Genomic DNA, 230,686 nt, shown 5'->3' with positions numbered 1-230,686 from the left:
GTGCATAAATATCGGCTGGTACATAAACGCCTGCTAAATGCCCAATATGTATAGGACCGTTAGTGTAAGGTAATGCAGATGTTATGGTGTATCTTTTTGGTTTGTTCATTTTAATTTTATTGTGTCAGGTCGAGCGCAGTCGAGACCTCATTTAATATTTGTACTTTAAAACCTGTCGACTGTAAGCGAGAAGACAAGAATATATAATTTTTATACGCCGCAAAAGTACACAATTTGACTGCGATTTAGAAAAAAAATGTACATTTACATTATGTCTAGAATCACAATAATTACAATCCTACTTTGTGCCATTTTTTTCTGTGGAAAACCAACAATTTCAGCACAAAACATAACCTTTAATAAAACTACTACTTTGATGCGTCCACCTTATTTAAAAGCAGGCGATACCGTTGCCATTGTTGCGCCGTCTGGTGTATTAAGAAACAGAACTGCTGAAGTTGAACAAGCTAAAAACTTACTTAAAAGTTGGGGTTTACAGGTTGTTGTTGGTAAAAATGTATTCAACCAAAATTACCATTTTGCAGGAACAGATGCCGAACGCACAGAAGATTTACAAAAAGTTATGGACGACCCAACAATTAGTGCCATTTGGTGCGCTAGAGGTGGTTATGGAACCGTTCGGATTTTAGATAAATTGAATTTTACAAAATTTAAGAAACACCCTAAATGGATTATTGGCTATTCGGATATTACAGCATTACATAACCAAGTTCACAACGAAGAATTTGAAAGTTTACACGCCATGATGTGCACTAGCATGCAAGACGATGCAAGTACCATAAGCGAAACAATTTCCACCTTTAAAAATGCCCTTTTTGGAACAACTTTAAGCTACACTTTACAGGGTTCTAAATACAATAAAACAGGAACTACTTCTGGGCAATTGGTTGGCGGCAATTTAACCATATTACACACCATGTTAGGCTCTAAAACCAGCATAAACACCTCGGGAAAAATTTTATTTATTGAAGAAATTGGCGAATACGAATACCATATAGACCGTATGTTACAAAGCTTAAAACGTGCTGGTTATTTTGAAAATTGCAAAGGTGTTTTAATTGGCGATATTACAAAAGTTAGAAAAAATACAACCGCCTGGGGCGTATCTGTAGAGCAACTTATTTTAGATGTTTTGGCTGAATACAACTTTCCAATTGCTTTTAATATGCCTGCTGGTCATGAAAAAGATAATAGGGCTTTAATTTTTGGAAGGACAGTTGAAATGACTGTAAGTAAAGAGAAATCGACTGTGGTTTTTCAAAAATAACCAATGATAAAATTTACTTTATTTTTTAGTTGCCTTATTTTAATTGGATGTAGTTCATCAAAAATTTCATTAGAAAAAAAGTATTATGATACTGGAGAGTTGAAATTTGAAATCCATAAACTAAAAAACCAATATCACGGAATTACTAATGAGTATTTAAAAAATGGTGAATTAAGATATCAGTGGAATTATAAATTAGACAAATTAGATGGAGAAACATCTGAATACCATACAGATGGAACAAAATCAATTTGGATTTATAGTTCGGATTCATTAAAACAACGAAACACCTACACAAAAGATAACGTACTAATTCAAACTTTTAATTATTTAAACGATTTAGCACATGGAAATGTATATCAATTTTATGACACTGGTGAAATTGAAGTTATATGGATTTATGACAAAAACGTAGTAATTAGTGGTAAATCGTACTATAAAACTGGCGAGCTAAAAATTGATTTTAATTACACTAACGGTAAATCCGAAGGCATTTCTACAGAATATTATCAAAGTGGAGAAATTAAATTAGAATGGCTTTATGTTAATGGAAATCTTAATGGTATAACCAAGGAATACTACAAAAGTGGCAAAATTAAATACGATTGGAATTATAATAATGGTGTGTTAGACGGTAAATCTGTATCTTATGATTCTGCATCTAATATTTTAAATAATATATTTTATGATAACGGTAAATTTATTATTCAAATAAAACCTTAAATTGTCTAATTCTAACTTTTAATATTTAATGTTTCTTAAAATGGAAATTCTATAATACTTCCAAAAAAAGATGTAATGCTTTTGGATGTTATCAACCTCATCTTTGTATTGTAAAATTTTAAACATACAATTATGAAAAACATAGAAAAAATTTCAGTAACGTTTCTTTTAGTTCTAGGATTTACAGTGACTTTAAATGCACAAGTTACCGAGGCAACAAAGCCTCAAATTGGTATAAAAGGTGGCACTAACTTTTCAAATTTATACACCGAAGATGTAGATGACAACAATGTGCTAACCAGTTTTAATGCCGGTATTTATACCACATTTCCTTTAACCAATTTCATTGCTATTCAGCCTGAATTATTATATTCCAGAAAAGGCTCTGAATTGGTTTATAATAATGCTTTTGCTTCGGGAACGGCAAAATTCAAACTAAATTATATTGAATTACCTGTACTATTGAAGGTTAATTTGGCAAAAAACCTAAATATTCATGCTGGTCCATATTTTGCTTATTTGGTTGATGCCCAAATTACAAATGAATCGGATAGTGGTAGTTTTGATTTTGAAAACAATTATGATAATGATGATTTTAACAAATTTGATACAGGTATAGCTGCTGGTGTTGGGATTGATTTGGATAAGGTTGGAATAGGCTTAAGATATAATTACGGACTATCAACTGTTGGAAAAGAACGTACCGTTGGTGGACAAACGTACACCATTCCTGATGGAAAAAACAGCAATCTTAGTTTATACTTAACCTTGCAATTAAACTAATTTTAGTTGAAATATAGAAATTATATTATTTACGCTCGTTTATAACGAGCGTAAATTTTTATTTCAACCCATCAACCGTTACACTAATGTTGCCAGTTACTTTTAAAAACGCCAAAATAGCATTGTTTGTTAATTTTATTCTTTGAAACTCAATTTCATCCATAGTGCCATTTACAAAAACACCAGACATAGGCGAATAATTATTTAAGTAGCCCAACATGGTTTGCTTGCCTTCATCTAAATTTGGCTGGATGGAATAGCGACAACTTTCTTGAATTCGTTTTAAAATTATGCCTTTTGCCATCCAATTTGCAGTTCGTATCAATCTGCTTTTAGTATCTAAAACGTAATCTAGGTTGTCAAAAAACAGTTCTTTAGTTACGTTATTATACAATGGAACACCTTCTAAATAGATAGTGCCATTTATAGAGCCTTGCAAATCTAAAGCAATAACCATTTTACCGCTTTTATGCCAAATATCTACATTTTTAACAGTTACTTTTTTTGAACCTGAACCAAATTCTTGACCTGAAAAATTCTTAGTCATTATTTTTGAAGCATCTTGATATGTTGATATTGCAACAATATTTGATGTAATATGGTTTGGCATTTTTGTAACAGGCTTCAATACAATATTTTTAGCATCAAATTTCGATTCTGGTTGCTTGCCTATAAGTGTTTCCATATTACATTTCATACCCATTTGAAGCAATACTTTATCTTTTTTTAATTCGGCGTCGGTTGCGTAAATTTCAACAGGTACAATCCTTAGCCAACTTTCATAATAATCACTCATTTTAAAAGGTACAGTTAGCTTTTCAATAGCTACTAAAACATTTGGTTTAAAATCCATAGATGTTTCAATAGCATCATCAATGCTTTTTTCAATGTCGGCTCTAAAAATTTTTATAGCAGGATTAACAAGATAGGTTACAGGCAAATTTTTTCCGTATACTACCAAAGATGGACTTTCGGTCCATTCTAAATTGGTTATATGTGTATTCGATTTTAATTTCCAATTAGAAAGACCAATATTACTGCTTAAAGTTACAACACCATTTAAGTTAAATTCGCTTGTTTTATAAAGTTTAACTCCCATAGTTTCAGTACCAATTCTATACTTTACTATGGCTTTTAAAGGAAGCATGGTTTTAATTTTATTTCCTGAAGATCCTTCATTTTGAATGGTGATAGGTGCTTGTTTCCAAACTTTTATTTCAATATTATCATCTTCAATAATTTTGTCTTCATAAATTAATCCTTTTAAAATAGTATTGATTTGATTTTCAATATCTTTTAATTTGATACTAACTGGTACGTTTATAAACGACGGTATATTATCATACACTATAGGTGAAGCTTCCTCGGGTTCGGGCTTTATGGTTGTAAACTGTTGTTTTGAAGCGCACGACGTGTTAACTAGCAACACCATTATTAAACAAAAAAATAAAATATACTTAATCATAAAAATTTAATTACTGTTAAAACCCGCGTTCTTTTTGTAATTGCTCATACGCATCTTGCACTTGCTTAAACTTCTCTTCTGCACCTTTTTGGTGCTCTTTTCCCAAATGAATTACCTTATCTGGGTGGTATTTTTTAGCCATAGTACGGTAAGCTTTTTTAATTTCGTCGTTGGTTGCCGTTTTATCAATTTCCAATATTTTATAAGCACTATCTGTACTTTTATAAAACATGGCTTTAATACTTTCATAATCGTTATGGCTAATGCCTAAATATCCTGCAATGGTATGTATTTGTGCTACTTCATCTTCTGTTACCACACCATCTGCATTTGCAATTCCAAATAAAAAGTGAATAAGTTGCAAGCGCGATGCATGCTGCATCATTTGTCTAATTTGCAAACATACTTGTCTAGTAGAAATATCTTGCTGTTTGTTTATCTCTTTAAAAAGCTTAAAGGCATGATTAGCACGTTCTTTTCCATACATGCTTACAAATTGCATACGCACAAAATCTAACTCGCGTTGGTCTTGTTTGCCATCGGCCTTTATAACTATAGAAGCTAAAATAAGTAAACTCACTTCAAAATCGCCCGATTGTGTTTGTGGGCGTTGCTGTGGGTTATTAGTATAAACTGTTCCACCGTTACTATTGGACATGCCATCTACAACACTTCCTAATGCTAATCCTAAAATAGCGCCAATTGGTCCACCAAACGACCACCCCAAGGCTGCTCCAATCCACTTTGAAAAACTCATGTACTCGTATTTAATTTTTAATAGGTTTCAAATATACCAATGTTAGTCGGGTTTTTTAATGATTTGTTACTTTGATATTGCAACTAAAACGTTAGTATGCATTTAAAAGTTTGTATGATAAATTTCGAGAATCATTTGTAAACTGTAAGTATAATATGCGACTGCTTAGTAAATACTTTTCAGTATCTTTGCAATCTAAAATTGTTAATTAATAAAATTTAAAAATATGTATCCAGCAGAATTAGTAAAGCCAATGCGCGAAGATTTAACCAAAGTTGGTTTTGAAGAATTACACACTGCCGAAGCTGTTGATGCTGCATTAGCAAAAGAAGGTACAACACTTGTGGTTGTAAATTCGGTTTGTGGTTGTGCGGCAGCCAATGCGCGTCCAGGTGCTAGAATGAGTTTACAAAACGCAAAACGTCCAGACCATATTGTAACGGTTTTTGCAGGTGTTGATAAAGAAGCTGTTGATGCAGCTCGTGGTTATATGGTACCGTTTCCACCAAGTTCTCCAAGTATGGCATTGTTTAAAGATGGCGAATTGGTACACATGCTTGAGCGTCACCACATTGAAGGCAGACCTGCAGAATTAATTGCTGAAAATCTTACAGATGCTTACAACGAGTATTGTTAAAAAAGCATAACTAATTTAAAAAAGACCACGAAATTATATCGCGGTCTTTTTTTTTAGGTTACAGCGCAACCTTTTAAACAAAATTGTATCTTAAGATAAATATTAATTTATGAAAAAGTTTCTTCCTGTTTTTTTTATTTCGTGCTTGTTTTTAATGGCATTTCAATGTGAAGATGATACTATTGCTACACAAGAAAGTGAACAAGAAGCTTTAAATATTTCAAAAAAAGCCATTGAAGATTTAGCTGCAACTTCCATTTGCAATGAAAACACAACTTGTAAATATATTGCCTTAGGTAGTAAACCTTGTGGCGGTCCTTGGAGCTATTTAGTATATTCTACTTCTATAAACGTTGAAAAACTTGAAAACATGGTTGAAACTTACAACAAAAAAGAGTCCGATTTTAACAAAAAATGGGGCGCCATTTCCGATTGCATGTTTGTAACACCACCAACTAGTATAAAATGTGAAAATAACACCTGTATAGTTATTTATTAAAAGCCTGTTTTTGCTTATTTTTGGGGCATGCAAAAACTAGTGTCATTCCCTTTAAGTGTTATTTATTATTTGTGTTTTTTTTTAACACTTGTTATTTTTCATCCTATACAATGGCTATGCTTCAACGTATTTGGTTACCAAGCACATAAAAAAAGTGTTGATATTTTACAGTTTTTTTTAATGCGCTGTGCTAATATTTTGGGTACACGTTTTACGTTTACAAATCCGCATCAAATAGACAGCAATCAACCATTAATTATTGTTGCTAACCATCAAAGTTTGCATGATATATACCCAATAACATGGTATATGCGTAAGCATCACCCAAAATTTATCAGTAAAATTGAATTAGGTAAAGGTATTCCAAGTGTATCTTACAATTTACGCCATGGTGGTGCAGCACTAATTGATAGAAAAAACCCAAGACAATCGCTACCAGAACTTATGCGATTTGGTGAATACATTGAAACTAACAAACGTGCCGCCGTTATTTTTCCCGAAGGTACACGTAGCAAAAATGGCGAGCCAAAACCCTTTCAAACCAAAGGTTTAGAGGTATTGTTTAAAAAAATTCCATCGGCTTTAGTAGTACCAATTACCATAAATAATTCATGGAAAATGCTAAAATATGGTAAATTTCCAATGGGTTTAGGTACTCATATCACTTTTACTGTGCATAAGCCTTTAAAAGTTAGTACCTTTGTAGACAAACAAGACCTAATTAATAATATTGAATCTGCTATTAAAAGCAAAATAAATTCATAAAACATAAAAGATGTCGTTAAAAAATGTGAGATTAGAAGTGATGCAGTTTTTGGAAAAAGACGTTGAATCTTTAATACAGAAATACTTAATTCCAATTGATAAAATATGGCAACCAACCGACTTTTTACCTAATTCTGAAAAAGATACTTTTTTTGAAGAAGTGCGCGAAATACGTGAGCTTTCAAAAGAATTACCTTATGATTTTTGGGTAGTTTTAGTTGGCGATATGATTACTGAAGAAGCATTACCAACCTACGAATCGTGGTTAATGGATGTTGAAGGTGTTGACCAGGTTGATAGAGAAAAAGAAAATGGTTGGGCAAAATGGGTACGCCACTGGACAGGTGAAGAAAACCGCCATGGTGATGTACTTAACAAATACCTTTACCTTTCTGGACGTGTAAACATGCGCGAAATTGAAATTACAACCCAACATTTAATTGCCGATGGCTTTGATATTGGCACCGATAGAGATCCATACAAAAACTTTGTTTACACCAGTTTTCAAGAGTTGGCAACCTACATTTCTCATAACCGTGTTGCTAAAATTGCAAGTCAAAATGGTAATAAACAACTTGGTAAAATGTGTAAAATTATTTCAGGTGATGAAATGAGACATCATCATGCCTATTCTGAGTTTGTAGAGCGCATTTTTAAAGTAGATCCAAGCCAAATGATGATGGCGTTTCATGATATGATGAAGCAAAAAATTACTATGCCAGCACATTTTTTAAGAGAATCGGGCAATAAAATAAGTACTGCTTTTGAAGAATTTTCTAATACAGCGCAACGTATAGGTGTTTACACATCAACCGATTATGTTGATATTTTAGATAAATTAATAAACCGTTGGGAAATAGATAAAATTACTGGACTTACTGATGAAGCTGAAAAAGCGCGAGATTATCTAATGAAACTCCCTGCTAGAATGTATCGTTTATCAGAACGCATGAAGATACCACAAAACTCTTTTCAGTTTAAATGGGTTGAACCTGCAATTATTAAATAGGTTTTTTAAATTCAAAATACCAAAAAATTCCTTTCAAAACCGAAAGGAATTTTTATTTTTATATACTTTATGACTTCAACAGAACTAATAAATAAAACCATCACTTTTGTAAAAGAACAATTAGCTAACGCTGAAGGCGGACACGATTGGTTTCATATAGAACGTGTTTATAAAAATGCCTTATTAATAGCTAAAAATGAAAAAGTTGATGTGTTAGTTGTTCAATTAGCTGCGTTGCTACATGATATTGCCGATAGTAAATTCCATAATGGTGACGAAACTATTGGTCCTAAAATAGCCCTTGAATTCTTATTTAAACACAACGTAGATTCTAAAACTATTGAGCACGTTGTACAAATTATTGAAAACATTTCTTTTAAAGGTGGCAATGAAGTACAAAAATTTAAATCGGTAGAACTAGATGTGGTTCAAGATGCTGATAGGTTAGATGCTATTGGTGCTATGGGTATTGCACGTTGTTTTAATTATGGTGGTTTTAAAAACCGAGAAATTTACAACCCAAACATTAAACCAAATTTAAATATGAGTAAAGAGGAATATAAAGCATCAAAAGCACCTACAATTAATCATTTTTATGAAAAACTATTACTTTTAAAAGACAAAATGAATACAAAAACAGGAAAAGACATAGCCACACAAAGGCATAACTTTATGGAACTATATCTTAACCAGTTTTATAATGAATGGAACGGTAAAGCTTAATTATTGAATAATTAACTTTATTTCCTTTCTATAGTTTGATGCACTTTTACCCGTAATTTCGTTAAACTGCTTATTGAAATGTGAAAAGTTGTTAAAACCACATTCAAAACAAATATCGGCTATACTTTTTTGGCTTTCATTAAGCAATTTAGTAGCATGTACAACACGATACTCATTTACTAATTGTGTAAATGTTTTTCCTGTTGCTTTTTTAAAGTATCTACAAAATGCTGGAACCGTCATACTTACTTCATCTGCAATTTCATCTAAAGTAATATGATTGTGGAAATTTTTATTAACGTATTTAAAAATAATATCAATTTTACCACTGTCTTGAGGTTCGGTTTCAAATGCAAAACCATCAGCATTTAATAAGCTATAATCATCGGTTGTAGCTAAATAATCTAATATTTCTAAAAACTTCAACACGCGTTTAAGCCCTTGATGTTCTAATAGTTTTTCAATTTTCGGGCCTATTTTCTGCTTAGTTTCAACTTTAAAACGTATTCCTTTTTTGGCTCTTTCAAACAAAGAGATGATGTTTGACATTTCTGGCACATTTAAAAAATCGTCGCCTAAAAAATTAGATTTAAACTGTATGGTTGTTTCTGTACCGTTTGCAGTTAACCTATCGGTAAACCCGTTATGCGGTAAATTAGACCCAATAAGTAATAGTTGACTATTATTAAAATAGGATAAATGGTTTCCTATGTGTGTTTTTCCTTGCCCTTTGTTTATATATATAAGCTCCAATTCTGGATGAAAATGCCAATATGCACCGTTCTTATCTATCGTTTCTACATGTTGTTTAACTAATATAGAACTTCCGAAACTCGGGGTAAGTTTCCTAAAAGTTGGTTTTTTATTAATCATAACAAATTTTTTATTAAAACAAAATTACAACATATTATTTTCATAATATGTATTCTATTGCCTTAAATGTGTGTTATTTTAACATAACATTCATTTAACATTTAATTAACAGTTAATATAGCATATAAATTGGTCAAATTTGATGCTTTATAAGTTTTAAAACCAGCATATATTTGTAATGTTGAAAGTTTAGAGATTATAACAATCAAAAATACTTCAACCAAAAATTAGAAAAGTTAAATACTATATAATATAATTCTTTAAAACAGAGTAACAAAATTCATTAATAATTAGTTTAATGTCTTATTTAGTTTAGTTGGTAAAGTGAGCTGTGGTGGCTCACTTTTTTTTTGCTCTATTTTTAAATTATTCTTTTTTATTTATTCTTACACAAAACAAGCTTCTTTTAGTTGAGTGTGATAAATTAACAGCAATATATGCTATTTTAACTTAACATTTATTTGATGTTTTAATAACTGATAAAATAGCATATAAATTAGTCAATATAAATGTTTTCTTACGCGTAATCTCATCATATCTTTGCCTTGTGAAACGTTAAAAACACCAAATCATGAAAAACGTATTAAACAACTCAAAAAAAGGATTCTTAATGGTAACTATGTTTGCTACCTTGTTAAGTTTCGCAAATGAAGCATCTTTTTACACATTTAAAAGTGATGCAAAAAGAACATCTCTTACTTTAAATAATGTAAAGCAAGGTGATAAATTTTCTATTAAAGATGAAAATGGTATTGTACTATATACTGAAGAAATTCAAAAATCTGGAATTTACTCTAAAGGGTTTAATTTTACATCACTGCCAAATGGCGATTATGTTTTTGAATTAGACAAAGATTTAGAAACAAACACAATTCCTTTTACTGTAAAGTCAAATGCCGTTTTTGTAAACAAAGATTTAGAAACTACAACTTTTAAACCTTATGTTAAACAAAAAAACAATATGCTATTTATTAGCAAACTAGCTCCAAATTTAGAAACTATGAAAATTAGCATATATGCTGATAATAATAGCGAATTTGAATTATTATACTCTGAAAAAGTTGAAGGTATAAAAGCTATTGAAAAAGTTTACAAATTAGAAAAAGGAAATTATAAAGTAACAATAAGCTCTAATAACAAGGAGTATACAACATTCATTAATAATTAGTTTAATGTCTTATTTAGTTTAGTTGGTAAAGTGAGCTGTGGTGGCTCACTTTTTTTTGCCTTACTGTTAGCTATTTGAAATTTTGCCATTTTAAACAAATTCACTCAATTAACCACATTATATACTATATTAATTTAACAAAAAATTGATGTAATAATAACAGGTAAAATACCACATAAATTGGTCAATATCAATGTTTTAAAACCTTTAAAGCTACATTATCTTTGTCTTGTAAAACGTTAAAAACACCAAATCATGAAAAACGTATTAAACAACTCAAAAAAAGGATTCTTAATGGTAGCTATGTTTGTTACCTTGTTAAGTTTCGCAAATGAAGCACCATTTTACACTATTAAAAATGATGCTGAAAGAACCTCTCTTACTTTAAACAATGTAAAGCAAGGAAACCTATTGTCTATCAAAGATAATAATGGTATTGTAATATATAAAGAGCTTATTTTACAAACTGGAACATACACAAAAGGATTCGATTTAACGTCGCTTCCTAACGGTAATTACATGTTTGAGCTTAATAAAGATGTTGAGATACAATCAATCCCTTTTAATGTACTAGCAAAAACGGTTACTTTTATTAAAGATTCTGAAAAAACCATTTTTAAACCAGTTACTAGAGTGAAAGGTGATGTAGTTTTTATGTCTAGATTATCGCTAAGCAAAGCGCCTTTAGAAATTGCTATTTATTTTACTGATGGAACTTATAATAGTTCAGAACTTATATATTCTGAAACTATTAAAAACACTGAAAATGCTAATAGAATTTTCAAGTTAACCGGTAAAAACAAAGGCGATTACAAAATTGTATATACCACTGAAGGTCATACATTTATAGAGGAAATTAAATAACTAACCAAATATCTTTTAATTTGAAGGAGAGTGAACAATTGTTCACTCTTTTTTTGTTTAAAATAGTTTTAATTGTCCATCTTTATACTGCTCATGAAGTTGCATGTTTAACTTTGGCATTCCTTTATTTTTAAAATATTTTTTCCTTGCTAAACTAACAAGATTATTAATTTGTTCTGCAATTTTTCCTTCACCACGCATGCGAGTGCCAAATCTGGAATCATTTAATGTTCCGCCGTGGCAACTTTCAATTTGATGCAATACTTTTTCAGCTTTATCTGGCATGGTTTTATAAATCCAATCGGTAAAAATTTCTCCAATAGCACCATTTAACCTAACAATTGTATGCGCAATTGATAATGCACCATATTCTGAAACTATTTTTGCCAAAGGCAAAATTTCATGACTGTTTATTGATGGAATAATAGGTGCAAGCATCACATTTACAGGAATGCCGTTTTCACTTAGTATTTTTACAGTTTCTAGACGTTTTGCAATGGTTGTTGTTCTTGGTTCTAAAACACGTCTTGTATCTTCTGATAATGACGTTATTGAAATATTTACACCAATTAAATTGTCTTTTGAAAGTTCTTTTAAAATATCTAAATCTCTAATAATCAACGCATTTTTTGTAATAATAGCAACCGGATGTTTGTATTTTAAAAATACCTCCAAGCATTTTCGGGTTATTTCAAATTGTTTTTCGGCTGGTTGGTAGCAATCGGTATTACCAGACATAACAATTGGATGCGCTTTCCAACTTTTCTTTTGCAACAAAGCTTCCAAAAGTTTAGGCGCATCTTTTTTTACCAAAATACGGCGCTCAAAATCTAAACCTGCACTATAACCCCAATATTCATGACTGTTGCGTGCATAACAATAAATACACCCATGTTCGCAACCTTGGTAAACATTCATGGAATATGCCATACCAACATCTACACTTTCAACCTTGTTTACTATTGTTTTAGGAAACACCTCCAAGTAAAGTGTTTTATTTTTATCGCTTTCTTCGCCTTCTTTGTGGCAAAATTCTAAAAAATCATCACGCATTTCGTGGCTAAGTTCAAAAAACTTATTGGGCACATTTACCTGCGCACCACGACCTTTTATGACTGATTTTGTGTTCATTACAATACGTTTTAGATTGATGGCTACTAACCTAACACTTTAAAATTAGGAATTATTAAACTTGAAAACTGTTAAAACAAAAACGGGTTATTAACAAAATAGCTATAAGTAAGAAAATTTGACTTTTAAAAAATAAAAAGCTAAATTCGTTTAACGCTTGATATAATTCATTAAAACGGACCCATATCATTAAAGTTGTGTGTAATTAGATAAAGAACATTACCAATAGAATATTACCTTTGAAATATGTATCAAGAAAAACTAAAATTTATTGACCTCTTTTGTGGTATTGGAGGTTTCAGAGTTGCCTTTGAGGAGGCGTGTGAGGAAAATAACATTCAACCTGATTGTGTGTTTTCTTCCGATATTGACAAATATGCTCAAGAAAGCTACAAAGTAAATTTCGGGGAAAAACCTTTTGGAGACATTACCAAAATCAATGAAAACGATATTCCAGACCACGACATACTTTTTGGTGGATTTCCCTGTCAACCTTTTAGTATCATTGGACAAATGAAAGGTTTGAGCGACACAAGAGGAACACTATTTTTCGATATTGCCAGAATAATTGAGAAAAAAAGACCAAAAGCATTTATACTCGAAAATGTAAAACAACTTGTGGGACACGACAAAGGAAAAACATTAAAAGTCATTGTTCAATCTTTGAAAGATTTAGGCTATCACGTTCAATACAGCGTTCTGAACGCATTAGACTATGGTTTGCCTCAAAAAAGAGAAAGAGTTGTAATTGTTGGACATCGTGAACCAATTATGTTTACATTTCCAAATCCTGAAAAACCTTACAAATCTTTGAATGAAATTTTGGAAACAAAAGTTGATAAAAAGTATTTTGCATCTGAATTTATAAGAGAAAAAAGAAAAGAGAAACACCAATCATCATATTATCCTTCAATTTGGCACGAAAACAAATCAGGTAATATTTGTTCTTATCCTTATTCTTGTGCACTTCGTTCTGGAGCTTCTCATAACTATTTGCTAGTAAATGGAGAAAGACGTTTGACACCGAGAGAAATGTTCAGACTTCAAGGCTTCCCAGATTGGTATAAAATTGTTGTAAGTGATGCACAAGCAAAAAAACAAGCTGGAAATGCAGTTCCAGTAAATATGATTAAGGCAGTTGTTCAAAAATTACTTCCTTATGTTGCAACAACACTAGAACAAGCAAGCGTACTAAAAGAATATGATTTAAATTACAATCCAAGTTAATGGCAAAACGCAACTCACCGAAATTAAGAACAGTCAATAAATCTGTAGCTGCTTATCCACTAAACCAATTCAATTCGGATTTTCCTTACTTACTCGGGCAAGAAATCGTTTATCTTTTAGCAAGTAAAGGTCGTGGAGACCTTGAAGGTTCGGAATGGGAACAGATTTTTGCAATTTGCATTGGAGCAGATTGGAAACCATCAAATGTTGGGCTTGATGATGTTGTAATTGGCAACACAGCTTGGGGAGCGAAAACCGTAAAATCAAATATAAAGGACTTCAAAGAATTAAAACAAGTCCGTTTAATTTCTGGTAGAAATTCACCTGTTTATTCCTACGGAGGAACTATAGACACAACCGCTGATCCAAATGGAGTTGGCGAACAAGTTTTGGAAATTTGGAACGAACGAGTTTCAGCGGTTCGTGAAAAATTTAAGAATTTAAGGACTGTTGTACTTGTTAAATCAAACGACCTTTCCCAAGTAGCTGTTTTTGAATTTGACACAATCAGATATGACCCTGAACTTTTCGATTTTGTTTGGAATCCACGAGGTAATTTAGAAGGTTTTGTTAAAGGAACTAAAACAAAACGTTTTACTTGGCAACCTCACGGTTCACAATTTACAATTCACGAACCTGTTCCCGAACATACATTGATTTTAAAAATTAAACAACCCGAAAGGTTAGATAAGGAAAAAATACTTGAAGCTATAGGATTTGAAAAATCTTGGGTTACAGTAGAACGGAAATAAAAACCATTCGTAATAAAATTAGTTTTAGCAGAAATATAAAATTTGGAATGATAGACTTATTTAACCCAACAATTGATAGCAATAAAAATTGGCTTCCTTATGACGGAACGGTTAATTACTACGGAACTATTTTAAACAAAACCCAAGCAGATTCCTATTTTGAAAAACTAATGAAAACTATTGAATGGCGTAATGATGAAGCCATTATTTTCGGAAAAAAAATAATAACCAAACGTAAAGTAGCTTGGTATGGCGAAAAACCGTTTGAATACACCTACTCTAATACCACAAAACATGCTTTACCTTGGACAAAAGAACTTTTTAAACTGAAAGAAATTGTTGAGCAAAAAACAGGCGAAACTTTTAATTCTTGTTTGCTTAATTTGTACCATAATGGAAGCGAAGGCATGGCATGGCATAGCGATGGTGAAGCAGATTTAAAAAAAGATGGCGCAATAGGTTCTTTAAGTTTTGGTGCTGAAAGAAAGTTTGCTTTTAAACATAAACGAAGTAATGAAAAAATTGATATGTACTTACAACATGGTAGTTTGCTAATAATGAAAGGTAAAACTCAAACGAATTGGCTTCACAGATTGCCTCCTACAAAAAAAGTAAACACCTCGCGGATAAACTTAACATTCCGAACAATTGAAGAATAAAATAAGCAGCTAACAAGCATGCTATTAAAAAAATTAGTGAATGAAATCCTTTTTTTAATACATCTAACCATTAAATGAATAAGCCAAATTTTTACTTTTCAAACCTTATTTACCAGGAAAATTGGCTTTTCGTTTTTGTAAAAAAGCAGTTGTGCCTTCAGTAAAATCATCCGTTCCAAAACACGTTCCAAAGCCTTTAATTTCTGTATGAAATCCATTAACACCATCTTTATAATTAGCATTAATGGCTTTTATAGCTGTACTTATGGCAACCAATGAATTATTAGCTATTTTGGTTGCTAATTTTTCGCAAAGCGGAAGCAATTCTTCTTGAGTTGTAACATGGTTTACCAATCCGTAATTTAATGCTTGTGTAGCGTCAATCATGCTTGCCGTCATAATCAATTCCATAGCGCGACCTTTACCTATTAATTGTGGTAAGCGTTGTGTGCCGCCATACCCAGGAATAACCCCAAGTGATACTTCTGGCAAGCCCATTTTAGCATTATCGCTTGCTACCCTAAAATGGCATGCCATAGCCAATTCTAAACCACCACCAAGTGCAAAACCATTTACAGCTGCAATAACGGGTTTTGCTAAATTTTCAACAAAATCGAACAAAATGGTTTGTCCTTTTAAAGCTAGTTGTTTACCTTCTTCTACCGAAAAATTAGCAAATTCACTAATATCTGCGCCAGCAACAAATGCTTTTTCACCACTACCGGTAACTATAATTACTTTGGTTTCTTTATCCTTTTCGGCTTTTTTAAAGGCGTTGTGCAACTCTTCAATAGTTTCAATATTTAAGGCATTTAATTTATTTGGTCGATTAATGGTTATGGTTGTTATGCCATTTTCGGTTTCAAATAGTATGTTATTGAAATTCATAATTTTATTCTTTAAATAATTCTAATCCTTTTATGTGAAAGATATCCGATTCATAAAATCGTAAAGACGTTTTTACAACTTTATTTGAAGTATCTCTTGGCAATTTTGTTGTATATCTCGCTTTTGAGTTGGTAAAATCCATAGTATACTTTTCGTCTAAATCTGTTTCTTTATTTGTAGTTAAAAAGATTAGATTTTTATCCACTGTCCAGATTCCTTTTCCGTAAAAATTTTCTTCGGTATTTGCTTTTGAAACAGCCGAAAGATCTCTTAAAAAGTGATATAGGAATGTACCATCTTGATTTAATGAAAGTGTCCATTTAATTTTTGTACCATCGGCATTTTGAGTATAATCTAAAACATACACACCCGATTGTGCTGATACTTTGATGCAAATAAAAAAACATACACTAAAAAAAAGAGTTTTCATGACTGGTTAATTTTCTTTAGGGAAGGCTACTTTAAACGTAGTTCCAACATCTTTTTTTGATTCAAATGTTATGCTTCCTTTATAGGTTTCTACTATGTTTTTTACCATGGCTAAACCAAGTCCCATACCACTAGTTTTGGTGGTAAATTTAGGCTCAAATACTTTATCTATGTTTTCTTCTGATACGCCCGAACCATTATCGGCAACCGTAATAACCACATTGTTTTCAACGGTTGAAACCTTAATATCTATTCTAGGAATTTCGTTTTCTGGCATGGCTTGAATAGCATTTTTAACCAAGTTTGTAACTACGCGTATTAATTGTGTTCTATCTAATTTTGCTATAATTTCTTCTTTTTCTGCTGAAAAAACTATGTAATCTTCATTAAAAATTTCGAGTGCTAACCTAACAATATTAACCACATTTAGAGTTTCATTTTGTTGCGCTGGCATTTTTGCAAAATTTGAAAACGCCGATGCAATAGAACTCATAGTGTCTATTTGTTGTATTAAGGTTTTACTGTATTCATCTAATTTTAAATGAATATTTTCATCTTGTGGGTCAAATTTGCGCTGAAAGTTTTGTACTGTTAAACGCATAGGTGTTAATGGGTTTTTTATTTCGTGTGCTACTTGTTTAGCCATTTCGCGCCATGCCTGTTCTCGCTCGCTTCTGGCTAATTGTATGGCACTTTCTTCAAGTTCATCAATCATACTATTGTACGAACTTACTAAGGTTGAAATTTCTTCGCTGGTATCATCAACCACAATTTTTTGATTGCGTTTTTCTAATCGGGTTGTATTAATTTTATCGCTTATTGCCTTTAAAGATTTTGTAATGTATTTTGATAACAAAAACGCTATTACAATTGCCATAAGCAATACAAACATAAAGGCAAAGGCGATACGTTTTAAAAACTCTTGAAGCTCTTTTGTTAGAAAATCATCTTTCTCTAAATAAGGTAAATTTAATATGGCTATTGATTTCGATTTTTGGTCGATAAGATAAGTGTATGATGATTGAAATGTTTCACCATTTTCAACGCGTTTATCTACATAGCGATGCACTGCTGTATTGGAAATGGCGTTTAAAATTTCGGCGTCTAAACATTGATCTGCTGCATTATTTTGCAAACCTGCTCTTGAAGATACGAGTAACGACCCTTCTAAATCGTATAAATTAATTTGAAGTTTGTGTATATCTGCAATATTATAAACTTCTTCTTTGAATATAATGGGAATGTTTTCGGTTTTAACTTCCCAAGTATTTTGTCTGCCATTCAACACCCGTTTTAAATGAGTTTGAATGTTTTCTTCTTTACGTTCTAAGCGATCGGTATGGTAATCTTCACTTTGCTCTTTATATTGGTAAACGGCTACTAATGAAATAAGTATGGATGCCAATAATACCAAAAGTATCATGGCTAAAAATATACGGGTTCGTAAAGAGAGTTTTTTAAGCTTCATTCTATTTTCAATTCAATAAATATAGCAATAATTGAACCAAAGACAGCAAGGGAAAATTTCAAAAAAAATAAATTCCAAATTCCAAACAGTATCTATTGGATTTTAGTGCTTAAAAATTGAATTTTTAATTAGGCTTCTGGATTTTTACTTCGGATGTTTTTATAAATTTTGAACCCTAACATAATTAAAACGCCCAAAACGAGTATGCCTACTACACCCCAAACCCAATTGATGGCGCTTTTTAGTATTACTAAAAACACAACAGCAAATAAAATAAATGTTGCACCTTCGTTCCAGATACGCATGAAACTAGATGTTTTTTTAACAACATCGTTTTGTAATTGTTTGTAGTATTGGTGCGTTTTTAAGTGATAAATGAAGAGTAAAAAAACGAATGCTAATTTTACGTGCATCCACGGTTGTTGTAACCAAAAGGGTTGTAAAATGAGCAACCAAATGGCGAAAATAGTTGCTAATATGGCTGATGGCCATGTGATGATGAACCACAGGCGTTTTGCCATTAGTTTTAGTTGTTTTCCTAAAATTTCTTTATCGGGTGATGGTTTATGGAATGCTTCAATTTGATAAACAAACAACCTTGGAATATAAAACAACCCTGCAAACCAAGTGATTACAAAAATAAGATGGAATGATTTTATATAGTTGTAGTATTCCATAACTAAACAGGTTGATTTATTAATGTCGTTTTTACTTCTCTATTCAAAAAATAAGCGGTTACGATAGTTGAAAGTACATCGGAAATTGGAAATGAGATCCAAACACCTAATTCGCCATAAAATTGTGGCAATATTAAAATTAATGGTATAAAGAAAAACCCTTGGCGTGTTAAGGTTAATAGTAACGCTGGAATTGCTTTACCAATAGATTGAAAATAGGCTGCACCAATAAGCTGTATTGCTATTATTGGTGTTGCGGCAAATACCCAACGCATATCGTTTGGCGTTTGTTGAATAACGTCCAAATCGGTAGTGAACATGCGGGTTATGGCTTCGGGAAAAACCATTAAAACTAAAAATATACACGTTGATAATATGGTTGCATATATAATAGCTTTATTGATGCTTTCTCTAACCCTATCATAATTTTGTGCACCATAATTAAAGCCTGCAATAGGCAAAAAACCTTGTGTAATGCCCAACACAGGAAACATAGCAAACATGAGCATTCTACCTACAATAGCATACGCTGTTACCGATATTTCGCCACCTAAATTGAATAAAATATTATTCATAAACAAATAGGTAACACTCACTACAGCTTGTCTAGCTAAGGTAACAAAACCTAAAGAACTAATTTCTGATACAATTGCAGGATTTAACCCAAAATGTGATGGCTTTATTTTTAATTCGGAATGTTTTGAAACAAAAAACCAAATAATAAAAATGAAACATAATATGTACGAAATAGATGTTGCCCATGCAGCACCTTCCATACCATAACCTAAAACATTTATAAAAATATAATCTAAAAGCAAGTTGCTTACCGATGGAATCATCATCGCATACATAGCAAATTTAGGTTTGCCTTCTGCCCTAATAACGGTATTTCCCATCATGCTTAATGCTAAAAATGGTACGCCATATAATACAATGGTATAGTAAATTTTAGCAGGTTCAAAAATTGCTCCTTTGCCGCCAAACGATAAAATAATTGCGTCTGCAAAATACAAGCCTACCGCTACTAAAGTAATTGTTAGTAATAATGTTAAGGTTATTTGATTACCAAACGTTTTAAGTGCTTTATCTTTACTATTAGCGCCTAATGCTCTTGATATAATAGATGAACCACCAATACCAATTGCCATACCTAAGGCAGCAATAAAAAAAGATACGGGCAATACTACATTTATAGCGGCTATAGCTGTGGAACCTATCCAATGACCTACAAAAATAGTATCTACCAAAATATTAAGCGACATAACCAAAATACCAATAGATGCTGGAACCGCTTGTTTTATTAAAATTTTACCAATAGGTTGCGAACCTAAATCTTGAGCAGATACTTTAGCCATTATACCGTTTCTGTTTTAGAAGATTCCCATGCTTTTATCCATTTTGAAAGCAATGTTACCCAAGCATCATCATCATTTAAACACGGTACGGTTGTAAAATGGTTTCCGCCCATTTCATGAAAAATTTCTTGACCTTCCATAGCTATTTCTTCTAGCGTTTCCAAACAGTCGCTTACAAATGCAGGTGTTACAATTGCCATACTTTTTAGCCCTTGTTTTCCTAAACGCTCAATAGTTCTATCGGTATAAGGTTGTAACCATGGATCGAAACCTAAACGAGATTGAAACGATGTTGAATAAGAACCTTCTTTTAATTGAAGTTTTTCAGCAACCAATTTGGTAACTTCTAAACATTGATGGCGGTAACAAAATTCATGCGCTTTACTTGGTGTGGCGCAACAACTACCATCTATTTTGCAGTGTGATTTTGTTACATCACTTTTTCGAATATGTCGTTCTGGAACACCATGATATGAAAACAATAAATGTTCGAAATTTTTACCTTCTAAATGCTTTTTTATTGAATTTGAAAGCACTTCAATATAATCGGGTTTGTTGTAAAACGCAGGAACCGATTCAATTTTTAAATTAGGAAAATATTGCTGACGAAGTTCTTCGGCTAAAACCGTAATGGTTTCGGTAGTTGCCATAGCAAATTGCGGGTATAGTGGAAACAACAATACATCATCAACACCTTTATCTACCAATTCTTGAAGTCCTTTTTTTATAGTCATACTACCATAACGCATAGCTAAAGCTACAGGAATATCAACTTGTTTTTGGATTTTCTTTTGAAGCCTTTCAGAAAGAACAATTAAAGGTGAACCTTCTTCCCACCATATTTTTTTATACGCCGCCGCCGATTGTTTTGGGCGTGTTTTTAAAATAATGCCTTTTACAAGTGCTGTTCTTGCTATAAACGGAATATCGATAACACGCTCGTCCATTAAAAACTCGCCTAAATATTTTTTTACATCACTTGGCGTTGGGCTATCTGGAGAACCCAGATTTACTAGTAAGATTCCTTTTTTCATACTACAAAAATACGATAGAAATTGCAATCATCATATTTACAACAAGTAATACTTAATATTATTTTTCTGGTTTTTGCTCATGGTACAATTTTGGGCGTTCTTCATTATAGTCGCAATCTTGAAAAATACCGCAAGATGTATTGGTACGCGCTAACGATTTTGTGTTTGCATTTTTTGATAATGCTTCTATTTCTGGGGTTAAGAACTTCATCTTTAATGGTTTTAATAATATAAATCTACTAAAAATTACCGTTTTAAGCAATACAAAATACCTCCAAGCAAATGTTGTTGAAATTCTGGTTCATCATACGATTGGTTTGTATGACCTAAACCTGTGTAAAACGACCTGCCACCATCAAACTCATGATACCACGCAATGGGGTGATTTTCGCCATTTTGTCCACCTTCATAGGTAGATTCTTCTAAATTCAACAATACATTTATATCTTGATTGATAGACTTGAAATTATACCATTCATCATAACGAACCCAATGCTCTGGTAAATGTTTTGTAGATAGATGCTTGCCATCAACACGGGTTATAGTTGCTGTCGCTTGCTGTGGATGGTTTAAAAAATAGGCACCAACCAGTTTTCCATACCATGCCCATTCATACTCTGTATCAGTAGCTGAATGAATACCCATAAAACTGCCGCCGTTTTTAATATATACTTCAAAAGCCTGTTCTTCATCAGTATTCAAAATATCGCCTGTTGTGTTTAGAAAAATAACCAATTTATAGTGTTTTAAATTTTGGGTAGTAAACAATAAAGCGTCTTCAGTATGTGTTATTTCAAAATTGTTTTGCATACCCAATGCTTCAATGGTTTTAACAGCAGTTTCAATTGATTTGTGCCTAAATCCAGCCGTTTTTGTAAAAACAAGAATTTTATCTGGCGTTTTTGCAGCATCGGAAGTTCTACATGAAACCATTGCCAAAGCAACAAAAGCGATTAGTATATGCTTCATAAAAAATTTAATTTAAAGACATTAAATATTTTTTGGGTGTTGTGCCATATTTTTTCTTAAAAGCTGCAATAAAATGACTTGCGGTACTATAACCTACTTTTAAACCTACTTCGTTTACATTATTTTCGCCCGATTCTAGCAATTTTCTGGCAACTTCCATTTTATAATCGAATAAAAAACTAAAAACCGAATCGCCATAAATTTGTTTAAACCCTTCTTTTAGTTTTTTAAGCGTCAATCCAATTTCATCTGCTAATTCTTGTAAACTTGGTGGTTCGGCCATGCGAGATACTATAATATCTTTTGCTTTTCGTATTTTAATTACATTAGTTTCATCAACTAAAAACGGGCATTGTTCAATATTAGCATCTTCACTTCTATTAAAATATAGGCTTAAAAGTTCATAAGCTTTTCCTTTAAAGTACAAATCTTTAATAGAATGATTGAGATTGAAATTGATTAATTGGTTTAAAACAATGGCCATTGATGGTGTAATTGTACCATCTTTATAATACTTTTTGTCTTTATTATCTTCATTCAAAAACGAAATATAATCGGCTTCTTGGGAAAATAATCCGTGAAACTTTTTTATTGAAATTAACACTGAAACTATCCAAGAATGTGGATTTACTTGAAGGTTAATAGGTAAATCGCGTTGTGGGTTATACAACAACAGCGAGTTTTCTTCAAGAATGTTTAATAGATAGCGACCTTCATTAAAAACAAATTTACTCGATCCTTTTAGGCAAAAGTGAAATTGAATATAATCGCTATGTATTTCTTTAAGAACACTTTGCATTTCAGATGCTTCATTTTTATAAACTAAAACTAAAAAACCATCTTCTACTAATGTTTCTTCAAAAGAACTTTTAGCGTTGTTTTTTATAGACTTTTCTTCGTTATTTATAATCATCTTATTTAGATTTGTTCTAAATTAATTGCTTTAAAATCGTTGCTATTACTACAAAAGTATGACAAATATCATATTTTCATGAAAAAACACACTAAAAAACCACAAACGACACTAAAAGTTCTTTCAGCGTTATTTTTTTACTTTTCATAAATATACATTTGCTTTCTGAATTATTGGAAAAAATAATGCATCAATATAACATTTCTAAAAGCAAATACTTTTACGCCATTGGCTTGAGCTATAAAAAAGCTGACGCCGATGTAAGAGGTCATTTTAGCTTAGATGAAGCCGCCAAATTAGCGTTACTTAATCAAGCTAAAGAGAATGCTATTGAAAGTTTAGTGGTAACCTCAACATGTAACCGTACAGAAATTTACGGTTTTGCAGAACATCCTTTTCAATTGATTCAATTACTTTGTGAAAACACGCGAGGTACTGTTGAAGAATTTCAAAAAGTAGCATACGTTTATAAAAATAACGATGCCATTGCCCATATGTTTCGTGTTGGTTCTGGTTTGGATAGCCAAATTCTGGGCGATTTTGAAATTATTAGTCAGTTAAAAATAAGTGCGCGTCAATCAAAAAAATTTGGTTTACTAAACCATTTTACCGAGCGTTTGGTAAATGCTGTTATTCAAGCTAGTAAGCGTATTAAAAATGAAACCGAAATTTCATCGGGTGCAACATCGGTGTCTTTTGCTTCTGTTCAATATATTTTCAATACCGTTCAAGATATTTCAAACAAAAACATCTTACTTTTTGGAACCGGTAAAATTGGAAGAAACACCTGCGAAAACCTAGTAAAACACACCAAAAACGAGCACATTACTTTAATAAACAGAACGAAAGATAAAGCTGAAAAAATTGCTGGAAAATTCAATTTAGTAGTTAAAGATTATGCTAATTTACAAGAAGAAATTCATACATCTGACATTTTAATTGTAGCAACAGGTGCACAACGCCCTACTATTGACAAGCACATTATTCAAACCCATAAACCGCTTTTAATTTTAGATTTATCTATCCCAAAAAATGTAGATGCAAATGTGGAAGAATTGGATAACGTTTCGTTAGTTCATTTAGACCATTTATCGCAAATTACAGATAAAACTTTAGAGGCTAGAAAAGCACATATTCCATTTGCTGAAGCTATTATTGAAGAAGTAAAGGCTGAATTTAACGATTGGTTAGAAACTAGAAAATTTGCACCAACCATTAAAGCTTTAAAAGATAAATTGCACGATTTTGCTGCTGCGGAATTAGATACACAACGCAAAAAAAATACCGATTTTAATGAAGCTCAGGCAGAATTAATTAGCAATAGTATTATACAAAAAATAACAAATCACTTTGCACATCATTTAAAAGATGATGGCATTCCTACCGATGAGAGTCTGGAACTCATAAAAAAAGTGTTTCAGTTAGAACCCACAACACATGTCTAAAATTATAAGAATTGGTACGCGTGATAGCGAATTAGCGTTATGGCAAGCCAAAATAGTACAAAGTCAACTTGAAAATTTAGGTTATAAAACACAATTAGTGCCTGTAAAATCTACAGGCGATTTAGTTTTAGACAAACCTCTTTACGAATTAGGTATTACAGGCATATTTACACGTACCTTAGATATTGCCATGCTAAACCATGATATAGATATTGCAGTACATTCGTTAAAAGATGTACCAACCGTATTGCCAAAAGGTATAGTACAAGTAGCTGTTTTAAAACGTGGTAATGTGCACGATACACTCGTTTTTAAAAACAATGAAGAGTTTTTAGGTTCTAAAGATGCAGTTATAGCAACTGGAAGTTTACGCAGACGTGCACAATGGCTAAACCGATTCCCTACACATACCGTAGTAGATTTACGCGGAAATGTAAATTTGCGTCTACAAAAACTACAAGATAATGAATGGAACGGTGCTATTTTTGCCGCTGCAGGCATAGGTAGAATAGGTTTAAGACCAGAAGAAGCTATAAACCTAGACTGGATGATTCCAGCACCAGCACAAGGTGCTATTATGATAACTGCTTTAGCAGAAGATGATTTTGTAAAAACCGCTTGTGCTGAATTAAACCACGAAGAAACCAGCCTTTGCACATCTATTGAACGCGAATTTTTAAACAAATTGGAAGGTGGTTGTACTGCACCCATTGGTGCATTAGCCATTATAAAAAATGAAGAAGTACACTTTAAAGGCGTATTACTAAGCGTAGATGGCACCAAACGAATTGATGTTACACGTGTTAAAAAAGTAGGCGAACACCATGATATTGCCAACTTTTGCGCCAATTTTATTATTGAACGTGGTGGCAATCGCTTAATGGATGCTATTAAAAATGCCAACAAAAAAACCAACGTATATTCAACAAAATCATTTACCGAAGCGCAGCGTTTATTGTTTCATGAAAAGGTAACGGTTGAAAGTTCAGATTTTATAAAGATAAGCCTCAACAGAATTCATCCACGATTTTTAAAAAATGAAATTGAAAACGTGGTAATTACCAGTAAAAATGCTGTTGAATCGTTAATTACCAATTATTCTGCAATTGAACTTCAGTTTAAAAACATTTACTGTGTTGGCAGACGTACTAAAAAGCTTGTAGAAACTAAAATAGGCAAGGTTACTCATTTTGAAAATAGCGCAAAAAAACTAGCCAACTACCTTGTAGATTATATGGAAGGTAATAGTGTTACTTATTTTTGTAGCGATTTACGTTTAGATGATTTACCAACTATTTTAGAAAAAAATAATATAAAAGTAACCGAAGTTGAAGCATATCAAACTAAATTTGATGGCATAAAAATACCCGAAACTATTGAAGGTGTTATGTTTTATAGCCCATCAACTGTTGAAAGTTATATTGCAAAAAATAATACTGAAGCCATTGCATTTTGTATTGGGGAAACAACAGCTACTGAAGCTAAAAAGCATTTTAAAGATGTTAGAATTGCCAAAGTACCAACCGTTGAAAGTGTTATTGAATTAGTGAACGAAAACTATCTATAAACCATTGCTTTAAACATGGAAAGAGAATCGTTATTAAATTATTTATATCGTTTTTTTGATATTATAGTTCTCTTGTTTATTGTATTTGATTTTGGTTATGATTTTGCCGAAAATTTCACAACACCGCATGTAGTTGGACTTATAATACTTCTGTTTTTTTTACTTTTTTTTAATGTTTTTAAGTTTATAAAATATAAATACAAACGCTTTAAAAATGTAGCATTTGTAAACATTATTATCATTTCTGTTTTACTTGTTACTTCATTAATTGTTTCAATAGCCAACATAGGTGAAACATATGATGATATTCTACAAAAAATAAAACCCGTACTAGAAGGTGGTTTAATTTTATACTTCCTTTTACGCTTATTAGTTTTGGTAAGGCATATTTACGATGTCTATTTTAATCCTGCAATTGTATTTGTAGGTAGCTTTATAATACTTGCTTTAGCTGGTGCATTTCTACTCATGCTGCCTAGTGCTACAACTAATGGCATTAGCTTTACTAACGCCTTATTTACAGCCACAAGTAGCGTTTGTGTTACCGGTTTAGCAGTTGTAGATACTAGTTTAGATTTTACAATTATTGGACAATCAATCATTTTGGTATTAATTCAATTAGGAGGCTTAGGTATTTTAACTTTTACATCGTTTTTCGCATTTTTCTTCCGAGGAAGTTCTTCTTTTAAAGAAGGTTTAAACACTAAAGATTTTTTAGCGCAAGATGGCTTAAAAGATGTTTTTAGAGTTGCATTAAATGTAGTTATGCTTACCGTTGCTGTTGAAATAATTGGCGCTATTTTCATTTACTTTTCAGTATCAACCAATACTTCTATAACCAACAAACTTTTCTTTTCTATTTTTCATTCAATTTCCGCATTTTGTAATGCTGGTTTTTCTATATTCTCATCTGGATTATTCGATCAAAGTATTCGTTTTAACTATTTTTTCCAATGGATTATTATGATACTTATCGTTTTTGGAGGACTTGGGTATCACATTATTTTCAATTTCTATAAATATGTAAAAACATACGTTTTAGAGTTATGCAATAAAAAAATAATTCATAAACGTGTTCCTATTATCACGCTTAATTCTAAAATAGTAATTTACACAACCTTTATTTTACTTATTGTTGGGTGGATTTTCTTGTTTATATCAGAATACAATAACACGCTATTAGACCATAAAACCATTTTTGGTAAAATTACTAATGCCGCTTTTAGTTCGGTAACACCCAGAACCGCAGGATTTAATGTTGTTGACTATACACAAATGACAGTGCCTTCACTTTTATTTGTTATATTTTTAATGTGGATTGGAGCTTCACCAGCATCAACTGGTGGTGGTATAAAAACCAGTACCTTTGCATTGGCTACTTTAAACATTCTTGCCATAGCTAAAGGAAAAAGTAGAATAGAAATTTTTGGAAGACGTTTTTCAGCAGAATCAACATCAAGAGCTTTTGCTATTTTGTGTATTTCATTAATAGTTATTGGTATTTCTATTATGGCATTGCTAATTTTTGAACCTAAAGACACGCCATTATTAACTGTTGTGTTTGAATGTTTTTCGGCATATAGTACCGTTGGTTTAAGTTTAAACTATACACCTTCGCTTACCGAAGCTAGTAAATACATTATAATAGCCGTAATGTTTATAGGTAGAATAGGAATGCTCAATTTAATGATTGGTTTGCTGCGTCAAGTAAATCATCAATTTTATGAGCTACCAAAAGAAAATATTTTGATTAACTAATAAGTTTTTAAAAATGAAAATAATTGTTTTCGGACTTGGAAATTTCGGTATGGCTTTATCAATAAGTTTAACCGAAACAGGCAACGAAGTAATTGCAATAGATAAACAAATGGACAAAATTAACCTTGTGAAAGATAAAATTTCGCATGCCATTTGTATGGACTCTACAAACGAACTTGCTTATGAAGCTTTACCATTAAAAGATGCCGACAAGGTTATTGTTGCCATAGGCGAAAACGAAGGTGCAGCCATAATTACAACCGCTATTATTAAAAAATTAAGTGATGTAAAAATTATTAGTCGAGCCTTATCACCTATTCACGATACCGTTTTAGAAGCTATGGGAATACACAGTATTGTACACCCAGAACAAGATTCAGCCGACCGACTTACTAAGCAAATAAACTTTAAATCGACTTTAGAAAATTATCAACTAGACGACAATTATACCATTTCTGAAGTAAAAGCAAAACCAGAATTTTTTGGCAAAACATTACAAGAACTAGATTCTATTGATAAATATCGTTTAACACTTATTACCATTATTCGCGAGAAAGAAAAGAAAAACTTAATAGGTAAAAAAACAATTATTAAAGAAACTATTGGTAGAACATCGCCCGACACTTTAGTTCTAGAAAAAGATATTTTAGTAGTTTATGGCAATAATAAAGATATCGAAAATTATTGCATGGGTGAAGAAGAGTACGATTTAAGAAATAAAAACATATAAAAACCATCTTGTAAAACAAGAAACCAATAATATGAGTATAAAAAACGATTTATTTTTAAGAGCATTAAAAGGAGAAACAGTAAACCGTCCACCCGTATGGATGATGCGTCAAGCAGGTCGTTATTTGCCAGAATTTATAGCACTTAGAGAAAAATACGATTTCTTTACACGTTGCCAAACACCAGAAATAGCAAGTGAAATAACAGTACAACCTATTCGCAGATATGGTATGGATGCCGCTATTTTATTTAGCGATATTTTGGTTATTCCGCAGGCTATGAATATTGAGGTACAAATGAAACCAAATTTTGGTCCGTATTTACCAAACCCAATTCGCACGACTAAAGATGTAGAAAATGTTATTGTTCCAGATGTTAAAGAAGCTTTAAACTATGTTTACCAAGCTATAAAAGCAACAAAGGAATTATTGAATGACGACATTCCTTTAATTGGTTTTGCAGGTTCACCATGGACTATTTTGTGCTACTGCGTGCAAGGTCAAGGTAGTAAAACCTTCGATAAAGCCAAAGAATTTTGCTTTACAAATCCTGTAGCTGCACATACCTTACTTCAAAAAATAACCGATACTACTATTGCTTATCTTAAAGAAAAAGTAAAAGCAGGTTGTAATGCCGTACAGGTTTTCGATTCTTGGGGTGGTATGCTGTCGCCAGTTGATTATCAAGAATTTTCATGGCAATACATACAACAAATTATTGATGCTTTAAAAGATGATGCGCCTGTAATTGCATTTGGCAAAGGTTGCTGGTTTGCATTACACGATATGGCAAAATCTGGTGCTTCTGCTTTAGGAGTAGACTGGACGTGTTCTGCAAGAAACGCACGTTATTTAACTGGAGGAAATATAACACTTCAAGGTAATTTTGACCCTTCACGTTTATTATCACCACCTGCTGAAATCAAGAAAATGGTAACTAAAATGATTAATGAATTTGGTAAAGATAAATACATTGTAAACTTAGGTCATGGTATTTTGCCTAACATTCCTTTAGACAACGCCAAGGCGTTTGTAGATGCTGTAAAAGAGTATAATGCTTAAAAATGTTTTCATAGGAATTAAAGCCTATTTTGGAGCATTTAGTTTAATTTCAAAACTAAAACTCTGGAAATATTTTGCAATTCCTATGCTTATAAGTTTTCTAACAGCAATATTTATTTTCGTATTTGCTTATAGTTTTTCAGATAATATTGCAGATTACTTATCAAGCTTGTTCCCAAGCTGGACAGGTTCTTCATGGTTAAAAATCATATTGCAAATTATAATTGGGCTTTCAATAATTGTAATTGGATTAATTCTTTACAAACACATCATAATGGCTTTATCTGCTCCATTTATGAGTCCAGTTTCCGAAAAAATAGAAAATCATTTAGTTGGTGAAACCAATATACACCGTAAAACATCATTCACAGAACAACTTTGGCGAGGTATTCGTATAAATATTAGAAATTTAAGCCTAGAATTACTGTTAACCATTCCAATTTTGCTTTTAGGTTTTATACCGTTTATTGGTATTTTATCTACTGTTTTACTTTTTTTAGTGCAAGCCTATTATGCTGGTTTTGGTAATATGGATTACACTTTAGAACGTCATTTTAAATACAATGAAAGTATTCGATTTGTTAAAAAACATCGTGGTTTAGCCATTGGAAACGGCATCGTTTTTATGTTGTTTTTGTTAATTCCTGTTATTGGTGTTATTTTGGTATTACCTCTTTCAGTAACGGCGGCTTCAGTAAAAACGGTTGAAGCATTACAATTAAAAAAATAATGAAAGATAAATTTTACGCATACATTCAAAAACTTCAAGATACAATCACTTCAAAATTAGAAGCTATTGATGGTAAAGCAACCTTTAAAGAAGATATTTGGAAACGACCAGAAGGCGGTGGCGGACGAACCCGCGTAATTGAAAACGGCAACGTTTTTGAAAAAGGCGGTGTTAATATTTCTGGTGTTCATGGAAAATTGCCAAAATCAATGCAAGCCTATTTTAATGTGGGTGAAGTCGATTTTTTTGCTTGTGGTTTAAGTTTAGTGCTTCACCCAAAAAACCCTATGGCACCAACCGTACATGCCAATTGGCGTTATTTTGAAATGTATGATGAAAACGGAAACATTGTAGATAGCTGGTTTGGTGGCGGACAAGATTTAACGCCTTACTATCTTTTTGAAGACGATGCTATTCATTTTCATAAAATCTGTAAAAATTCATGTGACAAACATAATACTGAATTTTACTCAACTTATAAAAAACGTTGTGATGAATATTTTTACAACGCCCATCGTGAAGAAGGCAGAGGTATTGGCGGTTTGTTTTTCGATTATTGTAAAGCTACAAATGATATGACTATGCAAGATTGGTACAATTTCGTTACCGAAGTTGGCAATAGTTTTTTAGAAGCTTATGTGCCTATTGTTGAAAAACGCAAAGATTTTACGTATACAGAAGCACAAAAAAATTGGCAGGAAATACGAAGAGGACGTTATGTAGAATTTAATTTGGTGCACGATAAAGGCACACTTTTCGGATTGAAAACCAACGGGCGTATAGAAAGTATTTTAATGAGTTTACCACCACATGTACAGTGGGTTTACGACCATCATCCAGAAGCTGGAAGTGCCGAAGAAAAACTTATAGAGGTATTGAAAAACCCTAAAGATTGGGTGTAAAGTCTCAACGTTAATTCCAAATTACTGCTTTTTTTGTGGTTTCTTTAAATGAATTTGACAAATGGAACATTCTTGCTTTTAATAATATTTTTCGTCCTTCCAAATGGCGCGTATAGAAAACTTCAGATGCACCTACATGAATTTTCCAATACTTTAAAAACAACTCACAACGTTGTTTTTTATCTCCAAACAATTCAGGAACAGAATAATAGTTTTGAATTTCAAAATTCTTTCGAAACCAATTCTTTTTTACAATTAAATAGCGTGGGTTTTTAATCGGTTCAATAATTTCTTGAAGTGAATTTATAAATAAAGCACTTTCTATTTCAGTTGCACCTTTTATAGCACAAACTACTTCTCCTTTTGGTAAAATATCTGTGGTAAGAACAATATTCTCTCTTTTAGTTGTAATCATATTTAAATCGTACATACTATTTAAAAGTGCATCTGCTATTCTTTTTAAATCTTTATGTAACAACCCAAATTGGATGTAATTTTTTATCGATTTATAGGTTTTCAAACCAAAAGATAACCCCAAAGCTGTTAACAAAGAATACATAAAAGCCATAGCTCCCTTGGTTATTAAAATATTTAAGTTTTTTATCAAAAATTGAGGTAAGAAAAACGAAAGTGCAACCGATAATTCTAAAAAACTATAGCGAACTACATCATTAAATGATTGACTCTTTTCAGTTTCATAAGCCTCATCTCCTGTGTAATATTTTTTTATTTCTCTTGAAATTCCTGTACCATAACTAATAGCATTATTCCATCTTTCTTTTAAAACACCACGTTTTTTAGATTCATTTAATGTGTAATCATTCAAAGATTGAATATCTATATCATTGAAACTATCAGGAATACTCAATCTATCTATTCCACTTTCAATATAGTTTTTTTCAGAATTTGAAATACCCACAAAAGCATCAAACCGTCGTTTCAAGGTTTCAATATCTTTTCCTCCATTAATATCTGTAGGATCTAAACATACCAAATGCCAAATATTGCCTGTTTTGTTTAAATTTCCTTTTTGTGTTCTAATAGCGCGTCCTCGCATTTGGTTAGATGAAACAAACGACCCAACAAACGAAGCTAATACCAAAGTATTTATTGATGGCGCATCCCAACCTTCACCTAAAAGCGATTTTGTTCCAATTAATACTTTTATATTTCCTATTTCAAAAAGTTTTGTAATGGTATTTACTAAGTGATTTGCGCCTGCTTTTGGAACTATTTCAACATATTCAATATCTGTTTCAAAAGGAATAAAATTATAATTATCCAAAGACTCTATACTTCCAAAAGCCGTTATATTATTTTTGTGTATAATAACCAATGTTCCTGTTAATACCGCTATTTCCACTTTAGAAACTGAACTAATTCTAAGGTGTTGAAAAATGGGAATAACACCAAGTCTATCAATTGAATGAACCTCTTTATCTTCTGTAATTTTAAATTCTTTTTTTATATAATCAGTTAAAACTACAGCACGCAAATCTGCTTTTAAATTTAAATATTCGTTTGAAATTATATCAACAATACTAAGCAGTTTACTAGGGCTGTTTGACAAGGAACGATATAACTGATTATCGCCAATTAAATCAACTTTTTTATTTTCAAAAATATTTAAGCGTCTAAGTTTTGTTTCTAATTCATTTAAAAACGATTCCTTTTCAATTAAATTAAGCCTATCCAATACAATTAAGTTTTGAAACAAAACTTCTGCCCAATTATTTGTGAAAGCAGGAAATTCAACTTTTTCATTTTTTTCAAAACCTAAAATGTATAATTTCTCTTCTGGAATTTCTTGATTAATGGAATTTAAAAAAATTAAAATTGCCGAAAAATACTCTGGATTTCCATAAATCTCATTCAAATATTTTTGAGTAGATTTTAAAAATCTATGGTTGTTTATAAAGGCAATAAACTCGGTATTCAGCTTTAATTCATCAATAAAATTTGAGATTCTCATCCTATATTCAAAAATAAAATGAATCTCTTTTTCTTCAGGTTTAGAAAAATATATATAATCTTGATGCGGGCACAAATCACCTTCTTTTACAAGGTCTGGTACTGTAATTTCTTCATCAATATCGCCACATAACCTAAAATATTTTGATACTTCAAGCGCATCACTATCATACGGTGGTGTTGCTGTTAATGCTACAATAGTTAAGTTATTATCTCTTTTCAACTCAAATAAACATTTCCACCATTCATTTTTTAAATGATGTGCTTCATCTAAAACAATAGCTTCTATTTTTTCATTTTCAAAAAAGGCATGATACTCTGCTTTTTGTTCGAATTTTTTATAAAATGAATGTAACGATTGATAAGTAGAAAAGGTTATGGCTTTCGGGTTATTTATGTCAAATGAAAAATCATTAAACAATTCATTTCCAACAAAAAAAGTTTGCAGTCTATTTTCCCATTGATTTCTAACAGTAAGTGTAGGAGCAAGCACTAATGTTTTTTTTCCTATTCGCCTTACTATTTCAATACCTAAAATAGTTTTTCCAGAGCCTGGTGGTGCTACAACATGTAGATGATTGTCAACAATATGCCTGCTTATATTGTTTATAAATTTTTCTTGATAACTTCGCCAAGGAAAAATAAACTCTAGATTTTTAAAGGGCATATTAAGAATTAGTATTTTTATCTTTTCAAATATAGAAAATCTATGACCTGTTACTGCGGAAATTTAAAAACTTACCATAATTGTTGTGAGGTTTTCCATAAAAATGGGGGCAAAACCAAAACCGCCGAACAATTAATGCGTTCAAGATATTCTGCATTTGTATTGGCAAATGGCGATTATTTAATGCAAAGTCACCACAGTTCAACAAAACCAATAAAAGAAAAAAAGTCAATTGTTGCATGGGCAAAATCGGTGCAATGGATAAAACTAGAAGTTTTGGAAACTTCCAAAGGAAATGAAAACGATACCGATGGCACAGTCACATTTAATGCGTATTTTTACGAGCACGGAAAAGTGAACGTTATTCACGAAAAATCCGCTTTTATAAAAGAAAATAATGCTTGGAAATATTTAGGACTGAGTGAATAAAGCATTTGAATTTTTCTGTATTTAACATGTAATGAATTATAAACTTTTAACTTTACACTTTTAATTTTTCATATGTATCCTTTAAGAAGAAATAGACGTTTAAGAACCAACGAAGCCATTCGAAGTTTAGTTAGAGAAACCATCATTTCACCAAACGACTTTTTAGTGCCACTTTTTGTGGTAGAAGGCAAAGGCGTGAAAGATGAAATTCCATCTATGCCAAATTACTTTCGTTACAGTTTGGATTTATTGGAAAACGAAGTAAAAGAACTTTGGAAGCTGGGTTTAAAATCGGTGTTACTATTTGTAAAAGTACCAGATAATTTAAAAGACAACAAAGGTAAAGAAGCCCTAAATCCTAACGGATTGATGCAACGCGCCATAAAAACAGTTAAAAATGCTTGCCCAGAAATGTTGGTTATGACCGATGTAGCTTTAGACCCATATTCAATTTATGGTCATGATGGCATTATTGAAAACAGTATGATAGTAAATGATGCTACTGCCAATTTTCTTGCAGAAATGAGCATTTCGCATGCCAAAGCTGGTGCCGATTTTGTAGCACCAAGTGATATGATGGATGGTCGCATATTAACCATTCGTGAAGCTTTGGAAGATGAAGGCTTTATAAATACAGGTATTATGAGTTATTCTGCAAAATACGCTTCGGCATTTTATGGTCCGTTTCGCGATGCTTTAGATTCTGCACCTGTAGATATGGTTAACATTCCTAAAGACAAAAAAACCTATCAGATGGACTATGCAAATCGTTTAGAAGCCATCAAGGAAACTAATATGGATATTGATGAGGGTGCAGATATTGTGATGGTAAAACCAGGACTTTCATATCTTGATATTTTAAGAGATATTAAAAACGAGGTTGATGTGCCCGTTGCGGTATATCAAGTATCTGGTGAATATGCCATGATAAAAGCTGCTGCCGAAAAAGGCTGGCTAAATCACGACCAAGTAATGATGGAAACCACCATGGCCTTTAAACGTGCTGGCGCAGATATTATCGCGTCTTATTTCGCTAAAGATGTTGTGAAATTAATTTCGTAAATTAGACTATTAAAAATTAAATGGAAGAATGCATCATCAAATCGCCTTTAGGGTTTGCCAAAATTGTTGGTGATGAAGAAGGTATTGCTTCCGTTTCAATATTAAATTCCGAAGAAAAAATAACCGACATCATTCCTGAAGTTTTAGAAGACTGCGTTATTCAACTTAATGAATATTTTGAAGGAACTAGAAAACAATTTAGCCTAACATTAAACCCAGAAGGTACCAATTTTCAAAAACAAGTTTGGAAACTCCTTGAGCAAATTCCTTATGGTAAAACCATATCATATCTAGATTTATCCAAACAACTAGGCGATGTAAAAGCCATTCGTGCTGTGGCAAATGCAAATGGTAAAAACCCGCTTTGGATACTAATTCCATGCCATCGAGTTATTGGTAGCGATGGTAGTTTAACAGGTTATGCTGGTGGTTTACACAGAAAACAATGGTTGTTAGAGCACGAAAACCCATTTAAACAAGTGTCTTTAATTTTAGTTTAAATTCATTAAGTAGAAATACATAAAATATTTCCTATATTTAATTCAACTAAACACGTTAAAATGAAATTCTTAAAAAAACTTCTTAAATGGATTGTAATTGTTATTGCAACACTTGTACTTCTGCTGTATATTTTTGATTATAGTTACATATTAAAAGGAGTTCGCGTGGTATATTTTACAGGTCATAATACCGCCTTTATTGATGATTATCCTTATTTTGAAAATGATACTATAAAAAAAGGAACTAATACAAGCGAGTGGCCAATTCACAAAAATTATAACACAGTTGAACCAACCAATACGCTTTCAAAAGTTAATAAAGATTGGGGAACAATAGCCTATTTAATTATTAAAAACGACAGTATTTGGTTTGAAACTTATTATGAAGATTTTAATAAAAACTCCAAAACCAATTCCTTTTCAATGGCAAAAAGCATCACTACTTCAATGCTTGGAAAAGCCATTATGGATGGATTTATTAAAAGTTTAGACCAACCTATAAGCGATTTTTATCCTGAATACAAAGGCACTAAAACTACAGTTGGCGATTTAGCTTCTATGGCATCTGGTTTAGATTGGGTTGAAGATTATACAGGTCCGTTTTCTATTACCGCTCGAGCAAATTATGATGATGATTTAGCCGAAACCATATTAAACCAAAAAATAGTTGAAACTCCAGCAAAAGAATTTAAGTATTTAAGTGGCGACACACAACTTTTGGGCATGATTATTCAAAAAGCAACAGGCAAAAGTTTGTCAAATTATTTATCGGAAAGTTTTTGGCAACCAATGGGAGCTACAGATGATGCGCTTTGGCAATTAGATGATGGCAAAAACAGGCTTGCTAAAGCATTTTGTTGCATTTCTAGTAATGCTAGAGATTTTGCTCGCTTTGGAAAATTATATAAAGACCATGGTAAATGGAATGGTAAGCAATTATTAGACTCCAGTTTTGTAGCTAAATGCATAACGCCTCGCTTTAAGGAAAGTCCGCAATACGGTTACGGTTGGTGGATGAAAGCTATTGGCAAAAAACACTTTTTTATGATGCGTGGTCATTTAGGGCAATACGTTATTGTAGAGCCTGATGATAACGTTATTATTGTGCGTTTAGGACACAGAAAATCGCCCGATGAAGGTGTTGGTCAGTTTACTGAAGATATTTCCGTTTATATAGAAGAAGCCTACAAAATGCTTGGAAAATGATTTCAAAAATCCATTTAGAAAACATACTTTTTTTAGATATTGAAACCGTACCTGAAGTTCAATATTTCTCCGATTTAGACGAAACCAAACAAGCCTTATGGGAACATAAATCGCAATACCAACGTAAAGAAAACGAAACCGCTGAAGATTTTTACCAACGTGCAGGCATTTGGGCAGAATTTGGTAAAATAGTTTGTATATCGGTTGGGTATTTTACATTTCGTGGTGATATAAGAAACTTTAGAGTAACGTCGTTTTTTGGAACAGAAACAAAAATTTTAAAAGATTTTAAAAACTTGCTCATTTCACATTTTAGCGAAACAAAACATTTACTTTGTGCACATAATGGTAAGGAATTCGATTTTCCATACATTGCACGTCGTATGATTATAAATAATATTGAATTGCCATACAAACTTAATCTTTTTGGCAAAAAACCTTGGGAAGTACCACATTTAGATACGCTAGAATTGTGGAAATTTGGCGATTATAAAACCTATACATCATTAAAGCTATTAACCAATGTATTAGGCATTCCATCACCAAAAGATGATATTGATGGTAGCGAGGTTTATGCCACATTTTATAAAGAAAAAAACATAGACCGTATTATTATTTATTGCGAAAAAGACACTATTGCCGTAGCTCAAATATTTTTACGCTTGCGTGGTGATGACCTATTAACCGAAGACGAAATTATTCATATATAAATGCCTCAAAAAACTGTTTTATCAATTAAAAATCTTTCCATTTCATTTGGGGAAAACGAAGTAATTCATAACATTTCCTATCATCTAAATCAAAATGAAATATTGGGTATTGTAGGCGAATCAGGTTCGGGAAAATCGGTATCATCGTTAGCTATTTTGGGTTTACTTCCTAAGAAAATTTCAAAAATAACTTCGGGTGAAATTCTTTATAATGATTTTGATTTAACAACACTATCATCAAAAGCATTTCAGCAAATACGAGGCAAAAAAATAGCGATGATTTTTCAAGAACCTATGAGTTCTTTAAACCCATCTATGACCTGCGGAAAACAAGTTCAAGAAATATTATTACAACACACCAAGCTATCTAAACAAGCCGCAAAAGAGGAAACTATAAATCTTTTTGAAAAAGTAAAATTACCTGATGCAAATCGTGTTTACAATGCCTATCCTCATGAAATTTCGGGCGGACAAAAACAGCGCGTTATGATTGCCATGGCAATAAGTTGCAAACCAGATATTTTAATTGCCGATGAACCTACAACAGCTTTGGATGTTACGGTTCAAAAAAACATTATTCAACTGTTAAAAGAATTGCAAGTTGAAACCCAAATGAGCATTATTTTTATTACACACGATTTATCTTTAATCTCCGAAATAGCACATCGGGTTTTAGTAATGTATAAAGGCGATATTGTAGAACAAGGCGATGTTTTAACCATTTTTAAAACACCGCAACACACTTATACAAAAGCACTTATAAATTCGCGTCCATCTTTAAAAACACGCTTAAAAGTATTGCCAACAATTCAAGATTATTTGAACAATACCACTAAAACCAATATTATAACTGCAGAAGAACGTCAACAAAACCACAAAAAATTATATAGCAAACCACCTTTATTAGAAGTTATTAATGTTGAAAAAGCATATATATCTAAATCTGGTTGGTTTACAAAACCAAGTGTTTTTAAAGCAGTTAACAATGTAAGTTTTAAGCTTTATGAAGGTGAAACATTGGGTTTGGTAGGCGAATCGGGTTGTGGAAAATCTACTTTAGGTAATGCCATTCTTCAACTGGACAAAGCTTCTGCTGGACAAATTTTATATAATGCCGTTGATATTACGAAGCTTTCAAATGCTGAAATAAAGAAGCTTCGGAAAGACATTCAAATTATTTTTCAAGATCCTTATTCATCATTAAACCCAAGAATTCCTGTGGGTGAAGCTATTATGGAACCCATGAAAGTACATAAGCTTTATAATAATGATGCCGAACGAAAAGAAAAAACAATTGATATTTTAAATAAAGTAGGCCTATCAGAAGCGTATTTTAACCGCTATCCACATGAATTTTCGGGCGGACAACGCCAACGTATTGGTATTGCTCGCACTATTGGGTTACAGCCTAAATTAATTGTGTGCGATGAATCGGTTTCAGCCTTAGATATTTCGGTGCAAGCGCAAGTTTTAAACCTTTTAAACGAACTTAAAGAAAGCTTTGGTTTTACTTATATTTTTATATCGCACGATTTGGCAGTAGTAAAATATATGAGCGACCAACTACTAGTTATGAATAAAGGTAAAATTGAAGAATTGGACGATGCTGATGCTATTTATGCATCGCCCAAAACAGACTATACAAAAAAGTTAATAGACGCTATTCCGAAAGGATTATAGCATAAAAACCTTCTTAGTTAAATACAGTAAACTTTTTAAAAATTGTAAATTAGAACGCAGTGTTTCTTTGAATTTACTTTCTGTAAATGTAGGTTGTTCAGGTAGATTTGTTGCAAAATTCATAGGCTTCAAGTTTATGGTAGATTTGGGGAAATCTATTTATTTTGTTTGGTTTCTTTGGGATTACTAAGATGAAACAATTTTTTCATATTTTAGTTGAAAAACATAAAAAATCGATGTAATGCATTTATATTTAACATTTATGTCTATTTTGTGAGATTTATAGTAAAATTTAACTGTGTTCAAATATCCATTTCTGGAATATCACCTTCAACGATTAACGTACCTTCGGTAGCTTTTATTATGTATTCTACAGAAATTCCTGGTGCGCGTTCTAAAAGTTTAAATCCGTTTTGAGTTACTTCAATAACAGCTAAATTGGTAACAATCTTTTTTACACAACCAACACCCGTTAATGGTAACGCGCATTTTTTTAATAATTTAGATTCGCCTTCTTTGTTGGTGTGCATCATAGCAACAATAATATTTTCGGCACTTGCTACCAAATCCATAGCACCACCCATACCTTTTACCATGCGGCCTGGTATTTTCCAGTTGGCTATATCGCCATTTTCAGATACTTCCATAGCACCTAAAATAGTTAAGTCTACATGTTTACCTCTAATCATGGAAAAACTCATTGCAGAGTCAAAAAAACTAGCTCCTGGAAGTGTGGTAATGGTTTGTTTTCCTGCGTTAATAACATCGGCATCTTCTTCTCCTTCAAAAGGAAATGGACCCATACCTAAAACGCCATTTTCACTTTGAAATTCTACTTCAATATCATTACGAACATAGTTGGCAACCAATGTTGGAATGCCTATTCCTAAATTAACATAATAGCCATTTTTTACTTCTTTGGCGATACGTTTTGCGATTCCTATTTTGTCTAACATTTTATAAGTTTTAAGTGCCTAAAGTTTTAAGTGCCTAAAGTTCTTAAACTAACGCTTTAATAATTTAACTTAAGCGCACTTTAAGTACTTATAACTTTTAACTTAATTAATTTCTTTGTCTAACTGTGCGTTGTTCAATACGTTTTTCATAGTTTTTACCTTGAAAAATACGCTGAACAAATATACCTGGTATATGAATTTGGTTTGGATCTAAACTACCAAGTGGTACTAATTCTTCAACCTCAGCAACCGTTATTTTTGCTGCACCACACATAACTGGGTTAAAGTTTCTAGCAGTTCCTTTAAAAATTAAATTACCAGCAACATCACCTTTCCATGCTTTTACAAAGGCAAAATCGGCTTTAAAAGCATGTTCTAGCACATACATTTTACCATCAAACGCACGGGTTTCTTTACCTTTGGCAACTTCAGTACCATAACCTGCAGGTGTATAAATGGCTGGAAAACCTGCTTGTGCTGCTCTACAACGTTCTGCCAACGTACCTTGCGGAATGAGTTCTACATCCAATTCGCCAGATAGCATTTGGCGTTCAAATTCATCGTTTTCACCAACGTAGGATGATATCATTTTTTTTATTTGATGTTTTTGTAGTAGCAAACCCAAACCAAAATCATCAACACCTGCATTATTTGAAATACAGGTTAAACCCTTTACACCTAGTTTTACCAATTGAGCAATAGCCTTTTCTGGAATACCACTAAGCCCAAAACCACCAACCATACACGTTATATTATCTGTAACGCCTTGAAGTGCTTCTTCAACATTGGCTACTTTTTTATTAATCATGCTTATTTAATTTTCTTCTTAAAAATACAAAATAAAAAAGCCATTCTAAAAAGAATGGCTTATGATTTTATTTTACTAAATATCCTATTTAACCAAAATCTAAATCATCGGGTGTGTCTCCAGAATCGCCTGCATTATTACCATCACCTGTTGCTTTAGAACAATCTACGTTTATGGAAAGGTTTTTAGGTACTTCAAAATTTCCTGTTGAAACATCAAGGGTTTTATCAGTATAACAACTTTTCATGAACAAGCCCCAAATTGGTAATGCCATTGAAGCACCTTGCCCATACGTAATGCTTCTAAAATGTGCTGATCTATCTTCTGCACCTACCCAAACGCCTGTTACTAAATTTGGCACCATACCCATAAACCAACCATCACTTTGGTTTTGTGTGGTTCCTGTTTTTCCTGCAATTGGGTTGGTAAACGCATACGGAAATCCGGTTATAATTTCTTTGTAAACGCCATAAGGTTCACCAGCTCTTCTTAATCTTGCGCCCGAACCAGATTCCACAACACCTTGTAATAATTTTACGGTTACATAGGCTTCTTCTTCACCTAAAACATCGCGTGTTTCTGGTTTAAATTGGTATAAAACTGTACCATTTTTATCTTCTATGGTGGTTACCATTACGGGTTTTGTGTAAACACCTTTATTGGCAAAAGCAGCATATGCCGCTACCATTTCGTAAACACTTAAATCGGCTGTCCCTAAAGCTATTGAAGGTACAGCAGGAATTTCAGATTCTACGCCTAATTTTTTAACTAAATCGATTACTGGTCGTGGTCCTACTTTATCCATTAACCTCGCGGTAATTGTATTTACAGAATTTGCAAGCGCGTCTTTTAATGTTCTGGAACCTCCATATTTACCATCTGAATTTTTAGGACACCAATCTTGTAGGTTTCCATATTTATTTGCTTCTATACAAAATGGTGTGTCTGGAAATACATCACATGGTGAATAATGTAACTGATCTATAGCTGTAGCATACACAAAGGGTTTAAAGGTTGACCCTACTTGACGTTTACCTTGCTTAACCATATCATATTGAAAATGCCTGTAATTAACACCTCCTACCCATGCTTTTACATGGCCTGTTTGCGGATCCATAGACATCATACCTGTGCGTAAAAATGTTTTGTAATAACGTATAGAGTCTATTGGTTTCATAAGTGTATCAATCTCGGTTGCCTTACCTTTTTTCCATGCAAAAACAGTCATTTCTGTTGGTTTGTAAAAAGAAGCTTCAATTTCTTTATCCGATTTGCCTAAATCGTATTTCATTTTTCGCCAACGCTCTGATTGTTTCATGGCGTTTCTTAATAACGATTTGATTTCTTCAGGTGATAAATCTATAAATGGTGCTGTTTTGTTACGCTCTGGTGTGTTTTGTTTAAAAAAGGCTGCTTGTAACCGTTCCATGTGTTGTTGTACCGCATTTTCAGCATATAATTGCATGCGCGAATCGATAGTTGTGTAAACCTTTAAACCATCATTATACAAACTATATTTAGAACCATCTGGCTTTGGGTTGTTCTTTATCCAATCTTTCATAAAACCATCTAAATAGGTTCTAAAATAAGTAGCAATACCTTCTCGATGCGATTCTGGGTTGTAGTTTAAATCTAAAGGTGTTTTTTGAAGTGAATCTTTAACTTTTTCATCTAAATAATCATACTTTACCATTTGCGCTAAAACCACATTTCTGCGTTCGCGTGTTAATTCTGGGCGCTTTCTTGGATTGAATAACGATGAATTTTTAAACATTCCTACAAGCATTGCAGATTCTTTTAAATCTAACTCTTTAGGTTCTTTACCAAAATAAATCCTTGCAGCACTTCGAATACCATCGGCGTTATTTAAAAAGTCGTAAATATTAAAGTATTGTGCTATAATTTCTTCTTTTGTGTATTGGCGCTCTAAACGGGTTGCGATAATCCATTCCTTTATTTTTTGGGTCATTCTACCTAACTTATTTTTAGAACCTTCACCATGAAATAACTGTTTTGCTAATTGCTGCGAAATGGTGCTAGCACCACCACCGCTACCTAATTTTACAATAGCTCGCAGTGTTCCTACTGCATCAATACCAGAATGGTCGTGAAAACGAGCATCTTCGGTTGCTAATAAGGCTTCTACCAAATGCTTTGGTAACTCATCATATTCTATTGGTGTTCTATTATCATTTAAATAGAATTTTCCTAATGTTTTTCCGTCTGAAGAAATAATTTCGGTAGCTAAATTTGTTTTAGGGTTCTCTAAAACAGTATGGTCTGGCATCTCGCCAAAAAGCCCCCAAGAAGCTAACAGGAAAATTAAAATTACAAATAAAATGCCTCCTATAAACGTCATCCAAAACCAACGAATGTATTTTGAAAAATCTTGAGTTGCTGATGTTTGTTTTTTTGTTGCCATGTACGTTGTTTTGTAAATATGACTCGTTAAAAAAGTTGAGACACTAGAAGTGCCATTAAATTATTATTGTTTGTTAGGTTTTTCTATTCTAAAGCCTACATCGGTAATACCTTCCAATTCTACAACGCCATTTACTTTACCGTTTTCGCGCATAGCGTGTTGAATTTTTACTTTATATTCACCTTTTTCTCTAAAAATTACTCCTTCTTTGTACCAAAGTTTATTTTCTTTAATATCGGTTAAACCTGTACCTAAAAGTTTACCTGTGGGATCTGCCATTTTATACTCTAGCGTGTCTGTTACTGTTTTTCCGTGTGGAAATTCCATTTTAACAATTAGGTATAAGTTATTGTATTTATAGGCATTGGTGTTTCTTAAATTAACAAACAAATTGTAAGCGTTGGTTGAGTCGGGCGCTTTTATATTGAAACTAACTACTTTATCTTTATGCCATTTGTTTGGTATTGGTTCATACACATCAAAAACTCGATTTGGATCGCATGATGTAACTACAAAAAACAGTACTAATAAAACTAATGACACACTATTTTTGAGCATTTTTAGTATTTTGAGGTTTGTTCCTATTTTTCTTGTTTCTGTTACCACCTTTTTTTGAACCTTGGTTTTGGTTTGTATTAGTATTTTCTGCCGCTGTATTTTTAGTTCCTTGGTTATTATTGCGTCTATTATTTTTACGTTTTTTGTTTGGTTTTGGACTATCAAAACGTGTTAAACTATCTTGACCTACAACGTTTTCAAATTCGGTTTTAGTATCTTCAGTAACTTCTAAAGCATATTCTTCAAGACTAATAACTTTTTGATTTTTCTTATTTAAAGCAATAATTTCGGTTGCTTGTTCCGTAGTAATTTTGTGCCAATTTGCCCATTCACCTTCATAAGCATACCACATGTGGCCTTTAAAAATATCGGTTTTTTGGCAAACGGCTGTTCCTTTTTCGGTTTGTAGTTTAATTTCAGTTTTAGGGAAACTTTTTAAAGCATCAAGGTAACTATCTAACTCGTAATTTAAACAACATTTTAGTTTGCCACATTGTCCTGCTAATTTTAATGGATTTAATGATAATTGCTGATAACGTGCTGCCGATGTACTTACCGAACGGAAATCTGTTAACCAAGTTGAGCAACACAATTCGCGACCACAAGACCCAATACCACCAAGTCTAGAAGCCTCTTGGCGAAAGCCAACTTGCTTCATCTCAATTCTAATTCTAAACTCGCGGGCAAATACTTTAATAAGTTCTCTAAAATCTACGCGTTCTTCGGCAGTATAATAAAAAGTTGCTTTACTGGCATCACCTTGAAATTCAATATCAGAAATTTTCATTTCTAGCTTCAAATCTATAGCGTATTGGCGTGCGCGCACTTTCATTGGTTCTTCCTTATCGCGCGCTTCTTGCCATATATCAATGTCTTTTTGGCTAGCTTTTCTATAAATTTTTAAAATTTCTTCTGGTGTTTCAGATATGCTTTTGCGTTTCATTTGAACGCGTACTAATTCGCCAACTAGCGTAACCATACCAATATCGTGTCCAGCTTGTGCTTGAGTAGCTACCACATCGCCAATACTTAATGTTAAATTATCGGTGTTATGATAGTATTCTTTTCTACCATTTTTAAAACGAACTTCAACCCACGAAAATGGTTTTTCGCCATTAGGAAGTGACATGTTGGCTAACCAATCGAACACCGTTAGTTTATTACAACTATCGGTTCCGCATGTGCCATTATTTTTACATCCTTTAGGTTGACCGTCTTTTCCAGTTGAACAACTGTTACAAGCCATATGCTTTTTTATATATTGATTCCGTTTAAAACCAGTGTTTTAACGGAAGAAGGTTCATAATTAATTTAAAAGGTAAAGATAAGATTATTATGCTTACTTTAAAATAGTTGCTAAATTATCCTGAAATTTTAAAACCTAATATCTGTTTTCAATCTTGTTTTACACTAATTTAACTGAAATTATTTTTACAGGGCATGCTTTTGAAGCGTTTTCTGAAGCTTCTAAAATCTCGTTTTCATTTGATTTTAAAGTGAAAAATCCTTTTTTGTCTGTAGAATGAAGTAGAACAGATTTCCCATCTTTTTTTGACATTTGAAATTGATTGGGTGCTAATTCTACGCAGTAATTACAGCCAATACATTTACTGCGTTGCAAGGTGATAACTACCATTATGCTTCTACTTTGTTTTCAACAATTTTATACAACTTATCTGATGGCCTAATTCTGAAACCAAGTGGAATTGTTACCAAATCGCCTTTGGTGCCTTTGCTTAATTTTTGGTCGTTTACCATCATATCATTCACTTCAATTTCTTTGGCTCCTGTAGTTGGTCCTGTAATTAAAATGGTGTCGCCTATGGTAATATCAAACGCTTCAATTTTAAATTCACCTATTTGTGGTTTTGGAAAAAAATGTGTGCCTTTGCCAATATATACTTTCTTTTGTGTAGCATGCGAACCCGAACCTATACTCCATTCACCTAATTTCTGACCTAAGTAGTAGCCATTCCAAAAACCGCGATTGTACACTTTTTCAAGGTCTTGCATCCAAGAAATTACTTTTTCTTTATCGTAGGTATTGTTTTCTAAACTATTAATAGCTGCGCGGTAACACGAAATTACTTTAGCAACATATTCTGGTGCACGACCACGACCTTCAATTTTTAAAACTTTTATGCCTGCATCAGCTACTTGATCTAAAATATCGATGGTACATAAATCTTTGGGAGACATGATGTATTCGTTATCCAACTCCATTTCAAAACCAGTTTCTTGCTCAATAACCGTATATTTTTTTCGGCAATTTTGTTTACAAGCACCGCGATTTGCCGATGAATTATAGGCATGTAAACTCATATAACATTTACCAGAAACGGCCATACACAAAGCACCATGACCAAAAATTTCTATTTCAATCAATTTGCCTGAAGGTCCTTTTATTTGGTCTTTTTCTATTTGTTCGGTTATCTTTTTTACTTGTCTTAAACTTAACTCTCTGCTTAATACCATTGTATCTGCAAACAGTGCGTAAAATTTAACTGTTTCAATATTGGTAATATTTATTTGTGTTGAAATGTGCACTTCCATACCAACCTCGCGCGCTGCCATAATAACTGCTTGATCCATTGCAATAACCGCTGTAATATTAGCTTCTTTGGCTTTGTTGATTAAGGTTTTTACGATTGATAAATCGTGGTCGTAAATAATGGTGTTAAGTGTTAAATAGGTTCTAACATTTTTGGCTTTACAACGTTTTGATATTTCTTCTAAATCATCTAAGGTAAAATTGATAGAAGCTCGAGCACGCATATTAAGTTGTTCAACACCAAAATAAATAGAATCGGCACCATTATCTAAAGCTGCCTGTAACGATTCGAAATTTCCTGCAGGCGCCATTAATTCAATTTTCTGCATAACTTTTGGTATTATTTCTTTTGAAAATAATCAAAAATATTTCTTAAATCTTTTTTATATGGCAAATGGTCTGCACGTCCTTTTTTAAAAATATCGTTGCTGTTGCCTTGGCCTTTTCTAAGTTCTTTCTGTTCTTCAAAAGGTAGTCTATTTACTTCCATACAGGTTGTTGAACAACAGTTTTCCATTTCTTCCTTGCATTTTGGGCATTGAATAAAAAGCAAATGACAGGCTTGGTTTGCGCAATTGGTGTGCACATCAAAAGGTTCACCACATTGGTGGCAACTTGCAATTACATCATCACTTATACGTTCGGCACGCCTATCATCAAATACAAAATTTTGTCCTAAAAATTTATTTTCAAGATTTTGTTCTTTTATTTGACGAGTGTATTCAATAATACCGCCTTCCAACTGAAACACATTTTTAAACCCTTTGTGTTTAAAATAGGCACTGGCTTTTTCACAACGAATACCGCCTGTGCAATACATCACTAGGTTTTTATCTTCTTTGTGGTCTTTTAAATCGGCTTCAATAATATCTAAAGATTCTCTAAATGTATCAACATCTGGCGTAATCGCATTTTTAAAATGCCCTATTTCACTTTCGTAATGGTTTCGCATATCAACCAAAACAGTGTTTTCATCATCTATAAATTTATTGAAATCTTCCGCTTTTAAGTGAATGCCTTTATTGGTAACATCAAACGTATCGTCGTTTAAACCATCGGCTACAATTTTATCGCGCACTTTTACTTTCAGTTTTAAAAACGATTTATTGTCTTGTTCAACAGCAATATTTAAACGAATATCTTTTAAAAAATCGATACTATCTAAATGGTTCTTGAATTCATTAAAACGATCTGCTGGCAACGAAAGTTGGGCATTAATACCTTCATGTGCTACATAAATTCTGCCTAAAACTTCCAAACTATCCCAAGTTAGAAATAAGTGATCGCGTAAAATTTGTGGATTTCCAATATTAGCGTATTGGTAAAAAGAAAGTGTTAATCGACTTTTTCCTGCTTGGTCAATTAATTCGGCTCTTTCTTTTGCGCTTAATTTATTGTACAGTTGCATGCTATACTAATTTTTAAGGTTAAAGAATTATTTTAAAGTGCAAAAGTACAATTTTTAGAAAAATACCAACGTAAAACACAAAAAAAGCACCTATTTTTTATGTAGGTGCTTTACAGAATAATTTCGAGTTAGTCTACTTTAAAGTATTCCTTAGATAAGTTTTCATAGCAATATCCTTCCCGATTTTATAATAGATGCAAAATGTTGATAAAGGTTGCGTTAGAAAATTGTAAGATGACGAAACTTATAGTATTTTAGCATCCATTACTTCAGAAAATAAAAATAAAAATGAGCAGCGAAAAAGAAGCAAAATTAAAAGCATTAAAACTTACATTAGATAAATTAGATAAAGCCTACGGAAAAGGTACTGTAATGAAAATGAGCGACCAAGCAGTTGTTGATGTGGACGCCATTTCATCAGGTTCATTAGGTTTAGATATTGCTTTAGGTGTTGGTGGTTATCCTCGCGGACGTGTAATTGAAATTTACGGACCAGAATCATCAGGTAAAACAACCTTAACATTACATGCCATTGCCGAAGCGCAAAAAGCGGGCGGTATTGCAGCTTTTATTGATGCAGAACATGCATTTGATAGGTTTTATGCCGAAAAATTAGGCGTTGACTTAGAAAACTTAATTATTTCACAACCTGATAACGGTGAGCAAGCCTTGGAAATTGCCGATAATTTAATTCGTTCTGGTGCTATTGATATTGTAGTGGTCGATTCGGTTGCTGCATTAACACCAAAAAGTGAAATTGAAGGTGAAATGGGCGACTCTAAAATGGGTTTACATGCACGTTTAATGTCGCAAGCATTAAGAAAGCTAACAGCTTCTATTAGTAAAACGAATTGTACAGTAATATTCATTAACCAATTACGTGAAAAAATTGGTGTTATGTTTGGTAATCCTGAAACTACAACAGGTGGTAATGCTTTAAAGTTTTACGCATCGGTACGTTTAGATATTCGTCGTTCTACACAAATAAAAGAAACCGATGGTAGCGTTTCTGGTAATAAAACCCGTGTAAAAGTGGTTAAAAATAAAGTAGCACCACCATTTAGAACTGCCGAATTTGATATTATGTACGGTGAAGGCATTAGTAAAGTTGGTGAAGTTTTAGATATTGCTGTAGAAAATGAAATTGTTAAAAAAAGTGGTTCGTGGTTTAGTTACGACGAAACAAAATTAGGACAAGGTCGTGATGCAGTAAAAGCACTTATAAAAGACAATCCAGAGCTTATGGACGAGCTTGAAGCCAAGGTTAGGCAAGTAGCCAAAGCAGCTTCAGCAGCAGAATAATTTAAAAATCCCGATAACTCGGGATTTTTTTTTTGCTTTAGTACGCAACCATTTAAACATCAATGCATCTATCTATAAAAAAAGAAAAAGTAATGAAAAAGTTAATTGCCCTAAGTTTAGCCTTAATTTTTGCCATGTCTTGTAGTATAGACGATGATAACACAAATTATAGCTTTGAAGTTTTACCCGTTGAAAGTGTAGATATCCCTACTGAATTTACGTTAGGCGAAACATACCCAATAACGGTTACGTATTTAAAACCCAGTTCGTGTCATGTATTTAAAGAATTTTATTATTCTAAAAATTTAAATGAACGTACTGTAGCACCTATTACAATAGTTTATGATGACAAAAATTGCCAAACTTTGGATAATGTTACAGAAGATGCTACCTTTAACTTTATGGTTACAAGTAATGGCTCATACATTTTTAAATTCTGGCAAGGTGAAGATGCCAATGGCGAAGACCAATATTTAACCATTGAAGTACCAGTAGTAAACTAAATTAGGGTGTTAATTAATACGTGTTTAATTTGAGTTTAGAACAACTCATAGAAAATTGTAAAATTAATGATACTAAAGCACAAAGTGAACTGTACAAACTCTTTTCGAGTAAGCTGTTCTCGGTATGCTTAAAGTATTCGCGTAACTATGCCGAAGCAGAAGATAATTTGCAAGACGCATTTTTAACAATTTTTAAAAAAATTGAACAGTATAAAAACAAAGGTTCGTTTGAAGGCTGGCTAAAACGAGTTACCGTAAACACCGTTTTACAACAATATAGAAACGAAAAAGTTTTTGAAATTGTAAATGAAAATATTATTGATGATGTTGAATTAGATGTTGACGATGAGTCACTTTCCATCGACTACCTTTTAAAAATCATTCAAGAATTGCCAGATAGGTACCGATTGGTTTTTAACTTGTACGTTCTTGATGGCTATTCGCATAAAGATATTGCAGACATGCTAGATATAAACATAGGCACTTCAAAATCTAACTTAGCACGCGCTAGACAAATTTTGAAACAAACTATTGAAACAGATAAAACAAACCAACGCGTACAATCATTATAAATGAGCGATAAAAAACATATAGATAGGTTATTTCAAGAACGTTTTAAAGATTTTGAAGCAACCCCAAGTGATGCTGTTTGGAAAAACATTGAAGCAGAACTCACTAAAGACAAGAAAAAACGTCGCATCATTCCTATTTGGTGGCAATATGCTGGCGTTGCAGCATTACTGGCACTTTTGCTAACGGTTGGTGGTACTTATTTTTTTAATACAAATAAAAATACACCTATAAAAATTGTAGATACTGAAGATAATCAAACACGAAGTTCAAACACTAAAAGCGATATTAAAATTGCAGTTGAAAACACCTCGTCAAACAAAAACAATTTAGAAAATGATGCTCAAAATGATGCTCGAGTAGTTTCAAACAATACAAATTCATCAAAAACCTCAACAATTACTACGTCATCAAATTCAGTTTCAAATACTAAAAAAGAAAATCTTCAAACAAATAGCGCGTCTTTAAATGAAAAATCGAATGTAAAAAACTTAAATACTAGTGCTGTTGCTTCAAATTCCGAAGAAATAAATAACCCTTTAAATAATTCTACAATTGCAAAAACTGAAGAAAACAACACTAAAATTGCAGTTGAAAATAATGAAACATTAATCAATTCAGAAAAGGCAAAAACAATACTTAATAACGTTTCTAAAGATGCATCTAACATTGCAAAAACTGAAGAAAAAAACAAAAATACGCTTACTATTGAAGAAGCTTTAGATGAAACTAAAGACAAAATTGAAAAAGAAAAACACACAAACAAATGGCGTATTACGCCAAATGCGGCACCTGTTTATTTTAGTAGTTTAGGTGAAGGCTCTTCTATTGGTGAACAGTTTAATAACAATTCTAAAACTGGCGAAGTTAATATGAGTTATGGTATTAATGCCAGCTATGTAGTTAATGATAAAATAAAAATACGCTCGGGTATTAACAAAGTAAACTTAGGTTATAATACTAATGATGTGGTTATTTACCAATCGTTTGGTTCTAGCTCTAGCTCTAGCATTAGTGCGCTTGAAAATGTTAATATTAGCGCAAGTAATACGCCTAGTGATATTTCGATAATTAGCGGTGAAACTATAAGTGCAAGACCAGAAGCTTTTGCAACTACAAATTCTTCCATTAGTCAAGCTTTTGCCTATATAGAAATACCACTAGAAGTTCAATATGTACTTGTAAACACAAAATTAGGTGTTAACCTTATTGGTGGCTTTAGCTCCTTCTTTTTAAGTGATAATAAAGTATATTCTGAAACTGAAAATGGTAGTAGAACTTTATTGGGTGAAGCTAATAATATAAACAATGTAAGTTACAGTGCTAATTTTGGTGTTGGTGTAAACTACCAAATATCTAAAAAAATAGACTTGAATTTAGAGCCTATGTTTAAATATCAAATTAATACGTTTAATAATACTTCTGGTAATTTTACACCATTTTTTATAGGTGTTTATACCGGATTCGCCATTAAATTCTAGGTTTTTGGTTAGATCTAGATATTGATTTTCTTTAAGCTCGGAAATCAATATCAATGAAAAACGACTCTTTTCAGAGTCGTTTTTCTTATGTATTAAAATCTTGTAATTGCTTTAAAATAACGGTTCTGGCTTTATCGTTTAGCGTTTTTGTATCGTGTACAGTTAACCCTTCTGTAGTTAAAAATTTATGGATTTTAACACGCATCAATCCTGGTCCACCACTAAAAAATGTATAAGAAAATCGTTTTTTATTATCGGCAAACGTAATAGGCACAATAGGTATATGATGATTTATGGCTAATCTAAATGCACCATCTTTAAAATCGTCAAGCATTATATGTTCTTCAGGAACGCCACCTTCAGGAAAGATACATATACTTAATCCTGATTTTAATCGTTTTTGTGCTCTTAAAAAAACCGCTTTTCTGCTTTTTTCCGAGCTTCTATCAACCAAAATACAGGTACGTTTATAAAAAAAACCAAATAGTGGAATTTTGGTTAATTCTTTCTTCCCTACAAAAACAAATGGATTTTTTACACTTACTAGCATAAGCATAATATCGGTCATAGAAGTATGGTTGGCAATAAGCATGTAACTTTTAGTCTTTTCTGGTGTTTGGTCTCGTTCAATTTTCCAATTAAAGCCCATGCCTATTAAAATAATTTTAGCCCAAACACGTGCTATTTTAAAAAAGAATGGATACCACGATTCTTTCAAAATTGAAATTAAAAGAACAGGAAACATAATAAGAATTGGTAAACCTACAAGTATGTAGAACCAAATACGGTATAAGATCCAGAATAAATATTTAAAAAGCTTCATCAAGTCCAAAAATACATAATTGTATTGAGCAATTCTATTAAAAAAATTACCTTTGCCTTTTCGTTTAATTAAAAAATATTCCTGCCTTCGCAGGAAGCATTATGGCAAGAATACTTACAGGCATACAAAGTACAGGAACACCGCATTTAGGCAATATTTTAGGCGCTATTATTCCAGCAATTGAAATGGCCAACAACCCTAAAAACGATTCGTTTTTGTTTATAGCCAATTTACATACCTTAACCCAAATTAAAGATGCCGAAACGCTAAAACAAAACACCTACTCAGTAGCTGCAACATGGTTAGCTTTTGGTTTAGATATTGAAAAAACAGTGTTTTACAGGCAAAGTGATATTCCGCAAGTAACCGAACTATCATGGTATTTAAGTTGCTTCTTTCCATACCAACGCCTTACGTTAGCACATAGTTTTAAAGACAAAGCCGACAGATTGGAAGATGTAAACGCAGGTTTATTTTCGTACCCTATGCTTATGGCTGCCGATATTTTATTGTATGATGCTGAAATAATTCCGGTAGGTAAAGACCAATTACAGCACATTGAAATGACTCGCGATGTTGCTGCTCGTTTTCATGCAAAAATGGGTGAGGTTTTTGTATTACCTGAAGGAAAAGTAGAAGAGAACATCATGCTTATTCCTGGAACTGATGGTGAAAAAATGAGTAAAAGTAGAGACAACACTATCAATCTTTTTTTAGATGATAAAAAACTACGCAAACAAATAATGACCATTCAAACCGATAGCACACCACTTGAAGAACCTAAAGATTGGAGTACTTGCAACTGTTTTGCTATTTATAGTTTGTTGGCAAATGAAAACCAAATAAAAACCATGAAAGCCAATTATGAAAATGGTAATTATGGTTACGGACACGCAAAACAAGCCTTATTTGAATTAATTGTTGAAACATTTGCAGTACAACGCGAACGCTACAATTATTACATGAACAACCTAAAAGAAGTTGATAAGGCGTTGGCTTTAGGTGCTGAAAAAGCGAAATTGGTAGCCGATGATGTTTTAAAGCGCGTAAGAGAGAAGGTTGGATATTAATTATTTTGTATCTTTATTCTAACGCTTCTAAATAATGTCCTTAGATAAAGTATATATATACAGAATGACCCATATTGATAACATTCTTCATATCTTTGAAAATGGAATCACTCATAAGAATTCCCAGAATTCTAATAAAAAATTTAAATCAATTGGAGATAATTCTTTGATTAATACTAGAGAAGATTTTCTTTTATCAAATAAAAAATATTTAGGTAGTTACATCCCTTTTTATTTTGGTAAGAGAACTCCAATGTTGTATGTAATACAGAAAGGATTTAACGGTGTTACTGCAACTAACAAAGAATATATTGTATATTGTGTTAGTAGTGTTCAAAAAATTATTGATTTAAAGATTCCTTTTGTATACACTAACGGTCATGCTACTAATGGGTTAAGTGATTTTTATTATAAAGACTCTGTAAATTCAATTGAAGAAAATGTTGATTTTGTTGCTGTCAAAAAAAAATATTGGACAGATGAGAATGATTTAGATTTAAAAAGGCGGAAAGAAGCTGAATTCCTTGTTGAATCGGATATTCCAGTTACTGCAATTATAGCTTTCGTTGTTTACAACGATAATGCGAAAGACAAATTAACTAGTTTAGGTATTGATTCAAATTTAATACATATTATTCCAAAATATTATTTTTAGTTATGATAAAATATATAACGGGAAACTTATTAGAAAGTACAGCTGAAGCTTTGGTAAATACCGTTAATACCGTTGGTGTTATGGGTAAAGGAATTGCTTTGCAGTTTAAAAACACATTTCCCAATAACTATAAAATTTATAAAGACAAATGCGATAAAAATCAATTCAATATAGGTGACTTATTAGTGGTCCAAGATGAAAACTTAATTACTGGTAAAAAAACAATCATCAACTTTCCTACAAAAACTCAATGGAGAAAACCTTCAGAATATAGCTATATTGAAACTGGATTAACAAAACTTAAAGAAGTTATAAATGAATATAATATAAAATCTATTGCAATTCCACCATTAGGAAGTGGCAATGGTGGTCTTCAATGGTCTACAGTCAAATCAATGATTGAAAACAAATTAATTGATTTAGATTGTGATATTTTTATATATGAACCTAATTCAACCGTACAAGAAGTTCTTAAAAAAGAACGAGTAAAGCTAACACCAGCAAGAGCTATGCTACTTTACATGCTTTTTAATCTTGTTAAAAATGGTGAATTTGTATCTGAATTTGCAAGTGAAAAATTATGCTATTTTTTACAAAAATTTGGTGGAGAAAAATATTTCAATTTAAAATATCAACCGAATTTTTACGGTCCTTACTCGGGAAAAGTCAAACACGTTCTCAACTACTTAAATGGAAGCTATATAATGGGTTATGCTGGAAAGGATAAAAAACCATTTGAAGAATTAAATTTAATGGTTGATTCTGAAAAGGAAATTTTTGCCTATATAAATAACAATAATGATTTAAAGGAAATTGTTAACAAAACATCTGATTTCCTTAACGGTTTTTATTCTGATTTTGGATTAGAATTATTATCAACTGTAGATTATATTGCGAATGATAAAAAAACGCAAAATAAAGATTTGATTATGGAGAATCTTAACAATTGGAGTGAAAGAAAACGCACCATGTTTTCTAATGATAATTTTGTAGAAATTGCTTTAAAAAAACTGGCAAATTCAAACCTAATCTAAATAACCTCAAACATTTTCCCCGGTAATGGGCGAACAACACCTTTTAACTCCATAGTTAGCAATACACTTGCTACTTTAAAGATTGGTATTTGACATTCAATAGCTATTACGTCTAATAACTGTTTGTCGTTTTCTTTTAAATATTCATAAATTACTTTTTCAGTAACATCCAATTCAACAAATAACTGTTTTTGTATAGCAGGTTTTTTGTCTTCTTCCAGTTTCCAACCTAAAATATAAGGCACATCTAAAGGCGTGGTAAGCATGTGTGCTTTTTGTTGCTTAATTAAATTGTTACAACCAACACTTTGCAAATCGGTAGTTCTTCCTGGTACCGCAAACACATCGCGGTTGTATGAATGGGCAATATCTGCAGTTACTAAGCTTCCGCCTTTTTCAGCAGATTCAACAACTATGGTTGCTTCACTTAAACCAGCTATAATGCGATTTCGTTTTAAAAAATTGTTTCTATCAAAAGTATCACTACTCCAAAAATCGGTAAAAAACCCACCATTTTTTTCAACATCAACCATATACTTTTTATGTACAGCTGGGTAAATTTGGTTTAAACCATGTGCCAAACAACCAATGGTTTGAAGCTTATGTTTTATAGCTGCTTTATGAGCCGTAATATCGGTGCCATAGGCAAACCCAGAAACAATAACTGGGTTGTAAATGGCTAGTTTTTCAACCAATTCCTCACAAAAAGCAATCCCACTAGTTGTAATTTTTCGTGCGCCAACAATACTAATAATGCGCTGTTTTTTTAAATTAATTGTTCCCGATTGAAATAAAACCATTGGTCCATCAATACAATGTTTTAGCTTTTCGGGGTAATTTTCATCTTCAAAATATAAAACCTCAATGTTATTTTCTTTAATGAATAAAACTTCTTTTTCAGCTTCTTTTAAATGATGTGGTTTAAACAAATCGCCTAAAATAACACTGCCAATACCATCAATTTTAAGTAAATTTTGTTGCTTTTCTTTTAAAACAGCTTCTGCAGAACCACAATGATTGATAAGTCGTTTAGCGGTAATATCGCCAATATTGGGCACGTGCTGCAACGCTAAAGTGTAAAGCAAACTGGTTTCGGTCATTATACTGTATTGATTTTGAAGTTAAAGAAAAGAATTTTTTACGATGTTAATAAAAAGTTTGAAGTTAATTTTAAACAAAAGCAAAAAATTATAACTTTGTTTCTATGCAATTAGAAACATACATAAGCGATTTACTTTATAGATATGAGTGTGTTACCATTCCAGAATTTGGAGCATTTTTAACACAACGTGCATCTGCAACTATTGATGACGCTACAAACACCTTTTATCCACCAAAAAAAACGGTGTCGTTTAACGAGCAAATTCAAAAAAACGATGGTTTATTAGCGCATTACGTAGCTGATGTAGAAAAAATTCCTTTTGAGGTTGCTAATGAAAAAATTGCAAAACGTGTAAACACTATAAAAGCCTTTTTAACACAAGGCGAAACGGTTACTTTTAAAAATATTGGAGATATTGTTTTTAATGCTGAAGGAAAAATAGTTTTTGAACCTTCATATCATTTAAACTATTTAACTAATTCATTTGGATTATCGCAGTTTGTATCGCCAGCTGTTTCTCGTGAAGTTTATAAAACAGACGTTGAAGCTATTGAAAAAGTAATTCCACTTACAATTACGCCCGAAAAACGCAAAGCCAGACCTTATTTTAAATATGCAGCTGTGGCTTTAATTGCCTTAACTATTGGCGGTTTGGTATCTTCTAAATATTATATTGACCAAATTGAGCAACATAACCAAATAGCTCAAGAAAAAGCTACACAACAATTGGAAGCTAAAATTGAGCAAGCTACGTTTAATTTAAATCCGCTACCTGCTATTACTTTAAATGTTGTAAAACAATCTGGTAATTACCATGTAGTAGCTGGTGCATTTAGAGTTGAAGACAATTGTGCTCAAATAATTGAAGACCTAAAAACAAAAGGTTTTAATGCAAGAAGTATTGGTGTAAACAAATATGGCTTAAACGAAGTAGTTTACGGAAGTTATGAAACTGCTGAAGAAGCATTAGTTGTACTTCGTGATGTTAGAAAAAATCAAAACGAAGATGCTTGGTTGCTGGTTAAAGAGCTAGATGTTGTAACTGAGTAATTATATCTTAAAATCCCTTACTAAATTCTAAAATCGTTTTACCTTTGCACAACTCAAAAAACGTTGTAATGCAAGCAAAAACTCCCGAGCAATCTAAAACGATTCTTACCGATATGGTTTTACCTGGTGAAACCAACCCGTTAAACAACCTTTTTGGAGGCGAATTGTTAGCCCGTATGGATAGAGCAGCTAGTATTTCTGCAAGACGCCATAGCAGACGCATAGTTGTTACCGCTTCGGTAAATCATGTGGCCTTCAGTCGTGCTGTACCTTTAGGAAGTGTTGTGACTGTGGAAGCTAAAGTTACGCGTGCTTTTAAAACATCGATGGAGGTATTTATTGATGTTTGGATTGAAGATAGAGAATCTGGTGAACGCACAAAAGCCAATGAAGGCATTTACACCTTTGTAGCTGTTGATGATACTGGGAAACCTGTATTAGTACCAGAAGTATTGCCAGAAACCGATATTGAAAAACAACGTTTTGAAGCAGCTTTACGACGAAAACAATTAAGTTTACTACTTTCTGGAAAAATAAAGCCTAGTGATGCAACCGAGTTAAAAGCCTTGTTTGAGTAAGTTTTAAAATAAAAATAGCATTCTAAAAAATATTAAAATTCCTGTTTTAGCAGGAATTTTACATTTTAAAAACCCAAGATGCAGGATTTTCTGTTACTGTTCCTTTAGATATTGAAAAACTTAAAATGGTTTCACCGTTTGAAGCATTTGTAAATACCTCACCTATAACTTGTTTTGTTGTTACTTTATCACCTTCTTTTACATAAACTTCTGATAAGTTTTTATAAACCGTTAAGTAATCACCATGGCGTACCATTACTATAGGGTTTACATTTTTCATTCTAAGTACCGCACTTACTTCTCCATTAAAAACTGCTAAAACTTTAGCGCCTTTTTCAGTTGCAATTCGCACACCATTACTTTTAATAGTTAATGAGTTGTCTATAGGATGCGGCTGTGTGCCATAACCAAGCGTTACATAGCCTTTTTCTACCGGCCAAGGTAGTTTACCTTTATTTGCGACAAAATTAGCTGCTAAAACCTTTTCTTCAGGTGTTAATGAAAACCCTGATGAACTTTTTGTAGCTGTTGCTCCCGTATTTTTTTTGTTCGATTTTGCAATGGCTTCTTTAATAATACGGTCAATTTCAGCATCAATTCTATCGGCTTCTTGTTGTTTTTGTTTTATTTGAGCAGCATACATAGAGCTATTTTTCTTAATAGCTTTCATTAATTCTTCTTGTTGCTTGCGTTCGCCTTCTAGCGTTTTTTGAACTTCTCTATTTTCTACAATAAGTTGCTTTTTTGCTTCTTGCTGTTTTAGTAGCTCTAAGTTTGTAGCCTGTAAATCGGCCGTTTTTAATTTAATGGTTTCACCTTGTTCTTTTTGGTGTTCTGTATATTGCTTCATATACTGCAAACGCTTGTAGGCTTGCTTAAAGTTTTCGGCAGATAGCAAAAACATGATTCTGCTTTGTTGGTTTTTACTTTTATAAGACTTAACCATCATTGCAGCATAATCGGCTTTTAAAACCTTTAATTCGTCTCTTAAATCTGAGATTTTTCGTTGGTTATAATTTATATCACGCGATAATAAATTGGCTTGCTGGTTTGTAAGTTTAATAAATTTATCTAGCACATTTATTTTATGCTTAGAACTTTGAATTAGATTTAATTGTGATTTTTCTTTGGATTTGTTTTCAGACTGAAGTCTATTAATTCTTTGAATTTCTAAACGAAGTTCTTGCCTACGATCTTCCAATTCTTTTTGTTTTTCACTTTGTGAAAACACAAACACGCTACAAAGCAAAAAGCTAAGTAGTACTATTTTTTTTAATGGTTGGTTATACTGTAACATTAAAGTTTTATTTCTTTAAAACCTGATGGTATTTTATATGGAAAACTTAAATCTTCTTTTAAAGTTATGCCTTTAAACTCTAATTCTATGATGGTTTCTTTGCTAGCTTCAACAGCAATTACTTTTACAAGTTCTGGTAAAAGTTGCTTTTCTACTTCTTGATATTTTAAGTAATCTACTTGTAAATGCCTAAATTCTTTAGGTTGTGTTACTTGTTGCGATTTTACTTTGAAATGTGCTGGATCTAACAAAAAGAAAATTTCAAATAATGCGCGTTGTTGTTTTGGTTGTACAACATAGGCTCCTTCATTAACCGATGCTTCATAATTAGCTGCATCTAAATTGAAAATAGGTTCGCCAAATAATAAATTTTGTACTTTTTCAAAATCTAATTCAGTTCCTAAAATATTGCTCAAATATTTGTAATCGCCTTCAAAATATGTGTTATCTAACTTATTGTAAAAACTAACTTTTTCGGGTGTTACTAATGCTTTTACTACCGAAAACGCTGCACTTATCCATAACACTTCGTCTTTTTTAGCTCTAAAATTTACAGTATAAGATTGCTCGTTACCGTCTTGATTATAGGTTATTTTAAGTTTAGATTGTAATGTTTTAAAATTAGCTACCTGTTTTGTATGCTCTTTTAGAAGTTGTTTTGTAGTTAAATTTAAATTGGCTTCACCTCCAGCAACGGTTTTAGATGATTTGCAATTAAACACCAAAAATGTTAACACAGTAAAAACGATGTATTTTAGTTTAATCATTAATTTGAGGTTTCTAATTGTTTTGCTTTATCACTAAACGTTTTTGCTTTAACTGTATTGTTTAAGCCGCTGTAAGCGATACTTAATTGTTTGTAAAAATCAATTTCCATTTTTGGATCATCAATTACATAATCTATGCCAGTTTCCAAAATATCAATTGCTTTTTTAGGTTGATTTAATTGGTTTCGTGCAACACCATTAATTAAATAAAACAAGGGTTGCGCAGGGTATTTTTGCAGTACATCACTGCTCTTTTTTTCTGCTACATCAAACTTTTGCAAATCTATGTAAAGTAACAATACGTTTTTAAGTACATTGAAGTTTTCTGAATCTATTTTTAAAGCAGCTTCAAAATACTCTAAAGCTTTGTTTTTGTTGTTTTTAGATAGGTAATATTGCCCTAATTCAATAAGGGTTTTACTATTGTTACTATCACCAACCAAAGCAGTGGCTTCAACTAAATCGGTTTCATACTGCGGATTATTGCCAACAAACTGCACAAAATCTGTAAGTACTTTAAGTTTGGCTTCAGGTTTTATTTCAGGACTTTTAACTACAATTTTCATAGATTCAATTGCTTTCTCTGCATTATTATCATCTAAATAAAACTTGTAAAGTGCTAAATGAACCACTTGTGAATTAGGGTTTACTTTCAATAATTCTTGAGCGGTTTCAAACGCTTTTTCTTTTTCGTTGTTTTCGCTGTATCTGTAAATAAGTTGTAAATAATTAGATTCTTTATCGGGATTATCTTCTACCCGTGCTTCCAAATTTTTAATTTGATCTTTTTTTCTTCCAGTGGCTTCATAAATTTGGTTGCGCATAATATCTCTAGCTACCGATATGCCAAACTCAACATCTAAAGCATCTAAAATTTTTAAGGCTTCATTATATTCTTTCGTTTTTAAGTATAAAGCAGCCAAATCTTCATTGTAATCAGGATGGTATTTTACAAGTTGTTTAACCGTTTTAATGGCTTTATCAAAATCGTTTTGTTCAATATAAAAACCGTAAAGTGCATCCAAAAACCACTCGTTTTCGGGTTCTAAATTGGTTGCTTTTTTAAACGCTTCTTCAGCAGCTCCAAAGTTTTTAAGCTGATTGTAATTTTTACCCAACTCAAAATACAAAACAGGCACCGTTTTATCCAATTCTATGCACTTTAAAAGCGCCGTAACCGAGCGATCGTAATTCTCAATGCCTTTTTGCTTTAAAGCCTCGTAAAATTGCTCTTGAAAGGTATCTTCAACATCACCTAAATCGTCGTCAGGCTTTTTATTAAAATCTACTTGCGCATAATGCATCTGCGGAAGCAAAAATGTTCCGATGATAAAAATGAGTATGTAAATTTTTTGTTTCATATTTACCTGCGAATGCAGGTATCTTTTTAATTAATTCGGTAACTTATTATAGTTTAGATTCCAATTTAAACTTAAATCCGCCCAATTAGGATTCATTTCTTCAATAAGCTTAATTTTCCAACCTATTTTCCATTTTTTGAACTGCCTTTCTCTTTTCTCAGCTTTACTTCCATCTTCAAATTCTTCAAAATAAATTAATTTGTCACAATTAAATTTGGCAGTAAAAGATTTAGGATAAACTTTTAGCTTGTGCTCTTTTACTCTTTCATCAATGTTATCTGTCACCCCTATGTACAAAACACCATCTGGTTTGTTTGTTATAATATAAACCTACCAATGTTCCATACTATTTTTATGAGATTCCTGCCTGCGCAGGAATTCTATTCTAACACCGAGTAATCGCCAATGCTTACACTTGTAAAGCTTCCATCAAACTTTACATGATTACCAATCATGGCATCATCTAAATTAGCGTTTTGAATAGTAGTATGCGTTTGTATTAAACTATTTTTAACAGTTGAGTTTTCGATAATACTATTATTACCAATTGATACATTAGGACCAACGGTACTGTTTTTAATCACCACATTTTCTCCAATAAAACAAGGTTCAATAATATTAGAATCTTGCAACATAGCAGATGTTGCCACCAATTGCTCCTCGCCATCTGCTTTTAAAAAACCTAACATTCTGGTATTTGTTTCAACGGTTATGGCTTTGTTTCCACAATCCATCCATTCATCAACAGTTCCAGTTTTAAAAACTTTTCCATCTGCCATCATGCGTTTTATACCATCATTAATTTGGTATTCGCCTCCATTGGTAACGTTTTCATCTAAAATTTGTTGCAACTTTTCTTTTAAAACTGCTACATCTTTAAAATAATAAATACCTATTACGGCTTGGTCGCTAACAAATTCTTTTGGTTTTTCAACTAGCTCAACAATCTCTTGGTTGGCGTTTAGTTTAACAACACCGTATGCTTCTGGGTTTTCAACTTGTTTCGTCCAAATAACGCTATCAGCAGTTGGGTCTAAATCGAACTCGGCACGTATTAGTGTATCAGCATAAGCAATAACTGCAGAACCCGATAAAGACGGTTTAGCACACATAATGGCATGACCTGTACCTAAAGGCAAATCTTGACGGTAAATAGATGCTTTTGCGCCTAAACTAGTTGCTAGTTTTTCTAAACTTTCAACAACATCATCGCCAAAAAAAGCTGGGTCACCTAAAACAAAAGCAATTTCGTCTATTGGTTGTTTTAAAACTTTAGCAATATCTTTTACCAAGCGATGAACAATAGGTTGTCCAGCAACAGGAATTAAAGGTTTTGGTACTGTTAAACTATGTGGCCGTAAACGAGAACCTCGTCCTGCCATTGGTACTATTATTTTCATTTTATTGAGTTGATTCGTTTATTTGTGTATTTGTTTTATGTTCTAAAATCATAAATCGTTAATCGTAGTTCTTCTTTTACTTCGTTCCAGTACTTCCAAAACCACCTTCGCCTCTAGTGGTTTCTGAAAGTTCTTCAACAGCAATCCATTCAGCACGTTCATGTTTTGCAATTACTAATTGTGCAATACGCTCGCCATTTTCAATTGTAAAATCGTCGTTTGAAAGGTTTACAAGTATCACTCCTATTTCACCTCTATAATCTGCATCAACAGTTCCAGGTGCATTTAATACGGTAATTCCTTTTTTTGCTGCTAAACCACTACGTGGACGTACTTGCGCTTCGTAACCAATTGGCAATTCTATAAACAAGCCCGTACCAACAATGCTACGTTCTAATGGTTTTAGTGTTCTTGATTCCGATAAATTTGCTCGCAAATCCATTCCTGCCGATGCTATGGTTTCATAATTTGGCAAAGCATGATTTGATTTGTTTATTATTTTAATAGTCATTACTTGTTAAATATTTTTTTTAATTCGTTTTTTTCTGAACTAACTACAATGCCCAAAAATACAATTAACATAGAAATACCAACCACATAATTGGCTCTAAATTGATAAAATGATACCATTGAAAGTCCTACAGAAAGCAATAAATACATGCCTATTTTTTTTAGATTGTAAGGTATTGGATAATACTTTTTACCATAATAATATGATAAAATCATCATGATAGCATAAGCTGCTAAAGTAGCAACCGCAGAAGCTTTATAACTATACGCTTTTATAAACATGAAGTTAATAACCAAAGTAACTATTGCACCAATAATAGAAATGTAAGCTCCAAATTTGGTTTTATCTGTAATTTTATACCAAACCGATAAGTTGTGATAAATACCTAAACAAAAATTGGCAATTAAAATAATAGGCACCACCCACATGGCTTCCCAATAAGCTTCACTTCTTACAATAATAGGTTTTAAAATATCGGCAAATACCACTACAAAAAGTAAAATTACTGAACCTAAAGCAACAAAAAATTCCAATATTTTGGCGTAGTTTTTTTGAGGGTTTTCGCTTTTAGCATGACTAAAAAAGAATGGTTCTATTCCTAATCGGTAAGCGGTTGCAAACAGCGTCATAAACAAAGAAATTTTGTAACATGCTGAATACATTCCTATGTGAGTATCTGCTACATTTGCAGGTAATAATTCTTTTAATAAAATTCTATCGAAAGTTTCATTTATTGAAAAAGCAACACCAGCCACCAAAACTGGAAGCGCATATTGCATCATGGTTTTCCATAAATTGGCATTAAACACATACTTTATTTTCGTATAAAATGGTGTCATTAAAAGCAACGTAACGGCACTTGCTATTAAGTTGGCAATAAATATGTAGCTAATTTCAAAATTGGGTTTGTAAATGCTTTCAAAAAGTGTACTGTTTACCGCCAGTTTTTTTAATGATAAAAGGAAAAACAAATTCAATCCTATATTAATAACAACATTAATTATTTTAATGAATGCATAACGCATAGGGCGTTGTGTAGCTCGTAACCATGCAAATGGTATGATAACCAAGGCATCAAAAAGCAAAATCCAGATAACTAAATTGATGTATTTTACATGAATATTAATGTAGTTTGCTATTTGATGTTGAAAACATAGCGCTAAAATGAAAAATCCAAATGAAGATACTATAAGTGAGATAGCCGATGTTCCTATAACTGCATCTTTATCGTCATCTTTATTAAAAAACCTAAAAAAAGCAGTTTCTAAACCATACGCTAATACCACGTTGAATAATACAAAATAGGAGAAAATAACAGATACTTCACCATACTCGGCAACTGAAGACAAAACACCTTTTGTAGTGTAAAGAGGTACTAATATAAAGCTAAGCATTCTTGGAAGTACGGTTGCTAGACCATAAATAAATGTTTGCTTAAATAAAGTTTTAAGTCCGCTCAAAGTAATAGATAATAAGTTGTGTTAAAAGTAGATAATTCAGTGAAGCTATAAAAATAATCACTAAATAAAAAAAGCTTCACAAATTTGTGAAGCTTTTGTATGAAAATTTAAGCTTTAATTAAATATATCTTTTTAGAGCAACCATTTTACCATCATTTAATGTTACTCTTAAAATATAAACTCCAGATGCTAAGTTTTGGTTTTCTAATTTTTGCCCTAACACACTATATACTTCTATTTTCACATCTTTAGTATTCGATATAAATTTATTATTCTGAACTACTATTTTAGAACCTATAACTGTATTCGACGCATTACTTAAAACAGCATTTGCTATTTGGACATTATTTATTGTTGGGTATGTAGTACCAGAAGTAGTTAAAATTCTAACTTCATCTACGTTATCAAAACTAGAATTCAAATTCACCGAAACTCTGTTTCCATTGTTATTTCCAACAAAAGTAGTTATTGCTACTTGAGAACCATTTTTAAAACCTGTAACGGTCATTGGTTGGTTGTTATAATTTCCCCAATCAAACCAATCAAACCCATTTATTTGAAACTCCAAACCTGAAGCTTCTTTAATAATATGTCCTTTCCAACCAGTAGTAGAACCATATGGAACTGCAAAAGTGGTTAAACCTGTAAAGTTATCAGTCCCGGATAATTCGCCTGCAGATTTCCATTCTATTTCAGCAATATTATTTAATGCATCATTTACATTATAAATTTCTATTGCTAAGCCTAAAATATCAGTAGAACCACCTTCTCCATCAGTTGCAATACCATCATTCCAAAGCGTTCCTGCGTCCGATGTGAATGTTAATGTTTGTGCCTCTGCTTTATTAAAAATAATTAATAAAAACAGAACAATAAATAAAACGTAATTTTTTTTCATAGTAAATTTAGGTTAAGTAAAAATCTACTCAAATATATCAAAACAAACATAGAAATTAAGAATTTACTTTAATCTTAATTATTTAATCTTGTATAAAGTGAATTTTGTCGATGTTTTAAAAAACAAAAAAGCCTCAATGATATGAGGCTTTATAATATAAAGGATTTCTGTTTGAGCAGAAATGATAAAACTAATGATTTTAGTTGTTTAATGCTTCCGCACCACCAACAATTTCTAAAATTTCGTTAGTAATGGCAGCTTGACGTGCTTTGTTGTATGTTAATTTAAGCTGATCTCTTAGTTCTTTGGCATTATCGGTTGCTTTATGCATTGCAGTCATACGCGCACCGTGTTCGCTAGCAAAAGAGTCTCTAATACCTTTGTACAATTGTGTTTTTAACGACTTAGGTATTAATTGCTCTACGATTTCAATTTTTGATGGTTCAAAAATATAATCTAAATTAACATTAGTATCAGATTCAACAGGAACAATTGGCAAAAATTGTTCAACCATCACTTCTTGAGTAGCAGCATTTTTGAATTTGTTATAAACAATTTCAATTTTATCGAACTCGCCAGCAACAAACTTACCCATTAACATTTGAGCAATTTCAGCTACGTTATCAAAAGTTAAATCGTCGTAAATAGTATTATAATTGGCAATAACTTTACCCGATTTTTTAAAGGCATCATTACCTTTTTTACCAATTGCTAAATACGAAACTTCTTGATTAGCATACGCATTAGATGTTAATTTGCTTACTTCTTTTATGATGTTTGAATTGAAAGCTCCAGCCAAACCTCTATTTGAAGTAATTACTACAATTAAAACCTTTTTTACGTCGCGTTGTGTAGAGAATTTGCTACCTGAATCTACATCTAAAGTAGCACTTAAACTTTGTAAAAGTTCGGTTAACTTATCTGCATACGGACGCATTGCTGTAATAGCATCTTGTGCTTTTTTTAACTTAGCAGCCGATACCATTTTCATGGCACTGGTAATCTGCATCGTTGAAGATACCGATGATATTCTGTTACGTATTTCTTTTAGATTCGCCATAATCTCTTTTTGTCATTCCGCACTTATTGCGGAATCTATTTAATTCAATTTCAAAACATGAGATTCCTGCTTTTTACAGGAATGACAATTAAGCTTTGTATTTTCCTGATAAATCTTTCGCTACAGCTGTTAATGTATCTGTAACTTCATCAGTTAATTTACCTGCTTTTAAGTCTGCTAACACATTGGCATGTTTCGCTTTTAAGAATTCCAGATAATCTCTTTCAAATTCTTTAACTTTTTCAACTGGTACGTCTCTTAATAAGTTTTTAGAACCTGCATAAATAATAGCGATTTGGTCTTCAACTTTAAAAGGATCGTTTTGAGCTTGTTTTAAAATCTCAACGTTACGTTTACCTTTATTAATTACGTTTAAGGTAACGGCATCTAAATCAGATCCAAACTTAGCAAACGCTTCTAATTCACGAAATTGTGCTTGGTCTAATTTTAAAGTACCTGCTACTTTTTTCATTGATTTAATCTGTGCATTACCACCAACACGAGATACCGAAATACCTACGTTAATTGCTGGACGTACACCAGAGTTGAATAAATCTCCATCTAAGAAGATTTGCCCATCTGTAATAGAAATTACGTTTGTTGGGATATATGCAGAAACGTCTCCCGCCTGCGTTTCAATAATTGGTAATGCTGTTAACGAACCACCACCTTTTACGATTGGTTTTAACGATTCTGGAAGGTCGTTCATGTTTTTAGCAATATCATCATTGTTGATTACTTTCGCTGCACGCTCTAATAAACGCGAGTGTAAGTAGAAAACGTCACCTGGATACGCCTCACGTCCTGGTGGACGACGTAATAATAAAGAAACCTCACGGTAAGCTACCGCTTGTTTAGATAAATCATCATAAATGATTAATGCTGGACGACCAGAATCTCTAAAATACTCACCAATAGCAGCTCCTGCCATAGGCGCATATACTTGCATAGGTGCAGGATCGGATGCATTTGCAGCAACAATAGTAGTATAAGCTAAAGCACCTCTATCTTCTAATGTTTTTGCAATATTTGCTACTGTAGAAGCTTTTTGACCTACAGCAACATATATACAATATACAGGATTACCTGCATCGTAAAATTCTTTTTGATTTAAGATGGTATCGATACAAACAGTTGTTTTACCTGTTTGACGGTCTCCAATAACCAACTCACGTTGACCACGACCCACAGGAATCATTGCATCGATAGATTTAATACCAGTTTGTAAAGGCTCTGTTACAGGCTCACGGAAAATAACTCCAGGTGCTTTACGCTCTAAAGGCATTTCGTAAGTTTTACCAGAAATAGGACCTTTACCATCTATTGGGTTTCCTAAAGTATCTACAACACGTCCAACAATTCCTTCTCCAACATTGATAGAAGCAATACGGCCTGTACGTTTTACTGTAGAACCTTCTTTAACTCCTTTAGAAACTCCTAGTAATACAATACCTACGTTATCTTCTTCAAGGTTAAGTACGATACCTTCTAAACCGCCATCGAATTCTACTAACTCGCCATATTGAGCGTTAGCTAATCCGTAAGCACGTACAATACCATCACCTACAGTTAATACAGTTCCAACTTCGTCTAAAGAAGCACTTGCTTCGAAACCTGCTAGTTGTTGCTTTAAGATTGCTGATATTTCAGCTGGTTTTACTTCTGCCATCTTATTATTTATTTAGATATAAATATCTTAGTTTAATGTGAATTCTCTTTTTAATTTACTTAATTGATTTGAAATACTTGCGTTGTATTGGATATCTCCAACTCTTAAGATGAAACCTCCTAAAATACTTTCATCTACAATGCTTTGTACTTCAATATCATTTCCTGTAAGCTCTTTTGCTTTAGCCAATACTTTTTGTTTTAAAGCATCGGTTAAAGGAATTGCTGTAATAACCGTTGCTACTTGAATACCTTTAGATTCATCAAATAACTGCGTGTATTTTGAAGCAACATCACACAAAATAGCAATTCTATTGTTAGTTACTAAAGTATCTATTAAGCTTAAGGTTGTTTTATCTGCGTTTTTAAAAACCTCCAACAACACTGCTTTTTTTACCGAAGCATTTACTACAGGACTCTGTAGTGCATCGTTTAAATCTTTGCTTTCTGCAATAGTGTTTGCAATTAGCTTCATATCAGTGTTAACAGCATCGGCCGTATTTCTGTCGGATGCTAAACTTAAAACTGCTTTTGCGTAACGTATTGCTGCTCTTGCTCCTGCCATGGTTTTAGTTTAATTTTGCTTCGCTTAACATAGACTCCACTAATTTCTCTTGTTTGTCTTTGTTAGATAATTCACCACGTACTACTTTTTCAGCAATTTCTATAGATAAACCAGCTACTTGACTTTTAAGTTCTGCCATAGCTGCTTTCTTTTCACTTTCAATAGCTGCTGTAGCTTGCTCGATCATTTTGTTAGCTTGAGATTGCGCTTCACCTTTAGCATCTTCTATCATTTTGTTTTTGATATCTCTTGCTTCTTTTAACATTTCCTCACGCTCTGCTCTAGCTTCTTTTAATAACTTTTGGTTATCTGCTTGAAGGTTTTGCATTTCTAACTTTGCTTTTTCAGCAGATTCTAATGCTCCTTTAATTCCTTCTTCTCTTTTCTCTACAGCGTCAAGAATTGGTTTCCAAGCAAACTTTTTTAATAAAAGCACTAAACCAATAAACAATACAGATTGCCATACGAATAAACCTAATGAAAATTGTTCAATTAATTTTTCCATTTATGTGTCTTTTTATACTAGTTAATTTTTAATTTAAAAACAGCTATAACCAACCGTTATAGCTGTTTTTTGTTTTTAAACTGCAAATAAAGCAGCAAATCCAATACCTTCAATAAGTGCAGCTGCAATAAGCATAGCTGTTTGGATTTTTCCTGAGGCTTCTGGTTGGCGAGCTATAGCTTCCATAGCTGAACCACCAATTTTACCGATACCTAAACCAGCACCAATAACGATTAAACCAGCTCCTACAATGTTTGGAATTGTCATAATATATATATTAAAAATTAAACACTCAATTTATATTTTCATTTTTGCCAAAATGAAAAACTTATTTTTTACTCATTAATGATGATCGTCGTGGTGATGCTCTTCTACAGCCGAACCAAAGTACAATGCCGATAACATTGTAAAGATGTACGCTTGTAAAGCAGCCACTAAAAGTTCTAACAAGGCTAACACGAATGCTAAACCAAATGATAATGAACTTCCTAACCAGTTTTTAAAGATAAACATTAAACCTATAATACTCATTAATACGATATGCCCTGCAGTGATATTTGCATACAAACGAATTAATAATGAAAATGGCTTAATGAATGTTCCTAATAATTCTATTGGAGCTAAAATAATTTTCATTGGCCATGGCACACCAGGCATCCAGAAAATATGTCCCCAATAGTTTTTGTTAGCTGTAAATGTGGTTATTAAATAGGTTAATAACGCTAATGCTAATGTTACAGCAATATTGTTTGTTACGTTAACTCCAAGTGGCGTTAACCCTAATAAATTGATAATCCAAATAAAGAAAAACACGGTTAATAAATACGGCATATAACGCTTATATTTTTTAATACCAATGTTTGGAATCGCAATATCATCTCTAATGTATAAAACTACAGGCTCTAGTAAACGTCCCATACCTTTTGGTAATGCACCTTTTGTATAAGACTTAGCCATGCTTCTAAACATGAAGAATATCAACAAGCCTACTAAAAAAATAGTGAATACGTTTTTAGTAATTGAAAAATCTAAAGGTTTAAAGTTTGTAGCATGATGATGCGCATCATGGTGAATAGTGCCTTCAGCGTTTGTTTTGTATATTTTTCCGTGATATAATTTGTAGTGGTTTCCATTAACCTCTGCAACAGATTCGCCGTGATGAAGTTTTGAAGATGAAAACACTTGTAACCCATTATCCCATAAAATTACAGGAAGCGGAAAACCAACGTATTTATGCTCACCAGCATCAGTTTCATAAGAATATAAACCAAAGTCATGAGAATCAAGTAAGTGATGATTGATGTATTCTTTAATTTCTTCCTTTATACCTTGTTTACCTTCCACTTCTGGAGCAATTTCTTCTAAGTGCATTTTTTCTTCCTCATGCTGAGCGAAAGAAAACGTTGAAACGAAGAAAAATAATAAACAAATTGTTTTTAATGAAAATATATTTTGCATATCACTTAATTAATAGTGGGCTAAAAATCGGTGCAAAGGTATGGTTTTATCTTAAAATCAAAAAACAAAATCTCACATTATTTACGTAGTCCTTTTTTTTACTTATTCATTTGCATCTAATCTTCCCAGAAGCCTTATAGAAGCTACTGTTTCAGTGATTAAGCAAATGACATATGGAATAAAAAAAGACAAAAATTCGTTGCGAGTTATAACACCATCTGAATGATATGTTGGATAAAAGAAGACAAAAAAGAATCCGAACTTAATAAAACTACCAATCATAAAAATAAATCCTAGTTGGTCTTTAAACTTATTTCTGAAAACAAACAGTGTACTTAAAATTGCAATAGCTAATATGGTATTGATTATAAAAGCTAAAATTATTTGACTACTTAATGCTTCGGTTTTAGTGATTTGTAAAATCCAAGTGTATATAAAATAAGTAACTAAAGAAACGCTAAGTATGGCAAAAACGCTTCTAATAAATAATTTTTTCATCAATCGTTAAACTTCTTTAGTTGCTGTAATACAACATATAAGGAAATGGCAACACCAAGCAGCGTGCCTATAATTAAAAATAATTTACCGCCTTCAAAATATTTAGAATCTAACCACTTACCTAACAAAACAAAAAGGTAAATAGTAATACCCATTTGAATTGCTACACCAGTAAGTACAACAGCATTTTTAAGCTGTTTTTTCGGTTTTTGTTCCTTGTTCACCTTTGTTCATTTCTTTTACGGTACCTTTCATAATACACGATACATTAAATGTAGCTCCAGGTTCCACGGCTAGTTTACCTGCAACAACTTCACCATCAATATGTGCCGAAGCTTTTAAGGTAAGCGTGCCTGATAATCCTAATTTTCCTGAAAATTTACCTTCAAAGTAAGCGTCTGTTCCTTGCAAGGTTCCTTTTATGTAGCCTGATTTTCCAACAACAATTTTACCTGTGGTTTTTATATTGCCTTCTATTGTGCCATCTATTCTAAAATCGCCTTCGCTATTAAAATCGCCAACTATTTTTGTGCCTTGTGAAATGATATTTTGACTAGATAAGCCTTCTAATGATGGTTTGTCTTTTTTGTTATCTGAAAACATAATGCTATTTATTTAGAGTTATTAACTGTATTTAAATAAGCATCCAAATTTTTGTAGATTTGAATGATTTGGTAATTTGTTGATGTTATTGCAAAGTAGGATGCTGTTATTTTTTTCTTGTCTTCTTTGGTTAGTAATTGGTTGAAGGTTTTTGCTACTTGCGCATTTTTTAAACCATGTACAATTACAAATGTTGTTGTTGGATTATACACATCTACCGATGATTTTAATGTATAATACTTTATGTTTTTTAAAGCGACATCTAAGTCTTTTTGAAAACTAGCAATTTGCTCTTTTTTAGCATTTTCAAACTTAAAAACAACCTTATAGTTATTTGCTATACTATCATTTTCTTTAACAAACTCGTTACTTGTTAATTTAGGTAATACATTTGTTTCAATATCTTGCGCTTGCTTGCCTTCGGGCGTATTTGCATAAGTAACTGCTACATAATTTATTGCTTCTTTATAAGCTTCAATACCGTATAAACGCCCTGTTGCAGTTGCTTTTAAAAGTTCTAGTTTTGAAACTATTTGCTCGCCATCAAAGGTTTGAATATACGTTTCACTTTTTGAAACAACATCAACATATTCTTGTTTTTCAAACTGACTGTACAATGCTTCATATAAACTTTCAGGGCTATTTTCATCTTTATCTGAAGCAGATTCTGGATTGGTTAAAATTGTAGCATATCTAGATTCTGGATAGTTTGAAACAATATCGGTTTTTGCTATTGTTGCTTCGGCGTTTTCACCTAAAGCTTCATAAATTTTGTATAAATTGTATTTTGAAGGTAGAATTAATCGTTCTTCTGGGTTGCTTTTTAATAAATTTTGAAACTTACTTTTGGCTAATTCGTATTCTTTAAATTTCTCTTTATAAATTAATCCTAATTGATAATAGGCGTAGTTTCTTTCTTTTGAAATGCTATCAATTACTTTTGATTCGGAAGGTATTTTAGAAATGTAAAACTGCGGATCGTACTTTTCTTCTTCTGAAGCTGTTGCTATAAGATTATCTGTTGATAGATTGTCGTTTGAAGCAGAATTTCCTTTGCTACTCCATCGCCAATTGTCTTCCAAAGCACGATTACCCCAAATTTTTACAAACTCGTTTTTTCCATACGATACGGTAGTAGGGTTGTAAAAATAAAACATGGCAGCTTGTGTTGGCGTGCCATTTCGTTGTGTTTGTGCACCACCTAATTGGTTATTAACCGTTGCTAAACCTGAATTATTACGTTCGGCAGCTTCTGCTTTTGCCTTTTCTTTTTCGGCTTTTATTTTTAGTTTTTCAATAAACGTTTCAAAATATGCAACACGTTCATCTTTAGAAAAATTAACCAATTTTAAAACACTATCGTTTACTTTGGCAATGTCTTCATAATAAATAACATCTTCTAAATTATCGCGTTTGCGTTTTATAATGCGGTATGGTTTTGTGTTCAAATCCAAACTTGTCATGGTACTATCGTAATAATTTCCTGCTTCACGATATACCGATTTATCAAAATTCATATCTCCAAGAATTTCATAATTTTTGGCTCTTAAAATTTTGTCTGTTGAATTGGTTCGTAACGATTTATTAAAATACGTTATTGCTAAAGAATCTGATTGGTTTTGCAAATAATAGGCTGCTTTTTGATGATAAATTTTATCTAAAAACGGACGATTTTCGCGATTTTCTTCAAGTTTCGTAATGTGTTCTAGTAATTCATACTTGTTGCCTTTTTCGTAATCGAAATTTTTAATTTTTTCGATTTCGGCACATATCATGTAAATTCTAGGTGTTTTGCGGTTTAGCTCTATAACTTTATCAAAAGCATAATTTGCACTGTCTTTTTTACCTAACTCGTTGTATAGTTGTCCTTGTATAAATCTGTAACGCCCAAGTTCATCATTCTTTTTTGTTGCGTTTGAAGCTATTTCTAGTTGTGTTATGGCGCTATCAACGGATTTTGTGTTTAAATAAGCTTGTGCTAGCATTGAGGTTGCATCTGCCAAATCTTGGTCGTCTAGCTTTTCTTGTTCTAATAAACGCTTAAGGTTTTTAATAGCAAGCTCGTCATTATCTAAACGGATATTGGTTTTTTCGCGCCAAATTTTCGCTTGGTTTATCTTATCACTTGCAGGATATTTGTACAGAATGTAGTTAAAGGCTTCTAAAGCTGGTATAAAACGTTGGTCGAAATATCTAGACTTGCCTAAAAGTAAATAGGCTTCATCTATTTGCGGGTTTTTCTCTTTTCCAGCAATTGTAATACTGTGTTTTTGAATGGCTTTTACAGCTTTTTCTTCAGCTCTTGTAAAATTCTCGTTTTTTGATTGCCCAGGAAGCATCACCTCATCCGAGATTTGTAAACGTTCAATAGGTAAAACTTCCCAATAGTTATCTGCATAACCATCGGTTAAGCTTTTTCTGCCTTCTTCTAAAGCAATATAACCATTGTAAAGCGCATTAAATTCTGCTGTAACAGCATGAAAATTTCGGTTAATAAATTTGTCTTTTTTACGAGAACAACTAACTAACAGTAATGTAGAACATGCAATAACTAAGGTTGCTTTAAACGGTATTTTCAATGCTGGTATTTTTAGTCTAACTAAATAACTATAAACTCGTGCTTATATTATGTAAGCAGGTAAAAATAAGCATCTTTTTCGATTAACCCATAAAATGACACGACTTTTGGTTGAAGTGATGTTGTTTGTTTGGTAACTAAAGACGAAAGACGAAAGTTTTAAGCGTAAACTGAAAATTGAAAACCGCAACCGTAAACTACACAACTTCTGTTCCTGAAAAATGAGCTTCAAGTTCTTTTAATGTAGTGGCATTTGTTGCTAAATCTTTCACTACTTCACCTTTTTCAAGTACAACAATGCGCTCGCAAACATCGGTAACGTGCATTAAATCGTGACTAGAAACTAACACTGTAACACCTTTTTTTTCAGCCAAATCTTTAATAATACTTTTTAAACGAATTTGCGTAGTTGGGTCTAAATTTGCAAACGGTTCATCTAAAATAATAACTTCTGGGTTTCCTATTAATGCAGCTACAATACCTACTTTCTTTTGGTTTCCTTTACTTAAATCGCGTAAATATTTTTTTTGATTTAGTATTTCACCATGAAAAAAATCTGCAAATTGTGCCACTAAAGCATCTACATCGGCTTTGTTTTGATTGCGTAATTCGCCAATAAAATAGAAGTATTCTTCAGCCGTTAAATAACCTATTAAAAAGCTTTCATCTATAAAAGCAGCTGTGAACGGTTTCCAATCTTCACTTTCGTGAACAAGAATATCATTGCTTTTTATATAACCTGTTGTTGGTTGAATTAAATCTAGTAGCAAGCTAAAAAACGTGGTTTTACCTGCGCCATTATTACCTACTAAACCAAAACTTTGTCCTTTAGGAATTTCTAAAGAAGCGATGTTTAATACTAAATTGCTGTTATATTTTTTTGATAAGTTTGATGTTGCTATCATGATAAATTTTGTTAGTTATTTTGATTGAAAGCATCAATCATTTTATATTTTGATTGTAAATATTTTGCTGTAATACCTTTCATGAATTTTTGATGAAATACAATACCTACCACACCCAATAAGGCTAATATTAAACACGAAATTTCAAAACCAATTAAGAAGTAAAAGAGTGCAAAAATACCCATAGGTATTAGTAATAATGGAATACCAATAAGCCACTGTACTGCGCCAGTACCTTGGTAGTTAAAGGCTGCTTTCTGGCTTAAATCTATCTTCTTTCTGTTAAACGAACCACCATACAAAATAACATGAGTATTAACGCCAATATTATAAATAGCGGCTGCAAAATGTGCTAAAAGAATTTTCCATCCAAAAAACACATATGGAATACCTAAAACAAACAAGATTGCAACACTTAGCGCCATTAACGTAAATTTTGATTGCAGATATTGTTCGTATTTAATGTTTTGGCTCATTAGCAGTTTATAATAACCACTATCCCAAGCTGGAATAAATTGTCCAAAATTGATTAGAAAAATACCTGTTGAAAAAATACCGATAAATGCAAAAAACCATGGCATACCTTGATACACAGGTTGCGGATAGAAAAACAACCCATACAACAAGCCCATAACCAGCATCCAAACTGATGATTTTGTGCGTTTATTGCGCCAAATAAGTTTTAAATCGAGTTGCATAAATGGTGCAATGGCTCCAAAGTTTTTTGTCCAATCTAGGTTGGATGTTTTTATTTCGGCTACTTTTTCTTTTAAACCACTATCTAAAAACAGTTTTTTTCTTAATAATTTGAAATTAAAAAGATAAAGCCCTATTAAAATTAAAACAGGAACTACTATTAAAACTGGCATATTATAAATAGCTTCAAAACCAGAAGAAACAATGTTTGAAAACGAAATAATTTCAAAATGGTTAAGTGCAAACAACCCACCTGTGACACTTAAAATTGGTAAAAAAGACAACTCTATTTCGCTTGAAAAACTTTCAATAATAAAGTTTAAAAAATGAATGATTAACACAACTAATACAAGTGCTAGCATCCAAATTAAAACAGACGCTATTGGGTAACCTTTTACCATAAGCGTTATTCCAAAAGGAACAAAAGCAAAAAGTGGTAAAAAGTTAAAAAATGACGTGGTAGATTTGCCTAAAACAAAGTTTACAATGCGTCGTCGTTTAATTGGTAGTGTTAACAATGGTTTTACAACCATAACGGGTAGTTTTTGGAAGAAAAACCTAAAAACCAAATCGGCAATTACCCAATAAAATAAAAAACTGTTTACTATTTTTAAAGGATCTTGCTCTGGATACATTTTTTTAAGTGCGGGATACAAAATAAGTCCCATTCCTAAAAACATAGCTATAAAATATAATGCTAAAAACCCCATTAATATTTTTATAGCAATGCCTTTACCAAAACTAGCCGACCTAAAAAACGATTTCCATTCTAAACTTAAAAACTGTTTAATCATTTTTTAAATTAATTATATTTTTGAGCAATTTCGCTTACTTCCATACCCCAAGCTTGACCAAATCCCATTGCTTTTTGGGTTAAACTTAATTGTTTTTTTGCTAATTTTTTACCTAAATCTGTATGGTAAAAAGCGGTTAACTCTTTTATTTCATTTTGAGTAAACTCTGCCATGTAAAGTACAGCCATTTTATCGTATAAAGCATCTAATGTTGCTAGAGCTTCTTTTGTATAGTCTGCTTTTTTTTCTTCAGAAACTTTAAAACCTATTTGCGCAATGGCATCGTCAAAAGCAGCTCCTGCTCCAGTTAACTTTATGAATTCGATAGTTTCTGTTTTAAATACTGTGTTTTCTTCTTGGGCTTTTACAGTTAAAACTGTTAAAAATATACCTATTAGTAAGATTTTTTTCATTCTATGTTTAAATTGATTAGTTATTATATTTTAGTTGTTTGTAACCTTTTTTATAAAAATGTTACAGTTTATATGTGTTTATAATCTGGATTTTTATTATTCAAAACGAAACTTAGGGTTTACTAAAGCTCTCATGTTTTTAATATAACTTTCTAATTCTGCCAATTTATTCACTGTTTCTTTTGTTCCTTGTTCAGTAAGCTTGTAATATTTACGTAGCCTATTGCCAATTTTTATAACCTCAACTTCTAAAAACCCATCGGCTTCCAATTTATGCAACGAAGGATACAAAGCACCTTCGGTTATTTTAAGATCTCCTTTTGTAAGTTCTTTTACTTTTTGAGTAATTTCATAGCCATACATTTTATCATTTTCATTTAAAAGCTTTAAAATGATGGTTGTTATACTACCTTTATATAAATTGGAATTGCTCATATAAGTTCAAATATATACATAATATTCTTATGCATAAATATTTTATGTAATTATTTTTTAAGTAATTGTATTAAAAAATCTAATGGCTTCATTATTTTTGTTAAAAATTTTCACATGTCATCATTCCACAAACTTTCAATTAAAAATATAAAAAAAGAAGCCAATAAAGCTATAAGCATTGCTTTTAATGTGCCTTCAAACTTAAAAGATGTTTTTACTTTTAAATCTGGGCAGTACATAACCTTAAAAGCAACGGTAAACGGCAACGAGGTACGACGCGATTATTCTATATGCGCATCGCCAAAAAGTGGTGAACTTCAAGTTGCTGTAAAAGAAGTTAAAGATGGTACGTTTTCAGCATATGCAAACAACGAATTAAAAGTTGGCGATTCTATAGATGTTGCACCTCCAAAAGGGCGTTTTATTTTTGAACCAAACGATTCTAAAACAAAAAATATAGCAGCTTTTGCAGCAGGAAGTGGTATTACACCAATTTTAAGTATTATAAAATGTGCTTTAGAAGAAGAAGTTTACAGCAAAGTTATTTTGGTTTACGGAAACAAATCGACTGACGATACCATGTTTTTAAATGAACTTTTAGAGCTTCAACATGCCTATAAAGATCGTTTTTCTATTCAATTTGTTTTTAGCCAACAAGATAAAGACGATTCTATTTTTGGAAGGATTGAAAAAAGCACCGTTAATTATGTGATGCTAAATAAGCATAAACATATTGACGTAGATGCTTTTTATTTATGCGGACCAGAAGCCATGATTCATACCGTAAAAGACGTGTTAACCGGTAATGGTATAGATGCAAACCGTATTCACTTTGAGCTTTTTAAAGCTGCAAAACCCACAGATATTGAAGAACCTAAAGCTGCATCGGGTAAAACTACCGCAACAATAACGGTTGATGATGAAACAACTACTATTGAAATGTCGCAAAAGCAAACCATTTTAGAAGCGGCTTTAGATGAAGATATTGATGCACCATATTCATGTCAAGGTGGTATTTGTAGTAGCTGTTTAGCGCGTTTAAAAGAAGGTGAAGTTACCATGCGCCAAAACAATATTTTAACCGAAAAAGAAGTAGCTTCGGGTTTAATACTTACTTGCCAAGCGCATCCTACTACAGATACTATTGTGGTAGATTTTGATGATGTTTAGAACGCTTTACTTTTAGATTATTGCTCGAACTTTCGCTATAACCGTTTCAGGTGAAATACTACTGGAAGCTTCTTTATAGTTTTCTGGGTATTTATTACCGTAAACAGACGTTGGTATTTTTGGAAATTTGTTTCTATCTGAAAGTAGTGCGTAATCTTTTGGTTGATTAAACGGCGCAAACCCAGAAAATGGATGTGTTACGCCCCAAATTGTAACAACTTTTACACCTAACATGGCGGCTAAATGAGCATTACCAGAATCCATAGAAAGCATTACATCTAAATTTGAAATTACATCTAATTCTTCTTCAAGTTGCAATTTACCTGCAACATTTATAATGTTTTCTGAAGTTGCAGCAAATGTATTTAATGTTTCTATTTCTTTTTTACCACCTCCAAACAAAACGACTTTATAATCTGTTGAAAGGGTTTCAATAACGGTTTTCATCAAATCTAAAGGATACATTTTACCTTCATGAGCAGCAAAAGGTGCAATTCCTATAAGTTTTTTTGAATTATTTCCTAAAAGTGCTTTTATGTTTTCATTTAAAATAGCTTTTTCAGGAAATGTAGGATTTGATAAGTTTAATTTAAATCCTAAAGCCTCAAAAACATCAGCATACCGTTGGTGTGTTGTTTTTAATTGCTGAAAAATTTCACCCAAAATTAATGCTTTCTTTTCGGCACGACCTTTATCAATTTGAATTGTTTTAATCCCGAATAAAAACGTTTTTAAAATATTAGTTCGTAGCACATTATGTAAATCTGCAACGGCATCAATTCCTAATTTTTTTAATCCTTTTGAAAGTTTATATAGCCCAAAAATGCCTTTATGTTTTCCATTAACCTCGGCAGGAAACACTGTAACATTTGGTAAATTTCTAAAAAAAGGTGAAAAAAATGCTCTTGTTAAAACGGTAATTTTAACATCGGGAAACTGTTGTGTAAAGGCTCTTAAAATAGGCACTGTCATAGCCACATCACCCATAGCTGACAGACGAATAACTAAGATGTGTTTTGGTGGCTTAGACATATAATGAAGCAATTTCTGTTTGCACAGAAATTTTATTTTTGCCCTCTTAAAACAGGGTTTAGCTCATCATCATTATACATTTTCATTTGCTTGTACACTTTCATGTATTTATCGCCATTTTCAATATCGCTAAGAAGTGTATCAATAGCGGTACTTAAATCTACTCGCTGTTCTAATAAAATATCTAACTTTTTTTGGCAAGCAGCACGGTGCGCATCAGTAGCATCAACACGTGTTGCTTCCTCATTCATATGATAGATTTTCAATGCTAAAATAGACAATCTATCTACACCCCAAGCAGGACTTTCAGTATTGATTGTTGCGTTTGGTTTGGCAGTTACATGCTTGTATTTTTCTAAAAAATAGCTGTCAATATATTCCACCATATCCGTTCTATCTTGGTTTGAAGCATCAATTTGACGTTTTAAAGTTAAAGCTGCAACCGGATCAATTTGCGGATCGCGAATAATATCTTCATAATGCCATTGCACCGTATCAATCCAACATTTTCTGTATAATAAATGCTCTAATAAATCACTTTCAGAATATGGATTTTCAAATGCTTGATCTACAGTATTTATAACGTGGTATTTTGCTATAACGTCTTGGAATATTTTGTTGGCTTTACTTGTAAACATGGTGTATAAATTTAAAGAGGTACAAAACTACAAAAATTAAACATAATTAATAAGCTTTCTATTTTAGTAACTATACACTTTCTAATTTTAAATTTGAATAGGATAACTTTAAAAATAGTAACTTTATATTTCTAAATGAAAGACCAAAACGTATGCATATTCATAACTTATCAGAAAAAAACTCAATTTTAAACACCTTTATTTCTGAAATTAGAAGTGTCTCAATTCAAAAGGATCGTATGCGTTTTAGAAGAAATATAGAACGTATTGGTGAGGTTTTAGGTTATGAATTGAGTAAAGCTTTAAATTACAAATTGGTTTCGGTTGAAACACCTTTAGGAACTTCCTCAATAAATTTAACCGATAATACTATTGTTTTATGCTCTATTTTAAGAGCAGGCGTGCCTTTACACAACGGATTACTGAATTATTTTGATACTGCTGATAACGCTTTTATTTCAGCATATAGGCATCACAAAAAAAATCCTGAAAGTTTTGAAATTATTGTTGAATATTTAGCATGCCCAAACTTAGAAGGTAAAACGCTTATTTTGGCAGATCCAATGCTGGCAACAGGTCAATCTATGGTTGCAACTTTTGAAGCTTTAAAACCTTTTGGAACACCTAAAGAAATCCATTTAGTAAGTGTAATTGGCGCTAAAGAAGGCGTAAGTTTTGTTGAAAATCATTTTGACAAAACAACCCATTTATGGATTGCTACTATTGATGAAAAACTAAACGAAAAAGGTTATATTATTCCAGGATTAGGTGATGCTGGCGATTTGGCTTTTGGTGAAAAACTACAGCATTAACAACACAAATGGCATAATAAACAAAATAGCAACAAACACTTCTCTAAACCATTTATCTTCTATAGTTTGAATGTAATTGGTAATAATAATTGCTAGTGGCGCAAATAAAAATAAAAACTCACTACCATTTTTATCGGGCGCAAATAATACCACAACAAAAGCAATTATGGCAGTAATTATCACAATTTTAAAAGATGCTCTTAAATCCTTTTTTTGCTTTTTTATGTTTTGTAAATAAAATATAGACGACCAAATACCAAAAGAAATTAGCATGGTAATAGCAACTATATAATTTGTAGAATTATACACACTAAAATCATAACTAATACCTCTGGATGAATTGAATATTTCAAAATAATCATTATACATAATTATTGAAACACCTACTGCTATACTAAATACTGTAGCTACACCTATGGATGGAATAATCCAATGTCTTAAACTATTATCGGCATAAAAAAACAAGCTAAAAATAATAACTATAAAAAATAATATCGCCCAAAAATAAAATAACGATGCAAAAGCTATCCATAAAGCAGCATCAAAAAGTTTACTTTTTATGTTTTTTTGTGAACGTAAACTTATTATCCTTCTAATGCCTAACAAAACAAAAAAATTAGAAATAAGGATATTTGTATGGTTTGTAGTTTGTACTAAGGTTAAAAAAAACAAGCTAAAAAGCAGAATTTCGTAGCTGTTACTTTTGGTTAAATTATTTTTAGTAACAATAAAATTGAATACCAAAATAGTAATAGCGCAAATAAAAAAAGCAGATAATTGGTTAAAAACAAAAACAGGCGTAATAGTTTCATTTATTATGTTTGTCCTAGCTGTTACAAAAGCTAATAGGGTAATAAAAAAAACAATAATTAAATTTATTATTTTAGATTTATTAAAAATGCTTGTTATCATTAACTGTTTTTGTATTTTTGCTTCGTAAATATACTAACTAAAACTGGTTAGAAACCAATAATTATATTGCTATGAAAGATTTCTTTTACGCTATACAAGATTTATTTGTTAACTTTTTGTTCAAACCTATGGATGCTTTAAAAGCATTAGAGCTTGAAAACTGGTTTGCTGCAAATACTATTTCTTGGATTTTTGTTATCATCGGGTTTGCTGCTATGGTTTATTGGATGAAACAACTTAAAATATTTAATGATAACAACGAAGAAGATAAAAGCATTTCTTCGCATTCGTTTTTATAAATCGAATCCAATATCTTTACGATAATACATCTTATCAAAATGTAGTTTTTCTATGCTTTGGTAAGATTTTTTTATGGCTTCTTGGTACGTATTTCCATAAGACGTTATTGCCATAACACGACCACCAGAAGTTACTATTTTTCCTTCTTTCAATTGTGCGCCTGCATGAAACGGAATAGAATCTGAAATAGCGTTAACTCCTGTAATTTCTTTTCCTTTTTCGTAATCTTCAGGGTAACCACCAGATACTAGCATAATGGTTGTCGCAGCACGCTCGTCAATTTCAATATTTATTTTATCTAAAGTGCCATTACCCATCGCTTGAAGAATTTCAACAAAATCATTCTTAAGTCTTGGTAAAACAACTTCCGTTTCTGGATCGCCCATGCGTACATTGTATTCAATAACTTTTGGGTCGTTTCCAACTTTTATTAAACCAATAAATACAAAACCCACATAAGGTAAGTTGTCTTTTTTAAAGCCGTTTATGGTAGGTTTTACAATACGTTCTTCAATTTTATTTAGAAATTCATCGGTTGCAAATGGTACTGGAGAAACTGCTCCCATACCACCTGTATTTAAACCAGTATCGCCTTCGCCAATACGTTTGTAATCTTTCGCTGTTGGTAAAATTTTGTAATTTTTCCCGTCGGTTAGTACAAAACAACTTAATTCAATACCATCCAAAAATTCTTCAATAACTACTTTTGAGCTTGCATTGCCGAATTTTGAATCGACTAACATACTTTTTAATTCAGCTTTAGCTTCATTTAAATCATTTAAAATAACAACACCTTTGCCTGCTGCTAGTCCATCTGCCTTTAAAACGTACGGCGGATTTAATGTTTCTAAAAAAGCAAATCCTTTTTCAACAGTATCTTTTGTAAAACTTTCATAAGCTGCCGTTGGAATGTTGTGTCTGTATAAAAACTCTTTTGCAAACTCTTTACTACCTTCTAAGGTTGCAGCTTCCTTTTGTGGACCAATTACTTTTACATGCTTTATAGCTTCATCATTTAAAAAATAATCGTGAACACCTTCAACTAATGGATCTTCAGGACCAACTACAACCATTTCAATGTTTTCGTTTAAAACTAAGCTTTTAATAGCCTCAAAATCGGTTACACCAATATTAACATTAGTAGCTATAGTTGCAGTTCCTGAGTTTCCTGGTGCTACAAACAACTTTTTACACAACGGACTTTGAGCAATTTTCCAAGCAAAAGTATGTTCTCTTCCGCCAGAACCTAGAATTAAAATATTCATTGAATTGTTTTTAAATGAAGTACAAAAATAAAATTAATGCTGCTAAATTCACGACTATTTTTTATTTACTTTACCAAAAAATTATACTTTATCTTGAATTTGTTCAATCTTTCTTTAAAACTTAATGGCTTTCCTATTGAAAAAGCTAAAACTCTTTTGGGTTCTATTCAAAAGAAAAATGAAAACGAACTTATAAGTTATATTGAAACTAAAAAACAAGACATTGTTGCATTTCATTTAAAACACAATCCGTTTTATAAAACCTTTGCAAAAGATGCGAATCTAAAAGATTGGAACACCTTTCCGGTGATGACCAAACGCCACTTGCAACAACCTTTAAGTGAGCGACTTTCAGAGGGTTTTACAGAAAAAAAAGTGTATGTTAATAAAACCTCTGGTTCATCTGGCGAACCATTTATTTTTGCGAAAGATAAATTTTGTCATGCAATTACTTGGGCAAGTTTTATTGATAGATATAGTTGGTTTAATTTGGATTTTAACACCTCGAAACAAGCGCGTTTTTACGGTATTCCTTTAAACAAAACAGGCTATTACAAAGAACGTTTTAAAGATTTTTTAAGTAACCGTTATCGGTTTTCAGTGTTCGATTTAAGTGATGCGCAACTTGAAAAAAACCTTAGCACGTTTAAAAACAACCATTTTGATTATATTAATGGTTATACAAGTTCTATTGTTCAATTTGCAAAATTTTTGAAGCGGAAAAACACCATTTTAAAAACTATTTGTCCCAGATTAAAAGCTTGTATTGTGACATCGGAAATGCTTTTTAAAGAAGATAGAACGCTTTTAGAAACACAATTTGGTATTCCAGTAATTAATGAATATGGTGCTGCAGAATTGGGCTTGATTGCCTTTCAAAACACCAAAAATGACTGGATTTTAAACACCGAAGATTTGTATGTTGAAATTTTAGATGAAAACAACATGGTTTTACCCTACGGTGAAGAAGGTAGAGTTGTAATTACATCACTTTACAACAAAGCACATCCGTTTATCCGATACGATTTGGGCGATATTGGAAAACTTTCAAAAGAAAGTACACCACAAAAACCAATTCTTGAAAGCTTAATTGGCAGAACAAACGATGTTGTTAGTTTACCAAGCGGCAAAAAAGCAGCAGGTTTAACCTTTTACTATGTAACCAAAACCGTTATTGAAAAAGATGGAAACGTAAAAGAATTTATTATTGAACAGCAAAAACTAGATACCTTTAAAATAAGCTACACAAGTGCTTCTGAGCTATCTGAAGAAAAACTAATCAATATTAAAAATGCTATTGCTAAATATTTTGAACCAAACTTAACGGTTCATTTTGAAAGAAAAACTTCATTAGACCGTTCTAATAGAGGGAAATTAAAACAATTTAAATCGTATTTGTAGAAATAACTTGTTTTGATTTTACAAAAAAGTGTTCGTATAAAAACACCAACATGTAGCATACAGCTTTTAAAGTTGAAAACCCCAACCCCTTTCTATAAACCAAGTAATTATACTTTAAAAGATTAATTTTGTTTGAAGACATCGAATCTTTTCGAACCCGATAATACGCCAACGATTCTTGAATGCCTTTAGCTGGTTTTCCGGACTTTTTTATTGCAGCCAACCAAAGCAACCAGTCTTGTCGTTTCTGTAAATTAGGTGCTTTTATTTTGCCTAAAACTTCAACATTATACATTCCTGTTAAGTTACCAATGTAATTGCTTTTTAAATGTTTTTGATAGCTTAGTTTTGGCAACGCTTTTATTAATTTGTTAAGCGGTTTACCAGTTTCATCAATTTGCTCATAACTACTGAAACATACATGGCAATTTTCAGCTTGCATAAATGCTATTTGGGTTTCAAGTTTTTTTGGTTTCCAAATATCATCGGCATCTAAAAAAGCAATGTATTTTCCATTCGACGCTTCAATACCTTTGTTTCTAGAAATGGCTGCGCCTAAATTGATGCTGTTTTTAAGAAGTTTTATATTTGGAAATTTTAAAAGAATTTGATTTGCTATTTCAATAGTATTATCGGTTGAACCATCGTCAATTAAAAGTAATTCCCAATTTTTATACGTTTGATTTATAATACTGTTTACGGTTTCTGAAATATATGCTTCAGAATTAAACATGGGAGTTATAATTGAAACTAACGGTTTCATTGAATATTAGTATGCTTTTTCTTCGCCTTTTAAAGCATTTATGAATGTTTGGATGATGATTTTTATATCTAACAATAACGACCAGTTTTCAATATAAAAAATGTCGTATTTTACTCGGTTGATGATGTCTTTGTCGGTTTCAACTTCACCTCTAAAACCACTGGTTTGTGCTAAACCTGTTATGCCTGGTTTTACAAAATGACGAACCATAAATTTATCTATTCTTTGAGCATACATATTTGTATGACTAACCATGTGTGGTCTTGGACCAACAACCGACATATCGCCAAATAAAACGTTGAAAAATTGAGGTAACTCATCAATACTTGTTTTTCTTATAAATGAACCAATTTTAGTAATCCGTTGGTCTCCTTTTGTTGCTTGGTGCAAGTGAGCATTTTTATTTGGAGTCATTGACCTATATTTATAACAATCAAACTCTTGATAGTTAAACCCGTTTCTAGATTGTTTGAAAAATACAGGACCTTTTGATTCAAGTTTAATTAAAACTGCTAGAATAGGTGTTAACCACGATAGAATAAAAATAATTATAAATGATGCAAATACAATATCAAACAGTCGTTTAATGAGCTTATTTGCCGATTCTTGCATTGGTATCGTTCTAATTGATAAAACAGGAATATAGTCGTAATATTCGTATTTTAATTTTTTAGAGAAAATATCTTTATTGTCAGGGATAAACTTAAGTACTCTTAAATTATTATCTGCAAAATCTATAATTCTGTTTATTTGTTTATTTGATAACTCTGCTACAGAAAAATATATTTCATCAATATCATTGTCAATTACATAACTAAAGAACTTTTCTAAAGAAAAGTCTTTGTCATTTATACTAAAATGAGCTTTAAACTTATATCCAAAATCTAATCTTTTATTAAATGTGTTTATTAATTGACGTGTTTTTTCATTATTACCAATTACTACAACATTTCTAGTATTACCACTTAAAACAGCTCTATATTTTTTTAATAAAAAGGTTGTTAAAAATTTAAAAGCACTTATAACTAAAAAAATAAATATTAAATAATTACCTAATGCCAACCTACTAATATTTGGTTGCTTAAAAAACCCGATATATGCATATAGAACGATAGCAAAAAAAACAATTTGCCTAAATAATAGTGGAATGATTTGAATTATTCGAGTATTTCTATGAACTTCATAAAAATAATTTTTTACGGTAATCACAATCCATGTGAAGGATATGTATAAACAAAAAGCTATCCTGTTATTTAAATTAATTTCAAACAAAAAAATAGCCATATTAATAATGACCAAATCAATAAATCTAAATAATGGTTTAATAAAACCCGAATATCTTCCTTGTTTATAGTTCAATTAACTAAATTTTATATTTCTTAATGTTCAATGCACCAAATTGCGAGTGTTTAAAAAACACTCTCTAAGAATGGTTAAGTTTTTTTAATATTTACCAATATGTAATTGGATTAAAAAGTTCATCACTAATTTATGTTTCAAAACCAAAAGTATTAAATATATATAAACATATATTATTCAAACCTCGAAATCTATTATACGTTATGTTATTGAAAACATCTTGCTTAACACTCTATCCTCTAATATTAAATATATTCCTATAAAGAGGTTTTAAGTTTATAATTTGATACTATTAAGATGAGTGATTGTTTGCTTTTACTTTATAAAATTTAACAATTCTATAATTCTACTCATAATTTCTAAATTTGAAAATACAAAATGTATGTAAGTTTATCTGTTATTAAAATTTAATTCTATTTCTTTTTTTGAAAAATCAATATTAAAAAGCAAAAAATACATAAATAAGAAAAAATAAACACCTCTTTGTCTATTAAATACAGATTCAGTAAAAAATAAAATTGAAAAAATCATAAAAACAGCAATTATAAATGGGCTTTTGTTTTTTATGGCAAATTTAAAACCAATATATAAGCTATAAACTAATATTATAAAACCAAAAACACCAACCTCGGCTAATGTTTGATTGTATTGACTATGAAAATTAAATTCAGTACCATAGCCTTCTGGCACGTTATATTTTATACATTTTTCATTAATTTTTTCCTGTGTAGCACCTAAACCAAATCCGGAGAATAAAATAGGTTCTTCGTTTTCAAACTCGTATAAAAATCTAGTATAAAGCAATCTTAACTCTGAACCATTAAAATAATAATTCTTTTTATAATTTTGTCCTGTTACTATTTCAGAAAATCTAGGAAATAACTCAGTATAAAATTTAGGATTAAACTTTAAAAAAACTAATAGTATGCTAACAATTAATGTAAAAAATAGGGTTATTTTTAAAACTGAAATAGATTTCCATTTTAATAAAAAATAAAAAAACACAATTACCAAAGTAGTAATCAATATTGATTTTGAACTTAGTAATAATAGAAAAACAACTAATAATGCTATTAAAAATTTATTCAATAAATTCTTTTTTTCATTAAATAACATATAAAAAAAAGCTGCAACAGAAAACAAAGACACGTAAATTCTATTTAAATCCAATGGACTTACAAGTTCATGCTGAGTTAAATTTACTAAGCTTCCTGTTTTTATAAAATGCAGTAAGCCTATCGTTATGAAAATAATAGCAAAACCTCCCATTACAAAAGAGAAATAACGAAAAATACGTTTTATTTCATCTAAGCTGAATTTTGGTATAAATAGAAATAAAATTGGTATTATCAAAAAAGCGGATTTTCTTATAATTCCAACCAATGTTAAATCTTTATTAATAGACCAGAAATATGAAACGACCATTAAAAAATAAAAGCAAATAAACGCAATAGATGCCTTATTGTAATTTGGTTTTATTTTATTATTAAAACAATAATAGATGGTGTATAGAATTAACAATAAATACGCCAAATTAGACACAAAAAGAGGTAATGGTAGTGCGCAAATTATAATAATTATTAATAAAGAAAAATAGTATTTATCTAGTAATGGTCTTATAATTAGTTTCACTAAAAAATGAATTTAAAATCAATTTCAAATATAATTATATTTATAATCTATATTTGTTACTTATTTAAACTTTATTTGGTAAACATTAAAACCCTGAATGGGACTGATAAAAAAAACAAAAATGTATAATCTTTGCATAGTTATTCCTTGTTACAATGAAGCTGGTTACTTTTTACACTCCAACTACATTTCTTTTCTCAAAAAAAACAACGACACTTTAATTTGTTTTGTAAACGATGGATCTTCGGACAGCACTAGTGATTGTATTTCATCCTTAAAAGATCGTTTCCCAGATAATGTAGAAATAGTATCGCATAGCGCTAATCAAGGTAAAGCCGCTGCTGTTAAAACAGGTATGGATTACTGCAATACAAATTTTAATTTTAAGAATATTGCTTATTTAGATGCAGATTTATCAGTTTCTTTAGAAGAATGTTATAATTTAATGTCTTATTTAGATAAGGATATTGATTTTGTGTTCGGGTCTAGAGTTTTAAGGATTGGTGCAAATATTGAACGTAAAAAATCGCGTCATTACATTGGGAGAATCATTTCTACACTCATTTCAATTATACTATCATTAAAGGTATATGATACACAATGCGGATGTAAAATATTTAAAGAAAATCTGTCTAAGGAAATTTTTAAAAAACCTTTTATCTCAAAATGGCTATTTGATGTTGAGATATTTTTTAGAATATTGAAAATATATGGGAAAGAATTGGCTCTAACAAAAATGTTGGAAATACCTTTAAAACAATGGATTGATAGAGGCGATTCAAAGGTAAAGATCACCTATTTTTTTAAGCTATGGATAGATTTATTAAGAATAAAAAAAGAATATTCAGATAGTACATCCACTAATTTAAAAAACAAAAAAACGTTTTTAAACTTAAAACCCAATTGGCTGTGTATTTCTGCAATATTATTATGTCTCTTAATTTTTCAAATTTGTTATGGTCTTGAAATTATAATACCTACCAATATTAACTGGTTGCTATCTGCTTACCATGATTGGGGGCAGCATTATTTAGGCTGGACCTATTTTAGAAGTGCACCTTGGGGTTTTCCTTTAGGTGATATGTATAATTACTATTACCCATTAGGAACTAATGTTGGTTTTACAGATTCTATACCTCTTTTAGCTTTAATATTAAAACCATTCTCTGAACTTTTTCCTGAAGATTTTCAATATTTAGGTGCGTTTATGTTTTCTGCATTTATTTTAAGTGCTATATATACTTTGAAAATTTTACGCCTTTATAAAGTAAACCCAATCATATCATTAGGAGCCACAGTATTTGTAATTGCAAGTCCGCTACTTTTATATAGAGGTATGCACCCTGCTTTAACAGCACATTGGTTAATACTAGCTTCATTTTATTATTATCTATCTCCTAATAGCAAACTAAACCCTATTAAAGCTAATTGGCGACAAGTACTTATTTTTGTATTAAGTGCTGGCATTCACCCTTATTTAGCCGCCATGGTTTTTGGTTTTTCAATAACATTACCCCTTAAAAATTATTTTTTTGATAAATCGCTTTCGCTTAAAAAGGCGTGTTTTTTTCCAGTAATATCACTAGTATTTGGACTTATTTTATGGTATGTATTGGGAATGATTAGTTTTGGAAATGATACAGGAATTTCGAATGTAGGTAATTATGGTGAAAGCTCCTTTAACTTAAATAGCTTTTTTAACCCCCATGAATATACTTCGCAATTTCTATCTGGCTTACCTATTATGTCAGATAATCAAATGGAAGGCTTTAGCTATTTAGGCCTAGGCCTAATAATTATTGCAATTATTGCATTGCTATATTTGTTGTTTTTGGTTGTTCGAAAGAAAATTTTAAAAACGCACCTTTATACTTTACCATTAATTATTCTAACTGTGTTGTTATTACTGTTCGCAATAAGTCATGTTGTAACTTTAGGACAAGCGGTTTTATTTGAAGTACCAATTCCTGATTTTGTTAAAAATTTAGGTAGTATATTTAGGGCTCATGCTCGTTTTTGTTGGCCTTTTTATTACCTATTTGTAATTTTTTCAATAATACTTTTTTCTAAGTTGCCTATTAATAACATTTTAAAAACATCAATTTTTGTAGGTTTATTGGCTTTCCAAATTTATGATATTAAAAATTCCTTAACTTCAAGAGATTTGGCATATGGTAGTTTTGATACTAAACTTGAAGACGATAAAAAATGGATACAAATTTTTAGTAAGTTTGATGAAATAATAACTTATCCACCTTTTGAAAATTCAATGGCATACACCTCTGATTATCAAGATTTAATGTATTTAGCTAATAAAGCTAAAAAACCTATTTCTGTAGGTTATGTTGCTAGAATGAAACCTACACATATTTACACTGATTCTTTGGAAAGAGCTATAGTAAAAGGAGGTGCTAAGCCAAACAAAAAAACACTTTTTATTACGACACCTAAATATATAGATATTTTTAAAGTACCCATTTCTCAAAATAAATTTTCTATAAAAAAATTAGATGATTTTCTTTTTATTTATCCTAAGGAATATAATATTGAATCATACTTTAAAGATTCTGAAATCAATAAAAAATTTGTAGATTCTATCTATTCAACTTTAATGAGTGACATTCAAAAGGGTTCTGGTAATTATTTAAAAATTGATAATGTAGCTTTAGAAAACAAAAATCCTGTTAGAATAGGTTTGGACGAGTTAACTGTTGTTGATAATTTACTAAAAATTAGGGGTTGGGCATTTGACGAAACAGTTGATTTGAATGTAAATGATTCCGTTTTTATAACTTTAACCAATAAAACAACTTCTTATTTATTTAATACCAAGTTAATTTCTAGACCAGATGTTACGGTTTATTTTAAAAAGAAAAATATTGATTCTTGCGGATTTAATGCATCTATTTTTGGTGATAAACTAGCCAATGATATCTATGATATAGGAATTACAATTAAGAATAAAAAGATAAAAGCATACGGAAAAACAGAAAGCCATATACAAATAAAGTCAAATTAGATGCTATAAATGTCTCAAAACGTTATTTTAAAGATATTAAATCTTCAAATAATTGTAAATATTGACTGTTTATTTTTTGTTTGTTAAACTCTTTGTCAATTTTTTCAAAATTAGCCTCTAATTTTTGTATGTTTTCTTTTTTAGTAATGCTATTTAATAGGTTTGAAACATCATTTTTATTAGAAAAATAAAACCCGTTGTTTTCTAAAATTGCTTCGTTAAATATATTTTTATTTGCTATAATTAAAGCTTTGGATGCCATAGCTTCTAATAATGATGGGTTTGTACCACCAACGGAATGTCCATGAAAATATAGATTTGAAAAAAAACGTAAATTGTTTAAATGATTTTGATTATATACACCTCCTAAAAAAACAATATTAGTATAGTTTTTATACTTTGTAATAAGTCTTTTTCCGAAGCTATTAGCGTCATTTTTTCCTATTACCAAAAATTTCTGTTTATTATTACTTTCAACCACGCCATCTAATATTACCTCAATATTATTTTCTGGTTCCATTCTGGCTATAAGTAAATTGTAATTGTATTTTTCAAGATTATAAGCATCCAGAACATTAAAATCGTCTTGATCAAAAAGTGATGCTCCATATGCTATATAGGTAGATTTTTTTTTGTATTTTTCTTTTAAATAATTTTGAATTCCAATAGAATCTGCTACTAAATAGTCGCTATTCATTGCCGCTAATCTTTCGGCTATTTTTAAAAATTCTTGTACCTTTTTAGAGTATTTGCTGCGTTTCCATTCCAAGCCATCCATATTTGTAACTAAAATGGCTGTTTTGGGCATTAATTTATACCAAATGGAGCTACTAGTATAACCTAACTGAAGAATGATGTCAAATTTTCGTTTCCTAGCATCTAGAATACAATTTAAATCATATACAAACTGTCCTGCTGTACCTATTCGATATTCTGGATCATATTTGTGTACTATATGCACACCTTTCCATAGTGCTTCTTGATATGGATGGTTATGTGAATTATAAACATATACTTCATGTTCTTTTTGTGCCAAATATTCCGATAAAAATTCAGCAAATTGTTCAAAACCTCCATGGTAATTGGGAACGCCTCTTACTCCTATAATTCCTATTTTCATTAACTTTTTTTACTACTTAATTTTGCATTCGTCCCTAAATATAAAAAGACTCCTAAAACAATTGCTGTTACTTCTTCTACATTATATAAGCCTGAAATTATTAATGATGAAAACAAAAGATACAAAGCAGTAGATGCTATTAAATTAGAAAATACTTGACTCTGTATATTATTTTGTTTTGAGTAAGACTTAAAATATAAGGCAAACAAAAATACTAAATATAATAGCAATCCTACTATACCTGTTTTATATAGTATAAAAACATATCCATTATGTAAAATAGGTATAAATTGCACACCACCTTCACTACTAAGTGGCGCATTAAATTTCAAATCTACTAAAGAACCAAAACCATATCCATTAATATATTTTGTTGGTTGTTTATTTAAGCCTTCAAATGCACAATAAGCTTCATAAGCTCTCCAATGATCCCATAATGCTGCATGGTTTTTTAAATCTAATTTTGGTGAAAATATTTCAGAAGGTGCTATCTTCATTTTATATAAAAAAGATTCTAAACCATTTCCTTTTCTATCAAATTCTTTACTAAATAAATAAGTATAAAAACCCCCAAAAAGAATTAAAATAATTACGCCATATTTTAATCCTTTCTTATTAATTTTTAAATAGTTGAGTGCTCCTAAAATTAAAAAGAATATAGCAACAAACATGGTTCTTGAAAAGTAGAATAAAAATGAAACTAGCAATAAAGCTAAATAGAAATTTTTAGCTTTATTGCTTTTAATTATATTAAATAATGGGTATTTGTAAGACAGGAACAACAAGGCTATTGCAAAAATTTCTAAAATATTTGAAAGTCCACATGTAGCTCTTATACCTGCAGCAGAAGCCGTTTTAAAATTTACATTAACAATAACATTAACGATGTGATAAATGGCATAAGCTACCCCTAAATAAATAACTATTTTAAAAATGGTTTTCCAATTATTTATTTTTCTGGCAGCAAAATAGCCAACTAATATTAAAATAAGTGGTTTGCTAAAGTAGAGCAAATCTCTTATAAAATTGTAAGTGGTAGGATTGCTAAAAAAAGCAGACACAATACCCAATAAAATAATTAGAATTAATATAGAAAGTAACTCAAAATCTTTTTTTAAAATCCTGCATTTATTTATGAGCATTAATAAAAAAGCTGTCCCTATTAAAAGTAATGAGTTTGTCTCAATTGATGGTATTTCCCTTTGTATTAAAAGTGATAATATTAATAATAATGGTGTTATTTTAATGCTTAAAAGATTCAAATTGAGTGGTAAAAAGTTTTAAAACTATTGGTATATTTTAAAAGTGAAAACTCCAATTTAGATCGGGTATATCCTTGATTGCCATATAAGGTAATTAATTCTGGATTTAAAATTAATTTCTCAATTGCATTCTTCAAAGCTATTTTATTGCTCGGTTCAAACAACAAACCAGTGTTATTATGTAAAACAATTTCCTTCAATCCACCATGATTTGCCGCTATAACAGGCTTTTTAGATAACATCGCTTCAACAGCAACTAGCCCAAAAGGTTCTGGATCTGTAGTTGGTACAATAACAATATCGATACAGTCATAATATTTCCATAAATCTTTCTGAAAATCAATTACAGTTACATGCTCTTTAATACCTTTTTCTAAAATTGCCTTTTCTAACTCTATCAATAGATGTTCTTGTTTTTTTATAGTAGAACCAATAAAGAGTAATTTGATATTTTTAATGTTATTACCTAGTAGTAATTCTTCAAAAGCATTTAAAAGCAAATGCTGCCCTTTATGTTTATTAATACGTCCAATAAGACCTATTATTAATGTTGATGGCTCTAATTCGTTAAAAAACGACTTCCTTAATGCATTCTGCTCTGCTTCTGTGATGAAAGATAAATTTCTATCAAGACCGTTATAAATTATTTGTGATTTTTTTTTAAGTTTTGGATGGTATTCACATAAATGATTAAAAGAAGCTTGCGAATTAAAAACAACAAAACTTGAAAAATAATTAACCAAATACGGATATGCTTTAGAAACTATTTTAGGGTGCTTAATAATTTCATGTACATGCCATACGTGTTTAATTTTATATTTATGGCTGTAAAGAGCACCTAAAAATACTGCTAAAGTATTGGAATGTACAATATCAATTTTTCTATTACCAAGTGTTTTTTTTAATGCCGTAACTGCTGAATACATTAAAAAAGGGAGTTTTATAATTTGTAAACTAGTAAAAAGTTGCCTAGAAACTTTTATAACGGGGCTAATTATAACCTCAATGTTTATTTTATTTAACTCCTCTGTTAAAGGACCTTCCTCGGGTAAAACGACTATAGGGTTAAAATCGTTTTTTATAGCATCTACAAGATATAATAAGGTTTTATCTGAACCATATAAATCTGCGGATTGATGTATAAAAAGAATGTTTTTCATTTATTATAGCTGTTTAAGTATTTTGGCAGGAACACCGCCAATTACTACATTATCTGGAAAGATTCCTTTTACTACTGCTCCGGCGGCTACTACCGAGTTATTACCAATTTTACAACCATCTAAAAATGTAACTTTAGCACCTACCCAAATATTATCTCCTAATACGATACCATCAGACGTAACACCTTGTTCTCTTATTGGTTTGGTAACATCACTATAATTATGATTTTCTGAATGAAAACTAATATAAGAACCCATAATTACATCGTTCCCAATTTCTATTCCTCCTGATGCTCCAAATTCTGTAAACCTGCCTATTCCACTATTATTACCTATTTTTAAACCAATGCCATATTTAGACATGTGACTTGTTGAAGACACACTAGAATATGCTCCTATTTTCACATTATTTCCAAAACAGATTTTTTGTGAAGCAAAAGCATCAATAAAACAATGTTCTTCAATGGTAACATTATTTCCAAAATGTATGTTTTTTTTATTCAAAAAAATGGTGTTTTTCCCAACAAAAACCCTTTTTCCTAATTTTAAAAAACCACGAACCAACATAATTAGCCTATATCTTAAAGAGTATATTAAAAGCTTGTTGGGAATTCTTTCGTCCAAAGAATAATTCTTCCCGTTTTTTTTAAGCATTTTTTGATATTTCTTTTTGAACATTACCATATTAAATTTACTAACACCTAAGATATTCTATTTTAAAAAAGAGGAAATATAATATTTAATTAACGAGAAATAAAAATCAAAATACGCTATAGGTGTAAATGTTTTTGCTGTGTTTATTTTAGCTTTCCTTACTTCCCTAAAAACCAAAAATACGTTGTTATTACTTACGCCACCATCTTCCATTTCAGCCGTAAAACAATCTATAAAAATTGTTTTTAATTTTGATTTTGCTCTTAATAGCATTTCATAGTCTCCTGCTATTTTATAAATTTCATTGTACATTCCATATTTTTCAAAATAATTTGAATTGTGAAAAGATCCTACATGTGCAATTTTCATATACCTTTTAAAGTTTTTCCAAATCCATTTATCAGAAACAATATATTTTATTTTGCCTTTATTCACTAACCTTACTTTTGAGTGTACAAAATCTGCTTCTGGATTATTTAAAAGTTCAGTAGCATACATTGAAAAAGCGTTATCAAGATAAATATCATCTGACCCTAAAAATGCTATCCAATTTCCTGTTGCTAATTTTAATCCTTTATTCCATGCATTATAAATTCCTGTATCTTTTTCACTTATCCATTTGAATGAAATGTTTCGTTCCTTAAAAATTACTTCATATTTTTTAATGATATTTATGGTATTATCGTTTGATTTTCCATCAACAATAATATATTCATAATTAGAATAATTTTGACTCAGAACAGATTTTATTGTCTTTTCTAAAGTCTTTTCGCTATTGTAGGTTGCTGTAATTATGCTAAGTAATGGATTCATTTAATTTTTTGTTAAACTTATCATGTGATTAATAATTTCTCTTCCTGTATTTTCCCAGTTAGATTCTAAAACCGCTTTATGATAAGCATTCAAAGCCATTTTATTATAGGATTCCTTGTTATTTACTATACTTAAAATTTTTTCTTCATACATTTTAGGTGTTGCATTAATATCTAATGCAATACCTGTTTTCCCATTTTCTATAACATTTGATATGCCTCCTACATTGGTGCTTATGGAGGGTATGCCTAATGAACTAGCTTCTGCAAAAACAATTCCTAAACATTCTTGCTTTGAAGGAACAAACAAGAAGTCTGCTTTTAAATATAATTTAATAAGTTTGTTTTTACCTGCCTCATCATTTTTGTTAATAAATCCATGATTAGTACAAAAATCAGGAATTTTATTTATTGGTAATTCCTTTATTCCTACAATGTCTAAACTAACATTATACCCCAATTTAATTAAGCTTTTTGCAGTTTGATACACTATTTCGCCTCCTTTTCGTTCCCAATCAACCCCAACAAATAATAAGTTAATGCTTTTTTCCAACAATTTGTTTTTTAAATTGTCAATTATAAACTTTTCTGTAACAGCATAATCTAAGTTAGCACCAAAAGGCACTACTTTTATTTTCTTTTTTAAAACTTTATAATGCTCAATTGCATTATTAGCCGCCCAATTTGATGCGTAAATAATTCCAGTTGCTTTATTGTGGGCTAATTGTTCATGATACTCACCTTCTACAAGGGTTTTTTTACTTAAATTTTTTATTGGAAAATAGAAATCTAACATACTATGAAATGTAGCGTCTAAGTAAAAAAATATTGGCACATTCGTTTCTAAATAAACTATTGGTAATGAGCTAGTTGTTATAATAAAATCTACATCATTAGGCATTCTTTCTTGAATTTGTAATGCCAATGATTTCAATATAATCTTGCTCCTATTTTGATGATAATCTTGTTTAAAAATTTTGCCAATTACTTTTCTGAAAAAAATTAAAATTGATTTTTTTATCTTCAATTTATCAATAACAATAACTTCAATATCTTGTTGCGAAATTGATTTTTTTATGTAATAGTTTAGGCCAGACCATTTTGTTAAATCATCAGAATCTTCAATACAGATATACGCTATTTTAATTTTTTTTTTCATTTTTTGTGCGCTTTTAATAAAAGGAATAGGCTTTTAATTTATTTTCTTTATCGTTTTAAGAGCTTGAATAGGCATAAAAATAGCCAACCCTAACAAACTTAAACATGTAGCTAAAATTACACCGCTACTTCCTAGTCCGTAATATTTTACAAATAATATAGATAATGGAATATTTATTATTGCTCCAAAAAGATATAACCACATTTGAAGTTTAATTTTACCGATGCCATTTAAAAATGTCATGTATATGTCACCATACACTCTAATTAAAATAAATGCAATCATAAATATTATTAGTGCCTGTGGTAATATGTAGTCTTTACCAATCCAAATTTTTATTATCCAATGAATATTGATACCTACCAAGATTAATGCAACAAATAATACTATAAACAATATATTCAAATTGAATAATGTTTTTTTTATCCAAATTATTTCTCGTGTTTTGTAAGCATCTGTAAATAAAGTCCATAATGGTGTAAAAATCAATGAACTTAAAATTAAAAAGGGTTGAAATATTTTATATACTATACTGTAAACAGTAGTAGATTCAGGATTTACAAAATATGTTATAATAATATTGTCTGTAGATAAAATTATAATTAAAGATAATTGAATTACAAAAAAATTAATTCCTAAACCCATTATTTCACCCATTCTTTCTCTTCTAAAAAACTTAAGTTTAGGTTTTAGGTGTTTGTTTTTATAAAAAAAAAGTGCGGTAAATATAAGTCCTATTGCAATATTAGTTATGCCATAAATCAAGCTGACTAAAACTAATGACTTTTTTATTAAATAAGGTAATAAAATAATTCCTAAAAAAATAAGTGCTTGATATATGGCTAAAGCTGTTTCGTTTTTATATGATTTTTGAATAGCCATATATAAACTCTTGTAGATATTGATACTAACACTTAAAACTACTAAAAAAAGATTAATGAGTATTATTAATTTCATTTTACTTTCTTCAATTTCAATATTAAATAATTGATTCATTTTAAAAAAGAAAATAAAACATGCTCCAACGGCAAGTATAAACAAACTCATAAAAAAAATAGCTAAATATGCTGTTGATATATAGATGTTTGCTAAGTTATAATCTTTTATAGTAAGTGCTTCTGTTAACTTGTTTTTTAACCCTAAAGAAATGCCTATATCCATAAAATATATGGTTACAAACAACCCATAAATGGTTACCCAAACGCCATAATATTCGTCTCCTAAATAAAGTAGTAAAAAGGGAACGGTTAAATACATTAATATCATATTCAATGCTCTCCATACCAAACTATGAAGTACATTTGACTTAAGTATTTTGTCTTTGGTCATTAACTAAGAAAAATTCAAGTTATACCATTGGTAAACTTTTTTTATACCTTGATCCAATTCAACACTATGTTTCCACCCTAAAGTATTTAACTTAGAAACATCGGTTAATTTTCTCATTGTTCCGTCTGGTTTGGTGGTATTAAATACTAAATTACCTTTAAAACCAACTATTTCTTTTATAATATTAGCCAACTCTTTAATAGAAATATCTTGTCCAGTGCCAATATTAATATGGGTGTTTCTTATTTCTTTTTCCGTAAGGTTATAAGTGTCTTTAAAATCTCTATTTTCCATAATGAAAACACAGGCATTTGCCATGTCTTCACTCCATAAAAATTCGCGCTTTGGATTTCCTGTTCCCCAAATTTCCACACTGGTTTCTGAAACGCCAAAGGATGCTAAATAAGTTTTAGCTTCTTCAATAGTATTTACATTTAAATCTTTTATTACTGCTTCAAAATTTGATTCAGAAAGTAATTTGGCTAAATGAATTTTTCTAATTAATGCTGGTAATACATGCGATTTTTCTAAATCGAAATTATCGTTAGGTCCGTACAAATTGGTTGGCATAACAGAAACAAAGTTAGTGCCATATTGTATGTTGTAACTTTCACACATTTTTATACCAGCTATTTTAGCAATTGCATAGGGTTCATTGGTATATTCTAAGGTATCTGTTAACAGATATTCTTCTTTCATTGGTTGAGGTGCGTTTTTAGGATATATGCAAGTGCTTCCTAAAAACATCAATTTTTTTACTTTATGAATATAGCTTTGATGAATAACGTTGTTTTGAATCATCATGTTTTCATAAATAAAATCGGCTCTATATACATTGTTAGCTACAATGCCTCCTACTTTTGCAGCTGCTAAAAACACATATTCTGGCTTTTCAGTTTCAAAAAAATTTGAAACTTGTGTTTGATTTGCTAAATCTAATTCGCTATGTGTTCTGGTTATTATATTTTTATAACCTCTATTTTGAAGATTTTTTAAAATAGCACTTCCTACTAAACCTCTATGACCTGCTATGTATATTTTAGATGATTTATCCATTAAATATTATTCGAAATAATTTTTTATTTGATAGCCTCCATCTTTTAAATACTGGTCTTTTTCCATTAGAATAATATCGCTACTCATCATGTCTTCAACCAATGCTGCAAGGTCGTATTTAGGTATCCATCCTAATTTTTCTTTGGCTTTAGTGGCATCTCCAATTAATAAATCAACTTCTGTAGGTCTAAAATATTTCGAGTCCACAGCTACAACTTCTTTGCCTATTTCTACTTGATATTTGGGGTTGTTACATGTTTTTATATAACCTTTTTCATCTACTCCAACACCTTTAAATTCTAATTCTATACCTACATGATTGAAACACATTTTAACAAAATCGCGTACAGTTGTTGTTTTTCCTGTGGCTATTACCCAATCTTCGGCTTCATCTGCTTGTAAAATCATCCACATCATACGTATATAATCTTTAGCATGACCCCAATCGCGTTGGGCGTCTAGGTTTCCTAAAAATATTTTTTCTTGAAGTCCTAGAGCTATTTTTGAGGTGGCTCTGGTTATTTTTCTGGTAACAAAAGTTTCTCCTCGTATTGGCGATTCATGGTTAAATAAAATACCATTACATGCATAAATACCATACGCTTCACGATAGTTTACTGTTATCCAATAGGCGTACATTTTTGCTACAGCATAAGGGCTTCTTGGATAAAATGGTGTCTTTTCGGTTTGTGGTACTTCTTGCACTTTTCCATAAAGCTCTGAAGTGGATGCTTGGTAGATTCGTGTTTTATTCTCTAAGCCTAAAAATCGAATGGCTTCTAAAAGTCTTAATGTTCCAATTCCATCTGCATTTGCTGTATATTCGGGCATTTCAAAAGATACATGCACATGGCTCATGGCTGCCAAATTGTATATTTCGTCTGGTTGAACTTCTTTAATAATTCTGGTAAGGTTGGTACTATCGGTTAAATCGCCATAGTGAAGAAAAAAACTAGGATTATCTACGTGAGGATCTTGATATAAATGATCTATTCTATCTGTATTAAACATAGACGATCTTCTTTTAACACCATGAACTTCATATCCTTTTTTTAATAAAAACTCACTTAAATAAGCACCATCTTGTCCTGTTACACCTGTAATTAAGGCTACTTTCTTTTTCATTTCACTAATATTTTAAAGCAATTTTTGTGTTTGTTAGTACCGAATTTACTGGTCGTTTTGCAAAAGTAAGGTATTTTTCACTTTTAACAAGTTTAATCTTTTTTAATAAATTGTTTTCAATTAAAATTTGTTCTGCAAAGTCGTACCAAGTCATGGCCTTTTCATCGCAAAAGTGGTAAACACCATAATTTATATTACTTGTTTGTATTATTTTGTATATAAACGCAGCTAAATTAACGGTGTTTGTTGGGCAACCCGTTTGTTCTGTTGTAATTGTTAATTCCTTTTCGGTTTGTGCTTTTGCAACAATGGCTTTATAAAAATTTTTACCATAGGTTTTGCTATATAACCACGATGTTCTTATTATAAAATACGTTTCTAAACAGTTTTGAATATGTTGTTCTCCTAGTAATTTAGATTTTCCATATTCATTTATTGGGTTGGTTAAATCGGTTACAGTATATGGTTCTTTTTTTTGACCATCAAAAACATAATCAGTTGATATATGAATTAAAACTGTATTGGTTTTTTTACAAACTTCAGCTAAATTTTTAACCCCTTCTGCATTCACTTTATATGCAATTTCTGGTGTTTTTTCTGCTTGTTCTACATTAGTATATGCTGCACTATTTATGCAATAATCGAATTGATTTACTTGAAAAAACAAATTAAGCTCCGTATTATTTGTTATATCTAACTCGGCTTTTGAAACAAATGTAAAATCTAAATTAGATTTATTTTTTGCATACAATTCTTCTATTGTTTTTCCTAATTGACCGTTGGCACCTGTTACCAAAATTTTCATTTAAATAAGTTTTGAAAGGTTGGTAATAGTTTGTCTTTTTCAGAAATTATAAGCTTATCTTCAGAAAAATTCCAATCAATTTTTAATGTTTTATCATTATAAATAATTCCTGATTCTGAGGCTTTATTATAAAAATTATCACATTTGTACGAAAAAATTGTATTGTCTTCTAATACTACAAAGCCATGTGCAAAACCTCTTGGGATAAATAGTTGTGTTTTATTTTCTTCGGATAGTTCAATCGAAATATGCTCTCCAAAAGTTGGAGAATGTTTTCTAATATCTACGGCAACATCTAATATTTTTCCTTTAATAACTCGCACTAGCTTAGCTTGAGCATAATCTCCTGTTTGAAAATGCAACCCTCTTAAAACCCCTTTAGATGAAAACGATTCATTATCTTGAATAAAATCAGTTTTTTTATTAATTAACTTATTGAATATTTCTTGATTAAAACTTTCAAAAAAATAACCTCTACTATCGTTAAAAATTTTTGGCTGCAATATAAAACAGCCTTTTAATTTAGTTTCTTTTCCAATCATTATTCTTTATTCAATAGCCCTAATAAATTTTTCCCATACCCGCTTTTAAGTAGTGGTTCTGCAATAGCTTTAAACTGTTCTCCATTAATAAATTCCATTTCAAATGCTGCTGCTTCAATGGATCCTATTTTTAGTCCTTGGCGCTCTTCAATCACCTCAACAAACTGTGATGCTTGCATTAAAGATTGAAATGTTCCTGTGTCTAACCAAGCTGTACCTCTATCTAAAATACTTACATTAAGTTTTCCTTTTTTAAGGTATTCTTTATTTACATCTGTTATTTCAAGTTCGCCTCTGTGGCTTGGTTTTATGTTTTTTGCAATTTCAACTACCGAGTTATCGTAAAAATAAATACCTGGCACTGCATAATTAGATTTTGGTGATTTTGGTTTTTCTTCTATTGAAATAGCCTGCCCTTCTTTATTAAACTCTACTACACCATATCTTTCTGGATCATTAACCCTGTAGGCATAAATAACACCTCCATCTGGGTTATTATTTGCTTGTAATAATTTAGCTAATCCAGTTCCATAAAAAATATTGTCTCCTAATATTAAAGCTACTTTATCGTTTCCAATAAAATCTGAACCAATTACAAAGGCTTCTGCTAAACCGTTTGGATGTTCTTGAACTGCGTATTCAAATATGCAACCATATTTTTTTCCATCTCCTAATAAATCTTGAAATAAAGGTAAATCTTTAGGTGTAGATATTATTAAAATTTCTTTTATTCCTGCATACATTAACGTAGACAGCGGATAATAAATCATAGGTTTATCATAAATAGGCATTAACTGCTTACTTACTGATAATGTTAAAGGATGTAATCTTGTGCCAGATCCTCCTGCTAATATAATTCCTTTCATTAGTTTGTGTATTGTTTTTGGTAATACAATTGGTAATCGCCACTAGTAACATTTTGCAACCAATCTTCATTCTCTAAATACCAATCTATTGTTTTATTTAAGCCTTCTTCAAAGGTTACTGATGGTTTCCAACCTAATTCTTTATTTATTTTAGTAGCATCAATAGCGTATCTTAAATCGTGCCCTGGACGATCTTTAACATACGTTATTAGCGTTTCTGAACTGCCTTTTTCTCTGTTGAGTTTTTCATCCATTTGTTGGCATAGTAATTTAACTAAATCGATATTTTTCCATTCGTTAAACCCTCCAATATTGTAAGTTTCATGGTTTTTTCCTTTATGAAATACTAAGTCTATGGCTACTGCGTGGTCTTTAACATACAACCAATCGCGGGTGTAATTACCATCACCATAAACTGGCAACGATTTATTATTGATGATATTGTTTATAAAAAGCGGGATTAACTTTTCTGGAAACTGGTTTTGACCATAATTATTAGAGCAATTTGTTATAATATAGGGCATGCCATAGGTTTCTCCATAAGCTCTTACAAAATGATCAGAACTTGCTTTTGAAGCAGAATACGGTGAGTTCGGATTGTAAGCCGTTGTTTCAGTAAATAACCCTGTTTGCCCTAAAGTACCATAAACCTCATCGGTACTAATATGGTAAAACTGTTTGTTTTCAAAATTGTTTTTCCAAGTGTTTTTAAAAGCATTTAAAAGTGTTATAGTACCTATAACGTTTGTTTTTACAAATGCCAATGGGTCTTTTATGGATCTATCTACATGCGATTCGGCAGCTAAGTGTATAACAGCATCAAATTTATAGGTTTCAAATAATTGGTTTATAAAAATTTCATTATTTATATCGCCTTTTATGAACGTATAATTTGGCTTGCTTTCTATATCTTTTAAATTTTCTAAATTACCTGCGTAGGTAAGTAAGTCTAAATTAAAAATATGGTAATTGGGATATTTCTCAACAAATAGTCTTACTACGTGAGAACCTATAAACCCTGCTCCGCCTGTAATTAATACTTTCATTTTTTACTTTTTATAATTTTTAAGATAAGTATTGAATGATTGTAGGCCGAAAAAAACTAGCAATATACCTATAAGTATACACGGTACTAAAAACTTATAACTTTTTAAAAACCCTTTAACCTCAACGCCTTTTTTTGGAAATTCTGAAATTACGTTTAAAATACTGGACTTATTTGCACGTTCTTCATTTAGCAATACTATACTAGTTTTAAGTTCTTCAACTTTATTAATTAACGAAAGCTCTTTGTTTTCTTTACTTCCATCTTCTCCAAGGCTAATATTTGTTCCTTGCGATACTTTTTCAGCTTCTTTTAACATTACTTTTTTATATAATAATTGAAGCGAGTCAATTTCTCTAATTTGCTTATTATATATACTATCTTGCAAGCTTATATTAATGTCGCTAATATCTTTTTGAAGATTAAAATATTCATTTCTTGAAATAGAGTTAATAATAGACGGTTGTATTTTTTTTGCCACACTATTATTTGTTGCCACAACTGTAACTGTATGAAAACGAGCATCTAAAGAGTTGAAATTCTTTAAATAGGCATCCATATCAATTGTTTTTTGAGTTGTAGTATCTAAACTACGTACAAACCTGTCAAATAATTGTACTTTTTGGTTTTCGTCTGAATATGATTCTACATTAAACTTTTTAATATAAACAGCTTCTTTTTTTGAAATATCTAAAGCTTCAGATAATCCATTAAAATCTTTAGCTACGGCAAGTGCATTATAAAATTCAATATTATTATAAAGTTGTTGTACACTATTAAAGTTTGGTTCTAAAACCATTGTTGAAACATATTTAGGCTCTTTTTTCATATCTAAATAAAACCCTAAACCCAACCCTATAAAACCTGCAATAGCAAATTTTATAAAATGTTTTTGAATGAATATTAAAAATAGAATTACTAATTCAAAAACAGCTTTAAATATGCTTCCAATGAAGTTAAATAATTTGCTAAAAACATTTCCTATTGCTTTAAAAACCGTTCCTAAATCTATTTCTTCAGATGATTGTGGTTGCAAGTCTTTACTCATAACTATGTATGTTAATTAAATATTTGTTCTATTATTTTTCTTGTAATTAAATAGGTTGGTTTTACACCAGTTGTTCCTAAACCACCAGATGCTAATGTAGCACCTGTTTCTAATGGGTTATCACTAGCGTAATAAGCATATCTTACTTTTACATTTTGACCAATACTGCCTCGTACTTTTGATGCTGCTTGAATAGCTTTTTGGTAATGAGCACCTTCCATTTCTAATCCAATAACACTCCATGTGGAGTTGAAAAAGAACTTTAAAATGTCTTTATTTTGTAATGATGTTCCTAAAACAGTAATCATAGTGCCTTCATAAACATCAATACCATTCCCTTCAAGGTCTTTTTTTGATAGTTCATTATGAAAAGGATAATTATCAGCAGTGCCTTCAAAAATATGAGCTGTAGGTATCATAATATCGCCTTTACCTCCTTCTAAAATACCAGCTTTTCCCATAATGGAAATAGATTCTACATTCATATGAATTTTATTTCCTTTTACTTTGTAAGGTTTTAATAATTCGTCTATAGTTTCATAAGCTTGTTCTCCAAAAGCATAGTCCATTACCAAAATAACTGGTTTTTCAGATTTTATAATTTCTTCATCAACTTTAATATCTAATTTTGATATATCTATTTTGCACGTATCAAAAATTTGAACATCTATTTTTGTTCCTGAAGTATCTTCAATATAAATCATGCCATTTTGCAAGGCTTCTTTAGTGATTTTACTTCGTAAATCGTTATTCTCTTTTTTACTTAAAGATTCATAAACGGTGTAAATATCTTTTGTTGTTGCCGTTTTTAAAGCTAAAGGCGCATACAAGGTATTCATAACGCTATGCATGTTTGCGCTAATAATATGCAATGGTCTTTCTAGCAGCTTGTTTTTATAAAGCGTTTCTTTTATTATATCTGCCCAAATTTCACCATGTATATGATGCCCTAATCGTTCTCTTAAAACAGGACTAAATGTAACGGTTCGTTTGTTGTTATTAATTTGCTCCTCAATGGCTAATTTACCTAACCAATATACAATGTGTAATAAACGCTCTGGTTGTTCTGGTGTTGCAAAATCATGGTAAACGGTTCGTAGTTCATTAAACGTACGTCCTAAAATATTGGCTGTATGGGTTATGGCTATTTCGCGTTCTTCTTGCGTGAGTTTCTTTTTTGATGAAACAGCATTTTCAAGCTTTTTCCAATCTCTTGTTGTAGCACCACTTTCATCAATTAATACCCGGTTACTAATTTTGTGCGATTCAATAAAAATAAAGGTAATGTGCGTTAAAATATCATAGATTTCCGAACGACCGCGTGTTATCTCAATATTCATTTGTTCGGCATCAATTCGGTAACAATTACGTCGTCTTTTTTCTGGAATTATGGCTTTAAAATGTGAATTGGCATAGCCTTCATCACTTGTTAAATTGATAAAGGTACATTCTTCAATACCTATAGGAAGCCTATCAATTACATAAAGCAAGCCTTCTAATTCTGCTTTTTCTTCTCCAATAGAGCCATAAATTTCTGGACGTAAAAGCAATAAAGATTGCCTTAATGTTTCACCAGAAATACCCATTGGCTTGTAAAAACCACGGTTAAACAAATGACGCATAGTAATATACATCCTTTCAATGGCGTTCGAGCTTTCTTGTGCTCTTGTTCTTTCGTGATGCTTTTTGTTACTCATACTTGTTTTTAACTTGCCAAATATACTACTATTTGGTTTATTTTATGTGTGGAAAACCCTCAACTATCTTTCTATCATTTGATAACCTTGGTAGTTTATTTTGCCCACCTAACTTACCAATAGATTTCATATAATCTTGAAAACCACCTTTTTTAACCTTTGTTATTTTAAGTGGTTGAAGTACTTTGCCTTTAATTAGATCAAAATAATAAATGTTTTGTTTTTGAAGTGATTCATCAATTTTTGAAGCAAAATCTGAAAGATTTTCAGGTTCATTTTCAAACTCTATAAACCATTCGTGGTATGGTAATCCGTTTTCAGTAGGGTTTATTTGTGGCGCTACTGTAAATTCTGTAATTTGAATATTGGTGCCTAAAATAGCTTCTTGCATGGCTTGCTCAACTTCTTTACCAATAACATGTTCTCCAAAAGCTGAAATAAAATGTTTTATTCTGCCTGAAACGATAACGCGATATGGTTTTGTAGATGTAAACTCTATAGTATCGCCAATATTGTATGCCCAAAGCCCTGCGTTGGTTGAAATAATCATTACATAATTTACGCCAACCTCAACATCCTTTAAAGGAATTCGTTTTGGGTTTTCGTTAAAAAATTCATCGGCTTTAATAAACTCATAAAAAATACCTGAGTTTAACTGAAGTAACATGCCTTTTTCGCTCTGTTTATCTTGAAACGCAAAAAAACCTTCACTTGCAGGATACAATTCTATACTATCAACCTTTCTACCAATTAAGTTTTCAAATTTGGCGCGATACGGTTCATAATTAACACCTCCAAAAATAAAAAGATTGAAGTTTTTAAAAATATCGCCTACTTTTTTACCTGTTTTTTGCTGAAGTTTTTCAAAATACATTTGAACCCATGATGGAATACCTGAAATAATAGTCATGTTTTCCGGCAGAGTTTCTTCTACAATAGCATCAACTTTTGTTTCCCAATCTTCAATACAATTTGTTTCCCATGATGGTAAACGGTTTTTTTGAAGGTACTTAGGCACATAATGAGCAACAATGCCTGAAAGCCTTCCTAATTGAACACCATTTTGTTCTTTAAGAATTGGGCTTCCTTGTAGAAAAATCATTTTACCATCAACAAATTTGCTATTACCTGTTTCATTAATGTACATTAAAATAGCGTTTCTAGCAGCTTCAACATGAAACGGCATGCTTTCTTTAGTAATAGGAATGTATTTTGCGCCCGATGTTGTACCCGATGTTTTAGCGAAATAAATAGGTTTTCCTTTCCAAAGAATGTTTTCTTCACCTGCAACAACGCGTTCTACATAAGGTTTTAATTGTTCGTAATCTCTAATTGGTACACGTTTAACAAAATCGGCATGATTATTTATACTTATAAAATCGTGGTCTTTACCAAATTGGGTACTTGTTGCTTCGGAAATTAGATTTTGAAAGACCTTTTCTTGCGTTTCAAAAGGTTTTTTAGCCCACTTTTGAATGTTGTAATATACACGTTTTGCAAAAGGTTTTGCTAAAGCCGATTTTATTGAAATCATTTATTTAAAATCTATAAAGTTGGTTGGATTTATTGGGTAACCATCATTCCATAATTCAAAATGCAAATGTGGTCCTGTTGATAATTCGCCTTTATCGCCCGCAGCAGCAATAACTTCGCCTGCTTTAACCAAATCTCCTTGTGTTTTTGTTAAAGCCGAATTATGCTTATATACTGATATTAGCCCGTAACTATGTTCTAAAATAACTACATAGCCTGTAGTAGCGGTCCATTCTGCAAAAACCACTATACCATCGGCAGTTGCTTTTATTGGCGTTCCTTTTGCAACTACTATATCAACTGCGTAATGTTTCTTTTTTATATTGTAACCATCACTTATTGTTCCGTTTACTGGTGGAAATAACACAAAGTTAGATGCTGGTGTAGCTGTTTCAAATAGGTTGTACTTATCTTCTTTATCTACTTTTTGTCTTAAAATAGAATCTTCTTTTGAAGCTCTTAAATTTACTTCACTTGCTTCTAACCTTACGGCTTCAATAATAGAATCTCTTGTAACGTTTACAGTGCTTACTTCACCTTGCAAAACCTTTTTTATTGACGCATAAAAACGGTCGTTCATAGCTATTACTTGTTGTAACGAATCGGTTTTATAGTTAAGTTCGGTTGCTTTTTTTTTCAAAGCAGCCGAAGAATATCCTGGTATATATTCCCGTAGAGGTGTAAATGCAATAAGCATGGTAGTACCTGCAATTAAAAAAATGGCAGATAAAGACCCTAAAACAAACACGTTTAAGCGGTTTAACTTAATTGATAAACGTTCTTCAAACGTATGTTCGTTAAGTATTATAAGCCTATACTTATCGAGCAACTTGCGTTTTATCTTTCTTTTTTCGGGTTTCTTGGTATCCATATTTTAACAAAATTAAATAAAATAATTGCAAGACTAATGCTTTATGCTAAAGTTCTCTATAAAACGGTTTTATTAAACTTTAATTATTAACTTTGCAACATAAAATTAATAGTTATGATTTCTATAGATATATTTTTAGGAGCTATTGGCCCAATGCAAGTAGTACTGATAATCGTAGTTGTTTTGTTATTGTTTGGAGGTAAAAAAATTCCTGAATTAATGAGAGGACTTGGTAGCGGTATTAAAGAGTTTAAGGATGCTAGTAGAGAAGACGACAAAAAAGAAGATAAAAAGTAATTTATCAGGCTTTTTAATATAAAAAAAGACCAACGTGATGCGTTGGTCTTTTTTCGTTTTATGCGAAAGCTAGTCTATTTTAACTGTTCTTATAATGGCTTCAAGTTCTAGCATATAATCACGTTTTTCAACCGATGGCGCAAAAGCAAAACCTTCTACAATAACCCATCGTTTGTTTATTTTGTCTTCAATGGCGTAGTTTATAAATGGTCCACCCATAAAATCTTGTTTTAAATCCCACAAACCTTTGGTTTCTATGGTTGGCTTGTTGTTTATTATTGTTTCTTTTACAAAAGGCGCATAGGCTTTTTCAGTAGTCATGTAAGACTCAATTTTTTCACCATTAGCATTCATTTCGCCATCTTGCCTTCCTCTTATATGTTGTTTTGCAACAGAATCTCTTATTTTAATTATTTGATTTGCTAAACTATCATTTCGTTTAATATCGTTAAAAGGCACTGTAAAAAGCATTAAATTGGTAGTTCCTGTGGTAATATCTTTTCTAATCCAAAAGAAATTATCACTTGATTTTGCAATTCTATATGCTGAAGGAAATTGAATGGTTAATCCTAATTTTTCTTGTATAGACTTGTACGTGTGAGGCGATTTGTTCATTTGGCGTAGCCTTTCAGCAAGCTCTTCCTTTCTAAATGTTTCAACTATTTTAGGTGCATTACTGTTAATTATATCTATAATTTCTTGTCTAGTTTTCCCAGAAACAACAATAACTTTTTGAGGTTGCGCATATACATTATTTAAAATATCTATACCTGCTTCTTTTTTAATCTCAATTTTTAAAATCGTTCTGTTTTTTGTAACAAAGTCTGAAAATACCGATGGTGGAATTTGGCTAATAGTAAACATGGGTTCGTCTTGTGGTAACCCGTAAATAGGTGCTGCCAATACATTTCTTATGGTTTCGCCTATGCTACCATCCCACAATTCGTTGTCTAAAACAACCGATACATTGTTAATATTACCTGATGAATCTAGAATAATTTTGTCATCAGACGATTTTTTTTCTTTACAGGATACTAAAACAGTTAGTAAAATTGCTGAAAAAAGTATATTTCGCATCATTTAAATTTAGGTTTAAGGAACATTAACTTTTAGAAACCTTAAGTTTCATTCCTGGTTTTAATTTACTACCACTAATACCGTTCCAATCTTTAATATTTTGAACAGAAACTCCAGGGAATTTTTGAGATATGCTCCATAATGAGTCTCCATTTCTAACTGTATAAGTTTTTGCGTTTTTGGAGACAGATTTTGTTTTACTTGATTTTGAAGTTGTAATTGAACGTGCGTTTTTTGGATATAAAACTAATCGTTGACCAATTTTCAAATTATTACTGCGTAAACCATTCCATTTTTTTATATCACTTACTCGAACGGCGTACTTTCTAGCAACTCGACCTAAGAAATCGCCCGACCGAACTTTATAGGTAATTTTAGAATCGGCTTCAAACAACTGAGGCATTGGTTTTTCACGCTTATTGAATTCTTCTGTTGCAAAACCATATATGGAATCTTCATTACTAACAAAATCGCCCACTACCCTTCTTGGTAATCTAAGAATATAATTTTCACCTTTTACATAAGGAATAATATCAAGTTTGTATGATGGGTTTAAAAACTGTAATTCTTCCATTTCAACGCCTGTAAATTCCGAAACTTGATCTAAAGTAATCATCTGCTTCACTCGTATCGTATCGGTTTCAAAAAAAGCTACTTCTGGTTTTGGTTTTTTAAAACCATGTTCCTCAGCATATTCAAAAATATACATGGTTGCTAAAAATGCTGGTAAATAACCGGCTGTTTCGCGTGGTAAATTGTGTCTTATATTCCAATAATTTTGGTAACCACCTGAGCGACGAATGGCTTTTGTAACATTTCCAGGACCTGAATTGTAGGCTGCAAGTGCCAAATCCCAATCGCCAAAAATTTCGTAAAGTTTTGATAAATATTTTGCTGCGGCTTCGGTAGATTTTATTGGGTCGCTACGTTCATCTACATAACTACTTACATCCAATCCGTACATTTTTCCTGTTGTGTACATAAACTGCCATAAACCAGCAGCACCTACTCTAGATTTTGCTCTTGGTTTTAATGCCGATTCTACAATGGCTAAATATTTTATTTCAAGTGGAAGATCATGAATATCTAATTCACGCTCAAACATTGGGAAGTAAAAAGCACTTAAATCGATAAGTTTTTGAAAGGAGCTTCTTCTGTTTTTTAAATACGATTTTATAACGCTTTCTAATGCTGGATTATATTCTACATTGAAAGGTGTTCTTGAACTTAAATCTGCTAATCTAGATTTTAATAATTCGGTTGAAAGTTCAGGGTAATCAACCTCTTCAAACGAAATATCTGTAATTGAGCTATATATGGTGTCGTATAATGAATTGCTATACAGTTCTTCAAGCCATTTATCATCTAAATCAGAAGCATACAAATCAACCTCTACTTTTCTAATTAAAAGACTATCTTTTTGAGTACGAAGCTGTTTTAAATCTGTTTTTTTGTTTGTAACGGAAATCGTGTCTTTCATTTGCGAAAAACACAATGTAATATTTAAAAATAATATTGCTATAAAAAATCGAAAAGCCATAAATCTATTCATTTGGTTATATTGAACGATATTATGGCTAAATTCGTATTTTTTAAGTTAAAATAAAAACTTAATTAACTTTATTCTAATATTGCAGCTATTCCTGGTAAGACAATACCTTCTAAACTTTCAAGCATTGCGCCACCACCAGTACTTACGTAGCTTACTTTGTCTTCAAAACCAAATTGTTTAACAGCAGCAACTGAGTCTCCACCACCAACAAGTGAAAACGCACCATTTTTAGTAGCTTCAGCAATAGAGTTTCCTAATTCAATAGTTCCGCCAGCAAAACTTTCCATTTCAAAAACGCCTAATGGACCATTCCAAAGGATGGTTTTACATTGCATAACAACATCGTGAAATTGTTTTCTGGATTTTGGTCCAGCATCAACACCTTCCCAACCATCTGGAATTACATCAATATCAACAACTTGCGTGTTAGCATCATTACTAAAAGCATCGGCAGCAATCACATCAACAGGAATATGAACTTGCACGTTTTTAGCTTTTGCTTTTTTCAAAATATCTAAAGCTAATTCTTGTTTATCATCTTCACAAATTGAGTTTCCTATTTTTCCACCTTGCGCTTTTATAAATGTAAATGCCATACCACCACCAATAATTAAATGATCTACAGCATCTAAAATATTTTCAATAATGGTAATTTTTGAAGATACTTTTGCGCCACCAAGTACTGCCAATACTGGTTTTTCACCATCTTTCAATACTTTGTTTATGCTTTCAATTTCTTGTGCTAATAAATAACCAAAACATTTGTTTTTTGGAAAAAATGCCGCTACAATAGTAGTTGATGCATGCGCTCTGTGCGCTGTACCAAACGCATCATTTACATAAATATCGCCTAATTTTGATAATTGTTCTGCAAATGCTTTATCACCAGCTTCTTCTTCTTTATGGAAACGTAAGTTTTCTAGTAATAAAATTTCTCCTGGTTGTAAAGCTGCAGCTGCTGCCGCTGCTTTTTCACCTACACACGCATCTACAAACTTTACTTTTACGCCTAAAATTTCTTCAACTTTTTTTGCAATATGGCGCAATGAAAACTCCTCTTGAACGCCTTTTGGACGTCCTAAATGCGACATTAAAATACAGCTTCCGCCATCTTCTAAAATTTTAATAATTGTTGGTTTTGCTGATACTATTCGGGTATCATCAGTTACTTCAAAGTTTTCATTTAAAGGCACATTAAAATCTACACGAATTAATGCTTTTTTGTTTTCGAAATTAAAATCGTTAAGCGTTTTCATAAAAGGTATTTATTTGTTTTTTTTTGGTTTTATGGAATCGCTTTTACAATAATTTTAATTTGCTTTTTGTTTTTGATAAACGCGATTTCATTATATATAAATATTATTTTTTAAGTATTTGATTTACAAATGTAACTAATTAAATAGTGCTACAAAACCTGTTTTTAAACGAAAACGATGTAGCTTGAAATTATTTTTAAATCAATTTCTTAAGTGATTTAATTTTAATTTAAAAAATCACATATCGGTTTGTATTTTTATCTAGGTTATAGATTTATACCTGCTCAAGAACGACAAAAATTGCGTTTTAAGATGTAATAAAAATTGTGTAGGTTTGTTCGATGCTTTTCACAGATATTTTAGGACAAGAACACCTTAAAAACCATTTAACACAAAGTGTTGATAATGGTAGAATTCCGCATGCACAATTATTTGTTGGACCTGAAGGTTGTGGTACCTTGCCCATGGCTATTGCTTATGCGCAGTATATTTTGTGCGGTAATACTAATGGTGATAATAGTACTGGAAATGAGTCTTGTAACATAAAATTTAAGAGTTTTTCACATCCAGATTTACATTTTGCATTTCCTGTTACTACTAGTGATAAGGCTAAAAGTCATCCTGTTTCAAGTCATTATTTAGAAGAATGGCGTCAACTTTTAAAAGAACAACCTTACGGAAATTTATTTGATTGGTATAAATTGCTAGGTGTTGATAATAAACAAGGGCAAATTGGTGTTGATGAAGCGCAAGATATTGTAAAAGCATTGGCTCTAAAATCATACGAAGGTGGTTATAAAGTGATGCTTATTTGGATGGCTGAAAAAATGAATACTGCCTGTGCAAACAAGCTTTTAAAACTTATTGAAGAACCACCAAATAAAACCGTTTTTATTTTAATTGCTGAAGATGAAGAGCAGATTATCAACACAATACGCTCGCGTTGCCAAGTGTTACATTTTCCGCCATTAGCTGAAGAAGTGATAAAAAACGGCTTGATAAAACAGTATGGTTTAGAAAGTTCGGTTGCCACAAAAATTGCACATCAAGCTAATGGAAATTATAATAAAGCATGCGATTTGGTGTATCAAGATTCTGAAGATATTCAGTTTGAAACGTGGTTTATTTTCTGGATTCGTAGTGCATTTAAAGCCAAAGGCAATAAAGCCGCTATTCACGATTTAATTTCTTGGAGCGACGATATCTCTAAAACCGGTAGAGAAACCCAAAAGCAATTTTTAAATTTTTGCTTAGACTTTTTTAGGCAAGCACTATTAATGAATTATAATGCAAACGAACTGGTTTTTTTAGAACCTAAAACCGAAAAATTTAAGCTTGAAAACTTTGCGCCTTTTGTACACGGAAACAATATTTTAGAGATTAGCGACGAACTACAAAATGCTATTTACCACATTGAGCGCAATGGAAACTCTAAAATTATATTAACCGATTTGTCTATTAAACTAACTAGACTGCTTCACAAAAAGGCTGAGTAAACACCATAAAAAAACCTCTTTAAAACATGTGTTAAAAGAGGTTAATTTATTGATTATTAAGTTTTTACAAAAAATTATTTTTTGTATTCTTTATTTAATTCTTCTAAAATAATTTTAGTTAAATCATTCTTTTCAGTTCCATACATTACTGTTGCAGCACCTTCACTTGTTCCTAAAATGTATGTATAACCATTCTTTTTACCGTAAGCTTTAACATGCTTTTTTACTTTACTAATTACCGAGTCAATTTCGGTTTGAAACTCCTGTTGTAACTGTTGTTGCTCCATTTGCATTTTTTGTTGAAGCAATTGTTGTTTTTGTTGTAAACCACCCATTAACTCCTGTGCTTTTGCTTGTCCTGCTTTTTGAGCTGTTAATTGCGTTTCTTGAACTTCTAATTGAAATTCTTTTCCAACACTATCAGCTTTTTTTCTAAAAGCTTCTTCTTTTGCTTGAAATTTTGTTTCAACGTCTTTTTTTTCTTGGTAGTCGTTTATTACTATGCCATTATCAACAAATCCAATTTTCGATTCATTTTGGCAAGCAGTTAATGCAAACGCTACTGCTGCAACATAAAATATATTTTTCATTTATTTAGTTTTTAACGAAAGCAAAAGTAATAAAGTAAACTAGAAATAAAGTAGAAATTTAACCGATTTTAAAAAATAGTTAAAATCTATACTAAATAATTATAATTATAGTTGATAGCTATCGAAAATGAATTCGCTACACGCTTTTAAATCAACTTTCAAAAAAAAGGCTAGTATTTATATGTTTAACCCATTGAAAAGGCTTAAAAAGGCTTAAAATTAATTTTTACTTGTTTTTTATAACATAAATTAACGAAGAAGCCTCTTTTGTTTGGATTGCTTTTATATTTGAAATTAAACCAAGCCAAAAACCTTTAAAAAAATTCATTTTGCCATTTTTATACTTTTCGGAAAGCATGCTTACATAAAACGCATCAAAATACATGGGTTTAATTTTTGTTACCTGCATAGAAGCCTTTAAAAATAATTTTGAAATTGATGCTTTATTAAAATGCCAAAGATGCCTTGGCACATCATAAGCTGCCCAAAACTCTTTATAATAATTAGCATCATAACTTTTGTAATTTGGCACGGCAATTATTAAAATACCTTGAGGTTTTAATAATTTTTTAAAAATAGCTATCTGTTCTTCTAAATTTGGTAAATGCTCTAAAACATGCCAAAGTGTAATAACATCAAAAGATTTACTCTCAAATTCAGAAAGCTTTTGGGTATTAAAAACGGCATTATCTGTTTTTATATTAGCAATGGTTCTCGCCTCTTGGTTTGGTTCAATACCAAAAATTTCCCAATGATTATTTTTTGCAGCTTGTAAAAAATCGCCTGTGCCACAACCTACATCTAAAAGTGTTTTTTCAGAAGAAGAAGAAAAACTGTTAATTAATTTCAATTTTTGAATTACAGAAATGTGTCTTACTATATGATATACTTTTTCAAATAAATTTCTTTTTGAATTTGTATGTGATATATAATCGTCGCTTTTGTAATAATCAGATAATTTATCAGAAGCTGGTTGTGGTGTTGTTTCAAGAAAACCGAATTCTTGGTTTTCTTCTAAATCAAAAACTTCTCCTGAAACGGAAAAGTCTTTTACTTTTATATATATGTTTTCTTTGTTTTTGTTCACCACGAATTCAATAATGATTTAATAATTTTATTCTAGTTTAATTTTATGAGATTGCTTCGTTTCTCACAATGACGTTTTTGTTTTAAAAAACACATGTTCCACGTGGAACAACCTTATTAATATATTATTTAACAACAAGTATTAATTAAAAATATATTAATTTTCACTGGAGTTTATCGCCCCATATAGACCAACAAAACAGAAATGTCGTTTGGTGATACTCCGCTTATTCTTGATGCTTGAGAAACTGTTGTTGGTTGTATTTTTCTAAGCTTTTCACGCGCTTCAAAACTCATAGATTTGATTTGCGAGTAATCAAAATCAGAAGGTATTTTTACATATTCTAACCTACTTAATTTATCCGCGTTATTCTTTTCTTTTGAAATATAGCCAGCGTATTTTATTTGAATTTCAGCTTGCTCTATGATTTCATTATCCAAATCATTATCTTTAATATAATCTTCAACCAAACTAAAATTGCGCATATCATCAATGGTTATGTTTGGTCTTGAAAATATTTTAAACATCTTATCAGACTGTTTAATTAACGACGATTCTTTAGCTTCTAAAACAGGATTTGCGTCTTCTGGCTTCACACTTGTTTGAGCAAAAAACTCAACAAATTTTTCTGCAGCATCATGTTTTTCTTCCATTCTTCGCAAACGCTTTTCACTAGCTAAACCAAGCTCAAAACCTTTAGGCGTTAAACGTAAATCGGCATTATCTTGTCGCAACAAAGTTCTATATTCCGCACGAGATGTAAACATGCGATATGGTTCTTCTGTACCTTTAGTAATTAAATCGTCTATTAAAACACCAATATAAGCTTCATCTCTTTTTAATGTAAAAGCGTCTTTTTCATGCGCTTTTAAACTCGCATTTATACCAGCCATCAAACCTTGAGAAGCCGCTTCTTCATAACCTGTAGTACCATTTATTTGTCCTGCAAAATACAAACCTTCAATTAGCTTTGTTTCTAAAGTATGTTTTAATTGTGTTGGTGGAAAGTAATCATATTCAATAGCATAACCTGGCCTAAAAAATTTCACGTTTTCAAAACCTACAACTGAACGTAATGCTTTAAATTGAACATCTTCTGGAAGTGATGTTGAAAAACCATTTACATACACTTCGCATGTATTCCAACCTTCTGGTTCTACAAATAATTGATGCCTATCTTTATCTGCAAAACGATTAATTTTATCTTCAATAGATGGGCAATATCTAGGTCCTAAACTTTTAATTCGACCATTAAACATTGGCGATCTATCAAAGCCTTCGCGAAGTAAATCGTGCACCAATTCACTAGTATAAGTCATGTGACAAGAACGCTGATTTTGTAATGGTTTTGTAACATCCAAATACGAAAATTTTTCAGGGTTTTCATCACCAGGTTGTTCAATCATTTTTGAATAATCTAGTGAACGTCCATCAACCCTTGGTGGCGTTCCTGTTTTCATTCTTCCAGAATCAAAACCTAAAGAAACTAATTGTTCAGTAATACCCGTAGCTGCTTTTTCACCTGCTCTACCACCTCCAAAATTCTTATCACCTATATGAATTAAACCGTTTAAAAAAGTGCCGTTTGTAAGCACCACAGATTTTGCTTTTATCTCAACACCAAGCGACGTTTTAACACCAACTACCTTGTGGTTTTCAATTAACAATCCCGAAACCATTTCTTGATAAAAATCTAAGTTTGGAGTAGCTTCTAACATTAAGCGCCAATCTTCAGCAAAACGCATTCTATCGCTTTGAACCCTTGGACTCCACATTGCTGGCCCTTTAGATTTGTTTAGCATTTTAAATTGAATAGCAGACGTATCAGACACGATACCACTATAACCACCAAGCGCATCTATCTCGCGAACAATTTGTCCTTTTGCAATACCACCCATGGCAGGGTTACAAGACATTTGTGCAATGTTTTGAAGGTTCATTGTAACAAGTAATGTTTTACTTCCCATGTTGGCAGCAGCAGCAGCAGCTTCGCTTCCTGCATGACCAGCACCAACTACTATAACATCGTAAACTTCATTAAACATAACTTCGTTTTATTGTAATGTTCCACGTGGAACAATTAGTGTTTTAAAATTTTGAGTTTGCAAATATACACCGATTTACTTAATACTAAACAAGCTTAGATAGATAGTGATTTTCTTTATCTCGCATTTGTTTAGCATCTGCATCTGTTTTGTCTTTATAACCGCAGTAATGCAAAACCCCATGAACTAACACGCGATGCAATTCTTCAGTAAAAGAAACATTAAAATCGTTAGCATTATCTGCTACACGTTCTACGGAAATGAAGATATCGCCTTGTATATTTTTTCCGACTGAATAATCAAAACTGATAATATCCGTTAAATCATCATGTTGCAAAAATTCAACATTAATTTTATGAAGATAATCATCATCACAAAAAATATAATTTATTTCTTCTAATGTGCAACCTTCATCTTTAACAACATTACCAATCCAGTCGCTAATTTTTGCTTCATCATCAAGTAAAAAATCGGTTTCGTAATTAAAATCAATCATTTGTTTGGTTAAAATATTCTTTTACTTTCTTTTTATAAACTTGTTGCAAAGGTAATGTTTGTTTATTCAATATTTCGGTTATGTTGAAATATTGCTTTGCTGTTGGAATTTGATTTGTAGAAGTATTATTAAAATTATCTTGATTGGTTTTAGATTCTCGTTTATCTTCTTCACCTTGTTGAAACGATGCGTTTTCAAGCTTTAATAGTTGGTGTTTCAAATCTAACATTTTTTGATATGTTTGCTTCGTAAAACCTTTATTTAGCAAATCCATTTCAATTTCTTCCATCTTTCTGGTTAAAGCACTTCCAGTTCCTTTAATACCTTCTTTTGCTAACTTATCTTCTAAAGCGTTTCTAAGTTCTTGTTGCTGTTGGTAAATTTGATATAATAAACCATTCATAGAATCATTTGTTCCTTCACCATCACCAGATTTATTCCCTTCTTTACCTTCGCCTTGTTTATCGCCGTCTTTACCACGATTACCTTCTTTACCTTTTTCACCTTGCTTATCGCCCTCTTTTTTACCGTCACCGTTTTCTTTTGGCTTACCTTCATTGCCTTTTTTCATGCCTTCTTCCATCATCTTATTAAGTTGTTCTTGACTCATAATCATATCTGGTAATTGCATTTCTCCTTTTCCACCCTTTCCTTGAGACATACTTAAATTTTCCTGCATATTATCTAAAACATCACTTAAATAATTTGATAAATTATTGGCTGCGGTAATTGTGAATTGTTGGTTAGAAACGCCTTGATAAACTTGACTTTCAGCAAAGAAACCAAGAGCTTTATCTATGTTGTAAAACACGTCTGTAATTTCTTTATTAACCTGTTCTGAAAGTTTTGGTTGCCGAAGTGATAGCGCAAAAAGACTGTCGTCAACATGTTCAAAATGTTCTCTTAAACTGTTTTGTTTTTTAAGAAAAGTTGCGAATTTACTATGCGTACCATCAACCGTTTGAAACTGTTTCATTAACTTTTCTTGCTCAAATGAAAATAACAACAAATTATCCAGTACTTGACGAAGCATTTCTACATCTTCTTGCATTTGTTCGCCTCCTGCCGCCTGCATAGCACTTTGCATTTGCTCACTTAACTTTTTTATTTTTTGAGCAGCATTTTTTTGACTGTTTTGAGCGTTTTTAAGGCTACTGCTTTTATTTTCTGGAGATTGTGCTTTGTCTTTTTGTTCAAGTGCGTCAGATGCCTTTTGTTGCTCTTTTTGGATGGCGTTTTCTTCTAGCTTATCTTGTGGTATTTCTATGGGTTTCTTTAATGCACTACCTTCTTTTTTAAGTTCTTCTAATTGCTTTTTAAAATCATCAAACGCCTTATTAAGGTTTTCTTGTTTTTCTTTTGTGTTTTTATCTTCCGATTCTTTCGATAATTTTTCTTGTTCAGTTGCCAATGTTTTTAAATCATCTTTAAGCTTATCTAATTTCTTTTCAACATAAAAACGTTTAGTAAGTTCTAGTAATTGCTCTAAACTACGTTTCTTATTTTTGTTTTGTTTAGCTAGATCGTCAAGCTTTTGGGTTAGCTCTTCTTTATTAATTTTATCTTGTAATTTTTTTAAATTTTCTAAAAGTTTTTCATCTTTTTTAAGTTGTTCTTCATTCTCTTTTAGACGCTCTTTTAGATCTTCTTTAAAAACATCCTTTTCTTTTTTGTCTTTCTGAAATTCTTCTAAATTATCCTTAAGTTTTTTGTTGAAATTTTTCATCATATCGTCTTGTTGTTTTTGACGCTTTAAAAATGATTCCAACTTTGCTTTATCATTAAAATTTAATTGTGTTTTTTCCTTTTGAGTTTTAGATAGTTCTTCTAATTGTTTATCCTGCTCATCAAACTTTTTTAATGATTTATTAAAATCTTTAATCGACTCGCTTTGTTCATTAAGTTGTTTATTAATTTCTTCCTCTTTAGTACGTTTTCTAAACTGAAACACATTACTTTTTGTGCTTTTAAACTTTTTAACAACATCATTATCAAATACTTGAAAGTATAATTCATACGAAACTCCAGCCTCAATATTCAAATTGTTAGGAAATGCGTTTATAAATTCTGAAACGTTTGAATTGGAAAAAGCAATATTTTGAACTTGCTTTTTAGATTCATCGTTATTAGGATAATACACCAGTTGAAGTTTGCTAAAACCATAATCATCGCTAATTTGCCCATGGAAATACAACGATTGTAAATCTAAACTATCGGTTTTCACTTTTACGTTTATTACAGGATATTCATCTTTAACGACATCTATATTGAAGGCTAAATTTTCATAATTCTTTAAAGTTTTGTTGCTTGTACTAATGGCATAATTCAAATTATTATGAACACGTTTAGATGTTTTAAAAACACCCGTTTCTTCATATGCAAATGCTGTTGTATCATTAGCAAACAAGCGCACCTTATCGGTAGCTTTTGTATTTAATTTCCAAGTGATTAATGTGCCTTCAGGAACAATGGCATTTCCTGTGCTTTTTAAAGTCTCATCTTTCTTTTTTGTGTACTCTGGGTAATCTAAAACCATTTCAAAACTTAACAAGGTTGGCACTTCTACAACCGTAATGGTATATGGTTTAGAGGTAACGTTATTGGATGTTAATTGAAATTCTACAGACGATTTTAATTGTGAAAACACATATTCAAATTCACCAATGCCGGTTTGTTTTAAAAAATAAGTTTCATCGTTATAAACTATTTCGGCGTTTTCTGGAATAACATCACCAGCCGTTTTTACAATTAATTTAAAATCTTTATTCTCAACAGCATTTAGATTATCATTCACCACAAAAAACTGAAATGGTGCCGGCGGCTCATAAGCTGTTTTGTAATGTGTTACACGTTCTAAACTATTACTAAACCAATTTGTTTTTCCAAATAAAAACGTAATTAATAAAATTAAAACCGGAATTGCAGCATACTTTAAATACGGAATGTTCTTTTTGAAATTAACCGCTAGTTTAAAAGGTATTGGACTTAATTCTAACGATTTTTGTTCAATGCTTGCAACCAGTAGTTCTGATTGTTCTGTGCTTTGGCGCAATTGTAAAACATTTAATAACTTGTCATTCACTTCAGGAAAATGCTTGCCTATAATTTTTGAAGCCGTTTCATAATTAATACCTTGTTGTAGCTTAAAAAGTTTCGCTAAAGGCATAAAAATAAATTTGATAAGTAAACCAAATTCAACAGCAATAAACAGCCAAAACAAAATGGCACGCGCTGTGGTATTTAACCATAAAATATGTTCCACAAACAACGTAAATAAAAAATACAACAAACCAATGGCGAAAAACAAAATGGCACCTTTAAGCAACTCGTTTGTATAATAGCGCCTAATAAACGCTTCAAGTTTGGTTTGTATGTTTTTAAAATTACTCTGCATCTTTTGTATTTAACCAACTAAACTACAATTTTATTTTTTACAGTGATTATAATAATGTGTTAATTGTATCTTTGCAGCAAAATTTTAAAACATGACCAAAACTGTTCGTGTGCGTTTTGCACCTAGCCCAACTGGCCCATTACATATAGGCGGTGTTCGTACGGCTTTATTCAATTATTTATTTGCTAAAAAACATAATGGTACATTTATACTTCGTATTGAAGATACAGACCAAAACCGCTATGTTGAAGGTGCAGAACAATATATAATTGATGCGCTAAACTGGTGCGGAATTCCTTTTGATGAAGGTATTAACAAAAACGAAAAATTTGGTCCTTACCGCCAAAGTCAACGCAAACATCTATACAAAGCTTACGCTGAAGAATTAATTGCTTCTGGAAAAGCTTACTATGCTTTTGATACTGCGGAAACTTTAGATTTCCACAGAACAGAGCATGAAGCCAAAGGAAAAACCTTTATTTACAACTGGCACAACCGCTTAAAATTAAGTAATTCGTTATCGCTTAGCGCGGAAGAAGTAAAAGCAAAACTTGAAGCTGGTGATGATTATGTTATTAGGTTTAAAAGTCCGCAAGACGAAACATTGCATCTAAAAGATATTATTCGTGGCGATATAAAAATAGACACCAACATTTTAGACGATAAAGTTTTGTTTAAAAGCGATGGCATGCCAACCTACCACTTAGCAAATATTGTTGATGACCATTTAATGGAAATTACACACGTTATTCGTGGTGAAGAATGGTTACCATCATTAGCATTACACTACCAATTGTATGAAGCTTTTGGTTGGGAAAAACCAGAATTTGCACATTTACCATTAATTTTAAAACCAACAGGAAAAGGAAAATTAAGCAAACGTGATGGCGATAAATTAGGGTTTCCTGTATTTCCTTTACAATGGACAGATCCTGTAACCGAAGAAGTATCCAGAGGTTATAAAGAAGATGGCTATTTCCCAGAGGCGATGATTAACTTTTTAGCATTTTTAGGTTGGAACCCTGGAACGGAACAAGAAATTTTTGATTTAGATGACTTAATAAAAGCATTTGAATTAGAACGCGTAAACAAATCTGGTGCACGTTTTGATCCAGATAAAATTAAATGGTTTAACCACCATTACATGCAAGAACAAAACGATGATGAACTGGCCAAAACATTTAAAAAACAACATGCAGAATTAGCCGATATTGACGTAAACTATATAGCACTTGTTGTTAGCAAAATTAAAGAACGAGCAACTTTTGTGTCCGATTTTTGGGAGTTGAGTGCTTACTTTTTTGAAGCACCATCATCATACGATGAAAAAGCAACAAAAAAAGCATTTAAAGACAATACAGCAGAATTAATGACTTCTGTAAGCGCCATTATAAACACAATTGATAATTTTTCAGTAGAAACCCTACAAACCGAAATAAAAGGCTGGATAACCGCTAATAATATAGGTTTTGGGCAAGTAATGATGCCATTACGAATTGCATTAGTTGGCGCATTACAAGGACCAGATGTTTTTGATATTATGTATTTAATTGGAAAAGCTGAAACCATTAAACGTATTGAAACCTTGGTAAAAACATTATAAAAACTTAAACCCATTTTTAAATTTAAAAATCCTCTTTATGTAAAATAAAAGAGGATTTTTTATGCTTGATTTTGTCAGAAAAAAAATCTAACTTCGTTTAAGGTGTGATATAAATCATTAAAAACGGATTCATATCATTAAAGTTTCTGTAAGCTGAAAAACAACAATAGATTAAAATTATGGCAAAATTGACATCATTCACATTCATTTCTTTAAATGGATTTTATAAAGGAATTAACGAGGATATAAATTGGCACCAACACGGAGGAGAAGAGGCGGAATATTCCGTTGAGAGCTTAAAATCTAAAGACGCACTTCTATTCGGCAGAGTAACTTACGAAATGATGAAAAGTTTTTGGCCAACTCAAATGGCTTATGACTCTTTTCCCGAAGTTGCAGATGGAATGAATAATTCTGAAAAAATTGTCGTTTCTAAAACCTTACTATCAACTGATTGGAAAAACACTCAAATCATAAATGAAAACCTTATAGAAAGAATAACGGAATTAAAAAAAACGAGTAAAAAGAACATCACACTTTTAGGGAGCGGAAAGATTTTAAAACAACTTTCGAATGCGAATTTAGTAGATGAATATCAAATAATGGTTGACCCAATATTCATTGAAAAAGGAGAACCGATTTTGAACAATCTGAGTAATAATATAAACCTCGAACTGACAAAAAGCAAAGTTTTTAAAAGTGGAACAATCTTGCTTTATTATAAACCCAAAGTGAATTAAAGAATAAAGCCAGCGCATAACAGTGTATAAAAAAATTGCAAGTTTTAGCTATAGCAACGTTAGTTGTTCGTTTACTAGCTTCTGATTTTCCTTCGGAAAATCCTCGCAGACAAACACGTTTAAACGAACCTACTCCAAAATCACTAAACAAAAACCATAGCTTTGCTCATTATAAATACATCATGCAAATTATGAGATTCCTGCCTACGCAGGAATTTTAAAAAGAAACCATAGCGCCCAAAACCAGCATATTTTGGTTACCTTTAAAACGAGCATTTCCGCCAGTAGTATCTAAACTTTCGCCTTCTAGTTTATTTAAAATGTTGGTGAAACCGTAAATATATTGTGCTTTCAATTTAAAAAACTTAAATCCTACCGATGCACCAATTGCACCATTAAAATTAAATTGAGAAATTGTAGTAATATCTTCAGCAGTTAAGTTTAAATAATTATCAACAAAGTAATTTTCTTTACCCTTATCCTTCAATTCCATATCGCCATTGTATTGTAGCATAGGACCAAAATCAATCGTAAAATAATTTGGTATAACCTTAACATGCAGCAACATAGCTACTTGAGCAGCAAACACTTTATAATCAATAAACTCACTATTAGCTACAATTGGTAATGGTCGTGCAGATACACCCAAAGTACTTTCTGATAGTTGCATGCCAAAACTTACATTATACCATTTATGAGGAATATCAACCGTGGCGGTAAAACCACCTAAAAAACCATCACCTTGTTTGGTGGCAAAATTATCGGTTGCAATATCAAACTTTGTAATAGCTCCAGTAATGCTTATACCATTGGTTATTCGGTAATTTCCTTTTTGTGCAAAACTTTCTGTAACAAAACATAGTAATATAACTACTAATAAGATAAGTTGTAATTTTTTCATTGTACCTTTAGGGTTGTGTGAACAAATATAACTTTTTTTAGTAACTACCATTTTTTTAACCATTTTAAATAACATATTATGAACTTTTATCTTTATCCATTTATTTTTCTTGGAGTGATTATTTTAATCTCGTCCTTTTTTACCGTTAAGCAACAATCTGCCGCTATTATTGAACGTTTCGGAAAATTTTTAAGTATTCGTCAATCTGGTCTTCAATTTAAAATTCCATTAATTGATAAGGTTGCAGGCCGATTAAGTTTAAAAATTCAACAATTAGATGTTATTGTTGAAACCAAAACTAAAGACGATGTGTTTGTTAAACTAAAAGTATCTGTTCAATTTAAAGTGATAAAAGATAAAGTTGAAGATGCTTTTTACAAACTAGATTATCCGCACGATCAAATAACAAGTTATGTGTTTGATGTGGTGCGTGCTGAAGTACCAAAAATGAAATTAGACGATGTTTTCTTGAAAAAAGATGATATTGCCATTGCAGTTAAAGCCGAATTAAACGATGCTATGATGGAATATGGTTACGATATTATTAAAACTCTTGTAACCGATATTGACCCAGATGCTCAAGTAAAAGCGGCCATGAACCGTATTAATGCTGCTGATAGAGAAAAAACTGCGGCTCAATACGAAGGTGATGCAGCACGTATTTTAATAGTTGAAAAAGCAAAAGCCGAAGCAGAAAGTAAGCGTTTACAAGGACAAGGTATTGCAGACCAACGTCGTGAAATTGCACGTGGTTTAGAAGAATCTGTTGATGTTTTAAATCGTGTTGGTATAAACTCGCAAGAAGCTTCTGCGCTTATTGTTGTAACACAACATTACGATACTTTACAAGCTATTGGTAGCGAAACAAATAGTAATTTAATATTATTACCAAATTCGCCACAGGCTGGAAGCCAAATGCTAAACGATATGGTTGCAAGTTTTACAGCAAGTAACCAAATTGGTGAAGCCATGAAAAACACAAGAAAGAAAAAAGAATAGTTTTAATTGAACTAAACAAACACCTCAAAACGTAACTGTTTTGAGGTTTTTTTATGCTTTAAATGGATGGCGTTCTTCCCAGTTTTGTTTTGGGTTCATTAAACTAAAAATCTGTTTTAAAAGCGCATTTATAAAACTATTGGTATGTTTTATATAAACCTGCATGGTTTTTGCCTTCGCGCCTACCGAACTTTTTATTTCCATAGCGGTTCTGGCATACACAACATTTTTAAAGTTATTTTCAATAGCAAATTTTGCCATATCATACAACATGTTTAAATACAGTTGGTTGTTATATTGATGTTTAGAATCATAACCCAAAAAGTAGGTTTCTAAGGTAGTAGCATTCAATATTAAGGTGTAAAACCCAACCAATTCATCATTTAAATAATAGCCAAAAACTTTAAAATTGTTTGTTAGGTGTTTCTTTAAGCTATAAAAATGATTTTCAGGTAATAAAAAGGTGTTAAACTTCGCGTTATTAGACACATTTAAGTACAATTGATGAAGTTTTTTTGAGTTTTGCTGAATGCTTTCTAAACTTAATTCTTCACATGTAATTGAACCTAACTTTGTTTTAGCACGTTTGTATCTTGATTTATATTTTTTGTTTAAAGCCGAAATATAATTGTTCATTGTTACCCATTTTTCATCTATAGGCATTATCATATTAGGTTGTACAGTAACCTTATGTAGTTTATTTATTTTGAAAAAGTTATGTTCTAAATGAATGGTGTCTTCTTCAAAATAATCTTTAAACATTATAGCACGAATGGTTTTGTTTTGTTTTGCTTTTATATCGCTTTTAATCGTTTCTAAAGCTTCAAAAATCAACTTTAGATACTCATGCTGTGCTATGTTTTCTTCTTGAAAAAACAAGCTGTGTTGCCCTGTATGCGTTAAGTTTCCCGCTACTAAAATGTTGCCTTTTAATATTTTTGAAACCACATCGCGAAAAAACTCTTTTGTACAAGATACTTTTATGGTTCTGAACATATCTTTTAGATATAATTGAACTCTTTGAATAATAGCAATACCAACTAAAACATCATTTTTAAAAACACCAACATAAAAAAATTGAATGTTTTTTGGTGATGCTTCTTCAAGTGCTTTTAAATAACTTGTTTGAAGAAAAACATCGTGTGCAACTATGCTATTCCATGCTTTTGGAAGGCTTTCAACGGTATAATAAATTTGAAATGATTTCACTATAAAAATAAAAAGACCGAAGTTAAAACACTTCAGTCTTTATGTATGTTAAAAGTTTACAAATTATTATTTCCAAGCACAAATAATGCCGCCCATAATACCAAGTGTAACTATCCAATAGCCTGCATTTATAAAGATGTATTTGGCGCTTTTACGTTCAAACAATGCATTGGTGCCTAAAATTGGTAATGCTATAAATATACCAGCTATTACACCGTGTAAAACACCGTGTTTAAAGGTTCTAAAATTATTTCCGTAATCGGTCATAAAATCTGAATAAGATTGTAATGCTTTGCTAGAATCGCCACCAGTTAAACTTAATGCACCCATTTGATGCACCACTATTGCTGGTAATGCGCTTGCAAGTAAAAAAGCAAACAATAAGGCTAAACCAAATATTTTAGCCATGTTTCCGCCTTTTAATTGATCTTCTGTTAAACCTGCCGCTTGCATCCAAGCGTTTCCAAAAACTTTTGGATTATACCAAATAAAGCCCACAACTAGAGCAGAAACTGCTGCTACTAGAATTGCATAAATGTTTAAAAAATCCATAATACTAATAGTTAAAGTTAGATGTTAAATATATCAAAATTTATGACACATAATTTATTTTAAGTCACTTAAAGCTAATTAATTGCTTTTGCTTCTTCTACTAAATTTGTGTTAGAATCTTCTAAAGCATTTGTAATAAAATCATCAATCTCATTATTACGTTGTAAGCCATTTTTAATCAAAACACCCAAAGTTAGCACAACTGCTATGCGCGTTCCAACTTTTTTTGCTGCGGTATTAAATAATGGTTGTAACTCGTCATAGCTAACATCTTTCGCTAATTGCTGAATTTCAGCTTTTACTTTCAACTGTTTTTCTTCAGGAAGATTGGTGTATTTTTTTCCTAATTGCTGAATAACATCAATGGCTTTTCGTTGTGGTTGCGAATTAGTGGTTTGTTGTTGAATGGGCTTGTTTTCAACGGTATTTGTTGCCTCTTGTTTTGCCCAAGTATCACGCAATCCAACCGTTTTATTAAATACTAATTTTGATGAAGTTGAGTCGTTATCAACATTAAAATACCCTAAACGTTGAAACTGAAACCTATCGCCTACTTTAGCTTCAAGTAAACTTGGTTCTACATAAGCTTCTACCATTTTTAACGATTCAGGATTTAAAAACTCCATAAAATCTTTGTCTTGGTAGCTATCTGGCGCTTCATCCATAAACAAACGGTCGTATTCTCTAACTTCTGCTTTTATAGCATGTTTTATAGAAACCCAATGCAAGGTGCCTTTTACTTTTTTAGAGGTATCTTCAGAATAGGTACAGTGTATTTCAGTAATATTTCCTTCGGCATCTTTTTTAACACCCTCACCTTTAATGATGTAGGCGTTTTTTAATCGAACTTCTTTACCTAAGCTTAATCGGAAATATTTGCTATTTGCTTCTTCTTTAAAGTCGTCTTTCTCAATGTATAATTCTCGTGAAAATGGCACTTTTCTAAAACCTGCACTATCATCTTCTTGATTGTTTTCAGCTTCCAACCATTCTTCCTTATCTTCTGGATAGTTTGTAATAACCAGTTTTGTAGGGTCTAAAACAGCCATAACACGTGGTGCTGTTTTATTTAAATCTTCACGAATGCAAAATTCTAAAAGTGATACATCAATAATATTATCACGTTTTGCAACACCTACGGTTTCTACAAATTTTCTAAGTGAATTTGGTGTATAACCCCTGCGTCGTAATCCAGAAATAGTTGGCATTCGTGGGTCGTCCCAACCACGTACAATACCATCTTCAACCAATTTAAGCAACTTACGTTTACTCATAATGGTATAACTTAGGTTTAAGCGCGCAAACTCGCGTTGTTTAGGTCTTACTAACGTTTTGTCTACTACTTGATCTAAAAACCAGTCGTAAAGCTCTCTGTGAGGTTTAAATTCTAATGAACATAATGAATGTGAAATTTGTTCGATATAATCACTTTCACCATGTGTCCAATCGTACATTGGGTAAATACACCAATCATCTCCAGTTCTATGATGATGCTTTTTTAAAATACGATACATAATTGGGTCGCGCATCAACATATTTGGGTGTTGCATGTCTATTTTTGCACGTAAAATGTGTGTGCCTTCTTCAAACTCGCCCGCTTTCATACGTTCGAATAACTCTAAATTTTCGGCAACACTTCTATTTCTGTATGGACCATCAACACCTGGTTGTGTTGGTGTACCCTTTTGTTCTGCCATAGCTTCACTAGTTTGCGAATCTACATAGGCTTTTCCTTCTTTAATAAATTGTACTGCCCAATCGTATAATTGCTGAAAATAATCGGATGAAAACAATTCCTTATCCCATTTATAACCCAACCAAGCAACATCTTCCTTTATAGCATCAACATATTCCTGTTCTTCTTTGGCAGGATTGGTATCATCAAAACGAAGGTTTACTGGCGCATTATATTTTTCTCCCAAACCAAAACTTATACCTATAGCTTTTGTATGCCCAATGTGTAAATAACCATTAGGCTCTGGCGGAAAACGAAAACGAAGTTTGTTTTGTGGCATGCCACTAGCTAAATCTTTCTCTATAATTTGCTCTAAAAAGTTGAGTGATTTTTTTTCTTCAGACATAAAAATGTTTGGCAATAGGTAATTAAACAAAAAATATTGTGCAAAATTAGGTAATTTTACCGACTTAAAACCACCTAACATGGGAATTATAAAAGTTGAAAATATTCGTGTATTTGCATACCACGGATGCTTAAAAGAAGAAACAAAAATTGGTAGTGATTACCTTGTAGATTTAGAAGTTGAAGCCAGCTTACAAAAATCTGCTAAAACAGATAAACTTACTGATACTGTTGATTATGTGTTTCTAAACCGCATTATAAAAGATGAAATGGCAATACCTTCACAATTATTAGAAACGGTTGGAAAACGCATTTTAAATCGCATTTTTAAAGAAGATAAGTTGGTAAAAAAAGCAACGGTTTGGGTAAGTAAACTAAACCCACCTATTGGAGGCGATGTAGAAAAAGTGACTATAAAAATGTCTGATAAACGTAAAAAGTAATTTTAACTGTTGTAAAGTCTTAATTTTTTTTAAATTTGCATCGCAATTAAGGTGTCGTGGCCGAGTGGCTAGGCTCAGCTCTGCAAAAGCTGCTACAGCGGTTCGAATCCGCTCGACACCTCAAAAAACCCTTAGCAATTTGTTGAGGGTTTTTTTTATGCCTTATTTTTTAATAGGACTTATTTTTTCCAATTTCTCTTTAATAAGTTCTTTTTCCTTAGGAAAAAACCCTTGAACTAAAAGCAATACGCCAAAACCTAAAATAACTAAAGCTATTATTTTTTTGGTTTTGAATATAATGCGTGGTGTTAATCTGCTTTTAAGTTTTTTGGCTATAACTATTTTAACTAAATCGACTAAAAAATAGACTATTAAAATAGTGCTTAAAAACACTACTACACCATCGTTAGAACTTGTAATTGAATTGGCAATAACTATAAATGCCACCCAACCTAATAGCACACCTATATTAATAAAATTGAGTAAAAAGCCTTTTAAAAATAGTTTTCCATAGCCGCGTTTTATTTCAATTTTATGGTATTCTCTAACAATTTCTCGAAAGGATTTTGATGTTTTAATGAATGAAATAAATCCATAAGTTACTAACAAAACACCGCCAAAAATTAAAAAACTAGGATCGTCTTTTATGGTTTCAAGCAGTTTACTAGTACTAAAAAAAGCTACTAAAATGAATATAATATCTGCCAACATAACGCCACAATCAAAAATTAAGGCGCTTTTAAAACCTTTTGTTGCACTCGTTTCAAGCAGCACAAAAAAAACAGGACCAATAGTGAACGCTAAAATTATTCCAAAAGGAATGGCCGCTAAAATATCATCAAACATAGAATATTATGAGGGTTTACTACAAAGTAAAGAAAAAAAGGTGTGTTAAACTAAAACACACCTTTTAAACAACAAACAAATTAAACTAATTTAATGAAATTCTTTATGTATTAAATTTTAAAATCAGCTTCTAAAACGGTTTCCGAACTACCACCAACAAAAACTTTAAAATCGCCTGGTTCTAAAACAAAGTCTCCTTCATTATTAAAAAATCCTAATTCATTTTTAGTGAGGTTAAAGCTTACTTTAACGTCTTTATTTGGCTCTAAAGAAATTATTTCAAAGCCTTTTAATTCTTTTACTGGTCTGGTTATACTTCCTAATAAATCTCGTATGTAAAGTTGAACTACTTCTTTACCTGCAACATTTCCAGTGTTTTTTACCTTCACTGAAACTTTCACTTCATCACTAGAAATCTTTTCAACTAAAAGATTATTATATGAAAATGTAGTATAGCTTAACCCATGCCCGAACGGATATAGAGGCGTATTACTTTCATCGGTATAATGCGACCAAAACACTTCGTTTGGTGCAGGAATAACTGGTCTTCCTGTATTTTTATAATTGTAATAAATTGGAATTTGCCCAACGCTTCTAGGAAACGTCATTGGTAATTTTCCACTCGGGTTATAATCGCCATACAAAACTTGTGCTATGGCATTACCACTTTGTGTACCTAATTGCCACGCTTCAACAATAGCGGGAATGTGTGCATCTGCCCAAGGAATTGTTAGTGGACGCCCATTATTTAATACCAAAACAATGTTTTTATTAACCTTGTAAATAGCTTCTAAAAGTTCCTGTTGTACACCTGGTAAGCCTAAATCTGTTCTACTACGCGCTTCACCGCTATGGAAACCATGTTCGCCTAAAACCATAACAACAACATCGGCATTTTTTGCTGTTTGAATAGCTTGTGGAAATTCGCTTTTATCAGTAGTATTTATTGTTAATTCCAAAGGAAATGTTGTTTTACCTAGTGTTAAATTGGCGCCTTTTGCATAGGTTAATGTGTTGCTTGTATAGTTTTGCATGCCTTCGAGTACTGAAACTGCTGTACTATCTTTTGCGGCTAATCGCCAACTGCCTAACGGACTTGTTTTATCGGCCGCCAAAGCACCAATTAAAGCTATTTTTTGTCCTTCTTTTTTAAGAGGTAATAAGGCATTTTCGTTTTTAAGTAATACGATTGATTTTTTAGCCATATCTAAAACTGCGTCCTGTATTTCTTGACTTCCAATAACCTTCTTTTCAGTTTCTTTATTGCAATATTTATATGGGTCATCAAACAAACCAAGTTCAAATTTAACTCTCAAAATACGTCTAGCTGCATCATCTATTAATGTTTCTTTTACAAGACCTTCTCTAACTAAACTTGCCAACTCGTCAACATACGCATACGATTCCATATCCATATCTGAACCTGCGTTGGCAGCTAATTCAGCAGCATGTTTTTTATTTTTGGCATGCCCATGAGCAATCATTTCATTAATTGAACCCCAATCTGAAACTACAAAACCTGTAAATCCCCATTTTCCTTTTAAAATATCACGTTGCAAAAAAGCATTTCCTGTTGCAGGAATACCATTTAACTCGTTAAAAGAATTCATAAAGGTTCGTACACCAGCATCGGTAGCTGCTTTAAATGGTGGAAAAATGATGTTATTTAATGTTGAAGTACCAACATCGACAGTATTATAATCTCTACCCGATTCAGCAAACCCGTAACCAGCCCAATGTTTAGCACAAGCGGCAATGGTTTCTGGTGATGCTAAATCATCACCTTGAAAGCCTTGTACTCTAGCTGTTGCTATTTTACTACCCAAATATGTGTCTTCTCCAGCACCTTCCATAACACGTCCCCAGCGGGCATCACGAGAAATATCAACCATAGGTGCAAACGTCCAGTTTATTCCTGCTGCTGAAGCTTCTTTTGCTGCTACTTGCGCTGATTTTTTTATAGCTTCTAAATCCCAACTTGCAGCTTCAGCTAACGGAATAGGGCTTAATGTTTCATAACCATGAATTACATCAAAACCAATGATTAACGGAATACCCAATCTAGTTTCTTCAACAGCTATTTTTTGAACTGCTCTTACTTCATCAACACCTGTTACGTTAAGCATGGAGCCAACGTAACCTTTCTTTAAATGTTCGTATTTTTTTGAAGCATCTCCTGATGATGGTGTTGGTCCTGTTACATCCCAAAAACCATTGTATTGGTTCATTTGACCAATTTTTTCTTCTAAGGTCATTTTTGAAAGTAATTCGGAAACTTTCTTTTCTATTGCATCGTTTAAATTACTTGTTTCGCCCAAAGCATCCGTTTTCTCTTTACACGATACAATTGTGATTACTAGAAAGACGATAAGTAAATTATATAGGTTATTTATCTTCATATTATTGATATACTTTAACGTAGTCTACTTCCATTACAGATTCGGTAAAATTTGGGTCAATTGAAAACCAACTACCGCCCATAGCTACATTTAAAATTAAAAACTGTGGTGCTGTATAAGGCCATGTACTGCTGTTTCTAACGGCTGGTTTATAGCTATATTTAACAACATTATCTATTAAAAATTTAAGTTCGGTTTCTGTCCATTCTAGACTATATACATGGAATTGCGTAGCGTAATCCGTTATTGTAGTTTCTCCCACTTTAGTATTAGCACAACCACCAGAACATGATGGTGTATGTGTAGCACTTGAAATAAATGTTGGATTGTAACCCCAATGTTCCATAATGTCTATTTCACCACATGCTGGCCAACCTACAGCATCTATATTAGCGCCCAACATCCAAATAGCTGGCCAAGTACCAGCGCCAGATGGTAATTTGGCTCTTACATCTACTCTACCATAGGTAAAATCGAATTTTCCTTTGGTTAATAATCTAGCAGATGTATATTCTGAACCTTGATAATTTTCTTTTTTAGCAATGATTTTTAAAACGCCATTTTCAACTTTAACGTTATCGGTTCTGTTTGTGTAAAATTCTTTTTCGCCATTACCCCAACCACAATTAGTTGGACAACCGTTACCTAAATCGTAACCCCATTTTGTAACATCTGGTGCGCCATTGGTATTAAACTCGTCAGACCAAATTAATTGAGGGCCTTTTTCGGTAACAAAAACTGCTACTTTTTTAAAATCGCTAATACTATTATTTGAACTTGAATATGCAAAAACAGTTATGATATAATCATTTAAACCTTCTTTAGTACATGTATAATTAAAAATGCCTGTTGTATTTTTTACTTCAGCTTCGCTACCTATTTTAAAACCATAAGAAACAGCATTTGTTGCACTAGCGTTACAAGTAATACTACCTGAGCCATCACCGTTAGGGTTGCTACTGTTTGTACCAGATACAACAATTTGTAGTGCTAAGTTTGTTGGTATTATGGCTTTAGGTTGTTCGGGTGTAGTATCATCACTACCGCCTGAACATGATAAAAGCATTACAAAAGCAATTTGAATGATGTATAGCATCTTTTTAAACATTTTTTCTATTTTATATTTCTTCATTTTAAAAAGAGGGAGACATAAAATCTCCCTTCTTTACGCTATTAATTACCCTCTTATTCAGGTATTAATCTAAACCACCAATCAAATTGACCGTTTCCATCTGTGGTGCTAATAATCATTTCATCAGCCGAACGACTAACTATTTTATAACTATGGTTTCCGCCTACATAATATCCAATAAAACCAATACCTGTTAAACTTAATGTTTCAACTTCGTTTGGAGCAGTTAAAGTCCATTGTGCCGAATATGTGCTAAACGTGTAGTTTTCTATGTCTGCGCCATTTGCAGTACCACCAGAACCACCTAATTCATTAATTAAATTTTCGCGTCCGAACACAAAACCATCTGGTCCTACATTATGTGTAAATGTTCCATCTACATTAAACGTATATCTATCATCGTACATTCCTGAATTGGCTTTATCACCAGGAGCTGCACCATAATATTCAAATTCTGGTCCTCCTATTGAACCCAAACCGAAATGTTTATTAACAGTTGATGCTATTTTCCAAGTTCTTGAACTATTAGATGTTAGCATAGTTAATAAATCGGCTGGTGGCTCATATAAAGCTAGTACTTCAACCTCTATAGTTTTACTTGAAGACATACCTCCTGTTCCAAAAGCAACTACAGTAACAGCATAGGTGTTTGTACCAAGTGTTGTAAATGTGTGCGATGCACTACCCGATTTTTGAAGCTTTGTTTGACCTTGAATTACAAATTGATATGCTGTTGCATTATCGGCTTTTGCAGATACTTTAATTTCTCCGCTTCCTAATCCTGGAGCAGGTGATTCAGCGTTATCATCAATATACGTAACTGAAATTTCAATATTTGACGGTGCTACTAGTTCTCCAAATGATAAATCGTCTTCTTGACAACTTGTAAATGCCAAAACAGTTATTAAAAAGAAACCTATTATATTTTTTAATTTTTTCATCATTCTAAATTTTAATTATGAAAGTAAATGTTATCGATATATACTTTGGCTCCAGAAGATTCAAAAACAAATTGTGTAATTGCTGAAACATCCGTTGTATAATTAGCAACTGGAATATCTACACTTATCCACGTTCCACGTGTAATGCTTGATACATATTCAATATCTTCTTTAAGCGGATTGCCATCGCCATACGTTGTGTTTACCAATTTTAATCCAAGCGTTGTAGCATCTGGTGTAAAATAATCGAAATGTAAGTATTTGAAACCTGATAAATTGGTTGGATTATCATAACTGGTTACAATACCCGTATAATTTAGTGATTGATAAAACCACATATTATTACCACCTATATTGGTAGTTGTTAAGGTTGTTGTTTGCCCCCAATTTGGGTTAACCTCACTTAAAGCAACATTGGTATAAGCATCACTAAAAATAGATACTACACTGCTAGCACCATATGTAGGTGTTGTTGCTGCTACTGTAGGAGCACTACCATCGCCATTAGTATAAAAATACAGGTTATCGATATATACTTTTGCAGAAGAAGATTCAAAAATAATTTGAGTTATTCCTGAAATATCTGTTGAAAACTTTGATAACGGAATATCTACACTTACCCATGTACCCAAGGATACGCTTGAAACAAACTCGATATCTTCTTTTGAAGCATTACCATCAGGAAACGATGTGTTAACTAATTTTAACCCAAGTGTTGTAGCATCTGGTGTGAAATAATCAAAATGCACAAAGGTTTTCCCGGTTAAATTGGTTGGACTTCCATAATTGGTTACTAAACCTGAATAGTTTAAGTTTTCAAACAACCAAGTAGCATCACCTTGTATATTAACACTAGATAAGGTGGTAGATTGCCCCCAATTTGGGTTTACTTCACTTAACGCCACATTAGTGTAAGCATTACTAAATATAGACACAACATTAGCTTGTGGTGCTGTAGGTATTGGTGCTTTTGTAATAGGTACTGTTGGTATACTTGATGGTTTATAGAAATAGATATTATCTAAAAAGACAGTACCTGAACCACTAGGAGATACAAACTTAAACTGAAATAAATCGGCCATTGATAAACCTTGAGAAGTAAAATCGCTTAATGGAATATCTAAACTTACCCATTCGTCTGCCGTTAAATTTTTAACTACCGATTTTTCACCAGTACTTGCGCTTATTGGGAAAATTTCTAAAGCAGCTAAATCGGCAGTCCAAACATCTATGTGTAAATATTGCATTGCAGAAGCGTTTATTGTTGCATTGAAATCTATCCCTTCATAATTTAAATTTCCATATTGAATGATGTTGTTCCCTGCTACAGCAATTTGCGTATAGGTAGTTGCTTGCCCCCAATTAGGGTAAAAATTAACGCCAGATAAACTAGTGTAAGCATCACTATAAATTGAAATAACATCGGCAGCATCTCGTCGTGGTGGTGTAGCTGCGTTTGTAATAGGCTGTAAAATAGCTGTTACTAAAAATTCTTGAGTGTATTCTGTAGTTGCAATTGCGCCTCCTTTTGCTACAATTCTAATAGTGTACGTTCCTGCTTCTTGGTAAGTGTAACTAACGGTTTCACCTATGTTACCAAGTACAGGTTCTGTATTGCCCGCTTCTCCAAAATATACTTCGTAAAACATTGCAAAATCGGCAGTTGCTACAACATTTACTTGCTTGGTTATGGCTGCATCATTTTCAATAGTAACTACTAAATTTTGTGGTGCTTTGAATGATACAACAATATCTTTAGAAACCTCGGTTTTAAGACCTGTAATACCTACTGCTTCTATTTTAACTGTATAGCTTCCTTCTGCATAAACATGGTTGCCACTAGAACCTTGTTTAATTTTAATTGGTTCAGAACCATCGCCAAGAGTTACATTGTAAGATACAGCGCTTTCTGCATTTGGTGTAATAGTTACTAACCCTGTATTATCTTGAGTTATTTGAAATAATGCTGAAACATTTGCAGGTGCTGTAACATTATCTATAAAACTCAAATCATTAGTATCTTCTGTACAGTTAATAAAGAAGAATAAAACTAGGCTTAGCCTAAATATATATTTTAATGTTTTCATATTGTAGTTTTTTAATTTTAATATCCTGGGTTTTGTGCCCAAGTATTCCCTGATAATTCAATTTCTTGAATAGGAATTGGGAAAAGCTCATGCTTACCTGCTTGAAAACCTGGAATTGTTCCTGCTGCTCTACCCGTTCTAACTAAATCGAAAAAACGGTGACCTTCGCCAACTAACTCTACACGACGCTCTTTATAAATATCGTTTGTAAGGTTTGTACCTGTAGTTGAAACACTACCTAGGGTAGCTCTATTACGAACTCTATTTAAATAAATTTTTGCTCTATCATCGCTAATATTACCACGATTTAAAGCCTCCGCAGCCATTAATAATACATCGGCAAAACGAATGGCGCGATAGTTATTTGGATTGGTTAATGCTGCATCCGGACGGTTAGCATCGCCTAAACGCGCTATATATTTTCTGTTGAAATACCCTGTTTGTTCATAACCAGCATCTTCATTATAACTTGCTGTAGGATTATCAATTATCCATTGTTTAATATCTAAAATTGAATATGCTAAACGAATATCGCCAGGTTCAAAAGCGTCAACAGCATCTTGTGTTGGTACATTAAAACTGTAACCAAAATCGAAAACGGGTCCAACATAACCTCTTACACCATTAAAACCAACAGCATAATTTCCTTCTAAACATTGAAAACAATCATAAGAACCACCATCAACATCAGAATATTGAATTTCAAAAACAGATTCAATACTATTCTCATATTCGTTTTCCCACATTAACGGCGCTGTTGCTGTTGGCAACAAATCATGTGGACCTTTAGTAATTAAGTTTTCTAGTACTGAAGCCGCTTCTGGAAACTTATTTTGATACAAATATGCTTTACCTAATAAGGCTTCGGCAGCACCTTTTGTAATGCGTCCAGTTTGTGCTTGTGTATATGGTAAATTGGCAGCTGCAAAAATTAAATCTTCTTCAATTTGAGCGTAAACTTGAGCTTTTGGTGTTCTTTCTAAACCAAATTGTTCGCCGTATTGAATACGTTTGTCAACAACCAAAGGCACATCGCCAAACCATTTTACCAATTCAAAATAATAGAAAGCTCTTAAAAATCTGGTTTGTGCAATTACACTTGTTTTATTAGGAAAATCTGTTTTATCTTGAAATTCCATAATGTAATTTGTTCTGTTAACACCTGTGTACATCCATGTCCAAATGTTGCGTAATTGAGCATTTGTTGGTGTGTGTATCATATCATCAATTTCTTGAATACCCGGTGTATCGGTAGCACTTTCTCCACCTGCAAGTGTGTTATCGGATGCTATTTCGGCAACTTGAAATTGTTGTGCGGTTGCTTGTAAATAATCGTAAGCTGCTATTAATGCTTTTTGATAATCTTCTTCTGTATTGAAAAAATCCTCTGAGTTTTCATCTTGTGAATCGACATCAATAAAGCTATCGGCACAAGAAAATATTGCTAAAAAAGCAAATGAAACAAGGATATTTATAGTTTTAAAATTTTTCATAATGCTTAATTAAAGTTTTAAGTTAATTCCTAATAAATATGTTTTAGCACTAGGATAAAACCCTTGGTCTATACCACCACCTAGCGGCGCGCCACTTGATGCAGTAGGATCATAACCTTTGTATTTTGTTAATGTTAATAGGTTATTAGCAGAAACATAAATACGAAGTTTATTTATTCTTGAATTTTTAAATGCTTTTTCTGAAAAGGTATAACCTAATTGAACATTTTGTAAACGAACAAATGAACCATCTTCAACATAAAAATCTGAAAACAAACCGTTTGGTGTAGCACCATTTGAAACTCTTGGGAAGGTATTACTTGTTCCTTCACCCGTCCAACGTGCTAAGTATGAGTTAGTTCTATTGGTAAGTTGTTGTCCACGTTCATAATTACGAACTATTTCATTGCCTATTGATGAAAATGCATAAGCACTAAAATCGAAGTTTTTGTAGTCTATAGATATATTAAGACCCATGGTAGCATCTGGTAATGGATTGCCAATATTAACACGATCATCTTCAGTAATTACGCCATCCTTATTTTGGTCAACATATTTAATATCGCCAGGTTCTGGAGCAATATCACCTACTGCAGAATCATTAATTTCATCTTGGTTTTGAAAAATACCTGCTGTTTGGTAACCATAAAAATAACCCATAGGGAAACCAGCTTCCATTCTTGATGGTGCTGGTTGGCTAATACCAAAACCACCGCCTGTTAAAACACCTGTATTAGTATCTACAAAAAGTACTTCGTTTTTTAAGTAGGTAACATTGTATTTGATGCTAAATTTGAAATTATCGCTAAAATTTTCTGTGTAACCTATGGCAAATTCAACACCTGTATTTTCTACAGTACCACCATTTACTACTGGTGCGCCACCAGTACCTAATAAGCCTGATACTTCTGGAATTACTAATAAATCTTCGGTTCTTCTTTTAAAATAATCGGTAGTGATATCAATTTTATTATCTAATAAACGAAGGTCTAAACCAATATCAAATGTTTTTTGTTTTTCCCATCTAATTTCTGGGTTTGCAATACCACCGCTTGCTGTTCCTATGTATTCAATATCATCAAAAATATAAGTTCCTTCACCATTTAAAAGTGATACATATCTATAATCTGGTATTCTATCGTTACCTAAAACACCATAAGAAGCTCTTACTTTTAATAAATTTATAAATGAATTATCTTTTAGAAAATCTTCATCAGACATCACCCATCCAATAGAACCAGAAGGGAAAATACCAAACCTGTTTTTTGGTCCGAATTTGGTTGAACCATCACGACGTACAACAGCTGAGAGTAGATATTTTCCTTTGTAGTCATACTGCAATCTTGTAAAATAGGATAATAACCTAGAGTCGAATGTAGGGTTTCTACCAGTAAATCGGTTAATGTTTTCAATATCTGAAGCTTGCTCTAAATTAGCATTTGCATAATCATTACCAATAATATCAAAACCTGTAGCACCTGTAAATTCGCCTGTTGTTTTAAATACCGAAGTACCTAATAATAGATTGATATTATGTACGTCGTTAATTTTATTTTCATACTTAACAAAGGCATCAAACGTGTAATCTCTGTAGTAATTTAAACCTTCAAAAACACTGCTTCTATCAACGTTACTATTTTTTCCACTACCAAAATAAGCAATAGGATTAAACACTTTAGCTGTAACTTCAGAATAGTTAAATTGTATGTTTGATTGTGCAGTAAAATGATCGAAGAAATTATATGATAAACCTGCGTTTCCGCTTAATTTCATTACTTTACCTCTATCAAACGTATCATCAATTTGTGCTAATGGATTTATAACTTCACCACCTAAACCTTCAGCTAATGTATAAGCTCCATTTTCATCATATACTGAAAAGGTTGGCGCCATGTTTACGGCATTAAATAATACGGATGAGTTTGAATTTTCAGGAAGGTTTCTTTTGCTTGTTCGCATTAAAGTAAGACCTGAAGTAAGTTTTAAATTTTCAAGAATATCTAATTGATAACTACCGTTATTTGTAAAACGTGTAAAGTTAGATTTACTACCACCAACTATACCATCTTGCGTTAAAAACGAACTACTATATGAATAAGATGATTTTTTACCACCACCACTAAATAATATGCTGTGGTTTGTAATTGGTGCATTCTCAAAAACCAAATCTTGCCAATCTGTACCAACACCTAATGATGCTAAATTTGTAAACGGTGGTGTATTACCTCCTGCCGCATAAGCTTCGTTTACAATGGCACCATATTCGGTAGCGTTTAAAACAGGTATTTTTCTTGTGGTTTGTTGAAACCCGCCGTATGCATTATACTCTACTTTTAAAGGCATTTCTTTACGCCCTGTTTTTGTTTTTATAAGTATAACGCCATTAGCTGCTCTTACACCATAAATACCAGCAGTTGCATCTTTAAGTATATTGATGCTTTCAATATCACTTGGGTTTACTACACTTAAATCTTCAATAACATTGCCATCAACCAAAATTAATGGTCTGCTATCGCCATTGGTAGAAACACCTCTAATACTAATTGTAGAACCGCCACCAGGTGTACCAGATTGCGAGGTAATATTAACACCAGCAACTTGTCCTTGTAATGCTTGTTCTATACGTGTTGGTTTTAAAGCCTCAATACTTTCGCTAGAAACAACGCTTACAGCACCTGTAATTTCTTTTTTAGTTTGCGTACCATACCCAATAACTACAACTTCATCAAGTTTTGCTAAGTCTTCTTGTAGTTTTATAATTAGTTTTGAATTGTTAGAAATAACAACATCTTTAGTTACATAACCAATGTAGCTAAACGTTAGTGTTGTTCCTACTTTAACATCTGTAATGGTAAAATTACCATCAAAATCTGTAACTGCTCCTTTAGTGGTATTTTTTACAATTACATTAACTCCTGGTATTGGAAACCCAGAGTTATCTTGAACATTTCCGCTAACATTAATATTCTGTGCACCAGAATATGTTATAAAAAACAATGTTAGAAGTTTAAAGAGATAATGCCTCATATGAATTTAGTTTATTTTAGTTTATGTAAATTTAATTTTAAAGATTGATGAATTATAATTTTTAACCGCAACAAAAAACATACATCATAAAAAAATCAACTAAAATTTAATAAAACCTCAATTTTTAAGATAAATAATAAGAAAATGATATTGAATACTATTGTAAACCAAAAGAGTAAAAAATACAAATGTTGTGGTGTTGTATAGGTAAAATATAAAGCTGTTGTGGTGTTATATTTCTAAAATATAATCTGTTAAGCTAGATTCATGTGGTAAATCCATTTTTTTACGCAATCTATAACGCTTTACTTCTACGCTTCTTGAAGAAATGTTAAGTAGTGGTGCAATTTCTTTAGATGTTAAGTTTAAACGTAAATAAGCGCAAAGTTTTAAATCGTTTGAAGTTAATGCTGGATGTAGTGATTTTATTTTTTTAAGAAAGTCTTTGTCGGCATTATTAAATGCTTCTTCAAAGGCATGCCAATCATCGGTATTGTTTAAATTTTTATCAATTATTTTAATTACTCTTTTTAGACTTTTTGGGTCTTGTGCTTTTAGTAATTCGCCTTTAATACTATTTAAAAATTCATTTTTCTTAATTAAACTCATTGTAGAGATTCCTAATTCTCTGTTTTTATTTTCAATATCTTGCTTTAAGTTTTCATTATTGTAACGCATTAGTTGCTCTTTATTTTCTAACTCTTTTAACTCTAATTCGCGTTGTGTTTTATAAAGTAATTTTTCGCGTTGCTTTTTATAATAACGTTTGTAAACTGTGTGCATAAAAAATGAAAATAATGCTATAGAAATAACATAAATACCAAACATGGTTTTGGTTAAATACCATGGTGCAGCTATTGTAAATTTATAGGTTTCTATGTTTTCTGAAACTTCATTTCCTATTCTAGATTGCACATAAAATGTATAATCGCCATAGGGTAAATTTTCAAATAATGCATTTGCTTGAGTTGACCAATTACTCCATGTATTATAAATTCCTTGTAATTTGTATTGGTATTCTGCTTCTAGATATTTGTCGTATTCTGGTACGCTAAAATTAAACTCTAGGTTATTTTCATTAGTTTTAAAATCGCCTTTTACTGAAGTATTTATAAATTCACTTTTAAAACCATTTTTATAATTTCCGTTTGAAATGGAGTTTAAATTTACCTTATGCGATTTGTATTTTAACTTATCTAAATCTATTATTATATAACCTAACGTATTACCATACAAGTACTTATTATTATTTATGTATGTTATATTTTCATAACCAGAAACATCATTTCTAAGCGAACTTGGTAACGGAATTTTATTTATTTTATAACTATTACTTAGCTTAAATGGTGTTAAATATGAAATACCTTGTAAGGAAAAAGACCAAAGTTTATTAGTGTGCTTATCAAATACCAATTTGCCAGATGTGTATTGTTGTTTTAAAAACAATCCGCTTAAAATAGAATCTCTTACAAATCTATTTTCTGTTGTGTTATACTTAAAAATACCTTCTTTTTGTGAGTATAATAAATTGTTATGATACTTTATTAAGCTAGTTTTTGAACCTTTAACAACCGAAGTATCTTTTGTAACCGAAACCGCTTTTGTATAATTTTCATCTAAAGTTATTTTAAAAACACCTTTATACTCATGACTTACAAACACCTGGTTATTATCAAGTATTTCAAAATAGCGACTAGATATATTAAAACCTTCAATTGTGTTTCTAAAAACCCATTTTCCTTGTTTATTTTCAAGAATGTTTAAACCTGTATAATTTCCTTGTAGTATTAAATTATCGTTTTTTGAAATTGGTTTTATATCCCAAGTACCTAAAATATCTGAAATTAACTGTGCTTGTGTGCCATTAATTATAAACGTGCCAGAATTATGACCACAAAATAACGTGTTATTTATAGTGGTTAAACACCAAACTGCACCTTGCGTTTTTGGTATTAATGTAAATTGATTATTGGTAGTTACATCTTTATAAAATAACCCTTGATTGGTGCCTATGTATAAATTATTATTAAATACTATGGACGTATTTACAGAGCCTATTTTACCTTTTTCATCATTATAAATACTAAAAGGCGATTTTATATTTATACAATTTATACCGTTTTCTAAACCTAGCCAAACGTTATTATCAACATCTTCAAAAACTGAAAGTACCGTATTATTGCTTAAACCATTGTTTTGATTAATATGATATTTAATAGTTCCTTCTGGTGATAAATGTAAAATACCGTTTGAAATTGTACCTAGTATAAAACTATTGTCCTTTAATTTTATACTACTGTAAATTCTATCTTGAAGCAGAACAGTATTTGCTAATATATCCCATTTTGTAAGTTCATTGTTTTTAAAAATATAAAAACCATTATCTTCCGTTTGAAATAACAAATTTCCTTGATGGTTATAAATGTTTACCAATAAATTTTCTTTGGTAATAGGATGTTTTGTAACAAGTTTAGCTTCACCATTTACAATTTCAAAAATACCTTCTTTTGCTTTTTGAAAATAAACACCTTCATTTATTTTAAATAGTTTATAAATAACAGTGTTTGAATTTATTACTGAATATGAATTATCGGTTTTATTGTATATATAAATTCGTTTGAGAGATTGAAATAAAATAAAGTTATCTACATTTAAAATATTCCAAATTTCTTCATCTTCTAAAAATGAAATTTTAAGTTTTGAAGCTAACGATGTATAGTTTAATAAGCCTAAGTTATTTTTTTGCCAGTATCCAAATTCTCTATAACAACCAGTATAGATTAAACCATCAATTACTTTAACCGATCGAATGATTGTTTGGTTTGGTGAGTTGTAAAGTTGCCATTTAGCACCATTAAATTCTAATAAACCTTTGTTATTTGCAACATAAATATTTTTTGAATGAGATTGAGAAATAGCCCAATTTTGATTTTCTGCTCTATACTCGTTTGGTGTGTAAACCTGTATAGGCGGGTGTTCTTGTGCTTTTAAAATAAAGCAGAAACATAAAAATAATAATATTGGTAACTGTTTAGTTGACATTAAATCGTTGAAAAGATTGTAATGATACTAATGTAGTAAAAATAAAATATTAAAGTGTTTTTGTATAGGTAATTGTATGGCTATTACCTTAAAATGAAGCAAAAAAAAAGCAATACCAATAGTATTGCTTTTTTAAATTATTAAAATTTTTAGTTATTCCATTTTTTTAATTCTACCACCTAAAGCTGTATTTTCATTTAAAGTTTCAGGATTTCCATAAACATACACATCTCCGCCTGCTCTAATTTTAGCATCTACTAATTTTGATGCTTTTACATGAGCTTCACCAGCTGCATTAATAGACACGTCTGTTTTATTAGTTTCAAGTTCTTCGCCTCTATAAAGTCCACCAGTTAATAATGATACATTTTGCGATTTAGATGTACCTTTTGTTTTAATACTACCGCCAGTAACTGCTTTTATAATAGCATATGAAACATCTAATGGTACTTGAATACTTCCACCTTCTTGAGCTTTCAATGTTACTTCAAATTGTTTAATAACATCTGTACTATACACTTTTGCGCCTTCATTAACATCAATTACATCTAAAGTTGTGTAGTGTAAAGTTACTTTAGTTTTATTACCATCATAACTTTTTCCTATGGTCATTCTTATTTTTAAGGTTCCATTTTTATTTACTATAATTACATCTTGGGTGTTATTGCCTGTAATTACAGCTTTATTTTCGTTGGATTTTACCAATTCAACTTCTATTAAATCGTAAACTTTAAGTTCGGTAAATTCACCAAGAATTTTGTCTATTGGTTTTTGAGCAAAAGTTGCTCCAGATATTAAAATTGTTACTATTAAGATTATACGTTTCATGTTATATTTTTTTGATTAAACGTTATTAATCAATAATTATTCCGTTGTTATTGTATTTTGTGAAAAATTTTGGTTTTAAACAAATTGTTTATTCGTGTTTACCAATTAAATTAAAATCAAGGTGTTTTTTAACTAAATCGGTATTTTTAACTTTTACAACTACTTCATCACCAAGTTGATACATTATTTTTGTATTTCTTCCAACCATAGCATATAATTCTTGATCGAATGCGTAATGATCGTCTTTCATATCGCGAACGCTTACCATTCCTTCACATTTATTGGAAATGATTTCTACATAAATACCCCAATCTGTCACACCAGAAATAACACCTACAAAATCTTCATCTTTATGATCTTGCATAAATTTAATTTGCATATATTTTATAGAATCTCGTTCTGCTTTGGTTGCCAGATTTTCCATGTTACTGGAATGGTTACACTTTTCTTCGTAAATAGCTTCGTTAGCCGATTTTCCGCCATCTAAGTAATGCTGTAGCAAACGATGCGCCATCACATCTGGATAACGACGAATGGGCGATGTAAAATGGCTGTAATAGCTAAACGCTAACCCATAATGACCTATGTTATACGTAGAATATTCAGCTTTACTCATGCTTCTAATAGCTAAGGTATCAACTAAATTTTGCTCTTTTTTACCATTTACTTCTTTAAGTAAGTAGTTAAGCGACGCTGAGGTTGTTTTTCTATCTTTAAAATTTAATTTATAACCAAATTTAGATACAATACCTTGTAAATTAGCAAGTTTACTTTCATCTGGTTCATCATGAATACGATACACAAAGGTTCGTTGTGGTTCTTTTTTTCCAACAAATTCCGATACCTTTCGGTTTGCTAATAACATAAACTCTTCAATTAATTTATTAGCATCTTTACTGGTTTTAAAAAACACACCTACAGGGTTTGCATGTTCATCTAAATCAAACTTTACTTCTACTTTATCAAATGAAATAGCACCAGCACTCATACGTTTTGCACGCATTTTTTTTGCCAATTCATTCATTTTTAAAATAGCTGCAGCAATATCTTCCGAAGTGTTATATGTTTCACCAGTTAATGAAACCTCTTTTGGAATGGTATTCGATTTACTTTCTATAACAGCTTGTGCTTCTTCATAAGCAAAACGTGCATCACTATACGTTACGGTTCTTCCAAACCATTCGTTTTTAATTTCACATTTATCATTCATTTGAAACACCGCAGAAAAAGTTAATTTCTCTTCATGTGGTCTTAACGAACAAGCGTTATTTGATAATACTTCTGGAAGCATTGGTACAACTCTATCAACTAAATAAATAGAGGTTGCACGCTCATAAGCTTCATCATCCAACACAGTACCTTCTTGAAGATAATGTGATACATCGGCAATATGAATGCCTATTTCATACAAACCATTTTTTAATATTTTAAAAGAAAGCGCATCATCAAAATCTTTAGCATCTTTTGGGTCGATGGTAAAGGTTAAATCTTCACGCATATCACGACGTTTTGCAATTTCTTCCTTCGTTATAGATGTATCTATTTTATTAGCAAACTCTTCTACTTCATGCGGAAATTCGTAAGGCAAGCCATATTCAGCTAAAATAGAATGGATTTCGGTATTATGATCTCCTGGTTTTCCAAGCACTTGAATCACTTTTCCATAAGGAGAATCGGCGTTTTCTGGCCAATCTTCAAGTTTTACCAATACTTTATCACCATCTTCAGCTTTATTTATTTTATTGATAGGTACAAAAATATCTTTGTACATTTTATTGCTATCGGCTACTACAAAGGCAAAATTCTTTTTCTCATGAATTTGAATGGTACCAACATATTCACTTTTTTCACGTTTTAAAACCTGTGTAATTTCACCTTCTAGTTTTCCTCTGTGGCGACGTTTATAAACGTAAAATTCTACTTCATCGCCATTTAAAGCTTTATTTATATTGTTTGATGCTATAAATACATCATCGTCAAAATCTTCACTAATAATATAACCAGTTCCTTTTCCTGATAAATCTAATTTTCCAGTATGATATTCTGTAGTAATTACTGCTTTAAATTTGCCACGCTCTACTTCTTCAATTTCCTTTTTTACAGCAAGTTCAGCTAATTTTTTTATAATTTGATTTCTGCTACTAGCATCATTTACATCTAATTTAGCAGCAATTTGTTTGTAGTTAAAACTTTGGTTTCTATCTTTTTTTAAAATACTTAAAATAGTATTTGTAAGGTTGGAAATACCTTTTTTGGACTTTCCTTTTTTCTTTCTTGTCATTTAATTTTTTGTAATCATTTTCATTTCCTAAGATACTGGAAATTCTGTTATTAAATAGCGTTATTTTTAGGAGAAGGTTTGCTATTTATTTTATACAAAGCTACGATTTAAATATTAAACTATATTTTCTTAAAGTTAAATTTGTTAAAATGAACTTATCCACATTTTAAATAATATTAAATACTTTTTTCTAAAATTTAAAAAAATTATTGATGATGATGATTGGTTGTTAATAGCGGTATAACTTTTTTAAATTTTATTTTGATTACATTAAATTTACATTCTATTAATACGTAATTAACAATTGTTTTTGTTTTAAATAGTTCATTTTTAACCTTTTTTAAAATTATATAAACAGTTGTTAACAACTTAAAAACACAGTTAATTATTAATAACTATTTTAAAAATGGGTGTTTATATTTACTTGTATATAGCTGATAATTTTTCAAAAAAAAGTGAGTTAAATTTTTGGTGAATTCATGGCTGTTTTTGATTGAAAAAATAAATGGATTTACAATATTTTAATTTTAAAAAATTATAAACACTTATTAACAAGTAATGAATAGTATAATACACATGATTTATAATTATTACCTTTGTATAAGTTGTAACGAATAAATATAAAATGAAAATCTCAATAGGAAACGACCACGCTGGTACCGATTATAAATTTTCTATTTTAAAACACTTAGAATCAAAAGGTTATATTGTAAATAACTATGGAACAGATGCTAATGATAGTGTTGATTATGCCGATTTTGTACACCCTGTAGCTGAAGATATTGTTAATAACAAAGCCGATTTTGGTATTTTAATTTGCGGTAGTGCTAACGGTGTTGCTATGACGGCTAATAAACACCAAAAAATACGCGCTGGTTTATGTTGGAACAAAGAAATTGTTCATTTAATACGTAGCCATAACAATGCAAATATTTTATGTATTCCAGCACGATTTACAGCTATACAACAAGCTATAGAAATGGTTGATGTGTTTTTAAATACAGAATTTGAAGGTGGTCGTCACCAAACACGTATTGATAAAATGCCTGTTTCTTGTTAAATGGCACATTCACACGCGCATAATCATTCACATAATCACAACGATTTAAAAGGACGCAATCTTTTAATTTCTATTTTATTAAACATTCTTATAACAACTTCACAAGTTATAGGTGGTTTGGTTTCTGGAAGTTTGGCTTTGTTAAGTGATGCACTTCATAATTTTAGCGATGTGCTTTCTTTGGTAGTAAGTTATATTGCTAATAAATTAACAAAAAAAGAAGCTTCAGTTCAAAGAACCTTTGGTTATAAACGCGCCGAAATTTTAGCAGCTTTCATTAATGCTTCTACGTTAATTATTGTTGCTATTTTATTAATAATTGAAGCTGTTAAGCGGTTTCAAAACCCTGAAAATATTAAATCTGGTTTAGTAATTTGGTTATCACTTTTAGGTATTATTGCTAACGGATTAAGCGTATTATTGCTTAAAAAAGACGCTAAAAACAATATAAATATGCGTAGTGCGTATTTACATTTGTTAACCGATATGCTAGCAAGTGTTGCGGTACTTTTTGGCGGTTTATTAATGAAGTTTTACCAAGTGTTTTGGGTAGATAGTTTACTAACATTTTTAATTGCATTGTACTTAATTTTTGTGGGTTATGATTTATTAAAAACATCAACAAAAATGATTATGTTGTTTACTCCAAGTCATATAAATATTGAAGATGTTGTAAAAGCCGTAAATAAACTTCCTAAAGTGAAGCTTTTACACCATGTTCATATTTGGAATTTAAGTGATAATGAATTGCATTTGGAAGCACATTTAGATTTGAATGAAGATGTATCAATAACGGAGTTTGATGTCATTTTACAAGATATTGAATCTATTTTGCATGAACTATACGATATTAACCACGTAACCATTCAACCTGAATTTAACAAAAACGACCCAAAAGAAGTTATTGTTCAAGATTAACACTTCCTGCGAAGGCAGCAATTTTTATAAACTTAAAAGTTGCCACAAATACACGAATGTTTTTCTATTAATTATTCGTGTATTCGTGGCAAAATAGTATTAAAAACAATCATGCTAAAAACACAAGTAAAAACCTTTTCACAATTAACGCTTCAAGAACTTTACAGTATTTTACAATTACGAAGTGACGTTTTTGTAGTAGAACAAGATTGTGTGTATCAAGACATTGATGGAAAAGATGAAAAAGCACTACATGTTTTAGGGTTTAAAAATGATAAACTAATAGCTTACACCCGACTTTTTAAATCTGGTGATTATTTTGAAAATGCTAGTATTGGTCGTGTGGTAGTAGCAAAAAACGAACGTGCCTTTAAGTACGGTTATGATTTAATGAAAGCATCCATTGAAGCTATTGAAACTCATTTTAATGAAAAGAAAATAAAAATTTCTGCGCAAGCGTATTTAAAAACGTTTTATAATAATTGTGGTTTTATTGAATTTGGCGAGGAATATTTAGAAGATAACATTCCTCATATTGCAATGATTAAGGAGTAATATTAAAAATTTTGCGCGACTCGCTTCGCGAGATATTCTATAAAACTAGCCGCCTTTTTTATCTCTTTAAAGCAAAATGCCCTTTTATAGTTTCGCCTGTTTTTAAAGTTATGGCATACCAATAATCATCAGTTTCTAAAAGTTTTCCATTAAAAGTACCATTCCAACCATTTGAATTTGCGGGTAAGTATTTTAAAAGCTTTCCGTAACGGTTAAAAATAGCTATGGTTTTAATGGTATTGTTAAAATCTTCAACCTTCCAAAAATCGTGTTTTCCATCATTATTTGGTGTAAAATATTTAGGAATGTAATAATCTTCAGAAACAATTAAAACTCTAAAATTACTTTCGTTTGTGGCGCATACAGATGTGTTGTATATATAAATAGTTTGCGAAGTTGTTATCACATCACCTGCAAATAAAGGTGTTCCTAATCCACCAGATTCTGAAAAATAAGCACCATAAGTTAGTATTGGTAAGGTATAAGCTGTATTGGTTACAACGTTGTTTAAAGCATCAACATTTACAAAATTACTGCATTGACTTTGCGATGTTACATAGTTTGAAAACCCTGTTGGCATCCAGGTTGTTGGCGTGTTTGAGGAGTTATCAACCACAACACAATTTAAATTTATATTGTTACCAAAATTCACATTTGTGTTATTATTATTTCCATTTTTAACATTCAATTTACACAATTGGTTATTGCTACAATCTAAAGTTGTTAAGTTGGAATTTTGCGAAAAATCTAATTCAGAAATTCTATTTCCAAAGCAATAAACAGTTTGTAAACTTTTGTTATTTGTAACATCTAAATTGGTTAAAAAATTTTGCTCGCACGATAAGTAATTCAGGTTGGTGTTACTACTTATATTTAAGCTGGTTAGTTGGTTTTTTCCGCATTGAAATCGGCTTAAAGTTTTATTATTAGTAACATTTAAACTAGCAATTTGGTTTAGTTCGCAAACCAATACATTTAAGTTTGGGTTATTTGATGTATTTAAGTTTGATAAATTATTATCCCAACAAACTAATGAAATTAAACCAGTGTTTTGTGTAACATTTAGGTTAAATAGTTTATTACTGTAGCACCAAAAAATTTTTAAACTGGTAAGTTTTGTAACGTCTAATGTGTTTATTTGATTATTGTGAACATACAATTCATTAAGCTTAGTGTTTTTTGAAACATCAAGCGTTGTTAAAAAGTTTAGTGCACAATTAAGAATGGTTAAATTAGTAAACGCCTCAATACCTGTTAAGTTTGAAATATTTTTAGATGAAACGTCTAAATTGGTTACACCGCTAATGTTTGCGGTGGGAACAAAGCCGTTTATTGGAGCAACATCTAAGCCCAAATTTATTAGTTCTTGTTCAAAATTTGGGTCGGGTATTGCTGTGTTTTGTGCGAAAATCACAAAACCAAAAAGCATAAAAAAACAGCTAAAAATGTATGTTTTATTTACCAACATAGGTAATAACAATTTCTACACGTCGGTCATATTTTGGATCGCCACCAAGCGGAAATTTTCGGCGCAAACCAATATGTCGCATACGTTTTTTATCAACACCTTTTTTAGCAAAATAGTCGTAAATATATTCTGCTCGTGCTTCCGAAAGGTTGCGAAGGTTGGTTTTTCTATCAACTGCATCTCTAGTATATTGCGTACAGCAAACATGCCCTTGTATAGTGAAATAAATATCTTTTCGTTCAACTAAAATATTCGCGATAGCTTCCAATGTTTTTTTCGATTCTGGCATTACTTGGCTATAGCCAGTTTTAAACAAAATAGTATCAAAAACTATTTTATCGCCTACTTTTAAATCGCCTTTTAAAACATCTTGTACTTCTTTCTTTTTAGGTTCTTCAACTTTTATGGCTTCTTTTTCAACCTTAACTTCAATAACTTTTGGTGGTTTTGGCTTAACTATAATTTCTACTTTTCGGTTTAAACCTCTAATTTTTACAACGTTTTTTTCTTCAACAATTTTTAATAGAATTTTGCCTTTTCCATCAACATTGGTTATTAAATCTTCGCTAATTTCATTGTTAGAAAAAACAGTTTTTATAGCATTGGCACGTTGTTGCGATAGTTTTAAATTATATGAAACCGCACCAATATCATCACAAAAACCAAAAATGGAAATGGATTCGATATCAATATCAGCTAAGTTCGAAATGAAAAGTAATAAGCGATTTTCTTCGGTTGAAGGAATATCGAATTTGTCGGTGTCAAAATAAACTTCGTGTGTTAATTCTTTTTGAGAAAAAACAAACGACGTTTGAAGCGTTATTAGAAAAAAAACCAACAGTTTATACATAGTAGGATTATAGAACTGAATATAAATATACTATTTTAAATGAATTATGGTTAAAACCGTTGTGTATTTAAGATTAACGACTTGTACAACAGGTTGAAAAACAACAAGTTTTATTTTAAATAGCTATTATAGGTAGTTGGATTAGCAAGTACTTCGGTAGCTTTTTTTATTTCGGCGTCGTGTATTTTGTAATAATCATACAAACCTTCTGCATACACATAGCGTTTTACAATGTCTTCGGTTAACAATTGAAGGATGTAGGTTTTATTTTCGTCTATAACGCTTGATTTTGATTTGTTTAAATTAGCAATTAGCGTATTGTAATCTGTTTGAATATTATCATCTAAATCGTCGTTTTTAGCAGCTTCCAAAGCTTTATTTAAGGCTTTTTCAGTATCGGTTACAAATGAAAAGTTATTTGTTTTTAAAAAGCTTTTGAAGTTTGTAAAATCGGTATCTGTAAGCTGTAAAGCATTCACATCTTTTACATCATGGCTGTAATAATAGTTGGTAGCATAGTTAAAAATTAAATCGTTATTAACAATAGCGTTTATAATTGATGAATTTTTTGAAGCAGTAATACTAACATCTGGGAAAACGCCGCCACCATCAAACACTTTTCTGCCATTTTTAGTTTTAAATTCGTTGTAGTTTTCTTGTTTTACTCTTACAGCTTCACCCTTATCATTTCTATGCCAATAATCTAGCGCTTGAATACATCTGCCAGAAGGCGTGTAGTAACGCGAAATGGTTATTTTAACTTGCGTACCATATACCAGTTCTTTTGGGCGTTGTACTAAGCCTTTTCCAAAACTTCTTGAGCCAACAATAACCGCGCGATCTAAATCTTGTAATGCGCCTGAAACAATTTCACTTGCCGATGCGCTTCCTTCATCAATTAAAATAACCAATGGAATTTCGGTATCAATCGGTTCATTTTGAGTATAATAGGTTTTGTTGTATTTTTTAACTTTCGATTTTGTAGTAACCACCAATTGCCCTTTTGGCACAAATAAATTAACAATATTGATAGCTTCGTTAAGTAAACCTCCTGGGTTTCCACGCACATCTAAAATAATGCGTTCTGCACCTTGGGCTTTTAAATCGCGAAGTGCATAGTTGGTTTCTGAAGATGCTTTATTGTTAAAACGACTTAGTACAATATACCCCGTTTTTGCATTTACCATAGAAAAATGTGGTACTGCTTTTATCTCTACTTCAGCACGTTTTATGGTGGCTGTTTGCGTTTTACCTTGGCGTTTGTATGTCACTTCTACCGACGTGTCTGTTGCACCTTTTAGCAATTCACCAGCATCTTCTTTATAAGTTTCAATTAGTGTGTTTCCTACTTTTATAATTTCGTCACCTGCTTTTAAACCTGCTTTATCTGCCGGATAATTTTTGTAAGGTTCTACAATTACCAACTTGTCTTTTAGGGTTTTTACTTTTGCACCAATACCTGTATAATCGCCTGTGTTGTTAATTCTTGCTGCTTCAACATCTTGTTCGTTCATGAAGTTGGTGTACGGGTCTAGATCGGCCAACATACTTTTTATGGCGGCATCCATTAAATCACCAGGGTTGGTTTCATCAACATAATTCATGTTGAGTTCTTTAAAAAGTGTGGTAAAAATTTCAATTTGCTTCGCAATTTCAAAAAAATCGTTTCTAAATGCCGTTGTTGTTAAGAACAAAGCACATGCTATAACGGGTATTATTAGTCTCTTTTTTAGTAAATTCTTCATGGCTAATTAATTTTTTTCTTCGGAAACGTTCTTTGAAAATTTTTCAAAAAGCTGCTTCATTTTGGTTTCTATTTCAGCTAAAGTTGGTTTTTCTTTACCAATGTACAAAATCATAAACGCATACGATGTTGTTAAATTGTTAAAATGAACCGCTTTATTTAATCTGTAAGCTTCTCGCATCAAGCGTTTTACTCGATTTCTATCAACAGCTGTTTTAAAATGTCGTTTACTTACTGAAACGCCTGTTTTTACTAAAACACCATCTTCAAAAACTGTTGGTAAATACACCAAACGTAACGGGAATACAGAAACCGATTTACCTTCGGTAAACAATTTTTCAATAAGCTTTTTGCTTTTTAGTTTTTCTTTTTGGTTGAAGGTAAATTTCAAGGCAACTTGTTTTAAAACCTCAAAGGTAATGAATAAAAAAATCACTTAGTAATTAAGTGATTTTTGCAAAGTTTTGATGTTTATTTTTATAGTTAATTCGTTTTATTAGCTTTTTCTGCTTTTATGCGTTTACCATAATCTTTATATAATTGCCTCCAATTTCTACCGTTTAAGTTTAGGTATTGTTCGTTTTTTGTTTTGTAAATTTCAAAAATTGCCGAAATTTGAGTCATTTGTTTAAAGTCTATTGCCATTTCACGCGCTTCTTTCAAGTTTTTTAATATTACAGCTTCTTCTTCTGCTGTAAGATCTGTTACAATAGCATGATAGCCTTTTAAAGTAAATGCTACTTTTCCAATAGTATATTTATCAAGAATGAATTCTATTTGTGTTTCATTAAGGTCTGCTTTAAGCCCATCGATAAGTGCGTTATGTACCGATTTAGGCATAGCGGAATCTACTATAATTGACCGATCTAAATCTGATAATTGCTCACCTGTTTTAGGATTTATTCCTTTAGGAACAACCTCAAACGAATGGCTGTTGTGCCAATCTTGAACCGCCATACGATGGGTAGTAATTACATTAATTAACCTTGCCTCTTTTTCTTTGTCGCCTAAGTTTAGCTCGTTAACCCAGTTTTCAGATTTTTCCAATAAATCATTGGTTTCTTTTTTTTGAGACGAACAAATAGTTGTTGCCAAAAAAAGAGAAAGTAGTAATGTTACCAGACTTTTGTTTTTATAATTTATATTCATTTAAATTGAAAATTTAATTAAAAATAAAGGTAATGAATAAAATTTACTTTGTATTTAAGTGATTTTGAAACTGATTTTTTTATTAAGTTTTAAGCTATTGAACACTAACTTTTCCGTAGTATTTTTTTCGAAGCCAAAATGATACTCTTACCAATAAAATTAACGCCGGAACTTCTACTAATGGGCCAATAACACCTGTAAAAGCTTGCCCAGAATTAAGCCCAAAAACCGCGATAGCAACAGCTATTGCAAGTTCAAAATTGTTTCCAGCAGCTGTAAAAGCAACCGCTGTGGTTTTATCGTATTCAGCACCAGCGGCTTTGGTAAATAAAAACCCAAGAATAAACATGATGGTAAAATAGATAAGTAGCGGTACAGCAATAATTAAAACGTCCATTGGGATTTGTACAATTAATTCACCTTTTAATGAAAACATGACTATAATTGTAAATAACAGCGCTATTAGAGTTATGGGTGAAATAGTTGGAATAAATTTGTTAGTGTACCAATTTTCACCTTTTAACTTCACTAAAAATATACGACTTAAAAACCCCATTAAAAACGGAATGCCCAAATAAATAGCAACACTTTCTGCAATAGTAGCTATTGAAATATCAACAATAGCACCTTCAAACCCGAAATAGGGCGGAAGCACCGTTATAAATATCCATGCATAAAAACTATACGCAAACACTTGAAAAATGCTGTTAAGCGCCACTAAACCAGCACCGTATTCGCTACTGCCTTCGGCTAAATCGTTCCAAACCAACACCATGGCTATACAACGCGCTAAGCCTATTAAAATTAAACCAACCATATATTCTGGGTAATCTTGCAGAAATATAATGGCTAAAAAGAACATTAAAACCGGACCAATAATCCAGTTTAGAATTAGCGAAATGGTTACAATTTTGGTGTTTTTAAACACTTTAGGCAACAATTTATAATTCACTTTTGCCAAAGGTGGATACATCATTAAAATAAGGCCAATAGCAATGGGAATGTTTGTAGTACCAGAGTTAAATGAATTGATGATATTTGGAATAGTAGGGATTAAATACCCCAAACTAACACCTAATGCCATGGCAATAAAAATCCAAAGGGTTAGGTTTTTATCTAAAAAGCTTAATTTTTTTACTGCCATGTTATGCTTTTATTTGTGAGAAAACATAAAAAAGTTCGGTTGCAATTTGTAAACTTCTTTCATTATATTTTTCAGTTTGAAGTGGTGTACCATCAAACGCTTTTGGATCATCAAAAGTGATAGCAATTCTTTTTTCCGCACCAGCTATAAACGGGCAACCACCATCGGCTTGTGAACATGTCATGACGGCAGCAAACCCGGAAACAGGATTAAATGCATCGTCATATTTTTTAGAAAACCCAACAATAGGATGCTCATTTTCAGCATATTTTATAGCATAAATAGGATTTTTACCTTCTGAAATGGCTACAACTTTAAAGCCTGTATTTTCCAATGTTTTTGCTACTACAGGAAATAACGCTGTAGCTTCTGTTCCACCAGAAAAACAAAACACGTTTTTTATATTAAAATAAGCTGCCATTGTTTGAGCCCAAACTTGAGATAAATGACTTCTGCGTGAGTTGTGCGTGCAAATAAAATTGATGCGAATGGCTTCGTTATTTGTGTTTTTTAACTGAATAAAATCTACTAAGGGTTGTAAAATGCTTTGACGCTCTTCTGTAATTGTTTCAGGTTTTAAACTTTTTATAATTTTTTCAATTTCTGAAAATAAGGATGATTGGGTTGTAGTCATTTTTTTTGAAGTTTATGTTTTATGATATAACTATTTTGTTAACAACAGTTTCCGTCTGGCGAGCAGCAAGGTTCAGCAGTTAAATCTGCCATGTTAACTTTTTGTTTTTCAACAGGAATACCACAATTATCTTTAGCCAAACAATCGGTTTTTTTGCTTGTTAATAAGAAATTTTCACCATTGAAATCCAATCCAAATTTTTCAATAGTTTGACCTTGGTATTCTACTTCAATTTCTAAATCTTCAATGTTTAATACTTTTTCTGAAAGTTCGATAATGTTTAAAAGCTTTTCAGGGTGTAAACGGTGGTTGTAATCGTTAGCGTTCCAAAGTTGAAAATTTACAACGGTTTCATTACGAAGTGTGCCACCACAATCAATAAAATTTTTAGTTATTTTCCCAATTTCAGTTACATGAAAATGACTAGGCACCAAAGTTCCGTTAGGCAATTGAAATGCAATTTGATTCAATAGTTTTAATTCTGTTTTAATTTCTGAAAGTTTCATAATTAATATTTGTTTATTGCGATTATACGATTAATGTTTTCAAATTTTTTTAGCAACAACTTGTTTTTTGTAGGTCTTGGTCTAGAAATTTAAGCATAACTTCTTTCATGTAAGTCCAATTTTCTGTGTTTATACAATAACAAACACTTGTGCCTTCTACGTTGCCCTTAATAAGACCTAAATGTTTTAACTCCTTTAAATGCTGTGAAATAGTAGGTTGTGCTAAACCAATTTCGTTTACTAAATCGCCACAAACACAGGTATTAATTTTAAATAAGTGTTCTAAAATGGCTACTCTAGCAGGATGCCCAAAAACTTTAGCAAAAAGTGCAATTTCGTTTTGTAAATCGGTAAACATTTCAGTTTTAGCTAATCCCATAGTTATTTATTATTATATTGCAATATTACGATTAATAGTTGAATTTGCAAAAAAGTGTTGCGTTTTTAAATGAATTTTTAAGAAATTACCGTGTAATTATTTAATAAATTGTTGAATTATGGTTGCAATTCCTATAAGAAGAATTAAGTATAAAGATAATTTCCTGAATTTTGATTGTGGTATATAAACTAAAATTTTCTTTCCAATATACGAACCTACGAAGCCTATAATTAGCAAAAAAGGAACATATTTTAAGTCGTGTTTATGTATGTAGCCATTGTTGTAATACACAAAGGTTCTTGAAAAATCTATCATAAAATCTATAAATGCTGATGTAGCAATAAACACACTTTTTTCTAAATTAAAAGCAGCCATTGTTAAGCCTCTTATGGCGCCACCAGTACCTAATAAACCCGCCGAAAAGCCTGACAATGCACCTCCAACAATACCGTTTTTATTGGTAGCAGCAATAACGAGTTTGCTTTTTATTAAAAAGAACATGCTTAAACCAGCTAAAAATAAGCCTAAAAATAATTCTAAAAAACGGGTGTTTAGAAGCTTTGAAAGAAAGCCACCAACAATTACACATACAACTGAAGGAATGCCAATAGTTAATAAAAGTCTTTTATTAATACCTTTTTTAAACAAAAAAATTTTACTCAAATTACTAGATAAATGAAATATGGCTGTTAAACCTAAAATGGAATAAAAATCGAAATAAAAATTACCTATTGGAACAAAAAAAACAGATGAACCAAAGCCACCAATAGTGCCAATTATTTCTGCAACTAGCGCTAGAAGTAAAAAAACATAGTTAATATCTTTCATCAAAGTTAGCCAATGGCTATAAAGAATTGATAATTAACTAAGTTAAGGTTTTTTAGTGATTTTTGTAGTACAAAAAACCCGCTTTAAATTAATAAAGCGGGTTTAAAATTTTAAGTAACAAAAATTACTTTTTGTTATTGTCTTTATTAATGTCTGCTATTTCGTTTTTTGGGTCTATTTCTACACTTTTTACTGCTTTTTTGGTTTCAAAAGTATAAGTAGGATATGCCCAAGCCCAATCTTTTATTATGGTAGCTGTTGTTGGTTTTTCACCACGCATCATTTGTAAAGGAATGTAAAAATCTTCGGTGGTATTATCAGTATAGGTTACTGTTACATCAATAGGCATTGGCATTAAAGCAATACGTTCTAAAGTAATGCTGTTTCCTTCTATGGTTTTTACGCCATAATCAATAGTATTGGTGGTTTGTGCAAAATCGGTTAAATACCAATTTAGTTCTAAGCCAGATACTTTTTCGGCAGTGCGAATAATATCGTTTGGTGTTGGGTGTTTAAATGCAAAATCATTAAAATACTTTTTAATGGTTTGCTTCAAATTTTCTTCACCTATAACATAACCTAATTGGGCTAAAAACACTTCACCTTTATTATACGCAGAAGTACTATAAGTACTGTTAAAGTTGTATCTGTCAGCATGCGTGGTAAGTGGTTGTTCTTTTCCAGATTTTGCTAGTGCGATATATGATTTATAAGCACTTTCGGTTGGATTTTTTTTACCTTCATACATTATCTCGTTCATAGCATAATCGCTTATGTAACTTGTAAAACCTTCATCCATCCATTCGTGTTTCGATTCGTTGGTGGCTAATAAAAACTGAAACCAGGTATGTGCCAATTCGTGAGCAGTAACACCAACTAGACTTCCGTATTTACGTTCGCCCGTTATTAAGGTACACATGGCATATTCCATACCACCATCGCCACCTTGTATTACAGAATACTGGTTGTACGGATACTTTCCAATATGTTTACTGTAATATTGCATTAATTCAACTGTTTTAGGTTGCATTTTTTTCCAGTTGTTTTTTTGTTCTTCGGAAAGCGTGTTTTTGTAGAAAAAATGAAGTAATGGACCATCAGGCACTTGCATGGTATCGTGAACATAATTTGGATCGGCAGCCCAAGTAAAATCGTGTACTTTTGGTGCTACAAAATGCCATGTAAATTTTTTGCCTTTTGTCTTTTTTACCTCGCCAGTTTCATAGCCATTTCCTATATCGTTAGGGTTTTGTAAATAACCTGTACCGCCTAAAATATAATTTTTATCGATGGATATTTTCACATCAAAATCGCCCCAAACACCATGAAATTCGCGACCAATATATGGGTCGGCGTGCCAACCTTCAAAATCGTATTCTGCTAGTTTTGGATACCATTGCGTCATTGATAATGCTACGCCTTCTTTGTTGTTTCTACCAGAACGACGTATTTGTACTGGTACTTGACCATCAAAATCCATTTCGAAAGTAACGCTTTCGCTTGGTTGAATAGGTTTATTTAAAACAACTTCTAAAATTGTGCCTACAGTTTCATATTTTAAAGAAACGCCGTTTTGTTTTAATGTATTTACTTTTAGGTATCCAATTTCATTAGGTTGTAATTTGCTTATACGGTTGCCAACTCTAGCATCTGGATCTGCTATGGTACGCGAACGTACATCCATTTCACTACCAGGTTGAAAGGCGTTAAAGTATAAATGGTAATATACTCGGTTTAAAACATCGGGAGAATTGTTAGTATAAACCAATGTTTGTTTCCCGTTGTATTGATAGGTTTTTACATCCATATCAATATCCATTTTATAATCGACATGTTGTTGCCAATAACCTGAAGTTGCTTGGTTTTGCGCTGTACTACAAAAAGTAACTATTGAAATACAAAGTATTGAAAGAACGATTTGTTTCATTTGTTTATAATAAGCTTAGAGATAATAAAAATAGATTTTGAATTTGGCTCAAAATCTATTTTTATGTGATAATTAATTGAAAAATTTAAAATAAAAACGAAAATTACATAGACGCTTTTGCTGCCATAATTAAGGCATTATAAGCATTAACTATTTTTCCAGATTTAGATAAATCAGTAAAAGGTTTTACGTTGTTTGTATCACCACCAACCACTACTTTAGTTTTTATAGGTAAACCAGAGTCCATAATAATTTGTTTTACTTGGGCAGCTGTTAATTTTGGATAATACGAACGAATTAACGCTGCAACACCAGCAACTGCAGGAGCAGCCATAGATGTACCTCCTTTAGTGTCGTACTCGTTTTCTGGTGTTGTAGAATATACTTTAGCACCAGGCGCAAATACATCAACATTTTGTTTTCCGTAGTTAGAAAAACCAGCAACTAAATTAGAACCATATTTAGGCTCTAAAGCACCAACTCTAATGTATGTGTTTGAAATTTCTTGAAAGTTTACGTTATCATCAGGAAAATTTGCTTCAACATCAACATTGTTGCTATCATTTCCAGCAGCATGTACAAAAACGACATCTTTATCGCTTGCATATTTAATAGCTTCTCTTACCCAATCACTATGCGGTGAAAAACTTTTTCCAAAGCTTCCGTTTATTACTTTTGCACCATTATCAACAGCGTAACGTATAGCTAAAGCAACGTCTTTATCATACTCATCACCGTTAGGTACTGTTCTAATAGACATTATTTTTACATTATTTGCAACACCGTTAGCGCCTTTACCGTTATTGCGTTCTGCAGCAATAATACCTGCTACGTGTGTGCCATGACTTTCGCTTTTTTTAACAGGTTTTACATTGCCATTACCATAAAATTTATTGTTCATGTTATCGGCATCATCACCAGTTACACGCCCGTTAAAGGTTTTGTTTAGGTTGTAGTTTAAGCGGTCGTTAAAACTTTCTAACCCTTCATTAAGTTCTTTTTTAGCATCAGCTAAAGATTCCATACCGTTGTTGTACATGTATTTTGCTATTTGTACCGCCTTATTTAAATCGGCATCTTCAGTTTTAATGGCATTAACCTCGGCTTTTGTATAGTCTTTTTTACCTAAATGTTTAATTAAGGTTTCATCTGCTGTATTTATTTGTTGTAAAACTTGCTCGTAGTTTGTTTTAAGACCTAAATATTTTTGGTATTCTTTGTTGTATAATGCTTCGGCTTTTGCGTAATCAGGGTTAGACGCATCACCTTTTGCTAAAATTCGAATATATTCTAGTTGTTCGTTATAACCATCACCTAAAAAATTCCAACCATGTACATCGTCAATATAACCATTGTTATCATCATCTTTTCCGTTGTTTGGAATTTCGCCTTTGTTTGTCCAAATCACATCATTTAAGTCTTCATGGTCAATATCAATACCAGAATCTATAACCGCAACAATTACAGTGTTTCCTTTTTTGTTTTTAATAAGTTCATTATAGGCTTTATCAACACTCATACCCGGAATGGTATCTTTTGCTAAATCTAAATGTCCCCAGTTATGTTTTTCATTTTCAGTTAATTCTGAAACTTTTAAAGGCGAACTATCTATATTTTCAATAGGGGTTGAAAGAATATTGGCGGTTCCACCACAGCCAGAAAATAATACGGCAACTACAGCCGTAGTTATCATCATTTTAATTGTTTTCATTTGTTTGTATTTGAATTAGTCACTTTTTATAGGAAAATATCTTGAGAAGTAAAGGTATCTTTTAATCTGACCCCTTTTTCAGTTTTAGTCACAGTTATAATTTCATTGTGGGCATCGTGTTCTAAAAATAAATAATAGTTTTCTGATGCGGCTATATTTAGAAATTTTTCTTTTTCGTCTAAAGTTAATAATGGTCTGGTATCATAACCCATAACATAGGGCAGAGGTAAATGCCCAACAGTAGGCAATAAGTCGGCCATATAAGCTATGGTTTTGTCTTTGTATTTAATAAGCGGAATCATTTGCTTATCGGTATGTCCATTTGCAAAAAAAATATCAAAACCAAGTTCTGAGTTAATAAGCATATCTTCTGTTGGAGCAGAGGTAAATTTAAGTTGCCCACAATCTTGCATAGGTAAAATATTCTCTTTTAAAAATGATGCTTTTTCACGGTTATTGGGTTGTGTTGCCCATTGCCAATGTGCTTCATTACTCCAAAAATGAGCATTTTTAAAAGCGGGTTCATAGCCAGTTTTATCTTTATTCCATTGGATGCTTCCACCACAATGGTCAAAATGTAAATGCGTCATGAATACATCGGTAATATCATCACGATGAAACCCCTGTTTTTTTAGCGAACCATCTAAAGTGTGATTTCCCCATGGGTGATAGTAACCATAAAATTTATCTGATTGTTTTGTACCCATGCCTGTATCTATTAAAATAAGGCGATTTCCATCTTCAATAAGTAAGCAACGTGCCGCTAAATCAATCATATTATTAGCATCGGCAGGGTTGGTGTTTTGCCAAATAGATTTTGGCACTACGCCAAACATAGCACCACCATCTAACTTAAAGTTTCCAGACTCTATTGGATATAAATTCATAGGGATTTCAAAATTAATAAAAGCTTAATGATTTAAGTGCAAAATTAATATTTTGTTAAGAAATAATTAATGAAAATTGGTTTTTAGTAAAAAAACAACACTCCGATAAGTTTCTGTTTTTTGTTTGTACTTTCGTTTCAAAGTTTTTAATTTGAGACGTGTTTTAATAAAAACTTAAACACCTTCAACTATAAGAATATGTTGATGTTTGAATATGGTTTCTCGTTTTTATTAGTATTTTAACAAAAAATTTAGCATATGATAGAACTAGCGGGCATTATTATTTTAGGTATTTTGGCACAGTGGGTTGCTTGGAAGTTTAAAATTCCAGCCATTTTACCTCTAATTTTAATTGGGTTACTAGTAGGTCCTATTGCTGCTACTTATATAAATGAAGATGGTAGTAAATGGATTGAACCCGTTTGGAATGGTACAAAAGGACTTTTTCCTGGTGATGGCTTGTTTTATTTTGTATCGCTAGCCATTAGTATCATTCTTTTTGAAGGCGGTTTAACCTTAAAGCGTTCTGAAATAAAAAATGTAGGACCGGTTATTACTAAACTAATTACGTTAGGTTCTGCTATTACTTTTTTTTCAGCAGGAATTACAGCCCATTTACTTTTTAATTTAAGTTTAGATATTTCCTTTTTGTTTGCAGGTTTAATAATTGTAACAGGACCAACTGTTATAACGCCCATTTTAAGAAACATTCCGTTAAAAAAAGACGTATCTACCGTTTTAAAATGGGAAAGTATATTAATAGACCCAATAGGTGCTTTAGTTGCAGTATTAGTATTCGAGTTTATAAGTGTTGAAGGCGATAGTGGTTTTACAAGAACAGCTTTAGTAGAATTTGGAAAAATTGTTCTTTTTGGAACAACCTTTGGGTTTACGTTTGCTCATGCTTTAGCGTTTGCTATAAATAGAAATTTTATACCACACTACCTTTTAAATGTAGTATCGCTTTCAACGGTGTTATTGGTTTTTGTTGAATCGGAAATTTTTGCTCACGAATCGGGTTTGTTAGCGGTTGTGGTAATGGGTATGGTTTTAGGAAATGGTAAATTAGATAACATAAAAGAACTACTTTACTTTAAAGAATCTATAAGCGTTTTACTTATTTCCATATTATTTATTTTGCTTGCGGCAAATATAAATATGGACGATTTGCTACTGCTTTATACCTGGAAAACGGCTGTGCTTTTTGTAATAGTAGTTTTTGTAATTAGGCCATTAAGTGTTTTTCTGTGTACGCTGGGTTCTACATTAAAGTTCAACGAAAAACTTTTTATAAGCTGGGTAGGACCAAGAGGAATAGTAGCAGCAGGTATCGCGTCTCTTTTTGGTAGTAAATTACTAAAACAAGGTGTTGCAGGTGCCGAATACATTACACCTTTGGTGTTTATGATTGTTTTAGGAACTGTACTTTTAAACGCTACCACAGCACGACCTTTTGCAAGAATAATAGGTGTGTTTTTAAAACGTTCTGAAGGTATATTAATGGTAGGTGCATCTCAATTTTCAAGATTAATTGGGCGCTATTTAGAAGATAATGGTAGGCATGTTGTTTTAATTGATAGCAACCAAAATAATATACAACTAGCTCAAGAAGCCGGTTTGGAAGCTATTAACACCGATATATATTCTGATGAGTTAGAAGATAATATTGAACTTAATGATGTAGGGTTTTTAATGGCTTTAACAGGAAGTGCCGACATTAATGAATATGCTATAAATAAATTTTCTGTTCAATTTGGTGAAACAGGATCGTATAGACTTATAACTTCAGATGAGATGTATAATCCAGATCATAGCCCTAAAGAAGGCTTATTTTCGCATACAGACAATTATATTTCTTTAACAGAAGTAGCTAGAAAATACCCTGAAATTCATGAAATTGAATTGAAAAGCAGAGAACATTATGATGAGCTTATTGAAATTACAAATAATGAAGTAGACTCCATTCCTTTATTAGTTAAAGACAAACGAGGCGTTTTGGAAATAATTTCATCATATAATAAAGCTATAGATAAAATAGAAAAAGGCTATAAGTTGGTATATCTTGGTAAGCCTTTTTCTAATAAATCTAAGCGAAGCGGTATGTAACCGCTTAAGCTATAATATGAAGCTCTGTAAACTCTTTATTAACTATTATGGTATTATCACCATTAAGTTTTACATCTTCAAATAATGCTTCTTCGTTATCTATTTGAATTTTTGAAATTTTAAACGGTAAGCCATGAAGCTTAATTTTTAAAGTTTCATAAGGTGTTATGTATTTACCAGATTTAAATTGCTGAATAATTACATTGTTTTCTTTACCAACAAGTTTAAAATTTCTTAGGCTATATCTGCCTTTTATGTAATCGTATCCATCTTGGGCATCTTCAAAAACTTGCGAGGTTTCCTCACCCAATTTATAGTAAACATCTAAAATAAGTTCATCTATTGTTTTTTCACCAACATATTGTTGAATTGGGTACTTAGGTATAATAGAACCCGCTTTTACAAATATAGGCATGCTATCTAAATCGGCATCAACCCAAAGTTCTTGGCCACCTTCTAGTACTTCGTTATTCCAGAAATTATACCAATCTCCAACAGGGAAATACATGCGTCTTCCTTTAGCATTTGGCTCTGTAATAGGGCAAGCTAATATTTTTTCACCAAAAATAAACTCGTCGTTTCTATAATGCGTGTGCGTATCTGCTTGATCAAATAACACAAGTGATTTTAAAATTGGCACACCTTCATTAGCATATCTCCAAAAAGCGGTATATAAGTAGGGTAGTAATTGATATCTTATTTCAATAAACTTTCTTACTACATCGGTAATGTTTTTTCCAAATGCCCAAGGTTCTTGATCGCCATGGTCGCCTGAAGAGTGTGTTCTGCAAAATGGATGGAAAATACCTAACTGTATCCATCTAGCATATAATTCGCCATTTGGTTGTTCGCAAAATCCACCTATATCCGATCCTATAAATGAAAATCCAGACATACACATACGTTGTGCTTGAATGTTTGCAATGGTTAAATGTTCCCAAGACGCTACATTATCACCCGTCCAGCTAGATGTATAGCGTTGTGTGCCTGAATAGGCTGCTCTTGTAATAACAAAAGGTCTTTTAGGATATGCGAATTTTTTAAGCCCTTGGTAGGTTGCTCTTGCCATTTGCATGCCATACACATTGTGTGCTTTACGGTGGCTACATTGGTTGCCATCATAATCATGTCTTACATCGTTTGGAAATGATTTTCCAGGAACATCCATAACCGCAGGTTCGTTCATATCGTTCCAAACACCTTTCACGCCTATATCTTCAACGAGTTCTTTAAACAAATCAGACCACCATTCGCGTACTTCAGGGTTGGTAAAATCTGGGAAATAACATTCCCCAGGCCATACTTTTCCTTTCATATATGGACCATCTGCACGTTTACAGAAATAATCTTTCTCTAAGCCTTCTTTAAAAACGGAATATTCTTTATCTATTTTGATTCCTGGATCGATGATTACTATGGTTTTAAAACCATCATCCGCCAGTTCTTTTACCATGCGTTTTGGGTCTGGAAAGTATTCTTTACTCCAAGTGAAGCATCTAAAACCTTCCATATAATCAATATCTAAATAAATAGCATCACACGGGATTTGTAATTCTCTAAATTTACCTGTAATTTCTTTTACTTTCGATTCTGGATAATAACTCCATTTACATTGATGGTAACCAAGAGTCCATAATGCTGGTAATTCGTGTGGTTTTCCAGTTAAATCGGTGTAAATTGATACAACATCTGCCATTTCTGGGCCATAAATGAAATAATAATTCATTTCGCCACCTTGAGCCCAAAAACTTGTTATGTTTCTGCGTTCGCTACAAAAGTCGAAAAACGAACGAAAACTGTTGTCAAAAAAGATACCATACGATTTTTTATGATGTAAGCCTGTATAAAATGGAATGGCTTTATAAATTGGGTCGGTATTCTTACCATAGGCATAAGAATCGGTTACCCAGTTTTCAAAACGTTTTCCTTTTAGGTTATTATCAACTGGCTTATCGCCTAAACCGTAATAACTTTCGCCTTCTTGTGCTATTTTAGACATTTTAACAATATCGCCTCCAAATTCATAACTTTCTTCCCAATGAAAGCCTAATTCGTCTTCACATATTAATGTTTTGTCTTTAGCATCATAAAGTGCAGTTCGCATGTCTATTTTTGCTACGTGACATATAATTTTTGAAGTGGTAATAATGTATTTATCGTCGTCTTCAGTAATTTCAAGAAAATTATAGCCTCTACTAGCGTATTTTGTAATGGCATAAGAGAAATCTTTTTCAAAAATACCAGTTGTTGTATATCTAAATCTTAAAATACTATCGCGCTGTACTGTAATTTGAAGGACTACATTGTTTTCTGAAGTGAATGATAATGTGTCTAAGTTTTTTTTATAAGAAATTATTTTTGATGGGAATAAGTTCCCTTTGTATTCTAGTTCTGTATTTAATATCATAAAAAAATGCTAATGATTAATTAGAGCGAAAATACTAAAATAAAAGCAGGTAAAAGGCTTGTTTTTAGCAAAAAGCAACCTGTAATTTTTCATTTTATGTAAAATTACAGGTTGCTAATTTGATAAATCTCAATGATTTTGCTAATTAATTTGAAAAACAGTTATAGCCAATGGTGGTAGTGTAATTTCTGCTGAATATTCTTTACCATTCCATGATTGTTTTTTAATAGTTATTGCTTTTTTGTTTGAAACATCGCTACCTCCAAAATCTTTAGAATCGCTGTTAAACACCTCAACAAGTTTACCGCTGTTAGGAATACCTATTTTATATTTTTTTCTAACAGTAGGTGTTAAGTTACAAACCACAATTACATTATTTTCGGGCGTTTTGCCTTTTCTTATGTATGATATCACACAATTTTCATGGTCATCATAACTAATCCATTCAAAACCTTCACCAGAAAAAGCTTTTTCAAATAAGGCAGGTGTTGATTTATAAAACCCATTCAAGGCTTTGTAGTAATTTTGAAAGTTTTTATGAGGTTCAAATTCTAATAAATTCCAATCTAAACTTTCTTGAAAATTCCATTCATTATATTGTCCAAATTCTGCTCCCATAAAAGCTAATTTGGTACCTGGATGTGTAAACATGTAGCCAAATAGTAGGCGTAAATTTGCAAAACGTTGCCATTCATCACCTGGCATTCTACCTAAAATTGAATTTTTGCCATAAACCACTTCATCATGTGATAGTGGCAACATAAAATTTTCTGAAAAGGCATAGGCTAAACTAAATGTAATATCGTTTTGGTGGTATTTTCTGTAAATTGGGTCTTTTCCAAAGTACTCAAGTGTATCGTGCATCCAGCCCATCATCCACTTCATACCAAAGCCTAAACCACCTAAAAATACTGGTTTTGAAACGCCTGGAAATGCGGTAGATTCTTCAGCAATGGTTTGCACATCTGGAAATGATGCATAAATTTCTTGATTTAGCTCTTTTAGAAACGCTATGGCTGCTAAATTTTCACGACCACCATATATGTTTGGTTCCCATTCACCATCTTCTCTTGAATAATCTAAAAACAACATGGAAGCTACCGCATCAACACGCAATGCATCAGCATGGTATTGTTCCATCCAAAAAACAGCATTACTTATTAAAAACGATTTTACTTCGTTGCGTTCATAATTAAAAATTAAACTTTTCCAGTCTTGGTGATAGCCTTTGCGTTTATCAGGATGTTCATATAAACATGAACCATCAAAAAACCCTAATCCATGTGCGTCTTCAGGAAAATGAGAAGGAACCCAATCTAGAATAATACCTATATCGTTTTGATGGAGTTTATCAACTAAATATTTAAATTCTTCAGGATAGCCAAAGCGCGATGTTGGTGCAAAATAACCTGTAAGTTGGTAACCCCAAGATGGATCGTATGGGTATTCCATAATAGGCATGAGTTCTACATGGGTAAAGTTCATGTTTTTTACGTAGTTCACTAAATCGTCTGCAAGTTCGTAATACGATAAAAAACGGTCTTCTTCTAAGTGGCGTTTCCATGAACCTAAATGTACTTCGTAAACGGAATATGGCGCATCCAAAGCATTGTGTTTTTTACGCTTTTTCATCCATTCGGTATCTTTCCATTTATAGGAATCGTCCCAAACTATAGAAGCTGTTTTTGGTGGATGCTCGCAACGACGTGCGTATGGATCGGCCTTTTCAGTTTTTATACCATTATTATGACTTTCAATTTTATATTTATAGACATTGCCTTTGCCAACAAAAGGAATAAAACCTTCCCAAATACCGCTACTATCCCAACGTACATTTAGTTGGTGTTCACCTTCGATCCAATAGTTAAAATCGCCAATTACAGAAACTTGTTTTGCACTTGGCGCCCAAACTGCAAAATAAGTGCCTTCTATACCATCAACAGTTGTAATATGAGATCCAAATTTTTGATAAAGCCTATAGTGTTTACCTGCTTTAAAAAGGTTAATATCGAAGTCTGTAAATAGACTATAAACTTTTACTTGTGCCATATTTTAAATTACAAATCCGCTAGGGATGGTTGCTCCTTTTTTAATTACTACAATGCCGTCTTTAATAGCGTATGTATCTGTTTCTGTGTCTTCTAAATGATTTCCACCATTAATTCTTACGTCATCTCCTATACGACAATTTTTATCGAGAATAGCGTTTTTAATAAAGCATCGCTCACCAATACCCATTAATATTTTTATTTTCTTTTTATCAATTTCAAGAAGTGTTTCGTAGTAATCGCTACCCATCATATAGGTTTTAATTACGGTTGATTCTTTACCAATTCTTGATCGAACACCTATAACAGATTGTTCTATTTTAGCTGCCGCAATTAAACAACCTTCAGCAATAACGGTTTTTTCTAAAGTTGTACCAGCTAGTTTTGTAGTTGGCAACATGCGGGCGTGTGTGTATATACGTTTGGTTTTATCGTATAAATCGAATTTAGGAATATCTTCTGTTAAGCCAATATTCGCTTCGAAAAATGAATCGATATTACCTATATCAGTCCAATACCCTTCATATTGAAAACTTAATGTTTTATGATCTCCTATAGATTGAGGGATAATTTCTTTTCCAAAATCGTTGGTAGATGGGTTGCTCATTAAATCTACTAACAGGTCTTTATTAAAAATATAAATACCCATAGATGCTAAATAGTCGCGACCTTCATGTTTCATTTCAGGGCTAACTTCCGAAGTCCAATCTGGTAGTAAACTTGCGTCTGGTTTTTCAATGAATGATGTTACTATATTTTCATCGTTGGCTTTTAATATGCCAAAAGATGTAGCATCTTTTGCATTTACAGGAATGGTTGCAATTGAAATTTCAGCATTACTTTTTTCATGTGCTTCAATCATTTTATCATAGTCCATTTGATACAATTGATCGCCCGAAAGGATTAACGCGTATTCAAAATCGTGTCTTAAAAAGTGATGCATGCTTTGGCGAACAGCATCGGCAGTTCCTTGAAACCAGCCTTTGTTTCCTGGTGTTTGTTCTGCAGCAAGCACATCTACAAATGCACTACTAAAAAAACTAAAATGATAAGTGTCTTTTATATGACGGTTTAAGGAAGCAGAATTAAACTGGGTTAATACAAACATACGTTTGATATCTGCATTAATGCAGTTTGAAATTGGGATATCTACTAACCTGTATTTTCCGGCTATTGGTACAGCTGGTTTAGAACGTTCTTCTGTTAATGGGTGTAGTCTAGAACCTTGACCGCCACCTAAAATGATGGCTAGAACCTTATTGTTAATCATAATTAGTTAGTTTATGGAGTTATATAAATTAATGTATTCTTTTGCTGAAACATGCCATGAATGGTCAATATTCATGATGCTAGTTCTTATTTTTTTGTATTCTGGTTGGTTTTCATAAAGTATAATGCCTCGGTTAATGGCATTAACAATTTCTAAAACGGTAACATTTTCATGGCAAATGCCAAATCCGTTAGTTTCTGAAATATCAATAACGGTATCTTTTAAGCCACCTATACTTCTTACAATAGGAATGGTGCCATATCTTAAAGCATACATTTGGTTTAAACCACAAGGTTCAACGCGCGAAGGCATAAGTAAAAAATCGGCACCAGAGTAAATAATGTGCGATAGTTTTTCATCATAACCTATAAAAGCATCGTATGTACCAATATAGTCATTTTTTAGGTTTTTTAGCTCTTCTTCAACAAAAGGATTTCCAGAACCTAGCAATAATATATTAAGATTGTTGTTTTGTAGCGCCAGTTTAAAAACCTCTGGAAATAAATCAGAACCTTTTTCATCAACTAATCTGCCAATAAATGCAAAAAGGGGTTTGTTAAAATCTAAATTAAAAGTATCGCAAAGATGTTTTTTATTTGCTTCAGCGCCAGCGTTAACGGTTTTAATGCTGTAATTTTTTATTATGTAATGGTCTGTTTCAGGATTCCATACATCGGTATCTATACCGTTTAAAATACCAGAGCATTTACCACTTTCTGCACTTAGTAAACTTTCCAAACCATTGGCAGCAGCTTTTAATTCTTCCATATAGCTTGGTGAAACTGTTGTAACTCGCCATGCACATTTTATTGCTGCGGCTAACGGGTTTATTGTACCACCCCAATCTAGCAACCCAACATGATCAAAATTAAATGGTGGTATTAAGCCCACTTTTGAGTGCGAAAACCAGCCTTGGTATTGCGCATTATGTATGGTTAGAATATTGGGTATTTTTCTAAAAGTTTCATATTTATAACTTTCTTGAAGCATGAACGGAATTAAGCCCGTATGGTGGTCATGACAATGTATAATATCTGGGTGTTTTTCCCAAGAAAGCATCCAATCTAAAACAGCTATTTGAAATGCTAAAAAACGTTCGGTATCATCAAAAGAATATACGTATTCTTTAAATAATAATTCAGGAATATCAATAAAAAAGATATCAAAGTCTAATGGTTTTTCTTTTAAAACCAAAACATTAAATTCTATAGGTGTGTTGCCTAATAAAATTTCACTTGAAAAAATAGAAGAAAACACATTTTCTTTAGTAAACTTATTATCATAAAAAGGCATGATAACTTGTGAAGATATACTAGCACTGTTTTGGTACTTAGGTAAAGCACCAACAACATCTGCAAGTCCGCCAACTTTAGCTACTGGGTAACATTCTGCACTAATATGGGTAATTGTCATGAAATAATTTTGCTTAGTTCATAAACTTACAAAAATATTATGCAACAATTTTAACGAAAATAATTTTTGAAGAAATTATTGAGGATTGCTTATTAAGTGAAAAATTCAATAATAAATGTTAAAATAAAACTTGAAATACTAACAATCATGCAATCAAATTTTTGCAGATGGTTGGTGCTTCAAGTTTTTTAAAAGTTTTTATAAGACTGTTTTTAAAGAAAACTTAGAAAATATTAGGTTTTATTAGTCATTCAATTTTAATACCGCCATAAATGCTTGTTGCGGTATTTCAACGTTACCTACTTGACGCATACGTTTTTTACCTTTCTTTTGTTTCTCTAAAAGTTTACGTTTACGCGAAATATCTCCACCATAACATTTAGCAGTTACATCTTTACGAAGTGCTTTAATAGTTTCTCTAGAAATAATTTTGGCACCAATTGCCGCTTGTATAGGAATGTCAAATTGCTGGCGCGGAATTAACTCCTTCAATTTTTCGCACATTTTTTTACCAATGTTTTGTGCATTATCGGCATGTATTAAAGCAGATAGTGCATCAACAGGTTGCGCATTTAATAAAATATCTAAACGCACCAATTTAGAAACTTTCATGCCTATTGGATGATAATCAAACGAGGCATAACCTTTTGAAACGGTTTTCAATCTATCATAAAAATCGAATACAATTTCAGCTAAAGGCATTTCAAAAGTTAGTTCAACACGTTCTGGTGTTAAATAGGTTTGATTCGTAACAATGCCGCGTTTTTCAATACATAACGACATAACGTTACCAATAAAATCTGATTTGGTAATAATGGTTGCTTTAATGTAAGGCTCTTCTACGCGGTTTACGGTTGAAGGATCTGGTAAATCTGACGGGTTGTTTACAATAAAAGCCTCGTCTGGGTTTTTGTTTGTAAATGCGTGGTACGACACGTTGGGAACAGTGGTTATCACGGTCATATCAAACTCGCGCTCTAATCGTTCTTGGATTATTTCCATATGAAGCATGCCTAAAAATCCACAACGGAAACCAAAACCTAATGCTGCCGAACTTTCTGGTGTAAATACTAACGATGCATCGTTTAATTGTAGTTTTTCCATTGAGCTGCGAAGTTCTTCATAATCTTCTGTATCAACAGGATATATACCCGCAAAAACCATTGGTTTTACATCTTCAAATCCTTCTACAATGTTGGTGGTTGGGTTGTTAAAATCTGTAATAGTATCACCAACTTTTACTTCTTTAGCGGTTTTAATACCTGTTATTAAATAACCCACATCACCTGTTTTTACACTTTGTTTGGCAACTTGGGTTAGTTTTAAGGTTCCTACTTCATCGGCATAATACTCATTATCGGTAGCAACGAATTTTATTTTTTGACCTTTTTTAATTTCACCATTAAAAACCCTAAAATAGGTTTCAATACCTCTAAAGGTGTTATAAACAGAATCAAAAATTAAAGCTTGCAATGGTGCATTTGGGTCACCTTTTGGCGCAGGAATGCGTTCAATAACCGCTGCTAAAATATTATCAACTCCAAAACCTGTTTTTCCACTTGCGTGAATAACATCTTCTGGGTTGCAGCCTAATAAATCTACAATATCATCGGTAACTTCTTCTGGGTTGGCGCTTGGTAAATCGACTTTATTAAGAATTGGAATAATTTCTAAATCGTTTTCTAAAGCTAAATAAAGATTAGAAATGGTTTGCGCCTGAATACTTTGCGCTGCATCAACAATAAGTAATGCGCCTTCGCATGCAGCGATAGAACGTGATACTTCATAGGAGAAATCGACGTGACCAGGTGTGTCAATTAAATTTAAAATATATTGTTCTCCTTTATACGTATAATCCATTTGAATAGCGTGCGACTTAATGGTAATACCACGTTCGCGCTCCAAATCCATATTATCTAGTAATTGGTTTTGTTTTTCTCTTTCAGTCACAGAACCTGTGAAATCCAACAAACGGTCTGCAAGCGTACTCTTACCGTGATCTATATGTGCAATGATGCAAAAGTTTCTAATATTCTTCATAAAGGAAATTCTATCCTAATTTAATTTGCAAATATAGATGTTTTAAGATTGTTTACGTGTAAATAATATTTATAGCTTATAAAAATAGACTTCTAGCGATAAATGTGACTTAAAATGTAATGCGAATACTATATTTATGGTGCATTACATTAAACTTTTACATACTTTTAAAGTCTTAGTTCTGTTAGTATTAACCAAAATCTAATTAATACAGCCAAATATTAAATGTTGAACTTTTTAAATAGAGAAACAAAGCAACTAATAACGTGTTTTTTAGTATGTGTTATTTCAATCCTTTCTTTTCATGCTCAAGAAAATAAGTCTATTCCTCGCTTAGAAAAAGTTTATATACATACCGATAGAACAACGTATACACTTGGCGAATCGTTATGGTATAAGGTTTACTCGGTTTATGCTTATAACCACCTGCTTTACAGTGAAAGTAATATTTTGTATGTAGAATTAATATCGCCCGACTCTAAAATAATTGCCCGAAATAAAACAAGATTATTTGAAGGTTTGGGAAATGGCGATTTTGAATTAGTAGATTCTTTAGGTGTTAAAAAAGCCGGAACGTATCAATTAAGAGCTTACACCAATTTTAGTAGAAATTTTGGAACCGATTTTGTTTTTAAAAAAGACATTGAAATTATTGATGTTTTTAATAAAAGTGAAGCTAAACTAAGCAAATTAGATAATCCCAAGCCAATTGCTAATAATTTAAACGAAGCTTTAGAAAACACATTTAGTGTGCAATTTTTCCCTGAAGGTGGTTCGCTAGTAAATGACGTTGAAAGTATAGTAGCGTTTAAAGCTGAAGATACAAACGGAAAACCAATTGAAGTAAAAGGCAAAGTTTTTGAATCAAATGGTGCTTTGGTAGCATTATTTATAACAAAACATAATGGTATGGGTAAATTTCCATTTAAACCTTTAAAAGGCAAAAACTATTATGCAGAAGTTTCAGCGTTAAATGAAGCGCCAATAAAAGTTTCATTTCCAAGCGCACAAGAAACAGGCTATTTATTAAGTTTTAAAAAAATTAGTGATAAAGATGTTGTCACCATAAAAACCAATCAAGAAACCTTATCGCAAAAACCTAATGAAGCACTTACTTTAATTTGTACCACAAGAGGTATTACTTATTTTGAAGGCACACAACCATTAACGCAAACAGCAGTATCATTTCAGTTAAATAATAGCGATTTTCCTGAAGGTATAACCCAAGTAACTTTGTATGATGCTAATGCTAAACCCCATAGCGAACGGTTGTTTTTTATTGAAAAAGAACATGATGTACAGGTAGATTTAACTACCGATAAAAAAATATATAAACCTGCCGAGAAAGTAACAGTTACGGTATCATCTAAAACAAAAAATGGCGATGTTACACCCGCAAGTTTTTCATTAAGTTGTACAGATACCAATGGTATAAAAGACGAAAAGGATTATTCAACAACCATAAGTTCTTATTTTTTAATGGAATCTGATATTAGAGGAAAAGTATATAATCCAAGTTATTATTTTGATATAAGCAACACCAAACGTTTAGAACATTTAGATTTATTGCTTTTAACACAAGGTTGGCGCGATTTTATATGGAAAACAATACCCCAACCACAAGACAGCATTCGTTATAGCGTTGAGAAAAGCTTTATTATAGCAGGAAACGTAAAGCAACTTTTAGGCAATAAACCAAAAGCAAATAGTAATATTACGTTGGCTTTAATGAATAAAAACGGTTTGAATATTTCTAATACAGTTACAAATTCTAACGGTGGTTTTAAGTTTGATAACCTAATGTTTTATGGAAAAACAACTATGTTTTTAAATTCAAAAAACGAAAAAGGCAAAAGCAATGGTGAAATAATATATTACCCAGTAGAAAAACCACCTATGAAGGTAGACATTAACAAGAAAGCACTAACGTTTACCGATACTACAACAAATACCATAAAAGAAAACATATATAAAAAGTATGTAATGTATGGTGTTGCACCAGAAAATGTACTTGATGAGGTTGAAATTATAGCCAAAAAGAAAAACAAAACACCAAGTTTATATGGCATGCCAGATTTTAGCTATGTTGTAGGCGATGAAACACCTGTTTTTAATGATATTTACCAACTTATTCAATACAAAATACCAGGTGTTATGGTTGATGGCGATACTATTCGGTTTATGAGGTTTAACGGTGCAGCACATATTATTGTAGATGGATTTCCATTAAACGACCCATCTCAGTTAACCTTTGTATTGCCAGATAATGTTGAAAGAATTGATGCCATAAAAGGTCCAAGTGCCGCCATTTTTGGTTCAGAAGGTGCAAATGGTGTTATAGCTATTTATACCAAAGATCCGTCGGCTAATGTACAGTCTAAAAAAGTATTTCATTCTATAAAAGAAACAGTAGAAGGTTTTTACAACGCACGGGTATTTTATACACCAAATTTGGAAACAACATCTTTTGAAACAGATTCTAAACTAGCTGTACGCAACACATTATATTGGAACCCGTATATTTTTCCAAACGAAAAAACGGGCATATTTCAAACCACATATAGTAATAGTGATGTTCAAACCAAGGTAAAAGTAAGTTTAGAGGGTATTACAGCTAGTGGTATTCCTATTGTTTTGAAAACGGATTATGTAATTGAAAAATAAAAGTTAAGCTAACATGCTACCACAAATACCTAGGCTAATAATTACATAAACAGCAGCAAGAATAAAGAAGTTTTTTGCGGTTTTTTTATTGTTTTTTTGATAGGTTGCTCCTATTAAGGCTAATAAAATAGCAGGACCAAACATGATGCCTAATATTAAAACAAATATACCATCTAAATTTCCGACTTCTAAAATCATCTTTTTTTTGTATTTATAATATTAAACTTCCACAAAAACCAATACCTATTAAAACGTAAATAGTAGCTGTAATAAAGAATACGTTAGCATTCTTGTCTTTCTCTTGTTTTTTTTCAAACCCAATAATTGTTAGTAAAATAGCAGGACTAAGTATTAATAAAATAGCTAAAATGGTCAAATTATTTCTTTTTTTAATTCTTCTAAACGCTCTTTTTTATCATCCCTATAAAACAAATTCATGGTTTCAAAAGGAATTATTTTATAGTCTTTATCAACAATATGCACACACGATTTTTTTATGGCACGCACATCAAAGTTGTAAGCATCAATAAATTGCATGATAATAATACGAAATAAATTATCATACCCTAAGTTTGGCGCATCAATATTTGGTAAACAACACATAATGCTTTTTAGATTTTCTTCAGCAACCTCAACCGAATTTCCGGTACTAAAAAGCTCAATCATTTTTCCTTGAAGCGAAACATCTTGCTCATAAATAATAGTGTTTTTACTGTTATCCAACAAATCGTTTGGGTTAATATAGCGCGTTAACGGAAATACTTCGCCTTCTAATTTTAAAGCATAACCCATCACCAATGCATCTGGGTTGCACGGTACAGGAAGCAAATCGTCTGGATTAAAAATAGGCGATTGCTCCAATATTTTTCGGCGTACTTCGGTTAGCGTCATTCTATCGGTTTCAGGATTAAAATGTTCCAAACGACCAGCAATTTGAGTAGGTTGAAACGTAACACCACGCACACATTTTTGTTGTAGCGCAAAGTCTATTATTTTTCCAATTTCATGGTCATTCAGCCCTTTTTGAAGTGTAACAACTAATGTTGTGGATAGGTTTACAGCATTCAAATGTTCAAGCGCTTTCATCCTAATATCGCTTAAATCGGCACCACGAAGTTCTTGCAAAACGCTATTTTCAAACGAATCGAATTGTAAATAAACTTCAAAATCGGGCGCATAGGTTTTTAGTTTTTCCGCGAAAGCGATATCTTTTGCTATTTTAATACCATTAGTATTTAGCATTAAATGCCTAATAGGCAGCGTATTCGCATAATCTAAAATCTCCCAAAATTGTGGATGTATGGTTGGCTCGCCACCACTAATTTGCACTACATCTGGCTCTTTTTCATTTTTAACAATGGTGTCGAGCATTTTCTTAACTTCATCTAAAGTTCGGTGCCTTCCATAGGTGGGCGACGAACCTGCGTAACAGGTTGGGCAAGTTAAATTGCACCTATCTGTAACCTCTACAACGGTTAAACAACTATGCTGCTCGTGGTCTGGACACAAACCACAATCATATGGGCAACCATAATGTGTTTTGGTGTTAAACGTGTATGGTGTTTCGCTAGGTTTATTATAGTTACGTATGTTTTTGTAGTACTCAATATCATCAGCAATCAACACCTTGCTATTGCCATGTTCATTACAGCGTTTTAGCATATACACATTGCCATTTTCAAACACAATTTTAGCATCAACACGTCGCAAACACTCGGGGCATAAGCTTAAGGTAAAATCGTAATAGGTATAATTCCTAACAGGCATAGTTTAATTTTTTTATAATTTGGGCGTTACCTAAAGGTCGGGCTATCACTACTCGCTGCCTCCTTTGTCGGCGAGCTCAAACAAACCGTTCAATCCCTAACGCACCTTCAAGCTATCTATTAACTTAACAGTAAAGCTGTGGTAATAAAGCCAACAAATTATGCATAATATTTGAATACTGCTTAGTCCGAATACATAAAAAACATTGGGTTTTAAAAATTCAATACAAAAGCGAAAACCAAAATAACAAAGCATAAAAACCTTAAATAAGTTTCCATTTTTTAAATTGAAATGGTTCTTTATATATTTCAAAAAAAAGAATAGAAAAATTAAAAACACCAATTCATAAAGCGATGTAGGGTGGCGTAAAATACCATCGCCCAAGTCCATACCAGTAAAAAACGAGGTTTGTTTTCCATAAGTAAACTCATTAATACCAGATAAAAAACAACCAATTCTACCAATAAAAATGCCTAGAATGATAGGAAACACAAATAAATCACCAGACGATTGTTTTTCACCAATCAGTTTTTTAGCAAGTTCCACACCCAATAAACCACCAAACAAACCGCCCATAATAGTTTTGGTATTTAATAATTGAATAATGTTTTCTTTGGAAAATTCAATTAATGGATTTTCTAAAAAACCCATTAATCGAGAGCCAATTAAAGCACCAATAGCAGCACCAAGGATAATTGATAATCTGTTTAATGAAGAAATCGAGTCTACACTTCCTTTTCTTAAATAAATATAGTATCTAAAAGCCAAAAAGAAGGCTAAGTATTCTAATATTAGGTGAATATTAATGTGATAACCAAATAAAATCGGTTCAAAAGGAATTTTCAAAAAGAGTATGATTTAGAGTTAAAAAAAATGAAGATAAACATTTACTTAAAAAAATGTAATTTTGCATCAAAATTTATATAGTGGTAAAAATAGACAACATAGAACTTCCTGATTTTCCGTTACTTCTTGCACCAATGGAAGATGTTAGCGATCCGCCATTTCGAGCACTTTGCAAAGAACAAGGCGCCGATGTTGTTTATACCGAATTTGTATCTAGCGAAGGCTTAATTCGAAACGCTGCCAAAAGCGTTATGAAGTTGGATATTTATGAAAAAGAACGACCCGTAGGTATCCAAATTTTTGGAGCCAATTTAGATAGTATGCTACAAACTATTGATATTGTTGCAGAATCAAAACCAGACATTATCGATATCAATTTTGGTTGCCCAGTAAAAAAAGTAGTGAGTAAAGGCGCAGGCGCAGGTATTTTAAAAGATGTTTGCCTTATGGAACAACTTACTGCAGAAATGGTAAAACGTACCAACATACCCATAACGGTAAAAACCCGTTTAGGTTGGGATCACGAATCCATAAGAATTCTAGAAGTGGCCGAACGTTTGCAAGATGTAGGCTGTAAAGCCATTGCTATCCACGGGCGTACCCGCGCACAAATGTATAAAGGCAATGCCGATTGGAAACCCATTGCCGAAGTTAAAAATAACCCTCGCATGCACATTCCTGTATTTGGAAATGGCGATGTAGATTCGCCAGAAAAAGCTATGGAAATGCGCGATGTTTATGGGCTTGATGGCTGTATGATTGGGCGAGCCAGCATTGGCAACCCATGGTTTTTTAAGCAAGTAAAGCACTTTTTTAAAACGGGTGAACATTTAGAGCCAATTTCTATTGAAGAGCGTGTAGAAGCAGCACGCCGCCATCTGCAAATGGCAATAGATTGGAAAGGTGAAACCTTGGGTGTTTTCGAAACCCGCCGCCATTACACCAATTACTTTAAAAACATTCCGCACTTTAAGGAATTACGCACCAAAATGGTAACAAGTGATCATTCTAAAGATGTGTTTGCAGTCTTTGATGAGGTTCTGGAACAGTTCGCCCATTACCAGTTTACGGAGTAAGGTTAAAAAAATTATTCAAAAGCAGTAGTTGCATACTCATTAAAAGCATTAAATTCTTGAGGGAACGTGTTATTAACAAGTTCATACTCCCAAACTTCAATATAACGTACTCCAATTTCTTTTGCTTGACTAAAAACAGTTGTGTAATCATTGTTTTCAAATCGTTCTATTTGATCGGAACGTCCTATTACTTGCGCATAAATATCACCAGGAAATAGTTTTAAGGCTTCTATTAAGTTAGGTTGATAACTTTTTTTTCCAGAAATCCACCAAATAGCAGCACCAACATGATGGTTTAACGATTCATCATTCCATAGGTCGTTCATAATTTTTGATGGAATAGATGTGTCATGCATTATATCATGCACTTCAACAGCAATAGCCTTATTTTTAAAGGCAATAGCAAATATTTTAGCAGTTTCTTTTACAGAATCAACCCAATTATTCGAGGTAAGTCCAGCATTTAATAATTCTGTATCTGTAACACCATTAAAATGCCCTTCAATACCGTTCGAAGTCATTTGAGGTACATATACTAATTCTAAATCTGTATCATTACCATAACTGTTAGCTAGAGCTTTAGCAAGAAGCTCTAATCTTTGGTTTACTTTTGAATCCCAAATTTTAGGAATTTTTTTGATGGTTTTATCAATACTGGTTATTGTAAAATAATCAACACCAAATTCATCTATTAACCATTGTGGACTATCTCCACCAGCTAAAACAGCTAAGCTCCATTTTAAATTTCTTGATTTTAGTGCAGAAAGTAGTTGTTCTATTTTTGAAAAATTGTAATCTCCTTTTTTAGGCTCAATGTCTTTCCAAGTAACTCTTATTAAAGAACCTTTAGTATGAATATTGTCTAAAGCCAATTCATTACCAAATGAACTTGAAAATATTCCTTTAGGTTTTGTGATTTTTTCAAGCACTTCGTTATCATTAACAACACTATCAGAATTACAAGAAAAAACAGATATAATAACGATGAAAAATATAAATTTGCTCATATCCCTTTGAAATTAAATTGGTTGACTAATACTATAATTAAGACAATAATTTATAGAAAAGGTTTAATTGCATTGATTATATTGTTTGGCAAAAAGATATTTTTTTGATTTTAAATGTAAAAATTAATGCATTTCAACCAAAGACTTTGTAACACGTACCGATGCTATTTTTGAAGCAATAATTCCTAAAACAGAAATAGTTAAAAACACAAGTAAAATATTTTCAATTTTTATGGTAACAGGATACGCTAATGAAGGTGTTATCATCACCAATGAAAATGATTTTTGAAGAAAAATGATAATTAAACTTAATGTTAAACCTATAAAACCGCCAATAATACTCATTAAACTACCTTGATAAAAGAAAATTCTACGAATATCTTTAACCGTTACACCTATGTTAAAAAGTGTATTTAGGCTTCGTTTTTTATCAAGCATCATCATTATTAACGAGCCTATAACATTAAAAATCAATAGCATAGATACCAGTGTGAGTAATAAGTAAACAAAAAGATTTTCGGTGTTTAACATTTTGTAAAGCGCATCGTTTAATTGTGCTCTATTTTTTATAATTACTTTATCGCCCAAAATAGCCTGAATGTGTTGTTTTGCAAGAGATTCATCAACACCTTCTTTAAGCTTAAATTCTAAAGCTGTAATTTGGTTTGGTTTGTAATTTAAAAGATTTTGTGCTAAATCTATAGGAGCAAACACATACGAATCGTTTAGTTTTTCATTTATAAAAAACACACCAACACTTATGGTGTTTACACTATTAAATGCATTTTTTATAGACGTGATTTGTCCATTTCCAGGTTTTGGCACATAAATATTTATGGGCTTCGTAAAGTCTAATACCCCAAGCGATAGGTTGTTTGAAATACCCCAACCCACAACAATTTGTCTTGATTTTTGTTCTAACCAATCGCCTCGTTCAATTACAGAATCAAAATCGACAACCTGTTGAAAATGTTCATCAACACCTTTAATGGTTGCTAACGTATTTTTGTCTTGAAAAGCAATAATAACGCGTTCTTCAATAATTTTAGAATAATGCGCAACATCTTCTAATTGATTAAGTTTTGAAATATCACTGCTAGATAATATAAACGATTTGTTTAAAGCAGCTTCAGCCTTTAAATCAGGATCTACAACACTAGAAAACTGCAAGGTAAATTCTTTTAAACCAGCAAAACCAGACAACACAATAAATAACGAAGCAGAACCTAATATAACACCAATAATGGCTATAATGGTAATAAAATTAATAGCATTGTTACTGCTTTTTGAGCGTAAATAACGTTTTGCTATATATAACGGAAACTTCAATTACGATTTTTTTCGTTTATCTAAAATACTTGGGTCTTTAATAGGGTTGTCTTCACCTTTTAAAGATTTGTCTATTTGGTCAATATATTCTAAAGAATCGTCTATAAAAAACTCCAAATTAGGCATTCTGCGTAGTTGGTGTTTGGTACGTTGTGCCAATTCATGTCTAATTAATGGTGTGTTTGATTTGATGCCAACAAGCAATTCTTTCGCTTTATCGTTAGGGAAAATACTTAAATATACTTTTGCAACACCCAAATCTACAGTTACTTTCACTTTAGAAACCGATATAATAACACCGTGCATACCGCCCTGTCTAGCAGCGCCTTGTAAAACTTCAACTAAATCGCGTTGTAAAACAGACCCTATTTTTTTTTGCCTTTGGCTTTCCTCTTCGTTACTCATTTTTTACCTTTTAAAGGTTTAAGTTGCAAAAATACGCTTATTTAAAGATTATATTACGTTTAGATTACAAATTTTGTATCTTAACTTTGAATGATAATTTTCTCTTTTTAAGCAAATGATAAAAAATAGCTGATGAAAAAACTTGAACACATAGGTATAGCTGTAAAAAACCTTGAAGAATCTAATACGTTGTTTTCCAAACTTTTTGGTAAACTAAGTTATAAAACGGAAACTGTAGAAAGTGAAGGTGTAAAAACTGCATTTTTTAAAATTGGAAATAATAAAATTGAACTGTTAGAAGCCACAAATGATGATAGTCCAATAGCGAAATTCATAAATAATAAAGGTGAAGGCATTCACCATATTGCTTTTGAAGTTGAAAATATTGAAGCAGAAGTTAAAAGATTAACTAATGAAGGCTTTATTGTTTTAAACGAAATACCCAAAAAAGGTGCTGATAATAAGATGGTTGTTTTTTTACATCCTAAAACCACAAACGGAGTGTTGATAGAACTTTGTCAAGAAATTATTTTAAAAGAATAAATTTCTTGTAGAGTTTTAAAATTAGTATTAAATTCGCAGCCAATTTCAAGATGAAACCATTGAAAAATGGCAAGTATCAAGAAATCGGTCCTATAGCTCAGTTGGTTAGAGCACCTGACTCATAATCAGGTGGTCCCTGGTTCGAGCCCAGGTGGGACCACTAGTAAAAACAAGGCTTTACAGAGGTTTAACTCTTTAAGGCCTTTTTATTTGCAAACAATTTGCAAACAGCATAAAATTTAACATTTTTTAACATAATTTCGCAGGTCTTATCTCGTTTTGGTCGTATTTACTTCTTTTTATGGCTTTTTGATCTTTTACGAGAACCTAATTTATTGTTTATAATCGTCATAATCACCTAAAATATCATCTTTTCTAGATGTAACTGGATCAAGCCAATCTGCTTTAGCATATGCCCATTCTATCCAATCTTCTAAAGATGCATCTAGATTATTATTCCTGAGTGCATTCTCTCTTTTTGCAGTAATGAAAGTCCTTAGTTGTACTGCTTTTCTATAAGGTGTAGAATCCTCAAGCAGTTGATTTAATTTTTCAATTTCGTTTTTCCTAATTTGTTTTATTTCTTCTTCTATTTTTTGTTGGCGTTGTTGTTCTTCTCTTCGTAATTCACGTTCAATATCATTAGCTCTTTCTTGCATCGCCTGTTCTTCGAAATATTGCATTATATCTGGAATTTTAGCTTCTAACTTCACTTTTTTTGAATCAGACCATTCCCTACGTGGATAATCATCCCTTTTAAAAACTAATTCTCCAATAGGTACTAATTCTGTTTCCTTCCAACTTCCATTATTTTTTGTTATGATTCTTTTGTTTTTCTCTCGTAAATATATGATTGAATCAATTCCGTAAACGGAAATAATTGTTCCATAATGAGCTTTAAAGGAGATGTTGTGACCACGTTGTTTAGCTAATTTTATAAATGTATCCATAAAAATTAGAGCTCTTGTAACAAGTTTTGGTGTTACCGTAATGTTTAATACTCCTTCTGAAGTAGTTACCATCCCTTGCGCCTATGCCAATGTGATATTTCTTTTCCTGATAAATCTTTTTTGGCTAAAGCGACCAAATCATCTGGTTTTAAAAGTTTTTGAGGTACTTTAAACACGAGCGTACTTGTAGCATCTTTGATAAGATCTAATTTTATGACTAAATCAAAATCGTTCTTTAACAATGATTTTTCAACTTTTTTTCCATGTTTTAGTTTTGACCAATAACCATTCTGTGGAGTAGGAATGTCAAAATCTAGGCATGACTTTTTTATGTTTGATGATTTCACATTAAATTGTTTTGATAAGGTTGTAATTGGGGTAGACCAAACAAGGTTGTACAGTTGCTTGCGTGTGATTTTTTTGTATTCCATTAGTTTTTTTTAAAATGATAATGTGATTTAATTAGGGGATACATTAAGATGATCTTATAATCACTTAGAAATCAATAGCTTTTATTTTCATAAAATAGTTTGTAGGAAAATATTTTTTACTAAATTTACATAAATTCTCTCCAAAAATTAATTCTGGTTAATAGCAATAAAGGAATTAAAGTCTCTCTAAAAACTATTTAATTTAAAAGTTTAATATAAAATATTGAATAATAAGATGCGATTAACTCTATCTTATTTTTATTTAAATTAATTATAACCAACCAATATGAGATTCTCTAAAATTGCATTTTTCTTTGTGATGACTCAAACTTTGTATAGTCAAGCACAGGAAACCGAAAAAAACGAGTTCGAGCTTTTGGATAATATTGCTATAAATGAAATAGTATATAGCGTAAATTCCAAATCAAACAGTAATCAGTTTATTCTGCAAATTTGTGGAAGTCCTAATTGCTTTGAAACAAGGGCTTATGTAAATACAATTAGTCCTACTTTATTAGTTAACGATGTTTTAGCGTTTATAAAAACAAATTTAGATACTACCTTACTAATAGCCTCAATACATCAAACTGAAAAAGACCAAATTTCAGAACTTAAAGCAAAAATACAAGCTGTTGAAAGAAAGAAGGCTGAGGCTCAACGTACCGAGGTTGAAAATCTCTATAATAACATTGATGAAGAAAAAGATCATTATTCTGCAAATATTGTTCTAAAGCCTCTAGTTCCTTATGATATCACCTATAGAGTCCCAAAACTAGCTGAAAAGAATAGTAACCCCTCTGAAGAATCAATGAAACTTTTTGAACAAGGGATAGCTCGTCAATATATAAGCAAAGCTAAATACAAAGATACCACTGTTTTAGGACAAGGTACTTTAAAAATTATTGATGCTAAAATACAGTTCTTCAATAACAAAGCATCTTCAATTTATATAAAAGCAGAGTTAACTGAAAACGAAACTACAGAAAAACTAATTTTTGAAAATAATAATTACAGTGTACCACTTAGATATTTTAATAAATACGGCAGTACGGTTTCTGCACAAACCAAAAATTATAATTGGATTATTATAGATTACAACAATGTTTTTGATTATGAATCTGACCAGTTTTTTAATTATTCTATTGCAAACAGCCAAATTTCATTATCAAATTCTGAAGAAAACAAATCAGAAAGCAAAGTCATACAACGGCGTTTTTTTGATTTCTTTACAGGCATTGTTTATACCGATGTCATGGGTTTTAATACCGAAAATAGCAACTCTATTTTAAATGCCCAAGCTAAGTTACTCTTGCCATTAAATCTTAGAAATTGGAAAAAGTTGACGTTTACAAGGCAATTTACAACAATGGCAAATATAGCTTTAAATAATAGTTTTGAAGATGAATCACGTTTCATAGCAATTAAAGATGATGAAACCTTTAGTAATTTTGATATGTTACGTAAAAACAATTTGTATGGTAAAGTAAATATAGATGTTCTTACTTATGAATCAAAAGGGTGGTTTTTAAATACTTCTTTAGGGTATAGTGCTGCCTTTTATCGTACAGGTTTTAGGTATACTCAAACACAACCTACCGATACAGACATAATTACTAGTAGGCAACTACTTTCTGTTGGTCATGGACCATATTTAAATTTTGAAATTCGACCTCAAACAAATTTTGGAGCTGATATTGTTTTTAGCTTAGAAGATTTAAACTATAACGATACCAAAGCAATTAATGGTCGTAGTTTTAAAAATGATATTATAGTTGATACTGGTAATAATTACTTTGTATCCAAATATAATTTGGTTAATGTTGAGGCTAATTTCTATTGGCTAACAAACCCAGATAAATCCAAAGGCGGTATATATGCTAAATTGGGAAGTTATTACCATACAGAAAACCATAGTATATTTCCACAGATTATGGTAGGTTATGCCACTAATTTAACCTCATTTATTAATAAATCTAAACCTAGGAACATAGAAGAAACCCTCACAAATGACTAAGGATTTTAAATGTTATTAATGATCAATTATAATGTTTGTGAGTTCTACTAAAAAGTTGATAAACTATTAATTAACAAATAAGAATTAAACATGGGTAAAACATTAAAAATTTGTTTAGCAATGGGCGGTGGAGTTTCTTTAGGTTCTTTTTCCGGTTCCGCCTTGACAGAAGCTCTTAAGTTATTGATCTTATATGGTCAGGACAGAAATGGAAAAAAGTATGATAAAGTTATCGTAGACGGCATGAGTGGGGCTAGTGCGGGAGCAATTGCTCTAACCATTATGCTGAAATCACTCATTGATTATAAATCCATGCTTAAAAAACTATTGAAAGGTGTGGATGAAGATATACTAATTAATGAAATTGCAAGTGATTATTTTGGCAATGATGATAAACTTGCTAAGGAACATCCAAACATAGAGGAGTTAAAAGCCTTACAGGTTGCACAGAAGATTCAGGAAGAAATATGGGTTAATAGGTTAACAGCACAAGAATTATTTGGAACAAAAAAGGAAACCAATTTTGAACCCAAGATGCATGAATCTTTTGGGTTACTTGACAGAGAGTTATTGGAGCAATTAGCCGAAGAGTTTATAATAGATCCTAAATTTGACAACCTCGATAATATCAGGGTATTAGATAAAGGTAGGGTTCTATTTGCATGTTCTTTAACCAATTTGCTGCCAATCGAAATTAAAAAAGATGAATCAGAACTTTCAAAACTAGAGAAGAATGTTGTTCAATCTGTTGGAGCACAAAATCATACTGAACTTCGTATAATGGATTTTGTTTTTGATAAAACCCAAGTTGGAACAAAGGGAAGTGATTCAAGATGGTTGAAATTCACAGATATAGAGAATGAAGCAGACTTAAATTTTAATTTAAATGAAGATAGGGCATGGTCCATAATTTGTTCCTCTGTGTTAGCCTGTGGAGCTTTCCCAATTGCCTTTGAACCTGTTCTTTTAAGAAGATATCGTCAAGAATTTGACGGTGATGAGGCATATGAAAAAAAATGTGGACAATGGCCAGTTCAATTTAATGATTTAAACGATAAATTTAATGATGATAATGTTAAAAAAACAAGTGTTTTTAATGAAGAGTTAGATAACGCACTTTCTTATAGTAGTTTTAATTTTCCTTATATAGATGGAGGCACATTTAATAATGAACCGATAAGAGAAGCGTTTAGAATAGGTGCTTTTCAAGATTTTGGTTCAGATTTAGATGCCATCGATAGGCTTATCCTTTTTGTGGACCCAATCGTGCGTAAGGAAAAGTACCAGACCTTTTCACTATCATCTCTGTTTCCCGTGGAAATGGATGAAAGTGAAGCCATCAAGAACGATGAATTGTCCAAATTATTTGGCGTTACGTCTAATTTAATCACTTCTCTAAAAAATCAGGGTAGGATTAAGGAAGAGCATAAAATTTCGGATGTAAAACAGAATTTTAACTTGAGAGATACCATTTTTAGTTATTTGGATCAAAATGAATATTTAGGAGGTAATTTAACCGTAGAAATTTTAAAGACGGCATATGAGAAGATCAAAACAAATTTAGGTGATGACATAATATCACTAGGTACCAGAAATGTTATAGATTATTTTCAAAATGAATTAACAAAAGCATGTATTTCGAAAGTTGATTCCAACAGTAAATGTTTGAAGATTGCTAATGAAAAGTTTAAAATTCTATTGAATGCAATTGATAATAATAGAATTCCAAATGATAAATTTGACCCTGAAGGCTATAAAATTTTAGAAATCGAAAATTCAAAAGACAAAAACCTATTCGCACGAGCTGTTTTTAAAATCATTTTTGATTTCTCATTAAACACTTATGGTAAAAATCCAAAGGCAGAACGTGTTGCAATTCTACCCATAAATTCTAAGAAGGAGGTAATTAGTTTACCAGGAGAAGAGGTGAGTGCCTTTGGCGGTTTTGCCTCTAAAAAGGCTAGGCAGTATGCATTTCATTATGCTAGGCTAAGTACTTTAAGTTCATTATCAGCCACTGATGAAGGTTTTAGAAAGAAAACGAAAGATAATGATTTGATACATCCTTTCATTCTAACGGATAGGAAAGATGATTTAGAAAGTCTCTTTACCAACCAAATTAATAAAGTTAACTTTTTTGACGACCTAGATAAGTACCAAACTCAAATTAGAGAAGATTTAGTGAGATTAGGTTTAAAGCGTATGGTTATTTTGGTAAAAAATAAATTAAGTAGAGTTGTGATGCTAGGTGCGTTTGCAATTTCATTGGCGGGTCTAATCTTTCGGATTCCAAGTGGAATAAATTGGTTTGTAAAACTATTGTCAGAAGTTGTTTATTTTTTATTTAAAGGCAAGGTTGAGATAAATTATGTGAATTTATTACCTGTAACAATTTCAATATTAAGCAATAAAAAACTTTCCATTAAAGCACGTATCACCACCACAGATGATAATTCTTCTAAAATCAAGATGGTTTTGAATGAAAATAAGAAAAACAAAAAAGATTCTAAGTATCAATATTTATTTCAAGTTCATAGGGCATTATACAAGAAAGATAGCAATAATGAATTTCAGGAATCTGATAAAAATTTAGAAAACAAAGTTCAAATGCAGGGCACTGTTTCATTAGAGCCCAGCCAAGTTGAAGAAATTGCATTAACTCTTCAGGAGAAAGTTAAGTTACCTAATTTTGACGGAAACCTAAATCAAGAAAAAATGACTAAACTTTTAGAGTCCTCTTTTCAAAAAATCATCCACGAAATAAGGATAGATAAATATACTCTGCCATCAATAAATGATGCTTTAAAGGATAAAAATAATATGTTAAGATATTCATTTTTAAACATAGAATACCATTTAAACCCACTTATTGAAATAAATGTGGATCATCTGGATAAAGGCTGGTACTTTAAAGAAAATACTGAAGCATTGCACAAAAAGTTTTTAAGACTAAAAAATGAAAATGCAGCTATGAAATCTTGACTTTGATAATTTAATTAAACTGGGAATTTACAGTCAAAATAACTTGTAAGCTATAAAATGCTAACAGGTATTCTGTATAAAGTTATAAGCTTAACCATATTGCTTTATTACACTACGGTTTTGATTCGATATTTATATAATAAATTTTACACTTAATAATTTTATGAAACTAATTACGTCATTAGTCTTTTTAAAATATTTGTTTTTATTGGTGGCAATTTCACTAATTACATTAGGGATTCATGATTATTGTAATGAACGTGATTATCAAAAAAGGTATCAAGATAGTTTCAAAGAAATAATAAAATCAGGTGATTCTAATAAAAATGTGGAACGTTATAAAGATGTTTTTCAATTAAAACATACATATTATGAAAATCATTTAGAAAAATTTAGTGGCATTCAAACATGGATGTTGGCTATCCTGTGCTCTTCTATTTTAGTACTCATATTTGGTGTAGATAATATTTCGCTATTTAATTTAAATATACCAGATGGATTGCTTTATATGGTCATATTTTTTGGAGGTATTTATTTTTGGGTCAATTTTGGATTAACATTTAATTCATTAATTGATGAAAGATTGTCTTTAATGTCTTATTTAGATAAAATAGAAAAATACAATTGGGGAGAAATAGAATATGTAAATAGTCCTAAACATATTCTATTAGATAACTCTCTTATGGATAACTGGTTCATTCATTATTTTGAAATATTTAAAGATGGAAAATCTGAGAGTGTTTTTTTTGAGATTTTAGGGCTTTATGGTATTTACGCACTAAACTTAGGTGTTTATATTGGAACAATCATTATTTCAATAATTGAATTTGCAAAGAGAAAATTGTTAAATGTTTATTTTTCAGGTGTTTTGCTATTATTTGCTATTGCCATATTCTTAGCATCTACCTACACATTTCTAATCGGTGATAAACAGTATTCAATTATGTGGATGGGTGCTATATGGAGTTTTGCAGCTATCTCTCTTTTTTTCTGGGATCTGTCAGGAGATAAGATGTTCAAGAAATATAGCAAGAAAAATAAATTGATTTAAAAACAGCATTTATTATTTTTAAAAAATTGTGGTATTCCATAATTATATATGGGTATGGTTTCATATTTTAGAGCTTTCTAATCAGACAGAAATTTCAACAATGAACAAATCATCCCACAATAAATTAGTATCCTTCATTTGGTCTATTGCAGACGATTGCCTCAGAGATGTTTACGTACGCGGAAAATACAGAGACGTTATCTTACCAATGATCGTATTGCGACGATTAGACGCGCTTTTAGAACCAACCAAAGAAGCGGTTTTAGAGGAACTTGAGTTTCAGAAAGTACAAATGGGCTTTACGGAATTGGAAGACAAAGGTTTTGAACAAGCTACTGGTTATGTGTTTTATAACACCAGTAAATGGACACTTCAAAAGCTAAAAGATACAGCAACCAACAGTGCACAGATATTACAAGCTAATTTTGAAGATTATTTAAATGGTTTCAGTCCTAATGTGAAGGAAATCATCGAGAAATTCAAATTGCGTAGTCAAGTGCGCCATATGGCAACCAAAGATGTTTTGTTGGATGTATTGGAAAAATTTACGTCCTCATACATTAACCTAACCCCTTTTGAAAAAGAAGACCCAGAAGGCAGAAAACTACCAGCCCTTTCTAATTTAGGAATGGGTTATGTGTTTGAAGAATTGATTCGGAAATTCAACGAAGAAAATAACGAAGAAGCAGGGGAGCATTTTACGCCTCGTGAAGTAATCGATTTGATGACCCACATTATTTTCGACCCAATAAAAGACAAATTACCACCTGTAATGACCATTTACGACCCTGCTTGTGGTAGTGGTGGTATGCTTACCGAATCTCAAAATTTCATAAAGGATGAAGAAGGCGACATACGCGCAACCGGCGATGTGTATCTGTACGGAAAAGAAATAAACGACGAAACCTACGCCATTTGCAAGTCGGATATGATGATTAAAGGCAACGACCCTGCCAACATACGTGTAGGTTCAACCTTATCTACCGACGAGTTTGCGGGCACAAAGTTCGATTTTATGCTCTCCAATCCACCGTATGGAAAGTCGTGGGCAAGTGAACAGAAGTACATAAAAGATGGTAGCGATGTTATTGATACCCGTTTTCAAATTAAACTAAAGAATTATTGGGGTGTAGAAGAAGATGCCGATGCCATTCCACGCTCTTCCGATGGGCAATTACTGTTTTTAATGGAAATGGTTTCCAAAATGAAACCGCTTACCCAAAGCCCAACAGGCACACGTATTGCCAGTGTACATAACGGTTCTAGTTTGTTTACAGGCGATGCTGGTGGCGGCGAAAGCAACATACGCCGTTATATTATAGAAAACGATTGGCTGGAAGCCATCGTGCAATTACCAAACAACCTATTTTATAATACAGGCATTACTACCTATATCTGGATTTTAAGCAACAACAAACCAACCCACCGAAAAGGCAAGGTGCAGTTAATTGATGCAGGGCAACTGTATAGAAAACTGCGTAAAAACTTAGGAAACAAAAATTGTGAGTTTGCCCCAGAACATATTACCGAAATTGTAGAAATCTATACCAAAATGGGTATTGCCGAACGCGAAGGCGAACAAGGTATTTCTGCACAGGTGTTTGATAATGCAGATTTTGGATATTACAAAGCCACCATAGAACGCCCAAAACGCTTAAAAGCACAGTTTACCACAGCGCGTATTGAAACCTTACGGTACGATAAAAGCTTAAGCGAACCTATGAAATATGCCTTCGAAACCTTTGGTGAAAGTATATACAATAACACCAAGCAACACGAAAAGGAATTGTTAGACTGGTGTGAAAAAAACGAGTTAAATCTCTCGTCTGCCAATAAAAAGAAACTAACAAAAAAGGACACCTGGCAAAAGCACCTAAACCTAGTAAAAATAGGAACCGCTTTGTTAAATGCTATTGGTGACAGGGAGTATAATGATTTCAACAACTTTAAAATGTTGGTCGATGCCGAAATTAAAAAGCAAAAACTAAATATAAGCGCAAGCGATAAAAAAGTCATTTTAAATGCCGTAAGTTGGTACGATGCCGAAGCCCATAAAGTGATTAAAAAGGTTGAGAAACTCTCAGGCGATAAACTAAACAAACTCTTAGCACATTTAGATTGCAAAGAAAAAGATTTAGCAGACTTTGGGTATTATCCGTGGAGTCATCCTGAGCTTGTCCTAGGATCTCTAAAAAAAGGCGAATACATTACCTACGAAACCGAAAGCGACCTACGCGACACCGAAAACGTACCCTTAAAAGATAACATACACAGCTACTTTTTACGTGAAGTAAATCCACATGTGCCCGAAGCTTGGATAAACCTAGACGCCACCAAAATTGGCTACGAAATTAGCTTTAACAAATACTTTTACAAGCATACTCCTTTACGTAGTATAGAAGACGTGACACAAGATATTTTAGTGCTAGAACAACAAAGCGATGGTTTAATTGCTGACATTTTAAACTTGGTGTAATGGTGGAAGTTGAAAATAGAATACAGCGTTACGAAACCTACAAAGATTCTGGTGTTGAATGGTTGGGCGAAATTCCTGAGCATTGGAAGATTAAACCGGGGTTCACCGTTTTATCGGAAAGTAAAGAGAAGAATACAGGTTTTATTGAAAAAACTGTTCTTTCGTTAAGTTATGGAAACGTAGTAATTAAACCAGAAGAAAAATTAACAGGTTTGGTTCCCGAATCATTTGAAACTTACCAGTTGGTAAAATCGGGAGATATTATAATTAGACCCACAGATTTACAAAATGATAAAACAAGTTTACGAACTGGACTGGCAAAGGATAATGGAATTATTACAAGTGCTTACATTAATTTAAGAGTTAATGGGAAAAATTCTAACAGTTTTTATCATTATTATTTACACACAATAGATATAAATAAGGTGATTTATGGATTGGGTTCAGGGCTTAGACAAAATATTAGTTTTAATGATTTTAAAAGATTTCCGTTTCCGTTTCCACCCCTAAAAGAACAAACCGCAATTGCCCAATTTTTAGACGATAAAACCACCAAAATAGACCAAGCCATAGCCATAAAAGAGCAACAAATAAACCTGCTTAAAGAACGCAAACAAATTTTAATACACAAAGCCGTTACCCGTGGTTTAGATGATACCGTAAAACTAAAAGACTCCGGTGTAGAGTGGATTGGGGCAATTCCTGAGCATTGGGAGGTGAAAAAGCTTAAATATATTTTAAAAAATAAGTTAAAATATGGAGCAAATGAAAGTGGTATTGAATATGATATTGATTTGCCTCGATATGTGAGAATTACTGATTTTGGAACGGATGGAAAATTAAATGAAGAGAATAAACTTTCACTCTCTTGGAAAAATGGAGGAGATTATTTATTAAAAGATGGTGATATTTTATTTGCAAGAAGCGGAGCAACAGTCGGAAAGACTTATCAATTTAAAAAATCAATGTCTGTTGAAAATGATTATTGTTTTGCAGGATACTTAATAAAGGCTGAAGCTAACGAGGAAATTATTTTAAGTGATTTTCTTTATCTTTTTACAAATTCTGAATTATTTAATAAATGGAAAGATAGTATTTTCATAAAAGCAACAATAGAAAATATTGGAGCTGATAAATATGCTCAACTACCAGTTATTTTGCCTTCAATAATAAAACAAAAAGAAATTCTTCTAAAATATGAAGCCGATAATAAAAAAATAGAAACAGCCATTAGCTTAAAACAGCAAGAAATTGAGAAGTTAAAAGAGTATAAGAGTAGTTTAATAAATAGTGTGGTAACGGGTAAGGTTAGGGTGTGTTAAAAATTTCGCATAAAGCTATGAATGGTTTAAAATACATACAATCAAAACAGCAAAATTGGGCAAAAAGAAAAGGGTTTCAACTTCTTGGAGGCACACAACCAAATAGAGGAGAAAAAAACTATTTACATGATTTAAGTTCTAATATTTTTAATCAACATTTATCAGAAGAAACCCAATGTGATTTTAATTCTGGAGATGGAAGCGAAACAAAAGATACTACGACTAGATTGGCTAAAATGAAGGCGCTTCACTCTTCTTCTGCATTGCCTGTAAATGTATTTCAATATTGGCAAGAAAAAGATGTAAGCGCTATACTTTCTGCCTGTAAATTAATTAATAAAAGGTCAATTAATTCAAATAGCTTGCCCAATGCTGTAAGATTCGAACAGAAATTTGAGATATGCGACAACAAGAAAGATTTTCCGAAGAAACCTAACTTGGATGTTGTTATAGAATACAATAATAGAGTATTTGCCATAGAATCAAAATTTACAGAACCATATAAAGGTAAGCCCAAGGGATTACGTAAAGCATATACAAAAGATGAATCAAAATCATTTTGGGAAGATGTTCCTAATTTACACGAACTAGGAAATAAAGTTTCTCCCGACAATGATAATGAAGAATTTAAATATCTAGATGTAGCTCAATTAATAAAGCACATATTAGGTTTAAAAAATATACACAAAAAAAATGGTTTTACGCTTTTATACCTTTGGTATGATGTAATTGGAAAAGATGGAGCAAAACATAGAAAGGAGATAGAAAAATTTGCCAAAATAGCTAAAAAGGATAACATTAAATTTAGGCATATAACCTATCAAGAAGTAATTATTAATTTATCAAAAGATTTTTATGATGGTAATGAAAGTTATGTGGATTATTTAACTGATAGGTATTTATAAGAAATATGGAACAATTTAAAAGTAGTTTGATAAATAGTTTGGTAACGGGTAAGGTTAAGGTGTGTTAAATCAGAAAACGGTAATTTTATGAATGATGTTTTACTAAAGGAAAAGAAAAGTGTAAAAGAAAGTGTTTTTTCAAGGGTGGTTAGCGTTAAGGAATTTTTATCTAATAGGTATCTAACTATTCCTATTTATCAACGCCCTTACAAATGGAATCATAACCATGTTGGTCAACTTGTAAATGATATTAAAACTTTTAAAAATAAACCTTTGTACCGCTTTGGTACAATAGTAATTCACAAAGAAGAAACAAATTCAGCTTACAATATTGTTGATGGACAGCAACGCACCATTACCATACTTTTAATAATACATGCATTAATTGAAAAATACAAAACCAATAAGACTATAAATGATACTAGTAAAGAGCTTTTTGAGCTTGAAAAACATTTAGTTGAGCTTTTTTTTACTCATCCAGTTAGCCAACAAAATATATTTGAAAACTACCAGCATATTGTAAGACTGGTTTCCGATTTTGATGATTACATGGTAAACTTTCTTCTCTATAAATGCGAGTTTATTGAATTTACATTAAAAGACATCTCTGAAGCTTTTCAGTTTTTTGATTCTCAAAACTCAAGAGGTAAGGACTTGGACCCGCATGACTTACTAAAAGCGTATCATTTAAGAGAGTTTGATGAATCTGAAAATAAAATAAAACTGAAAATTGTTAATCAGTGGGAAAATACGGAGGATGATGAATTAGCTCATTTATTTTCTGAGTATTTGTATAGAATAAAGGGTTGGTCTAGTGCCGAATCGGCTCGTGAATTTTCTAAAAACGAAATTTATTTGTTTAAAGGGATTAATATTCATGAATTAAACCAATTTCCTTATTCTAAATCATTACGAATTTTGCATTATTTTGTTGATGATTACAACAATAGCTTTCACCGAAAAATAGATCAATCCTTTTACCATTATCCATTTCAGCTTGATCAAACAATAATAAATGGACGTAGATTTTTTGAAATGATCCATCATTATCACAACGTGTTCAATACAATGGTTAGAAGTATAAAAAACAACCCGATTTTAAATTTACAAAGTAAAAAAATATTGGAAACAATAGATAATTACGAAGGATTGGGCAGAACGGGCGATTTGTACACACGCTTACTTTTTGATACTATATTGATATACTATGTTGATAAATTTGGGGAAAATGACTTGAATGCTGCTATTCAATATTTTTTTATTTGGGCGTTTAACCTTCGATTAAATTATCAAAGCTTGCAATTTTCATCGGTAGATAATTATGTTCTGGAACATAATATGTTTAAAAAAATTAAAGACGCCTTTACACCACAACAAGTAATAAAAGAAAATTTAAGCATCACACAAAATCCAATATCTTCCAAAACTCAAAAAATCATAGACTTATTTGTAGAATTTAACTTCATTAGAAAAGATGCATAATTCAAACGAGATAACACCTTTTAGCATTAATGAAATTTTTAAATCGGGAGAATACAGCATCCCTATTTATCAAAGAAATTACGCTTGGCGCGAAGGTCAAATAGTGCAACTTATTAATGATGTGAATGATTTTGCAATTTCCAAAAAAAGACAAAATTATTATATAGGCACTCTAGTTGTTTATAAAAGAAAAAAGGAGGATAATCAATCTTATTATGAAACTATTGACGGACAACAAAGATTAACTACTTTAAACATCCTTTATGCTGTTTTAAAAAACACTTTTAATTTAGAAAACGAATTACCAAATTTTAAAAAGACCATTTTAGAGTTTGAAAATAGAATAACATCTAGTAACGCTCTTGAATTAGCCTATAAAGGTAAATTTGACGATTTTACAAAATATAATACAACCATAAAAGATGCATACCAAATAATAGAAAAAGAACTAAAGTCGTTGTTTAAAATTTCTGATAACTTAGTAAATGACCACTTATTAAATTTTGTGAATTACTTAAATAACCATGTTGTAATACTAAGAGTTGAAGTTCCCAAGGACACAGATTTAAACCATTATTTTGAAATAATGAATAATCGAGGTGAGCAATTAGAAAAACATGAAGTACTTAAATCCCTTCTACTAAGTTACCTTGAAAATATAGAAAACAAAACAGAAAAGGATATAACTAAAATGTTGTTTACAAGAATTTGGGACGGTTGCTCTCAAATGGAGCGTTATATTCAATATGCATTTGATAAAAATCATAGACAGGATATATTTGGTAAAAACTGGAATACTTTAAATGTTGAAAATTTTGATGATTTATTATCAAAGTTTAGGGAATATGAAACACTGGAGCCTAAAAATGAAAATAGCACTTCAAATAACTTAGAACCATCCCTACGTTCAATCATAAAGAATACAAAATATTCGAACATTTCTAACAATAGTAACCAAGAAACTTCTGAAAGATTTAATAGTGTTATTAATTTTCAAAATTTTTTACTCCATTGCCTATTAATTTTTAAAGAAGACAATGAGTTTAAACTAGATGACAAGAAATTAATTAGCAATTTTGAGTTTTTAAAAAGTCTATCTAACGAACTACAAATACGTTTCGTTAAAAACTTTGCTTTTTGCATTTTGAAAACCAAATTCTTATTAGATAACTACGTTATTAAAAGAGAATTTATAAGTAATACAGAAGGTTGGAGTTTAAAAAAATTACACTTTTACAATGATAAATCTCAAAGCTATATAGGTTCTTTCGGTACGGAAGAAAATGAAAGTGATAACAGAAATCTAATTTGGCTACTTAGTATGTTTCATACTGTAGCTCCCAATATGATGTATAAACATTGGCTAAATGCGGCATTAAAATATTTATACACTAATTATTCTACTAACGGAATTGATTCAAGTTCATATATTAATTATTTAGAAGGCTTTGCAAAACAACTTGTTTTTAATAGATTTCTAAATAACAATCAGAAAGAATATTTCGATATAATCTATGGAGAAAAAGATGAGAATTTTGATGAAAACAACTTAAACTGGAATAAATTGAAGTATTCAACTATAGAAAATAATCTCATTTTTAATTATATTGATTACCTACTAATTAAATCTGTACTTAATGATGAAATTTATGATGTAATAGGTCTTAAGTCATTTGTAAGCAAATTCGAATTTACTTTTAGAAGTTCGGTTGAACATTATTATCCACAAAACCCCAAAGAAGGTTTTGATAAATTAAACTATGAAGACTTACATTCAGTAGGAAATCTAACTCTTATTAGTCACAGCAAAAATTCAGCTATGAATAATTATATGCCTAAGGCTAAAAAAGAACATTATAAAAATGGAGCCATTGCTGACAGTGTTAAGCAATATTTGATGTTTAATAAATATCCCGATAATTCTTGGGGCTCGAAAGAAATTAAAGCTCACGAAATTGAAATTATCGAATTACTAAAATCGCAATTAAATCACCATGCATAGCCAAACCAACGAACAAGCTTTAGAAGCAGCCATAGAAAGTCACTTAACAGGTACGTGTTTAGAAGCATTAAAAGCACAGGGTTTATCTGTAGACGCAGTTAATGAAAATGCCGAAATTTATAGAACAGGTAAAGGCTATTTTATTGGTCAGCCATCAAATTTTAATGCCCAATTTGCGCTAGACGAACAGTTTTTTTGGAGTTTTTTAGAAAACACTCAAAAAAAAGAGCTGGAGAAACTACAAAAACAAAGTGACTGGAAATTAAAAATTCTAAATCGTTTTGATCGTATTATCAAGAAATATGGTGTGCTGCATATACTTCGAAAAGGTTTGGAAGTTGATGATGCACATTTCACCTTATTTTATCAGTTGCCATTATCAAGCAGTAGTAAAGCGGTAAAGGATAATTTTGAGAAAAATTGTTTTAGCGTTACCAGACAATTAAGATATTCTGTAGATAATCCCAGAGAAGAAATAGATTTGGTGTTGTTTATTAATGGGTTGCCTATTGTAACTATGGAGCTTAAAAATGCTTGGACAGGTCAAAACGCTAGAGTACATGGTCAAGACCAATACAAAAACAAACGCGATATCAAACAACCGTTGTTAAACTTTGCACGTTGCGTGGTTCATTTTGCAGTGGATACAGACGAAGCTTTTATGACCACGAAATTGGACGGTAAAAACACCTTTTTCTTGCCGTTTAATAAAGGGAATAAACATGGCAAAGGCAATCCGGAATTACCGCTAGGCGACATAGGACACCGAACCAATTATCTTTGGAATGAAGTTTTTACAAGAGAAAGTCTGGCAAACATCATTCAACATTTTGTGCGATTGGATGGAAAGAAAAAAGACCCTTTGCAAACTAAAACTTTATTTTTTCCTAGATATCATCAAATGGATGTAGTAAGAAAAATAATTGAGGATGCTAGTAAAAAGGGTGTGGGTCAAACCTATTTAATTCAGCATTCGGCAGGTTCAGGAAAATCCAATTCCATTACATGGGTGGCCTATCAACTTATAGAAACCTATCCAGAAAGTAGTAACACACCAGGAGTTACAGATTTGGAAAAACCCTTATTCGATTCGGTAATTGTGGTTACAGACCGTCGTTTGTTAGACAAGCAAATACGCGATAATATTGCAGATTTTTCTGAAGTTAAAAATATTGTAGCGCCAGCTTATTCTTCAAAAGAACTTAGAGAAAGTTTAGAACAGGGCAAGAAAATAATTATTACCACCATTCAGAAATTCCCATTTATTATTGATGGTATTGCGGATTTAAGTGATAAACGTTTTGCGGTAATCATAGATGAAGCACATAGTAGCCAAAGTGGTTCTGCCCACGATAATATGAATCGAGCCATGGGGCAACAAGTTAATGAAGACGAAGATGCCTTTGATGCTCAGGATAAAATAGTAATGGCTATGAAGTCTCGTAAAATGCGAGGCAATGCGTCTTATTTCGCGTTTACGGCAACACCAAAACCCATAACATTAGAAAAATTTGGAGTAAAGCAAGAGGATGGTAGTTTTAAACCGTTTCATTTATATTCCATGAAACAAGCCATCGAAGAAGGTTTTATTTTAGATGTATTGGCAAATTATACAACGTTAAAAAGTTACTATGAAATAGAGAAATCTATTGAGGACAATCCGCTGTTTGATTCAGCAAAAGCACAGAAAAAATTAAGAGCTTATGTGGAGAGTGACCAACGTACCATAAATACCAAAGCAGAAATTATATTAGATCATTTTATACCTAATATAGTTAACAAGAAAAAGCTAAAAGGAAAGGCAAAAGCTATGGTGGTTACTCAAAGTATTGAGTCTGCCATTAGGTATTATAAGGCCTTTCAAAGTATTTTAAAAGACAAGGGATCTCCGTTTAAAATCGCCATTGCATTTTCGGGAATAAAGAAAGTGGATGGTATTGAGTTTACCGAAGCTGAAATAAATGGATTTGCTGAAAAGGATACCCGACATAAGTTTGACGAAGACGCCTATAGAATATTAGTGGTAGCCAATAAATACTTAACAGGTTTTGATCAGCCAAAACTTTGTGCCATGTACGTTGACAAAAAACTACAAGGTGTATTGGCAGTTCAAGCCTTATCTAGATTGAACCGAGCAGCTGATAAATTAGGAAAGAAAACAGAAGATGTTTTTGTGTTGGATTTCTTTAATTCCACAGATGATATAAAAGCCTCTTTTGATCCGTTTTATACAGCAACTTCATTAAGTGAGGCCACGGATGTAAATGTACTTCACGAATTAAAAGACGTTCTTGATGATGTTGGTGTTTATGAATGGGCTGAAGTTGAAGATTTTAATGAGAAATTTTTCAATAAAGTGGATGCTCAGGTTTTGAGCCCAATTATCGAAAGAGCAGCTGAGCGATTTGTTAATGGATTGGAATTAGAAGACGATGAGAAAGCGGATTTTAAAATTAAGGCAAAACAGTTTGTTAAGATTTACGGTCAAATGGCTTCTATCTTACCTTTTGAAGTTTTAAATTGGGAAAAACTGTATTGGTTTTTAAAATTTTTAATTCCGAAATTACCCATTAAAAATGCTGAAGTTGATGCTCTAGACGCATTATTAAGCTCTATAGATCTTTCAACTTATGGAATTGAACGGGTGCGTTTAAATGAAACCATTGGTTTAGATGATTCTGAAAGCATTATAGACCCTCAAAATCCAAATCCACGAGGAGCTCATGGCACTGATGAGGAAAAAGACCCTTTAGATTTAATTATTAATAGTTTTAATGAACGTTGGTTTCAAGGTTGGGAAGCAACACCAGACGATCAACGCGTAAAGTTTATTAGTTTGACAAAGTCTATTCAGGCACATCCTGATTTTCAAACGAAAGTAGCTGAAAATAGTGATGCACAGAATAAAGATTTAGCTTTTAAAAAAATATTGGATGATGTCATGTCAAAGCAACGTAAAAACGAGTTGGAATTATATCGTTTATATGCAAAGGACGATGCGTTTTATCAAGCTTTTTTTGATACTATGAAGCGTATGAGTAGCTTAGGACTATAAGTCTTCATTTGAGAATGTTCGTTGTTTTGCTAAACTTTTGTTCAGACAAAGTCTTCGTTCATTTTACATGAACAGTGTTAAAAATGAACAAAAAGAACATTTCACTTCCTTAATAGAAAAATGTTCATTATATTTGAATGTTCATGTTGCATGAACATTAACAAAAATTGAACACAATGGTTGATTTTGTCTATATAAATGAATTCTTTGATATGTTAGACTTCTCAATTGAAGTTGATTACCAGAGTTATGACGATGAAAAAAAAGAAAGTATCTATACCTTAAATAACGAAAGTATTTATGTAGAAACAAAAAATGAAGTAAGACCTCAAAATATTCCTGCTTTTGAAAAGAAAAGAAGTCAAAATTTGCCGCTTTTGGTCGCATCAAAATATATTACTCCAAAGTCAAAAAATATACTTAAAGAAAAAAATATAAACTACATAGACAGTTTTGGTAATGCTTATATAAATTTAGAACACTTAAAAATTTATGTAGAGCAGGGAAATGCAAAACCTTATTATAGTGATTATTCACATTTATTAACACAAACCTCAGGGCAAATTATATTTCAACTTCTTAGAAATCCAGAACAAATAAATGAGACCCAACGCTATCTATCACTTGCTAGTAAAGCTTCCTTGGGCAGTGTAAGCAAATGTATTACAGCTTTGATAGACGAAGGCTTTGTGGTTAAATGGAATAATGATAAAAAATATCAATTAGTAAGAAGAGGAGAACTGCTGGATAAATGGATTGCAATATTTAATGAAAAAATATTACCTGGAAACAAAATCGGTAAATACACTTTTTCAAAACAACTCAATGGTAATTGGGATGAGCAATTTCTAGATACCGATGCGCTTTGGGCGGGTGAACCAGCTGCTGCATTAATAACTAATTATCTCAATCCAGAAGTCTTTACATTGTTTACTAATAAGAAAAAATCAGAGATTTTAACACAATTAAAACTTGTTCCTGATATCAATGGAGAAATAACCTTATATACGCCATTTTGGATAGATAGTCACCCCATTGATAGGGTTATAAATCTAAACAACAAAAACGTAGTGCATCCCTTAATCATATACGCACAGTTAATATATAGTAATAATTCTAGAAATATTGAGGCAGCACAGTTAATATATAATGAGTACATCAAACCAAACTTATAAGCAATATTCATTTGCACATCACGCAAAAGTCTACGCTATCTTGGAGTCTATTTTTTCTAAACATGGTATTGTTTATTACTTAATCGGAGCAAATGCTAGAGATGTGCAATTATATAAACAAGGTATAAAACCTACAAGGGGTACGGCAGATATAGACTTCGCAGTAATGGTGCCGGATTTTGATGTGTATCAAGTCATATTCGATTCCTTATGTAACAAAGGCTTTAGAACAACAGATGAGGCCTACAGGTTAGTATTCGATGAAACGAATACTGTTTTAGATTTAATGCCCTACGGTGAAATAGAACAGGAATATACTGTGAATTTCATTGACAGAGAATTATCATTATCAGTATTAGGTTTTAAAGAAGTGGGACAGCATATTGAAAGTGTAAAAATTTCAGAAGAAAACTATACACTCCCAGTATCACCAGTAGAAGGTTTAATAATACTAAAATTAATTTCTTGGGAAGATAAACCTGATCTTAGGGCAAAAGATATTGAAGATATCTCTTTTTTATTGCAACATGCATGGCAGTTGTATGAAGAGGAAGCTTATACAAACCATTTGGATTTGTTTGATGATGATGATTTTAATACTCAAATTGTAGCTGCAAGAATAATTGGTCGAAAAATGACACCTATAATAAACCAAAATGAACTGCTAAATCACACTATTGTCAGTATATTGGTTACAAGTATTACTAATAAACAAAAAGCTCAAAACCCCGAAATTATATTATCCCAAAAAATGAATAAAACTATTGAAGATGTTCAAGCCATTTTAAGTGCTATTTTAAAAGGAATTAATGATAAATGAAATTATTAAGGTGTTCATCAAACGCCCCATTTCCAGCACATATTTTTTCTTTCACTCGGAAAACTCATTCTATAAAAAATAAGAGCTTACTGTTCCGCACAATATTAGTTATGGTATTTTGGACAATGCAATTATAAAATCTAAAATGCCATAACCAATATTTTTAGCCTACCCGCGATTTATAATTTCTATTGAAGTTTAGAAGTGGCATCCTAATTATTCTAATGAGCTTGTGACTTTTCCAAAGAAAGTTGTAAAATTTGTTTCTCAACAGATTGCATAATCAGGCTCATACTTCGATCTTTATGAGCTCCAAATTTTAAGTTGTAGCAGTTTGGAAAAGGTAACAGCGAGGGCACTATAGGAAGTAAATGATATGGAAAGGATGCTATTATGCCTTTTCATCATGTTCATTTTTCATTGTTATTTCTGCTTAATATTTAAAAGAGAAAAGGAAAACGTTCAAGATATAATAAGTAAATGGTTTTATTTTAGTAGAAACGGCATTACAATTTCATTCAATATTTTGTGCCTTTGTTTTATTATCATTTTTTAGAAATAGGTTTGGATGATATGTCTTAGTTTAACTGCTTTTTGTATTTAAAAAAACTTTTCAATCTTAAACTTCTGCTCTCTAAAGATAACCTCATCACCAACAGTTTTGCCAATAAGTAATTGCCCTATAGGAGTATTAGAAGAAATTGCATAAAAAATATCATTTTCAATCTTTAACTCGCCAGCACTAATAGCAATAAAATAATTAGATTTATTGGTATAAACAGCACTTCCTAAACCTATAACTTCTGAAGTATTAGCTAATGAAATTTTAGATAATTGTGCTTGAATTTTTTGAATTTCAGCTAATTGGTTTCCTGCTTTTTCACGTTCCAATTGCAACATGGCTCTACCAGTTTCATGCTTATCGCCCGCACTACTTTTAGTTTCTGATGTTAAAGATTCTTGAATTTCTTTAATGGTATTTTGAATGGCTTGAAACCTGTTTTCAACAAAATCTACACATTGTGAATACAAACATTCTTTAATATTAATCATAATTTAAAGGGCCAAAAAAATTAATTTGGCGTGCAATCCAATTCTTTCGGCGTTGTATATAGTTTGTTGCTGGGTTTGCTCTATAGCGCAACGGGCTTGGTAAAATAGCAGCAATAGCTGTTGCCTGATTTAATCGCAAACTAGAAGCTGGTCTATTAAACCAGTGTTGTGCTGCGGCTTCGGCACCATAAATGCCATTACCCATTTCAACACTATTTAGATATACTTCCATAATACGTTCTTTAGACCATATTAGTTCTATTAAAAACGTAAAATAAGCTTCTAAGCCTTTACGAACCCAACTGCGATGTGGCCATAAAAAAACATTTTTTGCGGTTTGCTGACTTATAGTACTTGCGCCTCTGGTTTTCTTGCCTTTTTTGTTGTATTGAATGGCTTTTTCAATAGCTTTCATATCAAAACCATGATGGTTTAAAAAATTTTGATCCTCTGCACAAATAACTGCCAATTGCAAGTTTTTTGAAATATTATCAATAGATTCCCAATCGTGTTTCCATACAACATCATCGCCATTTGCAACTTGTTGTACCGTACGAATTACCATTAAAGGTGTTGCAGGAACTGGTACCCATTTAAATATAATTACCAATCCAATTGAAATTGCAAAAAACCAAAGCAAGCTTTTATATAAAAACCTAAATACTTTTCTAACCATATTAATCTATTAATTGTGCTAATTCTTTACCTACTAAACTTCCTATGGCAATACCCATACCGCCAAGTTTTACACCACAAAACACATTGTTGCTTAGTGGTTTTACTATAACCTTTTTACTATTGCCAACTCCCATAATACCACTCCATCTATGTGCTATTTCAAAAGGAATGTTTGGCAAAATTACGGTTTTTAAAATACTTTCTAATTTATTTTGAATTAATTCAGTTTGCGCAAATTCAGTGGTTTCTTCTCCTTTAAAATCAAGGTTTCTACCGCCACCAAATAAAATGCAATTATCGATATATCTAAAGTAATAATAGCCTTTATCTAGGTGAAAAGTGCCTTTTATATGAAGGTTTTTAATGGGTTTTGTAATAAGTACTTGTGCACGTGCTGGTTTTACCGCTTCATTAATGAGTTGCGAAGCAAAACCATTTGTAGCTATAAATAATTTAGACGTTGTAAAATTAAAAACATTGGTTTGTACTTCTACAGTATTTGATGCTTCTGTAAAACCTTCAACAGTTATGTTATTTAGAATTTTAATACCTGTTGCTTGTGTTTTTTGAAGCAATGTATCCATCATTCTACCCGTATCTATTTGGCCTTCAAAAGCATTAAAAATGCAGTTTTCTTTTATGTTTTTAAAGTTGAAATTATTAGGTTTTTCAACAAAAACATTGTTTTTAAAAATAGGTTGAAGCCATTGATTAATATGTTCTTTTTTTGAAAGACATGCTTCAAATGATGGGTCTTCATTTAAAAACAACTCATAACCACCATAATGTTGATACCCTATAGCCGAATCTCCCAAAGTTTCTCGCAATAGTTTTAAGCCATCAAAACGCTTTTTTACTAAATTAAAAACGGTTTCTTCACTATGGTTTTTTAAATCTTCTAAAATTTCGCTTAGGCTTCCAAAACAAGCAAATCCTGCATTTTTAGTACTTGCTCCTTGTGGCAACATGCCTTTTTCTAGTACTAAAATATTTGATTTTGGGTACTTTTCTTTTAAATGTAGTGCACAACTTAAACCAACAATACCACTGCCAACAATGGTAAAGTCCACTTTAGTAAACCATGATTTTATTTCCCAATAAGAAAGATTCATATGGTTTTTAATTATTGGTAAAAATAGTGAATTTGTTGCTTGGTTACTGTGTTAAGGATAGTAGCGGCATCCTTTTTAAAACTTAATTGTAATAAATATAGGTGTTTGCTAAATTTTGGCAGATTGCTTCAACGTTTTTAATTGCAATGCCTTTTAAAAAAGATATAGCGAATAGCCTGACTTTTGCTTTTACTAACAAAAAAGCAAAAGTAACACCATAAAAAAACTCCGAAATTGCTTTCGGAGTCTTAATTATTATTTATTCTTCAACTTGTTTTTCCATTACAAAATCTTCCATAAACTTAGTAGTATAATTACCTGCTAAATAATCTGGATGATCCATTAATTGTCTGTGGAATGGTATGGTTGTTTTAACGCCTTCTATAACAAACTCGTCTAAAGCACGTTTCATTTTGTTTATTGCTTCTTCTCTGGTTTGCGCGGTTGTAATTAACTTTGCAATCATAGAATCGTAATTTGGTGGAATGGTATAACCTGCATACACATGCGTATCTAAACGTACACCATGACCTCCTGGGGCGTGTAATGTTGTAATGGTTCCTGGTGATGGACGGAAGCCATTGTAAGGATCTTCAGCATTAATACGACACTCTATGGAATGTAGTTTTGGTAAGTAATTTTTTCCTGAAATTGGCACACCTGCAGCTACAAGAATTTGTTCGCGAATTAAATCGAAATCGATAACTTGCTCTGTAATTGGATGCTCTACTTGAATACGTGTATTCATTTCCATAAAGTAGAAATTACGGTGTTTATCTACTAAAAATTCGATAGTTCCAGCGCCTTCATACTTAATATATTGAGCGGCTTTAACGGCTGCTTTTCCCATTTTTTCACGAAGTTCATCGGTCATAAATGGTGATGGAGTTTCTTCAGTTAATTTTTGATGACGACGTTGAACAGAACAATCGCGTTCTGATAAATGACATGCTTTACCTGTAGAATCGCCAACAATTTGAATTTCAATATGTCTTGGTTCTTCAATAAGTTTTTCCATATACATATCGTCGTTTCCAAAAGCAGCTTTACTTTCTTGACGTGCAGAATCCCAAGCATCTTTTAAGTTTTCTGGTTTCCAAACCGCACGCATTCCTTTACCTCCACCGCCAGCAGATGCTTTTAGCATTACAGGATAACCTGTTTCTTTAGCTATTTTTTCGCACTCTTCAAATGTGTTAATTACACCATCACTTCCTGGAACACATGGCACGCCAGCAGCTTTCATTGTGGCTTTCGCATTGGCTTTGTCTCCCATGCGATCAATCATTTCTGGAGATGCACCAATAAATTTTATACCGTGCTCTTCACAAATTTTTGAAAATTTAGCGTTTTCAGATAAAAATCCGTAACCAGGGTGTATTGCGTCTGCATTTGTAATTTCAGCAGCAGCTATAATATTTGACATTTTTAAATAAGACAACGCACTTGATGGTGGTCCTATACAAACAGCTTCATCGGCAAACTTTACGTGTAAACTTTCTGAATCTGCTGTTGAGTAAACAGCAACTGTTTTAATGCCCATTTCTTTACAGGTTCTAATAACACGTAGCGCTATTTCTCCTCTATTAGCTATTAATATTTTTTTAAACATAACTTTCTGAATTAAAAATTACAAATTCCAATCGCCAAATTCCAAATATTGGATTTTGAGATTTGTGTATTGGAATTTTTAATAGGTTATGATGGGTCTACTAAAAATAATGGTTGGTCGAATTCTACAGGTGAAGAGTCGTCAACTAATATTTTAACTACTTTTCCTGAAACTTCAGATTCAATTTCATTGAAAAGTTTCATAGCTTCTATTATACAAAGTACATCGCCTTCGGCAATGGTTTGTCCAACTTCAACAAATAATGGTTTATCTGGTGATGGTTTTCTATAGAAAGTTCCAATAATTGGTGATTTTATGGTGATGTATTTTGAGTTTTCTGTTGCTGCTACTGGTGCAGCAACTTCAGCAACTGTTTTTACTTCAGCAACTGGTGCTTGCATTTGAGGCACTTGTGTTGCCATTGGTGCATAATGTACAGCAGGCGCTTCTGGGTCTGAGCCCGTTTTTATGGTGATTTTAATATCATCCATCTCTAATTTAACCTCACTTGCTCCCGATTTTGCAACAAACTTGATTAAGTTTTGAATTTCTTTAATATCCATAATTATACTAATTAGTTAATGGTTAGTTTACTGAATTATATGCCCATTTTAAGTAAATGGCACCCCAATTAAACCCGCCTCCAAAAGCGGCAAAAATTATATTATCTCCTTTTTTAAGTTGCGATTCATAGTCATTTAATAATAAAGGTAACGTAGCCGAAGTTGTATTACCATATTTATGAATGTTAATCATCACTTTTTCGTCTTCTAATTCGATGCGTTGAGCAGTAGCATCAATAATACGCTTATTAGCTTGATGAGCCGCTAACCAATCTACATCATTTTTTGTTAAATTATTTCGTTCTAATATTTTAACTGTTGCATCTGCCATATTGAATACAGCATTTTTAAATACTGTTTTTCCTTCTTGAAATGCGTATTGACCACCATTTTCTAGAACTTCTGGAGTAATTTTGAAAGAAGAACCTCCATAAGTAGCTTGTAAAAACTCTCTACCTGTGCCATCGCTTCTTAAATATTCATCTTGAAGTCCTAAACCTTCTTCATTAGGTTCAAATAAAACAGCACCTGCACCATCACCAAAAATGATACACGTTGCTCTGTCTTTATAATTTATTATTGAAGACATTTTATCGGCTCCAATTAATAATACATTTTTATAACGACCAGATTCTATATAACTAGCTGCTACAGACATGCCGTATAAAAAACTAGAACATGCTGCATCCATATCAAATGAAAATGCATTTACAGCTCCAATTTCTGAAGCAGTAAACGAAGCTGTTGAAGCAGCTTTCATATCTGGTGTTGCTGTTGCAACTATAACAAGTTCTATGCTTTTTGGGTCAATTCCTTTTTTATTAATAAGGTCTTGAGCAGCTTTAATAGCTAAGTAAGAAGTTCCTTTTCCTTCGTCTTTAAGTATACGACGTTCTTTTATTCCTGTTCTTGAAGTTATCCATTCGTCATTAGTATCAACTAATGTTTCAAGAATTTGATTAGTTAATACATATTCTGGTACATAAGCACCCACAGCGGTTATAGCTGCTGAGAATTTTCTCATAACTGTTTAGTTAAATTGACAAAAAAATCATTAAAATTGAACAAAAACACTTCAAATTTTGTGAAAACTACTAAAATTTGACGAAATATTATGCAAATTACGTGTTTTTGCGCTTTATAAAAAACATATCATAAAAAAAACGCTCACATGTGAGCGTTTTAATATATGCGTGCATAATACTTACGCTACGTTTTCTACAGCTTCTGAGTTGTCAATTAAAACTTGACCTCTGTAATATAGTTTTCCTTCATGCCAGTGAGCTCTATGGTATAAATGAGCTTCGCCAGTTGTTGGGCAAGTTGCAATCTGTGGCGCAGTTGCTTTGTAATGTGTTCTTCTTTTATCTCTTCTTGTTTTTGAGATTTTTCTCTTAGGATGTGCCATTTTTTATATTTATTTATCCGTTAATAGTTTCTTTAATGTATTCCAACGAGGATCTGTTTCCTCTTCAGTTTCTTTTTCTTCTTTTATTTTTGGGCTTAATTCTTCTAATTTTTTAAGTATGTCTGAATCTAAAGTGCCATCTTCTACACCAGGATGAATACGTTTAATTGGTACAGAAAGTACTATTAATTCATATATATATTGTTGAACGTTAATTTCGTATGTGCCATGAGGTACAATAAGAATGTCTTCAAACTCATCGTTATACTCATCTCCAAACTTAACAACTAAATCAAACTCATTTTTAATAGGCTGATTATATGGTTCGTTTGTTAAATCACAATTAACATTAACAAATCCTGAGATTTTAAAGTTTAACTCTAAGAGTGTTGTTTTTTTATCTAATATAAGATTAACATCAACATTTGAATTGTTAAACTCTTCATACTCAAAATATTCAAAGAACGCTTGCTCAATTTTATACTCAAAATGATGTTTTCCTATCTTCAGTCCTACAAACGGAATTGTAAACTCTTTTAATGGCTTCATGTGTTTATTTTATTTTTTTAAATGGACACATGCAGTTCGCTAATAATCATCTCGTTGTGAAATAAAATTTTGAACCTGCTCGTTTCATTATCACATCTATTTTGAGCCTGCAAATATATAAATTTTTATTTAAGCAGCGTTACTTATAAACATTTTTTTGTTTATATCTTTTGATTTGATTTTTTTAGCTGATTTGAAGTAAGTTCCTCATAATCAATTCTATTTTTAAAAATTTGGATGGCAGCAAAAACAGCTTCTTTAAAAGAATTCTCGTCTGCTACTCCTTTTCCTGCAATTTCGTATGCTGTTCCGTGATCTGGAGAGGTTCTAACTTTATTCAATCCAGCCGTAAAATTTACACCTTGTCCAAAGGATAGTGTTTTAAACGGAATTAACCCTTGGTCGTGGTATGTTGCTACAATAGCATCAAAATTTTTGTAATTGTTTGAGCCAAAGAAGCTATCGGCAGCATAAGGTCCATAAACCAACTTACCTTCGTTTTTAAGTTTTTGAAGTGTTGGTCTTAAAATAGTATCATCTTCATTACCAATTACACCGTTATCGCCTGTATGCGGATTAATACCTAAAACTGCTATTTTTGGTCGTACTATATTAAAATCTTGCAAAAGCGAATTGTAAACAGCATTAATTTTTTTAATGATTAAGGCTTCCGATAGATTTTCAACGATATCTTTAACAGGAACATGGTCTGTAAGCAAGCCTACTCTTAAAGTGTCGGTTACCATAAACATGAGGCTTTCTCCTTCTAACTCTTGAGCTAAATAATCAGTATGACCAGGGAATTTAAAAGCTTCAGATTGAATATTGTGTTTATTAATTGGTGCTGTTACCAACACGTCAATTTCATTATTTTTTAAAGCTTTTGTAGCTACTTCTAACGATTTTATTGCGTATTCGCCTATTTTAAGATCTTCTTTGCCAAACTCAATAGCTACTGGTTCATTCCAACAATTAAAAACATTAACCTTGCCTGAAACAATTTGGTTTGTATTATTTATGTTGTTGAAATTGATTTCAGAATTAAAGTGGGTTTTAAAAAAATTCATGGCTTTTGCCGAAGCAAAGATAACTGGTGTGCAAAATTCTAGCATTCTAGCATCTTCAAATGTTTTTAAAACAATTTCACCACCAATGCCATTTAAGTCACCTATTGATATACCAACTACTATATTTTCTGCTTTCTTCATTAAGAATGACAACTTTTGTTTGTAATTTTGATGATGCAAATTTAGTTAAATAAACAAACAATATCATGTTTACCGGAATAATTGAATCTATAGGTACTATTTCAAATTTAAAAGCAGAATTAAATAACCTTCACATTACAATAAAAAGTAGCTTAACTCCTGAGCTTAAAATAGACCAAAGTGTGGCGCATAATGGCGTTTGTCTAACGGTTGTTGCTATTAATGATAGTGAATATACGGTAACTGCAATAAAAGAAACGCTTGACAAAACCAGTTTAAATACCTTGAAAATTGGTGATTCTGTAAATTTAGAACGCGCTATGAAATTAGGCGACAGACTTGATGGGCATATAGTACAAGGACATGTAGATCAAACTGCTATTTGTACAAATATTGAAGAAGCTAATGGTAGTTGGATATTTACTTTTAATTATGATACCTCGCTTAATAATATTACTATTGAAAAAGGTTCAATAACTATAAATGGCACTAGCTTAACTGTTGTGAATTCTAAAAAAGATAGTTTTAGCGTGGCAATAATACCTTACACTTACAATAATACAAACTTTAACACCTTTAAAAAAGGTACTGTTGTGAATTTAGAATTTGATGTTTTAGGGAAATATGTAGCGAAGCTTTTTGAAATTAGCTATAACTAATTAATATTATCTTTTCTAAGTATTAGCTTCTTTGCACCGTATACCAAGCCTACACAAATGCCAATTAACACACCTCCATCTATTGGTAACCCAACAGGTGGTGGTCCTCCTGGTGGTGGTGGTCCAACAGCTTGAGCAGCACATACAAAACTTATTAATACAAATAAGATTGAGGCAAATATTCTTTTGTTTTGTATTATCATCGGGTACAAATGTATTAAAAAAAACAAATGAACAAAACTTTTACATATCATTTTGAAAAAAAACATCTTTAAAGCGCGCAAAATAATCGATTAAATGCGGTTTTTATATTTTTTTTAAGTTAAAAACGACGCAATTAAATATAAAGTATCTGACACTTAAAAAATAATCCCTCATTTTTTATTAACAAAGCAAATTGGAGTTGCAACTGGAGTTGCTACCTTTGGGTGGAGACATTTATAGAGCAAAAAGACGATGGCGTTATTTTTAATATTTTTGTGCAAATTAATTTTGAGTTGGAACGATTGATTTTAGGTTTTGGAGAAACTATTGAAGTATTAAAACCTTTGAAATTACGAAATCGTATTTTAAAAAAATTGAGAGATTCGGTGAAAATTTATGAAGAAGGTTCGATGTAAATTTCCAACCCGTTTTCCAAAGCAAATTCATGCTCAAAAAATACCGTTTTCCCATTCAAATCAGCTTCAATTAAAAAGTAATTTCCTTTAAAGTACGATTGTTTTACAGTTGCTTTTAAATTTGAAGTATTAACTTTTTTTAGTTGGTAGGCATACACAATTCCTAAAGTGTCAAGGGTATTAAATTCTCCAAAAAACGAAGCAATCAATTCGTTTTTTGGGTTATTAAATATGTGTTGCGGTGTGCCTTCATCCATAATTTTAGCTTCATGTAAAACAATCATATTATCAGAAAAAGACAGCACATCATCTTTATCATGTGTTGCCACTAAGCATGTAATATTTTTTTCCTTTAAATATTTAAATAAGCTTCGACGTAATGATTGTTTTTTAAAATTATCAATATGGCTAAAGGGTTCGTCTAATAAAATAATTTCAGGTTGTTTGGCAATAGCTCTTGCAATGGCAACCCGTTGTTTTTGTCCGCCACTTAGTTCTTTTACTTTTGTGTTTGCAAAATCTTGTAATTCTACAACGGTTAAAAGTTCTTTTATACGTGCTTGTTTTTCTTCAGGATAAAAATTTGAAAGAAAAGCGCCAATATTTTCAGCTACTGTTATAAATGGCATTAAATCAAACTCTTGAGCTACATATTTCATGTAATCTGGACCAATAATCAAATTGTGTTTTGGACCTAAAATTTCCTTGTCTTTCCAAAAAATATTACCTTCATTTAAATCGAAAGTACCATAAAGTAGCTTTAATAACGTGCTTTTTCCTGAGCCACTTTCACCTATAATAGAAAAGTGTTCGCCAGCACCAACAGAAAAACTAATGTTTTCTAAAATGGGTTGTTTTTTATATTTGAAAGTAAGGTTGTTTACTTGTAGCATACATGTTTGTTGTCTCTTTGAGTGTACTCGAGAGGTTTTTAATAGTTATAGGTTTCACTTGAATGAACATTATTATAAATTTTGCAATGTTTTAATTCCCATATTAAAAAGTGTAAACCCAAAAATATCGGCATATTGTTCTATAATTTTATTCACTGGTGTTCCTGCTCCATGACCAGCATCGGTTTCAATGCGTATTAAAGTTGGGTTTTTACCTGTTTGTTTGCTTTGTAATTCGGCAGCAAATTTAAAACTGTGTGCAGGTACAACACGGTCGTCATGGTCGCCAGTAGTTATTAAAGTTGCGGGGTATTCTATACCTAATTTTACATTATGTACAGGTGAATAGTTTTTTAAATAGTGAAACATTTCTTTTGAATCTTCGGCAGTTCCGTAGTCATAAGCCCAACCTGCACCTGCGGTAAATGTATGGTAGCGTAGCATATCTAAAACACTAACGGCAGGTAATGCTACTTTAGCCAATTTAGGGCGTTGCGTCATTACAGCACCAACTAATAAACCACCATTTGAACCACCACGAATGGCTAAATAATTTGATGATGTATAGTTTTCTGAAATTAAATATTCTGCAGCAGCAATAAAATCATCAAACACATTTTGCTTTTTTAGTTGTGTACCTGCATCGTGCCATTTTCTGCCATATTCGCCACCACCACGTAAATTTGGGATGGCTAAAATACCACCTTGTTCCATCCAAACGGCATTTGTAATACTAAAAGAAGGCGTTAAACTAATATTAAAACCACCGTAACCGTAAAGTATGGTTGGGTTTTTACTATCTAGTTTTATACCTTTTTTATAGGTGATTATCATTGGTATTTTTGTACCATCTTTTGATGTGTAAAACACCTGATTACTTTCAAAAGCATCACTATTGAAATCGATTTTTGGTTTCCAATACAACGATGTTTTACCGTTTTTTGCATTGAATTCGTAGATGTTTAAAGGCGTATTATAATTTGTAAAAGAATAGTATAACATATCGGCTTCTTGTTTACCACTAAATCCAGAAACTGTTCCTAAGCCAGGTAGTTCAATGTCTTTTATGAAGTGGCCGCTATAATCATATTGTTTTACTTTTGAAATAGCATCAACCATATAATTAGCAAAAAAATAACCGCTTCCTTTGGTTGCATTTAAAACAAAATCGGTTTCAGGAATCACATCTACCCAATGTTCTGGTGTTGGATTTGAAGCATCAACCATTACCAGTTTTTTGTTTGGAGCATTTAAGTTTGTTACTAAAAACAGTTTACTGCCTACGTTATCAATAACATAGGTGTTGCTTTCGGTGTGATTTAAAATAGTGATGAATTTGCTATTTTCATTTGATAAGTCTTTGATATATAGTTTGTTGCCAGATGTTGAAATGCGAGGTGATAGAATTAAATATTGATTATCTTCAGTAACATTGGCATAAATATAACGATGCTTTTCTTCTGAAGTGCCACCATAAATAAGCGTATCACTTTTTTGCGAAGTACCTAATTTATGGTAATAAACTTTATGCTGATCGGTTTTTGCTGATAGTTCACTTCCCTTAGGTTTATCATAACTAGAGTAGTAGAAACCTTCATTTTTGTACCATGAAATTTGAGTGAATTTAACGTCTATCAACGTGTCTTTAAGTTGTTTTTTTGTTTCAGTTTCTATAACAATTATTTTTCTCCAGTCGCTTCCACCTTCAGAAATAGAATATGCTAAAAGGCTTCCATCATTGGTAAAACTCATAGCGTCTAACGATGTAGTACCATCTTTAGAAAACGTATTTGGGTCTAAAAAAACGGTTGCATTGGCTTCACCTTGTTTTCTATAGATAACATCTTGGTTTTGTAAACCATTATTCTTTGAAAAATACGTGTATTTACCTTCATTAAATGGAGCTCCAACTTTTTCGTAATTCCAAATTTTTGAAAGGCGTGCTTTTAGTTCGTTTATATATGGAATTTGTTTTAGATACTTCGAGGTTGTTTCGTTTTGTGCTTTTACCCATGCTTCAGTTTCGTTGCTTCTATCATCTTCTAACCAACGATAAGGATCTTTCACTTCGGTATTAAAGTAAGTGTTAACAGTATCAACGGTTTTGGTTTTTGGGTAATTCACAATACTATATTGGTTTCTATTTTACAGGCGATTAATATAATTTAAATAAAAAGGGAATTATTTTTTCATCATGAATTTTCCATTATTTCAAAAATAATAAAAAAAAGCTCCTGCATTGGTATACAGAAGCTTTATATGTTAAGTTGAATAAAAAATATTAAACTAAATTATTAGCAATTAAATATTCGCTTATTTGAATAGCGTTTGTTGCAGCACCTTTGCGTAAATTATCGGCAACAATCCACATGTTTAATGTGTTTGGTTGTGATTCATCTCTGCGTAAACGACCTACAAAAACTTCGTCTTTATCGTGTGCAAACATAGGCATTGGATAGCTGTTTGTAGCGGTATTATCTTGTAAAACAACACCTGGAGTATTGCTAAGTATTTCTCTAACTTCGGCTAAATCAAAATCATTTTCAAACTGTACATTTACAGCTTCTGAATGTCCGCCAGAGGTTGGAACACGAACCGCTGTAGCAGTTACTGAAAACGTTTTGTCGTTAAATATTTTTTGTGGTTCTCTGGCCAATTTCATTTCTTCTTTGGTGTAGCCGTTTTCTAAAAATACATCACAATGAGGCAAAACATTTCTGCTAATTGGGTAAGGGTAAGCCATTTCGCCATCAATACCAGCAATTTCATTTTCTAATTGTTTTACTGCTTTAACACCTGTACCAGAAACGGATTGGTAAGTAGAAACAACTACACGTTTCATTTTATATTTTTTGTGAAGACCAGATAATGCTAATACCATTTGAATGGTTGAACAGTTTGGATTAGCAATGATTTTATCATCTTTAGTTAACTCGTTTGCGTTGATTTCTGGAACTACTAATTTTTTGGTAGGATCCATTCTCCAAGCAGAAGAATTATCAACCACAGTGGTGCCAGCTTCAGCAAATTTTGGCGCCCATTCTAAAGAGGTATCACCACCTGCCGAAAAAATAGCGATTTGCGGTTTTGCAGCCACAGCATCAGCTAAACCAATAACAGTGTATTCTTTATTATTATAAGTTAATTTTTTTCCAACAGAACGTTCTGATGCTACTAAAAGCAATTCAGTTACAGGAAAATTACGTTCTGCAAGAACTTTTAGCATCACTTCGCCTACCATACCAGTGGCACCAACAACAGCTACTTTCATTATATTTTGATTTTAAGATTCATTAAAAATTTGAGAGCAAAACTAATTATTAATTCTATTTTAATGGTAAAAAAAAGCCCTTGTTTTAAGAAAACAAAGGCTTTTTAACAACAAATAACACAATGTTATTTATTTAACAAGTTGTTATTTTTTCAACAAATCTCTTATTTGGATCAATAATTCTTCTTGAGTTGGTCCTGCTGGAGGTGCTGGAGCTGGCTCTTCTTTTTTCTTCATTTTGCCATAAGCTTTGATAATTATAAACATTACTAGGCCCACAATTACTAAATTAACAAGAGTGTTAATCCAAGCACCATAACGGATAGCATTTTCCGCTACTGCAGCTACATCGCCATTAGCGGCAACAGCTTCAGTAAGTACAATTTTCATGTCTGCAAAGTCTACGCCACCTGAAACTTGACCTACTATTGGCATAACAATATCATTCACAAAGCCATTTACAACCTGACCAACGGCTCCAGCCATAATTACAGCTACTGCAAATTCAATGACGTTGCCAGTCATGATAAAATTCTTAAATTCTTTCAACATAATTACTAGTTTTAATGGTTAAATTAATTTGACACTAATATAAATAAAAAAGTCACATAATACTTAGTTGCCTATAAAATTGCGTTTTACACGTTGTGAAATGCCTGTAATTAATTCATAGGAAATGGTGCTTGCTGTTTCTGCCAATTTTTCGGCAGTTGTATTTGGGCCAAAAACAATAACTTCATCGCCTTCTTTACAATCAATATCGGTAACGTTTACCATAATCATATCCATGCATACGTTTCCTAAAATATAAGCTTTTTGATTGTTGATAATAACGTAACCTTTGCCTTTGCCGTATTGCCTACCAATTCCATCGGCATGACCAATAGGAAGTGTAGCCGATTTTAACAATCTTTCCGTTTTAAAAGCACGATTATAGCCAATAGATTCACCTTTATTAATGGTATGAATTTGTGAAATGATGGTTTTTAAGGTACCAATTGGGGTGAAGTTTTTATTTTCTTTTTTTGAATTTCCAAAGCCATATAAGCCAATACCGCTTCTTACCATATCAAAATGAGCTTCAGGATAATTTAAAATTCCAGAAGTATTGCAAATGTGAAGCATTGGTTTATAACCTAAAGTGTTGGTTATGTTTTCGGCAATAGTTTTAAATTTTTGAATTTGATTTAAGGTGAATTCTCGTTCGCTCAAATCTTCACTAGCGGCTAAATGCGAAAAGATAGATTTCACTTTTACTGCGGTAGTTTCTTTTAGTTTTTCACCAATAGAATTAACATCATTTTCAGAAAAACCTAAGCGATTTAAGCCCGTATTAAACTTGATATGAATGGGATAATTGGTTTGTTGTTCCGCGGAAGCGATACTAATAAACTCATTTAAAATTTTAGCATTATATAAATTAGGTTCTAAGCAATTTTCAATTAATAGGTTGAAATTTGCAGCTTGCGGATGCAGTACCAAAATAGGTTTTGTAATGCCCGCTTTTCTAAGCGCAACGCCTTCGTGTACAAAGGCAACGGCAAAATAATAGACGTCTAATTTTTGTAGATAATTGGCTATTTCGCAAGCATCACTTCCGTAGGCAAACGCTTTTACAACTGCCATAAAATGTGTTCCATTAGAAATTCTCGATTTTAAATGTTCAAAATTCTGTTTTAATGCTTTTAAATCGATTTCAAGTATGGTTTCTTGTGCTTTAGGCATCGGGGTTTTCGGGTTTTGGTGTTACTTCTTCGGCATCGTTCACTTTCATATTTCTAACTTTATCGCGAGTCATGGCTTTGTAATAAGCGGCTCTACTTAAAGGCTCGTATTCATCAACTTCACCAAGCATTACTAAGTTGTCATTTTTAGCTTTACGATAACTATATTGTGCTAAATTACCTGTTCTGGTACAAACCGCATGTACTTTGGTAACATATTCGGCAGTTGCCATTAAGTTGGGCATTGGACCAAACGGATTGCCTTTAAAATCCATATCTAAACCAGCAACAATAACACGAACACCTTTATTTGCTAAATCGTTGCAAACGCGAACAATTTCATCATCAAAAAATTGGGCTTCGTCAATACCAACTACGTCGCAACCATCTGCCAAAATAGGAATGTTGGCAGCGGCGGGAACAGGTGTTGAGCGAATTTCGTTAGCATCGTGCGATACTACCATATCTTCATGATAGCGCACATCAATAGAAGGTTTAAAAATTTCAACTTTCTGTCTGGCAAATTGCGCGCGTTTAAGCCTGCGAATCAATTCTTCGGTTTTACCAGAAAACATAGAGCCACAAATAACTTCAATCCAACCAAATTGTTCTTTCTGATTTACGGTATTTTCAAGAAACATTTTGTAATTTTAACACTAAAATAAAGCGATTATTCGTTTTTATAAAGGTGGCGTAAATTTATTAAAAATCAAATGCCTAAATAGCATAAATTTAAAAATTATAATAATGAAGAAGAAGTTAGAGGCGGAATTGGTAAGTATAGCTCATAGAATTCTTAAGCTAAAGGGAAAAGAAGATGTTATTAAAATGCATGCTGAAGTTTCGGTGCTGTTTGAAAAACTATCGGTTTTAAAGTTTTTAAATGAAGATACGGAAGAAAACGTACCTACAGCAGGCATTAACTCGTCGTTTTTAGACACACTTGAAAGTGCATTTAATAACAAAAAAGATGCCGCTCATGAAGCTGAAAACAAGAGTTATATTAATTTAGGTGATGTTGAAGAAGAAGAAAACATGATGGTTCCAGGTATTGAAACCATAAAAGAAATGGTAGCACACATGCCAGATGAGGTTGAGCATATTGATGAGGTTTTAAAAGATATACCTACAAAAAAAGAATCATCACTTAAAAACGATTTAGAAGATTTAATGGCTAGTTTTAAAACAATGCCCGTTTTTGAGCCTGTTATTAAAGCACAAAATGGCGTTTTAAACGAAAAAAAGTCGTTAAATGATACAATAAAAATTGGCGCTTTAAACATAGGACTTAATGATAAATTAGCATTTATAAAACACTTATTTGATGGTGAAAGTGAAGATTATGAACGTGTTATGGCTCAATTAAAGTCCTTTGAATCTTTTGAAAGTGCTAAACAATTTATAGTAGAAATTGTAAAATTAGATTACAATAATTGGGTTGGTAAAGAGGAAGTGGAAGCACGATTTCTTCAAATTATAGAAAGTAAATACAATTAATGAGCAAACTTTACATTGTACCAACACCCATTGGAAATTTAAAAGACATGACTTTCAGGGCTGTTGAAATTTTAAAAGAAGTAGATTTAATTCTTGCAGAAGATACCCGAACTTCAGGGAAACTACTAAAACATTTTGAAATTTCAACCCATATGCAGTCGCACCACATGCACAACGAGCATAAAACGGTTGAAAATTTAATTCAAAAATTAAAAAGCGGCACTACGGTAGCATTAATAAGCGATGCAGGAACGCCAGCCATCTCCGACCCCGGATTTTTACTCACGCGTGCCTGTATAGAAAACCATATAGAAGTAGATTGTTTGCCCGGAGCCACAGCTTTTGTGCCTGCATTGGTAAATTCTGGCTTGCCAAACGATAAGTTTGTGTTTGAAGGGTTTTTGCCCGTTAAAAAAGGAAGGCAAACACGTTTGTTATTACTTGCCGAAGAAACCAGAACCATTATTTTTTATGAAAGTCCGCATAAACTAATAAAAACCTTAGGACATTTTTGTGAGTATTTTGGAGAAGATAGAGAGGTGTCGGTATCTAGAGAATTAACAAAATTGTATGAAGAAACCATACGTGGTAGCGCCAAAGAAGTATTGGAATATTACACGAATAAACCACCAAAAGGAGAAATAGTTGTTGTGGTTGGAGGAAAAAAATAGAATAAAATAATAATGAATTTAGAAGAATTTAAACAAAAATTAAAAAACACACCCAACAGCATTGAGTTTTCTGAAACCATGGCTGTAATAGAATCAAATTACGAGTTTACACCAACCGCTTTTAAAAATGGCGAATTGCAGAACAATGCTGGTGAAAATTCAGGATCGTGCAAATTGTTTGCTTTTGCCAAACTACAAGGTTTTACAAAAGATGAAACATTAGTTTGTTTCGGGAAATTTTATTTTGATGATGTATTGAAAGACCCCAACGGTACAGGACATCAAAACATTAGAAACTTTATGAAAACAGGTTTTGAAGGTTTGACTTTTGAAAGTGAAGCATTGAAACTCAAATAGTTTTTTGTTTCAGATGCAAGACTTGTTATTACATATAAAACAATGTACCATCTGCGAAAAACACTTGCCTTTAGGTCCGCGACCTGTTGTGGTGGCGCATCCCGATGCTAAAATTCTTATTATTGGTCAAGCACCCGGAACCAAAGTGCATAAAACAGCTATTCCTTGGAACGACCCAAGCGGCAACCAATTAAGAAATTGGTTGGGAGTAACAGAGGAAGAGTTTTACGATGCAACAAAATTTGCCATCATGCCCATGGGTTTTTGTTATCCAGGAAAAGGAAAATCGGGCGATTTACCACCACGACCTGAATGTGCGCCACAGTGGCATAAACCTTTGTTAGAGCATTTACCAAATGTAGAGTTGGTTATTTTAATTGGTATGTACGCTCAAAACTATTATTTAGGAAAGCAAACAAAGGAAACACTTACCGAAACGGTTGCTAATTTTAAAGACTATTTACCAAAGTTTTTACCATTACCACATCCATCACCACGCAATAGGTTTTGGTTGACAAAGAATCCTTGGTTTGAGGTTGAGGTGTTGCCAATATTAAAACAAAAATGCAAAAGCATTCTCCTTTAGATTTTTGGTTACATATTAAAATCAAGGTTTTTCATTTTTGCTAATAAAATGTATTTTATTATCATAGTCTCTTTTCTTAAGTAAATTAGGGTAATGGAATTCATTTTTTGATTTCTTTTCATAACTACCAATGGCTTCAATCTGAGATTTATTCATTTCTGAAAAAAGTTTAATTCTCTTTCGTTTTTCTACTTCTTTTATTTTAACGATTACAATAGTTGTAAATGATGAAATAATTATAAGATAATACCAATGTTCCATAGTTTCTAAAATTTCAAGCTAAAGTAAATCAGTCTTGTAAATTGGTTTAAGACATGAACTTTTGTGTTAGCATTAATTCTAGAAACCAAGGTATAATAAGGGTCCTTATAAAAAAAGGACAACAAAAAGACACTTAATTAATAAAAGAAAACCTCGCCATTTCAGGAAAGGTTGTATAAAATTATTAGTGCATTAGTGGCAAAAATAACAATCACAAACATCATCAAATCCTATAATTTCATTAACTTTCATCAATAATACAAAGGTTTTTATGGAAGTTATTTTAAGGGCATTCAATTTAAAATTAAAACATACATTTTCAATTTCTAGAGAGTCGTATAATGAGCAACCCACATTAATTGTAGAACTAAAATCAGATGGCTTTTCAGGTTTTGGGGAAGCTACTTCCAATCCGTACTACGGTGTAACCATTCAAAAAATGATGGACGATTTAACAGCGTTGCAACCCCTAATTGAAAACGCCACTCAATCTACACCCGAAGAATTTTGGAAACACATGCATCAACATTTAAAACATAATATGTTTGCGTTATGTGCTTTAGATTTGGCTTACAACGATTTGTATGCACGAAAACAAGGCAAAAAACTATACGAACTTTGGGGTTATGATGTTTCAAATAATCCGTTAACAAACTATACCATTGGTATTGATTCTGTTGAGAAAATGGTTTCAAAAATGCAAGAGTTGCCTTGGCCTATTTATAAAATAAAACTAGGCACTAAAGAAGATATTAAAATTGTTACCGAATTACGAAAACACACAAACGCCATTTTTAGAATTGATGCCAATTGCGGTTGGACGGTTGATGAAACTATAAAAAACGCCAAAGCCTTAAAAGAACTTGGTGTTGAATTTTTAGAGCAACCTTTAAAGGCTAATGATTGGGAAGGGCACAAAGAAGTGTATCAAAAATCGGTTTTGCCCGTTATAGCAGATGAAAGTTGTCAAGTAGAAGCCGATGTTGCCAAATGTTATAACCACTTTCATGGCATCAACGTAAAATTGGTAAAATGTGGTGGTTTAACATCGGCTAGACGCATGTTGGTGCACGCCAAAGAACTCAAAATGAAAACCATGGTGGGTTGCATGACCGAGTCATCGGTAGGTATTTCAGCCATTGCACATTTATTACCGCTTTTAGATTTTGTAGATATGGATGGTGCGCTATTATTATCTGAAAATATCGCAACGGGCGTTACCATAAAAAACGGTGTAACAACCTATAGTAATTTAAACGGTACAGGTGTTTCTTTAATTTAAGTTATATGATAGTTGATGGTTTTCCTGATAGAGAAATTACCGTAAACAGTAGGTCTTATTTATACTTTGGCGGTACAAATTATTTAGGTTTGGCAACGCACACAAAATTTCAGGATAACCTAATGAATGGTATAAAAAATGGGGAACAAGCTATGGTAGTTCTCGTAATGCCAATATTAAATTATCGGTTTACGCTGAAGCGGAACAACTATTTGCCAACTTAATTGGTATGGAAGCAGCACTTACGTTTTCATCTGGAACTTTGGCTGGAAAATTGGTTTTAGAAAGTTTATCGAAGTCCAAAAACACCTTTTATCATTACCCTAAAACACATCCAGCCATTTTACATAAAAATAGTTTACCTGTATTTATTGAAGGTAAATTGCATCCAAACTTATGTAACAATACTATTGAAACAGTAGTAATTACTGCCGATGCTTTTTTAGGTTTGGAAGTTGAACCTACTAGTTTTGAGTTTTTAAACACTATTTCTTCACAAAAGCGCATTATTTTGGTACTTGATGAATCGCATAGCTTGGGTATTGTTGGTAAGCATCTAGAAGGTGTTTTTAGTACCATTTCAAATAAAAACATATATCAAAAAATCATGGTGTCGTCATTAGGAAAAGCACTAGGCATATCTGGAGGTATTATTGCTGCAGATAAAAAGTTTATAGATGCTTTAAAAAACGAACCAGATTTCATTTCGGCTTCAAGCATAAATCCTGCGTATTTAGAAACGTTTATAGTTTCTCAAGAAATAATAAAAGACCAACAAGAAAAACTAAAATTGAATTTAGAATTTCTATTTGAAGGCTTAAAGTTGAAGTCTGCATTTAAATACAACAAAAAGTATCCAGTTATCTACTGTGAAAATGATACTATTTTCAAAAATTTCTACGAAAAAGGCATCATCATTACAAACTTTAAATATCCTACTTATAAAACGGCGATGAACCGAATTGTTATAACTTCAAACCATACTCAAAACGATTTAAAACAACTTAAGCAAGCTTTAATAGCTTATAGCGACTCTACTTTAGAAAATTAATATAATTTCAATTTAATTAAAATTTTAAAGTTTTAGTTAAAGATTTTCAATGTGTTAGCTAATAAATTAAGTTTTATATATAAGTGTGTAACAAATTACATTGAATGTTTTTTTTGGAAAATTAATATGTATTTTTGACAAAAATTCAACTAATAAAGTTTTAAAATATGACGAATCTTATCACCACAACGTGGTTAGGAAACATGAAGTTTGAGAGTACTAATCCATCTGGTCACAACCTGTTTATTGATGCAGGACCAGAAAATGATGGCAATGGTGAAGGCTACAGGCCAAAGGCATTAATGCTTTCTGCTTTGGCAGGTTGTTCTGGGTTAGATGTGGCTTCGCTTATTAAAAAAATGAAGTTAGACGTGTCTGATTTTAAAATAGATATAGAAGCAAATCTTACTGAAGAGCATCCTAAGTTTTATGATAAAGTAGCAATGCATTTTCATTTTTATGGTGACAATTTAAGCGAAAAGAAACTTCAAAAAGCAGTCGATTTATCGGTTGAAAAATATTGTGGCGTTATGGAAATGTTTCGCCAGTTTGCAACATTAACCATAGAAACGCATTTTCATAAAAAATAAAGTTTACAAACCAACTTTAAACTTTTTAACCGTTAACTTTTCAACTGATAGATGCGTTGGACCATAAAGCCTAAACCAGATTCTAAAAAGCTTGAAGCCTTACAAAAAGCGCTTCAAGTAGATGCTGTAATAGCTACTTTGTTGTTACAACGTGGTGTAGAAACCTATGATGATGCTAAAGCATTTTTTAGACCAAGTTTAGACGATTTGCACAATCCATACCTAATGAAAGATATGGATAAAGCTGTTGCCAGAATTGAAAAGGCTATGGCAAACAAAGAAAATATTCTGGTTTATGGCGATTATGATGTAGATGGAACAACGTCGGTCGCACTAATGTCTTCCTATTTAAAATCGAAGTACAATTTAGTATATACCTACATTCCCAACAGGTATGATGAAGGTTATGGTATTTCATACAAAGGCATAAATTTTGCCTTAGAAAATAATTTTACGCTCATCATTGCTTTAGATTGTGGTATAAAATCTGTTGATAAAGTTGCTTATGCCAAAACATTAGGCATCGATTTTATTATTTGTGACCATCACAGACCAGGAGACGAAATTCCTGAAGCCGTAGCGGTTTTAGACCCAAAAAGAGACGATTGTAATTATCCTTATAAAGAATTATGTGGTTGTGGTGTTGGGTTTAAACTCATACAAGCTTTAGCCCAAAAAGACGGAAAAACAGCCGAAGATTTAGTAGAATACCTCGATTTGGTAGCAACAGCTATTGGTGCCGATATTGTGCCTATTGATGGTGAAAACCGAGTGTTAGCCTATTTTGGATTGATGATTATAAACACCAAACCAAGACCAGGTATTAAAGCCATTTTAAACCAAGTTGATAAAACAGAATTAACCATTACCGATGTAGTTTTTGTTGTAGCACCACGTATTAATGCTGCAGGACGTATGGAACATGGTAATTTTGCGGTTAGATTATTAACTGAAGAAGAAGAAGATTTGGCAGCAAAATATGCTTCAGAAATTAATGATTATAATTTAGATAGACGTGAAACCGATAAGCTAATTACCGAAGAAGCGTTAAAACAAATTGAAGACAATAAAGAAGAAAACCGACTTACAACGGTAGTTTACCACCCAGAATGGCATAAAGGCGTTATAGGCATTGTAGCTTCCAGATTAACCGAAACGTATTACAGACCAACTTTAGTGTTTACAAAAAGCGGCGATAA

At 31.8% G+C, this 230,686-nt stretch carries 211 protein-coding genes and 2 tRNA genes (2 of these 213 running past the window's edge); 76 read left to right on the top strand and 137 right to left on the bottom strand.

All coding sequences use genetic code 11. The features are described 5' to 3' along the window. Window positions 1–109, bottom strand: the start of a protein-coding gene (metG, locus tag ACFQ1R_RS11110; RefSeq protein WP_379926243.1) for a methionine--tRNA ligase. Its footprint begins 1,958 nt before the window's first position; the window shows 109 of its 2,067 coding nt (coding positions 1–109); it begins with the start codon at window positions 107–109; its stop codon lies beyond the left edge, outside the window. A gap of 162 nt (window positions 110–271) precedes the next feature. Here metG and ACFQ1R_RS11105 point away from each other — a divergent pair, with 162 nt between their 5' ends. The 3 genes from ACFQ1R_RS11105 (at window position 272) to ACFQ1R_RS11095 (ending at window position 2,794) form a co-directional block, all read left to right on the top strand. Then, window positions 272–1,288: a S66 peptidase family protein gene (locus tag ACFQ1R_RS11105; RefSeq protein ID WP_379926242.1), complete on the top strand. Its 1,017-nt coding sequence runs from the start codon at window positions 272–274 to the stop codon at window positions 1,286–1,288. A gap of 3 nt (window positions 1,289–1,291) precedes the next feature. Beyond that, a complete protein-coding gene (locus tag ACFQ1R_RS11100; RefSeq protein WP_379926241.1) occupies window positions 1,292–2,011 on the top strand; it encodes a toxin-antitoxin system YwqK family antitoxin in 720 nt (239 codons plus the stop codon). A 132-nt stretch (window positions 2,012–2,143) separates the two neighbouring features. Continuing rightward, on the top strand, window positions 2,144–2,794 hold the full coding sequence (locus ACFQ1R_RS11095; RefSeq protein ID WP_379926240.1) for a porin family protein: 651 nt from the start codon (window positions 2,144–2,146) through the stop codon (window positions 2,792–2,794). Window positions 2,795–2,852: 58 nt separating this feature from the next. Here ACFQ1R_RS11095 and ACFQ1R_RS11090 read toward each other — a convergent pair whose 3' ends face one another. Together ACFQ1R_RS11090 and ACFQ1R_RS11085 are read right to left on the bottom strand one after the other, a co-directional pair. Beyond that, window positions 2,853–4,259: a DUF4403 family protein gene (locus ACFQ1R_RS11090; protein ID WP_379926239.1), complete on the bottom strand. Its 1,407-nt coding sequence runs from the start codon at window positions 4,257–4,259 to the stop codon at window positions 2,853–2,855. Between the two features lie 16 nt (window positions 4,260–4,275). After that, the gene (locus ACFQ1R_RS11085) at window positions 4,276–5,016 is read right to left on the bottom strand and encodes a TerB family tellurite resistance protein (protein ID WP_379926238.1); all 741 of its coding nucleotides are present in this window, start codon (window positions 5,014–5,016) and stop codon (window positions 4,276–4,278) included. A gap of 226 nt (window positions 5,017–5,242) precedes the next feature. Between ACFQ1R_RS11085 and ACFQ1R_RS11080 the strand changes: the two genes are divergently transcribed. The 5 genes from ACFQ1R_RS11080 (at window position 5,243) to ACFQ1R_RS11060 (ending at window position 8,649) form a co-directional block, all read left to right on the top strand. Continuing rightward, window positions 5,243–5,653 carry a BrxA/BrxB family bacilliredoxin gene (locus ACFQ1R_RS11080; RefSeq protein ID WP_379926237.1) on the top strand — a complete coding sequence of 137 codons (411 nt, stop codon included), beginning with the start codon at window positions 5,243–5,245 and terminating at the stop codon, window positions 5,651–5,653. Between the two features lie 109 nt (window positions 5,654–5,762). Next, window positions 5,763–6,152 (top strand): hypothetical protein, encoded by a 390-nt coding sequence (locus ACFQ1R_RS11075; RefSeq protein ID WP_379926236.1) that lies wholly within the window; start codon window positions 5,763–5,765, stop codon window positions 6,150–6,152. Window positions 6,153–6,179: 27 nt separating this feature from the next. Further along, the gene (locus ACFQ1R_RS11070) at window positions 6,180–6,917 is read left to right on the top strand and encodes a lysophospholipid acyltransferase family protein (RefSeq protein ID WP_379926235.1); all 738 of its coding nucleotides are present in this window, start codon (window positions 6,180–6,182) and stop codon (window positions 6,915–6,917) included. Window positions 6,918–6,927: 10 nt separating this feature from the next. Next, window positions 6,928–7,926, top strand: coding sequence for an acyl-ACP desaturase (locus tag ACFQ1R_RS11065; protein ID WP_379926234.1), 999 nt, complete (start codon window positions 6,928–6,930; stop codon window positions 7,924–7,926). Window positions 7,927–7,995: 69 nt separating this feature from the next. Next, window positions 7,996–8,649: an HD domain-containing protein gene (locus ACFQ1R_RS11060; protein WP_379926233.1), complete on the top strand. Its 654-nt coding sequence runs from the start codon at window positions 7,996–7,998 to the stop codon at window positions 8,647–8,649. Here ACFQ1R_RS11060 and ACFQ1R_RS11055 read toward each other — a convergent pair whose 3' ends face one another. Continuing rightward, a complete protein-coding gene (locus tag ACFQ1R_RS11055; protein WP_379926232.1) occupies window positions 8,650–9,522 on the bottom strand; it encodes an AraC family transcriptional regulator in 873 nt (290 codons plus the stop codon). 571 nt (window positions 9,523–10,093) lie between these two features. Between ACFQ1R_RS11055 and ACFQ1R_RS11050 the strand changes: the two genes are divergently transcribed. Together ACFQ1R_RS11050 and ACFQ1R_RS11045 are read left to right on the top strand one after the other, a co-directional pair. Then, a complete protein-coding gene (locus ACFQ1R_RS11050; protein ID WP_379926231.1) occupies window positions 10,094–10,690 on the top strand; it encodes a hypothetical protein in 597 nt (198 codons plus the stop codon). Between the two features lie 255 nt (window positions 10,691–10,945). Then, window positions 10,946–11,554 carry a hypothetical protein gene (locus ACFQ1R_RS11045; RefSeq protein WP_379926230.1) on the top strand — a complete coding sequence of 203 codons (609 nt, stop codon included), beginning with the start codon at window positions 10,946–10,948 and terminating at the stop codon, window positions 11,552–11,554. A 57-nt stretch (window positions 11,555–11,611) separates the two neighbouring features. On the opposite strand, the gene ACFQ1R_RS11040 is transcribed toward ACFQ1R_RS11045, so the two are convergent. After that, window positions 11,612–12,685 carry a PA0069 family radical SAM protein gene (locus ACFQ1R_RS11040; protein ID WP_379926229.1) on the bottom strand — a complete coding sequence of 358 codons (1,074 nt, stop codon included), beginning with the start codon at window positions 12,683–12,685 and terminating at the stop codon, window positions 11,612–11,614. A 246-nt stretch (window positions 12,686–12,931) separates the two neighbouring features. Here ACFQ1R_RS11040 and ACFQ1R_RS11035 point away from each other — a divergent pair, with 246 nt between their 5' ends. Genes ACFQ1R_RS11035 through ACFQ1R_RS11025 form a run of 3 tightly spaced genes read left to right on the top strand, consistent with a single transcriptional unit; the run spans window position 12,932 to window position 15,323 of the window. Then, window positions 12,932–13,912 (top strand): DNA cytosine methyltransferase, encoded by a 981-nt coding sequence (locus ACFQ1R_RS11035; protein WP_379926228.1) that lies wholly within the window; start codon window positions 12,932–12,934, stop codon window positions 13,910–13,912. Further along, complete coding sequence (locus ACFQ1R_RS11030; RefSeq protein WP_379926227.1) at window positions 13,912–14,664, top strand: hypothetical protein; 753 nt, start codon at window positions 13,912–13,914, stop codon at window positions 14,662–14,664. Before ACFQ1R_RS11035 ends, ACFQ1R_RS11030 begins: the two co-directional genes overlap by 1 nt. 50 nt (window positions 14,665–14,714) lie before the next feature. Beyond that, the gene (locus ACFQ1R_RS11025) at window positions 14,715–15,323 is read left to right on the top strand and encodes an alpha-ketoglutarate-dependent dioxygenase AlkB family protein (protein ID WP_379926333.1); all 609 of its coding nucleotides are present in this window, start codon (window positions 14,715–14,717) and stop codon (window positions 15,321–15,323) included. A 105-nt stretch (window positions 15,324–15,428) separates the two neighbouring features. On the opposite strand, the gene ACFQ1R_RS11020 is transcribed toward ACFQ1R_RS11025, so the two are convergent. From ACFQ1R_RS11020 to ACFQ1R_RS10980, 9 genes are all read right to left on the bottom strand, one after another. Continuing rightward, entirely contained in the window at window positions 15,429–16,211 is a 783-nt protein-coding gene (locus ACFQ1R_RS11020) for an enoyl-CoA hydratase/isomerase family protein (protein ID WP_379926226.1), read from the bottom strand. 4 nt (window positions 16,212–16,215) lie between these two features. After that, window positions 16,216–16,641 (bottom strand): hypothetical protein, encoded by a 426-nt coding sequence (locus tag ACFQ1R_RS11015; protein ID WP_379926225.1) that lies wholly within the window; start codon window positions 16,639–16,641, stop codon window positions 16,216–16,218. A 6-nt stretch (window positions 16,642–16,647) separates the two neighbouring features. Next, window positions 16,648–18,108 (bottom strand): sensor histidine kinase, encoded by a 1,461-nt coding sequence (locus ACFQ1R_RS11010; protein WP_379926224.1) that lies wholly within the window; start codon window positions 18,106–18,108, stop codon window positions 16,648–16,650. Window positions 18,109–18,236: 128 nt separating this feature from the next. Further along, window positions 18,237–18,785 carry a CopD family protein gene (locus tag ACFQ1R_RS11005; protein WP_379926223.1) on the bottom strand — a complete coding sequence of 183 codons (549 nt, stop codon included), beginning with the start codon at window positions 18,783–18,785 and terminating at the stop codon, window positions 18,237–18,239. Between the two features lie 2 nt (window positions 18,786–18,787). Then, entirely contained in the window at window positions 18,788–20,140 is a 1,353-nt protein-coding gene (locus tag ACFQ1R_RS11000; RefSeq protein WP_379926222.1) for an MATE family efflux transporter, read from the bottom strand. Continuing rightward, complete coding sequence (gene hemH, locus ACFQ1R_RS10995; RefSeq protein ID WP_379926221.1) at window positions 20,140–21,174, bottom strand: ferrochelatase; 1,035 nt, start codon at window positions 21,172–21,174, stop codon at window positions 20,140–20,142. Before hemH ends, ACFQ1R_RS11000 begins: the two co-directional genes overlap by 1 nt. Window positions 21,175–21,232: 58 nt before the next feature. Then, window positions 21,233–21,385: a hypothetical protein gene (locus ACFQ1R_RS10990; protein WP_379926220.1), complete on the bottom strand. Its 153-nt coding sequence runs from the start codon at window positions 21,383–21,385 to the stop codon at window positions 21,233–21,235. Window positions 21,386–21,420: 35 nt separating this feature from the next. Then, on the bottom strand, window positions 21,421–22,143 hold the full coding sequence (locus tag ACFQ1R_RS10985; RefSeq protein ID WP_379926219.1) for a ThuA domain-containing protein: 723 nt from the start codon (window positions 22,141–22,143) through the stop codon (window positions 21,421–21,423). A 7-nt stretch (window positions 22,144–22,150) separates the two neighbouring features. Next, the gene (locus ACFQ1R_RS10980; protein ID WP_379926218.1) at window positions 22,151–23,056 is read right to left on the bottom strand and encodes an AraC family transcriptional regulator; all 906 of its coding nucleotides are present in this window, start codon (window positions 23,054–23,056) and stop codon (window positions 22,151–22,153) included. Between the two features lie 185 nt (window positions 23,057–23,241). On the opposite strand from ACFQ1R_RS10980, the gene hemA reads away from it, so the two are divergent. The 7 genes from hemA to hemF are packed head-to-tail and all read left to right on the top strand — an operon-like array spanning window position 23,242 to window position 31,248. Beyond that, window positions 23,242–24,501: a glutamyl-tRNA reductase gene (gene hemA, locus ACFQ1R_RS10975; RefSeq protein ID WP_379926217.1), complete on the top strand. Its 1,260-nt coding sequence runs from the start codon at window positions 23,242–23,244 to the stop codon at window positions 24,499–24,501. Next, window positions 24,494–26,068: a hydroxymethylbilane synthase gene (gene hemC, locus ACFQ1R_RS10970; RefSeq protein WP_379926216.1), complete on the top strand. Its 1,575-nt coding sequence runs from the start codon at window positions 24,494–24,496 to the stop codon at window positions 26,066–26,068. Before hemA ends, hemC begins: the two co-directional genes overlap by 8 nt. A gap of 15 nt (window positions 26,069–26,083) precedes the next feature. Continuing rightward, the gene (locus ACFQ1R_RS10965; protein WP_379926215.1) at window positions 26,084–27,826 is read left to right on the top strand and encodes a TrkH family potassium uptake protein; all 1,743 of its coding nucleotides are present in this window, start codon (window positions 26,084–26,086) and stop codon (window positions 27,824–27,826) included. A gap of 13 nt (window positions 27,827–27,839) precedes the next feature. After that, entirely contained in the window at window positions 27,840–28,556 is a 717-nt protein-coding gene (locus tag ACFQ1R_RS10960) for a potassium channel family protein (RefSeq protein WP_379926214.1), read from the top strand. A gap of 31 nt (window positions 28,557–28,587) precedes the next feature. Beyond that, window positions 28,588–29,616: a uroporphyrinogen decarboxylase gene (hemE, locus tag ACFQ1R_RS10955; RefSeq protein WP_379926213.1), complete on the top strand. Its 1,029-nt coding sequence runs from the start codon at window positions 28,588–28,590 to the stop codon at window positions 29,614–29,616. Then, entirely contained in the window at window positions 29,609–30,346 is a 738-nt protein-coding gene (locus ACFQ1R_RS10950; protein WP_379926212.1) for an EI24 domain-containing protein, read from the top strand. The genes hemE and ACFQ1R_RS10950 overlap by 8 nt, the downstream gene beginning before the upstream one ends. Next, window positions 30,346–31,248, top strand: a complete 903-nt coding sequence (gene hemF / locus ACFQ1R_RS10945) for an oxygen-dependent coproporphyrinogen oxidase (RefSeq protein ID WP_379926211.1) — start codon at window positions 30,346–30,348, stop codon at window positions 31,246–31,248. The genes ACFQ1R_RS10950 and hemF overlap by 1 nt, the downstream gene beginning before the upstream one ends. Window positions 31,249–31,258: 10 nt before the next feature. Here the strand turns inward: hemF and ACFQ1R_RS10940 are convergent, their stop codons facing one another. Then, a complete protein-coding gene (locus ACFQ1R_RS10940; RefSeq protein ID WP_379926210.1) occupies window positions 31,259–33,886 on the bottom strand; it encodes a DEAD/DEAH box helicase family protein in 2,628 nt (875 codons plus the stop codon). A 42-nt stretch (window positions 33,887–33,928) separates the two neighbouring features. Here ACFQ1R_RS10940 and ACFQ1R_RS10935 point away from each other — a divergent pair, with 42 nt between their 5' ends. The 6 genes from ACFQ1R_RS10935 (at window position 33,929) to ACFQ1R_RS10910 (ending at window position 39,473) form a co-directional block, all read left to right on the top strand. Continuing rightward, window positions 33,929–34,315 (top strand): YchJ family protein, encoded by a 387-nt coding sequence (locus tag ACFQ1R_RS10935; RefSeq protein WP_379926209.1) that lies wholly within the window; start codon window positions 33,929–33,931, stop codon window positions 34,313–34,315. Between the two features lie 72 nt (window positions 34,316–34,387). Further along, window positions 34,388–35,377 (top strand): porphobilinogen synthase, encoded by a 990-nt coding sequence (hemB, locus tag ACFQ1R_RS10930; RefSeq protein ID WP_379926208.1) that lies wholly within the window; start codon window positions 34,388–34,390, stop codon window positions 35,375–35,377. Between the two features lie 20 nt (window positions 35,378–35,397). Next, window positions 35,398–35,877 carry a methylated-DNA--[protein]-cysteine S-methyltransferase gene (locus ACFQ1R_RS10925; protein WP_379926207.1) on the top strand — a complete coding sequence of 160 codons (480 nt, stop codon included), beginning with the start codon at window positions 35,398–35,400 and terminating at the stop codon, window positions 35,875–35,877. 60 nt (window positions 35,878–35,937) lie between these two features. Continuing rightward, on the top strand, window positions 35,938–37,083 hold the full coding sequence (locus tag ACFQ1R_RS10920; protein ID WP_379926206.1) for a serine hydrolase domain-containing protein: 1,146 nt from the start codon (window positions 35,938–35,940) through the stop codon (window positions 37,081–37,083). Then, on the top strand, window positions 37,080–37,793 hold the full coding sequence (locus ACFQ1R_RS10915; protein WP_379926205.1) for a 3'-5' exonuclease: 714 nt from the start codon (window positions 37,080–37,082) through the stop codon (window positions 37,791–37,793). The genes ACFQ1R_RS10920 and ACFQ1R_RS10915 overlap by 4 nt, the downstream gene beginning before the upstream one ends. Then, entirely contained in the window at window positions 37,794–39,473 is a 1,680-nt protein-coding gene (locus ACFQ1R_RS10910; RefSeq protein WP_379926204.1) for an ABC transporter ATP-binding protein, read from the top strand. It abuts the gene before it with no gap. Between the two features lie 302 nt (window positions 39,474–39,775). Here the strand turns inward: ACFQ1R_RS10910 and ACFQ1R_RS10905 are convergent, their stop codons facing one another. The 8 genes from ACFQ1R_RS10905 to trhO all read right to left on the bottom strand — a co-directional run bounded on the left by ACFQ1R_RS10905 (window position 39,776) and on the right by trhO (window position 48,176). Next, entirely contained in the window at window positions 39,776–40,429 is a 654-nt protein-coding gene (locus ACFQ1R_RS10905; RefSeq protein WP_379926203.1) for a 3-oxoacid CoA-transferase subunit B, read from the bottom strand. Between the two features lie 106 nt (window positions 40,430–40,535). After that, window positions 40,536–41,237, bottom strand: coding sequence for a CoA transferase subunit A (locus ACFQ1R_RS10900; protein WP_379926202.1), 702 nt, complete (start codon window positions 41,235–41,237; stop codon window positions 40,536–40,538). 88 nt (window positions 41,238–41,325) lie between these two features. Further along, the gene (locus ACFQ1R_RS10895) at window positions 41,326–43,659 is read right to left on the bottom strand and encodes a penicillin-binding protein 1A (RefSeq protein WP_379926201.1); all 2,334 of its coding nucleotides are present in this window, start codon (window positions 43,657–43,659) and stop codon (window positions 41,326–41,328) included. Window positions 43,660–43,722: 63 nt separating this feature from the next. After that, the gene (locus ACFQ1R_RS10890) at window positions 43,723–44,217 is read right to left on the bottom strand and encodes a gliding motility lipoprotein GldH (RefSeq protein WP_379926200.1); all 495 of its coding nucleotides are present in this window, start codon (window positions 44,215–44,217) and stop codon (window positions 43,723–43,725) included. Next, window positions 44,204–45,463: a PSP1 domain-containing protein gene (locus ACFQ1R_RS10885; protein WP_379926199.1), complete on the bottom strand. Its 1,260-nt coding sequence runs from the start codon at window positions 45,461–45,463 to the stop codon at window positions 44,204–44,206. Before ACFQ1R_RS10885 ends, ACFQ1R_RS10890 begins: the two co-directional genes overlap by 14 nt. 159 nt (window positions 45,464–45,622) lie before the next feature. Further along, on the bottom strand, window positions 45,623–45,853 hold the full coding sequence (locus ACFQ1R_RS10880) for a ferredoxin (protein WP_379926198.1): 231 nt from the start codon (window positions 45,851–45,853) through the stop codon (window positions 45,623–45,625). After that, complete coding sequence (locus ACFQ1R_RS10875; RefSeq protein ID WP_379926197.1) at window positions 45,853–47,097, bottom strand: peptidase U32 family protein; 1,245 nt, start codon at window positions 47,095–47,097, stop codon at window positions 45,853–45,855. Before ACFQ1R_RS10875 ends, ACFQ1R_RS10880 begins: the two co-directional genes overlap by 1 nt. Window positions 47,098–47,108: 11 nt before the next feature. Next, the gene (trhO, locus tag ACFQ1R_RS10870; protein WP_379926196.1) at window positions 47,109–48,176 is read right to left on the bottom strand and encodes an oxygen-dependent tRNA uridine(34) hydroxylase TrhO; all 1,068 of its coding nucleotides are present in this window, start codon (window positions 48,174–48,176) and stop codon (window positions 47,109–47,111) included. A 288-nt stretch (window positions 48,177–48,464) separates the two neighbouring features. Here trhO and recA point away from each other — a divergent pair, with 288 nt between their 5' ends. From recA to ACFQ1R_RS10850, 4 genes are all read left to right on the top strand, one after another. Continuing rightward, on the top strand, window positions 48,465–49,478 hold the full coding sequence (recA, locus tag ACFQ1R_RS10865) for a recombinase RecA (RefSeq protein WP_379926195.1): 1,014 nt from the start codon (window positions 48,465–48,467) through the stop codon (window positions 49,476–49,478). 92 nt (window positions 49,479–49,570) lie between these two features. Then, window positions 49,571–49,981 carry a hypothetical protein gene (locus ACFQ1R_RS10860; protein ID WP_379926194.1) on the top strand — a complete coding sequence of 137 codons (411 nt, stop codon included), beginning with the start codon at window positions 49,571–49,573 and terminating at the stop codon, window positions 49,979–49,981. Window positions 49,982–50,010: 29 nt separating this feature from the next. After that, the gene (locus ACFQ1R_RS10855; RefSeq protein ID WP_379926193.1) at window positions 50,011–50,553 is read left to right on the top strand and encodes an RNA polymerase sigma factor; all 543 of its coding nucleotides are present in this window, start codon (window positions 50,011–50,013) and stop codon (window positions 50,551–50,553) included. Further along, window positions 50,554–52,032 carry a hypothetical protein gene (locus tag ACFQ1R_RS10850; protein WP_379926192.1) on the top strand — a complete coding sequence of 493 codons (1,479 nt, stop codon included), beginning with the start codon at window positions 50,554–50,556 and terminating at the stop codon, window positions 52,030–52,032. An 85-nt stretch (window positions 52,033–52,117) separates the two neighbouring features. Here ACFQ1R_RS10850 and ACFQ1R_RS10845 read toward each other — a convergent pair whose 3' ends face one another. Further along, window positions 52,118–52,855 (bottom strand): lysophospholipid acyltransferase family protein, encoded by a 738-nt coding sequence (locus ACFQ1R_RS10845; RefSeq protein WP_379926191.1) that lies wholly within the window; start codon window positions 52,853–52,855, stop codon window positions 52,118–52,120. A gap of 101 nt (window positions 52,856–52,956) precedes the next feature. Between ACFQ1R_RS10845 and trpS the strand changes: the two genes are divergently transcribed. The 3 genes from trpS (at window position 52,957) to darG (ending at window position 55,614) form a co-directional block, all read left to right on the top strand. Next, window positions 52,957–53,925 (top strand): tryptophan--tRNA ligase, encoded by a 969-nt coding sequence (gene trpS / locus ACFQ1R_RS10840; protein ID WP_379926190.1) that lies wholly within the window; start codon window positions 52,957–52,959, stop codon window positions 53,923–53,925. 64 nt (window positions 53,926–53,989) lie between these two features. Continuing rightward, on the top strand, window positions 53,990–54,580 hold the full coding sequence (gene darT, locus ACFQ1R_RS10835; RefSeq protein WP_379926189.1) for a type II toxin-antitoxin system toxin DNA ADP-ribosyl transferase DarT: 591 nt from the start codon (window positions 53,990–53,992) through the stop codon (window positions 54,578–54,580). A 2-nt stretch (window positions 54,581–54,582) separates the two neighbouring features. After that, the gene (gene darG / locus ACFQ1R_RS10830) at window positions 54,583–55,614 is read left to right on the top strand and encodes a type II toxin-antitoxin system antitoxin DNA ADP-ribosyl glycohydrolase DarG (protein WP_379926188.1); all 1,032 of its coding nucleotides are present in this window, start codon (window positions 54,583–54,585) and stop codon (window positions 55,612–55,614) included. Here the strand turns inward: darG and dprA are convergent. Further along, complete coding sequence (dprA, locus tag ACFQ1R_RS10825) at window positions 55,611–56,714, bottom strand: DNA-processing protein DprA (protein ID WP_379926187.1); 1,104 nt, start codon at window positions 56,712–56,714, stop codon at window positions 55,611–55,613. The two genes, darG and dprA, sit on opposite strands and share 4 nt — an antisense overlap. A gap of 104 nt (window positions 56,715–56,818) precedes the next feature. Here dprA and ACFQ1R_RS10820 point away from each other — a divergent pair, with 104 nt between their 5' ends. Together ACFQ1R_RS10820 and ACFQ1R_RS10815 are read left to right on the top strand one after the other, a co-directional pair. After that, window positions 56,819–57,766 carry an HU domain-containing protein gene (locus ACFQ1R_RS10820; protein WP_379926186.1) on the top strand — a complete coding sequence of 316 codons (948 nt, stop codon included), beginning with the start codon at window positions 56,819–56,821 and terminating at the stop codon, window positions 57,764–57,766. A gap of 68 nt (window positions 57,767–57,834) precedes the next feature. After that, on the top strand, window positions 57,835–58,344 hold the full coding sequence (locus ACFQ1R_RS10815; protein ID WP_379926185.1) for an acyl-CoA thioesterase: 510 nt from the start codon (window positions 57,835–57,837) through the stop codon (window positions 58,342–58,344). 58 nt (window positions 58,345–58,402) lie between these two features. On the opposite strand, the gene ACFQ1R_RS10810 is transcribed toward ACFQ1R_RS10815, so the two are convergent. From ACFQ1R_RS10810 to ACFQ1R_RS10705, 22 genes are all read right to left on the bottom strand, one after another. Continuing rightward, on the bottom strand, window positions 58,403–59,641 hold the full coding sequence (locus tag ACFQ1R_RS10810; protein WP_379926184.1) for a murein hydrolase activator EnvC family protein: 1,239 nt from the start codon (window positions 59,639–59,641) through the stop codon (window positions 58,403–58,405). Next, window positions 59,641–60,408: a DUF4292 domain-containing protein gene (locus tag ACFQ1R_RS10805; protein WP_379926183.1), complete on the bottom strand. Its 768-nt coding sequence runs from the start codon at window positions 60,406–60,408 to the stop codon at window positions 59,641–59,643. Before ACFQ1R_RS10805 ends, ACFQ1R_RS10810 begins: the two co-directional genes overlap by 1 nt. Beyond that, the gene (locus ACFQ1R_RS10800) at window positions 60,408–61,769 is read right to left on the bottom strand and encodes a tetratricopeptide repeat protein (RefSeq protein ID WP_379926182.1); all 1,362 of its coding nucleotides are present in this window, start codon (window positions 61,767–61,769) and stop codon (window positions 60,408–60,410) included. Before ACFQ1R_RS10800 ends, ACFQ1R_RS10805 begins: the two co-directional genes overlap by 1 nt. Before the next feature lie 30 nt (window positions 61,770–61,799). Beyond that, a complete protein-coding gene (locus tag ACFQ1R_RS10795; protein ID WP_379926332.1) occupies window positions 61,800–62,090 on the bottom strand; it encodes a GIY-YIG nuclease family protein in 291 nt (96 codons plus the stop codon). A 59-nt stretch (window positions 62,091–62,149) separates the two neighbouring features. Beyond that, entirely contained in the window at window positions 62,150–63,169 is a 1,020-nt protein-coding gene (locus tag ACFQ1R_RS10790) for a sugar phosphate nucleotidyltransferase (protein WP_379926181.1), read from the bottom strand. Window positions 63,170–63,245: 76 nt separating this feature from the next. Further along, the gene (dut, locus tag ACFQ1R_RS10785; RefSeq protein WP_379926180.1) at window positions 63,246–63,680 is read right to left on the bottom strand and encodes a dUTP diphosphatase; all 435 of its coding nucleotides are present in this window, start codon (window positions 63,678–63,680) and stop codon (window positions 63,246–63,248) included. Further along, the gene (locus ACFQ1R_RS10780; protein WP_379926179.1) at window positions 63,680–65,140 is read right to left on the bottom strand and encodes an oligosaccharide flippase family protein; all 1,461 of its coding nucleotides are present in this window, start codon (window positions 65,138–65,140) and stop codon (window positions 63,680–63,682) included. Before ACFQ1R_RS10780 ends, dut begins: the two co-directional genes overlap by 1 nt. A gap of 118 nt (window positions 65,141–65,258) precedes the next feature. Continuing rightward, the gene (locus ACFQ1R_RS10775) at window positions 65,259–66,038 is read right to left on the bottom strand and encodes a T9SS type A sorting domain-containing protein (protein WP_379926178.1); all 780 of its coding nucleotides are present in this window, start codon (window positions 66,036–66,038) and stop codon (window positions 65,259–65,261) included. Window positions 66,039–66,237: 199 nt separating this feature from the next. Then, window positions 66,238–67,098, bottom strand: coding sequence for an ATP synthase F1 subunit gamma (gene atpG, locus ACFQ1R_RS10770; protein ID WP_379926177.1), 861 nt, complete (start codon window positions 67,096–67,098; stop codon window positions 66,238–66,240). 88 nt (window positions 67,099–67,186) lie between these two features. After that, complete coding sequence (gene atpA, locus ACFQ1R_RS10765; RefSeq protein WP_379926176.1) at window positions 67,187–68,767, bottom strand: F0F1 ATP synthase subunit alpha; 1,581 nt, start codon at window positions 68,765–68,767, stop codon at window positions 67,187–67,189. A 27-nt stretch (window positions 68,768–68,794) separates the two neighbouring features. After that, window positions 68,795–69,331: an ATP synthase F1 subunit delta gene (gene atpH / locus ACFQ1R_RS10760; protein ID WP_379926175.1), complete on the bottom strand. Its 537-nt coding sequence runs from the start codon at window positions 69,329–69,331 to the stop codon at window positions 68,795–68,797. 4 nt (window positions 69,332–69,335) lie between these two features. After that, complete coding sequence (locus tag ACFQ1R_RS10755; RefSeq protein ID WP_379926174.1) at window positions 69,336–69,836, bottom strand: F0F1 ATP synthase subunit B; 501 nt, start codon at window positions 69,834–69,836, stop codon at window positions 69,336–69,338. A 75-nt stretch (window positions 69,837–69,911) separates the two neighbouring features. Further along, a complete protein-coding gene (gene atpE, locus ACFQ1R_RS10750) occupies window positions 69,912–70,103 on the bottom strand; it encodes an ATP synthase F0 subunit C (RefSeq protein ID WP_379926173.1) in 192 nt (63 codons plus the stop codon). 75 nt (window positions 70,104–70,178) lie between these two features. After that, a complete protein-coding gene (gene atpB, locus ACFQ1R_RS10745; RefSeq protein ID WP_379926172.1) occupies window positions 70,179–71,294 on the bottom strand; it encodes a F0F1 ATP synthase subunit A in 1,116 nt (371 codons plus the stop codon). Between the two features lie 102 nt (window positions 71,295–71,396). Further along, the gene (locus tag ACFQ1R_RS10740; RefSeq protein WP_379926171.1) at window positions 71,397–71,792 is read right to left on the bottom strand and encodes a DUF6168 family protein; all 396 of its coding nucleotides are present in this window, start codon (window positions 71,790–71,792) and stop codon (window positions 71,397–71,399) included. Further along, the gene (locus ACFQ1R_RS10735; RefSeq protein WP_379926170.1) at window positions 71,792–72,016 is read right to left on the bottom strand and encodes an AtpZ/AtpI family protein; all 225 of its coding nucleotides are present in this window, start codon (window positions 72,014–72,016) and stop codon (window positions 71,792–71,794) included. Before ACFQ1R_RS10735 ends, ACFQ1R_RS10740 begins: the two co-directional genes overlap by 1 nt. Next, window positions 71,982–72,395, bottom strand: a complete 414-nt coding sequence (locus ACFQ1R_RS10730) for a bactofilin family protein (protein ID WP_379926169.1) — start codon at window positions 72,393–72,395, stop codon at window positions 71,982–71,984. Before ACFQ1R_RS10730 ends, ACFQ1R_RS10735 begins: the two co-directional genes overlap by 35 nt. Window positions 72,396–72,403: 8 nt before the next feature. Beyond that, complete coding sequence (porW, locus tag ACFQ1R_RS10725) at window positions 72,404–74,974, bottom strand: type IX secretion system periplasmic lipoprotein PorW/SprE (protein ID WP_379926168.1); 2,571 nt, start codon at window positions 74,972–74,974, stop codon at window positions 72,404–72,406. 196 nt (window positions 74,975–75,170) lie between these two features. Then, complete coding sequence (locus ACFQ1R_RS10720) at window positions 75,171–75,878, bottom strand: ABC transporter ATP-binding protein (protein ID WP_379926167.1); 708 nt, start codon at window positions 75,876–75,878, stop codon at window positions 75,171–75,173. Between the two features lie 11 nt (window positions 75,879–75,889). Beyond that, window positions 75,890–77,368 carry a DUF5687 family protein gene (locus tag ACFQ1R_RS10715; RefSeq protein WP_379926166.1) on the bottom strand — a complete coding sequence of 493 codons (1,479 nt, stop codon included), beginning with the start codon at window positions 77,366–77,368 and terminating at the stop codon, window positions 75,890–75,892. A gap of 8 nt (window positions 77,369–77,376) precedes the next feature. Next, on the bottom strand, window positions 77,377–77,781 hold the full coding sequence (locus ACFQ1R_RS10710; protein ID WP_379926165.1) for a DUF2059 domain-containing protein: 405 nt from the start codon (window positions 77,779–77,781) through the stop codon (window positions 77,377–77,379). A 96-nt stretch (window positions 77,782–77,877) separates the two neighbouring features. After that, window positions 77,878–78,216, bottom strand: coding sequence for a PadR family transcriptional regulator (locus ACFQ1R_RS10705; RefSeq protein WP_379926164.1), 339 nt, complete (start codon window positions 78,214–78,216; stop codon window positions 77,878–77,880). Window positions 78,217–78,330: 114 nt separating this feature from the next. Here ACFQ1R_RS10705 and ACFQ1R_RS10700 point away from each other — a divergent pair, with 114 nt between their 5' ends. Continuing rightward, window positions 78,331–79,386 carry a 2Fe-2S iron-sulfur cluster-binding protein gene (locus tag ACFQ1R_RS10700; RefSeq protein ID WP_379926163.1) on the top strand — a complete coding sequence of 352 codons (1,056 nt, stop codon included), beginning with the start codon at window positions 78,331–78,333 and terminating at the stop codon, window positions 79,384–79,386. A 12-nt stretch (window positions 79,387–79,398) separates the two neighbouring features. Here the strand turns inward: ACFQ1R_RS10700 and ACFQ1R_RS10695 are convergent, their stop codons facing one another. Together ACFQ1R_RS10695 and ACFQ1R_RS10690 are read right to left on the bottom strand one after the other, a co-directional pair. After that, window positions 79,399–80,418: a glycosyltransferase family 9 protein gene (locus ACFQ1R_RS10695; protein ID WP_379926162.1), complete on the bottom strand. Its 1,020-nt coding sequence runs from the start codon at window positions 80,416–80,418 to the stop codon at window positions 79,399–79,401. Between the two features lie 32 nt (window positions 80,419–80,450). Further along, window positions 80,451–81,056: a DUF4254 domain-containing protein gene (locus ACFQ1R_RS10690; protein WP_379926161.1), complete on the bottom strand. Its 606-nt coding sequence runs from the start codon at window positions 81,054–81,056 to the stop codon at window positions 80,451–80,453. A gap of 152 nt (window positions 81,057–81,208) precedes the next feature. On the opposite strand from ACFQ1R_RS10690, the gene upp reads away from it, so the two are divergent. Next, window positions 81,209–81,868, top strand: a complete 660-nt coding sequence (gene upp / locus ACFQ1R_RS10685; protein ID WP_379926160.1) for a uracil phosphoribosyltransferase — start codon at window positions 81,209–81,211, stop codon at window positions 81,866–81,868. Here upp and ACFQ1R_RS10680 read toward each other — a convergent pair. Beyond that, a complete protein-coding gene (locus ACFQ1R_RS10680; RefSeq protein WP_379926159.1) occupies window positions 81,857–82,780 on the bottom strand; it encodes a DUF6427 family protein in 924 nt (307 codons plus the stop codon). The genes upp and ACFQ1R_RS10680 overlap by 12 nt on opposite strands. Window positions 82,781–82,851: 71 nt before the next feature. Here ACFQ1R_RS10680 and ACFQ1R_RS10675 point away from each other — a divergent pair, with 71 nt between their 5' ends. After that, window positions 82,852–83,079 (top strand): DUF6341 family protein, encoded by a 228-nt coding sequence (locus tag ACFQ1R_RS10675; protein WP_379926158.1) that lies wholly within the window; start codon window positions 82,852–82,854, stop codon window positions 83,077–83,079. Here the strand turns inward: ACFQ1R_RS10675 and purD are convergent. After that, entirely contained in the window at window positions 83,074–84,345 is a 1,272-nt protein-coding gene (purD, locus tag ACFQ1R_RS10670) for a phosphoribosylamine--glycine ligase (protein ID WP_379926157.1), read from the bottom strand. The genes ACFQ1R_RS10675 and purD overlap by 6 nt on opposite strands. A 93-nt stretch (window positions 84,346–84,438) precedes the next feature. Between purD and ACFQ1R_RS10665 the strand changes: the two genes are divergently transcribed. After that, window positions 84,439–85,746 carry a phenylacetate--CoA ligase family protein gene (locus ACFQ1R_RS10665; protein ID WP_379926156.1) on the top strand — a complete coding sequence of 436 codons (1,308 nt, stop codon included), beginning with the start codon at window positions 84,439–84,441 and terminating at the stop codon, window positions 85,744–85,746. Here ACFQ1R_RS10665 and ACFQ1R_RS10660 read toward each other — a convergent pair. The 3 genes from ACFQ1R_RS10660 to ACFQ1R_RS10650 form a co-directional block, all read right to left on the bottom strand. Then, on the bottom strand, window positions 85,730–86,509 hold the full coding sequence (locus ACFQ1R_RS10660; protein WP_379926155.1) for a glycosyltransferase family 2 protein: 780 nt from the start codon (window positions 86,507–86,509) through the stop codon (window positions 85,730–85,732). The two genes, ACFQ1R_RS10665 and ACFQ1R_RS10660, sit on opposite strands and share 17 nt — an antisense overlap. A 6-nt stretch (window positions 86,510–86,515) precedes the next feature. Beyond that, a complete protein-coding gene (locus ACFQ1R_RS10655) occupies window positions 86,516–87,868 on the bottom strand; it encodes an undecaprenyl-phosphate glucose phosphotransferase (RefSeq protein ID WP_379926154.1) in 1,353 nt (450 codons plus the stop codon). Window positions 87,869–88,258: 390 nt separating this feature from the next. Next, on the bottom strand, window positions 88,259–89,221 hold the full coding sequence (locus tag ACFQ1R_RS10650; RefSeq protein WP_379926153.1) for an O-antigen ligase family protein: 963 nt from the start codon (window positions 89,219–89,221) through the stop codon (window positions 88,259–88,261). Between the two features lie 400 nt (window positions 89,222–89,621). Here ACFQ1R_RS10650 and ACFQ1R_RS10645 point away from each other — a divergent pair, with 400 nt between their 5' ends. After that, window positions 89,622–92,519, top strand: coding sequence for a DUF6311 domain-containing protein (locus ACFQ1R_RS10645; protein ID WP_379926152.1), 2,898 nt, complete (start codon window positions 89,622–89,624; stop codon window positions 92,517–92,519). A 22-nt stretch (window positions 92,520–92,541) separates the two neighbouring features. Here the strand turns inward: ACFQ1R_RS10645 and ACFQ1R_RS10640 are convergent, their stop codons facing one another. The 17 genes from ACFQ1R_RS10640 to ACFQ1R_RS10560 form a co-directional block, all read right to left on the bottom strand. Continuing rightward, on the bottom strand, window positions 92,542–93,639 hold the full coding sequence (locus ACFQ1R_RS10640; protein WP_379926151.1) for a DUF1972 domain-containing protein: 1,098 nt from the start codon (window positions 93,637–93,639) through the stop codon (window positions 92,542–92,544). Continuing rightward, on the bottom strand, window positions 93,639–94,700 hold the full coding sequence (locus tag ACFQ1R_RS10635; RefSeq protein WP_379926150.1) for an O-antigen ligase family protein: 1,062 nt from the start codon (window positions 94,698–94,700) through the stop codon (window positions 93,639–93,641). The genes ACFQ1R_RS10640 and ACFQ1R_RS10635 overlap by 1 nt, the downstream gene beginning before the upstream one ends. Window positions 94,701–94,897: 197 nt before the next feature. Next, window positions 94,898–96,061: a glycosyltransferase family 4 protein gene (locus ACFQ1R_RS10630; RefSeq protein WP_379926149.1), complete on the bottom strand. Its 1,164-nt coding sequence runs from the start codon at window positions 96,059–96,061 to the stop codon at window positions 94,898–94,900. A gap of 3 nt (window positions 96,062–96,064) precedes the next feature. Next, window positions 96,065–96,715: an acyltransferase gene (locus tag ACFQ1R_RS10625; protein WP_379926148.1), complete on the bottom strand. Its 651-nt coding sequence runs from the start codon at window positions 96,713–96,715 to the stop codon at window positions 96,065–96,067. A 57-nt stretch (window positions 96,716–96,772) separates the two neighbouring features. Next, entirely contained in the window at window positions 96,773–97,528 is a 756-nt protein-coding gene (locus ACFQ1R_RS10620) for a glycosyltransferase family 2 protein (RefSeq protein WP_379926147.1), read from the bottom strand. Next, window positions 97,529–98,686: a glycosyltransferase family 4 protein gene (locus ACFQ1R_RS10615; RefSeq protein WP_379926146.1), complete on the bottom strand. Its 1,158-nt coding sequence runs from the start codon at window positions 98,684–98,686 to the stop codon at window positions 97,529–97,531. A gap of 33 nt (window positions 98,687–98,719) precedes the next feature. Beyond that, complete coding sequence (locus ACFQ1R_RS10610; RefSeq protein ID WP_379926145.1) at window positions 98,720–100,015, bottom strand: lipopolysaccharide biosynthesis protein; 1,296 nt, start codon at window positions 100,013–100,015, stop codon at window positions 98,720–98,722. A gap of 3 nt (window positions 100,016–100,018) precedes the next feature. After that, window positions 100,019–101,071 (bottom strand): GDP-L-fucose synthase family protein, encoded by a 1,053-nt coding sequence (locus ACFQ1R_RS10605; protein ID WP_379926144.1) that lies wholly within the window; start codon window positions 101,069–101,071, stop codon window positions 100,019–100,021. Between the two features lie 6 nt (window positions 101,072–101,077). Then, window positions 101,078–102,196 (bottom strand): GDP-mannose 4,6-dehydratase, encoded by a 1,119-nt coding sequence (gene gmd, locus ACFQ1R_RS10600; protein ID WP_379926143.1) that lies wholly within the window; start codon window positions 102,194–102,196, stop codon window positions 101,078–101,080. A 4-nt stretch (window positions 102,197–102,200) separates the two neighbouring features. Beyond that, entirely contained in the window at window positions 102,201–103,001 is an 801-nt protein-coding gene (rfbD, locus tag ACFQ1R_RS10595) for a dTDP-4-dehydrorhamnose reductase (RefSeq protein ID WP_379926142.1), read from the bottom strand. Next, window positions 102,998–103,543 (bottom strand): dTDP-4-dehydrorhamnose 3,5-epimerase, encoded by a 546-nt coding sequence (gene rfbC / locus ACFQ1R_RS10590; RefSeq protein ID WP_379926141.1) that lies wholly within the window; start codon window positions 103,541–103,543, stop codon window positions 102,998–103,000. The genes rfbD and rfbC overlap by 4 nt, the downstream gene beginning before the upstream one ends. After that, on the bottom strand, window positions 103,543–104,409 hold the full coding sequence (gene rfbA / locus ACFQ1R_RS10585; protein WP_379926140.1) for a glucose-1-phosphate thymidylyltransferase RfbA: 867 nt from the start codon (window positions 104,407–104,409) through the stop codon (window positions 103,543–103,545). The genes rfbC and rfbA overlap by 1 nt, the downstream gene beginning before the upstream one ends. Continuing rightward, window positions 104,409–105,455 carry a dTDP-glucose 4,6-dehydratase gene (rfbB, locus tag ACFQ1R_RS10580; RefSeq protein ID WP_379926139.1) on the bottom strand — a complete coding sequence of 349 codons (1,047 nt, stop codon included), beginning with the start codon at window positions 105,453–105,455 and terminating at the stop codon, window positions 104,409–104,411. Before rfbB ends, rfbA begins: the two co-directional genes overlap by 1 nt. 3 nt (window positions 105,456–105,458) lie before the next feature. Then, window positions 105,459–106,502, bottom strand: coding sequence for a hypothetical protein (locus ACFQ1R_RS10575; protein ID WP_379926138.1), 1,044 nt, complete (start codon window positions 106,500–106,502; stop codon window positions 105,459–105,461). 11 nt (window positions 106,503–106,513) lie between these two features. Next, complete coding sequence (locus ACFQ1R_RS10570; protein WP_379926137.1) at window positions 106,514–108,199, bottom strand: DUF6909 family protein; 1,686 nt, start codon at window positions 108,197–108,199, stop codon at window positions 106,514–106,516. A 37-nt stretch (window positions 108,200–108,236) separates the two neighbouring features. Next, on the bottom strand, window positions 108,237–109,733 hold the full coding sequence (locus ACFQ1R_RS10565) for a GH3 auxin-responsive promoter family protein (RefSeq protein ID WP_379926136.1): 1,497 nt from the start codon (window positions 109,731–109,733) through the stop codon (window positions 108,237–108,239). Continuing rightward, window positions 109,734–110,603 (bottom strand): M23 family metallopeptidase, encoded by an 870-nt coding sequence (locus ACFQ1R_RS10560; protein ID WP_379926135.1) that lies wholly within the window; start codon window positions 110,601–110,603, stop codon window positions 109,734–109,736. A 114-nt stretch (window positions 110,604–110,717) separates the two neighbouring features. On the opposite strand from ACFQ1R_RS10560, the gene tatA reads away from it, so the two are divergent. Next, window positions 110,718–110,900 carry a twin-arginine translocase TatA/TatE family subunit gene (gene tatA, locus ACFQ1R_RS10555; protein WP_379926134.1) on the top strand — a complete coding sequence of 61 codons (183 nt, stop codon included), beginning with the start codon at window positions 110,718–110,720 and terminating at the stop codon, window positions 110,898–110,900. 69 nt (window positions 110,901–110,969) lie between these two features. Here the strand turns inward: tatA and ACFQ1R_RS10550 are convergent, their stop codons facing one another. From ACFQ1R_RS10550 to ACFQ1R_RS10540, 3 genes are all read right to left on the bottom strand, one after another. After that, a complete protein-coding gene (locus ACFQ1R_RS10550) occupies window positions 110,970–111,980 on the bottom strand; it encodes a DUF4837 family protein (RefSeq protein ID WP_379926133.1) in 1,011 nt (336 codons plus the stop codon). A gap of 22 nt (window positions 111,981–112,002) precedes the next feature. Then, a complete protein-coding gene (locus ACFQ1R_RS10545) occupies window positions 112,003–113,457 on the bottom strand; it encodes a LysM peptidoglycan-binding domain-containing protein (protein WP_379926132.1) in 1,455 nt (484 codons plus the stop codon). Window positions 113,458–113,597: 140 nt separating this feature from the next. Then, complete coding sequence (locus ACFQ1R_RS10540; RefSeq protein ID WP_379926131.1) at window positions 113,598–114,785, bottom strand: phosphoglycerate kinase; 1,188 nt, start codon at window positions 114,783–114,785, stop codon at window positions 113,598–113,600. Window positions 114,786–115,126: 341 nt separating this feature from the next. On the opposite strand from ACFQ1R_RS10540, the gene ACFQ1R_RS10535 reads away from it, so the two are divergent. Then, window positions 115,127–116,281, top strand: coding sequence for a DNA polymerase III subunit (locus tag ACFQ1R_RS10535; RefSeq protein ID WP_379926130.1), 1,155 nt, complete (start codon window positions 115,127–115,129; stop codon window positions 116,279–116,281). Between the two features lie 74 nt (window positions 116,282–116,355). Here the strand turns inward: ACFQ1R_RS10535 and ACFQ1R_RS10530 are convergent, their stop codons facing one another. From ACFQ1R_RS10530 to ACFQ1R_RS10510, 5 genes are all read right to left on the bottom strand, one after another. Next, window positions 116,356–116,871 carry an OmpH family outer membrane protein gene (locus tag ACFQ1R_RS10530; protein WP_379926129.1) on the bottom strand — a complete coding sequence of 172 codons (516 nt, stop codon included), beginning with the start codon at window positions 116,869–116,871 and terminating at the stop codon, window positions 116,356–116,358. A 226-nt stretch (window positions 116,872–117,097) separates the two neighbouring features. Next, complete coding sequence (locus ACFQ1R_RS10525) at window positions 117,098–117,958, bottom strand: class I SAM-dependent methyltransferase (RefSeq protein WP_379926128.1); 861 nt, start codon at window positions 117,956–117,958, stop codon at window positions 117,098–117,100. A 173-nt stretch (window positions 117,959–118,131) separates the two neighbouring features. Further along, window positions 118,132–120,003, bottom strand: a complete 1,872-nt coding sequence (gene mnmG / locus ACFQ1R_RS10520) for a tRNA uridine-5-carboxymethylaminomethyl(34) synthesis enzyme MnmG (RefSeq protein ID WP_379926127.1) — start codon at window positions 120,001–120,003, stop codon at window positions 118,132–118,134. An 85-nt stretch (window positions 120,004–120,088) separates the two neighbouring features. Beyond that, window positions 120,089–120,499 (bottom strand): rRNA maturation RNase YbeY, encoded by a 411-nt coding sequence (gene ybeY, locus ACFQ1R_RS10515; RefSeq protein ID WP_379926126.1) that lies wholly within the window; start codon window positions 120,497–120,499, stop codon window positions 120,089–120,091. Next, complete coding sequence (locus ACFQ1R_RS10510) at window positions 120,492–123,893, bottom strand: DUF4175 family protein (RefSeq protein ID WP_379926125.1); 3,402 nt, start codon at window positions 123,891–123,893, stop codon at window positions 120,492–120,494. The genes ybeY and ACFQ1R_RS10510 overlap by 8 nt, the downstream gene beginning before the upstream one ends. A 91-nt stretch (window positions 123,894–123,984) precedes the next feature. On the opposite strand from ACFQ1R_RS10510, the gene gltX reads away from it, so the two are divergent. Then, window positions 123,985–125,496 (top strand): glutamate--tRNA ligase, encoded by a 1,512-nt coding sequence (gene gltX, locus ACFQ1R_RS10505; protein ID WP_379926124.1) that lies wholly within the window; start codon window positions 123,985–123,987, stop codon window positions 125,494–125,496. A gap of 179 nt (window positions 125,497–125,675) precedes the next feature. Next, the gene (locus tag ACFQ1R_RS10500) at window positions 125,676–126,236 is read left to right on the top strand and encodes a dihydrofolate reductase family protein (RefSeq protein ID WP_379926123.1); all 561 of its coding nucleotides are present in this window, start codon (window positions 125,676–125,678) and stop codon (window positions 126,234–126,236) included. Between the two features lie 217 nt (window positions 126,237–126,453). On the opposite strand, the gene ACFQ1R_RS10495 is transcribed toward ACFQ1R_RS10500, so the two are convergent. After that, window positions 126,454–127,137: a hypothetical protein gene (locus tag ACFQ1R_RS10495; protein WP_379926122.1), complete on the bottom strand. Its 684-nt coding sequence runs from the start codon at window positions 127,135–127,137 to the stop codon at window positions 126,454–126,456. A 78-nt stretch (window positions 127,138–127,215) separates the two neighbouring features. On the opposite strand from ACFQ1R_RS10495, the gene ACFQ1R_RS10490 reads away from it, so the two are divergent. After that, complete coding sequence (locus ACFQ1R_RS10490; protein WP_379926121.1) at window positions 127,216–128,136, top strand: SPFH domain-containing protein; 921 nt, start codon at window positions 127,216–127,218, stop codon at window positions 128,134–128,136. Window positions 128,137–128,187: 51 nt separating this feature from the next. Here the strand turns inward: ACFQ1R_RS10490 and ACFQ1R_RS10485 are convergent, their stop codons facing one another. The 3 genes from ACFQ1R_RS10485 to ACFQ1R_RS10475 all read right to left on the bottom strand — a co-directional run bounded on the left by ACFQ1R_RS10485 (window position 128,188) and on the right by ACFQ1R_RS10475 (window position 131,978). Continuing rightward, window positions 128,188–129,345, bottom strand: a complete 1,158-nt coding sequence (locus ACFQ1R_RS10485) for a GNAT family N-acetyltransferase (RefSeq protein WP_379926120.1) — start codon at window positions 129,343–129,345, stop codon at window positions 128,188–128,190. A 66-nt stretch (window positions 129,346–129,411) separates the two neighbouring features. After that, on the bottom strand, window positions 129,412–129,897 hold the full coding sequence (locus ACFQ1R_RS10480) for a DUF1761 domain-containing protein (RefSeq protein ID WP_379926119.1): 486 nt from the start codon (window positions 129,895–129,897) through the stop codon (window positions 129,412–129,414). 74 nt (window positions 129,898–129,971) lie between these two features. Next, entirely contained in the window at window positions 129,972–131,978 is a 2,007-nt protein-coding gene (locus ACFQ1R_RS10475; RefSeq protein ID WP_379926118.1) for a glutamine--tRNA ligase/YqeY domain fusion protein, read from the bottom strand. Window positions 131,979–132,057: 79 nt separating this feature from the next. Between ACFQ1R_RS10475 and folB the strand changes: the two genes are divergently transcribed. Together folB and ACFQ1R_RS10465 are read left to right on the top strand one after the other, a co-directional pair. Further along, window positions 132,058–132,420, top strand: coding sequence for a dihydroneopterin aldolase (gene folB, locus ACFQ1R_RS10470; protein WP_379926117.1), 363 nt, complete (start codon window positions 132,058–132,060; stop codon window positions 132,418–132,420). Window positions 132,421–132,470: 50 nt separating this feature from the next. Then, window positions 132,471–132,541 (top strand) — tRNA-Cys (locus tag ACFQ1R_RS10465). Window positions 132,542–132,582: 41 nt separating this feature from the next. On the opposite strand, the gene ACFQ1R_RS10460 is transcribed toward ACFQ1R_RS10465, so the two are convergent. The 10 genes from ACFQ1R_RS10460 to rnr form a co-directional block, all read right to left on the bottom strand. Then, a complete protein-coding gene (locus ACFQ1R_RS10460) occupies window positions 132,583–133,266 on the bottom strand; it encodes a LysE family translocator (protein ID WP_379926116.1) in 684 nt (227 codons plus the stop codon). 110 nt (window positions 133,267–133,376) lie between these two features. Next, on the bottom strand, window positions 133,377–135,665 hold the full coding sequence (gene bglX / locus ACFQ1R_RS10455) for a beta-glucosidase BglX (RefSeq protein ID WP_379926115.1): 2,289 nt from the start codon (window positions 135,663–135,665) through the stop codon (window positions 133,377–133,379). A gap of 1 nt (window position 135,666) precedes the next feature. After that, window positions 135,667–136,797, bottom strand: coding sequence for a glycoside hydrolase family 16 protein (locus tag ACFQ1R_RS10450; protein ID WP_379926114.1), 1,131 nt, complete (start codon window positions 136,795–136,797; stop codon window positions 135,667–135,669). Between the two features lie 53 nt (window positions 136,798–136,850). After that, window positions 136,851–137,741 (bottom strand): glucan endo-1,3-beta-D-glucosidase, encoded by an 891-nt coding sequence (locus ACFQ1R_RS10445; protein ID WP_379926113.1) that lies wholly within the window; start codon window positions 137,739–137,741, stop codon window positions 136,851–136,853. A gap of 8 nt (window positions 137,742–137,749) precedes the next feature. Continuing rightward, window positions 137,750–139,825 carry a hypothetical protein gene (locus tag ACFQ1R_RS10440; protein WP_379926112.1) on the bottom strand — a complete coding sequence of 692 codons (2,076 nt, stop codon included), beginning with the start codon at window positions 139,823–139,825 and terminating at the stop codon, window positions 137,750–137,752. Window positions 139,826–139,842: 17 nt separating this feature from the next. Beyond that, on the bottom strand, window positions 139,843–141,318 hold the full coding sequence (locus tag ACFQ1R_RS10435) for a RagB/SusD family nutrient uptake outer membrane protein (RefSeq protein ID WP_379926111.1): 1,476 nt from the start codon (window positions 141,316–141,318) through the stop codon (window positions 139,843–139,845). Between the two features lie 9 nt (window positions 141,319–141,327). After that, complete coding sequence (locus ACFQ1R_RS10430; protein WP_379926110.1) at window positions 141,328–144,345, bottom strand: SusC/RagA family TonB-linked outer membrane protein; 3,018 nt, start codon at window positions 144,343–144,345, stop codon at window positions 141,328–141,330. A 231-nt stretch (window positions 144,346–144,576) separates the two neighbouring features. Continuing rightward, window positions 144,577–147,387, bottom strand: coding sequence for a triple tyrosine motif-containing protein (locus tag ACFQ1R_RS10425; protein WP_379926109.1), 2,811 nt, complete (start codon window positions 147,385–147,387; stop codon window positions 144,577–144,579). A gap of 153 nt (window positions 147,388–147,540) precedes the next feature. After that, window positions 147,541–148,215 (bottom strand): head GIN domain-containing protein, encoded by a 675-nt coding sequence (locus ACFQ1R_RS10420; RefSeq protein ID WP_379926108.1) that lies wholly within the window; start codon window positions 148,213–148,215, stop codon window positions 147,541–147,543. A gap of 88 nt (window positions 148,216–148,303) precedes the next feature. Then, the gene (gene rnr / locus ACFQ1R_RS10415; protein ID WP_379926107.1) at window positions 148,304–150,496 is read right to left on the bottom strand and encodes a ribonuclease R; all 2,193 of its coding nucleotides are present in this window, start codon (window positions 150,494–150,496) and stop codon (window positions 148,304–148,306) included. Between the two features lie 625 nt (window positions 150,497–151,121). On the opposite strand from rnr, the gene rpiB reads away from it, so the two are divergent. From rpiB to ACFQ1R_RS10400, 3 genes are all read left to right on the top strand, one after another. Further along, window positions 151,122–151,556 carry a ribose 5-phosphate isomerase B gene (rpiB, locus tag ACFQ1R_RS10410; RefSeq protein ID WP_379926106.1) on the top strand — a complete coding sequence of 145 codons (435 nt, stop codon included), beginning with the start codon at window positions 151,122–151,124 and terminating at the stop codon, window positions 151,554–151,556. Then, the gene (locus ACFQ1R_RS10405) at window positions 151,557–152,474 is read left to right on the top strand and encodes a cation diffusion facilitator family transporter (protein WP_379926105.1); all 918 of its coding nucleotides are present in this window, start codon (window positions 151,557–151,559) and stop codon (window positions 152,472–152,474) included. A 111-nt stretch (window positions 152,475–152,585) separates the two neighbouring features. Then, the gene (locus tag ACFQ1R_RS10400) at window positions 152,586–153,029 is read left to right on the top strand and encodes a GNAT family N-acetyltransferase (RefSeq protein ID WP_379926104.1); all 444 of its coding nucleotides are present in this window, start codon (window positions 152,586–152,588) and stop codon (window positions 153,027–153,029) included. Between the two features lie 58 nt (window positions 153,030–153,087). Here ACFQ1R_RS10400 and ACFQ1R_RS10395 read toward each other — a convergent pair whose 3' ends face one another. The 13 genes from ACFQ1R_RS10395 to ACFQ1R_RS10335 all read right to left on the bottom strand — a co-directional run bounded on the left by ACFQ1R_RS10395 (window position 153,088) and on the right by ACFQ1R_RS10335 (window position 166,256). Then, window positions 153,088–154,458, bottom strand: a complete 1,371-nt coding sequence (locus ACFQ1R_RS10395; RefSeq protein WP_379926103.1) for a T9SS type B sorting domain-containing protein — start codon at window positions 154,456–154,458, stop codon at window positions 153,088–153,090. 25 nt (window positions 154,459–154,483) lie between these two features. Next, window positions 154,484–155,347 carry an OmpA family protein gene (locus ACFQ1R_RS10390; protein WP_379926102.1) on the bottom strand — a complete coding sequence of 288 codons (864 nt, stop codon included), beginning with the start codon at window positions 155,345–155,347 and terminating at the stop codon, window positions 154,484–154,486. Between the two features lie 110 nt (window positions 155,348–155,457). Beyond that, on the bottom strand, window positions 155,458–157,092 hold the full coding sequence (locus tag ACFQ1R_RS10385; RefSeq protein ID WP_379926101.1) for a S41 family peptidase: 1,635 nt from the start codon (window positions 157,090–157,092) through the stop codon (window positions 155,458–155,460). 6 nt (window positions 157,093–157,098) lie between these two features. Beyond that, window positions 157,099–157,482 (bottom strand): ribonuclease P protein component, encoded by a 384-nt coding sequence (gene rnpA / locus ACFQ1R_RS10380; RefSeq protein ID WP_379926100.1) that lies wholly within the window; start codon window positions 157,480–157,482, stop codon window positions 157,099–157,101. Window positions 157,483–157,574: 92 nt separating this feature from the next. Beyond that, on the bottom strand, window positions 157,575–158,240 hold the full coding sequence (locus ACFQ1R_RS10375; RefSeq protein ID WP_379926099.1) for a DUF3826 domain-containing protein: 666 nt from the start codon (window positions 158,238–158,240) through the stop codon (window positions 157,575–157,577). A 94-nt stretch (window positions 158,241–158,334) separates the two neighbouring features. Beyond that, window positions 158,335–159,384, bottom strand: a complete 1,050-nt coding sequence (gene arsB, locus ACFQ1R_RS10370; RefSeq protein WP_379926098.1) for an ACR3 family arsenite efflux transporter — start codon at window positions 159,382–159,384, stop codon at window positions 158,335–158,337. 1 nt (window position 159,385) lies between these two features. Next, window positions 159,386–160,018, bottom strand: a complete 633-nt coding sequence (locus tag ACFQ1R_RS10365; RefSeq protein ID WP_379926097.1) for an arsenate-mycothiol transferase ArsC — start codon at window positions 160,016–160,018, stop codon at window positions 159,386–159,388. A gap of 38 nt (window positions 160,019–160,056) precedes the next feature. After that, entirely contained in the window at window positions 160,057–160,524 is a 468-nt protein-coding gene (locus ACFQ1R_RS10360; protein ID WP_379926096.1) for a DUF6428 family protein, read from the bottom strand. Between the two features lie 49 nt (window positions 160,525–160,573). Next, on the bottom strand, window positions 160,574–160,903 hold the full coding sequence (locus ACFQ1R_RS10355) for an ArsR/SmtB family transcription factor (RefSeq protein ID WP_379926095.1): 330 nt from the start codon (window positions 160,901–160,903) through the stop codon (window positions 160,574–160,576). A gap of 96 nt (window positions 160,904–160,999) precedes the next feature. Further along, on the bottom strand, window positions 161,000–161,731 hold the full coding sequence (locus tag ACFQ1R_RS10350; RefSeq protein ID WP_379926094.1) for a sulfite exporter TauE/SafE family protein: 732 nt from the start codon (window positions 161,729–161,731) through the stop codon (window positions 161,000–161,002). Between the two features lie 124 nt (window positions 161,732–161,855). After that, window positions 161,856–163,658 carry a M1 family metallopeptidase gene (locus tag ACFQ1R_RS10345; protein WP_379926093.1) on the bottom strand — a complete coding sequence of 601 codons (1,803 nt, stop codon included), beginning with the start codon at window positions 163,656–163,658 and terminating at the stop codon, window positions 161,856–161,858. Between the two features lie 103 nt (window positions 163,659–163,761). Next, on the bottom strand, window positions 163,762–165,369 hold the full coding sequence (locus ACFQ1R_RS10340) for a S8 family peptidase (RefSeq protein ID WP_379926092.1): 1,608 nt from the start codon (window positions 165,367–165,369) through the stop codon (window positions 163,762–163,764). 26 nt (window positions 165,370–165,395) lie between these two features. Next, window positions 165,396–166,256: an MBL fold metallo-hydrolase gene (locus tag ACFQ1R_RS10335; RefSeq protein WP_379926091.1), complete on the bottom strand. Its 861-nt coding sequence runs from the start codon at window positions 166,254–166,256 to the stop codon at window positions 165,396–165,398. A 258-nt stretch (window positions 166,257–166,514) separates the two neighbouring features. Here ACFQ1R_RS10335 and ACFQ1R_RS10330 point away from each other — a divergent pair, with 258 nt between their 5' ends. Then, on the top strand, window positions 166,515–168,362 hold the full coding sequence (locus tag ACFQ1R_RS10330; RefSeq protein WP_379926090.1) for a cation:proton antiporter: 1,848 nt from the start codon (window positions 166,515–166,517) through the stop codon (window positions 168,360–168,362). Window positions 168,363–168,366: 4 nt separating this feature from the next. On the opposite strand, the gene ACFQ1R_RS10325 is transcribed toward ACFQ1R_RS10330, so the two are convergent. From ACFQ1R_RS10325 to lepA, 5 genes are all read right to left on the bottom strand, one after another. Next, window positions 168,367–170,769 carry a glycoside hydrolase family 31 protein gene (locus ACFQ1R_RS10325; protein WP_379926089.1) on the bottom strand — a complete coding sequence of 801 codons (2,403 nt, stop codon included), beginning with the start codon at window positions 170,767–170,769 and terminating at the stop codon, window positions 168,367–168,369. Between the two features lie 141 nt (window positions 170,770–170,910). Beyond that, window positions 170,911–172,818: a 1,4-alpha-glucan branching protein GlgB gene (gene glgB, locus ACFQ1R_RS10320; RefSeq protein ID WP_379926088.1), complete on the bottom strand. Its 1,908-nt coding sequence runs from the start codon at window positions 172,816–172,818 to the stop codon at window positions 170,911–170,913. Window positions 172,819–172,821: 3 nt separating this feature from the next. Continuing rightward, the gene (locus ACFQ1R_RS10315) at window positions 172,822–174,087 is read right to left on the bottom strand and encodes a glucose-1-phosphate adenylyltransferase (protein ID WP_379926087.1); all 1,266 of its coding nucleotides are present in this window, start codon (window positions 174,085–174,087) and stop codon (window positions 172,822–172,824) included. Between the two features lie 6 nt (window positions 174,088–174,093). Beyond that, window positions 174,094–175,500, bottom strand: a complete 1,407-nt coding sequence (locus ACFQ1R_RS10310) for a glycogen synthase (RefSeq protein ID WP_379926086.1) — start codon at window positions 175,498–175,500, stop codon at window positions 174,094–174,096. Between the two features lie 243 nt (window positions 175,501–175,743). Next, a complete protein-coding gene (gene lepA / locus ACFQ1R_RS10305; protein ID WP_379926085.1) occupies window positions 175,744–177,540 on the bottom strand; it encodes a translation elongation factor 4 in 1,797 nt (598 codons plus the stop codon). A gap of 225 nt (window positions 177,541–177,765) precedes the next feature. Here lepA and ACFQ1R_RS10300 point away from each other — a divergent pair, with 225 nt between their 5' ends. Continuing rightward, window positions 177,766–180,204 carry a TonB-dependent receptor plug domain-containing protein gene (locus tag ACFQ1R_RS10300; RefSeq protein WP_379926084.1) on the top strand — a complete coding sequence of 813 codons (2,439 nt, stop codon included), beginning with the start codon at window positions 177,766–177,768 and terminating at the stop codon, window positions 180,202–180,204. A 3-nt stretch (window positions 180,205–180,207) separates the two neighbouring features. Here the strand turns inward: ACFQ1R_RS10300 and ACFQ1R_RS10295 are convergent, their stop codons facing one another. The 4 genes from ACFQ1R_RS10295 to ACFQ1R_RS10280 form a co-directional block, all read right to left on the bottom strand. Next, window positions 180,208–180,402, bottom strand: coding sequence for a hypothetical protein (locus tag ACFQ1R_RS10295; RefSeq protein WP_379926083.1), 195 nt, complete (start codon window positions 180,400–180,402; stop codon window positions 180,208–180,210). Window positions 180,403–180,415: 13 nt separating this feature from the next. Further along, window positions 180,416–180,580 carry a hypothetical protein gene (locus ACFQ1R_RS10290; RefSeq protein ID WP_379926082.1) on the bottom strand — a complete coding sequence of 55 codons (165 nt, stop codon included), beginning with the start codon at window positions 180,578–180,580 and terminating at the stop codon, window positions 180,416–180,418. Next, complete coding sequence (locus ACFQ1R_RS10285) at window positions 180,577–181,971, bottom strand: radical SAM protein (RefSeq protein ID WP_379926081.1); 1,395 nt, start codon at window positions 181,969–181,971, stop codon at window positions 180,577–180,579. The genes ACFQ1R_RS10290 and ACFQ1R_RS10285 overlap by 4 nt, the downstream gene beginning before the upstream one ends. Window positions 181,972–182,067: 96 nt before the next feature. Then, on the bottom strand, window positions 182,068–182,817 hold the full coding sequence (locus ACFQ1R_RS10280; protein WP_379926080.1) for a prolipoprotein diacylglyceryl transferase: 750 nt from the start codon (window positions 182,815–182,817) through the stop codon (window positions 182,068–182,070). A gap of 80 nt (window positions 182,818–182,897) precedes the next feature. Here ACFQ1R_RS10280 and dusB point away from each other — a divergent pair, with 80 nt between their 5' ends. Next, entirely contained in the window at window positions 182,898–183,893 is a 996-nt protein-coding gene (dusB, locus tag ACFQ1R_RS10275) for a tRNA dihydrouridine synthase DusB (protein ID WP_379926079.1), read from the top strand. An 11-nt stretch (window positions 183,894–183,904) separates the two neighbouring features. Here the strand turns inward: dusB and ACFQ1R_RS10270 are convergent, their stop codons facing one another. The 3 genes from ACFQ1R_RS10270 to rbfA form a co-directional block, all read right to left on the bottom strand. After that, the gene (locus tag ACFQ1R_RS10270; protein ID WP_379926078.1) at window positions 183,905–184,900 is read right to left on the bottom strand and encodes a beta-galactosidase; all 996 of its coding nucleotides are present in this window, start codon (window positions 184,898–184,900) and stop codon (window positions 183,905–183,907) included. A 123-nt stretch (window positions 184,901–185,023) separates the two neighbouring features. After that, window positions 185,024–186,229 (bottom strand): ABC transporter permease, encoded by a 1,206-nt coding sequence (locus tag ACFQ1R_RS10265; protein ID WP_379926077.1) that lies wholly within the window; start codon window positions 186,227–186,229, stop codon window positions 185,024–185,026. Next, the gene (gene rbfA / locus ACFQ1R_RS10260; RefSeq protein ID WP_379926076.1) at window positions 186,230–186,634 is read right to left on the bottom strand and encodes a 30S ribosome-binding factor RbfA; all 405 of its coding nucleotides are present in this window, start codon (window positions 186,632–186,634) and stop codon (window positions 186,230–186,232) included. 132 nt (window positions 186,635–186,766) lie between these two features. On the opposite strand from rbfA, the gene mce reads away from it, so the two are divergent. Continuing rightward, the gene (gene mce / locus ACFQ1R_RS10255) at window positions 186,767–187,177 is read left to right on the top strand and encodes a methylmalonyl-CoA epimerase (RefSeq protein ID WP_379926075.1); all 411 of its coding nucleotides are present in this window, start codon (window positions 186,767–186,769) and stop codon (window positions 187,175–187,177) included. 86 nt (window positions 187,178–187,263) lie between these two features. Beyond that, a tRNA-Ile gene (locus tag ACFQ1R_RS10250) sits at window positions 187,264–187,337 on the top strand. Window positions 187,338–187,509: 172 nt separating this feature from the next. Here ACFQ1R_RS10250 and ACFQ1R_RS10245 read toward each other — a convergent pair. Both ACFQ1R_RS10245 and ACFQ1R_RS10240 read right to left on the bottom strand, forming a co-directional pair. Beyond that, a complete protein-coding gene (locus ACFQ1R_RS10245; protein ID WP_379926074.1) occupies window positions 187,510–188,199 on the bottom strand; it encodes a hypothetical protein in 690 nt (229 codons plus the stop codon). Further along, window positions 188,193–188,558, bottom strand: coding sequence for a hypothetical protein (locus ACFQ1R_RS10240; RefSeq protein ID WP_379926073.1), 366 nt, complete (start codon window positions 188,556–188,558; stop codon window positions 188,193–188,195). The genes ACFQ1R_RS10245 and ACFQ1R_RS10240 overlap by 7 nt, the downstream gene beginning before the upstream one ends. A gap of 286 nt (window positions 188,559–188,844) precedes the next feature. Between ACFQ1R_RS10240 and ACFQ1R_RS10235 the strand changes: the two genes are divergently transcribed. The 11 genes from ACFQ1R_RS10235 to ACFQ1R_RS10185 all read left to right on the top strand — a co-directional run bounded on the left by ACFQ1R_RS10235 (window position 188,845) and on the right by ACFQ1R_RS10185 (window position 207,842). Next, on the top strand, window positions 188,845–190,572 hold the full coding sequence (locus ACFQ1R_RS10235) for a hypothetical protein (protein ID WP_379926072.1): 1,728 nt from the start codon (window positions 188,845–188,847) through the stop codon (window positions 190,570–190,572). 90 nt (window positions 190,573–190,662) lie between these two features. Further along, window positions 190,663–193,554 carry a patatin-like phospholipase family protein gene (locus tag ACFQ1R_RS10230; protein WP_379926071.1) on the top strand — a complete coding sequence of 964 codons (2,892 nt, stop codon included), beginning with the start codon at window positions 190,663–190,665 and terminating at the stop codon, window positions 193,552–193,554. A gap of 163 nt (window positions 193,555–193,717) precedes the next feature. Further along, the gene (locus tag ACFQ1R_RS10225) at window positions 193,718–194,605 is read left to right on the top strand and encodes a hypothetical protein (protein ID WP_379926070.1); all 888 of its coding nucleotides are present in this window, start codon (window positions 193,718–193,720) and stop codon (window positions 194,603–194,605) included. A gap of 100 nt (window positions 194,606–194,705) precedes the next feature. After that, on the top strand, window positions 194,706–197,081 hold the full coding sequence (locus ACFQ1R_RS10220; protein ID WP_379926069.1) for a type I restriction-modification system subunit M: 2,376 nt from the start codon (window positions 194,706–194,708) through the stop codon (window positions 197,079–197,081). A 2-nt stretch (window positions 197,082–197,083) separates the two neighbouring features. After that, window positions 197,084–198,403, top strand: a complete 1,320-nt coding sequence (locus tag ACFQ1R_RS10215) for a restriction endonuclease subunit S (protein WP_379926068.1) — start codon at window positions 197,084–197,086, stop codon at window positions 198,401–198,403. A gap of 17 nt (window positions 198,404–198,420) precedes the next feature. Then, window positions 198,421–199,308 (top strand): PGN_0703 family putative restriction endonuclease, encoded by an 888-nt coding sequence (locus tag ACFQ1R_RS10210; protein ID WP_379926067.1) that lies wholly within the window; start codon window positions 198,421–198,423, stop codon window positions 199,306–199,308. Window positions 199,309–199,395: 87 nt separating this feature from the next. Beyond that, on the top strand, window positions 199,396–200,790 hold the full coding sequence (locus tag ACFQ1R_RS10205; protein ID WP_379926066.1) for a DUF262 domain-containing protein: 1,395 nt from the start codon (window positions 199,396–199,398) through the stop codon (window positions 200,788–200,790). Continuing rightward, on the top strand, window positions 200,783–202,792 hold the full coding sequence (locus tag ACFQ1R_RS10200; RefSeq protein WP_379926065.1) for a DUF262 domain-containing protein: 2,010 nt from the start codon (window positions 200,783–200,785) through the stop codon (window positions 202,790–202,792). The genes ACFQ1R_RS10205 and ACFQ1R_RS10200 overlap by 8 nt, the downstream gene beginning before the upstream one ends. Then, window positions 202,785–205,847 carry a type I restriction endonuclease subunit R gene (locus tag ACFQ1R_RS10195; protein ID WP_379926064.1) on the top strand — a complete coding sequence of 1,021 codons (3,063 nt, stop codon included), beginning with the start codon at window positions 202,785–202,787 and terminating at the stop codon, window positions 205,845–205,847. Before ACFQ1R_RS10200 ends, ACFQ1R_RS10195 begins: the two co-directional genes overlap by 8 nt. 176 nt (window positions 205,848–206,023) lie before the next feature. Beyond that, a complete protein-coding gene (locus ACFQ1R_RS10190) occupies window positions 206,024–207,022 on the top strand; it encodes a type IV toxin-antitoxin system AbiEi family antitoxin (RefSeq protein ID WP_379926063.1) in 999 nt (332 codons plus the stop codon). Then, window positions 206,997–207,842, top strand: a complete 846-nt coding sequence (locus ACFQ1R_RS10185) for a hypothetical protein (protein ID WP_379926062.1) — start codon at window positions 206,997–206,999, stop codon at window positions 207,840–207,842. The genes ACFQ1R_RS10190 and ACFQ1R_RS10185 overlap by 26 nt, the downstream gene beginning before the upstream one ends. Window positions 207,843–208,442: 600 nt before the next feature. Here the strand turns inward: ACFQ1R_RS10185 and ACFQ1R_RS10180 are convergent. The 9 genes from ACFQ1R_RS10180 to pdxA form a co-directional block, all read right to left on the bottom strand. Next, the gene (locus ACFQ1R_RS10180) at window positions 208,443–208,892 is read right to left on the bottom strand and encodes a 3-oxoacyl-ACP synthase (RefSeq protein ID WP_379926331.1); all 450 of its coding nucleotides are present in this window, start codon (window positions 208,890–208,892) and stop codon (window positions 208,443–208,445) included. Continuing rightward, window positions 208,888–209,571 carry a monofunctional biosynthetic peptidoglycan transglycosylase gene (gene mtgA / locus ACFQ1R_RS10175; protein ID WP_379926061.1) on the bottom strand — a complete coding sequence of 228 codons (684 nt, stop codon included), beginning with the start codon at window positions 209,569–209,571 and terminating at the stop codon, window positions 208,888–208,890. Before mtgA ends, ACFQ1R_RS10180 begins: the two co-directional genes overlap by 5 nt. A 1-nt stretch (window position 209,572) precedes the next feature. Beyond that, complete coding sequence (locus ACFQ1R_RS10170) at window positions 209,573–210,685, bottom strand: NAD(P)/FAD-dependent oxidoreductase (RefSeq protein WP_379926060.1); 1,113 nt, start codon at window positions 210,683–210,685, stop codon at window positions 209,573–209,575. 259 nt (window positions 210,686–210,944) lie between these two features. Then, window positions 210,945–212,297 carry an acetyl-CoA carboxylase biotin carboxylase subunit gene (gene accC, locus ACFQ1R_RS10165; RefSeq protein WP_379926059.1) on the bottom strand — a complete coding sequence of 451 codons (1,353 nt, stop codon included), beginning with the start codon at window positions 212,295–212,297 and terminating at the stop codon, window positions 210,945–210,947. Between the two features lie 86 nt (window positions 212,298–212,383). Beyond that, window positions 212,384–212,860 (bottom strand): acetyl-CoA carboxylase biotin carboxyl carrier protein, encoded by a 477-nt coding sequence (gene accB, locus ACFQ1R_RS10160; protein WP_379926058.1) that lies wholly within the window; start codon window positions 212,858–212,860, stop codon window positions 212,384–212,386. Between the two features lie 22 nt (window positions 212,861–212,882). Continuing rightward, window positions 212,883–213,884: a beta-ketoacyl-ACP synthase III gene (locus ACFQ1R_RS10155; protein ID WP_379926057.1), complete on the bottom strand. Its 1,002-nt coding sequence runs from the start codon at window positions 213,882–213,884 to the stop codon at window positions 212,883–212,885. A 180-nt stretch (window positions 213,885–214,064) separates the two neighbouring features. Next, the gene (gene rpmF, locus ACFQ1R_RS10150; protein WP_069829108.1) at window positions 214,065–214,268 is read right to left on the bottom strand and encodes a 50S ribosomal protein L32; all 204 of its coding nucleotides are present in this window, start codon (window positions 214,266–214,268) and stop codon (window positions 214,065–214,067) included. 9 nt (window positions 214,269–214,277) lie between these two features. Next, window positions 214,278–214,817 carry a YceD family protein gene (locus ACFQ1R_RS10145; RefSeq protein ID WP_379926056.1) on the bottom strand — a complete coding sequence of 180 codons (540 nt, stop codon included), beginning with the start codon at window positions 214,815–214,817 and terminating at the stop codon, window positions 214,278–214,280. A gap of 161 nt (window positions 214,818–214,978) precedes the next feature. Then, entirely contained in the window at window positions 214,979–216,025 is a 1,047-nt protein-coding gene (pdxA, locus tag ACFQ1R_RS10140) for a 4-hydroxythreonine-4-phosphate dehydrogenase PdxA (RefSeq protein ID WP_379926055.1), read from the bottom strand. Between the two features lie 65 nt (window positions 216,026–216,090). On the opposite strand from pdxA, the gene ACFQ1R_RS10135 reads away from it, so the two are divergent. Continuing rightward, window positions 216,091–216,684, top strand: coding sequence for a riboflavin synthase (locus ACFQ1R_RS10135; protein ID WP_379926054.1), 594 nt, complete (start codon window positions 216,091–216,093; stop codon window positions 216,682–216,684). Here ACFQ1R_RS10135 and ACFQ1R_RS10130 read toward each other — a convergent pair. Beyond that, entirely contained in the window at window positions 216,681–216,887 is a 207-nt protein-coding gene (locus tag ACFQ1R_RS10130; protein ID WP_379926053.1) for a PID-CTERM protein-sorting domain-containing protein, read from the bottom strand. The two genes, ACFQ1R_RS10135 and ACFQ1R_RS10130, sit on opposite strands and share 4 nt — an antisense overlap. 225 nt (window positions 216,888–217,112) lie before the next feature. On the opposite strand from ACFQ1R_RS10130, the gene ACFQ1R_RS10125 reads away from it, so the two are divergent. After that, complete coding sequence (locus ACFQ1R_RS10125) at window positions 217,113–217,304, top strand: WYL domain-containing protein (protein WP_379926052.1); 192 nt, start codon at window positions 217,113–217,115, stop codon at window positions 217,302–217,304. On the opposite strand, the gene ACFQ1R_RS10120 is transcribed toward ACFQ1R_RS10125, so the two are convergent. The 6 genes from ACFQ1R_RS10120 to ACFQ1R_RS10095 all read right to left on the bottom strand — a co-directional run bounded on the left by ACFQ1R_RS10120 (window position 217,283) and on the right by ACFQ1R_RS10095 (window position 223,833). Further along, window positions 217,283–218,197, bottom strand: coding sequence for an ABC transporter ATP-binding protein (locus ACFQ1R_RS10120; protein ID WP_379926051.1), 915 nt, complete (start codon window positions 218,195–218,197; stop codon window positions 217,283–217,285). The two genes, ACFQ1R_RS10125 and ACFQ1R_RS10120, sit on opposite strands and share 22 nt — an antisense overlap. A gap of 72 nt (window positions 218,198–218,269) precedes the next feature. Continuing rightward, entirely contained in the window at window positions 218,270–220,321 is a 2,052-nt protein-coding gene (locus ACFQ1R_RS10115) for a prolyl oligopeptidase family serine peptidase (protein WP_379926050.1), read from the bottom strand. 157 nt (window positions 220,322–220,478) lie between these two features. Next, window positions 220,479–221,468, bottom strand: a complete 990-nt coding sequence (locus ACFQ1R_RS10110; RefSeq protein ID WP_379926049.1) for an aspartate-semialdehyde dehydrogenase — start codon at window positions 221,466–221,468, stop codon at window positions 220,479–220,481. 144 nt (window positions 221,469–221,612) lie between these two features. Next, on the bottom strand, window positions 221,613–222,020 hold the full coding sequence (mscL, locus tag ACFQ1R_RS10105) for a large conductance mechanosensitive channel protein MscL (protein WP_379926048.1): 408 nt from the start codon (window positions 222,018–222,020) through the stop codon (window positions 221,613–221,615). Window positions 222,021–222,083: 63 nt separating this feature from the next. Next, window positions 222,084–223,193 (bottom strand): alanine racemase, encoded by a 1,110-nt coding sequence (gene alr, locus ACFQ1R_RS10100; protein WP_379926047.1) that lies wholly within the window; start codon window positions 223,191–223,193, stop codon window positions 222,084–222,086. Next, window positions 223,186–223,833 carry a thymidine kinase gene (locus ACFQ1R_RS10095; protein WP_379926046.1) on the bottom strand — a complete coding sequence of 216 codons (648 nt, stop codon included), beginning with the start codon at window positions 223,831–223,833 and terminating at the stop codon, window positions 223,186–223,188. The genes alr and ACFQ1R_RS10095 overlap by 8 nt, the downstream gene beginning before the upstream one ends. A gap of 106 nt (window positions 223,834–223,939) precedes the next feature. Between ACFQ1R_RS10095 and ACFQ1R_RS10090 the strand changes: the two genes are divergently transcribed. The 4 genes from ACFQ1R_RS10090 to ACFQ1R_RS10075 are packed head-to-tail and all read left to right on the top strand — an operon-like array spanning window position 223,940 to window position 226,303. Then, window positions 223,940–224,689: a hypothetical protein gene (locus ACFQ1R_RS10090; RefSeq protein WP_379926045.1), complete on the top strand. Its 750-nt coding sequence runs from the start codon at window positions 223,940–223,942 to the stop codon at window positions 224,687–224,689. After that, window positions 224,689–225,360 (top strand): 16S rRNA (cytidine(1402)-2'-O)-methyltransferase, encoded by a 672-nt coding sequence (gene rsmI, locus ACFQ1R_RS10085; RefSeq protein ID WP_379926044.1) that lies wholly within the window; start codon window positions 224,689–224,691, stop codon window positions 225,358–225,360. The genes ACFQ1R_RS10090 and rsmI overlap by 1 nt, the downstream gene beginning before the upstream one ends. A 12-nt stretch (window positions 225,361–225,372) precedes the next feature. Further along, complete coding sequence (locus ACFQ1R_RS10080; RefSeq protein ID WP_379926043.1) at window positions 225,373–225,717, top strand: HopJ type III effector protein; 345 nt, start codon at window positions 225,373–225,375, stop codon at window positions 225,715–225,717. A gap of 13 nt (window positions 225,718–225,730) precedes the next feature. Then, window positions 225,731–226,303: a uracil-DNA glycosylase family protein gene (locus ACFQ1R_RS10075; RefSeq protein WP_379926042.1), complete on the top strand. Its 573-nt coding sequence runs from the start codon at window positions 225,731–225,733 to the stop codon at window positions 226,301–226,303. 21 nt (window positions 226,304–226,324) lie between these two features. Here the strand turns inward: ACFQ1R_RS10075 and ACFQ1R_RS10070 are convergent, their stop codons facing one another. Then, window positions 226,325–226,459, bottom strand: a complete 135-nt coding sequence (locus tag ACFQ1R_RS10070; protein ID WP_379926041.1) for a hypothetical protein — start codon at window positions 226,457–226,459, stop codon at window positions 226,325–226,327. 376 nt (window positions 226,460–226,835) lie between these two features. On the opposite strand from ACFQ1R_RS10070, the gene ACFQ1R_RS10065 reads away from it, so the two are divergent. The 4 genes from ACFQ1R_RS10065 to recJ form a co-directional block, all read left to right on the top strand. After that, a complete protein-coding gene (locus ACFQ1R_RS10065) occupies window positions 226,836–227,846 on the top strand; it encodes a dipeptide epimerase (protein WP_379926040.1) in 1,011 nt (336 codons plus the stop codon). 229 nt (window positions 227,847–228,075) lie between these two features. After that, the gene (locus tag ACFQ1R_RS10060; RefSeq protein ID WP_379926039.1) at window positions 228,076–228,897 is read left to right on the top strand and encodes an aminotransferase class I/II-fold pyridoxal phosphate-dependent enzyme; all 822 of its coding nucleotides are present in this window, start codon (window positions 228,076–228,078) and stop codon (window positions 228,895–228,897) included. A 167-nt stretch (window positions 228,898–229,064) separates the two neighbouring features. Further along, window positions 229,065–229,487, top strand: coding sequence for an OsmC family protein (locus ACFQ1R_RS10055; protein ID WP_379926038.1), 423 nt, complete (start codon window positions 229,065–229,067; stop codon window positions 229,485–229,487). Window positions 229,488–229,538: 51 nt separating this feature from the next. Beyond that, on the top strand, window positions 229,539–230,686 hold the 5' portion of the coding sequence (gene recJ, locus ACFQ1R_RS10050; RefSeq protein ID WP_379926037.1) for a single-stranded-DNA-specific exonuclease RecJ. Its footprint extends 544 nt past the window's final position; 1,148 of the gene's 1,692 nt are visible here — the first part of the coding sequence; its start codon is at window positions 229,539–229,541; the stop codon falls past the right edge of the window.

This window comes from Mariniflexile jejuense, from assembly GCF_042675665.1.
Classification (GTDB): domain Bacteria; phylum Bacteroidota; class Bacteroidia; order Flavobacteriales; family Flavobacteriaceae; genus Mariniflexile; species Mariniflexile jejuense.
This window is presented reverse-complemented; position numbering and strand designations above follow the sequence as displayed.

Coding starts and splice junctions, on each gene's coding strand:
- ACFQ1R_RS11105 (WP_379926242.1), top strand. CDS start 272: ATGTCTAGAATCACAATAATTACAATCCTACTTTGTGCCATTTTTTTC.
- ACFQ1R_RS11100 (WP_379926241.1), top strand. CDS start 1,292: ATGATAAAATTTACTTTATTTTTTAGTTGCCTTATTTTAATTGGATGT.
- ACFQ1R_RS11095 (WP_379926240.1), top strand. CDS start 2,144: ATGAAAAACATAGAAAAAATTTCAGTAACGTTTCTTTTAGTTCTAGGA.
- ACFQ1R_RS11090 (WP_379926239.1), bottom strand. CDS start 4,259: ATGATTAAGTATATTTTATTTTTTTGTTTAATAATGGTGTTGCTAGTT.
- ACFQ1R_RS11085 (WP_379926238.1), bottom strand. CDS start 5,016: ATGAGTTTTTCAAAGTGGATTGGAGCAGCCTTGGGGTGGTCGTTTGGT.
- ACFQ1R_RS11080 (WP_379926237.1), top strand. CDS start 5,243: ATGTATCCAGCAGAATTAGTAAAGCCAATGCGCGAAGATTTAACCAAA.
- ACFQ1R_RS11075 (WP_379926236.1), top strand. CDS start 5,763: ATGAAAAAGTTTCTTCCTGTTTTTTTTATTTCGTGCTTGTTTTTAATG.
- ACFQ1R_RS11070 (WP_379926235.1), top strand. CDS start 6,180: ATGCAAAAACTAGTGTCATTCCCTTTAAGTGTTATTTATTATTTGTGT.
- ACFQ1R_RS11065 (WP_379926234.1), top strand. CDS start 6,928: ATGTCGTTAAAAAATGTGAGATTAGAAGTGATGCAGTTTTTGGAAAAA.
- ACFQ1R_RS11060 (WP_379926233.1), top strand. CDS start 7,996: ATGACTTCAACAGAACTAATAAATAAAACCATCACTTTTGTAAAAGAA.
- ACFQ1R_RS11055 (WP_379926232.1), bottom strand. CDS start 9,522: ATGATTAATAAAAAACCAACTTTTAGGAAACTTACCCCGAGTTTCGGA.
- ACFQ1R_RS11050 (WP_379926231.1), top strand. CDS start 10,094: ATGAAAAACGTATTAAACAACTCAAAAAAAGGATTCTTAATGGTAACT.
- ACFQ1R_RS11045 (WP_379926230.1), top strand. CDS start 10,946: ATGAAAAACGTATTAAACAACTCAAAAAAAGGATTCTTAATGGTAGCT.
- ACFQ1R_RS11040 (WP_379926229.1), bottom strand. CDS start 12,685: ATGAACACAAAATCAGTCATAAAAGGTCGTGGTGCGCAGGTAAATGTG.
- ACFQ1R_RS11035 (WP_379926228.1), top strand. CDS start 12,932: ATGTATCAAGAAAAACTAAAATTTATTGACCTCTTTTGTGGTATTGGA.
- ACFQ1R_RS11030 (WP_379926227.1), top strand. CDS start 13,912: ATGGCAAAACGCAACTCACCGAAATTAAGAACAGTCAATAAATCTGTA.
- ACFQ1R_RS11020 (WP_379926226.1), bottom strand. CDS start 16,211: ATGAATTTCAATAACATACTATTTGAAACCGAAAATGGCATAACAACC.
- ACFQ1R_RS11015 (WP_379926225.1), bottom strand. CDS start 16,641: ATGAAAACTCTTTTTTTTAGTGTATGTTTTTTTATTTGCATCAAAGTA.
- ACFQ1R_RS11010 (WP_379926224.1), bottom strand. CDS start 18,108: ATGAAGCTTAAAAAACTCTCTTTACGAACCCGTATATTTTTAGCCATG.
- ACFQ1R_RS11005 (WP_379926223.1), bottom strand. CDS start 18,785: ATGGAATACTACAACTATATAAAATCATTCCATCTTATTTTTGTAATC.
- ACFQ1R_RS11000 (WP_379926222.1), bottom strand. CDS start 20,140: ATGGCTAAAGTATCTGCTCAAGATTTAGGTTCGCAACCTATTGGTAAA.
- hemH (WP_379926221.1), bottom strand. CDS start 21,174: ATGAAAAAAGGAATCTTACTAGTAAATCTGGGTTCTCCAGATAGCCCA.
- ACFQ1R_RS10990 (WP_379926220.1), bottom strand. CDS start 21,385: ATGAAGTTCTTAACCCCAGAAATAGAAGCATTATCAAAAAATGCAAAC.
- ACFQ1R_RS10985 (WP_379926219.1), bottom strand. CDS start 22,143: ATGAAGCATATACTAATCGCTTTTGTTGCTTTGGCAATGGTTTCATGT.
- ACFQ1R_RS10980 (WP_379926218.1), bottom strand. CDS start 23,056: ATGATTATAAATAACGAAGAAAAGTCTATAAAAAACAACGCTAAAAGT.
- hemA (WP_379926217.1), top strand. CDS start 23,242: ATGCATCAATATAACATTTCTAAAAGCAAATACTTTTACGCCATTGGC.
- hemC (WP_379926216.1), top strand. CDS start 24,494: ATGTCTAAAATTATAAGAATTGGTACGCGTGATAGCGAATTAGCGTTA.
- ACFQ1R_RS10965 (WP_379926215.1), top strand. CDS start 26,084: ATGGAAAGAGAATCGTTATTAAATTATTTATATCGTTTTTTTGATATT.
- ACFQ1R_RS10960 (WP_379926214.1), top strand. CDS start 27,840: ATGAAAATAATTGTTTTCGGACTTGGAAATTTCGGTATGGCTTTATCA.
- hemE (WP_379926213.1), top strand. CDS start 28,588: ATGAGTATAAAAAACGATTTATTTTTAAGAGCATTAAAAGGAGAAACA.
- ACFQ1R_RS10950 (WP_379926212.1), top strand. CDS start 29,609: ATGCTTAAAAATGTTTTCATAGGAATTAAAGCCTATTTTGGAGCATTT.
- hemF (WP_379926211.1), top strand. CDS start 30,346: ATGAAAGATAAATTTTACGCATACATTCAAAAACTTCAAGATACAATC.
- ACFQ1R_RS10940 (WP_379926210.1), bottom strand. CDS start 33,886: ATGCCCTTTAAAAATCTAGAGTTTATTTTTCCTTGGCGAAGTTATCAA.
- ACFQ1R_RS10935 (WP_379926209.1), top strand. CDS start 33,929: ATGACCTGTTACTGCGGAAATTTAAAAACTTACCATAATTGTTGTGAG.
- hemB (WP_379926208.1), top strand. CDS start 34,388: ATGTATCCTTTAAGAAGAAATAGACGTTTAAGAACCAACGAAGCCATT.
- ACFQ1R_RS10925 (WP_379926207.1), top strand. CDS start 35,398: ATGGAAGAATGCATCATCAAATCGCCTTTAGGGTTTGCCAAAATTGTT.
- ACFQ1R_RS10920 (WP_379926206.1), top strand. CDS start 35,938: ATGAAATTCTTAAAAAAACTTCTTAAATGGATTGTAATTGTTATTGCA.
- ACFQ1R_RS10915 (WP_379926205.1), top strand. CDS start 37,080: ATGATTTCAAAAATCCATTTAGAAAACATACTTTTTTTAGATATTGAA.
- ACFQ1R_RS10910 (WP_379926204.1), top strand. CDS start 37,794: ATGCCTCAAAAAACTGTTTTATCAATTAAAAATCTTTCCATTTCATTT.
- ACFQ1R_RS10905 (WP_379926203.1), bottom strand. CDS start 40,429: ATGTTAGACAAAATAGGAATCGCAAAACGTATCGCCAAAGAAGTAAAA.
- ACFQ1R_RS10900 (WP_379926202.1), bottom strand. CDS start 41,237: ATGATTAATAAAAAAGTAGCCAATGTTGAAGAAGCACTTCAAGGCGTT.
- ACFQ1R_RS10895 (WP_379926201.1), bottom strand. CDS start 43,659: ATGGCAACAAAAAAACAAACATCAGCAACTCAAGATTTTTCAAAATAC.
- ACFQ1R_RS10890 (WP_379926200.1), bottom strand. CDS start 44,217: ATGCTCAAAAATAGTGTGTCATTAGTTTTATTAGTACTGTTTTTTGTA.
- ACFQ1R_RS10885 (WP_379926199.1), bottom strand. CDS start 45,463: ATGGCTTGTAACAGTTGTTCAACTGGAAAAGACGGTCAACCTAAAGGA.
- ACFQ1R_RS10880 (WP_379926198.1), bottom strand. CDS start 45,853: ATGGTAGTTATCACCTTGCAACGCAGTAAATGTATTGGCTGTAATTAC.
- ACFQ1R_RS10875 (WP_379926197.1), bottom strand. CDS start 47,097: ATGCAGAAAATTGAATTAATGGCGCCTGCAGGAAATTTCGAATCGTTA.
- trhO (WP_379926196.1), bottom strand. CDS start 48,176: ATGCAACTGTACAATAAATTAAGCGCAAAAGAAAGAGCCGAATTAATT.
- recA (WP_379926195.1), top strand. CDS start 48,465: ATGAGCAGCGAAAAAGAAGCAAAATTAAAAGCATTAAAACTTACATTA.
- ACFQ1R_RS10860 (WP_379926194.1), top strand. CDS start 49,571: ATGAAAAAGTTAATTGCCCTAAGTTTAGCCTTAATTTTTGCCATGTCT.
- ACFQ1R_RS10850 (WP_379926192.1), top strand. CDS start 50,554: ATGAGCGATAAAAAACATATAGATAGGTTATTTCAAGAACGTTTTAAA.
- ACFQ1R_RS10845 (WP_379926191.1), bottom strand. CDS start 52,855: ATGAAGCTTTTTAAATATTTATTCTGGATCTTATACCGTATTTGGTTC.
- trpS (WP_379926190.1), top strand. CDS start 52,957: ATGGCAAGAATACTTACAGGCATACAAAGTACAGGAACACCGCATTTA.
- darT (WP_379926189.1), top strand. CDS start 53,990: ATGACCCATATTGATAACATTCTTCATATCTTTGAAAATGGAATCACT.
- darG (WP_379926188.1), top strand. CDS start 54,583: ATGATAAAATATATAACGGGAAACTTATTAGAAAGTACAGCTGAAGCT.
- dprA (WP_379926187.1), bottom strand. CDS start 56,714: ATGACCGAAACCAGTTTGCTTTACACTTTAGCGTTGCAGCACGTGCCC.
- ACFQ1R_RS10820 (WP_379926186.1), top strand. CDS start 56,819: ATGCAATTAGAAACATACATAAGCGATTTACTTTATAGATATGAGTGT.
- ACFQ1R_RS10815 (WP_379926185.1), top strand. CDS start 57,835: ATGCAAGCAAAAACTCCCGAGCAATCTAAAACGATTCTTACCGATATG.
- ACFQ1R_RS10810 (WP_379926184.1), bottom strand. CDS start 59,641: ATGTTACAGTATAACCAACCATTAAAAAAAATAGTACTACTTAGCTTT.
- ACFQ1R_RS10805 (WP_379926183.1), bottom strand. CDS start 60,408: ATGATTAAACTAAAATACATCGTTTTTACTGTGTTAACATTTTTGGTG.
- ACFQ1R_RS10800 (WP_379926182.1), bottom strand. CDS start 61,769: ATGAAACAAAAAATTTACATACTCATTTTTATCATCGGAACATTTTTG.
- ACFQ1R_RS10790 (WP_379926181.1), bottom strand. CDS start 63,169: ATGAAAATAATAGTACCAATGGCAGGACGAGGTTCTCGTTTACGGCCA.
- dut (WP_379926180.1), bottom strand. CDS start 63,680: ATGACTATTAAAATAATAAACAAATCAAATCATGCTTTGCCAAATTAT.
- ACFQ1R_RS10775 (WP_379926178.1), bottom strand. CDS start 66,038: ATGAAAAAAAATTACGTTTTATTTATTGTTCTGTTTTTATTAATTATT.
- atpG (WP_379926177.1), bottom strand. CDS start 67,098: ATGGCGAATCTAAAAGAAATACGTAACAGAATATCATCGGTATCTTCA.
- atpA (WP_379926176.1), bottom strand. CDS start 68,767: ATGGCAGAAGTAAAACCAGCTGAAATATCAGCAATCTTAAAGCAACAA.
- atpH (WP_379926175.1), bottom strand. CDS start 69,331: ATGGCAGGAGCAAGAGCAGCAATACGTTACGCAAAAGCAGTTTTAAGT.
- ACFQ1R_RS10755 (WP_379926174.1), bottom strand. CDS start 69,836: ATGGAAAAATTAATTGAACAATTTTCATTAGGTTTATTCGTATGGCAA.
- atpE (WP_379926173.1), bottom strand. CDS start 70,103: ATGACAATTCCAAACATTGTAGGAGCTGGTTTAATCGTTATTGGTGCT.
- atpB (WP_379926172.1), bottom strand. CDS start 71,294: ATGCAAAATATATTTTCATTAAAAACAATTTGTTTATTATTTTTCTTC.
- ACFQ1R_RS10740 (WP_379926171.1), bottom strand. CDS start 71,792: ATGAAAAAATTATTTATTAGAAGCGTTTTTGCCATACTTAGCGTTTCT.
- ACFQ1R_RS10730 (WP_379926169.1), bottom strand. CDS start 72,395: ATGTTTTCAGATAACAAAAAAGACAAACCATCATTAGAAGGCTTATCT.
- ACFQ1R_RS10720 (WP_379926167.1), bottom strand. CDS start 75,878: ATGATAGCAACATCAAACTTATCAAAAAAATATAACAGCAATTTAGTA.
- ACFQ1R_RS10715 (WP_379926166.1), bottom strand. CDS start 77,368: ATGATTAAACAGTTTTTAAGTTTAGAATGGAAATCGTTTTTTAGGTCG.
- ACFQ1R_RS10710 (WP_379926165.1), bottom strand. CDS start 77,781: ATGAAAAAAATCTTACTAATAGGTATATTTTTAACAGTTTTAACTGTA.
- ACFQ1R_RS10705 (WP_379926164.1), bottom strand. CDS start 78,216: ATGAGCAATTCCAATTTATATAAAGGTAGTATAACAACCATCATTTTA.
- ACFQ1R_RS10700 (WP_379926163.1), top strand. CDS start 78,331: ATGTCATCATTCCACAAACTTTCAATTAAAAATATAAAAAAAGAAGCC.
- ACFQ1R_RS10695 (WP_379926162.1), bottom strand. CDS start 80,418: ATGTCTAAGCCACCAAAACACATCTTAGTTATTCGTCTGTCAGCTATG.
- ACFQ1R_RS10690 (WP_379926161.1), bottom strand. CDS start 81,056: ATGTTTACAAGTAAAGCCAACAAAATATTCCAAGACGTTATAGCAAAA.
- upp (WP_379926160.1), top strand. CDS start 81,209: ATGCATATTCATAACTTATCAGAAAAAAACTCAATTTTAAACACCTTT.
- ACFQ1R_RS10680 (WP_379926159.1), bottom strand. CDS start 82,780: ATGATAACAAGCATTTTTAATAAATCTAAAATAATAAATTTAATTATT.
- ACFQ1R_RS10675 (WP_379926158.1), top strand. CDS start 82,852: ATGAAAGATTTCTTTTACGCTATACAAGATTTATTTGTTAACTTTTTG.
- purD (WP_379926157.1), bottom strand. CDS start 84,345: ATGAATATTTTAATTCTAGGTTCTGGCGGAAGAGAACATACTTTTGCT.
- ACFQ1R_RS10660 (WP_379926155.1), bottom strand. CDS start 86,509: ATGAAACCGTTAGTTTCAATTATAACTCCCATGTTTAATTCTGAAGCA.
- ACFQ1R_RS10645 (WP_379926152.1), top strand. CDS start 89,622: ATGTATAATCTTTGCATAGTTATTCCTTGTTACAATGAAGCTGGTTAC.
- ACFQ1R_RS10640 (WP_379926151.1), bottom strand. CDS start 93,639: ATGAAAATAGGAATTATAGGAGTAAGAGGCGTTCCCAATTACCATGGA.
- ACFQ1R_RS10630 (WP_379926149.1), bottom strand. CDS start 96,061: ATGAAAAACATTCTTTTTATACATCAATCCGCAGATTTATATGGTTCA.
- ACFQ1R_RS10625 (WP_379926148.1), bottom strand. CDS start 96,715: ATGCTTAAAAAAAACGGGAAGAATTATTCTTTGGACGAAAGAATTCCC.
- ACFQ1R_RS10620 (WP_379926147.1), bottom strand. CDS start 97,528: ATGAATCCATTACTTAGCATAATTACAGCAACCTACAATAGCGAAAAG.
- ACFQ1R_RS10615 (WP_379926146.1), bottom strand. CDS start 98,686: ATGAAAAAAAAAATTAAAATAGCGTATATCTGTATTGAAGATTCTGAT.
- ACFQ1R_RS10610 (WP_379926145.1), bottom strand. CDS start 100,015: ATGACCAAAGACAAAATACTTAAGTCAAATGTACTTCATAGTTTGGTA.
- ACFQ1R_RS10605 (WP_379926144.1), bottom strand. CDS start 101,071: ATGGATAAATCATCTAAAATATACATAGCAGGTCATAGAGGTTTAGTA.
- gmd (WP_379926143.1), bottom strand. CDS start 102,196: ATGAAAAAGAAAGTAGCCTTAATTACAGGTGTAACAGGACAAGATGGT.
- rfbD (WP_379926142.1), bottom strand. CDS start 103,001: ATGAAAATTTTGGTAACAGGTGCCAACGGTCAATTAGGAAAAACAATA.
- rfbC (WP_379926141.1), bottom strand. CDS start 103,543: ATGATTGGAAAAGAAACTAAATTAAAAGGCTGTTTTATATTGCAGCCA.
- rfbA (WP_379926140.1), bottom strand. CDS start 104,409: ATGAAAGGAATTATATTAGCAGGAGGATCTGGCACAAGATTACATCCT.
- rfbB (WP_379926139.1), bottom strand. CDS start 105,455: ATGAAAGTATTAATTACAGGCGGAGCAGGGTTTATAGGTTCTCACGTA.
- ACFQ1R_RS10575 (WP_379926138.1), bottom strand. CDS start 106,502: ATGAGTAAAGACTTGCAACCACAATCATCTGAAGAAATAGATTTAGGA.
- ACFQ1R_RS10570 (WP_379926137.1), bottom strand. CDS start 108,199: ATGAGTAACAAAAAGCATCACGAAAGAACAAGAGCACAAGAAAGCTCG.
- ACFQ1R_RS10565 (WP_379926136.1), bottom strand. CDS start 109,733: ATGATTTCAATAAAATCGGCTTTAGCAAAACCTTTTGCAAAACGTGTA.
- ACFQ1R_RS10560 (WP_379926135.1), bottom strand. CDS start 110,603: ATGGATACCAAGAAACCCGAAAAAAGAAAGATAAAACGCAAGTTGCTC.
- tatA (WP_379926134.1), top strand. CDS start 110,718: ATGATTTCTATAGATATATTTTTAGGAGCTATTGGCCCAATGCAAGTA.
- ACFQ1R_RS10550 (WP_379926133.1), bottom strand. CDS start 111,980: ATGATGCGAAATATACTTTTTTCAGCAATTTTACTAACTGTTTTAGTA.
- ACFQ1R_RS10545 (WP_379926132.1), bottom strand. CDS start 113,457: ATGAAAGACACGATTTCCGTTACAAACAAAAAAACAGATTTAAAACAG.
- ACFQ1R_RS10540 (WP_379926131.1), bottom strand. CDS start 114,785: ATGAAAACGCTTAACGATTTTAATTTCGAAAACAAAAAAGCATTAATT.
- ACFQ1R_RS10535 (WP_379926130.1), top strand. CDS start 115,127: ATGCTTTTCACAGATATTTTAGGACAAGAACACCTTAAAAACCATTTA.
- ACFQ1R_RS10530 (WP_379926129.1), bottom strand. CDS start 116,871: ATGAAAAATATATTTTATGTTGCAGCAGTAGCGTTTGCATTAACTGCT.
- mnmG (WP_379926127.1), bottom strand. CDS start 120,003: ATGTTTAATGAAGTTTACGATGTTATAGTAGTTGGTGCTGGTCATGCA.
- ybeY (WP_379926126.1), bottom strand. CDS start 120,499: ATGATTGATTTTAATTACGAAACCGATTTTTTACTTGATGATGAAGCA.
- ACFQ1R_RS10510 (WP_379926125.1), bottom strand. CDS start 123,893: ATGCAGAGTAATTTTAAAAACATACAAACCAAACTTGAAGCGTTTATT.
- gltX (WP_379926124.1), top strand. CDS start 123,985: ATGACCAAAACTGTTCGTGTGCGTTTTGCACCTAGCCCAACTGGCCCA.
- ACFQ1R_RS10500 (WP_379926123.1), top strand. CDS start 125,676: ATGGCAAAATTGACATCATTCACATTCATTTCTTTAAATGGATTTTAT.
- ACFQ1R_RS10495 (WP_379926122.1), bottom strand. CDS start 127,137: ATGAAAAAATTACAACTTATCTTATTAGTAGTTATATTACTATGTTTT.
- ACFQ1R_RS10490 (WP_379926121.1), top strand. CDS start 127,216: ATGAACTTTTATCTTTATCCATTTATTTTTCTTGGAGTGATTATTTTA.
- ACFQ1R_RS10480 (WP_379926119.1), bottom strand. CDS start 129,897: ATGGATTTTTTAAACATTTATGCAATTCTAGTAGCAGCAGTTTCTGCT.
- ACFQ1R_RS10475 (WP_379926118.1), bottom strand. CDS start 131,978: ATGTCTGAAGAAAAAAAATCACTCAACTTTTTAGAGCAAATTATAGAG.
- folB (WP_379926117.1), top strand. CDS start 132,058: ATGGGAATTATAAAAGTTGAAAATATTCGTGTATTTGCATACCACGGA.
- ACFQ1R_RS10460 (WP_379926116.1), bottom strand. CDS start 133,266: ATGTTTGATGATATTTTAGCGGCCATTCCTTTTGGAATAATTTTAGCG.
- bglX (WP_379926115.1), bottom strand. CDS start 135,665: ATGAAGATAAATAACCTATATAATTTACTTATCGTCTTTCTAGTAATC.
- ACFQ1R_RS10450 (WP_379926114.1), bottom strand. CDS start 136,797: ATGAAGAAATATAAAATAGAAAAAATGTTTAAAAAGATGCTATACATC.
- ACFQ1R_RS10445 (WP_379926113.1), bottom strand. CDS start 137,741: ATGATGAAAAAATTAAAAAATATAATAGGTTTCTTTTTAATAACTGTT.
- ACFQ1R_RS10440 (WP_379926112.1), bottom strand. CDS start 139,825: ATGAAAACATTAAAATATATATTTAGGCTAAGCCTAGTTTTATTCTTC.
- ACFQ1R_RS10435 (WP_379926111.1), bottom strand. CDS start 141,318: ATGAAAAATTTTAAAACTATAAATATCCTTGTTTCATTTGCTTTTTTA.
- ACFQ1R_RS10430 (WP_379926110.1), bottom strand. CDS start 144,345: ATGAGGCATTATCTCTTTAAACTTCTAACATTGTTTTTTATAACATAT.
- ACFQ1R_RS10425 (WP_379926109.1), bottom strand. CDS start 147,387: ATGTCAACTAAACAGTTACCAATATTATTATTTTTATGTTTCTGCTTT.
- ACFQ1R_RS10420 (WP_379926108.1), bottom strand. CDS start 148,215: ATGAAACGTATAATCTTAATAGTAACAATTTTAATATCTGGAGCAACT.
- rnr (WP_379926107.1), bottom strand. CDS start 150,496: ATGACAAGAAAGAAAAAAGGAAAGTCCAAAAAAGGTATTTCCAACCTT.
- rpiB (WP_379926106.1), top strand. CDS start 151,122: ATGAAAATCTCAATAGGAAACGACCACGCTGGTACCGATTATAAATTT.
- ACFQ1R_RS10405 (WP_379926105.1), top strand. CDS start 151,557: ATGGCACATTCACACGCGCATAATCATTCACATAATCACAACGATTTA.
- ACFQ1R_RS10400 (WP_379926104.1), top strand. CDS start 152,586: ATGCTAAAAACACAAGTAAAAACCTTTTCACAATTAACGCTTCAAGAA.
- ACFQ1R_RS10395 (WP_379926103.1), bottom strand. CDS start 154,458: ATGCTTTTTGGTTTTGTGATTTTCGCACAAAACACAGCAATACCCGAC.
- ACFQ1R_RS10390 (WP_379926102.1), bottom strand. CDS start 155,347: ATGTATAAACTGTTGGTTTTTTTTCTAATAACGCTTCAAACGTCGTTT.
- ACFQ1R_RS10385 (WP_379926101.1), bottom strand. CDS start 157,092: ATGAAGAATTTACTAAAAAAGAGACTAATAATACCCGTTATAGCATGT.
- ACFQ1R_RS10375 (WP_379926099.1), bottom strand. CDS start 158,240: ATGAATATAAATTATAAAAACAAAAGTCTGGTAACATTACTACTTTCT.
- arsB (WP_379926098.1), bottom strand. CDS start 159,384: ATGGCAGTAAAAAAATTAAGCTTTTTAGATAAAAACCTAACCCTTTGG.
- ACFQ1R_RS10365 (WP_379926097.1), bottom strand. CDS start 160,018: ATGACTACAACCCAATCATCCTTATTTTCAGAAATTGAAAAAATTATA.
- ACFQ1R_RS10360 (WP_379926096.1), bottom strand. CDS start 160,524: ATGAAACTTTCAGAAATTAAAACAGAATTAAAACTATTGAATCAAATT.
- ACFQ1R_RS10355 (WP_379926095.1), bottom strand. CDS start 160,903: ATGGGATTAGCTAAAACTGAAATGTTTACCGATTTACAAAACGAAATT.
- ACFQ1R_RS10350 (WP_379926094.1), bottom strand. CDS start 161,731: ATGAAAGATATTAACTATGTTTTTTTACTTCTAGCGCTAGTTGCAGAA.
- ACFQ1R_RS10345 (WP_379926093.1), bottom strand. CDS start 163,658: ATGAAACAAATCGTTCTTTCAATACTTTGTATTTCAATAGTTACTTTT.
- ACFQ1R_RS10340 (WP_379926092.1), bottom strand. CDS start 165,369: ATGAAAACAATTAAAATGATGATAACTACGGCTGTAGTTGCCGTATTA.
- ACFQ1R_RS10335 (WP_379926091.1), bottom strand. CDS start 166,256: ATGAATTTATATCCAATAGAGTCTGGAAACTTTAAGTTAGATGGTGGT.
- ACFQ1R_RS10330 (WP_379926090.1), top strand. CDS start 166,515: ATGATAGAACTAGCGGGCATTATTATTTTAGGTATTTTGGCACAGTGG.
- ACFQ1R_RS10325 (WP_379926089.1), bottom strand. CDS start 170,769: ATGATATTAAATACAGAACTAGAATACAAAGGGAACTTATTCCCATCA.
- glgB (WP_379926088.1), bottom strand. CDS start 172,818: ATGGCACAAGTAAAAGTTTATAGTCTATTTACAGACTTCGATATTAAC.
- ACFQ1R_RS10315 (WP_379926087.1), bottom strand. CDS start 174,087: ATGATTAACAATAAGGTTCTAGCCATCATTTTAGGTGGCGGTCAAGGT.
- ACFQ1R_RS10310 (WP_379926086.1), bottom strand. CDS start 175,500: ATGACAATTACCCATATTAGTGCAGAATGTTACCCAGTAGCTAAAGTT.
- lepA (WP_379926085.1), bottom strand. CDS start 177,540: ATGAAGAATATTAGAAACTTTTGCATCATTGCACATATAGATCACGGT.
- ACFQ1R_RS10300 (WP_379926084.1), top strand. CDS start 177,766: ATGTTGAACTTTTTAAATAGAGAAACAAAGCAACTAATAACGTGTTTT.
- ACFQ1R_RS10295 (WP_379926083.1), bottom strand. CDS start 180,402: ATGATTTTAGAAGTCGGAAATTTAGATGGTATATTTGTTTTAATATTA.
- ACFQ1R_RS10285 (WP_379926081.1), bottom strand. CDS start 181,971: ATGCCTGTTAGGAATTATACCTATTACGATTTTACCTTAAGCTTATGC.
- ACFQ1R_RS10270 (WP_379926078.1), bottom strand. CDS start 184,900: ATGAGCAAATTTATATTTTTCATCGTTATTATATCTGTTTTTTCTTGT.
- rbfA (WP_379926076.1), bottom strand. CDS start 186,634: ATGAGTAACGAAGAGGAAAGCCAAAGGCAAAAAAAAATAGGGTCTGTT.
- mce (WP_379926075.1), top strand. CDS start 186,767: ATGAAAAAACTTGAACACATAGGTATAGCTGTAAAAAACCTTGAAGAA.
- ACFQ1R_RS10245 (WP_379926074.1), bottom strand. CDS start 188,199: ATGGTAACTACTTCAGAAGGAGTATTAAACATTACGGTAACACCAAAA.
- ACFQ1R_RS10240 (WP_379926073.1), bottom strand. CDS start 188,558: ATGGAATACAAAAAAATCACACGCAAGCAACTGTACAACCTTGTTTGG.
- ACFQ1R_RS10235 (WP_379926072.1), top strand. CDS start 188,845: ATGAGATTCTCTAAAATTGCATTTTTCTTTGTGATGACTCAAACTTTG.
- ACFQ1R_RS10230 (WP_379926071.1), top strand. CDS start 190,663: ATGGGTAAAACATTAAAAATTTGTTTAGCAATGGGCGGTGGAGTTTCT.
- ACFQ1R_RS10225 (WP_379926070.1), top strand. CDS start 193,718: ATGAAACTAATTACGTCATTAGTCTTTTTAAAATATTTGTTTTTATTG.
- ACFQ1R_RS10220 (WP_379926069.1), top strand. CDS start 194,706: ATGAACAAATCATCCCACAATAAATTAGTATCCTTCATTTGGTCTATT.
- ACFQ1R_RS10210 (WP_379926067.1), top strand. CDS start 198,421: ATGAATGGTTTAAAATACATACAATCAAAACAGCAAAATTGGGCAAAA.
- ACFQ1R_RS10205 (WP_379926066.1), top strand. CDS start 199,396: ATGAATGATGTTTTACTAAAGGAAAAGAAAAGTGTAAAAGAAAGTGTT.
- ACFQ1R_RS10200 (WP_379926065.1), top strand. CDS start 200,783: ATGCATAATTCAAACGAGATAACACCTTTTAGCATTAATGAAATTTTT.
- ACFQ1R_RS10195 (WP_379926064.1), top strand. CDS start 202,785: ATGCATAGCCAAACCAACGAACAAGCTTTAGAAGCAGCCATAGAAAGT.
- ACFQ1R_RS10190 (WP_379926063.1), top strand. CDS start 206,024: ATGGTTGATTTTGTCTATATAAATGAATTCTTTGATATGTTAGACTTC.
- ACFQ1R_RS10185 (WP_379926062.1), top strand. CDS start 206,997: ATGAGTACATCAAACCAAACTTATAAGCAATATTCATTTGCACATCAC.
- mtgA (WP_379926061.1), bottom strand. CDS start 209,571: ATGGTTAGAAAAGTATTTAGGTTTTTATATAAAAGCTTGCTTTGGTTT.
- ACFQ1R_RS10170 (WP_379926060.1), bottom strand. CDS start 210,685: ATGAATCTTTCTTATTGGGAAATAAAATCATGGTTTACTAAAGTGGAC.
- accC (WP_379926059.1), bottom strand. CDS start 212,297: ATGTTTAAAAAAATATTAATAGCTAATAGAGGAGAAATAGCGCTACGT.
- accB (WP_379926058.1), bottom strand. CDS start 212,860: ATGGATATTAAAGAAATTCAAAACTTAATCAAGTTTGTTGCAAAATCG.
- ACFQ1R_RS10155 (WP_379926057.1), bottom strand. CDS start 213,884: ATGAGAAAATTCTCAGCAGCTATAACCGCTGTGGGTGCTTATGTACCA.
- rpmF (WP_069829108.1), bottom strand. CDS start 214,268: ATGGCACATCCTAAGAGAAAAATCTCAAAAACAAGAAGAGATAAAAGA.
- ACFQ1R_RS10145 (WP_379926056.1), bottom strand. CDS start 214,817: ATGAAGCCATTAAAAGAGTTTACAATTCCGTTTGTAGGACTGAAGATA.
- pdxA (WP_379926055.1), bottom strand. CDS start 216,025: ATGAAGAAAGCAGAAAATATAGTAGTTGGTATATCAATAGGTGACTTA.
- ACFQ1R_RS10135 (WP_379926054.1), top strand. CDS start 216,091: ATGTTTACCGGAATAATTGAATCTATAGGTACTATTTCAAATTTAAAA.
- ACFQ1R_RS10130 (WP_379926053.1), bottom strand. CDS start 216,887: ATGATAATACAAAACAAAAGAATATTTGCCTCAATCTTATTTGTATTA.
- ACFQ1R_RS10120 (WP_379926051.1), bottom strand. CDS start 218,197: ATGCTACAAGTAAACAACCTTACTTTCAAATATAAAAAACAACCCATT.
- ACFQ1R_RS10110 (WP_379926049.1), bottom strand. CDS start 221,468: ATGAAAGTAGCTGTTGTTGGTGCCACTGGTATGGTAGGCGAAGTGATG.
- mscL (WP_379926048.1), bottom strand. CDS start 222,020: ATGTTGAAAGAATTTAAGAATTTTATCATGACTGGCAACGTCATTGAA.
- alr (WP_379926047.1), bottom strand. CDS start 223,193: ATGCCTAAAGCACAAGAAACCATACTTGAAATCGATTTAAAAGCATTA.
- ACFQ1R_RS10095 (WP_379926046.1), bottom strand. CDS start 223,833: ATGTTTCTTGAAAATACCGTAAATCAGAAAGAACAATTTGGTTGGATT.
- ACFQ1R_RS10090 (WP_379926045.1), top strand. CDS start 223,940: ATGAAGAAGAAGTTAGAGGCGGAATTGGTAAGTATAGCTCATAGAATT.
- rsmI (WP_379926044.1), top strand. CDS start 224,689: ATGAGCAAACTTTACATTGTACCAACACCCATTGGAAATTTAAAAGAC.
- ACFQ1R_RS10080 (WP_379926043.1), top strand. CDS start 225,373: ATGAATTTAGAAGAATTTAAACAAAAATTAAAAAACACACCCAACAGC.
- ACFQ1R_RS10075 (WP_379926042.1), top strand. CDS start 225,731: ATGCAAGACTTGTTATTACATATAAAACAATGTACCATCTGCGAAAAA.
- ACFQ1R_RS10070 (WP_379926041.1), bottom strand. CDS start 226,459: ATGAATAAATCTCAGATTGAAGCCATTGGTAGTTATGAAAAGAAATCA.
- ACFQ1R_RS10065 (WP_379926040.1), top strand. CDS start 226,836: ATGGAAGTTATTTTAAGGGCATTCAATTTAAAATTAAAACATACATTT.
- ACFQ1R_RS10060 (WP_379926039.1), top strand. CDS start 228,076: ATGGAAGCAGCACTTACGTTTTCATCTGGAACTTTGGCTGGAAAATTG.
- ACFQ1R_RS10055 (WP_379926038.1), top strand. CDS start 229,065: ATGACGAATCTTATCACCACAACGTGGTTAGGAAACATGAAGTTTGAG.